This is a genomic window from Psychrobacter sp. Pi2-1 (assembly GCF_904846645.1).
Lineage (GTDB): Bacteria > Pseudomonadota > Gammaproteobacteria > Pseudomonadales > Moraxellaceae > Psychrobacter.
The window spans coordinates 1-230,686 of record NZ_CAJHBO010000001.1; the positions used below are offsets into that span (position 1 = coordinate 1).

The 230,686-nt window shown below is 43.8% G+C and carries 166 protein-coding genes, 1 tRNA gene and 5 pseudogenes (1 of these 172 cut by a window edge); 92 read left to right on the forward strand and 80 right to left on the reverse strand.

All coding sequences use genetic code 11. The features are described 5' to 3' along the window. The first annotated feature begins 375 nt into the window (after positions 1–375). The 4 genes from JMX91_RS00005 (at position 376) to uvrA (ending at position 8,250) form a co-directional block, all read left to right on the forward strand. The gene (locus JMX91_RS00005; protein ID WP_227679159.1) at positions 376–1,668 is read left to right on the forward strand and encodes a DUF1176 domain-containing protein; all 1,293 of its coding nucleotides are present in this window, start codon (positions 376–378) and stop codon (positions 1,666–1,668) included. A 604-nt stretch (positions 1,669–2,272) separates the two neighbouring features. Next, a complete protein-coding gene (locus JMX91_RS00010) occupies positions 2,273–3,943 on the forward strand; it encodes a DEAD/DEAH box helicase (protein WP_201547036.1) in 1,671 nt (556 codons plus the stop codon). Between the two features lie 277 nt (positions 3,944–4,220). Then, the gene (locus JMX91_RS00015; protein ID WP_160021724.1) at positions 4,221–5,465 is read left to right on the forward strand and encodes a DUF819 domain-containing protein; all 1,245 of its coding nucleotides are present in this window, start codon (positions 4,221–4,223) and stop codon (positions 5,463–5,465) included. Positions 5,466–5,682: 217 nt separating this feature from the next. Further along, positions 5,683–8,250 carry an excinuclease ABC subunit UvrA gene (gene uvrA / locus JMX91_RS00020; protein ID WP_201547038.1) on the forward strand — a complete coding sequence of 856 codons (2,568 nt, stop codon included), beginning with the start codon at positions 5,683–5,685 and terminating at the stop codon, positions 8,248–8,250. 94 nt (positions 8,251–8,344) lie between these two features. Here the strand turns inward: uvrA and JMX91_RS00025 are convergent, their stop codons facing one another. The 7 genes and pseudogenes from JMX91_RS00025 to JMX91_RS13355 all read right to left on the reverse strand — a co-directional run. Then, positions 8,345–9,784: a reverse transcriptase family protein gene (locus tag JMX91_RS00025; RefSeq protein WP_160021726.1), complete on the reverse strand. Its 1,440-nt coding sequence runs from the start codon at positions 9,782–9,784 to the stop codon at positions 8,345–8,347. Between the two features lie 3 nt (positions 9,785–9,787). Further along, on the reverse strand, positions 9,788–12,040 hold the full coding sequence (locus tag JMX91_RS00030; protein ID WP_201547040.1) for a hypothetical protein: 2,253 nt from the start codon (positions 12,038–12,040) through the stop codon (positions 9,788–9,790). Beyond that, positions 12,037–19,761 (reverse strand): HEAT repeat domain-containing protein, encoded by a 7,725-nt coding sequence (locus tag JMX91_RS00035; RefSeq protein WP_201547042.1) that lies wholly within the window; start codon positions 19,759–19,761, stop codon positions 12,037–12,039. The genes JMX91_RS00030 and JMX91_RS00035 overlap by 4 nt, the downstream gene beginning before the upstream one ends. Positions 19,762–19,863: 102 nt before the next feature. Next, positions 19,864–23,256, reverse strand: coding sequence for a BRCT domain-containing protein (locus JMX91_RS00040; protein ID WP_201547044.1), 3,393 nt, complete (start codon positions 23,254–23,256; stop codon positions 19,864–19,866). Between the two features lie 608 nt (positions 23,257–23,864). Further along, positions 23,865–24,605, reverse strand: a complete 741-nt coding sequence (locus JMX91_RS00045) for a peptidase (RefSeq protein ID WP_160021730.1) — start codon at positions 24,603–24,605, stop codon at positions 23,865–23,867. Positions 24,606–24,647: 42 nt separating this feature from the next. Next, positions 24,648–25,433: a transglutaminase family protein gene (locus JMX91_RS00050; RefSeq protein ID WP_101205892.1), complete on the reverse strand. Its 786-nt coding sequence runs from the start codon at positions 25,431–25,433 to the stop codon at positions 24,648–24,650. Positions 25,434–26,299: 866 nt separating this feature from the next. Continuing rightward, positions 26,300–27,883, reverse strand: a pseudogene (locus JMX91_RS13355) (circularly permuted type 2 ATP-grasp protein); the annotation flags it as partial. Between the two features lie 221 nt (positions 27,884–28,104). On the opposite strand from JMX91_RS13355, the gene JMX91_RS00060 reads away from it, so the two are divergent. Then, positions 28,105–28,743 (forward strand): GDSL-type esterase/lipase family protein, encoded by a 639-nt coding sequence (locus tag JMX91_RS00060; protein WP_227679163.1) that lies wholly within the window; start codon positions 28,105–28,107, stop codon positions 28,741–28,743. A gap of 209 nt (positions 28,744–28,952) precedes the next feature. Here the strand turns inward: JMX91_RS00060 and JMX91_RS00065 are convergent, their stop codons facing one another. Together JMX91_RS00065 and JMX91_RS00070 are read right to left on the reverse strand one after the other, a co-directional pair. Then, positions 28,953–30,047, reverse strand: a complete 1,095-nt coding sequence (locus JMX91_RS00065) for a DUF2855 family protein (protein WP_201547048.1) — start codon at positions 30,045–30,047, stop codon at positions 28,953–28,955. Positions 30,048–30,080: 33 nt separating this feature from the next. Then, positions 30,081–31,520 (reverse strand): NAD(P)-binding protein, encoded by a 1,440-nt coding sequence (locus tag JMX91_RS00070; protein WP_201547050.1) that lies wholly within the window; start codon positions 31,518–31,520, stop codon positions 30,081–30,083. Between the two features lie 118 nt (positions 31,521–31,638). On the opposite strand from JMX91_RS00070, the gene JMX91_RS00075 reads away from it, so the two are divergent. The 4 genes from JMX91_RS00075 (at position 31,639) to JMX91_RS00090 (ending at position 35,803) form a co-directional block, all read left to right on the forward strand. Further along, positions 31,639–32,226 carry a TetR/AcrR family transcriptional regulator gene (locus JMX91_RS00075; protein WP_201547052.1) on the forward strand — a complete coding sequence of 196 codons (588 nt, stop codon included), beginning with the start codon at positions 31,639–31,641 and terminating at the stop codon, positions 32,224–32,226. A gap of 236 nt (positions 32,227–32,462) precedes the next feature. Continuing rightward, positions 32,463–34,517, forward strand: a complete 2,055-nt coding sequence (locus tag JMX91_RS00080) for an autotransporter domain-containing protein (RefSeq protein ID WP_160021737.1) — start codon at positions 32,463–32,465, stop codon at positions 34,515–34,517. Between the two features lie 174 nt (positions 34,518–34,691). Then, a complete protein-coding gene (locus JMX91_RS00085) occupies positions 34,692–35,435 on the forward strand; it encodes a zinc-dependent peptidase (RefSeq protein ID WP_201547054.1) in 744 nt (247 codons plus the stop codon). A 74-nt stretch (positions 35,436–35,509) separates the two neighbouring features. Continuing rightward, positions 35,510–35,803 carry a hypothetical protein gene (locus JMX91_RS00090; protein ID WP_265089139.1) on the forward strand — a complete coding sequence of 98 codons (294 nt, stop codon included), beginning with the start codon at positions 35,510–35,512 and terminating at the stop codon, positions 35,801–35,803. On the opposite strand, the gene JMX91_RS00095 is transcribed toward JMX91_RS00090, so the two are convergent. Further along, entirely contained in the window at positions 35,768–36,436 is a 669-nt protein-coding gene (locus tag JMX91_RS00095) for a hypothetical protein (protein WP_201547056.1), read from the reverse strand. The genes JMX91_RS00090 and JMX91_RS00095 overlap by 36 nt on opposite strands. A gap of 201 nt (positions 36,437–36,637) precedes the next feature. Here JMX91_RS00095 and JMX91_RS00100 point away from each other — a divergent pair, with 201 nt between their 5' ends. The 4 genes from JMX91_RS00100 (at position 36,638) to JMX91_RS00115 (ending at position 44,122) form a co-directional block, all read left to right on the forward strand. Beyond that, positions 36,638–37,129: a hypothetical protein gene (locus JMX91_RS00100; protein WP_227679167.1), complete on the forward strand. Its 492-nt coding sequence runs from the start codon at positions 36,638–36,640 to the stop codon at positions 37,127–37,129. A gap of 1,310 nt (positions 37,130–38,439) precedes the next feature. Then, positions 38,440–39,705 (forward strand): tyrosine-type recombinase/integrase, encoded by a 1,266-nt coding sequence (locus tag JMX91_RS00105; RefSeq protein WP_201547058.1) that lies wholly within the window; start codon positions 38,440–38,442, stop codon positions 39,703–39,705. Between the two features lie 212 nt (positions 39,706–39,917). Then, positions 39,918–42,698 (forward strand): phosphoenolpyruvate carboxylase, encoded by a 2,781-nt coding sequence (gene ppc / locus JMX91_RS00110; RefSeq protein ID WP_201547060.1) that lies wholly within the window; start codon positions 39,918–39,920, stop codon positions 42,696–42,698. A gap of 257 nt (positions 42,699–42,955) precedes the next feature. Then, positions 42,956–44,122 (forward strand): TauD/TfdA family dioxygenase, encoded by a 1,167-nt coding sequence (locus JMX91_RS00115; protein WP_201547069.1) that lies wholly within the window; start codon positions 42,956–42,958, stop codon positions 44,120–44,122. A 293-nt stretch (positions 44,123–44,415) separates the two neighbouring features. Here JMX91_RS00115 and JMX91_RS00120 read toward each other — a convergent pair whose 3' ends face one another. Both JMX91_RS00120 and JMX91_RS00125 read right to left on the reverse strand, forming a co-directional pair. Beyond that, a complete protein-coding gene (locus JMX91_RS00120; RefSeq protein WP_201547071.1) occupies positions 44,416–44,865 on the reverse strand; it encodes a hypothetical protein in 450 nt (149 codons plus the stop codon). Between the two features lie 162 nt (positions 44,866–45,027). Then, positions 45,028–46,026, reverse strand: a complete 999-nt coding sequence (locus JMX91_RS00125; RefSeq protein ID WP_201547073.1) for a hypothetical protein — start codon at positions 46,024–46,026, stop codon at positions 45,028–45,030. Between the two features lie 233 nt (positions 46,027–46,259). Between JMX91_RS00125 and JMX91_RS00130 the strand changes: the two genes are divergently transcribed. The 11 genes from JMX91_RS00130 (at position 46,260) to JMX91_RS00180 (ending at position 61,028) form a co-directional block, all read left to right on the forward strand. Further along, positions 46,260–47,276 (forward strand): LysR family transcriptional regulator, encoded by a 1,017-nt coding sequence (locus JMX91_RS00130; RefSeq protein ID WP_201547075.1) that lies wholly within the window; start codon positions 46,260–46,262, stop codon positions 47,274–47,276. A 284-nt stretch (positions 47,277–47,560) separates the two neighbouring features. Next, positions 47,561–48,847, forward strand: a complete 1,287-nt coding sequence (locus JMX91_RS00135) for an NRAMP family divalent metal transporter (protein ID WP_413786756.1) — start codon at positions 47,561–47,563, stop codon at positions 48,845–48,847. A 373-nt stretch (positions 48,848–49,220) separates the two neighbouring features. After that, positions 49,221–50,114, forward strand: coding sequence for a methylisocitrate lyase (prpB, locus tag JMX91_RS00140; RefSeq protein ID WP_201547077.1), 894 nt, complete (start codon positions 49,221–49,223; stop codon positions 50,112–50,114). A gap of 93 nt (positions 50,115–50,207) precedes the next feature. After that, positions 50,208–50,867, forward strand: a complete 660-nt coding sequence (locus tag JMX91_RS00145; protein WP_201547079.1) for a DUF2059 domain-containing protein — start codon at positions 50,208–50,210, stop codon at positions 50,865–50,867. Between the two features lie 108 nt (positions 50,868–50,975). Beyond that, the gene (gene prpC, locus JMX91_RS00150) at positions 50,976–52,103 is read left to right on the forward strand and encodes a 2-methylcitrate synthase (RefSeq protein ID WP_201547081.1); all 1,128 of its coding nucleotides are present in this window, start codon (positions 50,976–50,978) and stop codon (positions 52,101–52,103) included. Positions 52,104–52,200: 97 nt separating this feature from the next. Continuing rightward, positions 52,201–52,560, forward strand: coding sequence for a hypothetical protein (locus tag JMX91_RS00155; RefSeq protein ID WP_201547084.1), 360 nt, complete (start codon positions 52,201–52,203; stop codon positions 52,558–52,560). Between the two features lie 96 nt (positions 52,561–52,656). Beyond that, on the forward strand, positions 52,657–55,290 hold the full coding sequence (gene acnD / locus JMX91_RS00160; RefSeq protein ID WP_201547447.1) for a Fe/S-dependent 2-methylisocitrate dehydratase AcnD: 2,634 nt from the start codon (positions 52,657–52,659) through the stop codon (positions 55,288–55,290). Positions 55,291–55,503: 213 nt separating this feature from the next. Continuing rightward, positions 55,504–56,757, forward strand: a complete 1,254-nt coding sequence (prpF, locus tag JMX91_RS00165; RefSeq protein WP_201547085.1) for a 2-methylaconitate cis-trans isomerase PrpF — start codon at positions 55,504–55,506, stop codon at positions 56,755–56,757. Between the two features lie 38 nt (positions 56,758–56,795). Beyond that, on the forward strand, positions 56,796–58,649 hold the full coding sequence (locus tag JMX91_RS00170) for an ABC transporter ATP-binding protein (protein ID WP_227679172.1): 1,854 nt from the start codon (positions 56,796–56,798) through the stop codon (positions 58,647–58,649). Between the two features lie 71 nt (positions 58,650–58,720). Further along, positions 58,721–59,347, forward strand: a complete 627-nt coding sequence (locus JMX91_RS00175; RefSeq protein WP_057760177.1) for a GNAT family N-acetyltransferase — start codon at positions 58,721–58,723, stop codon at positions 59,345–59,347. Between the two features lie 154 nt (positions 59,348–59,501). Then, positions 59,502–61,028 (forward strand): bifunctional 2-methylcitrate dehydratase/aconitate hydratase, encoded by a 1,527-nt coding sequence (locus JMX91_RS00180; RefSeq protein ID WP_201547086.1) that lies wholly within the window; start codon positions 59,502–59,504, stop codon positions 61,026–61,028. Between the two features lie 38 nt (positions 61,029–61,066). Here JMX91_RS00180 and JMX91_RS00185 read toward each other — a convergent pair whose 3' ends face one another. Continuing rightward, positions 61,067–61,858, reverse strand: coding sequence for an SDR family oxidoreductase (locus JMX91_RS00185; RefSeq protein ID WP_265089140.1), 792 nt, complete (start codon positions 61,856–61,858; stop codon positions 61,067–61,069). Between the two features lie 219 nt (positions 61,859–62,077). On the opposite strand from JMX91_RS00185, the gene JMX91_RS00190 reads away from it, so the two are divergent. From JMX91_RS00190 to JMX91_RS00200, 3 genes are all read left to right on the forward strand, one after another. Next, positions 62,078–63,472, forward strand: a complete 1,395-nt coding sequence (locus JMX91_RS00190) for a DUF2868 domain-containing protein (RefSeq protein WP_201547087.1) — start codon at positions 62,078–62,080, stop codon at positions 63,470–63,472. A gap of 121 nt (positions 63,473–63,593) precedes the next feature. Next, positions 63,594–64,568, forward strand: coding sequence for a sterol desaturase family protein (locus JMX91_RS00195; RefSeq protein ID WP_201547088.1), 975 nt, complete (start codon positions 63,594–63,596; stop codon positions 64,566–64,568). A gap of 125 nt (positions 64,569–64,693) precedes the next feature. Further along, the gene (locus tag JMX91_RS00200) at positions 64,694–66,379 is read left to right on the forward strand and encodes a DUF3482 domain-containing protein (RefSeq protein ID WP_201547089.1); all 1,686 of its coding nucleotides are present in this window, start codon (positions 64,694–64,696) and stop codon (positions 66,377–66,379) included. A 15-nt stretch (positions 66,380–66,394) separates the two neighbouring features. On the opposite strand, the gene JMX91_RS00205 is transcribed toward JMX91_RS00200, so the two are convergent. The 3 genes from JMX91_RS00205 to JMX91_RS00215 all read right to left on the reverse strand — a co-directional run bounded on the left by JMX91_RS00205 (position 66,395) and on the right by JMX91_RS00215 (position 69,582). After that, positions 66,395–67,420: an ArsA family ATPase gene (locus JMX91_RS00205; RefSeq protein ID WP_201547090.1), complete on the reverse strand. Its 1,026-nt coding sequence runs from the start codon at positions 67,418–67,420 to the stop codon at positions 66,395–66,397. A 52-nt stretch (positions 67,421–67,472) separates the two neighbouring features. Then, a complete protein-coding gene (locus tag JMX91_RS00210) occupies positions 67,473–67,784 on the reverse strand; it encodes a cory-CC-star protein (RefSeq protein ID WP_201547091.1) in 312 nt (103 codons plus the stop codon). 115 nt (positions 67,785–67,899) lie between these two features. Next, positions 67,900–69,582, reverse strand: a complete 1,683-nt coding sequence (locus JMX91_RS00215; protein WP_201547092.1) for a carbon starvation protein A — start codon at positions 69,580–69,582, stop codon at positions 67,900–67,902. Between the two features lie 307 nt (positions 69,583–69,889). Between JMX91_RS00215 and JMX91_RS00220 the strand changes: the two genes are divergently transcribed. Both JMX91_RS00220 and JMX91_RS00225 read left to right on the forward strand, forming a co-directional pair. Further along, the gene (locus JMX91_RS00220) at positions 69,890–70,558 is read left to right on the forward strand and encodes a hypothetical protein (RefSeq protein WP_201547094.1); all 669 of its coding nucleotides are present in this window, start codon (positions 69,890–69,892) and stop codon (positions 70,556–70,558) included. 102 nt (positions 70,559–70,660) lie between these two features. Then, entirely contained in the window at positions 70,661–71,224 is a 564-nt protein-coding gene (locus JMX91_RS00225; RefSeq protein ID WP_057760160.1) for a hypoxanthine-guanine phosphoribosyltransferase, read from the forward strand. 105 nt (positions 71,225–71,329) lie between these two features. Here the strand turns inward: JMX91_RS00225 and recD are convergent, their stop codons facing one another. The 3 genes from recD to JMX91_RS00240 all read right to left on the reverse strand — a co-directional run bounded on the left by recD (position 71,330) and on the right by JMX91_RS00240 (position 82,726). After that, positions 71,330–73,528, reverse strand: coding sequence for an exodeoxyribonuclease V subunit alpha (recD, locus tag JMX91_RS00230; RefSeq protein WP_201547095.1), 2,199 nt, complete (start codon positions 73,526–73,528; stop codon positions 71,330–71,332). 74 nt (positions 73,529–73,602) lie between these two features. Then, a complete protein-coding gene (locus tag JMX91_RS00235; protein WP_201547096.1) occupies positions 73,603–78,126 on the reverse strand; it encodes a UvrD-helicase domain-containing protein in 4,524 nt (1,507 codons plus the stop codon). Positions 78,127–78,202: 76 nt separating this feature from the next. After that, positions 78,203–82,726 carry an exodeoxyribonuclease V subunit gamma gene (locus tag JMX91_RS00240; protein ID WP_201547097.1) on the reverse strand — a complete coding sequence of 1,508 codons (4,524 nt, stop codon included), beginning with the start codon at positions 82,724–82,726 and terminating at the stop codon, positions 78,203–78,205. 440 nt (positions 82,727–83,166) lie between these two features. Between JMX91_RS00240 and JMX91_RS00245 the strand changes: the two genes are divergently transcribed. The 3 genes from JMX91_RS00245 (at position 83,167) to JMX91_RS00255 (ending at position 84,713) form a co-directional block, all read left to right on the forward strand. After that, positions 83,167–83,691 carry a hypothetical protein gene (locus JMX91_RS00245; protein WP_201547098.1) on the forward strand — a complete coding sequence of 175 codons (525 nt, stop codon included), beginning with the start codon at positions 83,167–83,169 and terminating at the stop codon, positions 83,689–83,691. A 66-nt stretch (positions 83,692–83,757) separates the two neighbouring features. Beyond that, positions 83,758–84,564 carry a hypothetical protein gene (locus JMX91_RS00250; RefSeq protein ID WP_201547099.1) on the forward strand — a complete coding sequence of 269 codons (807 nt, stop codon included), beginning with the start codon at positions 83,758–83,760 and terminating at the stop codon, positions 84,562–84,564. A gap of 73 nt (positions 84,565–84,637) precedes the next feature. Then, positions 84,638–84,713: transfer RNA gene (locus JMX91_RS00255), tRNA-Arg, on the forward strand. 309 nt (positions 84,714–85,022) lie between these two features. On the opposite strand, the gene JMX91_RS00260 is transcribed toward JMX91_RS00255, so the two are convergent. Both JMX91_RS00260 and dld read right to left on the reverse strand, forming a co-directional pair. Beyond that, positions 85,023–86,705 (reverse strand): NAD-dependent malic enzyme, encoded by a 1,683-nt coding sequence (locus JMX91_RS00260; RefSeq protein WP_201547100.1) that lies wholly within the window; start codon positions 86,703–86,705, stop codon positions 85,023–85,025. A 310-nt stretch (positions 86,706–87,015) separates the two neighbouring features. Beyond that, positions 87,016–88,767, reverse strand: coding sequence for a D-lactate dehydrogenase (dld, locus tag JMX91_RS00265; RefSeq protein WP_265089141.1), 1,752 nt, complete (start codon positions 88,765–88,767; stop codon positions 87,016–87,018). A 308-nt stretch (positions 88,768–89,075) separates the two neighbouring features. Between dld and JMX91_RS00270 the strand changes: the two genes are divergently transcribed. Then, positions 89,076–89,981 carry a LysR family transcriptional regulator gene (locus JMX91_RS00270; protein ID WP_201547101.1) on the forward strand — a complete coding sequence of 302 codons (906 nt, stop codon included), beginning with the start codon at positions 89,076–89,078 and terminating at the stop codon, positions 89,979–89,981. 536 nt (positions 89,982–90,517) lie between these two features. Beyond that, the gene (locus tag JMX91_RS00275; protein WP_201547102.1) at positions 90,518–91,414 is read left to right on the forward strand and encodes a 3-hydroxyacyl-CoA dehydrogenase; all 897 of its coding nucleotides are present in this window, start codon (positions 90,518–90,520) and stop codon (positions 91,412–91,414) included. A gap of 165 nt (positions 91,415–91,579) precedes the next feature. On the opposite strand, the gene JMX91_RS00280 is transcribed toward JMX91_RS00275, so the two are convergent. Together JMX91_RS00280 and JMX91_RS00285 are read right to left on the reverse strand one after the other, a co-directional pair. Continuing rightward, positions 91,580–91,816 (reverse strand): hypothetical protein, encoded by a 237-nt coding sequence (locus JMX91_RS00280; protein ID WP_201547104.1) that lies wholly within the window; start codon positions 91,814–91,816, stop codon positions 91,580–91,582. Positions 91,817–92,071: 255 nt separating this feature from the next. Then, on the reverse strand, positions 92,072–92,323 hold the full coding sequence (locus JMX91_RS00285; RefSeq protein ID WP_201547106.1) for a hypothetical protein: 252 nt from the start codon (positions 92,321–92,323) through the stop codon (positions 92,072–92,074). Between the two features lie 364 nt (positions 92,324–92,687). On the opposite strand from JMX91_RS00285, the gene pqqA reads away from it, so the two are divergent. The 6 genes from pqqA to JMX91_RS00315 all read left to right on the forward strand — a co-directional run bounded on the left by pqqA (position 92,688) and on the right by JMX91_RS00315 (position 97,044). Continuing rightward, positions 92,688–92,762 carry a pyrroloquinoline quinone precursor peptide PqqA gene (gene pqqA / locus JMX91_RS00290; RefSeq protein ID WP_082894360.1) on the forward strand — a complete coding sequence of 25 codons (75 nt, stop codon included), beginning with the start codon at positions 92,688–92,690 and terminating at the stop codon, positions 92,760–92,762. Positions 92,763–92,833: 71 nt separating this feature from the next. Then, complete coding sequence (pqqB, locus tag JMX91_RS00295) at positions 92,834–93,745, forward strand: pyrroloquinoline quinone biosynthesis protein PqqB (protein WP_201547108.1); 912 nt, start codon at positions 92,834–92,836, stop codon at positions 93,743–93,745. A gap of 41 nt (positions 93,746–93,786) precedes the next feature. Further along, positions 93,787–94,545 (forward strand): pyrroloquinoline-quinone synthase PqqC, encoded by a 759-nt coding sequence (pqqC, locus tag JMX91_RS00300; protein ID WP_201547110.1) that lies wholly within the window; start codon positions 93,787–93,789, stop codon positions 94,543–94,545. After that, a complete protein-coding gene (pqqD, locus tag JMX91_RS00305; protein WP_201547112.1) occupies positions 94,542–94,838 on the forward strand; it encodes a pyrroloquinoline quinone biosynthesis peptide chaperone PqqD in 297 nt (98 codons plus the stop codon). Before pqqC ends, pqqD begins: the two co-directional genes overlap by 4 nt. Then, complete coding sequence (pqqE, locus tag JMX91_RS00310) at positions 94,835–95,992, forward strand: pyrroloquinoline quinone biosynthesis protein PqqE (RefSeq protein WP_201547114.1); 1,158 nt, start codon at positions 94,835–94,837, stop codon at positions 95,990–95,992. Before pqqD ends, pqqE begins: the two co-directional genes overlap by 4 nt. 2 nt (positions 95,993–95,994) lie before the next feature. Further along, a complete protein-coding gene (locus tag JMX91_RS00315) occupies positions 95,995–97,044 on the forward strand; it encodes a dipeptidase (protein ID WP_201547116.1) in 1,050 nt (349 codons plus the stop codon). An 82-nt stretch (positions 97,045–97,126) separates the two neighbouring features. Here the strand turns inward: JMX91_RS00315 and JMX91_RS00320 are convergent, their stop codons facing one another. Further along, positions 97,127–98,041 (reverse strand): LysR family transcriptional regulator, encoded by a 915-nt coding sequence (locus tag JMX91_RS00320; protein ID WP_201547118.1) that lies wholly within the window; start codon positions 98,039–98,041, stop codon positions 97,127–97,129. 162 nt (positions 98,042–98,203) lie between these two features. On the opposite strand from JMX91_RS00320, the gene JMX91_RS00325 reads away from it, so the two are divergent. Then, complete coding sequence (locus JMX91_RS00325; RefSeq protein ID WP_201547120.1) at positions 98,204–98,461, forward strand: hypothetical protein; 258 nt, start codon at positions 98,204–98,206, stop codon at positions 98,459–98,461. Between the two features lie 188 nt (positions 98,462–98,649). Beyond that, positions 98,650–99,798 carry a DUF1624 domain-containing protein gene (locus tag JMX91_RS00330; RefSeq protein ID WP_201547122.1) on the forward strand — a complete coding sequence of 383 codons (1,149 nt, stop codon included), beginning with the start codon at positions 98,650–98,652 and terminating at the stop codon, positions 99,796–99,798. A gap of 240 nt (positions 99,799–100,038) precedes the next feature. Here the strand turns inward: JMX91_RS00330 and JMX91_RS00335 are convergent, their stop codons facing one another. Further along, positions 100,039–100,932 carry a LysR family transcriptional regulator gene (locus JMX91_RS00335; RefSeq protein WP_201547124.1) on the reverse strand — a complete coding sequence of 298 codons (894 nt, stop codon included), beginning with the start codon at positions 100,930–100,932 and terminating at the stop codon, positions 100,039–100,041. A gap of 147 nt (positions 100,933–101,079) precedes the next feature. Between JMX91_RS00335 and JMX91_RS00340 the strand changes: the two genes are divergently transcribed. After that, the gene (locus JMX91_RS00340; protein ID WP_201547126.1) at positions 101,080–101,955 is read left to right on the forward strand and encodes an MBL fold metallo-hydrolase; all 876 of its coding nucleotides are present in this window, start codon (positions 101,080–101,082) and stop codon (positions 101,953–101,955) included. A 118-nt stretch (positions 101,956–102,073) separates the two neighbouring features. Here JMX91_RS00340 and JMX91_RS00345 read toward each other — a convergent pair whose 3' ends face one another. Beyond that, positions 102,074–102,661 carry a 2-hydroxychromene-2-carboxylate isomerase gene (locus JMX91_RS00345; RefSeq protein WP_201547128.1) on the reverse strand — a complete coding sequence of 196 codons (588 nt, stop codon included), beginning with the start codon at positions 102,659–102,661 and terminating at the stop codon, positions 102,074–102,076. A 64-nt stretch (positions 102,662–102,725) separates the two neighbouring features. Then, entirely contained in the window at positions 102,726–103,454 is a 729-nt protein-coding gene (locus tag JMX91_RS00350; protein ID WP_201547130.1) for an SDR family oxidoreductase, read from the reverse strand. A 102-nt stretch (positions 103,455–103,556) separates the two neighbouring features. Here JMX91_RS00350 and JMX91_RS00355 point away from each other — a divergent pair, with 102 nt between their 5' ends. Continuing rightward, positions 103,557–104,030: a winged helix-turn-helix transcriptional regulator gene (locus JMX91_RS00355; protein WP_201547132.1), complete on the forward strand. Its 474-nt coding sequence runs from the start codon at positions 103,557–103,559 to the stop codon at positions 104,028–104,030. A 132-nt stretch (positions 104,031–104,162) separates the two neighbouring features. On the opposite strand, the gene JMX91_RS00360 is transcribed toward JMX91_RS00355, so the two are convergent. Both JMX91_RS00360 and JMX91_RS00365 read right to left on the reverse strand, forming a co-directional pair. Further along, entirely contained in the window at positions 104,163–105,212 is a 1,050-nt protein-coding gene (locus tag JMX91_RS00360) for a zinc-binding alcohol dehydrogenase family protein (protein ID WP_201547451.1), read from the reverse strand. A 126-nt stretch (positions 105,213–105,338) separates the two neighbouring features. Continuing rightward, positions 105,339–106,202 carry an SDR family NAD(P)-dependent oxidoreductase gene (locus tag JMX91_RS00365; RefSeq protein WP_201547133.1) on the reverse strand — a complete coding sequence of 288 codons (864 nt, stop codon included), beginning with the start codon at positions 106,200–106,202 and terminating at the stop codon, positions 105,339–105,341. Positions 106,203–106,429: 227 nt separating this feature from the next. Here JMX91_RS00365 and JMX91_RS00370 point away from each other — a divergent pair, with 227 nt between their 5' ends. Further along, positions 106,430–106,702 (forward strand): type II toxin-antitoxin system HicB family antitoxin, encoded by a 273-nt coding sequence (locus JMX91_RS00370; RefSeq protein WP_201547134.1) that lies wholly within the window; start codon positions 106,430–106,432, stop codon positions 106,700–106,702. 133 nt (positions 106,703–106,835) lie between these two features. Here JMX91_RS00370 and JMX91_RS00375 read toward each other — a convergent pair whose 3' ends face one another. Further along, on the reverse strand, positions 106,836–108,017 hold the full coding sequence (locus JMX91_RS00375) for an MFS transporter (protein WP_201547135.1): 1,182 nt from the start codon (positions 108,015–108,017) through the stop codon (positions 106,836–106,838). 267 nt (positions 108,018–108,284) lie between these two features. Between JMX91_RS00375 and JMX91_RS00380 the strand changes: the two genes are divergently transcribed. Next, positions 108,285–109,664, forward strand: a complete 1,380-nt coding sequence (locus JMX91_RS00380) for a PLP-dependent aminotransferase family protein (protein WP_201547136.1) — start codon at positions 108,285–108,287, stop codon at positions 109,662–109,664. Between the two features lie 255 nt (positions 109,665–109,919). Next, on the forward strand, positions 109,920–110,903 hold the full coding sequence (locus JMX91_RS00385) for an EamA family transporter (protein WP_201547137.1): 984 nt from the start codon (positions 109,920–109,922) through the stop codon (positions 110,901–110,903). A gap of 66 nt (positions 110,904–110,969) precedes the next feature. On the opposite strand, the gene JMX91_RS00390 is transcribed toward JMX91_RS00385, so the two are convergent. The 3 genes from JMX91_RS00390 to JMX91_RS00400 all read right to left on the reverse strand — a co-directional run bounded on the left by JMX91_RS00390 (position 110,970) and on the right by JMX91_RS00400 (position 114,604). After that, on the reverse strand, positions 110,970–112,097 hold the full coding sequence (locus tag JMX91_RS00390) for a M14-type cytosolic carboxypeptidase (protein ID WP_201547138.1): 1,128 nt from the start codon (positions 112,095–112,097) through the stop codon (positions 110,970–110,972). Between the two features lie 235 nt (positions 112,098–112,332). Further along, positions 112,333–113,880, reverse strand: a complete 1,548-nt coding sequence (locus tag JMX91_RS00395) for an ATP-binding protein (RefSeq protein ID WP_201547139.1) — start codon at positions 113,878–113,880, stop codon at positions 112,333–112,335. 1 nt (position 113,881) lies between these two features. Beyond that, entirely contained in the window at positions 113,882–114,604 is a 723-nt protein-coding gene (locus JMX91_RS00400; RefSeq protein WP_201547140.1) for a heavy metal response regulator transcription factor, read from the reverse strand. Between the two features lie 219 nt (positions 114,605–114,823). Between JMX91_RS00400 and JMX91_RS00405 the strand changes: the two genes are divergently transcribed. The 7 genes from JMX91_RS00405 to JMX91_RS00435 all read left to right on the forward strand — a co-directional run bounded on the left by JMX91_RS00405 (position 114,824) and on the right by JMX91_RS00435 (position 120,664). Continuing rightward, positions 114,824–115,108, forward strand: coding sequence for a hypothetical protein (locus JMX91_RS00405; protein WP_201547142.1), 285 nt, complete (start codon positions 114,824–114,826; stop codon positions 115,106–115,108). Between the two features lie 177 nt (positions 115,109–115,285). After that, positions 115,286–115,564, forward strand: a complete 279-nt coding sequence (locus JMX91_RS00410) for a hypothetical protein (protein ID WP_201547144.1) — start codon at positions 115,286–115,288, stop codon at positions 115,562–115,564. A gap of 89 nt (positions 115,565–115,653) precedes the next feature. Further along, positions 115,654–116,247, forward strand: coding sequence for a c-type cytochrome (locus JMX91_RS00415; RefSeq protein ID WP_201547146.1), 594 nt, complete (start codon positions 115,654–115,656; stop codon positions 116,245–116,247). 140 nt (positions 116,248–116,387) lie between these two features. Next, complete coding sequence (locus JMX91_RS00420; protein ID WP_201547148.1) at positions 116,388–117,041, forward strand: DUF411 domain-containing protein; 654 nt, start codon at positions 116,388–116,390, stop codon at positions 117,039–117,041. A gap of 120 nt (positions 117,042–117,161) precedes the next feature. Further along, positions 117,162–118,862 carry a copper resistance system multicopper oxidase gene (locus JMX91_RS00425; RefSeq protein ID WP_320157573.1) on the forward strand — a complete coding sequence of 567 codons (1,701 nt, stop codon included), beginning with the start codon at positions 117,162–117,164 and terminating at the stop codon, positions 118,860–118,862. A gap of 25 nt (positions 118,863–118,887) precedes the next feature. Further along, a complete protein-coding gene (locus tag JMX91_RS00430; protein WP_201547150.1) occupies positions 118,888–120,153 on the forward strand; it encodes a copper resistance protein B in 1,266 nt (421 codons plus the stop codon). 43 nt (positions 120,154–120,196) lie between these two features. After that, positions 120,197–120,664, forward strand: coding sequence for a DUF305 domain-containing protein (locus tag JMX91_RS00435; protein WP_227679181.1), 468 nt, complete (start codon positions 120,197–120,199; stop codon positions 120,662–120,664). Between the two features lie 35 nt (positions 120,665–120,699). Here JMX91_RS00435 and JMX91_RS00440 read toward each other — a convergent pair whose 3' ends face one another. Continuing rightward, the gene (locus JMX91_RS00440) at positions 120,700–120,912 is read right to left on the reverse strand and encodes a hypothetical protein (RefSeq protein ID WP_201547152.1); all 213 of its coding nucleotides are present in this window, start codon (positions 120,910–120,912) and stop codon (positions 120,700–120,702) included. 159 nt (positions 120,913–121,071) lie between these two features. Here JMX91_RS00440 and JMX91_RS13360 point away from each other — a divergent pair, with 159 nt between their 5' ends. Beyond that, positions 121,072–121,206, forward strand: coding sequence for a hypothetical protein (locus JMX91_RS13360; protein ID WP_265089142.1), 135 nt, complete (start codon positions 121,072–121,074; stop codon positions 121,204–121,206). A 243-nt stretch (positions 121,207–121,449) separates the two neighbouring features. Here the strand turns inward: JMX91_RS13360 and cobA are convergent, their stop codons facing one another. The 5 genes from cobA to JMX91_RS00470 form a co-directional block, all read right to left on the reverse strand. Next, positions 121,450–122,325 carry a uroporphyrinogen-III C-methyltransferase gene (cobA, locus tag JMX91_RS00450; protein WP_227679211.1) on the reverse strand — a complete coding sequence of 292 codons (876 nt, stop codon included), beginning with the start codon at positions 122,323–122,325 and terminating at the stop codon, positions 121,450–121,452. Between the two features lie 205 nt (positions 122,326–122,530). Then, positions 122,531–126,049 carry a nitrate reductase gene (locus JMX91_RS00455; RefSeq protein WP_201547156.1) on the reverse strand — a complete coding sequence of 1,173 codons (3,519 nt, stop codon included), beginning with the start codon at positions 126,047–126,049 and terminating at the stop codon, positions 122,531–122,533. After that, entirely contained in the window at positions 126,046–127,524 is a 1,479-nt protein-coding gene (locus tag JMX91_RS00460; RefSeq protein ID WP_227679187.1) for an NAD(P)/FAD-dependent oxidoreductase, read from the reverse strand. Before JMX91_RS00460 ends, JMX91_RS00455 begins: the two co-directional genes overlap by 4 nt. Before the next feature lie 52 nt (positions 127,525–127,576). Then, positions 127,577–129,754: a protein kinase domain-containing protein gene (locus JMX91_RS00465; protein WP_320157574.1), complete on the reverse strand. Its 2,178-nt coding sequence runs from the start codon at positions 129,752–129,754 to the stop codon at positions 127,577–127,579. A gap of 16 nt (positions 129,755–129,770) precedes the next feature. Continuing rightward, positions 129,771–131,393, reverse strand: coding sequence for a NarK family nitrate/nitrite MFS transporter (locus JMX91_RS00470; RefSeq protein ID WP_356638904.1), 1,623 nt, complete (start codon positions 131,391–131,393; stop codon positions 129,771–129,773). A 526-nt stretch (positions 131,394–131,919) separates the two neighbouring features. Between JMX91_RS00470 and nirB the strand changes: the two genes are divergently transcribed. Together nirB and nirD are read left to right on the forward strand one after the other, a co-directional pair. Further along, the gene (gene nirB, locus JMX91_RS00475) at positions 131,920–134,520 is read left to right on the forward strand and encodes a nitrite reductase large subunit NirB (protein WP_201547160.1); all 2,601 of its coding nucleotides are present in this window, start codon (positions 131,920–131,922) and stop codon (positions 134,518–134,520) included. Between the two features lie 164 nt (positions 134,521–134,684). After that, positions 134,685–135,035, forward strand: a complete 351-nt coding sequence (gene nirD, locus JMX91_RS00480) for a nitrite reductase small subunit NirD (protein ID WP_201547162.1) — start codon at positions 134,685–134,687, stop codon at positions 135,033–135,035. Positions 135,036–135,163: 128 nt separating this feature from the next. Here the strand turns inward: nirD and JMX91_RS00485 are convergent. The 3 genes and pseudogenes from JMX91_RS00485 to JMX91_RS00500 form a co-directional block, all read right to left on the reverse strand. Then, positions 135,164–136,738 (reverse strand): annotated as a pseudogene (locus tag JMX91_RS00485) (carboxylesterase/lipase family protein). A 206-nt stretch (positions 136,739–136,944) separates the two neighbouring features. Then, positions 136,945–137,772 carry a DODA-type extradiol aromatic ring-opening family dioxygenase gene (locus JMX91_RS00495; protein ID WP_201547168.1) on the reverse strand — a complete coding sequence of 276 codons (828 nt, stop codon included), beginning with the start codon at positions 137,770–137,772 and terminating at the stop codon, positions 136,945–136,947. An 88-nt stretch (positions 137,773–137,860) separates the two neighbouring features. Next, positions 137,861–138,307: a DoxX family protein gene (locus JMX91_RS00500; protein ID WP_201547170.1), complete on the reverse strand. Its 447-nt coding sequence runs from the start codon at positions 138,305–138,307 to the stop codon at positions 137,861–137,863. 161 nt (positions 138,308–138,468) lie between these two features. On the opposite strand from JMX91_RS00500, the gene JMX91_RS00505 reads away from it, so the two are divergent. Next, positions 138,469–139,395, forward strand: a complete 927-nt coding sequence (locus tag JMX91_RS00505) for a LysR family transcriptional regulator (protein WP_201547172.1) — start codon at positions 138,469–138,471, stop codon at positions 139,393–139,395. A gap of 68 nt (positions 139,396–139,463) precedes the next feature. Here the strand turns inward: JMX91_RS00505 and JMX91_RS00510 are convergent, their stop codons facing one another. Then, complete coding sequence (locus tag JMX91_RS00510) at positions 139,464–140,177, reverse strand: DUF6977 family protein (protein WP_201547174.1); 714 nt, start codon at positions 140,175–140,177, stop codon at positions 139,464–139,466. Positions 140,178–140,644: 467 nt separating this feature from the next. Between JMX91_RS00510 and JMX91_RS00515 the strand changes: the two are divergent. Both JMX91_RS00515 and cueR read left to right on the forward strand, forming a co-directional pair. Further along, positions 140,645–142,876: pseudogene (locus JMX91_RS00515) on the forward strand (heavy metal translocating P-type ATPase); the annotation flags it as partial. Positions 142,877–142,973: 97 nt separating this feature from the next. Further along, entirely contained in the window at positions 142,974–143,366 is a 393-nt protein-coding gene (gene cueR, locus JMX91_RS00520) for a Cu(I)-responsive transcriptional regulator (protein WP_201547178.1), read from the forward strand. Between the two features lie 14 nt (positions 143,367–143,380). Here the strand turns inward: cueR and JMX91_RS00525 are convergent, their stop codons facing one another. Together JMX91_RS00525 and JMX91_RS00530 are read right to left on the reverse strand one after the other, a co-directional pair. Then, the gene (locus JMX91_RS00525) at positions 143,381–143,884 is read right to left on the reverse strand and encodes a hypothetical protein (protein ID WP_201547180.1); all 504 of its coding nucleotides are present in this window, start codon (positions 143,882–143,884) and stop codon (positions 143,381–143,383) included. Positions 143,885–144,033: 149 nt separating this feature from the next. Beyond that, entirely contained in the window at positions 144,034–144,945 is a 912-nt protein-coding gene (locus tag JMX91_RS00530; RefSeq protein ID WP_201547182.1) for a LysR family transcriptional regulator, read from the reverse strand. 464 nt (positions 144,946–145,409) lie between these two features. Between JMX91_RS00530 and JMX91_RS00535 the strand changes: the two genes are divergently transcribed. Both JMX91_RS00535 and JMX91_RS00540 read left to right on the forward strand, forming a co-directional pair. Then, positions 145,410–146,087 carry a glutathione S-transferase family protein gene (locus JMX91_RS00535; RefSeq protein WP_201547184.1) on the forward strand — a complete coding sequence of 226 codons (678 nt, stop codon included), beginning with the start codon at positions 145,410–145,412 and terminating at the stop codon, positions 146,085–146,087. A gap of 127 nt (positions 146,088–146,214) precedes the next feature. Further along, positions 146,215–147,342, forward strand: coding sequence for a zinc-binding dehydrogenase (locus JMX91_RS00540; RefSeq protein ID WP_201547187.1), 1,128 nt, complete (start codon positions 146,215–146,217; stop codon positions 147,340–147,342). Positions 147,343–147,596: 254 nt separating this feature from the next. Here JMX91_RS00540 and JMX91_RS00545 read toward each other — a convergent pair whose 3' ends face one another. Continuing rightward, positions 147,597–148,553: a hypothetical protein gene (locus JMX91_RS00545; RefSeq protein ID WP_201547189.1), complete on the reverse strand. Its 957-nt coding sequence runs from the start codon at positions 148,551–148,553 to the stop codon at positions 147,597–147,599. Positions 148,554–148,972: 419 nt separating this feature from the next. Here JMX91_RS00545 and JMX91_RS00550 point away from each other — a divergent pair, with 419 nt between their 5' ends. Next, positions 148,973–149,893 carry a homocysteine S-methyltransferase family protein gene (locus JMX91_RS00550; protein ID WP_201547191.1) on the forward strand — a complete coding sequence of 307 codons (921 nt, stop codon included), beginning with the start codon at positions 148,973–148,975 and terminating at the stop codon, positions 149,891–149,893. 225 nt (positions 149,894–150,118) lie between these two features. On the opposite strand, the gene JMX91_RS00555 is transcribed toward JMX91_RS00550, so the two are convergent. After that, on the reverse strand, positions 150,119–150,997 hold the full coding sequence (locus JMX91_RS00555) for a DMT family transporter (protein WP_201547193.1): 879 nt from the start codon (positions 150,995–150,997) through the stop codon (positions 150,119–150,121). 150 nt (positions 150,998–151,147) lie between these two features. After that, positions 151,148–151,864: an SDR family oxidoreductase gene (locus JMX91_RS00560; protein ID WP_265089143.1), complete on the reverse strand. Its 717-nt coding sequence runs from the start codon at positions 151,862–151,864 to the stop codon at positions 151,148–151,150. Between the two features lie 112 nt (positions 151,865–151,976). Here JMX91_RS00560 and JMX91_RS00565 point away from each other — a divergent pair, with 112 nt between their 5' ends. The 5 genes from JMX91_RS00565 to JMX91_RS00585 all read left to right on the forward strand — a co-directional run bounded on the left by JMX91_RS00565 (position 151,977) and on the right by JMX91_RS00585 (position 158,663). After that, the gene (locus tag JMX91_RS00565; RefSeq protein WP_201547194.1) at positions 151,977–152,852 is read left to right on the forward strand and encodes a LysR substrate-binding domain-containing protein; all 876 of its coding nucleotides are present in this window, start codon (positions 151,977–151,979) and stop codon (positions 152,850–152,852) included. 460 nt (positions 152,853–153,312) lie between these two features. Then, a complete protein-coding gene (locus JMX91_RS00570; RefSeq protein WP_201547195.1) occupies positions 153,313–154,836 on the forward strand; it encodes a glycosyltransferase family 2 protein in 1,524 nt (507 codons plus the stop codon). A gap of 179 nt (positions 154,837–155,015) precedes the next feature. Further along, on the forward strand, positions 155,016–156,320 hold the full coding sequence (locus JMX91_RS00575) for a glycosyltransferase (RefSeq protein WP_201547196.1): 1,305 nt from the start codon (positions 155,016–155,018) through the stop codon (positions 156,318–156,320). Continuing rightward, entirely contained in the window at positions 156,320–157,621 is a 1,302-nt protein-coding gene (locus tag JMX91_RS00580) for a hypothetical protein (protein ID WP_201547197.1), read from the forward strand. Before JMX91_RS00575 ends, JMX91_RS00580 begins: the two co-directional genes overlap by 1 nt. Before the next feature lie 46 nt (positions 157,622–157,667). Beyond that, positions 157,668–158,663 carry a glycosyltransferase family 2 protein gene (locus JMX91_RS00585; RefSeq protein ID WP_201547198.1) on the forward strand — a complete coding sequence of 332 codons (996 nt, stop codon included), beginning with the start codon at positions 157,668–157,670 and terminating at the stop codon, positions 158,661–158,663. Between the two features lie 37 nt (positions 158,664–158,700). Here JMX91_RS00585 and JMX91_RS00590 read toward each other — a convergent pair whose 3' ends face one another. The 7 genes from JMX91_RS00590 to JMX91_RS00620 form a co-directional block, all read right to left on the reverse strand. Next, positions 158,701–159,528 (reverse strand): hypothetical protein, encoded by an 828-nt coding sequence (locus JMX91_RS00590; RefSeq protein ID WP_201547199.1) that lies wholly within the window; start codon positions 159,526–159,528, stop codon positions 158,701–158,703. Between the two features lie 142 nt (positions 159,529–159,670). Further along, positions 159,671–160,705 carry a hypothetical protein gene (locus tag JMX91_RS00595; RefSeq protein ID WP_227679189.1) on the reverse strand — a complete coding sequence of 345 codons (1,035 nt, stop codon included), beginning with the start codon at positions 160,703–160,705 and terminating at the stop codon, positions 159,671–159,673. A 164-nt stretch (positions 160,706–160,869) separates the two neighbouring features. Then, complete coding sequence (locus JMX91_RS00600; protein ID WP_201547201.1) at positions 160,870–161,349, reverse strand: acyl-CoA thioesterase; 480 nt, start codon at positions 161,347–161,349, stop codon at positions 160,870–160,872. Between the two features lie 167 nt (positions 161,350–161,516). After that, the gene (locus JMX91_RS00605) at positions 161,517–163,205 is read right to left on the reverse strand and encodes a fatty acid--CoA ligase (protein WP_201547203.1); all 1,689 of its coding nucleotides are present in this window, start codon (positions 163,203–163,205) and stop codon (positions 161,517–161,519) included. A gap of 169 nt (positions 163,206–163,374) precedes the next feature. Beyond that, positions 163,375–164,577, reverse strand: coding sequence for a 3-oxoadipyl-CoA thiolase (locus tag JMX91_RS00610; protein WP_201547205.1), 1,203 nt, complete (start codon positions 164,575–164,577; stop codon positions 163,375–163,377). 72 nt (positions 164,578–164,649) lie between these two features. Continuing rightward, the gene (locus tag JMX91_RS00615) at positions 164,650–166,215 is read right to left on the reverse strand and encodes a 3-hydroxyacyl-CoA dehydrogenase (RefSeq protein ID WP_201547208.1); all 1,566 of its coding nucleotides are present in this window, start codon (positions 166,213–166,215) and stop codon (positions 164,650–164,652) included. Positions 166,216–166,346: 131 nt separating this feature from the next. Next, positions 166,347–167,123, reverse strand: a complete 777-nt coding sequence (locus JMX91_RS00620; protein ID WP_201547210.1) for an enoyl-CoA hydratase — start codon at positions 167,121–167,123, stop codon at positions 166,347–166,349. 329 nt (positions 167,124–167,452) lie between these two features. Between JMX91_RS00620 and JMX91_RS00625 the strand changes: the two genes are divergently transcribed. From JMX91_RS00625 to JMX91_RS00640, 4 genes are all read left to right on the forward strand, one after another. Next, complete coding sequence (locus JMX91_RS00625; protein WP_101204502.1) at positions 167,453–168,607, forward strand: acyl-CoA dehydrogenase family protein; 1,155 nt, start codon at positions 167,453–167,455, stop codon at positions 168,605–168,607. Positions 168,608–168,735: 128 nt separating this feature from the next. Then, complete coding sequence (locus JMX91_RS00630) at positions 168,736–170,001, forward strand: MFS transporter (protein ID WP_201547212.1); 1,266 nt, start codon at positions 168,736–168,738, stop codon at positions 169,999–170,001. 220 nt (positions 170,002–170,221) lie between these two features. After that, positions 170,222–171,067 carry an IclR family transcriptional regulator gene (locus tag JMX91_RS00635; RefSeq protein ID WP_101204500.1) on the forward strand — a complete coding sequence of 282 codons (846 nt, stop codon included), beginning with the start codon at positions 170,222–170,224 and terminating at the stop codon, positions 171,065–171,067. 627 nt (positions 171,068–171,694) lie between these two features. After that, complete coding sequence (locus tag JMX91_RS00640) at positions 171,695–171,994, forward strand: hypothetical protein (RefSeq protein WP_201547213.1); 300 nt, start codon at positions 171,695–171,697, stop codon at positions 171,992–171,994. A 47-nt stretch (positions 171,995–172,041) separates the two neighbouring features. Here the strand turns inward: JMX91_RS00640 and JMX91_RS00645 are convergent, their stop codons facing one another. Next, positions 172,042–172,689, reverse strand: coding sequence for a glutathione S-transferase (locus JMX91_RS00645; RefSeq protein ID WP_201547215.1), 648 nt, complete (start codon positions 172,687–172,689; stop codon positions 172,042–172,044). A gap of 104 nt (positions 172,690–172,793) precedes the next feature. After that, positions 172,794–174,359 carry a phosphatase PAP2 family protein gene (locus JMX91_RS00650; protein ID WP_201547217.1) on the reverse strand — a complete coding sequence of 522 codons (1,566 nt, stop codon included), beginning with the start codon at positions 174,357–174,359 and terminating at the stop codon, positions 172,794–172,796. A gap of 175 nt (positions 174,360–174,534) precedes the next feature. Here JMX91_RS00650 and JMX91_RS00655 point away from each other — a divergent pair, with 175 nt between their 5' ends. The 5 genes from JMX91_RS00655 to JMX91_RS00675 all read left to right on the forward strand — a co-directional run bounded on the left by JMX91_RS00655 (position 174,535) and on the right by JMX91_RS00675 (position 180,571). Continuing rightward, positions 174,535–175,551 (forward strand): bile acid:sodium symporter family protein, encoded by a 1,017-nt coding sequence (locus JMX91_RS00655; RefSeq protein WP_201547218.1) that lies wholly within the window; start codon positions 174,535–174,537, stop codon positions 175,549–175,551. Positions 175,552–175,987: 436 nt separating this feature from the next. After that, positions 175,988–176,839, forward strand: coding sequence for a thermostable hemolysin (locus tag JMX91_RS00660; protein WP_201547219.1), 852 nt, complete (start codon positions 175,988–175,990; stop codon positions 176,837–176,839). Positions 176,840–176,895: 56 nt separating this feature from the next. Further along, a complete protein-coding gene (locus JMX91_RS00665; RefSeq protein WP_201547220.1) occupies positions 176,896–178,509 on the forward strand; it encodes an AMP-binding protein in 1,614 nt (537 codons plus the stop codon). A gap of 136 nt (positions 178,510–178,645) precedes the next feature. After that, positions 178,646–179,644 carry a TauD/TfdA family dioxygenase gene (locus JMX91_RS00670; protein WP_227679191.1) on the forward strand — a complete coding sequence of 333 codons (999 nt, stop codon included), beginning with the start codon at positions 178,646–178,648 and terminating at the stop codon, positions 179,642–179,644. 75 nt (positions 179,645–179,719) lie between these two features. Further along, a complete protein-coding gene (locus tag JMX91_RS00675; protein WP_227679192.1) occupies positions 179,720–180,571 on the forward strand; it encodes an SDR family oxidoreductase in 852 nt (283 codons plus the stop codon). Positions 180,572–180,605: 34 nt separating this feature from the next. On the opposite strand, the gene JMX91_RS00680 is transcribed toward JMX91_RS00675, so the two are convergent. The 4 genes from JMX91_RS00680 to JMX91_RS00695 all read right to left on the reverse strand — a co-directional run bounded on the left by JMX91_RS00680 (position 180,606) and on the right by JMX91_RS00695 (position 184,243). Next, positions 180,606–181,304, reverse strand: coding sequence for a VIT family protein (locus tag JMX91_RS00680; RefSeq protein ID WP_201547221.1), 699 nt, complete (start codon positions 181,302–181,304; stop codon positions 180,606–180,608). Positions 181,305–181,382: 78 nt separating this feature from the next. After that, positions 181,383–182,867, reverse strand: coding sequence for an ATP-binding protein (locus JMX91_RS00685; RefSeq protein WP_201547222.1), 1,485 nt, complete (start codon positions 182,865–182,867; stop codon positions 181,383–181,385). 60 nt (positions 182,868–182,927) lie between these two features. Continuing rightward, the gene (locus JMX91_RS00690) at positions 182,928–183,599 is read right to left on the reverse strand and encodes a response regulator (protein ID WP_201547223.1); all 672 of its coding nucleotides are present in this window, start codon (positions 183,597–183,599) and stop codon (positions 182,928–182,930) included. Between the two features lie 41 nt (positions 183,600–183,640). Continuing rightward, positions 183,641–184,243 (reverse strand): cytochrome b/b6 domain-containing protein, encoded by a 603-nt coding sequence (locus JMX91_RS00695; RefSeq protein WP_201547224.1) that lies wholly within the window; start codon positions 184,241–184,243, stop codon positions 183,641–183,643. A gap of 374 nt (positions 184,244–184,617) precedes the next feature. Between JMX91_RS00695 and JMX91_RS00700 the strand changes: the two genes are divergently transcribed. Together JMX91_RS00700 and JMX91_RS00705 are read left to right on the forward strand one after the other, a co-directional pair. Continuing rightward, complete coding sequence (locus JMX91_RS00700) at positions 184,618–186,927, forward strand: TonB-dependent receptor (protein WP_201547225.1); 2,310 nt, start codon at positions 184,618–184,620, stop codon at positions 186,925–186,927. 95 nt (positions 186,928–187,022) lie between these two features. After that, positions 187,023–188,870, forward strand: coding sequence for an ATP-binding cassette domain-containing protein (locus JMX91_RS00705; RefSeq protein ID WP_201547227.1), 1,848 nt, complete (start codon positions 187,023–187,025; stop codon positions 188,868–188,870). 201 nt (positions 188,871–189,071) lie between these two features. Here the strand turns inward: JMX91_RS00705 and JMX91_RS00710 are convergent, their stop codons facing one another. Further along, a complete protein-coding gene (locus JMX91_RS00710; protein WP_201547229.1) occupies positions 189,072–190,577 on the reverse strand; it encodes a PepSY-associated TM helix domain-containing protein in 1,506 nt (501 codons plus the stop codon). A gap of 433 nt (positions 190,578–191,010) precedes the next feature. On the opposite strand from JMX91_RS00710, the gene JMX91_RS00715 reads away from it, so the two are divergent. Then, positions 191,011–193,194: a TonB-dependent siderophore receptor gene (locus tag JMX91_RS00715; RefSeq protein ID WP_201547231.1), complete on the forward strand. Its 2,184-nt coding sequence runs from the start codon at positions 191,011–191,013 to the stop codon at positions 193,192–193,194. 66 nt (positions 193,195–193,260) lie between these two features. Beyond that, positions 193,261–194,007, forward strand: a complete 747-nt coding sequence (locus JMX91_RS00720; protein WP_201547233.1) for a siderophore-interacting protein — start codon at positions 193,261–193,263, stop codon at positions 194,005–194,007. Between the two features lie 68 nt (positions 194,008–194,075). Here JMX91_RS00720 and JMX91_RS00725 read toward each other — a convergent pair whose 3' ends face one another. The 4 genes from JMX91_RS00725 to hppD all read right to left on the reverse strand — a co-directional run bounded on the left by JMX91_RS00725 (position 194,076) and on the right by hppD (position 198,254). Next, positions 194,076–195,479 (reverse strand): Na+/H+ antiporter NhaC family protein, encoded by a 1,404-nt coding sequence (locus JMX91_RS00725; protein WP_201547235.1) that lies wholly within the window; start codon positions 195,477–195,479, stop codon positions 194,076–194,078. 103 nt (positions 195,480–195,582) lie between these two features. Next, positions 195,583–195,924: a 4a-hydroxytetrahydrobiopterin dehydratase gene (locus JMX91_RS00730; protein ID WP_201547237.1), complete on the reverse strand. Its 342-nt coding sequence runs from the start codon at positions 195,922–195,924 to the stop codon at positions 195,583–195,585. 162 nt (positions 195,925–196,086) lie between these two features. After that, positions 196,087–197,022 carry a phenylalanine 4-monooxygenase gene (gene phhA / locus JMX91_RS00735; RefSeq protein ID WP_201547239.1) on the reverse strand — a complete coding sequence of 312 codons (936 nt, stop codon included), beginning with the start codon at positions 197,020–197,022 and terminating at the stop codon, positions 196,087–196,089. A gap of 131 nt (positions 197,023–197,153) precedes the next feature. Further along, positions 197,154–198,254 carry a 4-hydroxyphenylpyruvate dioxygenase gene (gene hppD, locus JMX91_RS00740; RefSeq protein WP_101204482.1) on the reverse strand — a complete coding sequence of 367 codons (1,101 nt, stop codon included), beginning with the start codon at positions 198,252–198,254 and terminating at the stop codon, positions 197,154–197,156. Between the two features lie 178 nt (positions 198,255–198,432). Between hppD and JMX91_RS00745 the strand changes: the two genes are divergently transcribed. Then, positions 198,433–199,380 (forward strand): LysR family transcriptional regulator, encoded by a 948-nt coding sequence (locus JMX91_RS00745; RefSeq protein ID WP_201547240.1) that lies wholly within the window; start codon positions 198,433–198,435, stop codon positions 199,378–199,380. 217 nt (positions 199,381–199,597) lie between these two features. On the opposite strand, the gene JMX91_RS13445 is transcribed toward JMX91_RS00745, so the two are convergent. The 5 genes and pseudogenes from JMX91_RS13445 to JMX91_RS00760 form a co-directional block, all read right to left on the reverse strand. After that, positions 199,598–200,566 carry a hypothetical protein gene (locus tag JMX91_RS13445; RefSeq protein ID WP_413786760.1) on the reverse strand — a complete coding sequence of 323 codons (969 nt, stop codon included), beginning with the start codon at positions 200,564–200,566 and terminating at the stop codon, positions 199,598–199,600. 32 nt (positions 200,567–200,598) lie between these two features. Then, a pseudogene (locus JMX91_RS13450) lies at positions 200,599–200,809 on the reverse strand (hypothetical protein); the annotation flags it as partial. Between the two features lie 6 nt (positions 200,810–200,815). Then, positions 200,816–203,296 (reverse strand): annotated as a pseudogene (locus tag JMX91_RS00750) (ESPR-type extended signal peptide-containing protein); the annotation flags it as partial. Positions 203,297–203,725: 429 nt separating this feature from the next. Next, positions 203,726–205,363, reverse strand: coding sequence for a sensor histidine kinase (locus JMX91_RS00755; RefSeq protein ID WP_201547242.1), 1,638 nt, complete (start codon positions 205,361–205,363; stop codon positions 203,726–203,728). A 14-nt stretch (positions 205,364–205,377) separates the two neighbouring features. Further along, positions 205,378–206,064: a response regulator transcription factor gene (locus tag JMX91_RS00760; RefSeq protein ID WP_057759848.1), complete on the reverse strand. Its 687-nt coding sequence runs from the start codon at positions 206,062–206,064 to the stop codon at positions 205,378–205,380. Positions 206,065–206,434: 370 nt separating this feature from the next. On the opposite strand from JMX91_RS00760, the gene JMX91_RS00765 reads away from it, so the two are divergent. Then, the gene (locus JMX91_RS00765; RefSeq protein WP_227679193.1) at positions 206,435–206,971 is read left to right on the forward strand and encodes a Spy/CpxP family protein refolding chaperone; all 537 of its coding nucleotides are present in this window, start codon (positions 206,435–206,437) and stop codon (positions 206,969–206,971) included. A gap of 149 nt (positions 206,972–207,120) precedes the next feature. On the opposite strand, the gene JMX91_RS00770 is transcribed toward JMX91_RS00765, so the two are convergent. Next, positions 207,121–208,713, reverse strand: coding sequence for a hypothetical protein (locus tag JMX91_RS00770; protein WP_201547243.1), 1,593 nt, complete (start codon positions 208,711–208,713; stop codon positions 207,121–207,123). 55 nt (positions 208,714–208,768) lie between these two features. Then, on the reverse strand, positions 208,769–210,919 hold the full coding sequence (locus JMX91_RS00775; protein WP_201547244.1) for a hypothetical protein: 2,151 nt from the start codon (positions 210,917–210,919) through the stop codon (positions 208,769–208,771). Between the two features lie 339 nt (positions 210,920–211,258). Here JMX91_RS00775 and ggt point away from each other — a divergent pair, with 339 nt between their 5' ends. From ggt to cysE, 5 genes are all read left to right on the forward strand, one after another. Continuing rightward, on the forward strand, positions 211,259–213,217 hold the full coding sequence (gene ggt, locus JMX91_RS00780) for a gamma-glutamyltransferase (RefSeq protein WP_101204468.1): 1,959 nt from the start codon (positions 211,259–211,261) through the stop codon (positions 213,215–213,217). Between the two features lie 294 nt (positions 213,218–213,511). After that, positions 213,512–217,231 (forward strand): DNA polymerase III subunit alpha, encoded by a 3,720-nt coding sequence (gene dnaE / locus JMX91_RS00785; protein WP_201547245.1) that lies wholly within the window; start codon positions 213,512–213,514, stop codon positions 217,229–217,231. Between the two features lie 71 nt (positions 217,232–217,302). After that, positions 217,303–217,683, forward strand: coding sequence for an Hpt domain-containing protein (locus JMX91_RS00790; protein WP_201547246.1), 381 nt, complete (start codon positions 217,303–217,305; stop codon positions 217,681–217,683). Beyond that, the gene (locus tag JMX91_RS00795) at positions 217,683–218,567 is read left to right on the forward strand and encodes an RNA methyltransferase (RefSeq protein WP_201547248.1); all 885 of its coding nucleotides are present in this window, start codon (positions 217,683–217,685) and stop codon (positions 218,565–218,567) included. The genes JMX91_RS00790 and JMX91_RS00795 overlap by 1 nt, the downstream gene beginning before the upstream one ends. Before the next feature lie 189 nt (positions 218,568–218,756). After that, positions 218,757–219,668 carry a serine O-acetyltransferase gene (gene cysE, locus JMX91_RS00800; RefSeq protein ID WP_201547250.1) on the forward strand — a complete coding sequence of 304 codons (912 nt, stop codon included), beginning with the start codon at positions 218,757–218,759 and terminating at the stop codon, positions 219,666–219,668. Between the two features lie 176 nt (positions 219,669–219,844). Here cysE and JMX91_RS00805 read toward each other — a convergent pair whose 3' ends face one another. The 6 genes from JMX91_RS00805 to pheA all read right to left on the reverse strand — a co-directional run bounded on the left by JMX91_RS00805 (position 219,845) and on the right by pheA (position 226,883). Continuing rightward, complete coding sequence (locus JMX91_RS00805) at positions 219,845–220,348, reverse strand: 2-amino-4-hydroxy-6-hydroxymethyldihydropteridine diphosphokinase (protein WP_227679194.1); 504 nt, start codon at positions 220,346–220,348, stop codon at positions 219,845–219,847. Between the two features lie 19 nt (positions 220,349–220,367). Further along, on the reverse strand, positions 220,368–220,805 hold the full coding sequence (gene folB / locus JMX91_RS00810) for a dihydroneopterin aldolase (RefSeq protein ID WP_201547251.1): 438 nt from the start codon (positions 220,803–220,805) through the stop codon (positions 220,368–220,370). Between the two features lie 42 nt (positions 220,806–220,847). Beyond that, positions 220,848–221,810 (reverse strand): EamA family transporter RarD, encoded by a 963-nt coding sequence (gene rarD / locus JMX91_RS00815; protein ID WP_201547253.1) that lies wholly within the window; start codon positions 221,808–221,810, stop codon positions 220,848–220,850. Positions 221,811–222,005: 195 nt separating this feature from the next. Beyond that, positions 222,006–224,339, reverse strand: coding sequence for a bifunctional prephenate dehydrogenase/3-phosphoshikimate 1-carboxyvinyltransferase (locus JMX91_RS00820; protein ID WP_201547255.1), 2,334 nt, complete (start codon positions 224,337–224,339; stop codon positions 222,006–222,008). Between the two features lie 110 nt (positions 224,340–224,449). Then, complete coding sequence (gene hisC, locus JMX91_RS00825; RefSeq protein WP_201547257.1) at positions 224,450–225,592, reverse strand: histidinol-phosphate transaminase; 1,143 nt, start codon at positions 225,590–225,592, stop codon at positions 224,450–224,452. 118 nt (positions 225,593–225,710) lie between these two features. Continuing rightward, positions 225,711–226,883: a prephenate dehydratase gene (pheA, locus tag JMX91_RS00830; protein ID WP_102092477.1), complete on the reverse strand. Its 1,173-nt coding sequence runs from the start codon at positions 226,881–226,883 to the stop codon at positions 225,711–225,713. A gap of 742 nt (positions 226,884–227,625) precedes the next feature. Here pheA and JMX91_RS00835 point away from each other — a divergent pair. Further along, positions 227,626–228,570 carry a transaldolase gene (locus JMX91_RS00835; protein WP_201547259.1) on the forward strand — a complete coding sequence of 315 codons (945 nt, stop codon included), beginning with the start codon at positions 227,626–227,628 and terminating at the stop codon, positions 228,568–228,570. A 110-nt stretch (positions 228,571–228,680) separates the two neighbouring features. Continuing rightward, the gene (locus JMX91_RS00840) at positions 228,681–229,148 is read left to right on the forward strand and encodes a hypothetical protein (protein ID WP_201547261.1); all 468 of its coding nucleotides are present in this window, start codon (positions 228,681–228,683) and stop codon (positions 229,146–229,148) included. A gap of 151 nt (positions 229,149–229,299) precedes the next feature. Here JMX91_RS00840 and JMX91_RS00845 read toward each other — a convergent pair whose 3' ends face one another. Next, a complete protein-coding gene (locus tag JMX91_RS00845; RefSeq protein WP_201547264.1) occupies positions 229,300–229,866 on the reverse strand; it encodes an adenine phosphoribosyltransferase in 567 nt (188 codons plus the stop codon). Between the two features lie 365 nt (positions 229,867–230,231). Here JMX91_RS00845 and JMX91_RS00850 point away from each other — a divergent pair, with 365 nt between their 5' ends. Then, entirely contained in the window at positions 230,232–230,396 is a 165-nt protein-coding gene (locus JMX91_RS00850) for a rubredoxin (RefSeq protein WP_057759803.1), read from the forward strand. Between the two features lie 27 nt (positions 230,397–230,423). Beyond that, on the forward strand, positions 230,424–230,686 hold the beginning of the coding sequence (locus JMX91_RS00855; RefSeq protein WP_102092481.1) for an alpha/beta fold hydrolase. The gene runs 787 nt beyond the window's last position; the window shows 263 of its 1,050 coding nt (coding positions 1–263); the start codon lies at positions 230,424–230,426; its stop codon lies off the right edge, out of view.

Sequence of the window (230,686 nt, forward strand, 5' to 3'; positions counted from 1 at the left end):
GGCAGAATGTCTTTAATTCTCGCCCATTGGTCATCTCGTAGGGCATGGCGTCTTGTCATGAGGGTTTTACTCAGATTGCTAAATATAGAGTTACTATAGCTTATTCTAAAATAACTGTGCTAATTGATGACACGCCCTAGTAGTACAGGCTAAACATAAATAAATCTTAAACACAACAGCAAGGCTGATAAGCAAATAACTTATCAGCCTTTTTATTTGTATTTATAAAAATGAATACAACCCATGTTAGGTCTTCCTTTTGTCTTTACACAATGATACATTAGTACAACAGATAGAAACACTAGTGCGTTAAGATAGCCGAGCACCATTACAATAGATAGGTGTTTATACTTCTTCTACTGAAAGGTGATGATTATGAAAGACAATAACTATATAAACAATATGTCGCTATCAAGAGACGCTGATTTAACTGGTGTTAGTAGGTCAGACATTACCTATGACGATAATAATTATGATAAAAATAGCTATAAAGATAGTGCCCAGTCTAATAAAAATCCTAAAAACATCACTGTAGAGCATTATTCAGAAAACATACCTAAAAAAATAAAAGAACAACCCACCTTTATGATAAAAAATAAAATATTACTGCCTGTATTTGCAGCGCTTAGCACAGCTTTATTCAGTACCACTAGTATGGCCAGTACATCGACTGAGTTTACCAGTCAAGACTGGCAAGTCGTTTGTGATAATACGCGTACGTGCCGGCTGGCAGGCTATCAAGCAGAGAATAACAGTGAGTTCCCGGTTTCTGTATTGCTCGTACGCCGCGCAGGTGCGAATGCTGGCGTGGATGGTAAAGTAAAGCTTGGCGGGGCAAAGGACAGTTCGTCTAAAGCCCTAATGCAGCTCGGTAACCGTCATCGCATCTCGTTGTTTATTAATGACAAAGACTATGGTGAGACGAAACCATATTCAGCCGCTGCAGGTAACGCTGAGCTTACTCAAACGCAGGTAATTGCATTGTTAGAGGCGTTGACCAAATCTAGCAAGATTACGTTGGCCTTGCGCAATTCACGTTGGCAGCTCTCTGACAAAGGTGCCAGTGCTGCTATGCTAAAAGCCGATGAGTTCCAAGGTCGCGTTGGTACATCCAGTGCTTTTGTCAAAAATGAAGATGCTGTTAAATCTAGTGGCGGTATATTACCTCCTAAAGCCGCGCCAGTACTGCGGTTTGTCGTGCCAAGTGCCAAAGCGGACGATGGTAATGACAAAAAATTTGTGATGAGGTCCTCTCAGTTGGCATCGTTGGTAAAAGGCACAATGAAAGATGCAGACAGCGTTTGTCCCAATCTTTCAGACAAATCACCTTGGCGTATCAGTCGTCTAAATGGCTCGCAGCTGTTGGCACAGCATGAGTGCTGGACAGGCGCTTATAACGCTGGAGCAGGGGTTTGGGTGATCAATGACAGTAAACCTTATAAGCCAACGTTGGTAACGACCAATGCTACTGGCTACGATAAAGGCAAGCTTACCTCTGTACAAAAAGGACGCGGCATCGGTGATTGCATGAGCAAAACCGATTGGTTATGGACAGGCCGTGCCTTTGAAAAAAGCCATGAAAGCACCACAGGACTGTGCCGTTTAATCGAGGCGGGCGGGGCATGGCAGCTACCTACCTATGTCACAGAAGTTAAAGTAGTACGATAGATAAATCGCTAATAGTTCATTTACTTTGGTTATTAAATTTTGCTGTAGTCATTAAATAAAACACCTAAACTTGTTTATTATCAACACTGTTAGTGCTTATTTACTCAGTAATTGAAGAAATAGGTACATATAATTTTTTATTGTGCTATACTGCGTCGCCACGTTAGCTTAGGCTTTCGTGAATTATGAGATTGATAACATCGCCTGCGATTTTGGGTCTAGGATGACCATAAGTAATTGTTGCCGATGATTTTGTGTACTTAAATAACCTTTAAAAATATCCGTTATTTTTGACTCATATCTTATCTACTGGCCTACAACTAGGGTCTAGATTGGTTGCTGTTTGCCTTTATCTGCTTTGGACAAAGCATTGATAATGAGCGTATATCAAGCAAGGATAAGACACTCGGCACTACCACCAAAATACGTCAGACAGCACGAACGCATTTATTATAAAGACGCTAAGCTCTATTGGCTTGGTTTCTAATTATCGACAATTTTATGTTGCTCGGTAATGCTAATAAGAGCAGCGTGGTGAACGGTTATCAGTGGTATGCATCAAGTTTGCTGAATTTACAGCAACTTATACTTACCAAGGATTCTTATGACTGACATCTTATCTGCAATCGCCGCTGAAAACGGCATCATCGAAAGCACTGACACTCCAAATACTGATAACAATACTCAAGCGGCTACTACTGACGCCACTGAAGAAAACAAAATCACCTTTACTGATCTTGGCATTGCTAAGCCAATTCTTACTGCGCTTGATCGCAGTGGCTATACCAATCCAACACCTATTCAAGAACAAGCCATTCCTTTTGCTCTAGCCGGTCGTGACCTTTTATTGTCAGCGCAAACGGGTAGTGGTAAAACAGCGGCTTTCGTTATCCCTGTACTTGACCGTTTAAGCCGTGCTACTAGCTTTGACAAACTAACCAAAGCACTTATCCTAACGCCAACGCGTGAACTTGCTCAGCAAGTACATGACAGCGTTCGCACTTATTCTAAAGACATGCGCGGTCTATTTTGTGTACCACTAGTTGGCGGCGCACCATACAACGGTCAGATCACTGCTTTGAAAAAGGGCGTTCAAGTAATCGTTGCAACTCCTGGTCGTCTACTTGACCATATCAATGCAGGTCGCGTTGATTTGTCAAACCTAGAAGTATTGGTACTTGACGAAGCTGACCGTATGCTAGACATGGGTTTTGCTGATGATATCAGTGACATCCTTCGTGCAGCGCCAATCGATCGTCAAACGATCATGTGTTCAGCAACTTGGGATGGCCCAGTAGGTAAAATCGCTGCCAGTTTCACTAAGAACCCTGAGCGCGTATCAATCAAAGTAGAATCTGCACACATCGAAGAAAAAGTGTACTACTGTGATGATTTTGATCACAAAAACCGTTTACTTGACAAAATCGTTTGTCAGCAAGATATGGAACAAATCATTATCTTTGCTGCTACCAAACGTAGCACTGAGAAATTGGCTAAGCAGCTACAAGAAGCGGGCCATAAAGCAAGCTTCCTACATGGTGACTTGCCACAGAGCAAGCGTAACCGTATCGTTCAAGACTTGCGTAATGGTAAAGTAAAAATCCTAGTAGCGACTGACGTTGCTGCTCGTGGTCTAGATATCCCAGCTATCTCGCACGTTATCAACTATGACTTGCCGCGTCAGACTGAAGATTACGTCCATCGTATTGGTCGTTGTGGTCGTGCTGGTCGTACTGGTGTTGCTATTAGCCTATGTAGCATGGATGATCGTCCACAGCTTAACGCTATCAACCGTTATTTAGATCGCAAAATGGAAGTATGTATCATCGAAGGTATGGAGCCTAAGAAAACTTACGTACCTAGCGAAAACAAAGGTAATGGTCGTGGCCGTGGTCGTGGTCGTTCTAACGGCGGTGGCGGTCAAGGCCGTGGTCGTTCAGGTGGTGGCTATGCTGGTAAATCTAGCGGTGGTGGTCAAGGTCGTGGTCGTTCAAGCGACAGTGCTCCAACTGGTCAACGTGCTAGCAACGACAGCGGTTATCAAGGTAAGCCACGTGACACGTCAGGCAAACCAAATGAGCGTTCAGGTGGCAAGCCGTATCAAGGCAAGCGCACTGGTGGCCCAAGCCGCGGTGATAGCAATGGCGTTCCACGCGGTGAGCGTGCTGCAACTGGTCGCGGTCGTCCAAGCGGCAGCCAAGGCCGTCCAGCTGGTCGTTCTGACAGCCGTGGCCAAGGTCGTCCAAACGGCGGCAACCGTGGTAACAACTCGTAATACAGCTATATTTGACGATTAAAATCATTGATTCATTAATCGTCTAAAGATAGCACTAAAAAAGCCAGATACTTGTTATCTGGCTTTTTTGCGTTTACCTGTTTTGTATTGCTCAATAATGGGCGTATGACGTTACGTGTCTAGCCATTACCTTGCTGCTCATCCTGTCAAATACTACTCAGCAAATCCTAGCTAATAGTTGATGGCTGCTTGCAGGAGTTTTTTGCCTTGTCTATACTGATTTACTTTTGCCCGTTGTAACTCTTGGAGCGCCTTGATGCCAGCCACCTCAAATTTAGCAATTGATAATTTGCCATTAGCCTTTGGCATCATCATGGCCATTATTGGTCTGGTTTTTTATACCCAAGGCTTGCCGGGTAAGTTTTGGCGTCGGTTTTATGCTGTACTGCCTGGTATTGTACTTTGCTGCTTTATACCAGCCACTTTAAATAGCTTAGGCGTTTTTGCCGATGGCGTTGGTTCGCAGATTTATGGCTTTACTGCGACTTATTTGCTGCCAGCAAGTTTGTTGTTGATGACCCTATCTATGGATGTGCCCAAAATATTGGGCTTAGGCTGGAAAGCGATCGCGATGTTTTTTGCTGCAAGTATTGCCATTGTCATCAGTGGTCCAATCAGTTTGGGAGTCGCCAAGTGGATATCGCCTGCGATGTTTACCGATGATACGTTATGGCGTGGGTTCTCGGCAGTAGCGGGCAGCTGGATAGGCGGCGCGGCCAACCAAGCAGCGATGAAAGAGCTGTTTGGGGTCAGTGATGATTTGTTTGGTATGATGATTTTAGTCGATACGACCAATGCCTCACTGTGGCTGCTAGCTATCTTAGTAATGGCAAAACATAGCGACAAGATAGACCGTTTTTTGCGCGCTGATACCAGTAGTATTGATAAAGTGGTCAAAGCAGTCGAGAGCTATGAGCGTGATCATGCCCGCCCAGCAACTATTAACGATCTAATGGTGATGTTTGGCTTATGCTTTGCCATGGTCGGGGTCGCACACTTTGCCGGTGGCCAGATTGCAGAGTTCTTTGCGCCTTATAGTTGGGCCGTTCAATATAGCTTTGCCAGCTCGTTCTTTTGGATGGTAGTGATTATTACGGTAATAGGCGTTATATTTTCGTTTACTAAGATACGTAGGTTAGATCATGTTGGCGCGTCAAAAATCGGCACGGTATTTATCTTTGTATTAATCGCCGCGATCGGTATGCAAATCAATCTGGCAGGTATCGTCTCACAGTGGCGACTATTACTAATCGGTCTGTTATGGATGAGTATTCACGTCGTGATTATCTTTGCTGTCGCTCGACTCATTCGAGCACCGTTTTTCTTTTTGGCGGTTGGTTCTAATGCCAATACTGGCGGTGCATCGTCAGCACCGATTGTCGCTACGGCATTTCATCCATCGCTAGCACCAGTAGGAGTGTTTTTGGGTATTTTAGGTTACGCAGTAGGGACATTTGGTGGTTATATCAGCACGCAGTTGATGCGCTTGGTTGTATCTTAATACCTAAATTGCCAGCCTCTTAGCAACTTAATAGCATTTCTTGCTAAACAAAACCCGCCTTGATGCGGGTTTTTTATTATTAATGATTGGATGACTTGAGTTATCGTTTTGTCTATCTATGCTATTGATACGTAAGCCTAGCCACAGCCTTGCATAAGTACGTGTTAACCTTTCTGCTAATTAGGAATAAACAACAATTCATAGGAACAATAACGCTATGGCGAACTCAAAAAAACTAGAAGAAAAAACAAGTAAAACAAACACAGTAAAAAATGCCCTTTATAACCTTGATCAAGACAATATTCAGGTCAGAGGCTCGCGCGTACATAACTTAAAGAACGTCAATGTTGATTTGCCTCGCAATGCACTAGTGGTCTTTACCGGCATCTCAGGCTCAGGAAAGTCGTCATTAGCATTTGGTACGTTGTTTGCCGAGTCACAACGCCGTTATCTTGATTCTGTATCGCCTTACGCAAGACGACTCATTGATCAGGTCGATGAGCCAGATGTCGATACCATAGAAGGGTTGCCACCAGCAGTCGCTTTGCAGCAGAAGCGGGGTACGCCATCAGTGCGCTCGTCCGTGGGTAGCGTAACGACGATATCCAATGGCCTGCGTATGCTCTACTCACGCGCAGGAGAGTATCCAGCAGATCAAGGAATACTATATGCCGATGCATTTTCCCCCAACACCCCAGATGGCGCTTGTCCGACTTGCTCAGGTATTGGCCGCGTATTTGAAGTCACTGAAGAGCTGTTGGTGCCAGATAACACTAAGAGTATACGCGAGCGGGCAATTGCGGCATGGCCACCAGCGTGGCAAGGTCAAAACCTCAGTCGTATATTGACCACATTAGGCTATGATATCGATAAACCATGGCACACACTGCCGAAAAAAACACGTGATTGGATTTTGTTTACAGATGATACACCGACGGTACCTGTCTATCCTGAATACAACATCGAACAAACACGCGATGCGATTGAGAAGGGCGAAAAGCCAAACTATATGGGTACTTTTACCAGTGCCAAAAACTTCATTTTGCACTCTTTTGCTACCACTCAGAGCCCGCGTACCAAAAAACGCGTCTCGCAGTTTATGCAGATATCTGAGTGCCCTGAATGTCATGGCAAGAAACTAAAGAAAGAATCGCTATCGGTTAAGTTTGCAGGACTCGATATCGGTGAGCTATCACAGTTAACATTGACTGAAATGGCGGAAAAATTAGAAGCAACCGCTCGTACTAAGGTAGGCGATAACACACCAAACCGCGAAAAAGCCATCGTCGCCCAGCGTATCGCCAGTGATATTCTCTCTCGTGTTGAAGCGCTGACAAGGTTAGGGTTAGGCTATCTCTCGCTTGAGCGTACCACACCGACTCTCTCTCCTGGTGAGCTACAGCGACTACGGCTGGCAACCCAGATTCGCTCGCAGTTGTTTGGCGTGGTATATGTCCTTGATGAGCCATCGGCAGGTCTGCATCCTGCTGATACTCAAGCATTGCTAGGTGCGTTGGATGAGCTGATTGCCACTGGTAATTCGGTGTTTGTCGTTGAGCATGATGTGAGTGTCATCAGACATGCCGACTGGGTAGTCGATGTCGGGCCAAAGGCAGGCACGCATGGTGGCGAGATTGTCTATAGTGGCCCTGTAGATGGACTTCGTAAAGTTACGCAGTCGCATACTGGTCAATATCTATTTGCCAATGCTACGTCTAACGCACAGTCAAAATCTAACACAAGGCAGCCGGCAGCCTGGCTCAAACTTGCCAACATTGAGCGAAATAACATAACAGGATTAGATGTTGAGTTTCCGCTTGGGGTGATGGCCAGCGTCACAGGGGTCTCAGGCTCAGGCAAATCAAGTCTCGTCAGCCAAGCATTGGTAGAGCTTGTCAGTGAAGCGTTGGGGCAGAAGACAGTTACAGAAGCGCCTGTTGGTGAAGCAGATTTACTTGAGCAGGAGCTTGAGTCAGTAACTGGCGGTGAGATCGTCGCTGGCATGGAGCACGTCCGTCGGCTTATTAATATCAATCAAAAAGCAATTGGTCGTACACCGCGATCTAACTTGGCAACCTATACGGGCTTGTTTGACGATGTACGCAAGCTGTTTGCAGCGACCAAGCAAGCAAAAGCGCAAGGCTATGATGCTGGCAGGTTCTCATTTAATACGACTAAAGGCCGCTGCCCAAATTGCGAAGGTTTAGGGTTTGTCAGTGTTGAATTATTATTCTTACCAAGCGTCTATGCACCTTGTCAGGTTTGTCATGGTCAACGTTATGATGAGGAAACACTAGCAATCACTTATCGAGACAAAAAAATCTCTGAAGTATTGAACTTAACGGTTGAAGCGGCTCATGAGTTTTTTGTTGATGAAGCACCTATTTTGCGTGCGTTAGAGGCATTACTACAGGTTGGACTTGGTTACTTACGTCTGGGTCAGCCTGCCACCGAATTATCAGGCGGCGAAGCACAGCGTATTAAACTTGCTACCGAGCTGCAACGCACGCAGCGAGGCGACACGCTATACATCTTAGATGAACCAACCACAGGTCTACACCCTGCTGATGTGTCCATGCTAATGACACAGTTAAATGGTCTTGTCGATGCGGGCAATACTGTCATCATGGTTGAACATGATATGCAGGTGGCAAGCAATAGCGACTGGATCATTGATATTGGGCCAGGGGCAGGGGATGCGGGCGGAATGATTGTCGCTCAAGGTACGCCATACGACGTTGCCCAATCAAAAGACAGTCGCACCGCACCATTCTTATCAGTCTAATGAAAATATAATTCTGCGCTAATATGCTTCACTTGAATGAGTATTAGAAATAGAATTTTTCTAATAATCATTTTTTATAAGGATAAATAAATATCTATGCAGGTGTCTCTTGCTGCACTTGCAAACGCTCAATCCTATCTAGATAACTATGTCCCAATTCTGGCTCTGCCGAGGCTATCCAAGCGGCATATCCTGCCAGCGTATTTAAAGTCTCATCCGCGCGTAATTTGCCACCTGACTCTAGTTTATGAACGGCTGCACGCAACATTTTTTTGATTTGACGAGATACCCTGGGTACGCCTTGTCCATTGACCACCATGCCTGTCACTTGTTGCTGATTGCCTTTACGAATCACGCGCGTTTTATCATTATTCAACGCAAAACCTTCTTCGCGTAATATCTTATGGACTGAGCCGAGCAGTTGCCCGATTAGCTTATTGTGCTGCGTATCGGCTTGTTTCTTTGCGATGCTGGTCGTGGCTTTAATCGTTGTTTTAGCCTTCGATTTGGGTTTGGTGTCTTCAATAGCGGGAACACTAAAGGTCAAGTCATCGGCGTAACGGCTATAACGTAGCCCCAACTTTTCTGCCAACCCTGTCAAGCGGCGATCAAGATTTAGGCAAACGATGTTTGTTAATGCAGGACTGGTAGGCGCGCCTTGTGGCAAGGCTCTATCACCTAATGCCACATAGTAGGTAACGCCATCTTGCTGCACCACTTGTCTGGGCGACTCCGTACAGAGTAATGCCAGTAATGTCGAAATTTGCTCTGGGTAGCCAGCATGACGAAAGACCCCTTTGACACGGCGCCAGCTCACGCTAGGAAAGAAATCTTTGACATCCAACTTAATAAGGAGCTCGCTGTTGCTATGTACTGCTGCGTTAGTCACGATGGATTTGCCACGTACAAAGCCATGGGCGGCACCATGTGTCGTTAAGTTATTCAAAATATTGTGCAAAATCCAGCGTTGCACAAACTTCAAACGTGGTATCGGCGACCATATTTGACGCGCTGTGCCATTGCGTTTGGCAATAGTAAAATGCGAATAAGACAGATTGGTGGCAACCTCTCTTTGATAGCACAATCCTTTTAACTGCGGGATGGTAAGGTTAACTGCTTCTGCTAACTCATTATGTTTACGCAGCAGTGGCAGTTTGTTTTCAATCAGCCGATTGGCCGCGTCTTTGATATCCCATTTATCGGTACTGGTATCGTCCGTCCAATATACTTTCCGGCCAAGATAAACCATGTGATGCGCTTTGTATGCTTGCCAAGCAGCCTTTTTGAGACTTTTTTCTTCAGCTGCTTCCTTTTTTAAGGCTTTTTTATAGCGATCCCGTTCTTTTGGGCTCATATTGTCGACAGGTTGACGCTCGACCATAAAGCCTTGACTGACTAGCTGCTGCTGAACATATTGGTAACGTCCGCCTGCCAGCTCAATATCTTGCCATAGTTGCTGCCACTGACGCTCAAAGGGCGTGGCATTAGGCACAGGGGTTATATAATCATTCTGCTGCTCTGTCTGCGTCGTCATACCTTACACCCCTTGGTTTTCGATAAAGCCTTTGGCTTCAAATCTGGCAATATGTTGTAAAAATGCGGCTTTGGCTTGAGCAGGCTGATTGAACACCAGCTGCTGGCGCGTATCCTTGTCACCTATTGTTTGTTCAATGGTAATCTTCTTATGGGCAATGGTGATGTAAACATAAGCAATAGCGGTCTCTTGTGTGGTTAACGCTTGTGTCTTATCGCTTGCAGTTGCATGTGACTGGGCGGTTGGTTGTGCTAAGGCCGTCAAATCAAGTGTCGTTGCAACAGGTAATGTCATTAACGAGCTATGGGTTGCTTTTACTTGTACGCTTTCTTGTTTGTTCTTAGGCTGATGTAAGCGCTTACTCGGTACACGTTTACTCAAGACACGAGTGTCATGCCAGCTATCATTGCCGGTGTTATTTGGGTCGTATTGGTTATATCGAAGTCGTAGCGCGATAAGATGCGCGCACACACCATGAGTGAGACGATGCTGCAAGTACTGCGGACAGCTGCATTCCGCCTTGGTAACTAGCCCTTCATCGCCTAATTGCAGCTGGCTGTGATAAGTACGTCTGTCTTCTTCGACATGAATATCTGCACGAATGGTAATACCTTTGACGGCAACAGTCTGAACAGAGAACTTCTGCACGGCATCCGTACGGCTAATCAAATCAAAAGCCTGCTTTTCTGCCTCATTGTGGTAAGCAAACTGCGCCATATCAAGCGGCACTTGGGTCAAAGGTCTGTAGTGATACAGCTGCGTCGCCATCTCATAGCGAATTGAGCCTTGCTGAGTACCTGACAGTAACCATTGCTGCACTTGTGAGTGAGAAACAGTCACAGATTTTAATGAAGCATCTGCTGATAGCGACTTTACCAAATCTTCTATCGTACTAGGAGTATTTGCCAGGGTTTTAATCAATACGGACAAGCCATTATGCTCATCGTTACTATAGTTATTGCTGTCATCTAAGGTTGCTTTACTACTGTCTGACAAGCTTTCATTGGTAGCCAATGTATTATGCAGTGGGCGCTTGGGTAGTAACAAGTCAAAGTTCAATGACTGTGACCAGTTGGCTTGGCTGAAGCCTGTCATGGCAAAGGTGAAATGAAAGCCTTTACCTTTTAGTGTCCAATAGCTTGGCATGCCTTGACCCAGTAGCGACACCGAAACGCTGTCAGTATGTGGCAACAGACGTTTTAATAGGCTGAGACGACGGCGACCCCATAAGCGAATCAGCTTTGCTTGTTGACCTTGATAGGGCTTTTGCTGTTGGCTGACTTGGCTAGTAACAGTGATGTTAAAAGGCTCTAATATAATCACCGGCAGCTGCTGAGGTCTAAGCTCAATTAATAATCCACGGCGTTTGCCTTTGATATCAGCATGCATACGCAGCTCAAATAGCACGTTATACAATGCGATTGGATCGAGATGGATGGTGTCTTGTGGTAATTGACCTGCAGACTGTACTTGTAGCAGCGCTCTGATCCAGCTTTTGGGCACGTTGATGCGCTTTTCTATGATCTGTTTTTTTACGGTGGGCGTGCTTACTGTACTATCAGTATCTGCTTCAGCTGTCTCTGGTTTGGCTTCGAGTAACTGTAAGCCGACCGCTTCATGACCGATATCTAATATCGTTTGTTGATGATCGCGTATTTTCTCAATACCATTAAACAACGCCGCACTGTAATCAATGCTTGTTGTGCCAAGGGTAGGTTTAGCACTTTGCTCAAAAATCTCATTGGTCAAGGTCAATTGAGCATAGCAGCCTTCATCACGGCTAAATACCTCAAAGCTAACACCTTGCTCATGCACCTGAATAATCGGGTCCAAAATACAAAAAGCCAGTGGGTCATTATCGAATAGCCACGTGAAATAATCACGCTGCGCAGTAAATAGGTTTTTGTTGCTGCTGGCACGGCGCATCTGCATAAATACCGTATACGCTGAGCGGTCTTTTGGCACATAGCGATAATCACTACTGACCACATCAAATAAGGCTAGCAAACTGTCACGAAAAACCAGGGGAGACTTGACCTTACCGTGGAAGTTAACCTCCGATCGATTCAGCTGAGCAAATAGAGCCACATGCTGAGTATGTTCGGTCGTTTGCGCCTCCGACAGTGAATCTGACGATTCGTTAACTTGACTGATTTGGCTAGGTGCGGCGTAGTCCAACTGCATCATCAGACCATCAGTGTTTGCTACTTCTGACTCTGTTTCTGATGCTTGGTCTAATTGATTGTCTATAGTCATTGACTGTCTCCTTCACCCTGATTGCTTTTTTGACTGCTGTCCTGACTACTTTGTGCTGCGATAGATGACGACGGACGCTTTTGCTGTGCTCGTATCATGGCACGTTGCCAGCGGCGTAGTACTTTATAAGCAAGTCTCTGAATGTCTGAGTTTTCATGTGCCATAAGCGTCGTCAGCCATTGTTCAATATTTGGATCATGTAGCTGCCCAAGCGCTTCGATAGCACGGATGCGAACCGTCATCTCCATGTTGTCATTACTTGCACAATGATAAAGTGCGTCAGCGTCTTTTGCTCTGATCCACTGTAGTAGCTGTTGGTTGATTGGTATCTCGGTAGACGAGCCCTTATGTTTCAGCGCATTCTTTACTACAGTTATTATGGATTTTTGGGTAGATGTACCGCTTTGTTCAATACGAGCAATCACAGTTCCTAGCAAGGATTGGTTGTCGTAAGTGAGCTGCGATTGAGTTGCTGTCGAGACAACGCTCAACGTTGGCACGATGCTTGATAGCATCTTATCTTCAGCGACAGGTCTAGCCAGCAATGCTAACAGCGCTTGCTGCCACCAACCGCTAATAGTCGTAGAGAGCAGTGGAATAGAGGTGATGATCAATGGTTGACGAGCATCATTGAGCCACTCAAGCATTGCCGCGATCTGCTTGGCTGCTACTTTATCGACAGCACCTTTAGCAGTTGTGATAGAAACATGACGCATGATTAACCACACCAGTTGCGAGATGGTGGTGCGTACTTGCTCAACCATGCTAATCCACTGACTATTATTGATGGTCGTCGGACTGCGGTTGATGGTATCGATAAGCGTGTGCCATTGCTCGCTTGCAGTGTCAAAACGCTGCTGCAACATCGCAACCATCTCTTTATCAAGATAGCTGGTCGGATATTGGGTCAGATAGCACAGTCCAATATGCTGTGTCAGTATGTTACTACTGCTAATCAACGCGGTAAGCTGCGATGTTGGCATATCTTGCTTAGCCATAATGGCATTTTGCAGTGCCATCAAAGTATCGGCTGGCAAGTGCGCACCATGCTGCGTGATAAATGTTGCCAGCTCATCGATGCTGCTATTATCAATAATACGCTTTAGGCTCAAACGCTCCGTCTCTTCTACAAAATCATCATTATGGCTTTGAATGGCTGCCCAATCATAAGGATAAATCTGCGACGCCAGACTGCCCCAAGTTTTTTGTGCCGCAGTATAAGCCACCATAAGCACTGCACGGTCTAGGTTTCTCATCTTTAAGATATCTAAAATTAATGCTTTATTGGCATCGTTATCATTCATCTGCAGTAGCCATACCGCATGCCTTTGCGGACGGGAAAATATGGCTTTATCAAGATGAGTGCGTATATAGCTGCGTATTTGTTCCCAAGCAGGCGTTGTGTTGAGCCAGCGCAGTCCATTTAACCAATGGACAATGGCGGGATTGGTGAAATGGACGGCGGGGTCTGACAAGTGCGATTTTAATAGCTCAAAAATATGCGAACTATGCTCAAAGTCACCACCTTGTGCAAGGCGACCTAAGGCTTCGCTAGCCACGTCTTGCAGGTAATGCTCGTCGTCCTCGGCCAGTTTGATTAACTTATCATAGGCTTTGTATAAGGTATGAACCTGTAAGTTTTTATCGGCATTGTCCGCAGGCGAGCTAGCATTAGGCGAGTTATCACTTTGATTTTGGTTTTGATGGTCACTGCTGCCTAGTAGCTCGCCAATGGCTAACACACTGCAGCTGCGGAACTCAGCATCAGGGTTATAATCGATCGTGGCCATCAAGATATTGACTCCATCAGCATGACCACACTTAGCCAGTCCTTCAGCCGCCGCAAATTGCACATCGGCGTCTTTATTACGCAGGGCGTTTTGTAATGAGGCAATGCTGCTATGTCGTCTTTTGGCACGATATGCCAGTGCCTCGACCAATTTAAAGGTATGATTAGCTGGCATCTGCTCGTAGGCTAACGCCAAAGCACTATCAATGCGCGAGGATAAATCACTGTCGTCCGATTGTACCCATGCAAGTGACGGCAATAGCAGCGCGGCAAGTGCATAATCACTATGACTCATAAGGGTCGTAAACAGTGACAGCAAGACTTTCGAGTCTCTAGGATGCTGACGTTGTAACCAACGCGTGTCTTCACGCTCATCTAGGTAGTCATCGATGTTTTGATCGTAACCGCTGATTTTCACCAAAGTGTCAAATAAGTATTTACGCTCTTCTTTATGCTTTTCTGGCGTGTACTCAAACAGATTCTCTAAACGCTGTAGTAATGGTGCGACCAGATGCGTATTACGCAGGTCAGCGATATCACCATAAATAAACTGCTTAGGTTTTTTGATATGGGGATCGTCAAGTAAGGCTAATAATCGTAAGTGCGCTTCATTAGCAACTTGTTCAGCAGTCGCAATATCAAAGCTGCTCTCCAAACCATTCTTTAAATGACCCTCTAAAGTGTTCTTATTGATGAATTGGTACGAGGTGAGTGCATCGACAAGCAAATTCCAGCTACGGTATTTCTCATTACTCGCTTGAGCATCTTCAGCAAAATCAAATAAGCTATCAAATAGCGTGCTGTCTGCAAACAGTACGTCATGAAACTCGACCAGTTGACTCAGTGCTTGATATTTTGCATTCCAATCATCACTCTTCACAGCGTGCAGCAAAAATGTCAGTTTGTCTTGACGCTGCCCTGACGGCGATTGACTGTCTGCAAAGGGCGTGACGATGACTTGTTTCCATTCAGCAACGATCTGAGGCAGTAGCGACTGACAATATGTCTGTAGCCCAAGCAAGCTGGCTGGCAGATGGCCTAGTCGGCCTTTTAGCAGCTGATAGGTCTCTTCTGCTAAGGTGTGATTATTGGTTTTTAACAAATCAATGAGTTGTTGATCAGCGCTACTACTGACAGTCGCTGTATCCGATGGTTTGCTTTGCTGCTGTATGGCATCGTTCTTTGCGGTATCTAACAATAAATCCAAGCCGCGTTTGACCATATCTCGATAGGGCGTGCTCATGGCATAGTCAGCCAGCTTTTTGGTAGGCATGTTTAGCTTGTACAAGCATTCCCATGCCAGCTCACGAGTGTCAAAACTACGGTGGTTAAGTAGTGGTAATAGCACGCGACTGGTACTGTCCCGCCAGTCCTCATCGTTATTAGTGTTAAGCTGCGATGATTGAGTAGCAAGCCACATTAGCCCTCGAATGGCTTGGTCTGTAGTGCTGCTATTAGCATAATAATCATCGCCTGCGCGTATGACGCCAATCCAAGCGCCAAAAGCAAGAGATTGGTATGGATAATGCAACTCGGAACTGTCTTGCTTATCAGTAGAAGAGCTACCTACTGTTTGCGCATCGTCGTTTGAAACATCCTGAATAGAGGCTGATACAGGGTGAACACTTAACAATGCCTGCAAACTGCGTTGCCATTTTTGTAATGTCTCAAACACATCGTCCTCATCGTCATAGTAGTCATGGGCGAGTAATTCAGATAAGTTGCAGATAACATCGATAGTTTGGGCGCGTACCAATGGCTGCTGATGGCGACTGAGGTTGGCGAGCTGTTGTAAGTTTTCGGTACTGACGGTTGTCAGGATACTTGCTCGGATAGAGGCCGTATTATGCGATTGTCCTTTAACACCACCTTTATCTGCCGTGTTTGGCATGGCATCTATCGTCATCGTAATGACTTCAGAGTGAGAAGATAAAATACTGCCTAATTGACGTGACAAGTAATCACTCAAATACTGCCATGCTGACGATAGTGCTGACTGGTTATTAGGGTGTTGTACGTCATTTGGGTAACGAGCGAGTATGTTGGCGTAGACTACTGCCGTGTCATTATCGGCAAAGCTTAGGGCTTCTATCAGTCGGTTGGGTCGACCAGTGCTAGTAGCGGTCTTTTCAGGAGTTGGCCTGTTATCGTGCCAGCCATTCTGTAAGTCATTAAATATCAATAACAGTCTGGCTGATACTGCATAGGACTCTGACTCAAACAAAGGCTGTAATTGCCGTGCATGTGTAATACCTAAACCGTGCTGCGCTTGTAGCCAATGCGTAGGCGTCATCGGTGCAACAAGCGTACTAAGATTGTCTGTTTCGTCTCTTATGTTATGAGTAAGGAAGTACTGCCCGCGAGCATCACCCAAAATAGCCAAACACAAACTGGCTGATTGATTGATAATGTCGCGCTCATCTTTTTGCCATTTCACCAGTAGATCAATGTCCTCGAAAGAAACTATCTGCGTAATCTTTGGTGCAAGAGGTTTAAAATCAGCATCAGAGTGGTGTAGATATTTAGCATACCAACCTAACGCATCATGCTTTGATGGGTATGCCAGTTTAGACAAACCAAACAGTGCTTGGCTTACATGATTGTGCCACTGGGTATAGCTATCACTTTTCTTGCCTTGAGAGGGCATAGGCAGTTCTAGATAGTGTTTAAAGACTTGATACGCTTGTTCATCACTCCGCTGTGCCTGTTCTTCGTCAGCATATAGGCGTGATTGACTGGCCAGTAGTTGCGCGACTGTTAGCTGAATATCAGGATAAGGGCTGTTGAGGGCTGCGGTAATCAATGCTTCGTGATGATTCGGTTGATCATCGGCGCTACTATCATCTAGGCTACTGTGATCCGCTAAAATAGTAGACTGTAAGTCTGTCAGCGCCAAAGCGACCGTCAAAGCTTGTTTACGTAGCTCAATACTGTCATCAGCGAACATGGCCACTAGAGCTGGCATCAGTTGTGTCAGCTGAGTCGTATTCGCTCTGGCTTGCACTGTCGTAAGGGCCAGTTGCTTAGTGTCCGCATAAGGGCTGGCAAGTGCATTTAACATGACGTCAGCAAACCCTAAGTGTTTGCTCTGTTTCAATGCGATGTCAAAGGCTTGCTTACGGATGGCGGCAAACGTATCCGCAAAGAACAGGGTCAGGACAGCTTGATTGGTCTTTTGGTGATTCGTTTCTTCAGTGTTATTGGCTTTATTTGTTTTATGCTTCGAGTTCATCGCTAGCAACAGTCGTTGCCATTCCTCTATAGCCACTTGGTGCACATCTTCAAAGAGGCTTTTCTGCAATAACTCAATGATGTCAACGATAGCCTTGTCAGGTGACTGCTTAAATTGGCGGTTTAATAGAACTTTAACCACTTCTAACCGAATACTGGTAAAAGGGTTGTTCAATGCCTGTAGCAGTATGTCTATCATCTCTGACGACATCTGAACGCTTTTATCACTGCTATCACCACTATTTGAGCTATCTGCTGCAACATGCTTTAAAAACAGCGCTAAAGACTGCTCGTGAATGTCTTGATGCTTAGAAGCAAAACCCGTCGCAGCCCAAGACAATGCATTGTCTGCCAATTTGCCATAGGCTTGCATAGCCACTTGGCGCACGCCAGCGTCCTTATCATCTAGTAATGTCGGTAGGACTGCTTTGGCATCTTCTATATTTAAATGACCAAGCGCGGTAGCGACACCAGCACGGATGATGGCACTGTCATCATGGCTCATTAGGCTAATCAGGGTGCCAAACGCTCGTTTGTCTTGTAGGCAAGCCAGCGCATAAGCTGCTCGGAAACTGATATCTTCGTGACTATTGCTTAAGCTTTGTAATAAGGGCTCTAACGTATCATTGCCTAGATTTATAGATTCATCAGTAGGCTTCTTGGATTTGGCCGTTTTAGCCTTACTTTTAGACTTAGATGCTTGGGTACTATCTGCTTGCGAGATAAAATCTTGCGTAGATAAGGTTAAACGGATCGCCTCATCGGATTCTGATGGTTTAACACTCTTATCATTCGCCGCTGTACTACTAGCGTTATCTAGTAGCGTACCGCGCAGTAAGCGAAAGTCATCAAAATCAGACAGGGTACGCAATGTTTGCGTGTCACCTTGCTGTTTCAACGCCTCTATCAACTCAGGCTGAGACAGTAATGAGACGTAAAACGCCGTTTGCCTAATCTCTGTATTACGATGATTCTGTAGCAGCATCAATTGACGTGAGACTTCAAGATGGTTTAGCATGCCGCGCTGATACAGACGAATCAGTCCTGACTGGACAATGTCTGACTGATTGCAGTCTAATGCCATCAAATCTGCTTGCGGACTATTCTCTGGCAACAGTGTCTCAAGTGAGGCCAATGCTTGCTTGCGAATATTCGCAAAACTGTGTGACAACGCGTCTCTTAAAATAGGTAAGATGCGGCGCTGGCTGGTGGCATCCTTCATCGCGACCTTTAGGTAACCTTGTAACGCAGAAGCCACCACTTCTTCGTAATAACGGTTTTTAAAAGCTTCTTCTAAATAATGCAACGGGCGCTTCGCCGTACTTGCGCGATCGGCCAAGGCATGAAAAGCAGCAAGACGTACTTTTGCACTGTGCTCCGAGCTTAGTTGCTGCTCTAAAACCTGTGCAGTTTTATCAAGATTAGTAGTAGCAACCCACTGTACCAATTGCAATGCTTGGTTGGCCGTGAGCGTATCGCTGTCTGCAAGTAATTTTTTAACCAGCTCTAATGTTTGGTTATCTGCTTGCGCCTGTAGCAGCGCCAAGCCTTCTTTAAACGACACATCGTTATTGTTTGAGGCATCTGTCAGTAATTGGCCGATTCTCTGATAGCCATCTTTGATAATATAAGTGACTGGTAATAGCTTGCTATTTTTTGCCGTACTATTTTGTGAGGTGCTATTCTGTGACGTACTTTGAGTATGGTCAATAGGTATGAAACGTAAGCTCTGATCAGCACTGACGACGATGAGCGCTGGTTGTTCAGCATAAGAAGATAAGACGATCTGTCGAGCCTTGGTTAGATCCTCTTTACAGCTGTTTGGTTGACCTTTATCAAATGCCCACGATTTAACACTCTTGTCATCTGCTGCGGTAAATAACCGTGTGTCTGAGACACAAAGCGCCGTGATCATTTCACTGTGTTGGCTAGACTTGGCTCTATCAACAGGGTGCAGGTCGCCTTGGACATGAGTACGGTACAAGCACTTATCTGCACCTGCTGAGAAGAAGTATTGACCGACCGGCTCAAAACAAAGCGCGTTCACTTTACCTTGATGGAGCTGTTTGCGGCTACTTAGATTAAGCTGAGCACCATCTGATGCCCATTGATAGCTACTAACATCTCCCGCTTTATCTGCCACCACGAGCCACGAGCCATCACTTGACGTTGTTAGCGCGGTTAATGCAGGCTCCTTACTTGATACTGCTATAGAAGACGAATAAGGTTCAATGATGACAGTACTGCTGGCTTGGCTGTCCTGATAAGGCCATACTACGATATGTTTTGGGTATAGAATAGCCAACGCATCTTGTAGTGGTGCCATTGCTACGGCACGGCCTATAGCATTGTTATTATTTTTAGGTGCATCGAACAAGGATGTAGCACTGGTCTTCTTAACTTTCTTTGCTTGCCAATCCGTTTGGTAAAGATGACCATCGTCACCAATCATCACAATAGTGCTGTCATCTATTTTGGTGATGGCTTGCATCGCACAAGGCAGCGCTGTTGTCGATAAGCTAAATTGCTCACCTTGTTGATCAAGGATGTATAAGACCGTAGTAGATGCTTGCTGCTGGCGAGTAATAAAAAGACTGCGCCCATCTTGTTTGGTTGTCTTTTGAGTTGCCGCTTGGGTACTGTTGGCCTTACTGACTAAGCCCATAATTTGACCCCAATAGGGGAGTGTTATTGTTTTCATGGTGTTATCTCAGTTGAGGTGACGTCATATTTTTTTGAGTATCTTTTTTTGAATATAAAAGCTTGCTAGTAGCTATTTATCTATATCTGTTTGCCAAAGCCGTTAAGCCGATGCCACTGGCTGCAGATTTTTAGATAGCTCAGGATAGCGATGCAATAGCCGCGTGACGGCAACCAAACACGCATGACGCTCCATCTTGCCTGCCGAGTGCGTAAAGGTGAATAGTGTTGGCATAATGAGCGCTGCAAAGGTGCTGTCAGCCAATGCCACATCACGAAAGGTCTCAATCAAAGCCAATTTGGCACGACTCGCAGATATGGGTTTTAGCGTGATATTGCTATCTGACTCAGTTGCCTCATATGACTGTGATGATGCTGATCTTTTATCTGAGTAGCGTTGTTGTTTATGCTTACTGCTGTCACTAGCAGCCGGCTCTTGCGAACCGCCTAGACGGCCAGGTGGTAGCTCAAAAAGACCACGGCGTAGCAGCATTAGTAGCTGATCGATTTCTGCAGGCAAGCTTGCCAAACGTCTATCTGACTGCTCTGTTATGACTGGTTGATTACTGCTGTCTGTATTTTTGACAACATCTTTATCGGTGCTGGTTGGTTGCCAGTTTGGGGATACGTGACGCGCCTTATAGTGTTTCCATAGCATGGTCACGGCGGCATAACGTACTTCTCGGTCTGTGCTTTGGGTTAATCGATATAAAGACTGCACATCTTGGAAATTGGCATGACGCTGCAGTAAGGTGATACCGATTTGGCGAGCGACTCGCGCTTTGCTTTCAATCAACGCATTCAACATGCCAGCATTCAATTGTGCTGACTGAACGTGATAATGTCGATTGGCAACGGATGGCTTATCCAATAGCGCACGCTTTAGCAGTTGCGTGACCTCAGTATAGGGAGATTCTGCCATCATCAGCCATAGGGCTGGCGTCGGTTGCCATGTCGCCATCTCATACTCACTCAGTAATAAGCCAAATGCTCGCAGCTGGCTGTTACGGTGTTGCAACAAAGGAATGACACGCTCCGCATCAAAAAACGAAGAAGGAACAATCGCATCAGGATCGACAGGTCTGTCTGTCAGTGCCATACAGATCTGTTCATGATGATGACTAAGGTAGCTGATCGCAAGCTCACTGATGGGTGCAGTGGCGTCATCTGTTGCCATATGCCACAGTGCATTGGCACCTGCAAAAGTATCGTCTTCAGACACCTCTCTCGATTGACCACTCAGCATCTGTAAAAATGCAGTTTCGGAAATAATCTTTAGCGGCGCACCATCGGCGATTAAGCTTTCGGCTTTAACTTGCTTGCTACCTTTACGGCCATTGCCATATAACGGTGAACCATCATCACCGATGACTAGATAATCCAACTTGCCATTAACAGCACCACTGATGGCACCATTAGCTGCTTTCACAACTTTTTCGGCCTCGCCACGAGTCATGCTTTGCATCTTGCCCGTGAATAAATAGCGTTGGCCGGTTAAATCTACTTCAGTAGCAGCGTCGCTACTCGAGTCTTGATTGTCAGTGCTATTACTGGAAGCATTGTCAGTAGAGTCGCCTTCATTGCTGTCGAGATATGCGATAAAGTCGGCAGGCAAGAACCCTTTGTTAATGCGTTCAATCGCAAATTCACGATAGAGGGCTTGTTCGCTATGCGCAAGATTCATAAGCCAGTCGAAACCTAAATCTATCGGCGCAAACCGACGCACATCAGACAGCCAATCTCGCACGTTTTCTGCTAAGTACTCATCAAAGGCCAAGTGCTTTTGCCAGTTTTTAATAGGAGTGTCAGCAGATTTTAACTGTTCAATATATTCACTCACTTGCCAATCAGGCTCATAGGCAAGTGCATGCCAATAGCTCATATCAAGCGTTGCTGCTGACAGTACATCTTCATCAAACCAATCGGTAATAGTCGATTGTGATAGTGGATGTAATAGCAGTGTTTGCCACACGGCAGCGTTTACTTGGCTCAAATCCAAACGCTTGAGCTGATCCAACGCAAAGTCCATACAGGAGCTGTCGTTATTAGCAGCGAAGTCCTGTTGCTCTGGTATGTCAAGCTGCTGGGCAATGCGAATAAAGTATTCAGTCCCTAGCTCTTTTGCGCTATAAAGCTCAGGCAGCTTTTTTATCGCAAACTTTACGCTGTGTGTTCTGCCGCTGGTCAATCGTTCAAAAAACCACTCAGGGGTCAAATCGCGCCTTGTAAAGTGTTTGCTAAGTTGTTTGCTCGCGGTTTGATAGTGATGCTCTGTGTCTAATAGCTGACCCCAACCGTTGACACCAATATCAGCAACAGGATTACGACTTAAGATATTGTTGATAGCAAATGCTCTAACAGGCTCATAATCTGACATGGCCAATAACATCAGCTCAGTGAGCGATAAGTCTTGAGCATAGCTTTTGGCATAGCCAATCGCATATTGGTAGGCGGCAGGATAGTGTGAATGGAGTAGTTGCAGTACGACTTGATGCAAGCCCAATACTTGAAATTTAGACTTTTCAAAATGTGGCGAATTTTCTAATAACCAAACAATCATCTCATCACGTGCTTTGCTATGTGCTTGCCCGGCAGATAGATACTGTAGCGTTTCACCACTCACATCACGTAATTGGGTCTTAAAGTCGTGTTTTAGGCTATCGGTTGCGAATTGTCTGATAGCCTCATTTTTGGCGATAGCCAATAGCTGGATAAGTGGTTCAGAGTCTCGTTGCCATACCTCAGAGAACGCGCGACCTTTTGCATCAAAAAGCTTGCGAGGTGAGCGACTGCTGAATCGATTGACGCCATAATCAAGGCTGTTATGGAAGCAGATATGATTGAGTACCCAGCTATTCGTTTGTTCAGGGCTGCCTGCCGTCATGGTTTCGTCATAGCTGGCGAGTACAGAGACGGCGGCATCAATGTAGCCAATTGGCATTTGCTGTCCTAGCTGGCGCAAATAACGCCATGCTCTAAGGCTCATATAGGTTTTTGTAGCTAGGCTGACCGCAGAGTTGGCGGTTTGATTAAAACGCTGCAAATCAATCTTGGCAGCTATTTGTCCAAAAACCTCATAATCTTGAGAAAATTCAGCTTGCTTATAAATACGCTTTAAACCCTTCCACACACCATAGCTGATTGGCAAGGCCGTAATGGCTTGTTTTAAAATAGTTCTAGAATACGCGCTGCCATCTTCCCACAGTGCGGTCAGTATTATGTGGATTTTGTAGCGATCTGGGAGAGGGTAAACGCCTTCGTCTGCTTCCAATTTGGCAATCATTGCCACGCGCTCTGCAAACTGTACTTCGGGATGTTGCTCCCGAAATTGATGACTAAATATCTTATCTAAAAACCGATCAAAAGTAAGCTCATGCTCAGGGATGGGCGACTCAGGAATATCATTAACTTGTGTTGCTAATAAACATAACTTATCAACCAAGCTAGGATCTTGGGCTTGCCAAGCTTGCTGAATTTGTGCGAAGGACAGACTCATAGAAATTTGCCTTAATTTTTATTTTGTCGGTGCGCGTAATTTTGTAGCATTATAAAAGCGCGTTTCACAGAAAATATCAAGGACTTTTGTAAGGAAATATATGGACTGCGACATATAGCGTCGCGCATGATTTTATTTGCAATTATATATTGACAATAATAACTGTGATGAGGCAAACTTAACGAGTTGTGAGATTTAGCGTTTCACCGTTTACGGTGAGGGGCGACGTTGCGTCGTCCACGAGTCAAGCCATTACATTTTACCCAAGGAAGACTGTTTCAGTCCTGCTAATACCTAGATAAAGGCCCTAGTGTCATTAGCTCGCTGGCGCAATCACGCAATCGTGATTGAGCTAATGCACTAGGGCCTTTATCTAGGTGCAGTCCAGTGAGTCTTCCATGTACCAGGTCATGAGGTAGATTACACAACAATTGAGTGCTACATCATTATGATGGTATTCAAGGCCTTTAAAGCAAAACCGGAGTAGCGCTGTTTATTCAGCGCTACTCCGGTTTTTTATTGCCTGATTATTAGTTGATAATAAAAAAGCCCTTTGTGATAGACAAAGGGCTTTTTAGTGCAGAAAATATGATTTTATACGGAACTATTTATCCCCAATAACCATCAGGACATTTAGGCAATTCAACCAAAGTCCGACGTAACGCATCTGACCACTGATGACGAATCGTATTAAAGTACTCATCACGCTCATCAATACGTCGGCCGTTTGGCAGAGCTAGGCTGTCATTGTCATAAAGTACAAAATCTATCGGCATACCGACTGATAGATTTGAGTGAATCGTGGAATCAAATGACAGCATCAGCGCACGTGCCGCGTGTCTTACATCCGTGTTATAGCTGACAGAACGATCCAAAATAGGCTTGCCATATTTGCTTTCACCTAACTGAAAGAAGGGCGTATCTTCAGTGGCTTTGATGCAATTGCCTTCAGGATAAATCAGGTATAGCTCAGGAGGCTGTCCTTTGATTTGACCACCAAGCATAAATGAGCTGGTAAATGCACCATCGCGAGTAGAGTTAGCGACTGCTTTTGCATGGTTCATAACATCACGCATACATTCACCAACCATTTGCGCGGCATCAAACAACGTCGCTACCGTATTGAGGTTGCTCTCAGCACGCTGGTCAATGTCGCTTTGTAGTTTATTGAACACTGCCTGCGATGTCGCTAAGCTGCCAGCTGTCTGTAATACCATAAAGCGCTCGCCCTCAACGCCGTATTGATATAACTTTCTGAATGTCGATATGTGATCAACACCGGCATTCGTGCGCGTGTCACTGGCAAAGACCATACCGTCTTTTAGACGAATGGCAGCACAATAAGTCATAAAATACCCTTGATGAATAAACGTAATAAAAAATAGCAAACGCTATGATAGCTTTTTGACTAATACCAAACTGTAAAGATTTTCGTAACCGCCGCCCATACGCACGCCGCGAACAGGCGCGGTATCTAGATAATCTCGCCCAATAGCCACATACACATGTGAGTTTGGGGTAAATGCCTGATTTGAGATATCAAAAGTATACCAGTAACCATCCAGCCAAACCTCAGCCCATGCGTGACTGGCCATGTGATTTTCGGTATCGTCATACAGATAACCGGACACATAACGCGCTGGAATCTGTTGATCGCGCAAGATACCTAAAAATACATGCGTATGGTCTTGGCACACACCGGCACTTGTCGCAAACGCCTCAGCAGCGGTCGTGCCCACATGCGTGACGTCTTTAACAAAAGGCATCTTCATAATAAGGGCATTCGCCATCGCCTTTAAGCTGTCATGAGTAGGGGTTTTCAGGTATGGCGCTGCAAACTCTCGCATCTCTTGTGAGCATTTGGTCAACGGGGTTTGTACGGTAAATAGCAGGTAGGGGACATGATCCATATCCTCTAGTCGTTCGGTTTCGGTGTTGATCTCAACAATACCCGACGCCTGCATTTGTAAGTTGTTATGTGCCTCGTTACGACTGAGTGTAAGCCATGCATTACCAAAGCCGTCCTTTTGATTGGTCGCCACTTTAGGCAGCATGACATCCCATTTATGAATGGTCTGATGCGGCATTTGCATGGGGGTCATGCGTATATACTGTACACTGCGCTGCGCCAGCTCATCGTAATAATAGTTGGTTTGGTGACTGATTTGAAGTTTCATGGCATTTTCCTTATAGCATCTTTCTATTTTCTGTTTATTCCATATGTCTCATGAGCCGTTGTTATTGGTTTTTGGCTAGACACCTTCTATACACCTTGACGCAATATGAGATTGAACTCTTTGCTAATCAGCGCAAAATCACTAAATTTCTTTGACCTGATCATCTGGTTGGTCAAGCGGATAAGCTCACGCCAGCGCGTATTCTCCGGCAATTCATTAATCCAATGTCTGAATTCAAAACTGATCTCTGTTGAATCTTCTCCCAACAAGACGGCACGCTCAAGCTGCTCAAAGTGACGCCCTAATTGCCAGAAGCAAGTCACTGTCGGATTTTCTTGTTTCATCGCAGCGTTACACGCGTGTAGCTGCAAGGTGGCCGCTCGATACGTGCCAGCACTTGATAAACGCTTAATCAAGTTATATAACTCAGCAGTATCTTTACCAATGACACCTTTGGCCTCTTGGACATTATCCTCAATCGATTGCACGATATTGGGTATGATGTTTTGTTCCAAGTCAGACATCATTTGTGCTTTCATGGTGGTAAGTGACGCTTCACCATCAACGGCAAACCCTAAATGACTGATTAAATGCTTGATCTGTGATTTTTTGAGATCGCCTTTGATGAGCTGTTTCATGACATCGTCATAGTAATACAAGCGCTCACTATATCGGCCTAGCCATATTAAGTGACTGGCGGTAGAGAGTAGCAGTATCATGGGCGCATCATCTAAACTCTCGTAACCGGTTTCTAAGGGCTGGACGCGATTATAGTAGTTCGCATGCCCTAAAGCGTTGCCTGTAGAATTGACACTTACTGAGGATAAAGGCGCGCACTTGTCGGCTTGCTGGCTGTCTAAATCACTGTCATCAATAACCCATGTGTCTTTGATACCGCCGCCTTGCGATGAATTGACGACCAACGAGCCTTCAACCATGGCCACTCGTGTCAGACCACCAGGTACGATATCTACCGTGCCATCACCATGACTGAGAATAAAGGGACGCAAATCAATATGACGCGGTGCGATACCATCGCTCACGGCAGTGGGGTTGGTAGATAGTGAGATGGTTGGCTGAGCAATAAAGCCGGCTGGATTTTCAAGCAGACGCAGGCGATATTCTTCGATTTCTTCTTTGGTTGATGTCGGACCAATAAGCATCCCATAGCCGCCTGAGCCTTGCGTTTCTTTTACCACCAGCTTGTCTAGATTGTCGAGTACATATTTGAGATCGTCGGGTTTACGGCACTGGTAGGTCTCAATATTAGGTAGGATAGGCTCTTCATTTAAGTAGAACTTAATCATATCTGGTACAAAAGGATATAAACTCTTATCATCGGCCACGCCCGTACCTGGTGCGTTTACGATAACGACGTTGCCAGCGCGATACGCACTCATGAGCCCCGACACACCCAAGATAGAATCTGAGCGGAATGCTAAAGGATCAATATAAGGATCATCAATGCGGCGGTAGATGACATCGACTTGTACTTTACCGCGAATACCTTGCATGTAGACTTTGCTGTCCTCAACGACCAAATCATAACCATGAACGAGTGGTACATTCATCTCATGCGCTAAAAAAGCATGCTCATAATAGGCACTGTTAAAGCGACCTGGCGTTAGAATGACGACCTGTGGATCATATTTGGATGTTGAGCTGGCAAGACAGGCTTTGAGACGGTTGGGATAATCACTGATGCCCATGATAGGCGTTTCAGTAAATATATCAGCTAAGAGCGTCTCTGATATATTGCGGCTCTCAAGCATATATGAGACGCCTGACGGGGTACGCAAGTTATCCTCTAACACACAAAATTTACCTGTCTCGTCTCGAATTAAATCGATACCGCTGATATGAGAATAAATAGGTTTGTCGAGCTCAATGCCCATCATCCATGGCTCATAGCAGCCACTGGCATAGACGTAGCTGGCAGGGACAATATCTGCCTTCATGATGGCTTGGTCATGGTAGATATCATGTAAGAATGCATTGAGAGCGGTGATCCGCTGTTTACAGCCTGCTTCTATTTGTTTCCATTCGCTCGCGGCAATAATGCGTGGAATGATATCAAACGGAATCATACGCTCGATGTTTTTGGCATCGCTATAGACGGTAAAGGTGACGCCTTTACGGTAAAAGATATTTTCTGCTTGTTCGTTTAGATAATTGAGGGCATCCATGTTGATGTTATCAAGCCAATGGCCAACAGCTTGTGCCACTGGGCGATACTTACCCTTACTTATCTGCAATTCATCGAAACTTTGTGGTTTTTGCTCAGGTTTTTCTGAAGTGTCTTTTGTTAAGGTATCTTCGGTCGGTGTTGACGCGGGACTTTTAGTATTGTCATTGGGCACTTTGATGGATTGACTCTGACTTTGATTTGCAGATTTTTCTTTATCTGGGTTTCCATCCTTAGACTGACTTTGAGATGCTATTTTATTCATAAATACCTCACGTATCCTTGGTAAAGTTATACTTTATGATGAATACACTGTCTATGCTAAGTAGAGTAGCACTTGTACTGCGCCCAACAGGTAGTCTATCTCCTGTATGGACTATACAACGGTTAATGAGCAATATACAACAAGAGTTAAATAATAGATTTTTAAAAACCTGAACCTAATTCTAATAAGTTTAACTCAATAGAAACAGGAGGAGAGAAGACGTGAAGCTACGTGGAAGGTTCTTAATGCTGGCAGGTATGGGGTTGTCAGCGACTATCAGTGTGGCTGGCTGTGGTAGCGAACCACAACAAGATATCTTGCCCGCTGGTAGCACAGTGGTCGCACTTGGCGACTCATTAACCTATGGTTACGGCGCAAATCCTAAAACAGCGTATCCTACGGTGCTAGCAGAGCTAAGCAAATGGAACGTCGTTAATGCAGGCGTCAATGGTGACACTTCTGCAGATGTACTGACTCGAGTGAATGAGATCACTGAGCAAAACCCTGATTTGGTCTTACTGGGTGTGGGAGGTAATGATGTATTGCAGCGCATCGCACCTGATACCACTCGTGCCAATATCATCGCGACTATAGATACCTTACAATCCAATAATATTGATGTTGTCCTAATCGCTGAGCCGTATTTCAGTACTAGTGCTTTGTTTGGAAAGGTAAGTGATAATCCACTGTATAAAGATATTGCGGAAGCTGAAGGCATACCTCTGTATTCTGATGGCTGGTCAACTGTACTGTCAAATGAGGCTCTAAAGTCTGATAAAATTCATGCCAATGCGGCAGGCTATAGACAGTTCGCTGAAGGGCTGCATGAGTATCTAAAAGATGAAGGGTGGGTACGCTAAACCGAAATTTAAACCAAGGTTTTTAAGTTTAAAAGTTTTTAAGTTTAAAAGTTTTTCAGTTTAAAAATTATGAGTAGGGCGTATGTCTGTAGTCAGTATATAACGCACAAAAAAAGCAGAGAGCTTATTGACTAGGCTCTCTGCTTTTTTATTTTATTAATGGCTAATAAGTAATGATTTCATGGGAAGATATTTATAATGCAGTACTCTTATTCATCGTCACCCATGACTACTACCAAACCTTCATCAGCAGCTATTTTACCTTCGCAGATATCTTTATAAACCTCCAGTAAACCCTTAACTCCATCAAGCTCCTGAATCTTTAACCACGCACTAGTTTTTGCGGTGCTATTCATGATGTAACGCATAGAGCGTTTATTGAACTCTTCAGGGCCCCATTCTTTCATACGTTGCTGTACATGACTGGGCGCAAAAAACTGTTGGCTACGTTCTTGAATGATACCTTCGGTATGACGTGGCTCGTCCCAGTGCGTAAGACCGACATTGCTGGTGTAGCGCATGTTATCGCCTAATTGTCTATGTAGACGACTCAGAACATCAGTGTTGGCCGACATATCGACAATAACCGTCGGCTTAGTTGCATCAATCTGCTCTAGTGTGTCATAGCTAAGCACACTGTCATAAGCGTCAATTGACTGAACAAAATCTATATGACGGTTTGAGGTGAGACCGATAACGTGAGGCGCATCTTTATCATTTACTAAGCCATATGCCAAACCTGTACTGGTCTTACTAGAGGCACTGATAATCACTACTTGCTCTGCACCAAACCAGTCATTACTCTTCAATAGATCATGTAAGCAGAATGAGGTAAGGTGCAAGACAAACAACAGCATGCGCTGATCGTCATGGGCGCGGTCATAGCCTCGTTCATGATTGACGCGCTGATACATATTGTAGCCAGGCGGCAGCTCGGCACGATGGGCACTACCATCCAGCAGGCTGCTCTGCGTGACTCGCTTGGGTGTTACGATTAATTCATTGGCGGGCGGGAAGTAACCGAATAAGCGCTCACCGACAGGTAGTGCATCACTATTGGACTCTACAACATCGCCAAATCCCCAGACTGGAATAATACCCCATTTCTCAGGCTCGTCACCATTTGGCGGAAAAAACTGCCAATAGCGTAATTGGTCACCCATGACTGCATAAGTAATGTTGTTGGCGGTAAAGGCAAAGCGGTCGACTTTGACACGTACTTCGCCATTGCCTAGGGTATGTGCAGGCGTCTCTTGCAGGCGAGCTTGGGTTAAGTTTGCTTTATTGGTCTGAAATTCTTGCATGGTTATTTCCTTTTTTATTTTATAGTTATCAGATTAAGCATTAGCAGTTTTGGCTTGACGCGCTGCCGTAATTTGCATGATTTCACTCATGAGTTTTGGCATGTTGGCGGCAGCTTTTGGTCCTGCTTCTTTTAAACGCTTAAGAATAGCAAGCTCTTCAGGGGGCGTGTCTTCGCTGGCTCGTACCAATTTGGTGAAGCCATCTAAGCGATTGTTGATCATCCACTCACGTAGCGCAGGCTCTTTTGACCAACGCATTTGATTCTGCATTTGTTTAACAAGCCCAACTAAAAAGTCCGTATCATGATTTGGGATTGGCACTACTTGGCATAACTCATTTTTGATGGTTTCATCATCATAATTGGCCTCGATGTGGGCGATAAATGCGGCACTAAATACAGGCTGATAGGTACGTACGGTTTGTACCACTACAGTATCACCTTTGAAAACATCGTACGTCTCTGTCACTGGTACTGCCCGTGCAGAGCAGTCGATATGCATGGTATTGGGAGTGGTAGAAATGCTGTCCTCACCAAAATAAATTTTGTCAGTATCTAAGCGAGTCACGCGCCCTTTACGTACAATGTTTTTAACACGGCGTAACTGCTTAAGCTCGTCGCTACTAATGGTAGCGCCATGGAACATTTGCGGGCGTACATTTGGATCAATACGCATTAATACGCCGCCTTTTTCTAATCGATTAAACAGGTCTTCGATGTTTTCAGCTTCAGCAATCGCTTCTGCTTGAGTAGCCTGTGCTCCAATAGTATGGGTGAAAAAATCACGAGAGGGTTGGGTGTTTTTACGATCGATCAGCCAAGCATCTCTTGGCATAATCCACGTGATATTGTCTGGGTCAATTTGATTCTCTAGTAGCCATAAAACCGCATCTATACCCGTTTTTCCGCCACCGATAATCACGTAACCATCACGGGGTTTGGTTAAACTCGGCAAATCATTTAATGGGCCAAACTTAACACCTTCAGCAATCTGAAAGTTTGGGGTATGGGTTGCTGGTACTGAAGTTTTAAAATAAGTACCATCAATGATTTTCTTATTAACCTTAACCTCATAGCTGGTATCAGACAGTAATGATGAAAACTTGCCGTCGCCTATGTACTCACACATCGGGAAATACTTCACGCGGCCACTTGGTAAAAACGTGTGCTTCATGACTTTATCAAAGTACGCCATAACTTCTGCGCCTGACGCCAGCTCAGACAAGCCTTTATTTAAACCAATTTTATCAATCATACCGCCGCAAAGCTCACGTGAGCTAACGCCATAAAAAGATGAAGGCTGATGCAGTGTGACAAACGAATAGGCATCGTTCCAATGACCGCCTGGCTTATGATGTTTATCGACGATAATAATATTAGCATCTGTTTCTGTGAGCAGCACATCGGCAAAAGCCATGCCTACCGCGCCACTACCAATGATCAGATAATCCGTTTCTAGCTGTTGAATACTCATAGCGTCCTTACTCTAAGTTGAGTTTCTATCAACACAATCAATTCATAATTGTTTGTGCATAACAGTGTTATATACTAGAATAACACTGTTATAATTGTCAAGACATAGTGAGAGCTAAATGGACGCTAGAACCAAAATACTAAATGCTGCATCTGAGCTTTTCTTAGAAGGGGGCGGTGCGGCCTTGAGCGTGCGTGCCATATCCAAGCGAGCAGGGCTATCGACGATTGGTATATACAGTCACTTTCAAGGCAAGCAAGGTATACTAGACGCGCTATACATCGAAGGGTTCAATCTGGTGCGTGAGGCCATGGACGTGATTCCTGATGAGGGCAGGGCCAGTAAAGAGCAAGTGCTAGAGGCCTGTACTGGCTACCTCAATGTCGGCGAGCAGCATGAGGCGCATTACCGCCTGATCTTTGGAGAGTCCGATGCAGGGTACCAGCCTTCAGAGGAAGCGACGGCTGCTAGAGACAGCGCTTTTGCAAAATTGGTACGGGTGGCAGGCTCTTATCTGACAGATAGCTCGAGCATGACAGAGCGCCGCCAAATTGCTTTGGATATATGGGCGATCGTTCATGGGTATGTGAGTATTAGTCACCATGTGGTGTTCGCCGATGAACCGGAGCTAGACTGGAAGACGATGGCACTTCGTGTGGTTGGAGTACAGTTGGATGCCATTGACCTAACCAAAGCTAAGCCTTAACAAAGCCTTCCCGAACAACCCAGTAAATCAGCAGTATGAAGGTGGCAATGAATATTAAACAGCGATTCGTAAGTATTGCTCATGGATAGGTAACTACATAGGTACATAGTGTTTAAATAATCCATCGCTTTACTTAAAAATCAAATAAGCAAACATATGTCTTTTATCTTGTAAACTGCATTATTTTAGGTTATTTTTCACTGTTGATTACCGTTCTTTAACCAAGGAGAAGCAGTTTGGATACTAACTTATCACCGCTTAAGATTTCAGTGGTTGCGGCGCTGACACTGCTTACAGGCTCGCAAGTATTTGCAGAGGCCAAGTATGGTGATTATGGGACAGAAACCGCGCTGACGCTTGCCCGTGACTATGCTGGTCGTTATACAGGTTCAGATAAAGAAGTCCAAGCTGCTGATTATATGCAGCAGCGTATGACCATCGATGGCAGTAACAACCAAGTCAATCGTCAAACTTTTGATTTCGTAGCGCCTCGTGGTTTATTCAGAGGTCAAACGTTAACGAGTAATAACGTTGTCGTGACCCAAAAAGGCAGTGCTGATACTAACAGGACGTTGTTTGTTGGCGCACATTATGATTCTGCCGTCGCCTATCCAAACTACGAAAATCTAGAAGCATTGGATGACAACGCTTCTGGGTCTGGCGTCTTAACTGAGTTAACAAAAAACCTGACTGGCATTGAGACAGAGCACGATATTCAGTTTGTGGCATTTGGTGCAGAGGAGGGCGGTCTCAATGGCTCAAAGGCGTTTGTTGATCAGCTCACGGACGCAGAAAAATCAACAGCGTTGGGTATGATTAACCTAGATAGTCTGATTACAGGCGACAAAATGTATGCCAATGCAGGGCGAAATGCTTACGACAATGATGGCGACGAAGTGGCTGCCAATGTAAGTTTGCGTGAAAATGCACTGCGCATCGCTAAAGAGCTTGGTATTACACTGGAAGTCAATCCAGCCATTATTGCACCAGGTGAGACCGAACCCTACGAGCCTTATGGCGTTGGCTGCTGTAGCGATCAGGAATCTTTTGATAGTGTCATGCAGGTCGTCGGATTTGAGGCAACCAACTGGGGCCTTGGGCCTGATTATGATGGTTACACGCAAACTGAAAACCCGGATATTCCAGGTGGCTATACGTGGCATAACCCTGCATTAGATAACGAAGAAGTGCTTACTGCGGCCTTTGGTGAAGAGCGCATAGCACAAAGAATGCGTGACTACTCTCGTATCATCAGCAGATTGATTGTGGAGCAAACCAATGCTGATATCATTGCATCAACCAAAAGTGCGCTCAATCTTCAAAATACAATGGGCACTGCGTTAAAAAATAATGCTACCGACTCGCACTCAGCGGTGCTTGAGCGCGCCAATGCTTTAGCATTACATACTCTCGATGATGCGCAGCTTTTTGATACCGAGTCGCGTACTCAGGTTTGGGTAGATGGCTCCCAAAGCTACGTGGATGCTGATGAGGTGCAAGAGGGCATTCGCGCCAATATTGGTCTATATGGCGAATATATGGTACAGCCGAGCTGGCGTGTTGGTGCAGGTGTGCAAGCGGCCAATCAAAACAATAACACCGTAGAAAACGGTATTAAAAAAGATACGAGCTATGGCATTCAAGCCTATTCGTTACTGGGCGGAAAAGACACGGCTTGGTGGAACACCACGTCTCTAAGTCTGTCTAAGCACGATTTAGATGTCAATAGAACGGTAAAACTAGATGGTAATGACGGCATAAACATTATCAACAATAGCGAACGCGGTGATGCGGATGCCGATGTGTTTAGCGCATACAATGAGCTTGGCTATAATTTCCTTATCAAGAAAAACGTCGCGCATGGTGCATTTTTGGGTCTGAATTACAGTGATACAGATATAGATGGTTATACCAGTGGTAATGCAAACTCTCGCACTGCGTTAAAGGTTGATAGCACCTCTAGCGAGGCATGGGATTCAGAGCTTGGTTACCAGTTACAATATGGCTTTGATTTGATGGGCACGCCTGCCAAACTTCAAAGCAAAATCGCTTACGTGCATGTTATCGACGATGGTTTAACCGATAGTTTATCGACAACGTCTTTAGCTGACGGTCAAACAAGAGAGGTTAGTATCACTCAAGTAGATAAAGATGACGACTATGGACGTTTTGAGCTGAGTGTGAGTAACAAGGTTCATAAAAACGTTTATGCGTATCTGAATGGCGATACAACCTTTGCGCGTGACGATAAAGACAGCTCAGTGCAACTAGGCTTGCAATATCAATTTTAAATCTTGATGTGTGAATGTCAGACTGCGCTGCTCAATAATTCATTTATGAGCAGCGTTTTTTGCTTATGCATGTCAATATATTACTTATAAGGGCGTATTACTGATTGCCGCTACAGTAACCAGATTCAGTAATACCAATATGTGCAAAATACTAAAAGAATAGGGGTAGCGTATATGTTTGGCATCATAAAAGACTGGCGTGAACAGCGCATACTAGATAATAGCGAGTTTACCCATGCCGATTGGATGCATGCGGCTGAGCGTATCGTGATACTCGATAGATTAAGTGTTGACGAGATGACACATTTATTTGAGCTAGCAACGTTATTTTTGGCTGATAAATCTATCACTGGTGCACAAGGTTTTGAGATTACCCATGCTGTCAGACAATCTATTGCACTACAAGCCTGTTTGCCGATCTTGAACTTAGGTCTTGACTGGTATGCTGGTTGGTCATCCATCATCATTTATCCTGGCTCGTACAAAAGCAACAGTACCACGGTAGATGAGTTTGGTATCGTCCACGAAGGCACTCAGCACCGTAGCGGAGAAGCATGGCTGCGAGGGCCTATTATTCTTTCATGGAAAGATGCCAAGCACTCAGGCGAACGTGACGGACACAACGTTGTCATTCATGAGTTCGTACATAAACTCGATATGATGAATGGCCGTGCCAATGGCTTTCCGCCACTGCAACCTGATATGGATCCTGCAAACTGGACACAAGTTATGAGCCGCGATTTTGAAGATTTTCAAATACATCGCAAGTCAGGGCTTGATCGTTATGGCGCAACCAATCCTGCAGAATTTTTTGCCGTCCTCAGTGAAGTGTTTTTTGAAACGCCACAAAAGCTGGTTGATGCTTATCCGGATATTTATCAGATTATGGTGAAATTCTTTCGTCAGACGCCGCTATAAATGATATTTATAGAGATGGTGATAGTAAGCTGTATTCAAGACAGCATAAGCATATTGGAATTGGGGAAGCTGAGGTGACTAACACTATAAGTGATAATGTGGCAAAAGTAGAGATCTATGAAAGTGCTGATGGAGAGGCGCAAGTAGATGTACGTTTTGAGCAAGAGACGGTCTGGTTGTCACAAGCACAAATGACCGAGTTATTTGGTCGTGATCAATCAGTAATTTCTCGTCATATCGCCAATGCCATAAAAGATGAAGAAATCGCTGAAAAAAGCAATATACAAAAAATGCATATTGCAAATTCAAACCGTCAATCGTTTCTCTACGCCTTAAACCGTCCATTGGTCATTAATGATAGCCACTAGATATCGCTTGCCTTGATACTCATCAAATACCAAGCGTAGTACCCGCCAGTCCATGCCATCATACTCATCTGTGCCTTCATAATAAAACTCTACAACATCTGACGCTTGGTATATTTCTTTTAAGTTATTGATAGAATTGCCATTATTTTTGAATTCATTGACATTGATACTAGCGTTATTAAACTTTTTGCCATCCACCCAAGTATCCAGATAAGCAGGCAACGGTGTTACCAATAGGTCGCCAGTACCGTCTTTTTCGCCCCAAATAAATTGGATGTTAGACTGCTGTAAATACTGTGCAAATTGCCCGCGGCTAAAGACTTTATCTGACTCAGGCCGTACATAAGCGTACATCGAAAAACGAACGCCACGTGTTGGATGGATGTCATTAGTGATTCTAGAAAAGTCCTTATTGGCCAGTGCGCGCTGTATACGTAACGCTTGCTGTCTAAGGGTTTGCTGACTGATATCAGTATTAATAGGTGTTGATGAACTACTGGTTGGCTGAGATACAATGGCTTCACTGGACTCAGAAGCAGACTGACAACCCGTCGCAGCTAGCGTAAATAACAGAAGGCTGCTAGAGGCTAATGTCGCAGATTTTTCCTTAAAAAAAGCAGGTAATGTCATCATAAAATCATCCTTAGCACAGTTATTAGCGAAAGAAACATCACTATAAATTGTCATGGGAACCAGTAAAAAATACCACAAAAGCGCTATGTAATAGATATTTTGGTAAGTAAACCTGAATGATACGATAATACAGCAGAGTCCGAATATAGGTATGATGTAATAGTCGTAACACTTATAGGACAGAAGCTCGCTGAGAATAAGATGCCAACATATAAATCGCTGACATTACTATTGACCATAGGACTGATGACTGTCGGTAACGCCATAGCCGATGTATCAAAAGTAGATCAGAAGCAAAATGCCATGGCTGATATAAAGATTGCGACTATCACGAAAATGTACCAACAAGATATTGATGACCAAGGTATGAGTAATCCTACGGTGCTGCAGCAATACGCCGATGCTGATTTGCAAGCAGCCATGCAACTTGAGCAAGAATATTTTGATAAAACTCAGACGTCCTGCAATATAGATTACGATGTACTTTGGAACTCGCAAGATCCTGACTATACGCAAGACAAAAAGTTTTCAATAACTGATCAAGGATTGGTTCAGGTTAGCTTGGCGCAAGGTAGCGATATTTATTATGAGTTGTCATGTGATGACAAAGATAAAACTTGCCAAGTCGCAGACGTGGTTTTAGATCAGGATGGCAAAACGTTGCGGAATCATTTATTTGAAACTTGTCGTTAGTAAAAGTCTATAACTAATATTAAATCCGATCTAAGGCACAAGAATGACATGGTATAAATAGTTTTTCGCCTAACTGCTAAAACCATTGGTTTGTTTTCGCATAATGTATATTATGTTAAATAAGGTCTGTTAGGTCGTAGGCTCAGGTCTTACTAACTATAGAATCAGGATTATCAGATACTTCTAATGTTACTGGATATAAACATCCTACCAAAATGTTTAGCTCTTACCGACTAACTCTGTCCTGTTAATTCAACCGAATCTTTTGCATGATAGTTCACGCTTGATCAGTTTTACTTCTAATAAGCATCTCTGACAGGTATATTATTACATCGGTCACCTAACGATTTATTAGGCATTGAGATTTGAATGCTCTATATGATTGGCCATTAATATTCTATGCTTCGCTAAAATACTAATGGCTACGTCCAAATATGTTCTTATCTTTTTATTCGAGATGATCACAGCTGCTCGTCTACGATAGTTTATTTATTATCTGTGTCCGCCGGCTAAGTCTTTAATATAGATATGCTAATAGCCTATTTTTGATAACCATCATTTGTGTGGCTAGACATCTACTAAGATTACCAACCTATATCTAATTGCAAAAACTCAGCCAGACGTTATAACTCCTTCGAATATTTCTAATCTTATCTAGCCTTCAACACTATGCCTAAGTCATCACATATAATCTTTCAAATTTAAATAGCAGACAAATTGTTAAATCATTAGAACTGACTCTATTTTCTTTTGCGTAGCGATAAATCTTATCTACCCCCAAACAGCAGTCCTCTATTTATTGTTACCAAGCCATTTTTAAGATGAATAAGCTGTCTATTGACATTTTTTAAAATATTTGGCCTTTCGTTATATATTTTCTATATACCCCTCAAAATTGATGCATTCTAAATTTGCACAGAACAGTACTATGACCCTGATTTTTATATTCTGTGCGAGTACAGGAGCACGTGTTTTGTAGAAAATATGCTCAACTCCTTGCCGAATCACTCATGGATATTATAATCGCATTTAACTATGTATCGAAATAACTGGTAGAAATGCTGTGTAACCCTCTCAGCGTATAGCCTACTCAATATTTGGTCACTATGCTATAATTATCCCCAAGTGAACCTTGGGGATAATTAAGTGTTAAAACTATTACTCTATAAGGTTTTACTAAAAACACTAATGAATACCAGTGTCCATGACAGTGTCCAATACTTCTATGTTTTTCTACAGAATAGACTTTTTATAAGTCATCAATCATAAACCTATCATTAACCTTAATTATCATATTACGGATATACCTTATGGCTGTCGATCACATAAACGATATCAATAAGCTTGAATACCGAGACAATGACTATTCAGTTAGTGTCTCAGGTGTGGCAGGCTTGAGCATTCGTGTCTATCCAAACGGCAAAAAAGAATACTACCTGCGTTACTCTCATCCGCATATCGAGGGCAAGCGCCCCAGAATGATGCTCGGTAAGGTCGAAGATATTGATTTATATGAGGTGAAGTATAAAGCCGAGACTATCCTCAACATGGTCGCCAAAGGCTCTGACCCTAAAGCTATTCAGCAAAAAGAACAGGTCAACAGATACACACACCTCAAAAATGCAACGTTTTCTGAGATTGCACAAGCATGGCGCGACCACAAGACAGCAGGTCGCCATCAAAATAAGTCTAAAAAATCCGCATTTAGTGACTCTACCCTTAAATTTTGGGACTTATGTTTGGGGTATATGTGTAGCGAGATTGGTGATTTGAGAATGAACGATATCACCAGCGAGATGATACTGAGTGTGTGTGAGTCAATTCAAAATAATGACAATCAAGCGACTTTTGTTGGTGCGAGCACTCGTTTGTATACTGAAAAAGTGTTCTCGTTTGCAGTGGCTCGAGGATTGTGCGATAAAAATGTGGCGATTGATACCCGTGGTGAGCTTGCACCTGCCAATTCAGGCAATCACTTGCCTGCCATCACTAAGCCAGATCAATTTGCGACACTTCTAAAAGATATGACTGAATTCAAAGGTGCAAGTAAAATCACATTAGAGGCCATGAACCTACTGCCTTATGTGTTTGTACGTAGTATCGATCTACGCTCGATGCGCTGGGATGATATCGATTGGGATACTAATACATGGGCGTTCTCTCCGACCAAAGGCGAAGGTCGTGAGGATATGGTCTCGCACTTAGTTGTTCCCTTAGCCACGCAAGTGATTACGCGATTACGAAACATTCAGTCAATTACTGGGCATAAAGAGTACGTGTTTGCCTCGATGCGCGGCTCAGACAATGCCTATATCAGTAAAGCCACGTTGGTACAGATATTCCATCGGCTTGGATACAAAGATGTGCAGTGTGCGCATGGATTTCGAGCATCCGCTAAAACTTTGCTCATGGAACAGCCTGAGCTACGCTATTCAGATATCGTCACAGAATTACAGCTGGGTCACAGAATAAAAGACACACATGGCGGGGCTTACAACAGACTCGATGAAATCGATACTAGGGTACAGATGATGCAAGATTGGGCAGATTATATAGATAAGCTTCGGAGTCGTTAGAGAAATAAACTAAATAAGTTTTGTCTAATAACTCCCGAAAAATAAACTAAGCAGACATGAGCAATAGCATAATAAAAGTCAGTAAACCAAACAATTGACCATTAACATTAAGCAGGTCTCACCTATTTATGTTAAATTGCAAAAAACTATAAGGATATTACGTATAAGATAACCATAGTATTGTATCCACTCATTTGATAGGAAGGTTGAAGATGACACTAGATAACAACGTACTACGTAAACGCACCAGCTTGTTGGGTTCATTATTAGGTGATGCTATTTCTCGCCAATCTGGTGAGCAGACGCTAGATACAATTGAGACGCTGCGCAAAGGCTTTATTCAACAGCGTCGTGAGCCGAATGAGGCACATAAACAGCAGCTTATCGATTTTATTGCTTCTTTGGATAACCAAACCTTAAAAAACGTCATACGCGGCTTTTCTATCTATTTTTTCCTAGCCAATCTAAGCGAAGAGAATTACTTGCGTGAGCAACGTCATGAGCTGCGTATGCAATCGGAACAAAGCTGGGAAGGATCATTTCGTCGTACCTTACTTGAGTGTCGTGAGCGCAATATCGAGCCCGCTCAAATGCAAGAGCTGATTGATCAGCTGAAGTTTACACCTGTATTTACGGCGCATCCTACCGAAGCGCGTCGCCGTACAACGATGAATATCTTACAAAGTCTATTCACGCATAGCGACGCTTTAAACAACGTGTCTGAAAACAGCTTCGCCTACGAGCAAGCTAAAGAGCAAACGGCGCAAACGATTGATCTATTATGGTCGTCTGATGAAGTGCGCACGCGCAAGCCGTTGGTATATGATGAGATTAACAATGGCTTGCATTACTTTAATGCCAGTTTGTTCAATGCCATTCCTAAAGTATATCGTAATATCAAAAAAGCCATTGTCGATATCTATCCGGAGCTTACAGACTATCCACTGCCTGCATTTATGAGCTTTGGTTCATGGATTGGTGGCGATAGAGATGGCAATCCTTTTGTGACTTTTGAGACCACAGAACTTGCCGTATTGATGCATGCTGATACCGTGCTGCGTCACTATCAGGTGCTACTCAAAAAGCTGCGCCGACAGCTGATTCATAGTGACACCATTGTTACCGTTTCACCTGACGTCTATGCCAAGATCAAAAGTTACGATGAGCTTGATCAGCGTGTGTTTGACTATAATCTCGATGACTATAGCAATGAGCCATATCGTCGCCTGCTCTCTATCATCCTGACTAAAGTCAAAGCCACCAATCGCCGTATTCAAAGCAAAGGCACGGATATCGAGGCTGAAAAAGACGCCTATGCCAATCCAGAAGAATTACTAGAAGACCTGCGCATTATCCGTCAAAGTGTCAATACACACGATACGGCACACGCAGAAGGATTACTGCTAGATGTCATTCGTTTGGTCAAAACTTGCGGCTTTCATTTGGCTGCGCTCGATATCCGTCAAGAGTCGTCATACCATGGTGAAGTGATCGCAGATATCTTTGCTAGTGCCTCCAACCTGCCTGATTATCAGACGTTAAGCGAAACCGAACGTCAAGAGTGGTTGACGCGCTTGCTAGAAAAACCGGGCACACCACTCATCTATGCTGACAACCTAGCAGACAAAACACGCGAGCAGTTGGCACTGATGAATTCAGTTGCCACCCTACGCAAACTGGTTGGCCAAGACACCTTTGGCAGTTACGTCATTTCAATGACTAATAATGCCAGTCAGCTACTAGAAGTATTGCTGCTCATGCGGTTTGCAGGCTTATGCAGAATTGATGACGAAGGTCAGTTGTCTGCTGACCTACCTGTCGCACCGTTGTTTGAGACCATCGAAGATCTCAAAAATATCGATAAAATCTTGCCTGCCGTGCTAGACAATCCACTGTATCGTGGACTGCTACAGAACACGGACAACACGCAAGAGATTATGCTAGGTTATTCAGACTCATCAAAAGACGGCGGCATTATCACCTCTGCTTGGCAGCTTTATAGTGCACAGCAAACCATTAATAACATTGCTGAGCAATATGGCATAAAAACACGCTTGTTCCATGGTCGTGGCGGCTCTGTAAGCCGTGGTGGTGGATCAACGCACAAAGCCATTACAGCACAGCCAGCAGGCACGTTGCATGGGCAGATTAAGGTAACTGAGCAAGGCGAAGTGCTCTATGCCAAGTATGCCAATACTGACACCGCTGTGTTTGAGCTGACCATGGCTATTACAGGTACACTCAAAGCCTGCTCTACAAGGTTTGTGGTACAACCGTCTGAGTTGCCAGAGTATGAAGCGCTGTTTGCACGCTTAGCAGACGCAGGTGAACAACGCTATCGCGAGCTGACCGATCATACCGAAGGGTTTTATAAATTCTACTCCGAGGTCACCCCAGTACAAGAAATATCTCTGTTAAACATTGGCTCACGTCCTGCTCATCGCAAAAAAGGCCTACCAAGTAAAACCACCTTGCGAGCGATTCCTTGGGTATTTGGTTGGTCATTAGCACGCTTTACCCTACCTGCTTGGTATGGCGTTGGTAGTGCGCTAGATAGCGTCAAAAAAGACGAAGCATTGATGAAAGAGATGAATAAGCACTGGCCTTTTTTTAGCGTATTTATCAGTAATATCGAAATGGCTTTTACCAAAGCCAATATGAATATCGCCGAGGCCTATAGTCAACTGTGTGATGATGAGCCGTTACGCGAAAAAATTATGACAGCGGTCACCGATGAACACACGCTGACCAATTCGGGTCTCAACTCTCTGCTTGAGCAAGACTCTTTATTGTCCAATCAGCAAAACCTTGCCTCATCTCTGCAGTGGCGAGACGCTTATCTAGATCCTATTAATTATATCCAGATTGAGCTTTTAAAGCGTGCTAGACAGCAAGATACTGTGAGCAGTGCCAATGCTGGCGACATTAACGTAGAAGACCCATTAATCCGTAGTATCAATGCGCTGGCTGCAGGGTTACGAAATACTGGTTAGGGTAGCTTTTCGATAAGTAGCTTTCGGATAAATAAAAAGCTTATACCAATTATCGCAAATATTAGGGCTTCGTTCGCGAAGCCTTAATATTATTCAAAACCCTTCAAAAAATATCTCGCCAGATATCAATCGCAGTTTAGTACTGCGTTGATTGATATTGCCTATTAGGTGATTCGTAATTCATTGTTTGAATAACCGATCCGAACAAGATACCGTAAAATATATTTTTACTTCATGTATATGTAGGGTCTGCTCCAATGGAAACGCCTCAATCAACACCATCTCTAGACATCGCCGTAGCAACTGACTACCAAATAGAATCCATTGCGCTCATTGACCGCGCTATTCAAATACGCTGGAATGATGGTATCGACAGCACCTACCACTATATCTGGCTGCGTGATAACTGCCCATCGGCTTTTCATCCGCACACTGGCGAGCGTAGCTTTGATTTGCTGAGTATCTCAAAAGATATCCATCCACTATCCGTCTCTTTTGATGAGACAACGCTGACGATTGAATGGTCAGAACAAGCGCATATCAGCCACTTTGAACAAAGCTGGTTACGTGAGTTTGGGTATTCTAGTGCATTGGCCAAGGACCATAGCAGTCCTTATGAAAGCTGGAATGGCACGTTTATTGACCACATTCCGATGTATGACCAACACAGCATCATGACCAGTGACAGCGCTTTATATGAGTGGATGAGTGCGCTGGATAAATATGGGCTTACCATTATTGATAATATGCCAGATGACTCTAATGCTGGCGTACAGACCGCCATGCGAGTCGATTATCTGCGGCAAACTAATTTTGGCATGACCTTTGATGTCATATCAGAGAAGTCGCCGATTAATTTAGCTTATACCTCGCTATCATTACCGTTGCATACCGACTTGCCAAATCAGGAGTTACCTCCGGGCTATCAATTTTTGCATTTTTTGAGTAATGAAAGCATAGGTGGCGAATCTACTTTCGTAGACGGATTAAAGGTGTTAGAAGGGTTACGAGAAGAGCAGCCGGAGTATTTTCGCTTGCTGGCCGAATATGCGATCCCCTTTCGTTTTCATGACACTGCCCATGATATCCGTGAGCACCATCCCGTCATTAATTTAGACAACTTTGGCAATATCGTCGAAATCAAATACAACGCGCATCTTGCAGATGTTTTTGATTTGCCAAGCGATGTTATGTACGACTACTATCTCGCTTATCGAGAGCTGATGGCTCGATTAAAAGACAGTCGCTATAAGATTGAGTTGAAATTAGCAGCGGGTCAAATGGTGGTCTTTGATAACCGCCGAGTCCTGCATGGGCGTAACGCATTTGATGAAAACGTCGGTGAGCGTCGTCTCAAAGGCTGTTATGTTGACCGCTCAGAATTTAAAAGCCGTTTACGAACGCTTAAAAAGCAGCTGGCTTAAAACGACCCACAAGCTAGCTGATGCTGTGATTGTAATATAAAGAGCAAGAGCAACAGTACTTGACTCAGTGTCTATTGATGACTCTAAGCTGCTTCCCTTATGAAAAATACAAGCGCTCTATCAAGCAGATTTACGACCTTTCACAAATAAAACCATGTTAAAGCATGGAGCACTGAGCCCACAAAAAAGCCCCATTCCTCTTCTCTTATGTTTAGAGATGAGAAATGAGGCTTAATATTATTCACTTACTAATTTATAGTTATCAATATAATACGATAACGCTAATAGCAGCCCTAATAACTGGATTCACGATATAAGGTTTTATGTGCTTCTACTCTAAAGTCTGCAGCGCTGACAGCAGGCGCTATACCATGTGCACTGTACTTAGCTTGTATGATCTTTTCTTCCTCATGGAATAGCACATTTTGCGCTTCTTGCTTGAAGTCATGATAGCTAATGGCGGTGTCATTTTCATGACCGTCAATAACTATAGGTTTGCTAGGTTGGTTTTGGCTATTCAAATGCTGTTGTACAGTCTGATTAGCATTAGCCTCTTTAGTAATGTTACTGACTGCTAAACCGTTATTAGTCGATGCTTGAGATAGCGTGGAAGAAATACGGCTAGACATATAGAAGGCGGATATTAGAACAATACAGATGACACTGATAATAGCAAAAACAAGACTACGTGGTCTGATGCTTTTTGGCTCGATATCATTATTCACGTTTTCTGAGTCGTTCATAGTTACGTACCATATAATTCATATCATCAATGGCACAGAACCATGCCTTTTACATAATGATACGAATTTTATATTGTGTTGCAACAGTTTCTGGTACGAGCGTCTCGAATAAATTGATAGACGGTTATCTAACCGTCTGAAATGGTATAAAACGTAGACACTTTAATCATTGGTTTCGCGGTACAAGGTAGTCTGCGACTCTTGTCTAAAGTCCTCATAAGTTATAGCAGCTTCCTCAGTAACTATAACAGTGGCATCATTTTCTGGTGTAGGATCTTTAGAAGTTGACTCTCGCTCATTAGCAGCTGGCAGGTCCTGTCTATTGTTGTCCAAAGCATCTTGCTGAGTAGTGGCTGGTTGCGTACTTACAGGGTCAACGCCATCCGTAGTTGTTTGACTATCAGTAGACAGTACTGGATCAGCACTAACAGCTGGTGTACTGTCTGTCTCTACATTACCATCAGTGCTGTTGTCTATACTATCAACCGTAGAAGTAGATAAGACTCCTGAAAATACAAGCACTAATATAATAGCAATCAATACTACTGAACCAATTACCATAGCCATCATGATTGGTTTTTTGCTTTTGATCACTTTATTGTTTATGACTGGCTCTTCGATAGCTGATTCAGACACATTCTCGATGTTTAAAGAATCATCATCCGATACCTCATTTATGGTAGATTCACTATGGGCAATCGTAGAGGCTGACTCTGCTTGATTGCTACTATCTATATTGTTGCGATCTATATATTCTGAGGCTTCTGTATCTGAACTGACATCAATACTAATACTGTCGCTATCGTTAGCGATATTCAGCACATTATTTTCAGATATATTTTCAAATACTACATTTGTATCTGAAGCTTCAGAGGTAGTATTTGCTGCTGTAGCATTTTCTGTTCCTAGCAATAATTCTTGTTCACTGCTTTGATCTTCAAACAGTTGCAACTCTTCTGTGCTCAAGGGTTCGAAAGCGGCAAGGTTCTTTGCACTTTCTAGTGTTTCAAACTCAGCCTGATCGTTCTCTTCAGAACCATGGACTCGATTAATAAAGCGTTCGTAGATGTCATTGTTATTACGCTTACGCGATTTTTGGTCAATAATTCTAGCCAATTTTTCATCAAAATCGGTGCCAGCGTCTTTTTTTTCGTCGCTCATAGAATAATACCAAACCAGTTTTTCTACTGGTGTTAAATGATTGCTAGAATGAATTTTCTTACTATAGTGTAACAGTGTTATTAGCCAACAATATAGTTGCTCGACCTATTATCTTCAAGCACAATTTATGGAATAGCGCTAATATTGATAAGAACTATTCTAAATAATATGATAAATCAACCTTAAGAACTAATCTATGTAGAGATAGCATAGACTATGACAGGCTCAATAGTATGGATTTAAAACAGCTTAATGCGTTTATCGCGGTTGCAGATTTGCGCAGCTTTAGCGCTGCCGCCACCAAGACAGGATTGTCACAGCCGAGCCTGAGTCGATTGCTAAAACAGTTAGAGACTGATATGGGCGTGGTGCTTATTGATCGCTACCACAGGCCCCTACATCTGACTGAAGCGGGCAGTTTTTTCTACGATAAAATAAGCACTATCCTGACCGAGATTGATACTGTAACCAGTATGACTCAGCGTCTATCAGCACCTAGCAGCGTTTTAAATATAGGTTTTGTGCCCTCAGTGCTATATGGCCTGTTGCCTGAAATCATTGCCACGCTTAAACAGTTCAGCCCTGATATCGACGTTAATTTAAAAGACATCAGCTCATATCAACAAATGGATGCCCTCAAGTCTGGTGAGATTGATATAGGCTTTGGCCGATTTGCGCATCAAGATCCATGGATTCAGCAGATTCTGCTACGTCATGAACGCTATGTGGTAGCATTACCAAAGTCACATCCGCTTGCCAATGTACGTAAGCAGCGCTTGATAGACCTAGCGAATAATCGCTTAATTTTATACCATCAAACACATTTGCCAGTCTCGTCCACGGTGACGACAGAAACAGCGACCCACAAGCTGTCTACAAGTAGAGTCAACCGTGCTGCTAAGCATGACGCATCATCTAGCGAGCCTATTACTGAGCCTTTACTACATCTTTTTGCCCAGTATGGCATCTCACCTTTTATGACCACGACAGTCAGCGATTTGCAGGTCGCATTGGGGCTGGTCGCGGCAGGAGAAGGCATTACATTGGTGCCTGCCAGCTTGCAAACCGTACGTACGGAACAGATCAGCTACCAACGTTTGGTTCATGAAAATGTCACCTCCCCTATTTATTTACACACCCTCAAAGACTTCGTACATCCAAAAATACCTGACTTGCTTACGGCCATTTATCACGTCTACGAACAGCGCGGCATTACTTATCGGCAGCAAAATTTTGTGTCACAGGCCTAAATGGGCAGATATCCGATGAATATTGTGTTATAAAGAACCGCCAAAAATAATTCATTTTAAATATTGATATTATTTTATAACTATGCTAACTAACAAGAATAGCAATGCAAACAAATAGTAATAATAACTAGAATAATCATTCTCCTAGACAGTGTTGGTGTGATAAAGTCGATACGATCTAAATCGTTTTATATTTAGACGGTTTATAGGACGTTCTTTTCTGATCATTGGCAAGCTGACACAGGTAAGTGATAATTTGCTGTTTTAACCATTTCGAGGTATTCATGTCCACACAACAACTCAACAACCCAAGTGCCCCTGACGATAGCGTTGCCTCGCAACAAGAGGACTTTAGCTGGCGCATCTTTGGCCCAGGCATTTTGATGGCAACTGCTGCCATTGGTGGTTCGCATTTGATTTCATCAACACAGGCGGGTGCTATCTATGGCTGGCAATTGGCCATTATGATTGTATTGGCCAACGTGTTTAAGTATCCGTTTTTTCGCTTTGCAACTGACTACGTCTACGATACTGGCGAGAGTTTGATTGCAGGCTATGCCAAACGCTCAAAGGTATATCTTTGGGTATATTTTATTCTTTCTATCTTGTCAGCGGTTATTAGTACGGGTGCGGTCTCACTTATTGCTGCCGTAATTTTGGGCTTTATGTTGCCAGCCTCACTTGGTCTGTCGACAATGGCGTTATCTCTCATTATCGTCGCGGTCTCTTGGTTCTTTTTGATTGCAGGGCATTATAAGTTGCTCGATGGTGTGACTAAGTGGATTATGATTGCGCTTACCACGGCTACTGTTGCTGCAGTTATCATTGCTGCTGGCAAGCCAACCGTTATGGCAGTAGATTTTGTGGCGGTCTCTCCTTGGAACCTGGCCACGTTGGGCTTCATCGTAGCACTCATGGGCTGGATGCCAGCACCGCTAGAGTTTGCAGCGATTACCTCTATGTGGACCTCTGCCAAAGTCAAAGCAGATCACACCACGCATAGCCAAGGCTTGTTAGATTTTAACGTTGGCTATGCAGTCTCAGCGATATTGGCATTGCTCTTCTTATCGTTAGGTGTGTTTGTCCAGTACGGATCAGGACAAGAGATTGAGTTGGTCGGCGGTGCTTATATCAACCAGTTGATCAATATGTATACCGCAACCATTGGTGAGTGGTCGAGACTGCTGGTCGCTTTCGTCGCCTTTATGTGTATGTTTGGCACGACCATCACCTGTGCTGATGGCTATGGACGCGCTAATGCTGAATGTTGGCGCCTACTAAAAGGTGAAAGTGAAATCAACAAAAAGCAAGTCGCTTTTTGGACCACCTATGCTATCGGTGGCGGGCTAGTGATTATCACGTTCTTTACCGGACAGCTAGGCTCAATGCTTAAGTTTGCCATGATATCAGCGTTCGTCTCTGCGCCTATTTTTGGTTGGTTAAACTACTCATTGGTTAAAAAGCATAAGAAACTGTCAGCAGGTATGAATGCTCTATCTATCGCAGGCTTGATATTCTTAGCAGGTTTCGCGTTATTGTTCTTGGCCAATATGGCAGGTTTATTTGCTTAAGCTTTTTGCTTAATTTAAAACTCAGCACTTAACAATCTTATTTAAGCGGAACATAAGCCCTAATAGCCTAGCTGTTGGGGCTTTTTGATGAGTGTAATTATATCAATAAGGCAAGGCAGCCTTAGTAATTGTAACTAAATGTAAAAAATGGGAGATTCTAAAAGCTGTGATTTTAAGCAATATGAATACTTATTGTGAGAAATTACCAATAAATGCATAATGCTATTTATATTATGAATAATATTAAAAAATTTAATATATATCTTTATTTATTATAATCAATAATTCCGTTAGCGAGCTTTTTAGAGTTTAATAATTGGGTATAATCAGTCACAACAACGATAATACTTCCTCTATCTGCAAGGATACTAGCATGACCACTTCTTCAGCAGGCGCACGCTTTCGCAGTGTACTCACTCAAAAAAATGATAACAATCAACCATTACAAATTGCAGGCGCTATCAACGCTTATACAGCGATGATGGCCACCCAAGTCGGTCATCAAGCGTTATATCTCTCTGGTGCTGGCGTGGCCAATGCCTCATTTGGTTTACCTGATCTTGGTATGACCAGCCTTGATAACGTATTAGAAGATGCTCGCCGTATCACTGACGCAGTCGATACGCCACTACTAGTCGATATTGATACGGGTTTTGGCGGCGCATTCAATATTGCCCAAACCATCAGAAAGATGGAAAAAGCAGGCGTCGCGGCAGTACATATCGAAGACCAAGTGGCACAAAAACGTTGTGGTCATCGCCCAAATAAAGAAATCGTCAGCATCTCAGAAATGGTAGATCGTCTAAAGGCGGCATTAGACGCAAAAACGGATCCTGACTTTGTAGTGATGGCTCGTACAGATGCCCTATCAGTAGAAGGGCTGGACGCTGCTGTGGAGCGTGCCGTCGCATTCCAAGAAGCTGGCGCAGACATGATCTTTGCAGAAGCGCTAACTGATATCGAGATGTATCGTAAGTTCACTGATGTATTGGACATTCCTGTACTGGCAAACATGACAGAGTTTGGTCAGACCGATCTATATACCACCGATCAGCTCTATAGTGTGGGTGTCGAGATGGTGCTATATCCGCTATCAGCCTTCCGCGCTATGAACAAAGCGGCACTGAACGTTTATCAGCATCTACTCAATGACGGCACGCAAGAAAAAGTCGTCGATACCATGCAGACTCGTATGGAGCTCTATGATTTCTTAAACTATCATGAGTTTGAGCAGACACTAGACAAGCTATTTGCTGGTAACAAGTAACCAATGATTGGTTGTTAGCAACGCTGAGAAGATAAATTACCTCTGGGTGTTTTATCTTCTTAAAATTCGTATTCATTTGCCTTTAGGTTATTTATGTCATTGTTCACTTCCCATACAGCGCTTAAAGCGACACTACTCAGTAGTACACTTGCGGGGCTACTACTCATCACTGGCTGTGATAAAACGCCAGAAACTGTCGATAACGTTGACACGACTACCAGTGAAACAAACGATACTGCTGTGACTCAAGCTGCGCCATCAAATGCTGTCTCTCAAGACGACTTGGTTATGACGACCATTACGTTAGATACCGTTAATAGCTTACTGCTTGCACCAATTATCAATAGTGGTGCACTCAGCGAAGAGCAGGTCAGCTGCCTTGAGTCGCGCGATAAAGATTTGGGCAAAGCCGAAGTTGATAGCTTTTATAAGTCTCAATTCACCGACGCAGAGCTAAAAGAGCTAGATAGCTTTTATACGTCAGACGTTGGCAAAAAGCTGCTTGCTTTTGGCAATGAGCAATTGCGTGTCATGAATGGCGAAGAAGTCGCAACCCCGATGGCTGACCCTACCCCAGAAGAAATGACTGAAATCCAGACATTTATGGAGTCGCCACTGGGTGTCAAGTATATGGAAATCAATAATGCAGAAGGCGAAGGTAGCGCGATGGAGGTCTTGAACGGCCCTATTGAAGCTGAGTTTAAGCGTTGTAATGTCGACTTAGACGGTCCACAGCCTGAACAGCCTGCATAACGCTCAACTGGCGCTATAGTCAGTCATTAACCAATAAATTTCTCATCAGAAACATCGTTAGATATACTGTTTTCACCCAAAAAAGCTACCCACAAAAGGAATGTAAACATGGCAGCACAAAAAGAACTTTCAGGTGCAGGTCTACGCGGACAAGTCGCTGGTAAAACCGCTCTATCTACCGTCGGCAAATCAGGCTCTGGTCTGACCTATCGCGGCTATGACGTATCAGAACTAGCCGACAAGTGTATTTTTGAAGAAGTGGCGTACCTGCTGCTATATGGTAACTTGCCTACGCAAAGCGAGCTTGATGCCTATCAAGCCAAGCTAAAAAAACTACGCGGCCTACCACAAGCATTAAAAGATGTGCTTGAGCGCATTCCAAGCGACGCGCATCCAATGGATGTGCTACGTACTGGCTGCTCTATGCTTGGCAACCTTGAGACCGAAACTGATTTTGCCCAGCAAAACGATCAAACTGACCGTATGCTAGCGGCCTTCCCATCGATTATCAACTATTGGTATCGTTTTACCCACGACAATGTACGTATCGAGACCGATACAAATGATGCCACTATTGGTGGTCATTTCTTACATTTGCTCAAAGGCGAAAAACCAAACGAGCTGCACGAAAAAGTAATGAACGTCTCGCTTATTCTTTATGCAGAGCATGAGTTTAACGCGTCGACCTTTACCGCTCGTGTGTGTGCATCTACCTTGTCTGATATCCATTCTTGTATCACTGGTGCAATCGGTTCACTACGCGGTCCATTGCATGGCGGCGCGAATGAAGCGGCGATGGATATGATTGAAGGCTTTAGCTCACCTGATGACGCTGAAGAAGAGATGATGGGCATGCTGGCTCGTAAAGACAAAATTATGGGCTTTGGTCACGCAATCTATAGCGAATCAGATCCGCGTAACGTGGTGATTAAAGGCTGGGCTGAGAAGCTGGCTGCTGATGTTGGTGATGAAGTGTTATACCCCGTCTCGGTACGCTGTGAAGAAGTGATGTGGCGTGAGAAGAAACTGTTTTGTAATGCTGACTTTTTCCATGCATCTGCCTATCACTTCATGGGTATCCCGACCAAGCTATTCACACCAATCTTTGTCTGCTCACGTTTGACTGGTTGGGCTGCTCACGTGTTTGAGCAACGTGCTAATAACCGTATCATTCGCCCAAGCGCAGAATACACTGGTGAAGATCTGCGTCCAGTACCAGATATGAGCGCGCGTTAATTTTTTAAATCTTAACCTTGCAGGGTTTGCTTAATAAGCAAGCCCTATCACCTGAAAATTAAAAAAATTTATTTCCTTTATAAAAGAAAAAATAATTATGAGTGAAAATATCTTGTATATCGTTCCAATTGATAGAGACTATCAAGCAACAGCAGAGCACGTAGAAAATGCTTTTTCTTATTTTGAAGAAATGATTATTGAAGCTGAGCATGAACCTTGCGTTTGGGAAAATGCCTCTTTTTCTAACGATGATAATCAGGTCATAGTAGCAAACACTGCTCTAACCGCAGGTTGGATATCTGGTAGTGAGGAGCATTGGAAATTAGATGATGAAGAATATGAAGAAGGCGAAGAATATTATGAAATTATGTACGGTACTCAACTGAATGACAAAGCACAGCAAAAGCTTGAGCAACTGTTTGGAACAGAACTTGAATTAATTTGGGTACGTAATTGAGTATATGGACGAGTAGAGATACAAGCTAAAACTATCATTATATACATTCCAGCCAACAGCCAAAGGTGACTTATGGACAACGCCCTAGTACAACCAATGAACGAACAATTCAAAAAGCCACTTCCCGGTACTGACCTTTATTACTTTGATACTCGAGAAGCCGTCGAGAGTATCGAAGCAGGCGCTTATGATAAGCTACCATTCTGCTCAAAAGTATTGTGCGAAAACCTAGTACGCCGTTGCCCACCAGAAGAGTTAACCGATGCGCTAAAGCAGCATATCGAAGGCAAGCAAGACCTCGACTTTCCTTGGTACCCTGCCCGCGTCGTTTGTCATGATATCTTGGGTCAGACGGCCTTTGTTGATTTGGCGGGTCTACGTGATGCTATCGCTGAGCAAGGCGGTGATCCGTCCAAGGTAAACCCTATCGTGCCAACCCAGCTTATTGTTGACCATTCATTGGCCGTTGAGCATGCAGGCTTCGAAGATGACGCGTTTGAGAAAAACCGCGCGATTGAAGAGCGCCGCAACGATGATCGTTTTCACTTTATCAACTGGTGTCAGTATGCCTTTGACAATGTGAATGTCGTACCGCCTGGTAACGGCATCATGCATCAGATCAACCTAGAAAAAATGTCACCTGTCGTACAGGTCGTGCACAATAAAGCGGGTGAAGAAATCGCATTTGCCGACACCTTAGTTGGTACTGATAGCCACACACCGATGGTTGATGCACTAGGTGTGATCTCAATCGGGGTTGGCGGTCTAGAAGCTGAAAGCGTCATGCTAGGTAACCCATCATATATGCGCCTGCCTGATTACGTTGGCGTCAAGCTCACTGGCAAATTGCAAAAAGGCATCACTGGTACGGATCTCGTACTGGCGATGACTGAGTTCTTACGCGACGCAGGTGTGGTCTCTACCTATATCGAATTCTTTGGTGACGGTGCACGCCAGCTAAGTGTCGGTGACCGCGCTTCTATCTCCAACATGACGCCTGAGTATGGTGCCACTGCTGCGATGTTCTATATCGATGAGCAAACCACTGACTATCTGCGTTTGACTGGTCGTAGTGAAGAACAGATTAAGTTGGTTGAGCAGTATGCCAAGCAAACGGGCCTATGGGCTGACGGCATGGAAAAAGCCGAATACGCACGCGTCCTTGAGTTTGATTTGTCATCAGTTGGTCGTAATATGGCAGGTCCTTCGCGTCCACATGCCCGTGTATCGACCACTGACTTGGTTGCCAAAGGTATCGCTCATGGCGCTGACGAAAAACTGCCTGAACCGAAAGATGGCCTGATGCCAGATGGCGCGGTTATTATCGCTGCTATTACTAGCTGTACCAATACTTCAAACCCACGCAACATGGTGGCCGCAGGCCTTGTCGCTCGTAACGCCAATGCCAAAGGCCTATTACGTAAACCTTGGGTGAAGTCATCCTTAGCACCTGGTTCAAAAACGGTCAAAATGTACTTAGAAGAAGCAGGGCTGATGCCAGAATTGCAAGAAATTGGCTTTGATGTAGTCGGCTTCGCTTGTACGACGTGTAACGGTATGAGCGGTGCGCTAGACCCTGATATCGAAAAAGAAATCATCGACAATGATTTATTTACCACAGCAGTGCTCTCTGGTAACCGTAACTTTGATGGTCGTATTCACCCATACGCCAAGCAAGCATTTTTGGCATCGCCACCACTGGTTATTGCTTATGCCATCGCTGGTAACATCCGCTTTGATATCGAAAAAGACTCATTGGGCAAAGACCAAGATGGCAATGACGTCTATCTAAAAGACATCTGGTTTGATGATGAAGAGGTGGATGCCATTGTCGCTGCTGCCGTTAAGCCTGAGCAGTTCAATGCGGTATATATTCCAATGTTTGATGAAGCCAAAAAAGACACAGGTAAGGCATTAAGCCCATTGTATGACTGGCGTGAAATGACCACTTATATCCGCCGTCCGCCGTACTGGGAAGGCAAAATGGCTAAGAAAAATAAACTGACAGGCCTACGTCCGCTTGCAGTCCTTGGTGACAACATCACAACCGACCATATGTCACCATCAAACGCTATCCTTGGCTCATCGGCAGCTGGCGAGTATCTCGATACTATGGGCTTGCCTGCCGAGGACTATAACTCATACGCAACCCATCGCGGCGACCATTTAACCGCGCAACGTGCCACCTTTGCCAACCCTAAGCTATTGAACGAAATGGTACGCGATGAAGATGGCGAAGTTGTCCAAGGCTCACTGGCGCGCGTCGAACCAGAAGGTCAAGTCATGCGCATGTGGGAAGCGATTGAAACCTACATGAACCGTGAGCAGCCGCTTATCATCATCGCAGGTGATGGCTATGGTCAAGGCTCAAGCCGAGATTGGGCTGCCAAAGGTGTCCGTCTCGCTGGCGTAGAAGCCGTCGTCGCTGAGGACTTTGAGCGTATTCATCGTCAAAATTTAGTGGGCATGGGTGCGCTGCCTTTACAGTTTGAGGAAGGAGTGACTCGTCATACGCTAAATATCGATGGTACGGAAACCTTTGATGTCACAGGTGAAGTCTCGGCTGGCGGGTTGATGACTCTAGTGATTCATCGTGCCGATGGTAGCAACACTGAGACACCTATTATCTGCCGATTAGATACGGCTGATGAGGTTAAAATGTACAATGCTGGTGGTATGCTACAACGCTTTGCTAAAGAGTTTATCGAAGGTACGCTTGATATCGTTTAAGATTATCCTGTAGGTTTTAGCATGATAAATAGAAAAGTATAGAAGTCGCCGATGTTGTATAACCTTATATGACATCGGCTTTTATTTGCTTTTGCGTTCTATACACTGAGTTTTGTCACTTACTCCTAAGTACTAGATAATAGCTAAATATTGAGTTTACTTGCTGATGGCACCATACCTATTCTTATAACAATATAAAAAGGACTTAATACAGTGGCTCAAACCAACTCTCAATCAAAACCCTATTTCGCCCCGCAAATATCCGTTCCTGCTACCTATATGCGCGGCGGCACTTCAAAAGGCACATTCTTTAAATTGTCTGATTTACCTGAACGTTGCCAAGTTGCAGGCGCGGCACGTGATAACTTCTTATTGCGCGTCATTGGTAGTCCAGATCCTTACGGTAAGCAAATCGATGGCTTAGGTAACGGTAGCTCTAGTACGTCAAAAACGGTAATTTTATCGGCCTCTGACAGACCAGACCACGATGTGAATTATCTGTTCGGACAAGTTAATATCGCCAAGCCTATGATTGATTGGGCGGGTAACTGTGGCAACTTAACCGCGGCCGTCGGTGCCTGTGCCATTAATATGGGTTTGGTGGACGCTGGCAAGATTGCTGACAGCATCGATGACAATGCAGATAGCGGTATTTGTGAAGTGCGTATCTGGCAAGAAAATATTGGTAAAACCATTATTGCTCATGTGCCAGTCTATAAAGACGCAAATGAAAAAGTACAGGTTCAAGAGACGGGCGATTTTGAATTAGACGGTGTCACCTTCCCAGCGGCTGAAGTCAAAATTGAGTTTATCGATCCTGTAGATGCCACCAGCGACATGTTCCCTACTGGTAACTTGGTCGATGACTTCGATGTAACTGGCTGCGGTCTACATTCTGACAGCGTCAAAGCCACCTTTATTAGCGCAGGTATCCCAACCATCTTTATGAAAGCAGAAGATTTAGGTTTTACCGGTACTGAATTACAAGGCGATATCAATAGCGATGGTGAGCTACTTACCAAGCTTGAGAAAATCCGTGCCACAGGCGGCGTGGCGATGGGATTATTTAAAGATGTGAGCGAGGCACAGACCAGCCAACACATTCCTAAAGTCGCTTGGGTAGGTGCAGCGCAGAGCTATACGGCCTCTAGTGGTAAGTCGGTCAATGCAGAAGAGATTGATTTAGTAGTGCGTGCCATGAGTATGGGTCAATTGCATCACGCCATGATGGGCACAGCAGCAGTCGCTATTGCCGCTGCGGCAACTACACAAGGTACACTCGTCAATCAAGCAGCAGTCGCTGGCGAGCTGACAGAGGTACGTTTTGGCCATCCATCAGGGACATTACTGGTCGGCGGAAAAACCGAACTGGTAGATGGACGCTGGCAAGCCAAAAAAGTGTCGATGAGTCGCTCAGCAAGGCGTATCATGGTTGGCGAAGTTTTTGTGCCAGCGGATGCGTTTTAAGCGTAGACACGGCTTATTTTAATTTGCGATAGAGTTTTATGCCAACATCTCCCCAGCCACGCCGTGTGCAATTAGACAAGAAGCCTCCAGTCGAAAAGAAAGAACGGCGGGCACTGCTGTGGGATATTCTAAAAAAACTGGCGGTATTTGCTAAACCTTATCGCTTGCTTATTATCGCTACCTTGGCGCTGACGGCCTTAGGCTCCTTTACCGCACAGGTTAATGCATTTGTACTACGTTATACCGTCGATACCTTGACCGAAATTGCTACGCTTGCCGAGCCATGGCAGGCAGGTCTACGTATGCTAGGCATTATTAGTGCGGTATTGCTGACCAAAGAGATACTGTCGATATTCATCTCTTTTGGACAGCGTTTTTTTGGTGAAAAGATTCGTATCAACTTATCTCGCGATTTATCGCAGCGCATCATTGAGCGCATCCTTACCTACCGGATGGCGTTTTATACCAGTAGTGAAAATGACAGTGGTAAATTGCAAACCCGTATCGATTACGGGGTTAGCAGTTTAACCAGTCTCGTGCAAAACTTCTTTATCGACATGCTACCGCTATTTGCCAATGCAATTGTGGCACTTATCATCATGTTTTCGACCAATTTTTGGGTTGGTATGGTCGGTCTTATTATCATACCCATTTACTTCTTTATCAGTCAAAAGCAAGCACGGCGTCTGCAAGGGTTTCGTCGGCAGATGCGTGGGTTTCGAGAAGCAAAAAGCGGTTTGGTGATCTCTTTGATTAATTCGATCAGCGTGGTGAAATCCTTTGTCCGTGAGTCCATCGAGGCTGAGAAGCACTTAGCCATTCAAAAGGAAATGACGGACAATCAACTGCGCATTCGTAGTATTGGCTTTATTTATGATGCCATCAAAACCTTTATCGAACAGATTGGTGTGGTGGTTATCATCCTTCTCACCGCTTATTTTGTGCTAAAAGGTGAGATGACCATTGGCATGATTCTATTTCATGTCATGCTGTTTCAGAACGTCGCCGCCCCTATCCGTCAATTACACCGCATCTACGACCAGATAAATAATGCATTGACCTATGCCGAAGGGTTTTTTGATATTTTAGAAGATGATAAACAAGTCGAAAACATCGACGGTATCAGTAGCGAAAACCTAAAGGGTCATATCGAGCTTAAAAATGTCGATTTTACCTATCCTAACGGTACGCAAGCGCTAAAAAACGTCAGCTTCACTATCAAGCCCAATCGTATCACCGCGTTGGTTGGCCTTTCTGGCGCTGGCAAGAGCACGATTATCAATCTATTAGTCAAGTTTTACGCGCCAGACGCTGGCACGATTTGCCTAGATGGGCATAATTTGGCTGACTGTGACACCCACGAGTTGCGTCAGCGCATCGGCCTAGTACTACAGAGCAATCATATTTTTTCGGGTACGATCAGTGAAAACATCCGTTATGGCGATATGAATGCTAGCGAAGATGACATCATCGTGGCTGCAAAAAAAGCCTCTATCCACGAGCAGATTATAGGGTTAGCTGATGGCTATGAGAGCACTGCTAAGTCCTTATCAGGCGGTCAACAGCAGCGTATTGCGCTGGCAAGGATGTTTTTAAAAGACCCACCTATTGTATTTTTGGACGAGCCGACCGCCAGTCTTGACGCTATCGCCAGTCAACAGGTCAAAAAAAGCCTAGATCTGATCAAAAAAGACCGTACCGTGATTATGGTCTCACACAATATCGCGCAAATCATCGATGCCGATGATCTAGTGGTCATAGAAAATGGCGAAGTGGTTGAGACAGGTACACATGAGGTACTTTATGCCCAACGCGGCAAATATTTTGAGATCTTTAGCGCCATGTCTGATAGCCTAAACTTAGACAAAATCAGCCAGACCCTAAACGGTTAGGAATGGTTAATGCCTGCCTAAATCGTTATAATGCCAATCTTTTACTGCCTATTGCCAGAAGCTAGCCCACTATGACTTGTGAATTTTCTTTAAAAACCTTTGACGAGCTGACCTCAGTTGATCTTTATCATATTTTAAAGGCGCGCTCGCAAGTGTTTGTCGTCGAACAAAACTGTGCTTATCAAGATATGGATGAGGTCGATTTTGATTGCTTACACTTGATTGCTCATCAAAACGCTGCATTGGTCGGATATTGTCGTATCATTCCACCTGAGTTTAATAAGCTAAAATCCAACTTATCAGTAGCTGATCCTGCGATTAAGACCAACCACACTGCAATGCCTGCCATCGGTAGAGTGCTTGTGCTATCGGAGCATAGAGGTGATGGCCTAGCACGGCAAATGATGAATCAGGCTATTGCACAGTGCCGCAAAAAGTATGGTAAAAAGCGTCCGATTATCATCTCGGCACAGGTTTACTTACTGAGTTTTTATGAGTCGTTGGGTTTTGTACCTGAAGGCGAGCACTACCTCGAGGACAATATCGAGCATGTGAAAATGGTGCTATACGTTGCTAAGAAAAACAAAATCAAAAAAGAGAGTACGGATACTGCGTCAACCACGACTAAAGTGTTAAGTTTCCTGCTGTTTATCATGGCCGCTTTGTTTGTTTTAGGTCTGTTGTACTTAATGATTTAGACCGCTTGTAAGGTCTTAATTCTTAACATAATTCAAATTGGTTGTTCCATATTGAGTATGCTACTTTTAAATGATGATTCCTTTAAAAGGATGGCTGAGCCAATCAGCTCAGTCTCAGTCAAGGAAGTAGTACACTCAGGATGAGGAACCAACCATGTCAAATACCAATTCAAATAAAAATGATGCAACGGTAGAGAGCAACATCCGTCCAGAATATGACGATGAAATTCAAAAAATCGCCGATTACGTTCTCAACTATTCAATAGACAGGCAATCCCCAAACCCTACTGATGCGTGGAATACCGCGCGCCACTGTCTGATGGACACGCTTGGCTGCGGTCTATTGGCGCTGCGCTTCCCTGAGTGCACCAAGCACTTGGGGCCTGATTGCCCCGATCAAATAACGCCGCATGGCGCTCGCGTCCCTGGCACCTCCTATAGACTAGACCCCATCAAGGCAGCTTTTGATATTGGCTGTATGGTGCGCTGGCTTGACTATAACGATACGTGGCTTGCCGCCGAATGGGGCCATCCTTCTGATAATCTGGGTGGTATCTTGGCGGTCGCCGACTATATTAGTCAAAAAAATATCAGCCAAGGACAAGCACCACTGACCATGAGAGCAGTGCTTGAAGCCATGATCATGGCGCATGAAATTCAAGGTGTACTGGCACTAGAAAACTCATTCAACCGTGTGGGGCTCGATCATGTGTTCTTGGTCAAGTTAGCATCAACAGCCGTCGTTGCAAAACTTTATCAGCTACCCCGTGAGCGCATGATGGCAGCGATTTCACAAGCCATCGTCGATGGTCAGGCACTGCGCACCTATCGGCATGCATCCAATGCTGGCAGCCGAAAATCATGGGCAGCAGGTGATGCAACCAGTCGTGCGGTACGTCTGGTAGATATAACGGCGCGCGGCGAAATGGGTATCCCTGGCGCATTAACTGCACCGCAGTGGGGATTCTATGATGTGCTATTTAGCCATACCAACAAGGATCTAGCGACAAAGCCTGAAGGCGATCGTCGCTTTAAATTCCAGCGAGATTTTGGTAGCTATGTGATGGAAAATATCTTATTTAAAATAAGCTTTCCTGCTGAGTTTCATGCGCAAACTGCTTGTGAAGCTGCGGTAATTTTGCACCCACATGTGAAAGGTCGAATTGATGATATTGAAAAAATTGTCCTAACCACCCATGATTCAGCGATTCGCATCATCTCAAAAGAAGGCGCGCTTGCCAATCCGGCCGATCGTGACCACTGCTTGCAGTATATGGTGGCTGTGCCGTTGTTGACAGGCGATCTGATGGCAGAGAACTACGAGGATGACTATCACGAACAGCACTTGTCAATCGATGAGCTACGTAGCAAGATGGTTGTAGAAGAAAACGCGCAGTATTCAAAAGACTATCATGACCCAAGTAAGCGCTCTATTGCTAATGCCATTCAAGTATTTTTTACAGATGGCAGCAGTACAGAAAAAGTGGCTGTAGAGTATCCTATTGGCCATAATCGTCGCCGCGCTGAGGGCATCCCTGTACTGGAAGCCAAGTTCCGCGCCAGTCTGGCCACTCGTTTTATCGAAAGTCGCTGTCAGCAGATCATCAAGTTATGCGACGATCAACAAAAACTGGAACAAACACCCGTTAATGAGTTTATGGCGCTGTTTGAAGCGTATTAAATTGATGGCTTACTAGGACGCTAGCGTCAGTCTAACGACTACCAAGGTATTGACTCTCCAGCCCAATCGACAAAACTGCCTGATTGAGCTGCAGTCATCTCTGAGAGCACTTCCAATAAGCATTCCGCGCTATACGCTGGCGAGAACAGATGTCCTTCAGCGACATTGCCTTGAAATGGTGCAGACAACTGAGTATTCACGGTGCCTGGTTGCATAACGACCACACACACATCTTTAAGTGATCTGCTCCATTCGATACTCAGGTTTTTCATCCCCATATTGAGCGCCGCCTTGCTCATTCTATAGCTATACCAGCCGCCTAGCTGATTGTCAGTGATACTACCGACGCGGGCTGATACGGTCGCAAAAACAGCAGGATGGTTGGCGCTGCGATTAGCCTTGGCGAGCAACGGTTTGATGTGTTTGGCTATCAGCAAACTGGCTAGGGCATTGATTTGCATGTTTTGCAAAAAGAACTCCGTCTCCATCTGTCGCAAGGCCTTTTCCGGCTGCGCTGTCTCCGTATGTAGTAATCCCACGCAGTTGATTACCCAATCCATATGACCGACCATCTGTTTGATCGTATCGGCAGCTTTTTTAATACTATCCTCATCACTGACATTCATTGGCAGCCAGTGCAGGTTTTCTGCTTCAATGTTTGGCTCATTTCGATGATAAGTAGCAAATACTTGTGTGCGATGGCTTTGATTAGATTGACTATCCGTTTGATTAGCAGTCGTTTTTTGTATTAGCTGCTGTACCATGGCTTGACCAATGCCGCCTGTTCCACCGATGATAAGATAGGTTTTATTATTCATTTCGTTATTCATATGGCACCTTCCTTTTTTTGATAGGTCTCTTAGATACGCTTTTTGGCACGATTGGGTTTCATTTATTCATTTTGGCTGACTTTATAAGCGTTTACTATGATAAAAATAATACAAGTCATCCTCATTCTATATACGCTACAATAATCTATAACGATTAGAACGCCTGTTTTCGGATTGCTATTTATTATATTGACGCCTTCATACGGATATTATCGCATTATGCTATCACCCCAAGATCAATTGACCGAGCTGGTACGTGCCTTAGAGACCGATCAGCACGTCTTTGCCACTGACCCGTTATTAATCACGGAAAAGCTACAGGGCGAGGACGGTACGCCTATCCAAAAGCTGCATCGACGGGCATCACGTATAGACAGTAACGGGGCGCTTGCGCGTGTACTGGGTAAGATTGACGGCCGTATAAAAGGCATCATGATCGTTATGAGTGTGGTGTGGTGTATCTCGGGATTTTTGGGGTTATTTACGTTATTGCAGTCTAATGTTGTGAACTTCTTTTATGTGTTGGTCTGTCTGCTTGGTTTTCATACCATTATGCTTGGTGGCTGGCTTGTCATGACCCTTATCAATCGAGATCAGCAAGCGCCCAGTTGGTTTGCGAGCTTTGTCAGTCCAAGTTATCTCATACGCGGTAAGGATGATGTGACCAAGGCGGCGGTCGATCTGTATGAACGCCAATTACAGCATAGCGGTATGCGCTGGTATTTGGGGCGGTTTAGTCATCAGTTGTGGCTTGCGACATTGACCGGTATGTTGCTTGCGATTATATTTTTATTAATTGTGCGTCAGTATAGCTTTAGCTGGGAGTCAACCTTACTCTCTGATCAGGCGCTTGTGAGCCTGACTCAGATATTAGGTTGGCTACCTAGTATGGTGGGATTTGGTGTGCCAGACAGTACAGCGATCGCACAGAGCAGGCTTGTCACCGAAGCCATGCCGCTGTCTGTTGCACGGCAATGGGCAGGGTTACTAGTTGGTAGCTTGCTGATGTACGGCATTGTACCGCGAGCGATAGCATGGGCATTTTGTGCATTGATATTCCGCCGCAAAAAAATGCGTTTGGATATCAAACAATCCTATTATCAAAAAATCCTAAATTTTTGGCAGCGGCATGTGGTTGATGCTGATGACTTTACTGAGGCGCCAGCCCCTATCGCACCAAAAGCGACAGTCAGTGCGGGCAAGAAGTTAGTTGTGCTGCTTGAATACCCTGCAGATCAGGATAAATGGTGGCAGTCAGGTCTTAAAAAATCAGCAGGCTTTACATCAGAAAATATTGAGAATTTCGGTATCGTCGATGACCGTGAGGACATGGCACGGCTCAAAAACTATCTAGACGAGCACCCTGTACAAGTCATATTAGGTATCCATAGCAAAGCGCTGCCTGACCGTGGTACGCTACGCAAACTCGATCAAATCGCCGCTCATGCAAAAGATGGTCTTATTGTGCAGCTGCTCAGTGATACCACCCCTTCTGCTGGCTTGACTGACGCTCGTACGGATAATGAACCAGTAGATAAACAAGCAGTACGCTATCAGCAGTGGCAGACAGCGCTCTCTGCGCGAAAAATTGGCTTGGTGGATATCGATTCTTAAATTTTTTGAATATGCTATTTAATAAAAATTATTTTTATAAAAAGGACAAAATAAACCAGTAATATAGAAGATGATTATCTCTTGGATAACAAGGATGTTTTATAGTGGCTAGGAGCCAAATATGTCAACAGACAACACCCTCTTAACATCAGGTGAGTGTGGTCCGATATTGGATGGTTACAAAGAGGCGTTAAACCAAAGTATCTTAACGGCTGCGCCAGAGTCGTGGCAGCCAACGATGGCAAGTATCTTACCTGCTCACTGGCAAGAATGGCTGTTGCCGTTAGCTGGTGGCCCATTTTTCTTATTGTTTTTGGCAGAGTGGTTCTATCAGTCTAAGCGTGGGAAAAATGAAAGCTTTAGCTGGCGCCGTACGATGACCAATTTTAGCTTGGGAGGCTCTTATCTCGGGTTTGAATTGATTGTCCAAGCACTTATTGTGCTGCCTATTTGCTTATGGCTATATCAATACCGACTATTCACTATTGAGGTGACATGGCTGACGGCCATACCCATATTTGTCGCCGTTGAGTTCAGCTATTACTGGTTCCATCGCGCGTCACACCGCATGAATTGGTTTTGGTCAGCGCATGTCGTGCACCATTCAGATGATAAGATGAATCTATCCACCGCGATGCGTCAAAGCCTGCTGTACTCGGTGACAGGTTGGTGGTTGTTCTTTGTTCCATTAATGCTGCTGGGTGTGCATCCTGTCTGGGTATTTTTCTTTTATGCTTTAGATTTAATTTATCAGTTCTTTATCCATACCGAAACCTTTGGGAAATTTCCAAAATGGGTTGAGTATGTCTTTGATACCCCATCCAATCACCGTGCCCATCATGGCACCAATAGTGAATATATTGACCAAAATTATGGCGGTGTCCTCATTGTTTTTGATCGCTGGTTTGGCACTTATGTTGAAGAAGACACTATCAATAATCCAGTCAAATATGGGGCTGTTGGTGAGACCAGTCACGATAATATTATTGGTCTGATATTTGGGGTGTTTTACCGAATGTGGCAGCGATTTTTTCGTGCCAAGGGTATTAAGAAAAAAATTAAGGTACTGCTGCGCCCACCTACGGCAATCTCATAGCGTATCATGAATACATAAAATACAGTTTACGATATGGACACTACGCATCCATAACCAACATGCCACCAGATTTGTTTTACAATAAATGGCTAAAGTTTGATCATCAATAACAATAAGACGCGACTATGAATAATGACAATAAAAAAGAAAATTACGAGCATCACAAGCCTGCAGGTCTTTTTGCAGATAAAGCGTTGCCTAGTGACTCAAATAATAACGCCAATACCTCGCAATCACCAGCCGCTCAGTCGGAAAAGACTCATGATAATCAATCTATATCAACTGAATCAGTACCACCAGCTGCAACCACAAAGGTGACAAAAAAAACCATTGCCAGTGGTGAAGCGCTCAAATTGGCAGTGGTAGGTCACACCAATACTGGTAAGACCTCCATATTGCGCACATTATTGCGTGATGTCTATTTTGGTGAGGTCAAAAACGAAGCGGCGACCACACGTCACGTCGAGCAAGCACAGCTGACAGACAGTCAAACAGGTGAAGTGTTGGTCGCATTATACGACACACCAGGCTTAGAGGACGCATCAGGACTCATGGATTGGCTTGAGGACAATACTGCCAGTCGCCGGGATGGTATTGAACGCTTGCAGCAATTTTTGGCGGCTGATGTCGCTCAAGGTGCAGATAGCGGTGTTCTAGACAGCTATGATTATAGCCAAGAAGCAAAAGTCATTCGTCAGCTACTGGCAAGCGACATGGCCATCTATGTGGTAGACGCTCGTGAGCCAGTATTGGGAAAATATAAAGATGAGCTAGCGATTTTATCTTGGGCTGCGATTCCTGTGATGCCTGTTTTTAATTTTACAGACAGCCAGAATGCCAATATCGACGACTGGCAAACGATGCTGGCAAGACGCAATCTGCATATTTCAACGCGTTTCGATTCGGTCGCGTTTGAGTTTGAAGATGAGATGCGCCTATGGAAAAACCTAGCCACTATGCTCACCCACTCTGAGATGCTTGAGCAGTTGATGCAGCGCCGGACTGAAGATTGGGCGCAGTTGTATGACGAGGCCAATATCATTATTGCTGACTTTTTATTAAATGTCGCTTCTTTTGTACGCGAGATCAATGAAGATGACGACCCGATGCCCGTATTAGAACAAATGCAAGAAGCGGTTAGACAAAGTGAGCGTGCGATGCAGCACAATTTACTTAACCTTTATAAGTTTTATGATAACGCCGTCGCGGCAACCCCGCTTGAGTTACAAGCGTATCAGCAAGATCCATTCGATCCTGAGCTACTCAAGAGCTATGGTATCCGTACCACTTCTGGCGCAGCAGCGGGTGCGCTGTTAGGGTTGGGTATTGATGCAGCAGCCTTAGGTACGACATTGGGTTTGGGTGCAGCGATAGGTGGTATCGCGGGCGGGTTACTATCTAATACCAGTAGTATTGCAGATAGGATCACTGGGGTAAAACGCTTGTATATCGATCCTGCGACGTTGACATTGTTAGCAACGCGAGCGATCGACTTACTCACTGCCCTACGCCATCGCGGCCATGCTGCTACTGATGCCACTCAACTATTATATAAAGGCGAGAAAAGCAGCCTTGAGACATCGTCAAATGATGGCAGTTACCATAATAATAGCAATGACAATACCGATGAAGAGAACCATCCAATTACCGTATGGCCTGCGCATAAATTACCCAACGAGCTAAAAAAAGCTCGCGGCAAACCGCAGTGGTCATCGCTTAGCAGTGGTAAGTCAGAACAGGCGCAGCTGCTGCGTGCAGATATGGCATGGTCGCTGTCGGGCAAATTACAGTCCTACAAGCGTGAGTCTTAATTATTTACTATACATTTATTCTAGCAGCGCGCTTAATGCCTCCGTGCCACGCACGTCTGTTTGCTGCAGATAAATTGGATACAGCGGATATTTGAAAAAGTTCTCTTCAATATCTTGCATCAACTGCTGCTGGCGCTCAGCACGACGCTGCCAAAACTCATCCGACTGAGTCGGTGTTATCAGCTGATTTATGATAATCGCTGCCGGCGTGAGCTTGCTGTCTTCTAGCTGCTCGATAGCTCGTGTAGTCTCAGCCAGCGGCAACACGTCAGCCGTCATGACTAGCACAATCGCTGTTTGTGTACGATCATGCAACAATAGTCCTGCTTGACGAAACAGCTCTTTACGCTTTTCTAGTACGGATACTGCTTGCTCCCAGCGATCAGACTTTTTTGAGGCAAACGGATTGGCGACATCGTTCTTTTGAGCGCCATCCGTTTGACTGCTTTTTTGATTGTGACTGTCCAAATGCGTCGCTACTGAGCGCAGCTTTGCCTGCCGTCGCTGCTGAGCAAGTAATCCATCTGTCCATGCCCCCATCATTTCCGGTAATACCAATAATCGCAAAGTATGACCTGTCGGTGCGGTATCAAAGATGATGTGTTCATACCCAGCATCTGCCGCTTCGACCAAATGCTGACACATGGATTCGAGCATCGCCGCTTCTTGGGCGCCGGGTGCTGATTTTGATAGCCTCAGATGCTCACGAATTTTGGGCATCATGTCTGGATTGGCATAGGATTTAATCGTACGCTCAACTTGAGCAAAATGCTTGTCAACGATCACATCAGGATTTAGCTCAATGGCATCTAGATAAGGTGATATTGCTGTTTTTGCGTTATTAAGCTGTGTATTTAGTACATCGCCCAAGCTGTGTGCTGGATCGGTTGAGACAATCAGCGTCTTTTGCTGCTGGCTTGCGTAATAGCTGGCAAGTGCAGCAGCAGTGGTGGTTTTCCCCACACCGCCCTTACCACCGATAAATATAATCGGTTGTGCTTTTAGCTGTTCTACGAGTACATGCAAAGGATGTAATGCCATATATTTATCTCATTTCTTATATTATTCTTATTTTTTAATCATAAACAGACAATCAGCAGCAGCCAACATGATCAAATGGACATCTATCCATACCCATGCGCGTGTGCCATTCGTGGAAGTTTTCTAAAAACAGCGGCTGTAACTCTAAGGTATAAAAGCTGGCGGGATTATCAATACCCAAGCTCTCAGCAAACATGAGCAACATAAAAAAATCTTCTTCATCACGTGCCGCGCGTGCCATCGTCTGACGATAAGGCGCATGATAAAATTCATTTAATCCATTCTTAAACCGTTGCCACCATGGTTGAGTGTCCTCTAATGGTTGAACGTTTACTATATTATTTGATGTGTTTTCATTTTCCATAATGTGCTCGTATTTTACTTAATTCTTATGATCTATCATGCCTATATGATACAAAAAACGCCAGCAATTGCTGCCAGCGTTTTTGAGTTGATAAATATTTAGTATGGTTTAGCGTCTAAATGTTATCGCTTTTGCCTTTGTGTATCGACCACTCTTTACGCAATACAGACAGACTCTCAAACGTTACTAAGATGGTTGCTATCAAGATAATGATATCCATAATGATAAGCAGCCAATTGCCATCAGTGAAGAAGGTTTTTAGCTGAATGAGTAGTGCGAAAACGGTCATGACCAGCAAGAACGACAATGGTGCTAAAGTGTACCAAACTGGTTTGCCTTTACGTAACAAGATAACCGTTACGATCATTAGTGTTAATGCCGCCATTAACTGGTTAGTCGTACCAAATAGTGGCCAGATAATCATACCACCAGCACCATCAATACCACCGGCACCGAATGCTAATAGCAAGCAGCTGCCGACAGCAAGTAATGTTGCGACCACACTCTTATTGAGGACTGGCAGGTTATAAAACTCACCGAACTCTTGGAAAATATAGCGTTGCAGGCGTACACCAGTATCCATGGTCGTACCTGCAAATAATGCCGCCATGACCGTAAGCATCGTCTGTGATAGTACCATATCGATGCCAACACCTGCGTTTAATATGGTCGCACCACCATCAATAAAGGCACCGATAGAACCGTCGCCAAATTTTTGATAGACCGCTTGCCAATCACCAAGGGTAGCAAAACCTGCGGTTGCCGCTAGAATTGCGCCGAGTGCCAGCATACCTTCGCCTAGCGCACCAAAATAACCAACGAAACGCGCGTCTTCTTCTTTATCAATCTGCTTAGACGTCGTCCCTGTCGCGACCAATCCGTGGAATCCTGATATCGCCCCACAAGCAATCGTCACAAACAACAGCGGCATCAGTGATGGCGTGCCAACTGGCAGTGCTGTGTTTATTGCTGGTGCGACAATATTTGGCGTGCCGATAAAGATGGCTGCGTATAGTAAAATCAAACCAACGAATAGCTGCAAACCATTAATATAATCGCGAGGTTGAAGCAGCATCCATACGGGCAACAACGACGCAATCGCCGCATAGGCGAATAAAATAAGAATCCATACAGCGTTATCAGGTAAGCCCATTACGGTCTCAGGTAACACAATCGGGAACATAGGGCCAAGATAGATCAGCCCATATAAAGCGCTTACCCCGATAATAGATACCCAAACCAAATTCATCTTGTAGCGATAAATACACTGACCGATGATAAAGGCAACCACCAAGGCGCCCCAAACAGGCAGTACAGCGGATGGCGTTTTGATCATCATATTAGCAATAGCAACACCAAACACCGCGTTGACCATCAATAGTAATAAAAAAATCACAACCATCATCAAACTGCGGACACGTGTGCCCATGACCGTACCCGCAATAGAGCCAATCGATTGACCTCTATTGCGCATACTTGCCCAAATGGCCGACATATCATGTACACCAGCCATAAAAATCGTACCGACCACCACCCAAATGATGGCAGGTACCCAGCCCCAAATAACCGCAATTGCGGGACCAATAATCGGTGCAGCGCCTGCCACCGAGGTAAAATGGTGCCCCCATAGTACATATTTATTGGTAGGAACGTAATCGACCCCATCTTTCATCGTATGCGCTGGCGTGGGACGACTGTTATCCAATGCTAAAATTTTGGTAGCAATGAATTTTGAGTAAAACACGTAGCCACAAAGCATAGCAGCAACGCCGAATATCAGTACAATAGCACTATTCATCTTATCTCTCCCTAGACAAGTAGTAGGTAGTCTTATAAGTTCAAGCTTTTTAAATCAAAATATAAAAAATATGCTAAATTAGTGTGCAGCGAGTCATTCATATAACCCGACCCGTCACCGAATAAATTGTAAAAATCATATGTGATGAATATTAGCCAACAAATTTTCATATTGTATAATTATGATGCGTCACTAAATAGCATATGGCGTGGTGAATCTTTGTTTAAAATACTGGTTGAATGGTAACCGATTTCACGACAAATGTAACGCAAGTAAGACATGAAAAACAACAAATAAAGGAAGCATAATGGCACATTATTTTGGATTCGTACCTTCAGATAAATTAAAAGTATTAATCAGCGAGGCCGAACAAGTCGTTGCTTCAAATGAGAATGTAGAGTACTACCCTTATCGCGATGCTCTTACGCATCAGACAGCGCGTGATCTTACTGATAATTTATTGGTTGGTTTGGTAGACATTATTCCGAACCCTGAGCGTCAAGCCTCTATGCGCAAAATTGTTGGAACGATTGAACGCGCGACAGATACTCTGCTCAATATCTTACTGGGTAAAGAAAACAACAAAGACGTGTTACCAAGTTTTCATTTTCTAAGAGATCATGCAACCTTTATTGATAATGAAGGTGTTAAACGTATCGGCTTTAAACTGTCAGAAAAAGATGCCAATACCATCACTGAAGGTTTTGCTGCTATCACGCCTGAACATGTGGATAGAGCCAAATTTAAAACAGCACTCGAAACCATGAACGAAGAAACATTGACCCACTTCATCAGTCGTTATGCTGAGACATTAAAGCTAGGCATGATCAAACGTAAGTCAGTTCCAGTTGCCAAATCGGCAATTGATAAAGGCATGAGTATGGCACTTAATAAGCTATTACCTGACCTACCAAATGACTCATTGAATAGATTGGCCAATTATTACCGTCCATTTATTATAGAAAAGCCAGAATAACCCCAAAAGTTGGATTAATTTTGTCCCAAAAGTCATATGACGTTGGGCAAATTCACTAAAATTTGCTAAAATAAGCGGCACTTTTTACCAAAGGCGCACCCGATGACCCAAATCAGTAACCAAGAAATTGAAAAAACCTTACGCAACTCAGAGTGCCTTATCAGCAGTATCGAAGTAGCTGCTGCTTATGAGCGTTTGGCCGCTCAGCTCAATCTACATTATGCTGGTCTAAACCCAATTGTTATGGTCGTGATGAACGGCGGCTTGATCCCAGCTGGTCAACTACTGACACATCTTACGTTCTACCATCGCATGCACTATATCCATGCGACTCGTTATCGTGATAACGAAGGTACTAACGAGCTTGATTGGAAATTCAAGCCTGATGTTAGTATCGAAGGTGAGCACGTATTGTTGATTGACGACATCTTTGACGAAGGTATTACCCTAAAAGCAGTTGTTGAAGAATTAAGCAAAGAAAAGCCTCTATCACTTGAGTCTTGTGTCTTGCTTAACAAGCAACATGATCGCAAAGTTGCAGATTTTGACGTAGATTTTGTGGGTATTGATGTTGCAGATCGCTATGTTTACGGTTGTGGTATGGATTTCCATGGTTACTTGCGTCACCTGCCAGGTATCTATGCAATCAAAGAAGACAAAGTTTAATTCTAGACTTAATTGATTAAAATAGTTAAGTCCTAAAAAAGCATCCAATTTGGATGCTTTTTTATTGCGCTGACTTATTGCGTCGACAACAACTTGAATGAATCGTTAAAACTGTAATGCCAAACCAGTATGGCGCTCAGTCGGTGTTTGAACCGCTTTTTCTAAAGCGTGTTTGGTACTATATATCGTTACCTGCTTCTTAGCACGAGTCACTGCCGTATAGATAAGCTCTTTGCTCAGCAATCTTGCATGGCTGTTATCGAAAGTAATAGCAACATGATCAAATTCGGATCCTTGTGACTTATGAATAGTCATTGCATATGCCGTGGCTATCACCTCTTCATTTAGCAAATTAACAGCTATCCCTTGTGTCTTATTTTCAAAGAATACCTCTAATTGGCTTCTTTCATCTGATGTTTGTAAGCAGAAACCAATATCCCCATTAAATAGCCCAAGCTCGTAGTTATTTTGTAGCACCATAACAGGACGTCCATGGAACCATGTGTTTTGACCCAATGGTAACTTTAGCTCAGCGAGATGCCATTGAGTAAGATAGTTATTGATATAGTGGTCGCCCCACTCACCATTATGGCCAGCAGTGAGGATTCTAAATTGATTAAATACCTCCATTAACGAAGAGGTAGTATTTTTAACTGATTCTGGCACGGATTTTTCTATTGGATTTTTTAGTAAATTTTTAACTTTATTTACGTATGATTGGTAATTACTGGAGATTCTTAAAATAGTTTTATTTTTGCTTAGGCTATTTTCTATCTTGTTATTTGATACGGACTCTGCTTGTAACGTATTAACATATTGAAAACTCAAAGCAGCGTCTTGCCTTAATAATTGCCAAATAGCTTGAAGATTTGTCTCTGCTTTATTGATTTGCGTGGCCAGTTTACCGATACCTGACTCGGCGCTAAATCGGCGGCTCTCTGTTAGCTCTGCATGTATGGGTTGCAGTAGCGGAATGCGACAGAGATCAGCCAATACTGCTCCTGCATCAACGGCTGCTAACTGATTAGCATCGCCTAATAGTATCAGCCTAGCACCTGGCTTTACCGCGCTCACAAGATAATTGGCCAACTCAACTCCGAGCATAGATGCTTCATCAACGATGATAATATCCTCACCCAGTGGGTTGTTGGCATCGTAGCGCGGTCTACCCGTTCGACCTATGCCTAGTAGACGATGGATGGTTTTTGCCTCTTGCAACTGCAGCTCTACATTTGCGTCGTCTAAAGCCGCCTGCAGAGACTCTTGCATACGTTGGGCCGCCTTACCCGTTGGCGCTGCTAATGCTAGACTAGCACTGTCTGTGCTAAACCTAATATATTCAGACTCATCTCCCCTACTCTCTGTCGCCTGTTGTAACGCAATAACCAATTGAGCCACAGTGTAGGTTTTCCCTGTCCCTGGGCCACCAGTAATGATACTAAATGCATTATTGTTCGCCACATTGATAGCAGCTATCTGTTGGTCATTTAAGTTCTCAGGCATGGTAATGTCTAAAGGCACTATCTGCTGATTCAAAATATGATTGATATGCTGTGCTAAGTTAAATTCTGCTTGCCATGTGCGGTGTAGCCAAAATGTGATTTTCGAACTTTGGGTCTTTTTATTCTTAGCGATGTTATAAATAATTGGTTGATTATCTCTGCTTAGGCTATTTTGATAGTTATTACAATCAGTGTTCGCATTAACATTAGCAAATAAAGCATGCTCATGGATTGAATAAACGAAAGTATTTAAGTCGCTATTTTTCAAGCGATGATATAACGTAGTTATCGCATCAAAACGTTTGATCAACGTCTCTTTTTCATGATTACTCAGTGCTAGCTGCGCCCACAAGTAATCTCGCTGACCAAACAAAGTATCTAGTAATACAAATAGCGATGTCTCCGTTGTAGTGTCATCGTCTAGTTGCGTTTTTATCTGAGTATCAATCAGCGCAAAAATTGGTGTTGCCAGTATCTCTAGTAAGTTCTGCTGCCATGCATATAATGTGACTATTTCCCCATTAATCTGACCTTGCATGGGAGCTTCATGATCGGCTGCATTAATGGTTAATACAGTATGCCCTTCTTCCAAATGAGCCGCTAAAATAACGAATAGAGCCGTAAATAAATCGCTATCTTTTGACTTATCGATTCTTCTATTTTCATCGTTTGTCTTTGCATCTGCCGCGTCATATGCTACATGTGTTTGCTGACGGCGCAGCAAAATATAATCACTGAGATTACTTGCCCAGCTCTCTTGTAAACTAATGGCTGATTTGCTCTTATTGTTATTATTACTCATCGTATATTTATCTCTTATCAATCTGATTAACTGCTATAACAATTTTTATCTACCTAGTTGCTATATAAGGTTTATTAATCCGGCAGGCCAAACAATGCATCTAGACCTTTAATAAAGGCAATGGGAATATCCCAAGTAACCAATCCATAGCAACTATTACTACTCAAGCTATCGTGGTTAGACTGAGCCCTATTTTGCGATGTAGGCATAGTAGCTGTCTGAGCATTCGGGTCATACACACCGCGTAAAAACACATACTCTACAGCGCCTAAGTACTTATCTTCGTTACCCGTATAATCACTGATTCTCATAGCAAGGAACCGATGCAATGCTACCTGATAGATTGCTGCTTGTAGCCAGTACCCCGCTTTAGACATTGCTTTTTTGAGGGTATCTTCATCGTAATCGCTTAGGCTATTTCCTAGAAAGTTACTCTTATAATCGACCACATAATACTTGCCAGCATGCTCGTACACCAAGTCAATCTCACCACGCAAATAACGATACAGATGTGCTTTGTTTTGTGGGACTAGAGTGACGTGTTTATCTGTTTCATCAGGTAAACACTGTTGGAAAAGCTTACTAATATCCTGTGCTTTAAAATTCTCTGACAATCCCATGTTGAACTCTAACTCGGCAAATCGCTTACCTTTATCAAGAGCAATCAAAGGTTGATTAGAAGCTAACAGTGGCGCATGCAGCACCTCTTCAATCCAATTAACTAATGCCTCATGCTTGGTTGTATCTATTGACTCAAGATCAAACCCATCACTATCTCTTTGTTTCTTACCTTGTGATCTGCGGCTCTGCTGCTCAGCACTGCTATATATCAGCGGCAACTGATAGCTATTAATCGCTCTATCAATAACCTGATGCCACTGGGCTTTATTGGTGAAATCGATTTGTTCAAATATCTCATGCAAAAACGTACCGGCATTAGCACCTTTTACAAAGGTAAAGCGGATATCATCTTCTGACTTGAGGCTTATTTCACTGTCTTGTTCGAGAGACTCTTTACTATTCAGTGAAGAAAGGTCTGAAGCTGAAGACTCCGTCATATCAATATCTATCGCATCATCAATACGCTCATCCACTATCGCCATTGCTTGTGTAGATTCATCTAGCTGACGCGCTAAGGCGGTAAAACTGGTCTTGGCCCAGCCATAAAAATAATTGGTTTTCATAACCTCGGCAAAGGGCGCGTACTCAATAGCTTCTGTCGTAGGCTTATGAGCATTTGACTTGGTAGCAGCCATATGAACTTTGTCATTTATACCTGCTGAGCTAGCACCATTGCTTGCGTAATTATTGTCATAGAACTCATTAACCTTATGCCCTCTGAGCATGCCTACAATGCCTTTGAGCCTATCAGGTAGCTCGAACTTTGCTTCTGACGATTCAAACCAATAAAACACTGGCTTTAGCTCAAACCCTGTCTTGTTACTCGGATCTCGCAGCACCACATAAAGCTGCTCACTGGCCCGAGTAAATGCCACATAACCAAGCCGCCTTATCTCATCAAAACCTTCTTGTGTTTCGATATCAGTATAGTAATCCTCAACCGTGGCAGAGCCTTGCAGTGGTGAGAAGCGGCGCTGATTTCCCGTCGATTGACTGTCTATCGGCTGCCGCACTAGCGCTGAGGGCGCTTGTTGCGCGTTGTATAAATACAGCCCATAGTCTTCTTTATTACCAGACTTCCTACTGGCATCACCCATTCCCAATACATAGACAATAGGGAATTCAAGCCCTTTTGACTTATGAATGGTCATCAGTTGCACGCCAGACTCTGTCGGTAGCGGATATTGCTTAGCCCAATCACTATTAGGCGCTTTATCTATCTGCTGCCTGAACCACGCCAGCAACTCATACTCACCCATACCTAGACCATACTGCGCCAAGATGTCCATCACATGACGCAAGTCCATGATATGACGGTCACCTTCTGGATGAGCAGCTAGGGCCTGCCAAACGCCTTGCGGCTGCACGGGACTTTTATCTAATAAATAATGTAGCGCCGATAATATGCCAAAGTGCTGCCAACGCTGGGCACCTTCTTTTAGATAGGTAATAAAGTCTTGATAGCTTTTTTTAGTATCAGTAGCTTCATTAGTTGAGAGATTTTTCGAACTAGAATGGTTTGCATGGGCGCTTGGCTTACTACTACCCTCGGTAATTCCTGACTCATGATCCGTCATCATGGCTTTAATGTTTTTGATACTTAGTCCATATAGATGGCTGGTCAATACCCGATTAATCATGTCATGACGATACGGATATAGCATAGCACTCAGTAGCGCCGCTACATCTTCTGCCATGATAGTCTCAAATATGCTGACATCACTGGTGGTCAAGGTCGGCACATTGAGTTTTACTAGCTCGTCTTCGACTCTTTTCAGATCTTTTTTGGCACGTGCTAGCACCCCAATATCACTCGGCTGAATCGGCTTACCTTTAAGTGTCTGACCACTATTAAGCAAAGTGGCTATATGGCGAGCTGTTATTTCATACTCATCATAATCAAACTCTTTGTCCTTATCATAAGGCAGGTGCAATAAGCTCACTGGCTGAGCAGAAAGCACCTCTGTCACCAGCACATCATCCAGACTATTTGACTCATTAAACCAAGACAGCTCATATTCTGGTTTTGCCGCTTTGATATGTTGGTAATGAATACCGGTTCCTAGTTGCGACAGCTTATTCTCAGCAGTTGTGGCATCAGCCATACCAAACCAGCAGTTCAATGCGTTAATCACACCCGCATTAGAACGGCGATTGATATCAAGCGTCCAAAGGGCGCTTTTATCAAACTGGGCTTTCATGTAGTTGTAGTTGGCTACATCGCCACCACGAAACCCATAAATAGCCTGTTTGGGATCACCAACCAATAGCAGAAACTCATGATTGGTTTTGTCAGTGGTTGATTGCTTGTCACTGTCCGACTGTTTACGCTTATTCTTTGGCAAATAAATGCTTTCAATCATAATGGCTTGCTCGCCATTGATATCTTGCGACTCGTCAATCAATGCCACAGGATAGTGATGACGAATATAACGCGCCAGCTTATCTCCTTGGCGACCAGTTAATGCTTGGTTTAAGCGTACCATCTGCAAACTAAAGGTCGTCTCGCCACGCTCTTCCAAAATAACTGGCAGTCTATTACGCACAGCCAGCACAATATGACGGTTAAGATTGGCCAATACCAACAAAATATGCTGATTTAAACTATCAAGCATGTCTAAGATAGCCATTAACTTACTAATAGTCTCTAACTCAAAAAGTGTCTGATGCTCTTTTTCTTTATTCTTATTAAAGTTCTTAATTTTACCATCTTCATCGGGATATCTAGAATCCTGCAATGATGTCAGAATCTTATTCTCGCTTTCATTTAAATAGCTATTAAATGTCAGCTGATACTGCGATATCTTTTGATGCACCTCGATAATGGCATCAAACTGTTTGGTTAAATTAGAACCTCCACGGAATCCTTGAGACTTTCTATAATCAGGATTTAAATAAGGCTGGATATCTACTAAATCTAACTGAGAAAACTCATTAATTAGTTTTTCGTATGCATCAAAGTCAAAGCCTTTCTCAATTCTTATCTCATCAATCGGCGCAGAGATAAAATTAAGCGAGCGAGTCACATACTTTTTATGATCGCCTACTGCAGACAGCTTACCTTGCTGATCCATTAGCGCGTAAAGTTTAGGCTGCTTATAGTATAAGCGGCTCTGAAACTGACGCAGCTCATCATGGATAATACTATCAGTCACCTGCTCAATACTGTTGTCTTCAATAATGCCCATGCCCTGCTGGTGACCAGTTTCGCTACTGTACTCAGTCAACCATTTTTGCGCCAAGCTATCGAGCGTACCTACAAATAGCTTATCCAAGGTGGTTAGTACCAATGCAGTGCGCCTGATAGCTTCCGCCATGGGGTAACTGTACACGTGATCTAGCAAATAGCCGACGAGATGCAAGTTAATAGGATCTTGCATAATGCCATCTAAGCGCACATATTTGGCCTGATTAACCAACCAATCTTCGCGGTCTTTTTTTGCTTGTTTACGTTGCTCAGCCGCCGCTTGCTTATCAGCAGCAAGGTCTTGATTTAAATCGTCAATGCCTGTCTCAACGTTTGCGTCTACGTCTGAATTACTGCCTGCTTGTGCGTCTTTATTACCCTCAGGCATAACTTGCAGTATGTTGGGATAGAGACTCTCTTTATTGCCAGTATCAGCACTTAGGCTATTGACCCACTGTAATAGCTGATAAAAATCTACCAAACGATCATGGATACGCTGACGCATTTCGGCAGCGGCAGCTCGAGTAAAGGTCGTGGCAATGATCTGCTCTGGCGCACGTCGCGCTTCGATCAGTAGGCGTAGTACAATACCGGTCAACGTCCAAGTTTTGCCCGTGCCCGCTGAGGCTTCGATTAGGTGCTTGCCCGTTAGATCAACATCAACTGCCGGTATGACATCATTTTTACGTTCAGGCACAGCAGATAAAGTCAGTTCATCTGAATATTCATCAAATAAATTCGGCTGTGTAGACGAGTCAATGGTATTGGTTGGATCGGTAAAGTCTGTCATATAGGCGCATACTTTTAATTATTATTTATTAGAACAAAATAGCAAAAACTAATTAGAGGCTGCTATAGATAATGGGCTAACTATCTAAGTTAGTTAACGCGTTAAACATCGGCTCATACAGTGGCTGGGCTAATGTAGTCAACGCTGATGATAACGCCTTAAACGCATCTTGGTCACGTAGCACGTACTGCCAAATAGCATGCTGCGAGCAAGTATCGTATACCGTGTCTGAGTTATAGTTAGGTCTTAACCAGTCGGAGAAGTCGGCCCGTTTTGGCCAGTAGCTACTACCGTCACTTTCTTCAGGCTTTAGATACTTATCAAGGTAGTTAAGTGCATATTCTGGTAATAAAGTAATGGGTACTTGACCCGTTAACTTGCCAAAAACTGCCCATTTTATCAGCTCAATGACTGCATCTTCATATACAATCGGGCTTAGTTTAAAGGCGATGACTTTGTCATACTTTTTGACTTGTGAGCTAGGCTTATTAAAACGCCAAATACTTACGCCATCATTTGAGGCTACTTGCTCGGTAGTGGTACGTCTAGCCACTTGCCAATATAAATGTGACAACCAAAACTTGAGTAAATGCCTAGGACTGGCAGAATTGGGCAGTATATTTAACCACTGCTTGGGTGATTGCTGAGCATAAGGCACGCTCGCCTGAGTAACTGATATGGGTGCCAATATTGGTACTGAGCCTTTGATCTTAATGATTTTTGGCAACAGCTTAAGCAGTGTTTTCATACCGTCTATATTCGTCTGGTGCTTTGACTCGTTGTCAGTGCTACTAAGTATATTTTTTAGCTCTATTTGAACGGGATGCTCGGCAGTTGGCGTCAGTAGCTGTAATACACTGCTACTATCTGCCTTACTCTCGTTGATAATACTGCTTTCATCAAAGCCATTAGCCGTTAACTGCTCTTTGAACTCTAGACATTGCTGTTGCAGTTTCTTCTGTTGATTGGGTAGCGTGGTTTGGCGAGCAACACCAGCGGGCATAATTTTTTGATACATCAGAATTGGAGTGGTAGTTTTATCCGCTGCATCACTATCATTCTTCTTATTCTCATCAGTAACCAATTGTTTAATCAAATGATCTTTGATTTGATAGGTAGTTAAACTGTCTAAGAATAGCGGCTCTTGCTGCGACAATGCTTCTTCACCTTGTACCACATGCACCTTTTGAGACCGTAAGAATGCTTTGGCAGGATGGCGCACTTGGTAAGCCAATGCCCCTTCAATATCTATCTCTCCTATGTTAAATATGCTATCGGACAACACTTGGATGAGCACCTCTGTCATGCCACTGACATCGCTAGGAGCATCAACAACTGTGTCGAACCCCAACAATTCAGCCAATGCAGACAAGGTTTGATTGTCTACTTGACCTAGCTGACCCAAGCCTTGACCCAACACCTGAGCGATTGACTCATACTGCGCCTTCGTGGGTAAGCCTACCAACTCTTTATGCTCACTAGATATTCGGCCTTTTAATGTGTCAAACACCGCTTGCCAAAGCGGTGCAGGCGGAAACTGCTTTTTCTGAGCCAGTTTGGTTTTGCGCATGGCTGTATTTAATAAAGTATCCAGCTCATCAATCATATCGACAGGCCTGGTATCCTGAGCATTGATATTAATATTGGCATTAACGTTGGCATTAGCATTGTCACCAATATCAGGAGATGCTTGCTCGGAAACATCAGTGCCTTCAATTTCTGTCTCAAACAGACTCTCATGGAAAGGAAGTGCAGGATGCTCAGTCACTAGCCACTGCTTAATCAACTTAGGCAAATAGCGCTTGAGGCTTTCGGTGGTGGGATCAATATTCTCAGGTAATGTTTCAAGCGAGTTCACCTGCCATTGCACCTCGCCTTGTAGGAATTGCAATAGCTCGCTCACTGGATTGGCAGGCAGATGCTCATGAGTGTCCGTCAAGCTTTGACCATTGTAGAACATCCAGCAAGCACTGCGCGCGCACAGTAGCGCATCTAAAAATGCGCCGTTGTCATCATCTTCACTGACTCTGTCACCACGGCGTGCATTGGTCGCTTTCATCAAATCATAGCGATTATCACGATCACGCCCAGGAAACTCAGAGAGATCCATATTGAGCATCACCACCAACTCAAACGGCACGTTTCTTAATGCACCGAATCGACCAAAGGTAATCACACCTGTCGGCTCGGCACTGACCTGCTGACTTTCAAGCTCTGCTTCAATACTGTCTAGCATAAAGCTCAGCTTAAGCGGCAACTGCTCCACACCTGCCAGCCTCTGCTCTACTTCTCTGTTGTCGACATCACCACTAGCGTACTGCCTATAGTGACGATTGGCTCGCAGACTTGATTTAAAGCCATTCATCGCGTTGTAGATGGCGCGCATGGTACGCGTTTGATCCACATCGCCAAAGTAGCGATGGATAACTTGTGTCTCAATCTGATCGAGCCAATCTTCCGCTTTCATTTTTTGTGTATGATCATCACGTCGTGCAACCAAACCAGTATAAATACGGCAAAGCGCTTCAACAATCAACGCATCATTTAGGCTCACTTGTGGTAACGGCAAGGTCATTTCTGGTAAAGCTGTACTTGGCCATTCATCGTCATTTAGATCATATAAGCAGTCGCTCAACTCAGCCTCTGGCATGACCAGACCTAAAGTTAATCTGTCTAATGCCTGTGCAAAGCTGAAGCGATAGTCGTAGTCATTACTGTCTAAAGTTTGCTTAAGATGCAGCTCGTCAAAACCGCGAATAAAGCCCGCCTCTACCAACAAATCACAGCCACGGCTCATCTGCTCATGAGTCAGTCCAAAGCTTTCAAACAAGGGCGGTAACATCAACCAGTCTAAGACTTCAGCTGCTTCAAAACGGGCACTATGGCTACCCAATAGTTTGTAAAAACCGATAATCGCTTCCCATAACTGGCGAATATCGGCGTCAACAACACCAGTCACTTTAGCAGGCAAAGTCAAGCCGTCTTGACCCTTACCATTGACGAAGATAGACCCAATCAATGCATGATGACGTTCAACATCAGGTAGCAGCACAACGATGTCGGAGATATGGCGTTTCTTTTCACCTAGTTTGATAGGTTCATTTAGCCAACGACCAATCATAATACGTAATACTTCAAGCTGACGCTGCAAACTATGACACGAATGAATGTTTAGGCTATTATCTTGGGAAGAGATTGCCCAAAAACGGTCTTTCTCAAAACGCTTATTCTCTAACGCTTCATCTTCATACCAAGCCGTTGCTGGCTTAGCTTCATCAAAGCTTGACTCTATCTGCTTACTTACTGCTTGTGAGACTGTAGCAGCCGTTGCTTGCTGAGTAGATTGCTCATCAAGCATCAACACATCATTTTGCAAACGTTTTAATAAGCTCAGGTTACCTTGCGTATCTTGAGTACTGACAGCGTCTTCAGCAGGAACGACACTTTCATACATGCCTTGAACGAGCGCATCATCTACACCATTATCAAAGTTATCTTGCCATTCGACTAGCGCATCGTCGTATTGCTCATTACCTGATAAATTGGCAAGCATGGCAAACGCATCGCGCGACTGCTTGCCCAAACGCGATAGCAAACTGTGACCGTAATCACGCAAAAACACACTCTCAGGGTTGATAATCTGCTGGCGTTGTAACCATGATTTATCAACGATATCTGCCCAAAACAGCTTTGATGGATTGTAATGTAATAGCGTGATATTCATGTATTGTGACAAGCGCTGTAGAAAATCAAGCTCGGTCTGTGGCAGTTGCTGGATGGTAAAAATACGCAGTATGGTTGGCAACTGAGCACGTTCGTTCGCCTTATTACCTTTTAAAGCTGACCAAAACGCACGCTCTAGTGCCACACGGTGTAGATGAACATCAGCAAACAAATGCGACCACAAGAATCGTTGGGCGATTTCTAACTCAACATAATGCTCAACCAACCACTCAGGCGTGCCGCGCGCATACTTATCAAAACGCAGGGATAAGGCGTCTTTATCTGCTATCAACTCACGTACGCTCAACGGCTTATTTTGCGACCATAATGCCAACCAATCCTCACGGTGAGTCAAATAGCGGTTAAACACCCTAGCCAAATCGCTTGCCAGCTGCCAAATACGAGCATCTTGTTGCGCCTTATCCTGTTGTAAGCTGTCTTGTTGAGCATTGGCCTGTGGGTCATCAATCAAAGATGCTAGCAACGGATGAACTGGATGCTTTTCATCTGCAACGATTGTCTCTTGATAATAAGTCAAATAACCAAACAATCGCCACTGCATTACTGTCGGTGATAACACTGCCACTTCGGGTACATTTAGAGTTGTCGCTTCAGGGTTTCGCGACAGTAAGTACGTATTATGGCGGGTCAATACATCTTGCATCAGTGTCCATTGATACTGACCCCAAAATTTAGTACGTACCAAGGTACTAATACCAGCACGGCTAGCAATAGTTTTATCCAACCAATCGCCCAATACCATTGACGGTACAATGACGATGAAGGGTTCAAAAACCGGCTGATCCTTGGACTGGTATTGTACAAGCAATTGATCAACGAGGTTTTCGGTACGGTGCGACTGAATAATAGTGAACATAGACAATAATCTGATTGCAATAAAGGTGAGATATTAGGATTAATAAAAAAGGCTTCACTTGTAGATGAGATGTCTGTATTCAATGTCAAAAACACCATAAAACATCTAGACAAAACAAAAATCGATACTCATCAATCCATGCTTGATGGTCGTTACTATGATGCATTTCTGCTAGCATGAGTGCCATAAACAAAAACAATCATAGTAGCAAATTCTACATATCCATTGATAACGTTGACTTGCCAAATTTGCTATCAGTGTGCCATTGATGGTTATCGTTTACTAGTGTAGATGCCGATATTATAATAATCTTGCGACATTTAGTGTCGTTTTATACTATCATTCATATTTACTATGAAATAATCTCATTGTGGTTTTTAAATTGCCCTTTACAACCTGTATCTAAATAATACTTTCTATTGACGGGATTACTTAATATTATGCCATTGCGTCCCATTGATGCCATTTTTGTCCATCCAAAACAACGCTTATACGTCGTGTATTATCGCGGTGAGTTGTGGCAACTGCCACGTATGAAAATCGATGACAGATCATGGCAAAACAGACGACCCTATACGGATGATAGTAGCTCACTTTATTTGAGCATTCATCAAGCTATCAGCGACCCTGTACTTGCGCAGAAATTGAGAACGCTAGATCTCCCTGTAGCGGTACGTGGTAGCACGTTGCCACGTTTCGAAGCATGGTGGGAGGCACATGGGTTTAGATGGTTAAAAGACAGATTGTTAACCGGTGAATCGCCGTTAGCAGCGCATCAAACTACTACGCCTGCCAAAGTATTAAATGACCGATCTGATTCTCTAATAAATCGCCAAACCAATGACCATACTGATGAAAATAGTGAAGTTAATGAAGAACAAGTATCCACCCCTTCTGCGGACACGGATATCTTTGCAGACATGTTGGCTGAATTGACCGATGAAGTACTAGAACAAAAGCTTTAAAAACTAGATACCACCCTGTATATAAAATTTGCTATGAATCAACTAATAATAAAAGAGCAGTAATATATGAAAGACTACAAACTACTGCTGGCTGGGCTAATCTTGCTGCTGCTCACAATCTTTATCGCGGTCTTTATTTGGTTGTGGACCAGTAATCGAAAAAACACAGACCCATTGCCAATCATGGCAAGTGAAAGTGAAGCAGACCCTAGTACGAAAGGTGATGATTCAAGAGAGATTGCTGACAGTGTTTTATATATTCGAGCAGAGGAGAAGTTACAGGTACCTTTGGACGATATCATTGTGAGCTTTGAATCTCGTTATCCGCACGTGCAAGTGCTAGCGAGCTATGTCTCCTCTAACGACCTTCTCACAGTACCAAGTAGTGGTTCGACCAAAGACAAACTCTCTGACTTTGTGTTTGATACAGATATGATTATTACCAATGACGATAGCCTATCTACAGAACGGGTATCACTCCTACAGTCAGAATTGCAACAGGCACAAGATAGAAATGGTCAAAGTCAAAAAAGCATTGAGGGTGTTGGTACAAATGATGCTTTTGACAAGAATAATGATACCCGTATGCATAATAAAGATAAAAAGATACACACTCTAAATCCCTTTAACTATGCGCTAAAAGATGAACAAGCGCTTGAAGGTGTCATCCTGACAGACGATACAACTGCTATTAGCTTCCGTAATTTTTTACTATCGAGCACAGGTCAAGATATACTAAAAAAATATGATTATGAGAATATAAGTGGTTATAAGAACAGTGTAAATGACTTATTTAAACCAACCTCACAGGCAAAAAGTGCATCAGGTGATCACGCTGTAGATGTCACTGACGCGCTTAGCAATGGTGAGTAAGGATAAATTTTCTTTATTTATCTTTTGTTGATTGCTTTTATGACTGCTTTTTTCTACAATGTCACTCCATAATGCGCCTATAGCTCAACAGGATAGAGCAGTTGCCTCCTAAGCGATCGATCCGAGTTCGAGTCTTGGTGGGCGCACCAATTAAGATATGATTAGTACCGATTAAACCCTTGTAAGCCTTATGCTACAAGGGTTTTTTATTGCGTGTCGATAATACACCCTGACCTTCCATACCTTAACGATAGAGGTATCGACTAACACCTCTTAGAATACCTTTAAAATATCTGAAATTATCAAGGCGTTGACTAACTCACCACCAAAATAAGCGACCATACAGACCTTATAGTTTTATATTAATGCATAGAAAAAAATCACCCTAACTGTTCAAGTTAAGGTGATTTTTTATGGTGTTTGCAATATTGATAATAGCTAACTATCTAATCTCTAACTTAGAAAGAAGTACGGCGATAGTTACGATATTCAGGTAACCAAAAGTTCGCTTTTAATCGGCGTTGTAAATTTTCCGATGTGATAGGTAGTGCTAGTTTATCTTGAGCCGCTTGCAGTGCCACTGCATACGCTATTTTTTCACTGATCTCTCTGATAACTTTGATCGGCGGTAAGATGGCACCAGGTGCTTTTTCGTATTCCATTGATATATCTGCAAGGGCTTGGCTTGCTGCCGTTAGCATATTATCACTGATACCTGTCGCACGTGCTGCTAAAACACCTAGACCAATACCAGGGAAAATATAGCTGTTATTACACTGAGACACCTCAAAAGACTGACCTTTATAAGTGGTATGAGGAAACGGACTACCCGTTGCAACAATTGCCTTACCTTTACTCCAATTCATGACTTCTTGCGGCGTTGCTTCCACACGAGACGTTGGATTTGAAAGTGGTAGTACAATTGGGTGCTCAGTATTAGCACATAGCGATTCGATCACTTCTTGGGTGAACAGACCTTTTTGTCCGCTAACACCAAATAATACGGTGATTTTTGCTTGTTTAACCACTTGCGCTAAGCCGAGTTTCTTACTTTTGTCCCAGCTTGCAATAGCTGATTCTTTTTGTACTAATGGTTCTTGGAATTTTTGCAGCTCTGTCATGCCATCTGTCAATAAGCCATAGCGATCAACCATGAATACTTGACTACGAGCTTGCTCTTCAGTCAAACCTTCACGCTGCATTTGGCGAATAATATGCTCAGCAATACCGCAACCCGCAGATCCTGCGCCTAAAAATGCGATATTCTGTTGGCTAAGTTTTTGACCTTTATTTAGACACGCTGCAATTAGAGTACCAACCGATACCGCAGCAGTCCCTTGAATATCATCATTAAAGCAGCATAGCTGATCACGATATTTATTCAATAACGGGGTCGCGTTTTCCTGAGCAAAATCTTCAAATTGCAATAACACTTCTGGCCAACGGCGCTTAACGGCTTGAATAAACAATTCTACAAATTCATTATATTCATCGCCAGAGATGCGCGGATTTCTCCAGCCCATATACATAGGATCGTCAAGTAGCTGTTGGTTATTGGTGCCGACATCCAGCAAAATAGGTAGACAATAAGCTGGGCTAATACCACCACAAGCCGTGTATAAAGACAACTTACCGATTGGAATGCCCATACCGCCAATACCTTGATCCCCCAGACCCAATATACGTTCACCGTCAGTAACAACGATCACTTTGACGTTTTGTTTGGTGGCATTTTGTAGCATATCGTCGATTTTGTGACGCTCAGGATATGAGATAAACAAACCACGTTTACGACGATAAATTTGCGAGAATTTTTCACACGCCTGACCAACGGTTGGGGTATAAATGAGCGGCATGACTTCCTCGATATGCTGCTCAATCAGATGATAAAATAAGGTTTCATTGGTATCCTGGATGTTACGCAAGTAAATATGCTTATCCATCGCGTCAGTGAATGAGCTCAGCTGATGATAAGCACGTAATGATTGCTCCTCAATCGTTTCAATATTATGAGGTAATAGCCCCGTTAAATTAAAGCTACTACGTTCTTCTGATGAAAAAGCACTACCTTTATTCAATAAAGGTGTCTCTAAAAGAGCGGGTCCAGCAACAGGAATATATAAAGGACGCTTGTTTGACATAATGTAATCTTCTTATTAAAGGCATATGAGTGAAAGCCATACTGAGTGAAAGCTATGCTAGTGCTGCATTATACATAGCATCGACTGGTATTTAACAATAGATAACAAAATCATTTTGAATAAATATGCTTCTGAACTCGAGGCCACTGATACATTTACCGAGAAATAATAAAAAAGCACTACCAATCGGCAGTGCTTCTGAGGGTGTATTGAACAATTTATAATGGACAAACACTGAACTATTCAGCAACTTAGCTACTGATAAATAATCAGCCTAATACCAATTTTATAGTTCAGTTTTAAGGTTCAGTTATAAACAACACGAGCAATTGCGTTTGGTTTTCGAAATTTTACCAATACCCGGATTAAAGGTATTGGTTGGGTCCAAGCTTTTATAAAAGTTCTGCAAATCAGGTTCTGCTTCGTATAGGTGTCCGACATTATGCTCAGCAGGGTATTTGGCTCCGCGTGCGCTCAGTAGCTCTAACATCATTTTTTTAACAAGGTGTGCATCACTACCCTTCTTCAGAATATAGTCTTGATGGAATACATAACAAAAGAAGTGTCCGTAATACAGCTTCTTTTCTAAGTGTTGTTCAATGTCTTCAGGTAGGGTTTCAAGCCATTCTAATTCGTTACGTGGTATAGCAATATCCAATGCCAATATATCGCCGATGTCTTTTTCATGTATGACTTCATAACGTAATGCAGCACCTGCAGCGGCAAAGCGATGTAAAAAGGCACTTTCTGACTCTTGCTGACTACATTCAAAATAGCTACCCGTATTTGAAGCGTCGAAAAATACCTTCAGAAAATCCTGTGCTTCTGCTATGCCAGCATCACTCATTTTTAAGATAAGATGATGCTCATATTGGTCGCGATACTCTAGCATTCGCTTCGGTAAATGCTTTGGAAATATATTGGCGATGAACTGCATGACTTTGTCAGTGAAATGCTTTGGCATCCATGACCATTTATGGAATTTTGCATCCATAGCGCCTTTGATAGAAAACAGTCGAGGTAAGGCATTGGTACCAAGATGCTTAATACTTAAGAACGTGTCTTTACCGTATTTAGCGGATACATCGAATATATCACGATGCATGTACTCACCCACTTCAGGGATATTATCGAAGCTCGATAGTATCTGTCTTCTGAGCTGTGCAAGCTCACTCACACTGTTGGTGCCTATATAAAAGGTTTTCTCTTTTACAGCCGTTGGATAGGTATCAAGACGCACTGCAAATACCGCTAGCTTGCCAGCGCAGCCGCTTGCTTCATACAGTCTTCGCTTGTCAGCATTGAAACGACTTGGCGTACTTGCATTAACGTCTTTGACTCTGGCGATATATTCTTTGTCAGATGCCATCTTACCAGTGTCAGGTAATGCTCTTTTGTCAAAACTACCTGTTTGTAGGTTAGTAAGTATTTCTTCTGGAGTATCTCCTAACTCGACGTCTAGGTGATTAACCAGCACTAGCTGACCGTGCTTGTCTATTTGGGCAAACAAAGCAAGCTCGGTATAAGCAGGACCTCTTTTAACCAGTGCCCCACCAGAATTATTAGAGACACCGCCAATAATAGACGCACCTAATGTCGAGGAACCAATAACGGAGTGAGGCGCTCTATTTACGGCTTCAAGCTGACTTTGCAACTGATGCAACGTGGCGCCAGGTAAGCTAATCACTTGCTCGTTATCATTCACCAAATACAACTGGTTCATTGCAAGGGTGTTAATCACCACCACTGGCCTATCGTAGTCATTACCGCTCGGGGTTGAGCCTTCAGTCAGCCCTGTTTTTGCTGCTTGCATGATAATAATGCAGTCGCCTTCCACACATATTTCTAGACTACGCCAAATCTCCAGCAGCTTTTGTGGAAACAAAACGGCCAATGCAGCTCCGCCGCCAGAACGCCACCCCATTCTATAGTGCTCGTTTTTCTCTGGATCTGCTTGTACATTGCTAGCACCTAATACGTTCGTCAGCTTGTCTAACACTTGATCAGGGCTAATGATGTCTTGAGAAGGCATATTTGATGAGAAAAGGTTTGATGAATGCATATCAATCTCTTTATCTTGGAGGTTACATGTGCTTTATGGTGCTAAAGGACCTTGAAAACCGAAAATGTAAATGGTAGCCATAACGATTATTCCGCAGAACAATACATAATAGATGGTAGGTAAAATAGTGATTAGAACCTTTTAAACCGTCATATACAGTAATTGCTCATCAGTGTATCGATTAAATATTCAAAATTCCCTAAAATATTCTACGCCTTGTCAATACATTGATATATTGCATCAAAGGACAATGTTATTTTCTTTTTTTGCTATAATCTAAAACGTATTACACCAATTGGGGAACAAGTATGGGCAAAGCTGACGATATGGTTTTATTCGTCCAAGTGGTTGATGAAGGGTCATTTTCTCGGGTCGCTGAAAAGCTGTCATTAACGAATTCAGTGGTAAGCAAACGCATTGCAAGATTAGAAGAGAGCTTAAATGCTCAGCTACTTTATAGAACAACCAGAAAGTTAAGCTTAACCGATGCAGGAAGGACGCTTTATGACAAAGCTAAAATCGCTAAATTTGCCTTTCAGGAAGCTGAAAATGCTGTGACAGGCTACGGTGAGGACATGAAAGGTAACATACGTATAACCATGCCAGCAGTCTCTGCAAATCTAATATTGAGTGAATCCATTGCCGAATTCTGTAAACAACACTCAGAAATATCAGTAGATTTACAGATTACCAATCGATTGGTTGATTTGATAGAAGAAGGATTTGATCTGGCGATAAGGACAGCAGAGCTTGAAGACTCATCACTCATTGCAAGACGTCTTATAGATAGCCAGTGGGTCATATGTGCAACACCAGACTATTTAGAGCGACACGGTACACCTCAAACCCCTGAACAATTACGGAGTCATGAGTGTTTGGTCTATAAGTTTGATCATACGGCGAATGGTATATGGCCGCTATATATAGATGGCACGGAGCAACTGCTTCCTGTACAGGGTCGGTTTCATAGCAATCATCTTAATGCGATTAAACAAGCCACGCTCAGCGACCTAGGTATTGCCTTTTTACCACAAGCGCTTGTTTATGAAGAGATGCAGCAAAACACGCTCACTCAGATTTTGCAACGCTTTACACGAAAGAAAATGGGCATGTATGCGGTTTACCCCAAGGCACGGCAACCGGACCAAAAATTGAAACTGCTTGTAGCGCATCTGCGAGAATCATTACATCAAAAACAGGCTTACTACTGCTAATAACCTTTAGACAGATCAATAGGCTTGTCCACTCTAGCTGCTTCTCCGCTAATGCAATCCTTACGCGCATGGCATAGTTGAAAAATGGCGCATGATACAGGTGTAAACCTTCGAATGTGTCAACGGGTTCATACGTAAGAATAATGATAGGGATAATAGCCTGCCTTGCATGTTTAATACGTTAAATGCGATTTTCTTCCTACATCACTGCTTATGTCATTCTTCACGTAGATAGGATTTTGACATCAACAGTCATTAAAAATGTCGTTCTGATATGAAACTAGCCTTCAATTATCATAAAATACTCAGGTGTAAAGTTAGTAATATTATTATTAAACTGTTGAATTGTTTAATAAAATAATAAGTCAAGTGATGTGAAATTATCTGATACCTGCATAGCGATATTTTTGGGTTTTCTTTAATGTTTTTATAAAAATGAAGGTTGAATAATTAAGAAAAACCATCTAATAATAGATCTATAAGTTCTAGACATTTATCTAGCAACTTATGTCCACTACTATTAGGAAATAAATACAATGACGTATAAAAATGTAACTGTCGCGGGAAGCGGCATCCTAGGCTATCAAATTGCTTTTCAGGCCGCATTTCATGGTTTTAATGTCAGTGTCTATGACATCAATGATGAGGTTTTAGAAAAAGCAAAGTCAAAATTTCAATTGATGTGCAAGGCTTTTAGAAAGGATCTGAGGGCAACTCAAGAGCAGTTGGATAAGGCTTTTGATAATCTAAGCTATACCTCAGATTTAGCAGAAGCGGTCAAAGATGCTGACCTAATGATTGAAGCCATACCCGAAATTCCTGAAATTAAAATCGAATTTTATGAAAAACTTGCCAAACTAGCGCCAGAGAAAACCATCTTTGCGACCAATACCTCAACCTTACTTCCTAGTCAGTTTGCAGAATCAACGGGACGACCTGCTCAGTTTTTAGCGCTACACTTTGCCAATAAAATTTGGATGCATAATGTCGCCGAAATCATGGGGCATCCTGGCACAGATCCTAAAGTATTTGATGAGGTTGTTGCTTTTGCTACTGCCATCGGTATGGTGGCAATGCCGCTGGATAAGGAGCAACCCGGCTATATCATGAACAGTTTGTTGGCGCCTTTTATAGATGCAGCTTTGCAGTTGGTTGCAAAAGAAGTTGCCGATCCACATACGATAGATAAAACGTGGATGATAGTAACTGGCGCGCCGTCAGGCCCCTTTGCCATATTGGACACTATCGGTATCAACACTGCCTACAACATCACAAAACTATCTGCTGAAAAAACTCAAAATCCTGTGAGGTTCAAGGCTGCTCAATATTTAAAAAAGCAATTAATCGATCAAAACAAATTAGGATTCGCGACTGGTGAAGGATTTTATACGTATCCAAACCCAGCCTTTATGCGCCCTGAATTTTTGAAATAATAGATAGCTTTCAAACTGGATCTAAAACACAAAAGGCCATTCAAGCTTTATATTGCATCGCTTGAATGGCCTTGTCAGTTGCGCATTTTATCTAACTAAATATCTTGATATTAGGGTTTGCTTTCAGCGATAACTATCCAAACCTATCTAAGTTATGTTTGTTCACTAAAAAGAAAAGTCATATCGCGTCAATGCAATTATTTCAATTGGCACTGCATACTTCCAAGGCATACCGCCCGTACAGTAGAACTGGCCGTCTTCAAAAGCCACAATGCGAGATGTGAAGTCATTACCTACCTGATCTTTTAGAGCGTTCTCATCACTCTCGTCACACCATATACTTTGATGACCATCCTCAAGCATTGAACGAGTCAATTCGCTTCCAACAATTACTGTATCCATGTTGTTACTCCTATTCAATGACAATGATTAGTAAGCTAAACAAGTGGCTTAATAACAGCAATTACTTGAGCATCTTCGAACCTGTTTTATCTATCGTTAAAAAATATTGGTGGTTAGACAGATGAGCTTATAAATAGATAGTACAGATGTATTGTCAGCTAGAACAAGAAGTTGTAGACAGATGGTAGATTTTCATGCATAGGCTGTAAAACTAATCTGTATGTAGAACGTAACAGTCATTATATTGATAATGAGTTATAGCCCTACATCATCATGAGTAAGTGCCACTCTCTTTACTGAGACAGCGTACTCCCATAGATCACCTTTATCACAAACGAACTGGTCGTTATTGAAAGCTACAATAGGAACCAGTAATTCGTAGTAACCATTATCTATGGTTGCTATAGCATAATCATCGCTGACGTTGCTGACAGCACACCATACACAGTTGCTGACATTTTCCAAGATGGCTTTGGTTAACTCACTGCCCTGTAATTCAGCAATCATCTTAAGCCTCCAATATCTATCAAGTTAAACTATTACTTTATAGATAAATTCGTTTTTTGCAATATACGTGTATAACTCATAAGTTCTCGAAATACGCCTGACTCACTTCAAGCAGATTTTTTATAGTTAGAATTTATACTCAATCTATTCAAAGATATTTTTAATCTTATGCTCGATATACTGTCTTTTTAGCACGAAAAAACAGCTTTCATTTATGCTATAAAAGACTGCTTAATCGATGCTCGTTAACGCTTTACTAACATCTAAGAAATTGACAGCGGGGGGCAGCTTATACTACCCTTTATCACTCATTCACTTTATTAATCTTACTTCTTAAATAGTAAGATCGTTCCGGAGTAATCCCATGCAGTGGACCAAACCAGCTTTTCAAGACATTCGTATCGGTTTCGAAGTTACTATGTATTTCGAAGCACGCTAAAACTCATTAGCACTCAATCCATTAAAAGCCCTAGATGATTAGGGCTTTTATTTTTTTGGAAATATTGATTTATGTATATTCACGTTTTAGGCTCAGCTGCTGGTGGCGGTTTCCCGCAGTGGAACTGTAACTGCGATAATTGCCACGGTGTCCGTCAAGGCACGATTCAGGCAAAAACCCGTACCCAATCTTCGATAGCCATATCAGAAAATGGTGTGGATTGGATCTTATTCAACGCGTCACCTGATATCCGCCAACAATTATTTGAGTTCAAGGCAGCACAGCCAGCACGTCAATTGAGAGATACAGGCATCACCAATGTGGTCTTGATGGACAGTCAACTTGACCATACGACGGGGCTATTGACCCTGCGTGAAGGTTGTCCAATGCCTGTTTGGTGTACTGACATGGTCTATCAAGATCTAACGACAGGATTTCCTCTCTTTAACATGTTGAAGCACTGGAATGGCGGCTTGCAATATAATCAAATTGATCCAGAAAAGACGTTTAAGATTGAAGGATTTGACAATTTAGAATTGACGCCTTTGGTGATTAGAAGCTCTGCACCGCCCTACTCTCCGCACCGCAATGACCCGCATGATGGTGACAATATTGCGCTAATTGTGAAAGATGTAAAAACACAAAAACAACTCTTTTATGCGCCAGGTTTGGGCAAAATTGATGATGACGTTATGCAGATCATGCGCGCCTCTGATTGCGTGATGATTGACGGTACGCTATGGACAGACAATGAAATGCAAGAGTGCGGCGTCGGTACAAAGACCGGCCAAGACATGGGGCATTTACATATTAGTGGTGAAGACGGCTCGCTACATTATTTAGATCAGTTGGATAACGCTCGTAAGGTGCTGATCCATATTAATAATACCAACCCGATATTGAATGAACAGTCTGAACAAGCCGCGACATTAAAACAACATGGTGTTGAAGTAGCATTTGATGGTATGCAGATTGAGCTTTAATACAAACGGTAAGGCAAAACAGCAATCGTAAGGTGAGAACAATGCAAGAAGAAAACACAGCGCTAAGCCCAGAAGCGTTTGAACAAGCGATTATGGCTAAGGGTCAGTATTATCATATTTACCATCCTTTTCATATTATGATGCACGAAGGCAAAGCGACCCAGCAGCAGATCCAAGCGTGGGTCGCCAACCGTTTTTATTATCAGATCAATATCCCATTGAAAGATGCGGCCATTATGGCAAACTGTCCTGATCAGCGCGTGCGTCAAGAATGGATTCAGCGCATGATTGATCAAGATGGCGTCTATCCTGACGGCGGCGGCCGTGAAGCGTGGTTGGGTCTGGCAGAAGCAGTTGGTTTGACTCGTGAGCAAGTGATTTCTGAAGAGCTAGTGCTACCGGGTGTGCGTTTTGCCGTCGATGCTTATGTGAACTTTGCGCGGCGGACGTCATGGCGAGAAGCGGCGAGTAGCTCACTTACAGAGTTGTTTGCCCCGCAGATTCATCAGTCACGTTTAGAGTCTTGGCCCAAGCATTACCCTTGGATAAAGGAGCAAGGCTATACCTATTTCCGCTCACGCTTGAGTCAAGCGCGCCGCGATGTTGAGCATGGTCTGACCATCACACTCGACTCGTTTAAAACAGCCGGGCAACAAGAGCGTATGCTTGAGATCCTACAGTTTAAGCTCGATATCTTATGGACGATCTTGGATGCCTTGAGCCTAGCCTATGTGCATAACCAAGCTCCTTATCAAAGCGTTACCACTGACAATGTTTGGCATAAAGGATTGTTTAAATGAGTATACCTGCTAGTTTACCTAAGCTGGATCAATCCATCGTACCGGTATGGCGTCACGGTTATCGTTTTCAGTTTGAGCCTGCGCAAAACGCGTATGTCTTGCTCTACCCTGAGGGTATGATTAAGCTCAATGACAGTGCCAGCATCATTGGGCAACATATTGATGGTCAAGCGTCCATTGCTGATATTATCCAAAAGGTGCAAGCTATGTTTGGCGATATTCCCGAAATCGAGCAAGACATCATCGAATATATGCTGGTCGCCCAGCGTGAACATTGGATTGATTTAGTATGAATACGCCAGTCGGCCTACCGCTATGGCTGCTTGCTGAGCTGACCTATCGCTGCCCCTTACAATGCCCTTATTGCTCAAACCCTATTGATTATGCTCAGTATAAAGATGAGCTAACGACGCAAGAGTGGTTTGATGTGTTTGATCAGGCGCGTAAAATGGGCGCGGTGCAGCTTGGTTTTTCTGGCGGTGAACCACTGGTTCGCCAAGACCTAGAAGAGCTGGTCGCTTATGCGCACAATCAAGGCTTTTATACTAACTTGATAACATCAGGTATGGGATTGACCGAAGCTCGGATTGCGCGTTTAAAAGAAGCAGGTCTTCAGCATATCCAGATCAGCTTCCAAGCCAGCGATCCAACGGTGAACAATGCCTTGGCAGGTTCAAAACATGCCTTTGAGCAAAAGTATGAGATGTCACGTCTGGTCAAACAGTACGATTACCCGATGGTACTTAACTTTGTCATTCATCGGCAAAACATCGATCAGATTGACCAGATTATTGATCTCTGCTTAGAGCTAGAAGCCGACACGGTCGAGCTGGCTATTTGTCAGTTTTATGGTTGGGCGTTTGAAAACATAGAAGGTCTATTGCCAACCAAAGCGCAAGTGGTCCGAGCTGAACGCATTACCAATGAATACCGCAAGCAGATTGAAGAACGTGGTATTAAGTGCAAACTTATTTTCGTGGTGCCTGACTATTACGAAGAACGTCCGAAACCTTGTATGGATGGCTGGGGCAAGATTTTCTTAACAGTCGCACCAGACGGTACAGCCCTACCTTGTCATGCTGCCAGACAAATGCCAATACAGTTTCCTAATGTACGACATACTCCACTGTCAGATATTTGGTATGAATCTGCAAGCTTCAATCAGTTTCGCGGTGACGACTGGATGCCCGACATCTGCCAAAGCTGCCCAGATAAAGAGCGCGATTATGGTGGCTGCCGTTGCCAAGCCTTTATGCTAACTGGGGACGCCAAAAATGCCGATCCTGTCTGTGGCAAGTCGCCTTATCACTACCTGATTGAGGAGGCGCGTATCAACAGCGAGACGCCTGTACCTTTTGAAGAACTGCGCTTTCGCAATCCTAAAAACTCTAAACGATTAAGTATGAGTCAAGAGCAACTGATTCCCACGCGTACGGTTACGGATTAATGATGAATAACCAGCCCATAATTTTTGACGGTCATAATGATCTATTAACTCGTCTATGGCTAAGTTCAGCTGCCGATCCAGTGCATGATTTCATTTATGGTACGTTACCGGGGCATTTGGATTTACAACGTTGCAAAGAAGCGAATTGGATGGGCGGATTATTTTCTATCTTCTTGCCGCCCTATGCTTATGTGAAAAACAACCATCCTGAAAAACTATTTACTCCTACAAACTCAGACTTTACTCCGCAAGAAATCGTCGATATTTGCTGCGCTCAGTTGGCGTTTGCACAGCAATTACAGGCAAGATCTGATGGTCAAATCCAAATTTGCACCTCGCTAGAACAAATCAAAGCCTGTCAGCAGAATCAACAATTAGCTATCGTTTTGCATTTGGAAGGTGCTGAGTTTTTAGCCATACAGCCTGACCTGCTGGATGTGTTTTATGAGGCGGGGCTTAGAAGCATTGGCCCACTATGGAATAGAAAGAGCCTCTTTGGTGATGGCTTGAATGCATCCTTTCCACACTCTCCAGATACTGGATCTGGTCTGACTGCTCAGGGCAAAGCGCTTGTTTTGGCCTGTCATGACAAGCATATGCTGATCGACGTGTCGCATATGAATGAGCGTGCTTTTTGGGATACGCTAGAGATTGCCTGCCAGCCTATTGTGGCGACACACTCCAATGCACATGCTCTATGTCAGCAAGCACGGAACTTGACCGATCAACAGCTGGCTGCTATTAAACAAAGCGATGGTTTGGTTGGGGTGAATTTCGATGTGGCGTTTCTTCGTGCAGATGGGCAACGTAATACGCAAACATCACTCGATGTGATTGTCGACCATCTCGATTATCTGATCGACCATCTAGGCGAAGATCATGTTGGGTTTGGCTCTGATTTCGATGGTTGCTTACTACCTGATGAGTTATCTGATATCAGTCAAATCTCTATGCTGATTGAGCGAATGCAACAACGTCACTTCTCAAACCAACTTATTGAAAAGGTAACGTCAAAAAACTGGTTTACGGTGCTTGATAAGGTATGGCAATAATTATAATACCCATCAAGTAATTACTGTCTAGGAATTGCTGTTTTGCTCGTCTGTTCAAACAGGGTAATAATTAGTTTTCGTTTTACCTTAATACCTGCTCTACCCGTTCAATCAAGTATTCTTTGACCGCATTAAATAATGGATCGATTAAGCGCCGCTCTGGACAAATCAAATATAGTGGATAGTTGGCCACTTGCCAGCCGTCCAACTCCACCTCGACCAGTCTCCCTGCCTTTAAATCGCCGGCGATATCTAACTGAGACTTTAATGCGATGCCTTTACCCGCCACTGCCCAGCGGCGTACAACGTCACCGTCTTTACTTCTGCGATTGCCATCCACTGCCACACGTTTAGTCTTGCCCGCTTTCTCAAAAGTCCACTCGCTCAAATATTTTTCATCATGCCCCAAACGTAAGCAATTATGCTGCGACAAATCTTCCGGCATTTTTGGGATACCAATATCCTTATCAACTTTGCTCAAATACTCCTTTGACGCACACAGTATAGGGCGATTATTCAACACTATGGGTAATGCGACCAGTGATGAATCTTTGGGTGCGCCGTAACGTAGTGCCAAATCAATCTGCTGACCGTACAAGTCCACATAGCTGTCTGACATATGTAGCTGCACCGTCACTTTTGGGTGAATGTCTATAAAATCGTCCAACCACGGCAAAATTAAGTTTCGTCCCAAATCTGATGATGCCGACAGTCGAATGGTACCCGTCAGTTCAGCATCATTGTCATGTAGTCCTGCATAAGCGTTGTCTAAAATAGCCACCGCATCTCGGCAATGCTTTAAATATTGCTCCCCCTTGCTAGTTAGACGCAGCCTACGAGTAGAGCGAACAAATAATACCGTCTCAATTTCCGCTTCTAATCGCTTGACCGCTGCACTCACAACTGCAGGCGACAGATCTAAGTGCCGAGCACAGGCAGATAGGCTACCTAAGCGAGCGGTCTCAATAAAAATACGTAAATCCTGCAAATTTTTCATCGTCATGCCTTCGCTCAATTAACGTCTAACTTAGCAACCACCATCGCTTGCTGCTGCTAGCCTCATCATTATATAAAAATTATTGAAACTGTTTCTCTAAACCTGCTGATTATCAAAATCATTAATTATAGTAGCATGCACCTATAAGGTTTACTCACACATTTGGAGATACACGATGGATACTATAATACGGCCTACGAGCACACAGGATACTTAGGGCAAACCAAACGCGCCATATTTAAACCTGGCATGGCGATTATTCATAGAGGCTCGGTGCCACACGCCGCACATCCAATCACTAGTGGCAAACGTACCAATATGGTGCTTTGGCTGTATGGCGATAATATGCAAGTACCACGAGGAGTTGGGCTTAATAGTCGTATTGATGCCACTCAACGTTGGACTGACTGCTACGCATAGTCAGCCTGATAATTTCGCACCGTTTTAACAGCGGTACGCTATTGTTAGGTCAGACACAGCATAAAAGGTTAAGACAAGCATAAACATCCAAATGAGTGAGCACCTCTGCGAAAATACGTACTTAAATCAGTAGTAGCTAATAATTGATATGTTATAATGTTTCATTTTAACTATACAAAGGCTATTGTATGGCGACACCTTTTCAACGGTTACAAGCGATTGACGCACTTCGAGGGCTTGTGATGCTCATCATGATGGTGGATCATGTTCGAGAGACCTTTTACTTACACCATCAAGTTCCTGATCCAATGGTAATACCAGGAACGGATGAACCCCTGTTTTTCAGCCGAATGATTGCCCATTTATGTGCACCTGTTTTTGTGTTACTGACGGGACTGTCTGCTTATTTGTACCAACACAAACACAATAGTATTCAAATGACCCGCGAATTTTTAATCAAACGCGGGCTTTTTTTGGTGTTTTTGGAGCTGATTGTAATTAATTTTGCTTGGACAGCACAATTTCCACCTGACGTGGTGTATCTCCAAGTGATATGGGCGATTGGCTTCAGTATGATTGCGCTCTCGGCAGTTATTGGTCTGCCTAAAAAATGGCTGTGGCTACTCAGCTTGGTGATTATATTTGGTCATAACTTACTAGATACCGTCTCCTTTGCCGACATTCCTATCGTCCATCAACTGTGGCTGATACTTCATGAACGCGGCTGGATTGAGTTTGGTGAGGTGATTCGTTTTAGAACCTCTTATCCTGTACTACCTTGGATTGGCGTTATCATACTGGGCTACTGTATCGGTACATCTGTGTTCGGTGACTCTACGTCTGTGCAAAAGAGAAATCGTACGTTACTTACATTTGGCATGGTGAGTATCGCGTTATTTGTGGTACTGCGACTGGCCAATGTATACGGCGATCAAGCATGGCTGATGATGCCCACTCTGAGTGGAACCTTCATGAGCTTTATGAATCTCACCAAATATCCACCGTCGTTACTCTTTATATTGTGGAATGTGGGCATAGGACTGGTTTTATTAGTGATGCTCCAAAAAATTGAAACCAAATTATGGATAAAACCACTGGTAGTCATCGGTTCTGTGCCAATGTTTTTTTATATCGTACATCTCTATGTATTGAAACTGCTGTATGTATTTGCCGTTCAACAGTTCGGTATGACGCATGGAGAATATTTTGGTGTAAATAACGTCAGTACACTTTGGTTCATTGCGATTGCACTGAGCATTTTACTGTATCCTTTAATGCGTGCTTTTGCCAAATTCAAACATAGTAATAAGCACATTACTATCCTCAAGTATTTATAGCGATAGCTCCCAACGATATAAGAACTATATAAGAAATCAAAAATCCTTTTAGCAGGCTTGGCCGTCCTATATGGGATATAGCAAAGTCTAAACCTTATCGAATGGTCAATAAGCATTATTTTAGCGTTGCTATTGACCGTTTGAGTTTCTGACGTTTTTTAATAAAATTTCTTATTAATCTACTATGTTGTTTTCAAAATAAATATAAATAAACATTCCGATCGATCCATCCATTACTTGCTACCAATAAGGCGAACACTTTATTTCTTCAGCGAGAAAGTCAATAAATTTTCTTTGTAGTGGTGTCACCTGCTTTCGATTGGCATAAACCACATAAACACCCAAGGTTTTGGGTTTCCATTCAGGCAATAACTCAATAAGTTGTCCAGATGCAATCAAAGACTTGACTGCGCCAGATGGTTGTAAACTAATCCCATGTCCACGCAACGTGGCAGAGAGCAAGACTTCAGAGATATTGGCGCTGATATTGCCAGAGATAGGAACAGATTCTAAACCATTTGGCCCGTCAAACACCCATGCAGACCGTCCAAAATACGCAAACGATAGACAGTTGTGATGTACAAGCGACTGTACATCTGTAGGTCTGCCACGCCGTTGTAAATACTCAGGTGCAGCGCATACGATAGAGTGGCACTCACCGATACGTCTGGCAACGACATTTGGCTCCAAGTCATTGGTGATACGAATCGCCAAGTCAATACGGGCATCAACTAAATTGACCGAATCATCAGTGGTAAGAATATCAATTGCTGTTCGGGGCCAGTGAGAAACAAAGCGACCAACCACATCCATCAAAAGGCTATCAATCAGCGAAAAGCTGGCAGTGATTCGCAGCTGACCTTTTAGCTCCAAAGTATTTTGATTGCGTATCTGATCCAACGAGTCAGTCAATTCAAGCAACTGGTACGCCACCTCAAGAGTCTGCTCACCAGGTGCAGTGAGGCTCAGACTTCGAGTAGTGCGATGTAATAAGCGCATATCCATCCAGCTCTCAAGCTCTGTCAGATAGCGCGTTACCTTAGCTCTAGACATGTCTAAATTGTCCGCGGCACGGCTCAAGCTACCTTGCTCGACGATCGTAATAAACACCTGCAACGCGGTCAGCCTATCCATCTCTACATCCTTATTTGCGCGAAAACTGAAACAGTAAATGCCGAATTATAGCGTATTTAAACGAAATACAATCGAATAGAATAGCCACTAACAACGAATACCGCTATTAACGCGGTCTATTTACTCAAACGAAAATATAGGTGAACTATGAAAAAATTAATGACAGCTTCTATGGCGGCCAGTGTGCTACTGCTCGCAACCCAAGTAAACGCAGCCGATCTACAACTGCAAGCATATAAACCTGATCAAAATGCTATTTTCCCAGTGACCTCTGTGCTGGCAAGTGGCGAGAAAGATGCTATTTTGTTCGATGCACAGTTTAGTGTTAAAGATGGTGAAGCATTGGTTGATATGATCAAAAAAAGTAATAAAGACCTAAAAATGATTTATATCACGGCAGGCGATCCAGATTATTATTTCGGTCTTCAGCCTTTAGTCAAAGCCTTCCCTAATGTGAAGGTTATGTCTAGCCCTTCGATTATTGAACACATTGAGACGACTAAAGATGCAAAATTAAAGCATTGGGGTCCAATCCTTGGCAAGCATGCGCCTACCAAGATCACAGTACCGCAAACCCTTGATCAGTCTACACTGACCCTAGAAGGTCACAAAATTGAAATCAAAGAGATGGGAACCCATCAAGCATACATGTGGGTACCAGAGTCAAAAACTGTGTTCGGCGGTGTGTCGGTAACATCAGGTATGCATGTGTGGACTGCTGATACCCAAACTAAAGAAGCTCGTAGCGAGTGGATGCAATCGTTAGAACAAATGAAGCAATTAGAGCCAAACCTTGTGATACCAGGTCACTATTCGGGCAACCTACTCAAAAAAGACTATGCTGTTGATTTCACTCTCAGTTATCTAAAAACCTTTGAGCAAGCACTGGATGAGGCAAAAAAGCAAGACTCTAAACAGTCAGAAAAAGTGATTTCTACTATGGAAGCAGCTTATCCCGCGTTATCTGGGGATACTAATTTACAAATAGGCAGTAAAGTAAATACAGGTGAAATGAAGTGGTAAATACGGACTATTAGATAAAAATATCATTATTTGATAAGTCTGTTAGCAAAATACGAGTGTCAAAGTGCTGGCGTATGAATGATTGGTCAATCAGCATACGCCAGTACTTTTGATGATCTCAGTCTCTCAAAGCATCTTCAATAAAGCTCAAACGGTCTTGACCAAAAAACATCTCACCTTTTACAAAGAAGCTTGGTGCCCCAAATACGCCTCGTGCTACTGCTTCTTCGGTACTAGATTTTAAACGCGTCTTAACCTCAGGCTCACTAATACGCGCCATAAAATCAGTCACATCAATGCCTACTTTCGACAAAACCTCAGCCACGACTTCTGGTGATTCCATATTTAACTTTTCAGCCCATAGCCCATTAAAGACAGCGGATAAATAACTCTCAAATTTGGGTGTCCCCAAATAAGCGGTAACACCGCGCATAAGCTGCATCGTATTGACTGGGAAAAATGGATTGAAGCGAAAAGGTACGTCATAGATGGCTGAAAAACGCTTAAGGTCTTTGAGCATATAAGCGCCTTTAGCAGGTACGGCAGCTGGTGAGGTATTACCAACGGCTTGAAACACTGCGCCAAGTAACATAGGTCGCCAAACGACCTCGGCATTGTGGCGCTGCGCGATACTCGCTAATTGAGTCCATGCCAAGTAACTGGCTGGGCTACCCACATCAAAGAAAAACTCTACTTGTTTACTCATCTTGGCATTCCTTGCAATAGATTAAAAGTCCATTAAAATTTTGATGGTTATTAACCAGATAGGATTAAAAAGTTTCCATCCATGGGCGTAAATCCAGCTCATGTGTCCAGCTATCTCTTGGCTGACAATGCAACTGCCAATACTGCTCAGCGATATGTTCTGGATTTAAAATACCGTCTTGGTCTTTCAGCTCATAGCGCTCAGGAAAGTTGTCACGAATAAAGTCAGTATCAATAGCACCGTCAATGATAGGGTGTGCGACATGGATGCCTTTAGGTCCCAACTCGCGCGCCATGCTTTGTGCCAGAGCCCGTAGAGCAAACTTAGCACTAGCAAAAGCTGAAAAACCCTTACTACCGCGTAAAGACGCTGTTGCACCCGTAAAAATAATTGTGCCTTTCTCACGTGGAATCATGACTTTTGCTGCTTCTCTACCTGTCAAAAATCCAGCCAAGGCACCCATCTCCCACACTTTTCGATAGACCCTCTCTGTCGTATCTAAGATAGAGAAATGAACGTTTGCCCCGATGTTAAACACTACTACTTCAATCGGCCCAATGTCTTTTTCAATATGAGCAAACAGCTCAACCATCTCTTGCTCGATACGCGCATCACAACCAAATGGCTTGACTACTCCTCCAGCCGCTTCGATATCACTGACTAATGCCTCTAGCTTCTCAACAGTCCTTCTGGTCACGCACAAAGTAAAACCTTCGCGCGCGAAACGTTTGGCAACAGCACTGCCAGTGGCATCGCCTGCGCCGATTACAACTGCTACGGGTGCTTTGTTCATGTCTATTTCCTTACAGGTTCCTTTTTAGAACTAACAAAAACATAGCTTTATTTTTGGACCCTGTCAAGCTAACCTATAGCTTAAAGATAAAGGAGATAACCTATGCGCTGGGATGAACTGGACAAACAGTCTTGCTCAGTGGCTCGCACTTTAGCAGTCATTGGTGATCGTTGGACGCTCATGATTTTACGTGATTGTTTTTTGGGAGTCAGACGATTCGACGTATTTGAGCAACGCTTAGGCATTACACGTCATGTCCTATCTAACCGTCTTCGTAAATTGGTTGAATACGATATTTTAAAAAGAGTCGCCTATCAGCAGCGGCCGCTACGTGAGGAATATAGACTGACCGAGTGTGGATTAGATTTGCACTCTGTCGTACTGGCATTGGTCAGTTGGGGTGATAAACACATGGCTGATGAACGCGGGGCACCGCTGTTGCATAGACACAAGGCATGCGGTCACATTATGCATCCTGTGACAGTGTGCTCCGAGTGCGCCGAAGCCGTTACCGCACGTGATATTAAGGTTGAGATAGGACCCAAATGGATCGGTAATGATGAAGTGAGTATTTAATATAGTAGCGGTTTATGAATCACTGGAGCTAGATATCAGAACACTTTATCTAAAAAAATTAACCTTTTACGGTTGTACTGTGCTTCAGCCTAAAGTGTTCCGAAACCTTGTTAACTTTTAATCTAAATGGCGTTATGCAGACCAGCCTTCTAATACAATCTTGCCATGCGCTTGCTGTTTTTCTAGCATTTGGTGCGCACTGCGTAGATGTTCAGCGGTGATAGTCCCAAAATTGTGAGCAACCGTGGTTTTGATCTCGCCTGCATCAATCAATTTTGCCACTGCATTTAATAAATGATGTTGTTCAATCATGTCTGGCGTATTGAACATTGAGCGTGCAAACATAAATTCCCAATGCAGGCTTAAGCTTTTGGTTTTAAGAGGGTTGGCATCTAGTGATTTTGGATCATCAATCAGTCCAAGCTTACCCTGCGGCTTTAAGCATTTAATGATTTCTTCATAATGATCTTCAGTATTATTGAGACTCACCACGTAGTCTACTTCAGCAATACCTGTTTTTTGCAGTTCATCAGACAATGGGTTGCGGTGATTGATGACATAATCAGCACCCAAATCTTTGAGCCACTGCACGCTCTCATCTCTCGAAGCCGTACCAATAATCGTGGCCGACGTTCTTGTTTTTAATAACTGAGTTAAGATAGATCCAACACCGCCCGCTGCGCCAATGACCAATACTGAGACGTTATTAGCATTCTCGCTACTACCGCTGACATTCGCTTTGCTATCAGAGACAGGCACTTGTAAACGGTCAAATAACATCTCCCAAGCTGTAATCGTCGTGAGTGGTAATGCCGCTGCCTCAGCGAAAGACAAAGAGGCTGGCATGTGTCCAACGATACGCTCATCGACCAACTGATATTCAGCATTGCTGCCTGAACGGGTCAAATCTCCAGCATAATAGACGTTGTCGCCTACTGAGAATAAGCTGACGTCTTCACCGACAGCCGTCACAGTACCAGCAGCATCCCAACCAATAACAGCATACTCACCCTCTGCGGCAGGTCGCCCTTCACGGATTTTATAATCTACTGGATTGACTGATATGGCTTTCACTTCCACGAGAATATCGCGGCCTGAAGCAATTGGCTTATCAAGGGTGATGTCTTGTAGCGATTGTTCATTATCGATAGGTAGATTGTTTTGATAACCAATGGCTTTGATAGTTTGCATAATACTGTGTCCTGTTTTTAATGAAAAAGTTTTTAATAATGAAATTTGAAAATGTAGTTAGTAATGGTTTAATTGTTCGAAATTCATTAATACTGCTAAATGTAAGTTTTAGGCATCTTATGCAAAAATTGACTGCAATACTGTCTGAGTCTGCTGCTCAAGCTCTGCAATGGCTGCTTGGTTTAGAGCATCAGCATGTGGTCGACCAAACGCCCCTCTTGCATCGCCATGTGCGCCATCTGTTATATCGTTATCAAAGTATTTACCAGTATCGTTAGCGAACTCATCTGAGATGGCCAATGCAGCTAGGATATTTGCGCCCTTGTCTGCTGATGACCAATATTGACCATACGCCTCATCGACCATTTTTGTGTTCAGTAGCGAGCCTGGATTGACGGCGATGACATTGATATCGTTGCTAGCGACGGTGTCAGCTAATGCCATACTCCACATCGTGAGTGCCAGCTTACTTTGGGCATAAGCATTCTTATCATCGAGGCGGGTCTGGCCTGCAAGTGCTTGATAAGATATTGACGCTTGCGCAGCTGAGCTTAAGTTCACGATACGCGCTTTATCAGACTGCTTGAGCAAAGGTAATAAAGCATTGGTCAGCTCATAAGGCGCTAGGTAATTGACTACGAAACGTACATCCAAACCGTCTTTAGTCAATGCTGATGCCGTGGTATAAACCCCTGCGTTATTTATGAGCACATCAAGCTTTGGCAGTTTTTCATTGACGTCTGCTGCCATCTTTAGCACATCCGTTAGATCAGAAAAATCAGCCACAAACCCATCAATATTATCTACTGCTGCGCCTGTCGCGACTGCTTGAACTTCTGCAATGACGCTAGCAAGTTTGTCAGCATCGCGGCCATGCAAGTACACTTGGTGCCCAGCTTCTGCCAGTTTTAGCGCTGCCAATTTGCCAATGCCATCTGTGCTGCCAGTAATTAAAATTGTTTTAGTGGTATTCAGAGTCATAAACCGCCCTTATTGTTTGAATTATTGTTTCAGTTTTGGATACCTGTTCTATTTTATCCGTCGTGATAGCGCTCATTGTAATGAAAGTGTTGTGGGTTAAACAGTAGCCATCACCTAAAACACTTTCAATATAATTTTGAAAGCGAGTTATATTTAAGGGGTTATGTAGAGCATTATCTAAACAATTTCAAGTTATACTTAAGTTCAAACTTCATGAGGAATGTTCAATGCAGTATCCCATAGCAATTACACCAAGTAATGAAACAACAGCTTATGGCATATTTATCCCAGACATAATGGGTTGCTATTCAGCCAGCGATGAACGTGCAGATATCTTTAATAATGCTAAAGAAGCGATTATGCTCCATCTAAAAGGATTAATAGAAGATGGCGAAGCCATTCCTCTACCTACCGATAATACTAGACATAAAGATAATTTAGATTTTGAAGGAATGGATTGGGCAATAGTAGATATTCAGATACATGAGCTATATGAATGACATCAAAGAATCGCTCATGCCTGTCAGATATAATAAATGAACTAAAAAAATTCATATAACAAAACGGACAAGTAATATAATCATGAAAAAAATGAAAAGATAATGAATAGAAAACTGCATTATCAATCTTATTTTAAGTCACGCTATGCAAGTTGGTGTTCGAATGACGTCCAATTCTCAATATAGGTTGACTGGCAAATAAGACAATCACACCAACTAATGAAAACATACCAAAGGCGTAGAATGCAGTAGCAGCACCATACCGATCCACAATCAAACCAGTAAAGATGACGGGTACACTAAGCCCTATATATGCCATCATAAAATAGCCTGCACTTGCACGTGCCTGCTCATTTCCAGCAGATTTTGCGACTCCTAGCATACCTCCTAAATAGACAAAGCCATAGCAACTAGTACTGGCCAAAAATGCCGCCAAAAGAATGACTGGTAGATTGGCGTTCAATGTCCCCCAAGCCAATAAAGCATATGCTGGTAGTAAGATTAAAAGACCTAGCTTACTTGAAACTTGAGGGTCAAGTTTTCGGGCGATTGGCTGAACGATCAATCCACAACTGATGGCTAACATAGAGGATATCCCTGCATATTTAGCGAGTCCATGCGTGGCCAGCACTGAGGGAATAACTGACAACACCAATCCGGTCGTTGCCCAACAAATCAAAATACCGCTGCCATACCAGATGACTTCACGATTAAAATAAGGTAGCCGTAGCATAGATGTGGGCAACTTAGTGCGTTTAGGTGCTGTCTCTGGTAATTGATATAACAAAAACATAGCGAATATCCCGCTCGCTATCAGTAAGAAAAAACTGGCTGGCTGATCGGTTTCATAAAACATCAAAGAAACTGTCGTCAATACAGGACCAAGACCAAAACCTATCGTCGTACTGGCCGTCACCCACGCTGTCGCACGCATTGTATCTGATGAGCCAAGCAGCTCAATCATATAGGCGGTCGCAGTCGCTGCCATCAGCGCGGTTCCCACGCCAAGTATAAATCGCGCTACTGCTAATGCTCGCGTGTACGGATAAAACAACATGAGAGCCGTCGCTGTTATTGATAACGCTAAAGCTATTAAAATTGTCTTGCGCCGTCCGATGCGATCAGACAATCCGCCAAAAGCCAACAATACAGGTATGACACCCAATACATAAAAGGAAAACGCTATCGTGGTTGCTAGTACACCATAGCCATCATTGTGTGCATAAACGGCATAAAGCGGCCCTTGGATATTGACGCTTGTCGTTATTACGCATAAGGCAAAGGCCAGATATTTATTATATTTTTTAGTGGTCATATATTGCTACTTTTTGAAGAATTACCATTGAATTGACTGAGGTTGGTGTGATGCATGTAAGAGTCTTACATTCACCTCTACATCGTTTACGTTTAATAATTAAAACAAAAGTACAGTAGGTTATCTATATACACTACAGTACAATTAGACAGAACTGTTTGGTCTATAAAACCCATACAGTTGGGATATCCTACCCATATATCGTCATAGCTGTAACCTTGAGATAAGACCTTTATAAAAGCCGCCTTACCAAAAATTGTAAAAAATATGAATAAGAAGCTAACACGCATCGAAGTTGTCATGGCTGACGTAAAAGAAAAAATAGCGACTGTTATCTACATGCCAGAGTCGCGACTACCCTCCGTCCGTGCCGCTGCCAAAGATTATGGGTTCTCACCTTCTACGGTGGTTGAAGCCTATGAACGCCTGCAAACTGAGGGGGTTATCTACGCTCGTCCTGGTGCAGGGTTTTATGTGGCAGAGACGACAGCGCCGCTATCATTGACAGATATAGCACCAAAAATTGATCGAGTGGTAGATCCATTGTGGGTATCGCGGCAATCGCTGGAGCCGCCCGATGGTGCATTAAAGCCAGGCTGTGGGTGGTTGCCAGCGGACTGGCTGTTTGAAGCAGGTATGCGCCGTGGTCTGCGAAATGTGGCCAAGGCTGATGCGTCTATTATCAGTGAGTATGCAACGCCGCTAGGACTGTTAGCATTGCGTCAACTACTCACGCGGCGTATGGCAGGATTGAGTATCAATGCAGAACCGTCACAGGTCATATTGACGGATTCAGGCACTCAGGCGATAGATTTGATTTTTCGATTTTTACTGACACCAGGTGATACAGTTGTCGTCGATGATCCTTGTTATTTTAACTTTCGAGCACAGCTGCTTGCCCATCGAGTCAAAGTGGTTGGTGTCCCTTATACGCCCAATGGTCCAGATGTAGAGGCCTTTGCAGCGATTTTAGATGAGCATAAGCCGCGCCTGTACATCACCAATGCTGCCATTCATAATCCTACGGGCGCAACGTTATCACCTGCTACGGCATACCGTGTATTACAATTGGCTCAGACTACTGGCTTGTACATCATCGAAGACGATATTTTTGCGGACTTTGAAGTCAAGCCTGCGGCGAGATTGGCGGCTTTGGATGGGTTATCACGCGTATTCTATATCGGCAGTTTTTCTAAAACGTTATCCGCATCCCTACGCTGTGGTTATATTGCAGCGCCTATAGAATGGGTTGAGAGTTTAGTAGATTTAAAGATAGCGACTGGCTTTGGTGGCAGTCAATTAGCAGCGGCGGTTGTGTTCTCAGCGTTGACTGATAGCGGCTACCGTAAGCATATGAATGATATCCATACTCGGCTGGCAAGCGCGCGTACTCATACACTACCACGATTGGCTAAATTAGGCATCGTACCGTGGCTGCTCCCACAAGCAGGTATGTTCCTATGGTGTCGATTACCTGAAAATAATAATGCGACCGAATTGGCCAATCGCTGTTTATCCAAAGGTGTGGTATTGGCGCCGGGCAACGTTTTTAGCCAATCGGACAATGCTGAGAACTTTATGCGGTTCAATGTGGCACAGATGAGTCATTCAAAAGTTTTCGAGGTATTGGCTCAATCGTTAGACTGACCAATCAGAGATTTATATAGTCATTCCACTATAAAAGTATTACAGCGTTAACCTCGCTTGAAGTATCACATGTACATCTATACTCGGTTGCCTTGTACTACTTTTAAGTTGAATCGACTATAGTGCTAGCAACTTCTTATTATATAGTGACCTTTCGACTATAATTCTAAGCCTAAATATCAGCCAAACATAAGCTGAACACAATTAAATCTAACCATTCCCCAAAACGGATAACAACTCTCTAGGATAGCTCATATGTCCCCTATATATACTGCATTGGCTGTACTGGTTACCTTTATCTGGGGCGTGAATTTTACTTTTATTGCGTGGGGTCTTGAGAGCTTTCCACCATTGATGCTTACCGCCCTGCGTTTTTTCTTTACTGCTGTGCCTCTGGTTTTATTTCTAAAGCCGCCTAAATTCAACCGTACCTTGTTTATTTATGCCATCGGTACATTTGTCATGCAGTACGCCTTTGTCTTTACAGCGATGCATCTGGGTTCATCCCCGGGGCTGACGGCACTACTGCTACAAATTCAGATTTTTATCACGGTATTGCTAGCATACTTTATATTGGGTGAAGCCGTCAGCCGTATGCAAATCGTCGGTATGTTGGTCGGTATATTGGGTCTGATCGTCATTGCGCTAAACCTTGGTGGTGATATGCCTTTGGCTGGGTTTGTCTGTATTTTGATTGCAGCCATCGGTTGGAGCTTTGGTAATATTGCATCCAAGCAAGCCTCAAAGCAGGCCTCACAACAGTCTTCAAAGCAAACAACAGCGCAAGCGGCCTTAGCATTAGCACCTAAGAAAACAGACTTATCTGCCGTTTCGCCTAATGCTCGTACAAACAAAGCATCTGCTTTGTCTGCGCTAGCACTAGTCGTCTGGGGTGGCTTGATTGCTTGCGTAATTTTAATGATATCTTCTCTTATCTTTGAGACTGAGGCATGGCAGCTGGCAACGTTTACTCATGCCTCGCTAAAATCTTGGCTGTCACTTGGGTTTATCGTCTATATCTCAACTCTGATTGGCTTTGGCCTTTGGGCACACTTACTCAGTCAAAACACCGCCTCTAAAGTCATGCCATTTGCGCTATTGGTGCCCGTATTTGGCATGGCAACCTCAGTACTGTTTACAGGAGAAATAGTGACTTGGTGGAAAATGCTGGCCATGATGTTGATTTTGTCAGGACTGTTATTGGCGAATGTGAAAATTAAAATGCAAAAAAGCTGCTAACGATGACCACTAAAACACTCGGCCATCATTAGCAGCTTTTTATTTTCTGCAGCTTTCTTTCTATAGTTATCGTAAATCATCCACGACAGCTAGCATGGCTATCAGTGATGCCTCTCCTAATTTGATAGAACGCTCTGGTGACCAGCCCATCTCCGCATCAGGCAGATTATCATTGTCTTTAAATGGCATCTCTAACGTATTGGCGAGGCAATCAAAACGCTCTGCTACCCAATTGGTGGCAACGGTCATATTGGCGGTACTTGGGGCATCAATCTCATAGCCAACTTCAGACTGAAAATCAGCACTGGCTAACTTTAATACCTCTGAAAATCGATCGCGTAGACCAGCGAGACGGTCACTATAGCTTGGCGTCCCTTGAGAGCCAGCAAGGAATACATACGGCAATGCTTCATCGCCATGTACATCATAAAACAGGTCTACGCCTGTCGCCTCCATCTTATTAATCACATGGAACACTTCAGGACTTTTATCTAAACTTGGACTTTGCCATTCACGGTTTAGGTTGGTCCCAACAGCGTTAGTACGCAAGTGTCCACGTACACTACCATCAGGGTTCATGTTAGGAACAATATGAAAGTTTGCCTTGTCTAACAACTGTTTGCCAGTCGCATTATCACTGTCTAACAAGCTATATAATAATCCCTCGATTAGCCATTCAGCCATCGTTTCACCTGGATGCTGACGGGCAGTAATCCATATGTTGCGTTTGTGGGCAGCACCATCACCGATTTTGACCAAGGTTAAGTCGCGCTTATCGAGCGTTTCCCCTAAATGCTCTAACGTCACTAATGGATGCACTTGCACAGCGGCTAGTAAATCTTGATGACGCTCATAGCTATAAGGGGCAAAATAAGCAATTTGGATGGTGTCACATTCTAACTCTGCCTCGATGGTCAATTTGCCATCTGTATAAGACGTTGGCAAACGGAACCAATGCTGACGATCGTAAGAAGCAATCGCTTGGTAGTCCTCCCACCCTTCTAAATAAGACGCTTCGCCTGCATTCATAATGTTGAGAACATACTGCTCCCCTACCTGTCCTGATAGGCGAAAGTTAAACCACTGAAAAAACTCGCCGCCAACATCGGGACGAATCGCCAGTTGAATATTCTTTTTATCTTCTATGTTAAGTACTTCAATATTACCTGCGTCAAAATTGGCCGTGATATGCATAGTCGCTTCCTAATTGTCTTTTATGGTTGATTAATTTTTATGATTGATTGTTATGATACTGTTTTAAACGCTATGTTCGTTATAGACTTACCCTTTTCTATCGATTGCTCTTTGATAATATCTACTTCTATTTAGCACGCTAGACATACATTTACTTGGTCGTCACAAGCTCGTTTTCAAGGCAATCATCTACCAAATTTATTTAGATTGAATATCTATCATTGACGACTAAAGATTAAACTTCCGCCAATAACTCGACAGCCACTTGAAAGTGATAATCGTCTTTTATAGTAATACTGACATGTCCGTTATGTGCCCCAACGATAGCCTGAACAATGGATAACCCCAACCCTGTACCTGAGTGCTTACTACTGGTCTTATCATGTCGATAAAAACGCTCAAACAGTTTATCCGCCTCACTTTGTGCCAATGGCTCTTCTAATTGGTTAGTGATGGTCATTCGTAGAATGGCTTGTTTTGATTGTTGAAGACTGGTTATCGTTGTGTCCACTATCTCATCTGAGTTTATTCTATCTGCAGTAATGGTTATAACGCTACCTTTAGCAGCATAATAAATCGCATTCGATATCAAGTTAGCAAAGAGCCTTTGTAATAAACTTTTGTCTCCTAAGACAGCGCTAAACTCACCTTTGGTTTCAATAGCGATACCTCGGTCTTCTGCAATCATTTCGTAGTAATCAACGAGCTTGGTGATTAAATTGTCCGTATCCACGTGACTGATTTGCGAGTCACTCAATCCTTTTTGGGTTTTTGCCAGCAGCAGCATATTATTTATCATGGCCGACAGCTGCTCTAACGTGTCATGCTGATGATGTAGCTGCTCAATGTATTCATCGCCCGCTCTTGGTTTGTTTAACATGACTTGCGTTTGCGTGCTGAGTGTCGCTATTGGAGTGCGCAGCTCATGGGCGATATTGTCTGAAAACCGTGACAATGATTCAAAATTACTTTCAAGCTTGGCCATCATTGAGTTGTAAGATTCTGCTAATGGTCGCAGCTCTAACGGCATATCACTGACTGTGACTCTATCATCCAATCTGTCAGGATTCATTCTTTTCATTTTTTGAACGATGGTCGCCAAAGGTGCAAAACCCCAGTACACACCCAACGCCGCTACTGAGACGAGCAACAAGGTAATCGCGAACAAAATCATACTAAGCTGACGATTGAACTGTAATAAATACTGATGATGCACATCTATAGGCAATGCGATAAGCGCGAGTATTTTGTCGTCTTCAATGACCATTGCTCGATAGTATCGGCTGTTGATATTCATCACAAACTGTTGCTTATCATTATCTTGTTTCAATGATGACAGATTAAACCCCTCCCCTAGCTCTTGAGCAAAGTTATTGGGTGTACTAGACAGTATCCGCCCTTCTTTATTAGCGATAATGGTTTTTAGATCGTAATCTAGCCAAGAAGAATGCTGATGATCAGCTTCATCTGATATCGCTGCGGTAGAAGTATTTCCATCAAGCTTTATGTCAGGTCCCGCTCTTAGCGGCTGTTGACTATTCAATGGATTTTGAGAGCTAGGTAGGGTTTGAGAAGTTATAGGGCTACTAGGTTCTATCACTCGCTTACGTAGGTTAAAAGCCGCATGGGTCATAATCTCAGCGTCCATTTGCTCGAAATGGCCTTTAACAGAACGTTGTATCCATATATAAATAATAACCTGCGATATAACAACAAATATCGTGAGCAGCAACACAGTACGCCATAAGAGTGGCAAGCGCCGATTATCAACCCTATATTTCATATTAGACATTGCCAGCTTCGTGAGATGGTTTGCTATCAAGCGCTGTATCGACAGCTTCTAACCGATAGCCCATCCCGCGCACTGTATGAATCAGCTTTTCTTCATGATCATCGTCTATTTTTATACGAAGACGCCTTATCGCCACATCAATCACATTGGTATCATTTTCAAAGTTCATGTCCCATACTTGAGAGGCGATGATTGAGCGTGGAAGCACTTCACCGCGGCGCTCTAATAAAAACTGTAGTAAGGAAAACTCTTTTGCCGTGAGCTTAATAGGCTTATCTCCTCTATGCACCGTACGCTTGGCAATGTCCATCTTGAGATCCGCTATTTGCATAATCGTACTTTGATAGTCGGCTTGATTGGCACGTCGTAATAAGCTTTTCATCCTGACGATCAATTCTGCAAAGGCGAAAGGTTTGGTCAAATAATCATCACCACCAATCTCAATCCCCTTTATCTTGTCACTCAAATCATCTTTTGCGGTTAGAAATAACACGGGCGTATGTTTGCCAGCCGCTCGGTAATTACGCACTAGCTCAAAACCACTAACATCAGGTAGCATCACATCCATCAATATCACGCTAAATTCTTCCGTCATCAATGCATGGTAGCCATCTAATCCTGTTAACTGATGATCCACGATAAACCCAGCCTCGGTTAAGCCCTTTTTTATATACTCGCCAAGCTTCAATTCATCTTCTACCAGCAGTACTTTCATTGTAATTCCTCAATACGGTCATGATTGTTTAACGTTCTAACCAGCACAGGTGACAACATTGACTGGTAGCTGACAAAGATGTCATGTGCTCGTAATCAGACTGTCAGTTTTATTTTGCTAATCTATATAAACGGTACATAGGTGCTCGTTTCAATACTTAGCTACGATGAATTATTTTTATCGGTAATCAATGTAAACAACTTACAAAAGAGGTTTTATATGAAAATTCATGGTTCATTTAAAAAAGTATTACTGCTATCAGTCTCGGTACTTATCGGTACTACCACTGCCAATGCGCATACGACGGATCTAAGCACTTCAATCATCAACAACTGCGACGCTGTGACTGAGTTTGCAAAAAACTTGGATCATAACGATGCTCAGCTCTCAAATTCACAAATGAAAAGCTATATCGATGCGAGAGTGGCTTGTGAGATTGAACACAAAGATCAACATCTACAGTCTGAAAAATACTTTATCAATAAATATGGTAGCGATAAGTAACATCAGCTCTGATGTCATACTAAAGGATTACTGACAACATTAAAAACCATAAATAGTAAGATGACAGAATTGTAATCTTACCGTCATCTCTCTGTCAGAATCACTAAAGTATGCTTTAAAGTAACTTAATATCTTAAAGTCTTTTCGAATACATACCAAATCAAATAAGGATTTACTATGTCACTATTCAAACCAATGCCACTGTCTAAATCAATCGTAGCAGCTGCTATAGCCTTAGTCATTTCAACGTCAGCCTTGGCACACGACCCAAAAATGCATGCTGAAAAAGACCAAATGAACTGTGAGAAAATGCAAAAGCATATGCAGATGATGCAAAAAATGGATCATAGCAAAATGGATATGAATGATCCTGCTATGAAAGCCATGATGGCTAACATGAGCAAAATGAAAGCGATGTACCAAAAGCACTGTGTAAGCAGCGATAGCGATTCGTAAGTATCAATTCATAAGTTCAATACTATTGTCAGAGAAGCTGATCAAGCAGTAATGGGATATTAAAGAAAATGGATTTTTAGGACAAACCTATGAAGTTTTTGTTAGGAATACTTTTTACTGTCTTTGTCGCTATTGTGGGTATTTTTATTACGGTGACTAGTGGCATGATAAATATCGGTGCTGATCGAGCTCATAGTCCGCTGGTTTACGATTTTTTAGAAACTGCCCGCACACGCTCAATTGAGCATGCCAGCAAGAATATTTTGGTTCCTAATTTAAAAAAGGCAGAGATGATTAGCTCAGGCGGTGCAGACTACAAAGATATGTGCGCAGGCTGCCATTTGTCTCCTGGTGTCACAAGTACCGATCTGAGCAGTGGTCTTTATCCAAAGCCTCCGAATTTCACTAACCCAAATATTGTTAAACGTTATCAGAGCGAGGCTGGTGCAAGACAAAGCTTTTGGGCCATCAAACACGGTATTATGGCTTCTGGCATGCCTACTTGGGGCGCTACTCACGATGATGACAGAATATGGGCGATGGTTGCTTTTATTAGATCGCTACCTAACTTAAATGAAAACCAGTACACCATGCTAACGACTCGGTTAGACGATAGTATGTTAGATATTTCATTTGATGGTGAGATGGATATGTCAGGTGATGAATCCGGAATGCAACATTAATGTTTCGTCAAAAATGCAGTGCTCAATAGTGCTGCTTTTTGCGATTTAAGTTTTAAGCTTTGCTAGCACTATTTTGTCCAATGATGTGGCTCTAATTTTTATAATATTTAATCGTCAGACAGACGCTCGGGAGTGGTTTTATGAGACGCTATACTAATAGATTTATTAATGAACATCATCTAATATCTGGCCGTGTGCTCTCGGCGATCGTGGTATTGCCATTATCGTTAACGATTGCCGCTTGTAGTCAACCTAATTCCGCTGCTGCTGACTCAACACTAGCGACTGAGCCAACTATTGCTACGCAAAACGTGCAAACTACGCACACGGAGCAACCAACAGCTGAAATAATGCCAGTCAGCGCTCCTTCAGATACCCAATCAACTATTTTGCAAAACGTCTCAGCCACCGTCTATAAAGATGCCAATTGTGGCTGCTGCAAAGAATGGGTCGGTTATGCCGAAGGCCATGGTCTAAACGCAACCGCACAGAATGTCGAAGACGTGTCCTTGTTTAAAGAGCGTTACAGCGTACCGCAGCAGATGCGCTCTTGCCATACCACTGTCACTACTGATGGCTACGTATTTGAAGGTCATGTCCCTGCTAAGTATATGGCGCAGTTTCTAAAAAGTCCGCCAAGTGATGCGATCGGTCTTGCTGTCCCAAGTATGCCAGTCGGTAGCCCAGGTATGGAATACCAAGATACATTCATGCCGTATAAAGTGATGCAGATTAATAAAGATGGCTCAATAGCTATTTATGCAACTATTGACTCACCACAGCAGCAGATATAGTTTGATTGACGTCTAAAATAGCCCACTCTATTTTGCAAATGAGCTGCCAAAGACATAGGCTTAGCTGATAAACATATAGACTCAACTCTCACTTTATGGATATAAATCAGGTGAATAATTATGAACAAAACTATGCTTAATCGCAGGCGTTTTTTGACAGGATCTTCTACCTTGTTAGGGGCATCCATGCTGTCCACCCTACCGTCTATTGCCAATAGTGCGCTCGGTAAAGGCCAGCAGAATGTAGCCGTCAACAGTGATAAAGCCGACCATATCGTACCTATCCTAACCGGTAATGAGTTTGACCTGTATGTCAGCAAGAAGCCTGTCACTGTCAATGGCAAGTCGAGTATGGCAACACTGATTAATGACTCGCTACCAGCACCAACGCTAAAGATGCAAGAAGGCGATACAGTAACCATTCGTGTTCATAATCAGATGGATGAGTCGACCTCTATTCATTGGCATGGTCTGCTCGTCCCATTTGAGATGGATGGGGTGCCAGGTATCAGTTTCGATGGTATTCCTGCAAATAGTACCTTTACCTATAAATTCAAACTTAAACAATCAGGCACCTATTGGTATCACTCACACAGTGGCTTTCAAGAGCAAACAGGAATGCTGGGTGCTATTGTCATTGAACCAAAAGGCCGTGAGCGTCATCCAGTCGCAGAAGACCATGTGATCGTGCTGAGTGATTGGACGCATCGCGATCCGCACAATCTCTTGAAGCTGCTCAAACAGCGCGCTGATTTTGATAATTATCATCTGCCAGACTTCAAAAAACTATTGTCTGATATTGCCGCAACAGATTTAGAAGCCGTTTACGACAAGCGCAAAATGTGGAATCAGATGCGCATGATGCCGACGGATTTTACTGATTTATCTGGCGAAAAGACCTTTACCTATCTAATGAATGGTAAAACCACAGCGGCTAATTGGACACAACTAGTAAAAGCAGGACAGCCCGTTAAATTACGCTTTATCAACGCTTCAGCGCAAACCATTTTTGATGTGCGTATACCGGGTCTCAAGATGACTGTGGTAGCAACAGATGGTATTGATGTCGCACCCGTTGCGATTGATGATTTCCGCATTGGGGTGGCTGAGACCTATGATGTCATCGTCACGCCTACTCAAGACGCACATACGATATTTGCCCAAAACATCGATCGTTCAGGCTATGTCGCGACCACGCTTGCGACCAAAAAAGGTGCGCGAGCTGCCATACCTGCTATGGACAAGATCGAATGGTTGACCATGGCCGATATGATGGGTGCGATGGGTGATAAAGGCTACAAAGCAAAACACGCCAAGACCGAGTATGACTTCAAATCTGATATGCGTGTCGACAGTCCACGTATGAACCTAGATGATCCCGGTATCAACCTGCGTAATATCAATCGTGACGTGCTGAATTATAGTCAGCTGCGCTCTGTCGATGAGGCCATATTTGCAGAGCAGCGCAAGCCTACCCGAGAGATCGAGCTACATTTAACGGGTAACATGGAGCGCTATATTTGGGCGTTGGATGGTGTCATGTTTAAGGATGCAACCCCTGTCAATATTAAGCCAAACGAGCGCGTGCGTATCACCTTAGTCAATGACACGATGATGAACCATCCGATGCATCTGCATGGTATGTGGAGTGACTTGCGCACGCCATCTGGAGACTTTCAAGTACGTAAACATACGATTGTGGTGCAGCCAGCGCAAAAGATTAGCTTCGATGTGACGGGAGAAGTTGGACGATGGGCATGGCACTGTCATCTGCTGTATCACATGGAAGCCGGTATGTTCAGAGAAGTTGCCGTCGTTTAACAAACCTTCGAATATGAGGCTTATTATGAAAATATCTAAGAAAAATCTGCCATTCATTGGTTTGTCATCGCTAGTCTTGCTCACATCACCTTTTGCAACAGCTGCTGAGATGTCGAGTATGGATCATAGTGGCATGGATATGTCTGGTATGGATCATAGCGGTATGGATATGTCAGGCGATATGTCTGGTATGGATCACAGCGGCATGGATATGTCAGGCGATATGTCTGGTATGGATCACAGCGGCATGGACATGTCAGGCGATATGTCTGATATGGATCATAGTGGTATGGATATGTCGGGCGATATATCTGATATGGATCACAGTGGCATGGATATGTCAGGCGATATGTCTGGTATGGATCACAGTGGCATGGATATGTCAGGTGATATGTCTGGTATGGATCACAGTGGCATGGATATGTCAGGCGACATGTCTGATATGGATCACAGTGGCATGGATATGTCAGGTGATATGTCTGGTATGGATCACAGTGGCATGGATATGTCAGGCGACATGTCTGATATGGATCACAGTGGCATGGATATGTCTGTTATGGATATGTCAGGGATGCAAGGTGGGCAGCCACCAGCTGATGCTCGCAATCCAGACTATTCAAATGGGGTTCCTTACGGGCAGTATGGTAAGCCAATGATGATGGGCAGCATGCCGTTATGGGGAGTCTCAGTAGACGACTTGGGCTATCAGTTTGATGAGGACCAAATCAACTTTGAGGCGACGGGTTGGTACGGTACTGACAGTAACCGTATAAGACTACGCACTGAAGGTAGTGCTCAGACTAAAGATGATAAAGAAATCGATAGCTTGAGCTCGCTTGCTTATTGGAAACCACTGAGTATTTTTTGGAATGGTGAAGCTGGTGTCGCTTATGATACTGAAAATGACAACGCTGCCCTTATGGCAGGCATTGTAGGCACCGCGCCGTATTTCATCGAAACAGATGCGAGAGCCTACTTATATACCGATGGTCAACTTCGTCTTGATTTGGGCGCAGAGTACGAATGGCGTTTGGATCAGCATTGGGTTGTCATACCGGAGGTTGGATTGACTGCCTTTAGTAAAGATGACCATGATAATGGTATTACCAAAGGCTTTAATGAGATGGAAGCTGAGGTTAGGCTGACTTACGAGACGTTCAGTCGCCAGCTAGCACCTTATGTGGGTGTTAGTTATGAGACAGCGCTTGGCAAAGCTCGTGGTCAACGACGTCAAGAAGATGAATCGGTTGATAGCAGTAGTTTGACTGCGGGAGTTAAATTCTGGTTTTAACTGTCTACCCATTTTAATTCAACAAAACAATGGAGGTCATATCATGGAAGCTGCTAAGCAAAAAAATATGAACCCTTATGTAAAATTTACCTTAATGATTCTGACATCGACTGTCATCATGTATATCATGATGTACTTCAATACCTACCAGTGGGATCACATTTACTTTAGTGAAACCCGAGCTTATATGGCACTCTACATGGGTGCCGGTATGGCAGTCGTCATGTTGGCATTTATGACCAATATGTATAAAAAGACCAAGGTCAATTTGATGATCTATGGTCTAAGTGTATTGATGTTTGCAGTTGGTATCTGGGGCGTTAGATCTCAAGCGACTGTCGATCAAGTCGATTGGATGCAGGCGATGATACCGCATCACTCGATTGCCATTCTCACCAGTAGCCGCGCTGATATTGAAGATCCGCGTGTGCAACAGCTTGCTGATGATATTATAAAAGCACAAAAGCGTGAAATCGCTGAGATGAAGCAGTTGATTGATGAGCTTGAATAAAAGAAAGCGGTGCCAGTGAACGCTGCGAAAAGCGATTACTTTTTTCTGCTCAGACGCTCAATGACCCAGCTTGCTAGTGGGAAAGACACTAGCTGTGTCAGTGGAACCAGTATGATCGTTTCAATTAATACCACCACTGGCAGGCTTAATCCTTGGGTCGCAGGCTGCAATAACGTTAATACAATTAGAAGTGTTGGATAAAGTCCGACGTATCCTACTAATATGAGTATAAGTTTGAAGAGCAACATTTATGCGTGACGGGTTGTGAAAATACCTTTGCAACAGAGCCATTGACACTGGTGCAAGTGGCTGCACACGCGCAGCTAGTCGTGTCACCCTCGCGTGCTAATTTACGTGGCTCTCATGATCAATGATTTGCAGAAAAAGGTCTAAAACGAAATATTGTGATGTCAGTTCCTAGCTTTTCGGCTGTACCAGATATTTTGCACACGACTGACATGATTGTGTTTTATCCTTCGCGATTATTGCCGAGCAGTAAGGTCAAAGAGCTTAAGGTTGAAGCATTGCCGCCTACTTTTTAAGGTCATCGCAGCATGGCACCCACGTGCTACTGACAGCGGCATACATCGTTGGTTGATTGAGCAATGACGAAATCTATAATAAGTAACTTAGCTATAGCCAACTTTAAAACGACATCGAACATTCTTAAACTTGATGTAAGTATTATCTAGACTAAAAACGGTCCTACACAAAATTCTGGACGGGTTCACATAATCACGTTGATAACAGTTTCTTAAAATAACCGTCTCTTAAACATAGTTATCCTACGCAATACGCTCCAAATTGGGCATTAAATCATTGCTGCTTATCACTTTATCAACATCAACATCAACATCAACAAACTCACCTTTACCCATGGCGCTAAGATTGTAGCCTGCAAACTCATGATATAAAGCGACCACATCACCCATGATTAAAAGTGCAGGTGTTGGCAGTTTTGCTTCAGCTTGCTGATCAGCGATATCACTTAATGTACCGATAAGTACTTGCTGCGTTGGCATACTAGCATGACTGATGATAGCAAAAGGCGTTTCGCTGTCGCGCCCGCCTGCTATCAACCCTTGTGTCATCTCATGCAAACGGTGCAAACCCATATAAAACACAACTGTCTGGCTGCTGTCCATTAGCTCACTATAATCGTTATTAGGCGCGCCATTTTTTTTGCAAGCAGTGACAAACTTAACCGACTGAGCATGGTCACGGTGCGTTAGTGGAATTCCTGCACGGCTAGCAGCGGCACTTGCGGCAGTGATACCTGGAATAGACTCAAAATGAATGCCATGACGCACCACTTCCTGTAGCTCTTCGCCGCCGCGCCCAAAAATAAAAGGATCGCCACCTTTTAGACGAACCACCATTTTACCTGCCAACGCGTGTTTGACCAGTAGCTCATTAATGCTCTCTTGTGGCAATGCATGGTTGGCGCGGCGCTTACCAACGAATATTTTTTCAGCCGTGCTCGCGCACATATCCAAAACATCCTCAGACACCAGGCTGTCATACAACACTACCTCTGCGCGCTGCATCACCCGCCACGCTTTTAAGGTTAATAGCTCAGGGTCACCAGATCCTGCACCAATCAGATGCACAGTGCCTCTTTTGTTGCCAGTTTGCACGTTTTCTGTGCCGTATTGACCCATTAGTGGATAGGCCTCATGCGTTGAGATAGCGGCAGATATATTGGTCATGATGGTGACTCCTAATAACAGCGTGAATACAGCAAAATGGGCAACCAAAAGCAAAGTTGTCAATAAATCCCTACTCTACAATGGCTTATTGTTCATAACACAACACTCAACCGGTAGTTGCATATAAACGGTTGCAAGCGACGTGCCATACCATCATTTAAGCTTGCGCCAATGCGGCGCATTCTGCGATTAATGCGTTGATTTGCCCCACACAAGATCCACAATTGGTACCTGCCCGGCACTGCTTGCCCACTGCCGTCGCACTAGTACAACCCTGCTGTGTGATAGCGTTGAGAATAGTGTTTTTTCCAACCGACATACATGAGCATACCAAGGGTCCTGGATCAACATACCCACTGGCAGGCCGTCCCGCGAGCAACCACTTATATCGTTGTTTGACAGGTATTTGGCTGGTATCCGTAAAGCAGCTATCGAGCCAATGTACACTCGGTAATTGCGTTTGCGTTGGAGCAACATAAACAGCCATGATCAGTTGTGTACTAGGCCTTTCATCATCTGATACTTGACTAACTATAGCAGTGTTATTTGAGTCTATCTCAGGCGCAGCATGCGTCACAATAAAACGTAATTGATTCTGTACATTATCGACCGTAAACGCCGTATGCATGACACGCTTTTGACAATTTGACTCTGATAATGATTGTATAGACGCTATAAACTGCTGCCAAAACTCGGGGCACGCTAAGGTACTGCTAGCCTCATCCATTGGGCTAGCGAGATTGATCAATATACTGTTATTCTGATGACTCAAACTCCAAGTAAGTGCAGGTAGCTCCTCTGGTAAAATATTCTTTGAACGTGCCTCGTATTTTATTTTAGACAATTCTTTCTCTGACGCTTTGGCAGAAAAATTGGCCAAAATAGTACGTAGTTGCACTATAACGGCATCTTGCCATTCAGGATGCACCAAAATCTTACCAAATGATTGCATAGGAACGGGCGTGACACTAATCGCCGTATTTTTGAGCTCTGGCTGCCCTGAATGCGGATCGACGACTGTTGGAATAAGAGGGCCTACTCGGGCGAAGCTAGCAAAAGCATTGCTCCAATGCATGGGCATAAATGCATCACCAACGCGCAACGTATCGCTAATGGCAACTTGCGCCATCACGGTACTCTCTGACTCGTTGCCATCCCTAGCCGTACTCATCACGGTATCATTGACTATGCCATTACTCGCCATGCCATTCTCATAGCTTTCATACTTTTCATACTTTTCATACTTTTCATACTTTTTGTAGTTTTCATACCTACGATGCAGTTGTACAAAGTCGTTGTCTTGAATACCCAGTTGCCGTGCATCATTAGGATGTATGGTCAGTGTCGGTATTGGCTGATGTTGATTTAACTGCGGTGCAAGGCCAGTGCGAGTCATGGTATGCCATTGATCACGCAGTCTGCCCGTAATCAGGCGTACATGAACCACCTGGCTTTCAGATTGATTATTATGCTCAAACTCACGTTTAGAGAGTGGTCGATGCTCACCAATCAGTTGGGGTTTCTGCCTTCTTTGACGTCGATGCCCATTGGCCGTACTCGCTTCATCAGAGGGCGTAATAGCGATTAACTGTGACTTGGTAACAGTAGCAGCGGAATTAATAATCTCATTTTCTAAAGGTTTTATCTTATCAATCATGGAGATACGCGTACCACCCCATTGAAACGGTAACATCTCTTCGTATGCTTGCTGACTGAGTACGATGGGCTGATATGTTTGATTGCCTTTATGATTAACATGTTGGCTAATATATTGGTGAGCAGATTTATCGGTTGGCATCTCATCTGTTATTAGAGCAGACAAGTCTTTGCTAAGATTCAGGTAGCGAGGATAGGTCTTATTGGAATGAGATACGCTTTGATTATGTGTATTACCATAAGCAGTCAATGCCACATGTTCGTTAAATATCTCGCTAGGATGTTGGTAATCAAACCCCGTTAATCCCATGCGTATGGCAACTTGAGACAGTATCCACCAATCTGGTTTGGCAAGCCCTGGTGCAGGCATTAATTTCCGCTGACGAGAGATGCGCCGTTCAGAATTGGTGACCGTTCCAGATTTTTCACCCCACCCCTGAGCAGGCAATACAATATCGGCACACTTCACCGTATCACTGTCTACCGAGCAGTCAGAAACAATCACCAAATCACATTCAGCAAGCGCTTGGCGAAAATTATCCGCATCTGGCAAGCTGACCACAGGGTTGGTGGCCATAATCCAAATGGCCTTGATACGACCATCCAATATAGCAGAGACCGCATCGCAGGCTTTGACACCCACGTTTGGCGATATAGGTTGAGGCGACTGCCAAAAGTCTGCCACGAGCTGACGATGATCGGCATTGTCTAGTTCTAAATGCGCCGCTAACAAATTGGCAAGGGCGCCGACTTCTCGTCCACCCATTGCATTAGGCTGTCCAGTAAGTGAAAACGGACTGGCCCCTACTTTGCCCACACGTCCTGTGAACAAATGGGTATTGATGATGGCATTGACCTTATCGGTTCCGCTTTGTGATTGATTGACGCCCATACTAAAGGCTGTGACTGTTTTATCAGTGGCGGCAACGCATTCATAGAACTGGCGGATACTATCAGCAGACACTTGGCAGGCGCTGGCGACTTCATCGATGCTCCATGCTTTGGCCGCATTCACCGCCTCGTCAACGCCCAAGCTTTGGCTAACATACTCATCATTTTGGCAACCCTGCTGATCTAGGTAATGCAGCAACCCATTATATAAATGTGTATCCGTGCCCGCAGCAATTGGTAAATGCAAATCGGCAAATTCACAAGAGTCCGTACGGCGCGGGTCTATCACAATCAGTTTTTTATTAGGATTGGCTTTTTTGGCTGCTAAAAATCGACCAAACAAAATAGGATGGCACCACGCCATATTGGAGCCTACCAGTACCAATAAATCACAAGCTTCCAAATCTTCGTAATTACCCGGCACAAGGTCTGCGCCAAACGCGCGTTTGTGCCCAGCTACTGCGGATGACATACACAGCCGAGAGTTGGAGTCGATGTTATTATTACCGATAAATCCTTTTATAAACTTATTGGCCACGTAATAGTCTTCAGTCAGCAATTGACCTGAGACATAAAACATAATGCTGTCTCGCCCGTGTTTGGCGATAGTGTCATTTAAACGACTGGCAACGTCCTCTAGTACGGTATCCCAGTCTGTCTGCTTTATAAATGGCTTCTCAGATAGGTCTTTAGCATTAAAATCACTACCCAATTGCATAGGCTGATGCTGTTTCATGACTGCTTGCTTGTTTTGATAATATGGCTCGGTCAAGCGGCGCGCGATGCCCAATGTTTGTGCCAGCGCACTCCCTTTTGAGCACAATTTACCAAAGTTAGCCGGATGCTCAGGATCTCCTTTGACACTCACCACCCCTGTCTCATTCACGCTCGCCAAAACACCACACCCCACTCCGCAATAAGGGCAAGTCGTGCGGATAGTAGTGTTCGAGCTATTAATCAAATCACTATCAGATGACAACGGTGCTTTTTTGATATGCTTGGCAGCACTTATATCATATATTTCAATGACTCGGCCTGTTGCTTTTTGCACGCTATTAGGCAGGCTGTTCGATTTATTAGCTGACACTACTTTACTAGCAGCAGATTGATTGGCAATAGCGTCATTCATAATGCATCCTCTAACAGTTCAGCCGCTTTATGATGATTGATGTTTTTGTCTGTATCATCAAGCTCTACATCTACTTGCGTAGTTGGCGAATTGTTAAGCGTGACTTCGTCCAAGTGACAATATGCTTCGCCAAATATGAGTGTGTCTTTGATGGACGTAATATCAACGTTATCTATAATCAACTGACTATAAAAGCTGCCATCGCTTGTGTCCCCATAAAGCACAGCGCCAATGAGTTTGTTTTCTTTGAGGTACAGACAATGATAATGGTTTAAGGCAGGCTGACGATATACGAGGGTTTCAACAGTATCAGCGGCTTCGTCATCAAAAGCGATTTGCCCTGCAGAAAATGCCGACATACCAGATACTTTCAATTTTAATGACAACGGCTTGCTGACAAAAGGAACCCAGTGATCTGGTACGGTGGATTTACCATCTATCACGTTTATATCGTTTTCTATCAAATCATCTTTTAAAACTGTGACCAGTGTATCTACCTGCTGATTGACCGGCGCCACCATTCCAAATAGCTCGCCCTCTCGCTCTATACACTCACCAATGGCATAAACATTGGGACAACTGGTGTGCATAAAATCATCGACCACAATACCGCGATTAACCTCGAGTCCGCTTTGCTTGGCAAGCGCTGTATTGGGTATCACACCCACTGCCATCACGATAAAATCAGCCGTTAGCGTGCGCCCGTCTTTTAAAGATAATCCGCATACTTCTCCTGCATCATTCATCTCAATAGCTTCAGTGTGTGCAGAAACCGCGAGACCAACCCCTCGGCGGCTGAGCTCGGCTTGCAAAAGCTCGGCGGCTGGCAGGTCTAGTTGACGATTGAGGACATAACCATCCATATGAATGACCGTCATGCTCGCGCCCTGTGCCGCTAACGCGCAGGCAGCCTCCAATCCCAGTACGCCACCGCCAATCACTAAACCCGTTTTTCCTTGACTAGCATAACCCATCAAAGCGGTCACATCAGCAAGGTCTCGAAACACATGCACGCCTTTAGCCGTGTGGTTGGGAAACGGAATGACTCGGGCAGTTGACCCTGTGGCCATTACTAACTTGGCATAGTTGAGTGTTTGCCCATTATCTAGCTCAATACACTGGTACTTGGTATCTATTGTCTCTACTGCAACCCCAGCCAACACGGTAATACCCAGCTGCTGATACTCTGAGCTATCATATAAATAAGTATCTTCAAACGCTGTGTCGCCAGCCAACACTGGTGACAACATAATTCGGTTATAACCCACGTTCGGCTCTTTACTGATTAACGTAATTGGCAAACGGGCGGTGTCATCATTCGATTGCGTGCGAGCAAGCTCAACGGCAAAACGACTGCCTGCCATGCCCGCTCCGATAATAACGATGCCAGCATTTTTTTGATGGTCTGATGCTAAGGCGTGATTGTTGGTATGAGTATCTACCCTAGTGGAGGCTTGCGACATAGATAGCGACATAAACAGAAAATTCCTTAGCCGCGCGGAGCAGCATTGAATGCAAAACAGCGTGTCATGAAAAGTACGCCAACAACAATAAAATGATGACAAACTCTATGAAGCAAATGCCATGCCATACCAGTAGAGGGTTACGCTTAATGAGGGGTTCTGGCTCGCGGCTGTGCGCCTTATTATCGGGGTTAAAGTCTTGTAAAAACTCGCCAATGGCTTGATAGCGCGCGTTAGTATTGATATGCAGCGCACGCATGAGTGCCTGTTGGCTGGCCTCAGGTACATTCTGCTGCCGTAGCGGCTGCACGGGCATCATTAGTATTTGGTTTGGCATCATTAGTATTTGGTTTGGCATCATTAGTGTCTGGGTATTAAATGGCAATTGTCCCGTCAGCAATTCATAGCCAATCACTGCAATCGAGAACAAGTCAGAATGCACACCTTTTGGTGCATCGGTGTAATATTCTGGTGCAGCATAGTGCAAATCACCATTTGGTGGTCGGGTACTGTCTTTTAAGATAGAGGAGCTGGTGGAACCAAAATCAATCAGTTTGACCGCGCCTGATTTGGTTAAAAGAATGTTTTCAGGTTTGATGTCTTGATGCAGCAGATAGTTGCGATGCATGACTCGAACCGCCATGCCAATTTTGGTGAGTAAATCAAAGGTTTGCCACACATCACAAGGCGCATGACGATCCATAAAGTCCCGTAAACTCTCACCGGCGATATATTCAGTCAGATGATATAAGTATGTGGTACTTGCTGGTACTGGATAGTAACGTAGCAGCCCGGACTCACTGAGCCCCGAACCCACACTATGACCAATATTATTGGATGTAGGATTGATAGGTAATCGATTGGGGTCAGCTTGATTGTAAGCCGACTCACCCGCGCGGCGATGTTTTGATAGGCTCAAACCAATTTTGCGTTCTTTTAAAAAATCACGCAGATAGTGGCCATCGGCAACAGAATCTAAACTGGGTGATTTTAGAACGAAGTCATGGTTGTCTTCATCTTGTACCCAGTACACGTGACTGCGAGCCGTGCGAGCAATGATACCAATCACAGTAAAGCCATCAATATGATCGCCTATCTCTAAACCAGTTGGCAGCTGGTAGCGATTCACATCATGTATGACTGTATCCAGATTATCAAAGTCAATGCCATCAAAATGACCAGCACCCTTAGCGCCATTGATAGAAGTAAAATGGGCTGAGCGTGTGTTCATACTCAGCATGACCATGCTTAGATTGTCATGACTGCCTGCAGTAAAGGCTTGCTCGCACACAGCTTGACTGGTATTCAAACCTAGCGGTAATTTGTGTGTGGTTGTCATCAACTGAAATACATCAGTCGCACTGCTGCACAGCTCAAATTGCAACTCTGTGGACTCTATATGCTCATACACCCCATCCGTCATGATGGCCAAACACTCGTTTTGATGGAGGGTAAATACCGATTGTTGTAGCTCTAACTGGCTATCTGCGCCGATAGCTGCAGCAAGCGCTCCTTTGTCTTGGCCGCGAGGCACACGATGGTCTTTGCTCAATACTGTCAGACAATCTACCCCAACGCGGTATATTCGAGAATCGCCTGTATGAAACAGGTGAATACGGTCACCGATACAGAGCAAGCCTGATAACGTAGACAACAGCGGCGGCACCCGTTGATACGCTTGAGGAAAGTATAAGATGTCGTTGGCCTTGTTGACTGCTGTTTTGATGATAGTGGCGACTTGATCATCATCAAAACTGATGGATAACGTCTCATCTTGTGAGTGTGCCAACTCGGTCAACCCCAAGGTTATTTTGTGAGCAATAGTATTCACCACCAGCCTACTTGCCTGTTTTGGAAACTGACAAGCGCTGACCCCATCTGCCATCAGCACCAGTAACGGTGCTGATGAGGGTGGGTGAGATACTGCATGAGGCATTGGGCGATTGGCACTAGATGTTTCTGCATCTGAACATTGATATGGTAGACAGGTAGTGATAAGCAAACTGTCTTGGTTTTCCGTCTTGCGACCTGCCATAGTAAAAAAATCAAGCCACCATAATGCAGTGCTAGCATCATCAACATCCTTACTTTCATTAGTCTCATCAATAGCAACAAACTGATTTGACTCTATCAAAGATGACGGATTGCCTTTATTGAAATGAACAGCCGTCTCATCAGCGTTCTGGTACATATCACCATCCGCATTTTGACTATTGTTTCTATTGGCGTGTGCTATCGTCATCTGTCTTCACCCCGTACTATCTATGACTCACTTGTATTTCGGCAAATGTACCATCTGGCATCTCTTCAATAATGATGCCTTCTGGCTCTTTTAAGAGAAACAATGCAAAGAATCCAACCACTGCTGTCGCGGCAATTACAAAGAAAAATACTTGATAAGACACCAAACTCAGCACCGTTAAATACACGACTGATCCAACATTGCCATACGCGCCTGTCATCCCTGCAAACTGTCCTGTCATACTGCGTTTGATCAAAGGAACTACCGCAAAAACAGCCCCCTCACCTGCCTGTACAAAGAATGAGCAAAACATCGTAATTAATAGCGCCAATGCAAGTGGCCACGTTGAGTCAAGGAAGCCCATCAACAGATACCCGATGGCCAAACCAGCTGTCAAAATCAACAAAGTTATTTTGCGACCAAACTTATCACTGAGCCAACCGCCGCCTGGACGTGACATGAGGTTCATAAAGGCATAGCTCGATGCCAACACCCCTGCCATCACAATCGACAAACTAAAAGTTTCTTGGTAAAACAGAGGGAGCATCGACACGACGGCAAGCTCTGAGCCGAACGTGGCAAAATACAAAATATTTAAGATACCTACTTGCTTAAAATCATAACGATGCGCCACTGGTACAGGCGTGGTGAAAACCTCTTTATTAAAACGGTAGCTACTAATGAACTCGTAAACATACAGTATCGCAAGGCCAATATAGACCATAGTGACACTAGACTGGCTCAACAAGCTCACACCATCAGGTGATAATTTCCATGCCAATAGCGCCAACGCCAAATACATAGGCAGTTTAAAAACCATCATTAACCAAAAATCACCTGATGACGTCACCATCATGGCACCTGATTTTTTGGGTTTAAAATAAGTGGCCCCTTTAGGTGTATTACGTGCCATCTTATAAAAAATGATGCTATATATCGCCATCACTACCCCTGATGTGGCTGTTGCATAGCGCCAACCTTCATCACCACCAAAAACTGCTGCGGCACCAATCGCGATAGTCGGCAATAACAGTGCCGCTGCTGCCGAGCCAAAATTACCCCACCCTCCATAAATACCCTCAGCCGTCCCCAATTCATTGGTGGGAAACCAATCACTCATCAAACGAATACCCACCACAAAACCTGCACCCACAAAACCCAGTAAAAACCGAGACAGTGCCAAGGTGTTGTAATCCTGCGCGAACGCAAAGGTAAAACAAGGAATGGCACCAATAGCCAAAATGGCGGTATAAACAATACGAGGGCCAAAACGGTCTGTCAGCATCCCGATAATCACGCGGGCAGGAATAGTTAGTGCCACGTTTAAAATGAGTAACGTTTTGACTTGGTCTTTACTCAGATTGAGTGTTTCTCCAATCGCTGATAAAAATGGTGCATGGTTAAACCATACAAAAAAGGTAAGGAAAAATGCCACCCAACCTAAATGAAGGATTTTATTTTTACCCGTAAACGACAAAACGTTGAGCTTGTCTTTACTAGATGCAACGGGGGCTGATGATGACATAGGCAACTTCCTCAAATGATTAACTTCAGGGTTCTGACAACGTACTAAAGGTACTAAGTGTTCAAAAAGTGCAGTATTCAAATATGATAAGGAGCAATGTTTCAAGCAGTGCAATGGTTATGCCAGTTATTTGTGTACGCTGCCAAATCCATATAAAGACCAATGCTTATTGAAGCTCTAAGCGCCTTTACTGGTGGGTCTATAACCATTGCCACACCTGACGCTTATGCTAATAAAGCATTAACACAGCAGACTTAAAATACTTCATCAGCCTCCCTTATAAATAGCAATAACATCCAATTTGGGGCACAGTAGTAACTATTTTGGTGCATTAACTTCTGATATCTCAGTCGATGACAACGGCGACCATCCTGTTTTTGGTAAGTCATAGCGCTGATCATGCTGACGTAGAAACCTTTGTACATAAGCGACTGGTCCTGATACCACATACCTTTATGTCTAATGGCAACACGCCAAAACCCAGCTAATAAAAGTGCTATGGCATGATTATTGAATGCTCTGTAATAGTAGGTATTAAATGCTGTTTATCAGCTGTTGTTGAGAGACGGAGCCGTTTATAGCGTGATAAAAAAATAAACGATGGCCGCGTTCAACCAGCCCCATTACTAAGGACAGACGCATGAGTAGCACTTCATTGAACACAGAAAACAAAGGCAATTTGGTGGTGATTGGCAACGGTATGGTCGGTCATCATTTTATTGAACGAGCAATTGAGCAAGGGCTACACCAGCAATTTGACATTCATGTATTTGCTGAAGAAGATCGCCCTGCTTATGACCGTGTTTATTTGTCGAGCTACTTTGAACATAAAGATGCCAGTAAGCTGAACCTAGTAGATTTAACGGCTTATGAATTATCAAAAGTTAATTTGCATTTGAATCAGTGTATTGTAGATATTGATTCGGCCAGTCAGCGTATTACTACTGAGGCAGGCGATATTATTGAATACTCTGAGTTGGTACTAGCGACGGGCTCATATCCTTTTGTACCGCCCATCCCAGGCCGCGAGCATCCGCACTGCCACGTATACCGTACCATTGCAGATTTAGATGATATTTTAGCAATTGCCGATCTGCCCACTGTTAAAAAAGGCGTGGTGGTTGGTGGTGGCTTACTGGGGCTTGAGGCCGCAAAAGCGCTCGTGACGCTAGGGCTTGATACTTATGTGGTCGAGTTCGCGCCGCAATTAATGGGCGTTCAGCTCGATGCCGCTGGCGGTGAGATCTTAAAGCGTAAAATAGAAGCACTGGGTGTCAAAGTACTGACAGGCAAAAACACCAAAGAGATTCTATCTAATACCGCATTTAACCCTGATGACTTCAGCAGTGATGATCAACATTTAACCATGGAGTTTACAGATGGCACCTCTCTAACAACCGATATGATTGTGTTTAGCGCCGGTATCAGGCCCCAAGATAGTCTCATTAAAAACAACCCCGAATGTGGTATTGAAATGGGCGGGCGTGGTGGCATCTTGATCAATGAGCAGTGCCGCACCAATGTAGACCATGTTTATGCCGTGGGCGAATGCGCAGTATGGGACAACAAAGTATTTGGTCTGGTGGCTCCCGGTTACAACATGGCCAGTATCTGTGCCGCGCAAATCGCTGGTGACAGCAAGCAGACGTTTACGGGTGCTGACATGAGCACTAAGTTAAAACTGATGGGTGTTGATGTGGGTAGTATTGGCGACGCACATGGCTCAAGCGAGGGCAGCTTAAGCTACCTGTATCAAAATCCTGCTGAGGGCATTTATAAAAAACTGGTCACCACACCGGATAACAAACGCTTGCTTGGTGCTGTATTGGTCGGCGACACCGAAGACTATAACAACCTATTGCAATTGTATTTAAATGACATTGACCTACCTGCACATCCTGAAAGCCTGATATTACCCAATGTCGAAAAACCCGTGATGGGCATCGACAATTTGCCAGATACCGCCACGATTTGCTCTTGTTATAACGTGACCAAAGGCGCTATCTGCTCGGCCGTCGAAAACGGCGCATACTCTGTCAGCGATGTAAAAACCGTAACCAGTGCTGGGAGTGGCTGTGGCGGCTGTGCACCTATGGTCAAAGATACGGTCAGCTATCAACTCACCGCCATGGGCTTTGAAGTGAATAATGACTTATGTGAGCACTTTGCGTACTCTCGTCAAGATCTATATAGTCTGATTCGCGTGCACGGTATCAAAACCTTTGATGAGTTACTAACTGAACATGGTAGCGGTCATGGCTGTGAGATATGTAAACCAACAGTCGCCTCTATTCTGGCATCGTGCTGGAACGACTACGTACTCAAAACCGAGCTAACACCACTACAGGACAGTAACGATTACTACTTAGGTAATATCCAAAAAGACGGCACTTATTCCGTCGTACCTCGTGTGCCGGGCGGTGAAATTACTGCAGACAAGCTCATCGTACTGGGTCAAGTGGCAAAACAGTTTAATTTGTACACCAAAATCACTGGTGGGATGCGGGTCGATCTGTTTGGCGCACGCATGGAGCAATTGCCTGATATTTGGACGCAACTGGTACAAGCCGGCTTTGAGACTGGCCATGCCTATGGTAAATCTTTACGTACTGTGAAATCTTGTATCGGTAATACCTGGTGTCGCTACGGCGTCGATGACAGTATTGGCCTCGCCTTGCGATTAGAGGATCGTTATAAAGGCGTGCGATCACCGCACAAAATCAAGATGGGTGTGTCAGGCTGTATGCGCGAATGTGCGGAAGCGCAAAGTAAAGACTTTGGCATGATTGCGACTGAAAATGGCTGGAATCTATTTGTCTGCGGTAATGGCGGTATTACCCCGCGTCATGGCGAGCTGTTTGCCACGGATCTAGATACCGAAACCATGGTCAAATATATCGACCGCATCATCATGTTTTATATCAAAACAGCGGATAAGCTACAGCGCACCTCAAAGTGGCGTGAAAGCTTAGATGGCGGGCTTGACTATCTAAAAGCCGTCATTATTGAAGACAGTTTAGGCATAGCAGATGAGCTCGAAGCACAAATGCAATTATTGGTCGACAATTACGTGTGTGAGTGGGCGGCGACGATTAACGACACCGAAAAACTCAAACGTTTCCGTCATTTTGTAAACAGTGAGAAAGGCGATGATAATGTCGTTTTCGTGACCGATCGTGAGCAGATTCGCCCAGCGACTGATGCGGAAAAAGCAACCATCAACCTGGTTGAATTGGCCTAGCCAATGATAAGTGCCTTGTTAGTTATCACAAAAAGCAAGGCGCTATTTTTTGACTCATGTTCCTAGACTCATTTTTCTCAAATCACGTTTTATAACTTGCAGCTTGTCACTCATGATTTACCACTCATACAGAGCAATATTATCATCATTAAGGATACCGCCTCATGAACCAACAGACCATTTGCACACTTGACGATATCATCCCTGAAACCGGTGTCTGCGCCCTGATAGATGGCAAACAAATTGCTATTTTTCGTACCAAACAGAACGATTTATTTGCTCTTGATAACTACGACCCATTTAGTCAGGCCAATGTATTGTCTCGGGGGTTGATTGGTGGCACCACGATTACAGATGATGCAGGAATAGCAAAAGAAGTGCTTTATGTGGCCTCACCTATCTATAAGCAGCGCTTTAATCTTGCTACTGGTCAGTGTCTAGATGATGAAAGTATCGTGCTTAACACCTATAAGTTCGAACTTGACGGAAATAATGTGGTGGCAACATATGAATAATAAGAGACGTTATCTCTAATTTGATAGGTCGTTAATAATTGCTCTACTAACCTAAAACATCCTTTGAACCTCGGATTCAAAGGATGTTTTATTTTTGACAACTACGCTGAAACACCATGATCGATGCTTTAGAACGAATAATCTTTCCACAACACTCTAACGTCTCGCTCAGGGTCTTTAACAACTTCAGAATCAGTATCAAATACCATTGTTGCTCGATCTGCTAGTCGATAGTTATCCCATGGTGCTTGTCCAGAACGAGCAAACTCGATCCAGTTTTGATGCATGGTATCGGCAAGCTTTTGCAATGGTTGATCGCCAACAAAGCTTTTGGCTTGCTCACTATCAAGAGCGTTAAAAGTAAAAGGTACATCCACAAAATGCGCGGCGCCTAACTTTCCATCAAAGGCTGGTGAAAACCACGAAAAGTTATAATGCCAGACTTTATTGCCGTTGTTAACCAAGTGCTCAGCAATATGGACTGCAGGCATCCGAAAGGTATAATCAGACTGAATGTCAGCAAAGCTATCGCCAATAGATTTTTCATTCTTAATTGGTGCGTAAACATTATGCGATGCACCATTCAAAGATAAATCACTCAACAACTGAGATCTTTGTGTTGCAGGAATTTGGTCGATAGCACCGCCTGGAACATAATACAGTCTAGCTTCTTGATCCGTACTACCCACGATAACGGAAATGGCTGGATCTGTATTGTTCGCCAAATCTCTCATAGGTGACTCTTTAATGACATCTCCGTCAGCGACAGGTAAAAATGCTGTTCCGCCCCAAGACATCATGCCCCACTGGTCTCGATTCTTTATAGTGTTACCAATATCAATAACTTCAGTGACTAACGTTTCAAGAGGAATTTGAGAGATATCGCTTATCGTTGCTGATACACCCAGCTCTTTGGCAAAAGTTTGGCTAACTCGATCTGCTTGCTCCATGGTCATGAATTGCATTGGTGGGCTCTGCATGATTGCTTGTTGAAAGAGACCTTTTGCCTTATCTGTACCCAAAAGTATGGCAACGCTTTCAGCACCTGCTGATTGACCGAACAAAGTAACGTTCTCTGGATTACCGCCAAAATTGGCAATGTTTTTCTGTACCCATTGTAGTGCCGCAATTTGATCGAGAATACCTCTATTATCTGGCGCACCATCTAAATGCATAAACCCATCCACACCAACTCGATAATTCACAGTGACGACAATCGCGTCATTTTTTGCAAAGCTAGTACCGTTGTACGTCTCTTCTCCTGCATCTGCCCGAATAAAAGCGCCACCTGGTATCCAAACCATTACAGGTAGCTGCTTATTTGATTGTAGAGCAGCTGTTGGCGCCCATATGTTTAATGTAAGGTCTCCTGCAGCACCGACAAGCTCAACCGTCTGCTCTCTGCCTGGCTGCGGAACTGGCGCTGTTTTTTTTGTGGCGTCCAAGACTCCTTCCTACTTTTCATACGCCTGAGGAGCTTTAAACCTACGCGCTTTTGTAAAAGGATCATGAGCATAAGGAATACCATAAAATGACGTAACGTCGGCATCCACTTTACCTTGAACGTCGCCTTGATGAATAGAAACCGTCATCTGTTGTCCTTCTATATCGTTATTCGCTGCAAATGAAGACGCCATATTAAAGCTTAAAATTATGACTGTCGCTTTGCAAAACCTTTTTACCATATGGTTCAAAGCCATCATTATGATTCCTTTTTTTGTTTACTTGTCTTTCTTATTAGAGTGGAAAAGTGGATACCCAACCTGAAGCTTACTGTTGCTTAGAATAATACCGTGCTCTGACCAAAGTTTTTATAAGATAAACGTAAGGGTTTTATAACGTTATGGTGAGCTTATATACGACTAGAAAATTCAGACTAACGATTTGAGATGAAATTAAAAAGTAATATCTAACCAAACTGAAAAGCAGACAATTGCGTTTTTAGCACTTGCTGGGAGTAAATCTTGTGCCCTTTGTCACATCCTGCTGCACCCACCGCTATCATAAGCGGTAACAAATGCTCCTCTGCCCCTAATGGATGTGAGTCAAGCGCGTGAGGAGCATTTTTCCAATTGGTCAATGCCGCAAGTCGCTTATTCGAGTCTACTGATTCTAAAGTATTCGTTAGCCATTCATCAAAACGCTCTGACGGTTCAGTAAAACTGGTATCGCCATAACCGCGCATATTATGAAAGCTCATGCCGCTACCGACGATTAGCACACCCTCTGTACGCAGTGACGCCAATGCCTGACCAGCATCTAAATGCGCTTGTGGGTCTAAATCATGACGCAAGGATAGTTGGACCACTGGAATATCCGCCTCAGGGAACATTAGCTTAAGCGGTATAAATACCCCATGATCAAAACCGCGCTCCGCATCTTGTTGATTACCTACCTCTGCCTCTGTCAGTAGCCGGCTGACTTGCTCTGCCAATGCTGGCGCGCCTAAGGCTGGATAAGTCAAACTATAAGTATGCTCAGGAAAGCCATAATAATCATAAATGAGATCAGGTTGCTTGCCAGCGGTAATACTAAATTCAGCCGTCTGCCAATGCGCACTAATGATTAAGATAGCCTTTGGCCGCTCAGGCAAACGAGCAGAAATACTTTTTAAAAACATTGCCATCTCATACCACATATCCGCTGGTTGCCAATCCATAAAAAAACAAGGCCCTGCGCCATGCGGTATAAAAAGTACAGGCTGACTGACTGGCTCATTAGATAAAAGTGTTGTCATAACTTTCCCCTTGTTGCTTGTCTTAAATGGCTATTTTCAAATGGCTCTATTCAGTAAAATTGAATGACCCCATTTACAACTATAAAACCTAGTCTAATTTTTCTGATAATACCTTATCCATACTGAGGGAGCCGCCACCTTGAATAGCTAGGGCAAGCGCAGCTACCATCAATGTTAGCGCGTATTCATAACCACCATTATCAGCAAATAGCCCATTGCTAATATGGACAGAAAAAATAGCCACTAACATGGTAAAGGCTGCGGCTAAAGCGGCTGGTCTGGTTAGCAGGCCTAACACCAGAGCCAGACCACCGAAGAACTCAGCACCACCTGCTAGTATCGCCATTAAATAGCCAGGCTCCATACCCATACTGCTTAACCATTGAGCCGTACCTGCTAGCCCATTACCACCAAACCAGCCAAATAGCTTCTGGGCGCCATGGGCTGCTAAAATCAGGCCAACGGGTACACGAAGCACTAAGGCCGCTGCTCCAGCTTTTGATGACAAGATAGTATCTAATAGTGATGATTTCATTGATGCTTACTCCATAAGGTATGATTAGAATAAATAGTGTCGAAAATGATATAAGCACACTTTACTATCAACGCTATAAAAGAGTAAGCTCATTTATATTGAATAATTATCAACATAATGTTTATAATGAATTTGATATCGAGAGAATGATAGGGACAGATATGGATAGAATCGATGCCATGCGCGCTTTTGTCGCAGTAGTGACAGAAGGCAGCTTTAGTAAAGCGGCTATTACGATGCAGCTCTCGCCGCAGCTAGTAAGCAAGTATGTAGCAAAGCTAGAGGAGGAACTACATACTCGCCTGCTCAACCGTACTACACGCAAAGTCAGCCTGACAGAAGCTGGCAGTCAATATTTTACGCATGCGCAGCAGATTTTATTGAGTATTGATGAGATGGCATCGCAGTTAGGCGGCTTACAGCAGCATCCCAAAGGCGTCTTGCGAATCAGTGCGCCCGTCTCCTTTGCCTTAAAGCATATGGCAAAACTCATCACTGATTTTCAGGCGCGCTACCCCTCAGTTACCGTTGATCTGCAGTTGAGTGATCGAAAAGTAGATATCGTTGAAGAAGGGTTTGATATTGCCCTGCGTATCGGACAGCTCCAAAGCTCATCGCTTATCGCCAAGCAGATTGCTCCGATTCGCGTGGTATTATGCGCCTCGCCCGAGTACCTCAAAGCTCATGGCACACCTAAGCAGCTTGAGGATTTAGAGTCGCATCGCTATTTGCATTATAGCTATATGAATGTAGAAACTAAGGGTCAAATCTACAAATACCTAAAGACCAAACAATTCAAAGAACATAGCGTTTTTCATAGTAATAATGGCGACGTACTCGTTGAAGCAGCTATTGCAGGCGGAGGATTGATATTACAGCCGACTTTTATTGCTAGTGAAGCGTTGAGCTCTGGCAAGTTGGTCGTAGTGTTGCCAGAATATGAACCTAGCCCTTTAGGCTTGTATGCTGTCTACGCCCATAGAAAACTACTACCTCACAAAGTCAGATGCTTTATCGACTTTATGACCAACTACTATGGCACGCCGCCGTACTGGGATGAGAATATAGCTTTAAATATAGAAACATAAAAAAAGCTACGATACATTATGTCTCGTAACTTTCGGTTTAAGCAAACTTAAGCGAGCTGATTTGATAATCAGATCCAACCTTCTTCCAATAGATGCTCAGTATTGCTGATTTTAAAATCATTGCATAAGTCATAGAATGCCATTGGGTCTTCAACATTATCGAGTAATTCTCGTTTATGCAGTGCCACAAACAGCGCCAACGCATATGCTGCACTATGGATAGATTTTTTAGGATTAAAGGTAATATCAGTAAATCCCTGATATTGAATCACTTCTTCATGTAGCTGAGGGTTTTGCTTGAGCGCATTCACGTACAGCCAATCATAAAATGTCGTTAACGGCTCTACGCCCCATTCCATACCAAAATAGTTGTAACCAATGAGTTCGCCCGAGGTCATCAATCGCTCATCTTTTCGGGCTTGTCTTGGCGCTACTGTTAGCAAATCTGTATAAGGACCACCATCTTCAAAGACCATACTGGCTTGAAAAGCATTTTCGACACTATATGGATTTCCATCATGCTCATCGGTAATTTTTAAGCTAAACGGGCTTAGCGGAAAACTCAGCTTATTACCAGATTTGCTAGACAGCTCTAATACATGCTTAAATCCATACTTTTTGCGAATGACTTGTTGTAAGTCATTGATGGACTTTTTCTTTTGTCTGGTCGCAAATCCCACATGCCGCTCAAACATAACCATATCCGTTTTTACCAAATTGTCACTGTTGACTTTTGGCATGAATACGGGTCTTTGTTCTATCGTATTTGGTACTTCTTCCATAGTGATGTGCCTTAATATCAATGGTCTTGTATAAATGTTTTGTGTTAACGGTGCTGATATCACCTGCTATTGACGGCGCACTCTGTCATTGATAGCCGCGTTTCTTATTATTATTGTTTTATTCGCTAGCAGCCAAATACAGTGAATTGATCGAGAGTTATCAAACCCTATCAGCGCTCGCTGGGCAGTTTATCTTATTATCAGCCATTTATCCTGCCCTATTTTAGAATTAATGCCGCCATACCTTCAACAATAAACCATAATCGAGCTATTTTGAACTTAACGATAAGTATAAGACGCTACTATAAACAGGTTTAAAAGTATTATAGAAATACGCTTGACCTTACCATGATGTCAACCTATATGCTGTCGCTATAGATTTGAAAATAAGATTAAAAATATAGTTAAAAACGACAGAGGTTGTTATGAAAACAAAAAATACTAAAGCCCCTACTTATCAAGAAGTGCTGAGCATTGAAGGCATGAGTTGTGCCTCGTGTGTCGGGCGGGTAGAAAAATCTTTGGCCAAAGTCGCTGGCGTGCAACAAGCCACAGTAAACCTTGCGACTGAACGCGCTTGGATTAAAGGCGATGCGCAAATACAAACGAGTGAATTGATTGAGGCCGTTAAAAAAGCGGGCTACGAGGCCAAACTGGTAGAACAAGACCAAAGTGATCGACAAGATAAGAAAGCAGCAGAGCAAAATCAGCTAAAACGAGATTTAGGACTTTCTGCGCTGTTGTCACTGCCCGTATTCATTCTAGCAATGGGCTCGCATATGATTCCCGCCTTTCATATGTGGGTAGTGAATAACCTCGGCACTCAGCAAAGTTGGCTGATACAGTTTGTTTTGACCACATTGGTACTACTTTTTCCAGGACGACGCTTTTATCAAAAAGGCGTGCCAGCCTTATTGCGTTTTGCGCCAGATATGAATTCGCTAGTGGCGATTGGTACTATCGCAGCGTATGGCTTTTCCCTCATAGCGACCTTTATCCCGCAAGCGCTACCTGAAGGCACGGTGCACGTCTATTACGAAGCTGCTGCCATGATTGTGAGCTTGATATTATTAGGACGTTATTTTGAAGCAAAGGCTAAAGGTCGTACTTCTGGGGCCATTCAGCATTTAGTGGGCATGCAGGCAAAAACGGCCCGTGTACATCAAGATGGCAAAGTCATTGAGGTCCCTGTAGAAGATGTCACCGCACAAATGATCGTTGAGATTCGCCCAGGAGAGCGTGTGCCTATCGATGGCGAGGTGGTTGACGGTCACAGTTATATTGATGAATCTATGATTACTGGTGAACCTGTTCCTGTGAAAAAACAAGCAGGCGATCAAGTGGTCGGCGGTACTATCAATCAAAACGGTACCGTGAATATTCGAGCAACGGCCATTGGTGAAGATTCGGTATTGGCGCAAATCATTCGTATGGTAGAACAAGCCCAAGGCTCTAAATTACCGATTCAAGCATTGGTGGATAAAGTCACCATGTGGTTTGTACCAGCGGTGATGTTTTTATCAGCATTAACCTTCATAGTTTGGTTGATTTTTGGCCCTGACCCTGCCTTAACCTTCGGCTTAATCAATGCGGTTGCCGTGCTTATTGTGGCCTGCCCTTGTGCAATGGGATTGGCTACCCCGACTTCTATTATGGTCGGCACGGGACGTGGTGCAGAATTGGGCGTGCTATTTCGTAAAGGTGAAGCGCTACAAATGCTTCAGGATGTAAGCGTGGTTGCCGTTGATAAAACTGGCACATTGACCGAAGGCAAACCTACGTTAACGGATTTTCAAGTCCAACAAGGATTTGAGAAAGAACAAGTCCTACGTGTGGTGGCATCGGTTGAAGCAAAGTCTGAGCATCCCATTGCCTTAGCCATTGTTCAAGCCGCAGAACAACAGAATATTCAACTGCTACCTATTACTGACTTTGAGGCGATGACAGGTTTGGGTATTCAAGCAAACGTGGCAGGCCAAGTGATTCACATTGGGGCGGATCGTTATATGCAACAATTGGGGCTTGATGTTGCGCCTTTTGCACAAGATGCGCTACGTTTGGGGCAAGAAGGTAAAACCCCGCTCTATGTATCGATTGATCAGCAATTGGCCGCTATCATCGCCGTTGCAGATCCTATTAAAGAGACGACTCATGCCGCCATCGCCGCACTACATCAGTTGGGCTTAAAAGTGGCTATGATTACAGGTGATAATCGCCATACCGCCCAAGCGATTGCCGCAAAATTAAATATTGATCAGGTAGTGGCAGAAGTATTGCCCGAAGGCAAAGTGGATGCAATACGCCAGTTGCAAGAGCAATATGGCCGAGTGGCATTTGTTGGTGATGGTATCAATGATGCCCCTGCATTGGCTCAATCCGATGTTGGTTTGGCCATTGGTACAGGCACAGACGTTGCGATTGAGGCGGCTGAAGTGGTGCTAATGTCAGGTAGTCTGCAAGGCGTGCCTACCGCGATTGCCTTGAGTAAAGCCACCATCAGTAATATAAGACAAAATCTGGCTTGGGCGTTTATTTATAATGTTGCTTTGATTCCGATTGCCGCAGGTGTCTTGTATCCCGCATTTGGTATTCTGCTCTCACCCATTTTTGCGGCAGCCGCCATGGCGCTCTCTTCTGTTTTCGTGTTGGGTAATGCGTTACGTCTCAAGTACTTTAAAGCACCTGTCATTACAGAGTGAATATAGAATCGTAAAGGATATCCATATAGGGTTTAAATACATAGATTATTTAAACCCTTTTGTTGTTTAAGTCCCTTTTTAGGTTAGGAGGAGAAATATGAATATTGGTCAAGCATCAAAGCAATCAGGTATCTCTACCAAAATGATTCGCTACTATGAGCAGATTGGCTTGCTAGAAACAGTCAATCGTTCGAACTCAGGTTATCGCTTGTATTCTAAAGACGATATCGACGACTTATGCTTTTTGAGACACTCTCGTGACTTGGGGTTTTCATCCAAGCAAATGAAAGAGTTACTGTATCTGCGTAAAAATACCAATCGTCAGAGCGCGGATGTTAAGCAACTGACACAAGAGCATATCGAAACGTTAAACCAAAAAATCGCTCAATTGCAAGAGATGGTCGACTCGCTACAGAACTCTTTTGATCATTGCGCAGGCGATGATAATGCAGAGTGCGCTATTTTAGAGGATCTAGGACAGGGTCAATAAAGTAAATGAGTTAGTTATACATTTTTTGCTAACCATACCTTGTGGGTTTTATTTTTAGGAATTAGCCCTTTGCTTACAAGTCCTTTTAAACATCCAAATCTGGAGTGACCTTCGACCAAATGTAATCCATAATCTAACTCAAGAAAAAGTGGTGCTCTTTTCCACGTGCGATTATGCTCCCAGTACATTACAGTCTGCTTTGTATGCCCAATTAGTTTCCAGTCTGAATCTATAGAAACGCCACAAGACTTTATATAGCAGGTATTTACCCACTCTTGAAAACTAGGAAAAACTGTAGCACATGATATTTCGTCAAAGGTAACACTAATAAGCTCCCAACTTAAATTATAAATGTCTAATTCAGAGTATTGTTCTTGAAACTGATCTTTACGTCCATGATCTCGATAGAACTGTTCTAACACATCTCTTGGTGTATTAGGCAGTTTCAAGATCAGCTCATCAATATCTATATTCCCTGCTTGATCCGAATGAAGACCCATCAAATCTTTAAATTTCAAAATTACCTCACAATGCAGATTTCGGAACGTGTATGTAGGCGTGATGATTCTCATACTATAAAGGTCACTTAATGTACTCATAAAAGGAGTTAATTTGCATTAAGCACACTCCATACCTCAAATAAGCTGACTAGCACACTTCCCTTACATCAACGCTCACTTCCTACTTTTATTTTCTCAACCAAGAAATCGACGGCGGCTTTTACTTTTGGTACTAGATAGCGCTGCTTTTGATACAGCAGATACACGGCCATATCAGCATGCTGCGTGATTGCTAATGGATGCTCAAATTTAATCTCTTGCAATTCGCCTGACTCAAGATATGAGGATAGTGCCCAGCGAGTGGACATCAAAATTCCTTCGCCATCACAAGCCTTTTCTGCTAGCCATGGTCCATTGTTTGAAATTGCCACTGCAGGTCCTGAGACATCATGCCACTGATCGTCCACATAGCAGAGCCAAGGCGTTGGCCCGTTTGGGGCTTTGAAATACAGACCTTTATGTTCTTTCAACTCCATCACATGACTAGGTGCGCCATGCATCTCTAAATAACTGGGCGACGCAACCGGTATAAATCCATTGTCCATGAGCCTAATGGCAAGCACTCGCTCATTTGGTGCATAACCCCCGCGAATCGCAATATCGACATCGTCACGTCCTAATGCGGATAATTCATCACTGAGACTAACATCTAGCACAATCTCTGGATACAACTCACCAAACTCATCTAGCAGTGGTAGCAGTATCTTTTCACCAAAACCCACCATAGAGCTGATACGTAACCGTCCCATTGGCGTCGTTTGATAACTGCGTACTGTTTCTTTGCTTTGCTCGAGCTGATCCAATACTTGCTGCATATCGTCATAATAAACCTGCCCTACTTCGGTCAATTTAACGATTCGAGTCGAGCGCTTTAACAGTGTCGCGCCCAAGCTCTTTTCTAAATCAGATACTCGTCTCGATAGTGAGGATGGCGGCACTTTGAATGCATTTGCCGCCTTAGTAAAACTGCCCGTTTCTACGACTTTGCTGAAATACTTGATGGCACGTAATTGATCCAACTGACCTCTCCATTTAGATGAATATGTGAGCATTTTCGCTTTATTATTGTCTTAAAAGCAATAGTGATTCACGTTATTCCTTATATATAACCACATTAAAACCAGTAATAATGTGTTTAACTTAGGGCGTGCTTGATATTCGACCATGGCACTGACAGAGACTATTTTTTAGACAGTTCGACGTTAAAAATAGTAAGTTTAGTCATTCTAAGCGTCTATGTTTTAACAATGAAGTGGCAAAAAATAGTCCTGTCTCCTTCTGTTTATATTGGAGCTGATGCTAAAACTGCCCCATACTGTGTTGTAAATCTAGTTAAGGCACGAGCATTACCGTCGTTTTACGCCTTGTCTAGAACCGTTTTAGCAATCAGCAGTGCCTATTTGTGAATATCAAACACGCCCTAAACGTTGCAATGAAAACACGATTAAAAATAACTTTTACGTCAACAATGGAAGAATGACTTATGATTACTTTGCACGGCTTTGCTGCAAGCAACTATTACAACATAGTAAAACACGCTCTTTTATATAAGGGCATTCCGTTCCAAGAGGACCTTTTGTACGCTGGTAGTGATGATCTACTGACCGTCAGTCCAGTGGGTAAAGTACCTGCAATCACCATGCCTGACGGTTTTAATCTGTCGGAATCCAATGTGATTTGTGATTTTTTGGAAGAAACATATCCTGAAAAGCCACTATATCCTGCCGATGCAGCAGAACGCGCGACTGTACGTCAGATTATGAAAATAGCAGAGCTTTACTTTGAACTACCAAGCCGTCGACTGATTCCGTATGTATTTTCTGGTACTCAAGCACCTAACGCAATCAAAGAGGAAGTTCGTCAAGTATTGGGCCGCGGTATTATTGCTATGAATCGCTTATGTAAATTTTCGCCTTGGATTGCAGGCGAGCAATTCACCATGGCTGACATCTATGTGCATCACGTCAACACTATTGTCAACGCTTTTGGCGCGACTCAGCTTGAGTGGGATGTACTGGCAGAAGTGGACGGTATGAAAGAATGGAACAAAGCCATGAGTGAAACCGACATTGCAAAAAGTGTTCAGGCAGACAGTCAAGCAAACATGCCTGAGTTTATGCAACACGTTAAAGCTCTAATCCAAGCCGCAAACACTAAATAACCTGTGGCAATGTGGCTACTAAAAATGAGCCACATTAAGAAAATTACTAAAGCTAAATAACCTAAAGAACGACCAATGCCGTAAAGGGATTGGTCTAAAAATCCAACTATTCGCAGGAGCAAATCTTATGACCGATAAAAACAAACAACTGGTTTCAACCATCAGTGATGACAACAAATTAACCCTGTCTTTAAAAGACATCGAGATGCCCCAACCCGGTGCTGACGAAGTTGTCGTTCGCATGGAAGCCATGCCATTGAACCCCTCTGACTTTGGTGTGATGTTCAGCGCCGCTGATATGTCAACCGCTGTACAATCAGGCACTGATGACAGCCCGATCATTACCGCTGATGTGCCTGCGAAATTCATGCCATCACTCAAAACGCGGGTAAATAAAGACACCCCTGTCGGCAATGAAGGCGCTGGTACCGTCATCGCCGCAGGCTCATCAGAAGCCGCACAAGCACTCATGGGCAAAATGGTTGCGGTGATTGGTGGCGGTACATATCGTCAATACCACTGTGTCAATGTAAGAAGCTGCATAGAAATGCAAGACGGCACGACAGCTACCGAGGCCGCATCGTCTTTTGTAAACCCGCTCACCTCACTGGCAATGGTCGAAACCATGCGCGCTGAAGGCCACAAAGCCATCGTACATGCAGCAGCCGCTTCTAGCCTTGGTCAAATGCTAAACCGTATCTGTATGGCAGACGGTGTTGATTTGGTGAATATCGTCCGTAAAGACTCGCAAGAAGAGCTATTGCGCGATATGGGCGCAAAATATGTGGTGAACTCAAGCAGCGAGACGTTCCTTGCTGATTTGACCGCCGCGATTACTGAAACAGGCGCTACGATTTCTTTTGACCCTATCGGTGGCGGTAAGCTCACCAGCGATATTCTAAACTGTATGGAAGCAGCTATCACTCGTGACGTAGAAGAATACAGCGTCTATGGCTCAAATACCTTTAAACAAGCTTATATTTATGGCGCCTTAGACCGTGGTCCGATCACCTTAAACCGTAACTTTGGTTTTGCGTGGGGTGTGAATGGATTCTTATTGTTCAATGCACTTGGCAAACTTGGTAGTGAAACGGTTCAGTCCATGCGCAAACGCGTGGCAGAAGAAATCACCACCACCTTTGCGAGCAGCTATACGCATGAAGTGACCCTAGAAGAAGCGCTACAGTTAAAATCAATCGCCGCTTATGGCAAACAGGCGACTGGTGAGAAGTACTTGATCAAGCCTCAAGCTTAATAATTGTTTGAAGCATAATATAGAAATAAAAAAAGCAGATATTCTAGGATGTCTGCTTTTTTCTATCCTTAGAATACATACTGATTATAGAGAAAGGTTCCACGAATTCTTAAGTTACTCCACTAAGAAATACATTTAAGAGCATGTCATTTCTCTGTATGGTTTAATATTTATTAAGAGGCAGTGAATTTGTCGGCTATAACTTGCAAGGAGTAATTAACGGCCAACTGATTCTTATGTTTTGTAATAGATTTTTATTCATTTTTACCTGCTTTTACCGCTTCAATGATTTTGATTAAATAATCAGGAGATACGGGCATATTTTGAATATCAGCAGTTTCTTGAATAATCTCTCGAGTAGTTTGATCCCTACTTATAACAGGGTTTCTTTCTACTTCTAGGAATGTGTAGATACATTTTTCAAGCAATGTTTTATCGTCAATTGAAATTGCTACTTCCAAAGCTACAAAGTTATGTTCGATATTTGTGGCTTCATTTTGGAAATATTTTATCTCAGCTAGACTCGATTTATACAGTCTTAAGAAGAAATATGAAAAAACTTCAATAATTAAGACAATTGATAAACGTGGTAAAAACTCCATTACAAAATCCCCCAAAGAATTATGCGTTCCTTCTTTCGCTAATACGAAAAAGGATAGAGCTATGACTCCCGATAAAGCTGTAATAACTCCTAACACTAAGTTAATAGTACCGCGGCGTCCTAACGCATCAATTTCTTTATAAATACGATCTAAAGTAGACTGCCCGCGTTTAAATATATCAAACCTATACTCTGAGTCTTTTATCTCGCTTTTTAGCTTTTCCAAATAAGCGTTATTTGCTTCAGAGTTTATACGACTAAGTATTTTATCAGTTAACTTCTTTTCATCTTCCTCTGTTACGGGGGAAGCTTGCTTTTGCCGCTTCAACCTTAATACATCCTGTAAATGCTCAATTTCATATTTATATATTATGTCTTTACTAGAAGATAAACTTGAACCACTCAAGAACTTAACCATGGCAAGGGCCATAACAGTTACCATTGCAATTATAGCAAGTAAGATACTCTCCTTATTGCTTACAAAGTCAGATGACTCTCCTTTCAATCCTGGAATTAGTAAAGGCACAAAAGACATGGTCATTATTAAAACCATAAAAGATAATAATAATGTACCTTTATCTTTAAGAAGTATGCGGATTATTCTATCCATGCGTTATTCCCAAATTAATATTTAAATTTTTATTCTTTGTTATTGCTATGATTTACAGCAACTTAAAATGCCTTGCATGAAACTGTACAATAGTTCCACTAAACCACTCGATTGTAAACAATTGATTGTAAATTACTAGAGATTTAGTACTAGCCTCGTATAGATTTACACTATATAAAAATATAGCTACCTGCCTTTTAGTGTTTACCAGAAATTTGTATATACGTTATTAAGTATTCCTGAAATATTTACACTCAAATAATGGAATCAAATACCAAGAGCTATAAATTAATGTTACTAACAAACCTGTGGTTGCATCTGACGCTTATTACGCCTAGTATTTCGCTCCTTTAAATAACTCTATTTTTAACAATAACACCTCTACAGGTTTGTTTACTCACAATAAAGAAGGATTCGTTATGCCAATAAACACAACCACAATTATTGATGGTGGCATGGGACGAGAATTGGCGAAACGCGGTGCACCGTTTCGTCAACCTGAATGGTCAGCACTGGCAATGATAGAAGCGCCAGAGATCGTTCGTGATGTACACCGTGCTTATATTAAGAGCGGCGCGGCAGTCATTACGACCAACAGTTACGCCCTAGTACCTTTTCATATCGGCGAGGAACGTTTTGCGGCGCAAGCACAAGATTTGGCAGCAGCGTCAGGTGAAATGGCACGTGCAGCAGTGACGCTAGAGGGCGCAGCAACCAAAGTAGCAGGCTCTATCCCGCCACTGTTTGGTTCCTACCGTGCAGACTTGTTTGATGCTGACCACGTAGAAGATATCGCCACCCCACTGATCAAAGGTTTAAACCCGTATGTCGATTTTTGGCTCGCTGAGACTCAGAGTCTAATCGCCGAGTCTATCGCTGTTCGTGAGCTACTTAATACGCTAGATACAGACAATAAACCGCTATGGGTAGCTTTTACTTTAGAAGACAGTATGGATATCGATGTACCACGTCTGCGTTCAGGAGAAACCGTCGAGGAAGCTGTGGCAACGATGGCTGCTCTCGATGTCGAGGCGATACTCTTTAACTGCTGCCAACCTGATGTCATCGAGCAAGCATTAGATGTCGCACAAACTATCCTACAAGCAAAACAAGCGCAGCATATCAAACTTGGCGCTTATGCCAATGCCTTCCCGCCACAACCAAAAAATGCCGCCGCAAATGATACGCTTAATGAAGTGCGTGATGATTTGACCCCGCCTGCCTATTTGCTCTGGGCACAAAAGTGGCAAGCACAAGGCGCTTCACTAATCGGCGGCTGCTGCGGTATTGGTCCTGAGCATATTCAGGAATTAAGCCAACATTTCACTGCTACTGCTTAGACATAGGCTGATCTGAATATAGAAAAATGTAAGATAATTAGATCGTTAAGTTCATCATGCTGATGACCATCGAATGTTATTTGATGGTCGGCATGTTTCTGGTCATGGTGCTAGTGCTGTAAGCGTATCGAAAATTCTAGTAGCAGCTACAGGCCTGAATGAAATTATCGACTAGCTTGTCATAAGTATGCGCATTGTATTCTTAACAGCCTACCCTTTCTCCCGCTAACTTGAAGTCTGTCTACCCGTTTGTATCAGTAGGACACCACTTAAAATCAGTACCAACGCTATAATTTCTAAGCTGGTGATGTCCTCTCCAATTACAGCGCCAATGATGACAGCAACGACTGGGGCAATATAAGTAGCACCAGCAGCCCGCACTGACCCTAACGTCTCAATAATAAAATAATAAATCAAAAAAGCAGCGCCAGTACCCAAAGCACCCAGACCAAGTATCGTTCCCCACATTGCCCTAGTATCTGTCGACAGCTGGGTTATACCATCGAAATCGATGAGTATCGAAAGCGTTATGACAGCCAATCCCACTTGCCAAGTGGCTAACGCCAGTGGTGGCAATCTCAGAGGAGACAGATAACGCCGCGCATATACAAAAGATGCACCCACACTCAAAGACCCTGCCAACATCCACAAAACGCCAACGAGAGAGACACCAGTGGCACCTTGCCATGGTCGCGCACTTAATGCGATACCAGCAAATCCTAGCGCAAGTCCAATCGCCATTTGCTTGGTCGGACGCTCCTCAGGTAAGAACAGCGCCGCCCCCAAAAAGGTAAATATAGGGATTGAACCACTTAATAGACCTGCGATGCTACTGGGCAATAGCGCCGTACCTGCGACAAATCCATAATAGTAAAAAGACGTGGCGAGTACTGACATCACTATAAAGTGTGGCAAATGCTGTAACTGCGCCCGAGTAATTACTTTGCTGTGCCAAGCAACGGCAACCAATGGCAAGAACCCAAATAACAAGCGTAAAAATACGGTTTGTGAGGGACTGATTAGAGCCGTCGCCCATTTCATAAAAATAAAATTCGACCCCCAGATGATACCAAGTAGTACCAGTGCAGCATATGCTCGAAACATAACATTGGCCTTAATAAACAGATGAACAGATGAACAGATGAACAGATGAGCTGCTTTTTTCAAACAGTTAGCGTCGATAGTGTTTTATTGCTTGTATTAACAGTCTGGTATTAACTATCTTGTATCAATAGGCTTGTATTGACTGACTCGTTAAACAGAGCGAATGACGCCACCATCAACCCGTATGCTTTGACCAGTGATGTATCCAGCAGCTTCAGATAATAAAAAAGCAATCGTTGAGGCGACTTCTTCAGAGGTACCATAACGTCCCATCGGCACGCTCTCACGGCGTTCATCAACTTCAGGCAAGCTATCAATCCAGCCAGGCAAGACATTATTAATACGCACACCTTTTGCTGCATAATCATCTGAAAAAATCTTGGTGAAAGCGCCAAGGCTGGCACGAAAAGCCGTTGACGTAAGAAAAAGCGCAGTCGGCTGCGTTACCCAAGAGGTAGATATATTGACGATAGCCCCGCTACCCTGTGCCACCATGATTGGCGCGACCAAACGAATTGCACGTACCGCACTAAGAAAGTAAACCTCTAGCCATTTATGCCAATCCTCATCAGTGATGTCTAAAATAGGTGCGCGCGGGCCATGACCAGCAGAGTTTACAAGCGCATCAATACGTCCCCACTGTTGCATCGCCGAATCAACCAAGCGCTGCACATCTTCATTAACAAGGTTGGAGCCAGTAACACCAATGCCGCCCAACTCTTTTGCTAAAGCCTCACCTTTCCCGGAGGAAGATAAAATAGCGACATGATAATCATCTGCTGCAAGTTTACGAGCAGCGGCAGCACCCATGCCTGACCCGCCTGCGGTGATAAGCGCCACTTTTTTTGTCGTTATAATATTATTCATCTGTTTTTCTCCATTAGTTATCGTTTCACTTATCATAACCAATAAAATCAGATTCCTAACATCATAATAAAAGATGCTAGACTGTAGAAAATCTATCGTCTAGGAAAATAAAGTGTCAGATAACCATCGTACGTTGCCACCGCTCAATGCTTTACGCGCATTTGAAGCTGCAGGGCGTCATCTTAACTTTCGGGTGGCGGCGGATGAGCTGTTTGTGACCCAAGGTGCCGTGGCTCAGCAAGTGAGAATGCTAGAGGAGCATATCGGCTTTCCTTTGTTTCAACGACTACCAAGAGGTGTGGCACTCACTAGCCAAGGCTCTATTTACTTTGCAGACGTCACTCGCGCTTTTAAGATTTTGGATAAAGCAACAGCTCAGCTACTAAAAGAGCCTAAGACGGTTACGATTAGCGTCACGCCAACTTTTGCCACTAAGCTATTACTGCCTCGCCTGCCCGCGTTGACCGCCGCGATTCCTGATGTCGAACTGCGTACTGTGGCGACCGAATCCATTGCAGACTTTGACCGTGATCAGGTAGATATCGCGGTACGCCTAACGCGTCCACCATTCCCTTCGGCATTTGATACTCAGCTGCTGTTCAAACAAACGCTCGTAGCCGTGGCTAGCCCTCACTTAATGGCCAATAGAGAACTACCTATATCACTCGAAGCGCTACAAGAGATGCCATTGCTCCATGACTCACATCATCATTGGCCACGATTTTTTGGTACTACAGGTAAGCTAGCCGGTGCTGTATTTAACCAGACCGCATTGGCTTTAGATGCAGCGCTAGCGGGTCAGGGCGTTGCGATTGCTTGTCAGGCGTTTGTACAAGCGGATTTGAATGCAGGGAGACTAGTGCAGGTAAGCGAGTCAACGCTAACAGTCGATCCAGATTATTATCTTGTTCGCAAAAAGAGTTCGTCATCATCACCAACTGTCGACGCTGTCTGGAACTGGTGTGTCACTCATTTAGCACTGGCTTGATTTAGTCAGGGCTAGCTAAGCATTAAGTTAAACGTCAATATAAATAATCTAATCTCAAACTTATTAACGTTTTTAGCTTCTGAAACTAACTACGATTTCAGTCGTGTTTTTCTATCCTACTACAGTCGTGCTTCAGCATAATGATGCAGACCTTCTTTCTTTTTTATCCTCGTTTTATCTTTTCACTAATTGCCCTAACTCAAAAATAAAAAACAGTTACCTACCCCCTTCTCAATCAAAAAACGCCCTATTTTTACGCGATTAAAATACTAAGTTTTTATGTCACATTACGTACAACTTACACAGTTAATTTATCACAAACAATTATCGACTAAATTATTACTCAATTTTGTATTAGTATTCATTGGTATCAACCAGCTGATTAAGAGAGCCGTCTTTTCTTACAAGCACGCCAGCCCCTTACACGATTTTACTTGTTGTACCTGCATAAGGACCAGACATGACTGCTAACACACAAGAAGCTCTAACTAGCGCAGCACTCAGTTTTCAATTGATGACGCGAGCTGAGCCTCCAGAGTTAGTTATTGCCACAATAAAGTCGTTATTAGCAGTAAAAAAAGCGTGTGACGAGATATTAATTATCGATAATAATAATAAAGAGACGTCGTTATATGAGCCGTTAGCAGCATTTTGCCAAAGTTTAGACGCTGAGTTGAATGTTCATTTTTATCACATTGATCGTGTCGAAGGATTTAAAGCGGGTGCTTTGAACTTGGCACTTGGGTTAATGAGTCCAGACTGTAGTCACATTGTAGTGGTCGATAGTGATTACCAAGCGTTACCACATGCTAGAGCCTCTATTATGCAGGCTATCGCCCAATATCCTGAGCATACCCTACTTCAGTTTCCGCAGTTTTATCGTAATGAAGGACAGAATGAAGGACAGCCGGATGCTCATAGCGAGTTGAATCACTATTTCAATCATCATCTGTATCGTCCTTTTAATCGCAATCGCGCCTTATCAACGGGTACTTACGCAGTCATTCGACGCTCAGACCTTTTGAGCATAGGAGGCTGGTCAGGTGCTTCTATCACTGAAGATGCTCAGATGGGCGTGCTTATGCATCGACAAGGTTTTCGTAGTCAGTTTGTGCCAGAAGTCATTGCCACAGGCTTATTACCTAACACACTAGATGACCTAATATGTCAACGCCGACGCTGGATCTACGGCAATATGCAAGTGCTCACGGATTACTTGTCAGTCCCCTACAACGCTCCAAGTCAATATGTTTCACAGTCCAAAAGTATGAGAGAACGTCTAGCCTATATACGCGCTCATCTGTCTCAGCTGAGTGCTTGGGTAAACTTTACAGGGTTCTTTATCTTTTTGCATATCTGCGCATTACTGGTGATGGTTGATATGCTTTTAATAAATAACGCTAACGTGTCGATGCTTATCCCTCTATATGTGGTTTATGCAGGTTATGCCTTTTTCATCCTTAGACGGTTGTGGGCATATTTCCGTGATCAATCGCCTCTTAACAAACAAATAGATGACAGCCATCAGTCACATTTTGGCAGAAAAATACGTGCATGGTTGATGCACTTGAATTTTTGGGAGATTGGCGCACTGTCATGGCTTCCGGTGCTATGGGGACGAGAGAAACCTTTTGTCTGTACGCCAAAACAAAATTATATCCAAAGTCGTCAGTCATTATTCCTTAAGAATATAGCAGCGTTACCAAAACTGCTGTTGGTGCTAAATATCATTACAGCCCTAGTCGTAGCGCCATTTTCACCGCTCTATTCTCCAGTACTATTTATATGTGCAGCGGCAGTTTGTATTCTTAAACTAAGCGCAGCCAAGGTAGCAATAGATAATTTCTCTGATGCTCGAGCAGATATACCAAGTATGAGTAAGGTTCTGAGACAGACTTTAAAAGTAGCCCATGAAAAGAAGACGACTATCACGACATCTTATGCGACGTCTTTATTTAAAGATAAAAAAACCATCGATTCATAAAAATCAGTACTTATAAAACTAGTACTTATAAAGATAAAGATAGCGGTTTATATAAGCCAATTTTGAACCAAGGTCATTCTATTGTCTTTTATCGTTTCTATACTAAGTTCCCTATACGCCACTCTACTAACCAAAACGCTTATAGCCATGATGCTTATAACTATAAAGGTCTTAAAAACATGATTAGGTCTTCGAATTCACCACTACGTATTGCCATTATTGCGCATTCACTGTACCCCATTGCCCAGCCTTACGCGGGTGCTCTAGAAATGATTACCCAATTGATTTGTGATGAATTGGTGGCACAAGGTCATGAGGTATTGCTTTACGCTCATAAAGATAGCGAGACGAAAGCAACGTTGGTGCCGTTATTAACTCGTCATGAGTTTAACAAGATGGTCTATGATAATGAGCATGAAACGGTCGCCATGGGCCGTGAAGAGATGTACCAATATCTCACTTATCAGATAGCCTTACGAGATATTATCGAACGTGATGAGCGCGGTGAAATTGATATCGTACATAACCACAGTCTGCATCATATTCCGATGATGACAGGCCAAGCGTTTGGCGAAAGGTTTTTTACCACTTTTCATACGCCTATTTTTCCGCAGTTACGTTTGGCACTTTTGACGCTACGCTCTGGTACAACCACTCAGTTTACAGCGATCAGTAAGCATCAACAGCAGTTGTTTGCTGAATTTGTCCCCTCACAAGTGGTATACAACGGTATCGACGTCGAATCCTTTATTGCCAATACGGAATCCCTTGGCAATACTAATGGTAGCGATGACGAGGTATATTTTTGGTATGGGCGTATCTGCCCTGAGAAAGGCACTCATTTAGCCATGCGGTACTGTATGGAAGCTGGGAAGAAACTTATCATTGCAGGACCTAAAAGCAACGAAGACTACTTTAATCAAAAAGTAGCCCCTTTATTATTTAAAGACAGTAAGAGTGGCGATGACAAACTATTCAGTTACGTAGGTCATGTCACCAAGGACGAGATTAACAATTACTTGTGCCAAGCAACTGCCATGCTATTTACTAGCACTTGGGATGAGCCATATGGATTGACCTTGGCTGAGAGTTTGGCATGTGGCACACCAGTCATTGGTTTTGATGCTGGAGCCAGTGCCGAAATTATTACCCCAGAGACAGGAGTCATCGTACCTAAAAAAGACAAAGCCGCCTTTATCAATGGCTTTGCTACGATTAAAAACATATCACGCCAAGCCTGCCGTGACCGTGCCTTAGAGTTTTGTTCAGTGTCAGCCATGGTAGACGGCTATCTGGAACTTTACCGAGCAGCGTTAAAAAATAGAACTGCGTTAATAGAAGACAATTCAGTAAGTTATATCAACAATATCAACAGCTATGAGCTCTCTGATTTAACAAAAGACTCCCTGCAGTTTTTCAATCAGGCCATTCAAGCACCAATTGAAACTGATAATGATCTTGTTAGCTTTTCTGAGGGATCGTAATGATGCGTATTGGATATTATGCTCATCATCACGGCTCAGGACATTGCCGACAGGCAGACAAACTGGCTGCATTGCTACCTAATGACGCAAGAGCGCAATTAACGGTATTTACGAGCTTAGATATAGATAGCTATCGTTTTACCGCTATTGATGAACAACAAATCGTACGTTTAAATGCAGAAGATGAACGCCCAGATGACATACTAGCAGGTCGTGCAGGAGAATATTGGCAACCAGCCAGCCTACATTACTCGCCCGTAGGCAATGGCGACATTCAAAAACGCAGTCACCAAATATTAGACACTATCTTTCAATGTAAGATTGATCTGATGATTATCGATGTCAGCGTCGAGGTGGCAATGCTCTGCCGTGCGGCAAGTATTCCTTACCTTTACGTTAGGCTTCCTGGTATTCGCGATGATGCGCCACATTTGGGTGCATTTGCTGGTGCGCTTGCCTTACTAGCACCTTATCCTAAAGCATTAGAGTCTACCCAGACATCTGAGTGGGTCTGTGATAAAACGCTCTATCTTGACTTTATCTACTCTCAAAAAGCTGAGCCATATACTTATGAGAGCTTTATAGATATTTTGGCAAAATTAAGCGTGAACAATGAAACTTCTGATCTTAAATCTACAAACCTACCATCTATCGAAGCTCAATTAGCATACAAGTCCGAAACTACAACACCTATTATCACCGTTATTAAAGGCTATGGTGGACATAAAGCGATTGACGAAAAACTACCGGAGTTGCGCTCACTGCTACCCAATGCATTAATTGTCTCTCTCGGGCCTATAGACGATGACAAACGATGTTATGTCGATATCTCAGCTGAGGTAGATGACGTCACACCATTTATTTGCCATAGCGATTATCTAATGATGGCCTGTGGCCTAAATGCTGTCGCGCAAGCGTATCATTACGATACGCCGCTCATAGTAGTGCCTGATGACAGACCTCATAATGAACAAGCGGTCATGGCTGAAGCGTTAGTCGCTCAAAATAAAGCGCTAAATTGGCAGCAGTTTAAAACCTTAATGAGCGTCAATGATGGTCAATCTGAATCTATTGCCCAAACAATTCATTACCGAAGCAAACAACACCCCACTACCTCGGTTGATAGCATTGAAAAAAATAACAGTGAGGAAGATAGCATTGAGGAAACCAACGCAGTTACGCCAATAGCTGCTCAAGCGTTTATGCATAGCACCACTGATTATCCTACTACTAATCTTTGGTTTGAAAACTGGTTGCTTCCTCGACTCAACTTAATGCCCGAATCAACAATTAAATACTGACTTATTAAAAATAACAGGCAACCTGATAGCGAGGTAAAGACAAGCGATGACCATTCAGCCAACGAATAACGCTAGCACAACTTCTGATACTGTATCGATGACCGTCATTACGACTTGCTATGGTCGTAATCGTCATCTCTACAACCTACTCAGCAGTCTAGAAAATAGTAGTGTAAAGCCAGCCGAAGTCATTATCGTCAATGACGATGCCGATCCCAATCGGTTAGCTGAATTCTCATTAAATATCGTGAAGTTGCCGACTACGGTTAAATCAGCTGTGAATGACGGTGACGATACTACAACTACAGAGTTTGATATCGGACATAATCGCAATCTTGGAGCGTTGCAGGCAACTCACGATATGCTGATTTTTTTGGACGTTGATTGTATCGTAGCGCCTACGTTTATTGAGCAAATGTATAAGAAGCTTCTGCAATATCCTAATGCGCTTTTGATGGGTCAACCGCGCTATCTAACGCGACCATTATCAGTAGAAGAAAATGCACTATTAAAAACCAATCATTTGCCTTTTTCTCTTTTAGACGAGCTGTCTGTCTATAACCCTTATCGTTATAATTTTGATGAAGCTGATTCAAACCAAGCAGGAACGAAGCAAACAGCTATCAAACAGACTGATGACTATGGTGCATTTTGGAGCCTATGCTTCGCTATCAAGCGGCAGACTTTTGATAAAATTGGCGGTTTCGACACCCAATATACAGGTTATGGTGCAGAGGATACCGATTTTTCCTTTACAGCACGTCGATTAGGTATCGATTTTCACCTTACTGCTGATATCGCTTATCATCAGCAGCATAGTGTCTACCGGCCACCACTCAACCATTTAGACAGTATCATTGTCAATGCCAATCGCTTCTATCAAAAATGGCACTGTTGGCCCATGGCAGGATGGTTGTCACAGTTTTCCGATATGGATCTGATTGATTGGACCGAAGAACAGTCATCACTGATAGCCGTACGACGAGAGCCTAGCGATAACGAGATAGAGCGTGCTCATTGTCCAGACGCTCCCTATGTTTAACTACTTCTAGCTAAACATAGTTTAGTTAATCAATATTTTAGTACCAATGAATAGTCACTCCTGTAGGTGGTCGACTCATTTCCTGACGTTCAAAATCCCAGTTATGCCCATGCCAAAAATGAGCAGTTTTATCATTGTCATTGAAACCGATCATTACTATCTCTAACGGTAGTTTCGTGTTTTGAATATGGTGTAAGTATGCTCGAGCTTCAAGCATCAGCCGATATAATAGAAAACCTGACGAGGGCGCTGACGAATGAATATCGGTAAAGTATGGGTAGTCAGCAACAACTTTATGATGCTCTGATAGCACACTGTGGTAGGTAGGGCTTGATAATAGTTTTTTCATGCTCGAAGGAATATCTAAGATGCGATGAGTAGTGACAGGATCGTCATTAGGACTTGGGTCATCCGCTAATGTTGGAAACTGATAAGGCTGGTTGCTCGTCAATATCCCTAATGGCGCGGTCTCTGCCATTTGCTCCACCACTGATATATGATTGCTTCTAGGCGGTAGGCCAAAATGCAGTTTACTGTCACCAATCTGACGAAAAAACAACAGCTTAGGCAGTAAACTAGCTAGCTGATGGCTAGCAAAAAAATCAGCGTGAATAAAGTGATTAAATAACACTAAGACATCATCGGGCTGTAACAACATCTCAAGCTGCGTCGTGGTTACAGCAGGATTATTTGCAATTAGAACAACTCGTTTAGCTTGCTCTAGTGCAGTCTGTATAACGACTGGTAGTGTTAAGAAAGCAGATTGCGCTGTATTTATGTCATTAGATATATATTCGCTATTCTTTGACAGCGCGATACTCTGTTTGAATATTGGTTTTTCTGTATTGGACTCTATATTAGACATAGCAACCTTAGTTAATGTGAACTTTTTATTGCTACTTTAGCATTATTAGCGATTTTTATAGACAAAGCTTTACCCCTATTATGCAAGGATAAAGCCTTATCTTAATAAAAGTCTGCGACCTCCGACCTCTTACTTATTCAACTCAAAAATCATATTTTGCCATTATTTCAATTTGCTGACCTGCTGGCATCCATGGGAATGTCGTTACGTCCTGATTTCTCCACTCAATACCCAAATCTAGATCTGGTAGATACTCATAGATAAGGTTTGCGCTTTTTACATTAGCAGAAGTGTCTGCCGCATCGTTTACATTTACTTCACCATAACGCAAGTTGCCACGCAGCTTTTGGGTAAATTGATGCTTATATCCTACGCTATAGCCAGTTTGCGAGATAAGTTTCCCATCCTCGGCATCACAGTCTACGCCGCCATTCATAATTAGTGGCCCGCCAACACAGATGGCAGAATAGGCACCCATGCCTTTACCATTGTATATACTCGCATGGAGTGAATCTTTACCCAATGTCAGCTTGCCAGCTAAAGAAACACCGATACCCACATCTGAACCATCTCCGTTCTCAGCATCACGAGCCGTGACAGCCACGTTATAGTCAAAGTTAGATATCTTATCTTTGTAGCTTACTACCATATCAGGTAAGCTCGCATTATCATAAACAGGGTCTTGCGCCGTAAAACGCAGCCCTTTATAAGTATAGTGCAACGTCAAATCTGGACGAATATAAGAACCACCACCAGAGGCCGTGCCCAAACCAGTACCCCAGAAGTCAAGCTGCTCCGTAGACAGAGGCGCCACTGCCAAAAACTGACCATTCCAAGTCTTACCCACTGTCAAATCATCAACCTGAACATACGCATGACGCAAGCGCAGATTTGAGCCGCCCTTGGCGTAATCGCCATAAAAATCACCTTCAATAAAACCCGTGAGTTTTTTATCATCTACCGATTTGGTCGTTTTAACATTGATACGAGACTGGCGTAAATTACTCTTAAATTCCGACTCGCCTTCATCAGGAGAGTTAAAAGCACCTTCTGCTTTGATGTAACCACCGATACTCAAAGTCGTGTCACCTGTTGTCACAAGATCGATTGCTTGTGCAGATACGCATGTTACAACCGTAGCAAAACCTACAGATAACCTTTTTATATAAAGCATCATTCATTTCTTCCTTGTTTTATGTTGATATCCTTATCAATCCAATTGCTATTACATTTTCTTTAATCCATAAAAATAAATAATCCTTTTACATGAAAATTAACTTCTACTTAATAAGTACTTTCTAATTAAAAACCCCAATCAGAATTTGACCGATATATTGGGTGTTACGCTTCTTGATTAATATTCTCTAATGCCGCAATGGCTTCTTTTTGCGACTCATCGATCGGTTTTTTTTGTCCACTCAACTTATCGAGATAGACCAATATAGACTCACCTATCGCAACGACTGTTTTCTGCACTGTACTGTAATAGGTATATTCATGAATCAGACTTGAATTACCGATTTTTTTGACCTTGACGCCAATCCATAACTCATCGGGATAGGCAACCGATTTGAGGTAACGACATGATGAGGCTGCCATCACCGAAGACGTTTGTTCGTTAAATAAACCAAGTCGCCTGTTGTAGTAGATACGAGCGTTTTGAGCATATTCGTAATAAACCACATTATTGACATGACCAAAGGAGTCCATATCACCCCATTCCACTTGCTGAGGATAGATAACGGTAAAGTCATGCAATGGGTGATTGTCGTCGCTTGCGACAATCTCTTGTATTTCTGGGAACATAGGCGCAGCTTCCATAGTTTCTCTCTTTTTATTAGATAGGCTCTGTTATATAGACGATAAATATGACTCAGGGTGTTCGTGACTCACACACCTCTCCCATCCCTAGCATTCAGTCAAACACTAGGGTTTATGCAAGTTTTCACTTTTGTCAAAGTCGATTTGATGGTGACCGGATTGTTTGATTAGATGAGATTTTCTGAGTACATCGAACGCATGCGTTTTTTATCGAGTTTGCCAACGCTGGTCTTTGGCATATCTGACAAAAACCTAATCTCACTTGGTACGCCATACTTTGGCAGATGGCCTCTCTCTACTGCTTGATGACCCAACGCCAAAATATCTTCCATTTTTGTGTCGATATGGTCTGGTTTTAGCACGATCAATGCCAAGGGACGCTCGCCCCAACGCTCATCTGGTACACCAATCACCGCAATATCAGCGACGCTAGGATGAAAGGACAAAATGGTTTCGACTTCAAGTGAGGATACCCATTCGCCGCCAGATTTAATGACATCTTTGAGCCTGTCTGTGATGCTTAGCGTACCATCAGCGGTCATGCAGGCGATATCTTGAGTATGCATCCAGCCACCTTTCCATAACTCATTACCTGCGTCAGGATTTTTAAAATAACTTTGTGTTAGCCAAGGCGCGCGTATCACAAGCTCGCCTGTCGATTTGCCATCCATGGGTTGTGGTTTACCATTTTCATCCCAAATTTCCATCGAAACTAGCATAATGGGTGAACCTGACAGACAACGATAGTTAAGGTTATCCTCTAGCGTCATTGACTCTGTTTTGTCATCGAATACTGCTCGAGACAGTACAGGGCACGACTCTGACATACCAAACCCTGACATAAATTCGATACCGCACTCGATAGCTGCCTTTGCCAAGCCTTCGTTAAGCTTTGAGCCACCTAGTAACAGTTTGAGATTCTCAAATTTGCGACCGCGTTCTGCCATTTCTTTGAGAAGCATCTGTAGTATTGCTGGGACACCATGTGACAGCGTGACCTTGTGCTGCTCAATCAAATCGACCAATTTTGGTGCCAGATACCGTCCTGGGTATACTTGTTTTAGCCCGATCATGGTAGCGCCATACGGCCAGCACCATGCATGGACATGGAATAAAGGCGTCATCGGCATATAGACATCGTTATAGCGAGCGCCTTGACCTTCGGCGTTGAGGGCTGACGCTAAGGTACTTGCCATCGTCTGTAGTACAATCTGGCGATGAGTAAAGAAAACCCCTTTTGGATCGCCTGTCGTACCACTGGTATAGAATGTCGTAGCAATAGTGTTTTCATCAAAATCTGGGAAGTCAAACTCATCACTAGCGGCGGCTAATAGCGCCTCATATTCGCCATCGACATAGTCAGGCAGCTCAGCTTTCTCACCACCTACTTTGTCACCCTCTGCATCATCAGCCCACATCACATGCTCAATAGAAGGCGCATCGTCACGATAGTCTTTAATCATTGGCGCAAATTCAGCATTCAACAGTAAGGCTTTTGGCGCAGCATGATTGACGGTATACAGTACTTTTTCTTCAGACAGACGGACATTAACGGTTTGCAAAATCATGCCCGACATTGGTACTGCAAAGTATGCCTCAAGGTAACGATGACTATCCCAGTCCATGACCGCGACCACATCACCTGCCTGCAAGCCCATATTTTTTAATACATTGGCCAAGCGATTAATACGTTTAAAAAACTCAGCATAGGTATAAGTGACTTTGTCGGCATAGCTAATGGTTTGGTTGGTGGAAGCAATCTTGGCACGGTTTAGTAGCTGTTTGATAATTAACGGGAACCCATACGCTTCTTCGGCTTGATGGTAGTTATCGTGTTCGTTGAGTATGGTTGTCATGGTATCTTCCTTGATAATAAATTGTCCTTAATATAGTCAACCCTCTATAAAAGAGTGACAGCGTTACCCTCACTTGAAGTATCACAGTTACATCTGCGCTCGGTTGCCTTGTCTCTCTTCTAAACTGAATCAACTATAATCAGTAATGGGGCGAGCTTGCTTTTGAGTCTTAGACGCGTTCTATCACCATGGCAAGCCCTTGCCCAATACCAATACACAAGCTGACCACGGCATATTTGCCACCTGTGCGCTGTAGCTCTCGGGCGGTACTCAAGGCAATTCTTGCACCTGATGCGCCAAGCGGATGTCCGACAGCGATAGCGCCGCCATTGGGATTGACACGCTTATCATCAAAATCAATATCTAACCCTTTCAGGCAACCAAGCACTTGAGAAGCAAATGCTTCATTAATCTCAATAACAGACATATCATCAAGGGTCAGATCCGCACGCTTTAGTGCCAGCTTAATCGCTTCAACAGGACCTACGCCCATAATATTGGGTTCAACACCCATTGCACCTGATGATAGGATCTTGGCAATCGGTTTAAAGCCGAGCTTTTCCTCTGCTTGCTTTGAGCCGATGATGAGCGCAGCTGCACCATCATTGATGCCAGAAGCATTACCTGCGGTGACGATTCCATCTTTGTTTAACGGTTTGAGCTTTTGTAGTGCTTCAATATTAGAGCTGGCACGCGGATGCTCATCATCTATGACTACTTTTGCAGGCAATTTCTTACCTTGGGATACAGTGATAGGTGTTATCTCATCGTCAAAAAACCCTGCTTGCTTGGCAGCTTGGTACTTGGCCTGTGATGCGGCTGCAAACTTGTCGGCTTCCTCGCGCGTAATACCATACTTCTGCGCGACATTATCGCCCGTCTGCGGCATGGTATCACTGCCGAACTGCTCAATAATCTTCGGGTTGGGGAAACGGCTACCGATAGTCGTATCAAATACTTTGAAGTCACGGCTAAAAGGCTGTTCTGTCTTGGCAAATACAAACGGTGCACGCGTCATCGACTCCACACCACCTGCTAAAATAATATCCCCTTCGTTGCACGTAATACTGCGAGCAGCATCGACAACAGTAGACAGACCTGATGCACATAGACGGTTGACTGTCTGACCTGGGGTAGTTACATCCAACCCTGCTAACAGAGCCGCGTTACGCGCGATATTGCGAGAGTCCTCGCCTGCTTGGTTGGCACTGCCTAGCAACACTTCATCAAAGATATCAGCAGATAGCTGGTGCTTTTCGACCAACGCTTTCATCACGGTAGCAACCAAATCATCAGCACGTACGGTTGCTAATGCGCCAACATATCGACCAAAAGGACTTCTTAATCCATCATAAATATAGGCATCTAACATAACGTTTCCTTGTCGTATTTTTAACTCTGAATAATGGTTTTATGGTTTGACAACCATATTTTGTCGTTCAAATTAGTAAGTGATTTGCTGAGTAAACAATGAGATGTCAAGCTTTGCACGGCGCTGCAGCCAAGGGCTTGGACGGTAACGTGGGTCACCTGTCAGCCCGTAGATACGCTCTAAAATAAGCAATACACGCGAGGCTCCAAGATGATCGCCCCAAGAGATAGGACCATATGGATAACCTAGCCCAAGCTTGACAGCATTATCGATGTCCTCAGGTGAAGCAATCCCTTGCATAGCAATGTCACAACCAAGATTGATCACCATAGCGATCACACGCTGTGCCACAAAGCCAATGCTTTCGGCAATCAGCGTGGCACCGACTATAGGCTGTGTGGTTGCTTCCCTGTCATCCAAGCCTTTACCAAATAACGTATAAGCTTGTGCGATAAATGTTTCCTGCGTGACGAGACTTGGCATTAAAGTACGATACTTTGCTAGTCCAGTGAGCATATCAATGGCAACGGCTTGCTTGGGATCGACCTGATAACGAATCGCAGCATTAGTCGTATCTTCGCCATAGGGTGCGAGCAGCACCAAACTATCAGGGTTTGGCTTGTCGTTGTCGTCGATAGTGATACCCTGAGACTTTAGGTAATCGACCAGCTGATTTTTGTCTTCTGCCAGATCAGCGCCAACCCAAACTGAGGTAATAACGGCATCAGATATGAGTGCTTCGAACGACTGATCTTGAGCAGTAGCTGCTGACAACTTCTGACCGTTTTCATAGTGATAAAACCCTGCACCAACCTTACGACCAAGCTTTTTACCTACTAGCATTTGACGGGTCAATGGATGCGGACGATAGCGCGCTTCGTGATAGAACTGATTGTAAATCGACTCCATCACGGGGTGCGACACATCGATACCAGTGAGATCTAACAGCTCAAACGGCCCCATGCGAAATCCTGCGCCTTCACGCAAAATTCGGTCAATATTCTCAAACGTTGTTACCCCTTCACCCAATATTTTTAACGCTTCTGTGCCGTATGCTCTACCGCCATGATTGACGATAAACCCCGGTGTGTCTTTTGCTACCACACCTAGATGACCCATACGTTTGGCCAAATCGGAGAGAACGTCAACCACTGATTGCTGAGTAGACAGACCTGGAATGACCTCTACAATTTTCATCAAAGGGACTGGATTGAAGAAGTGAAATCCTGCCACACGCTCCGGATAATCACAGTCAGCAGCAATTGCGGTCACTGATAAGGAGGAGGTATTGGTTGCCAAAATAGTATCGGCGGTGACCACACCTTCTAACTGGGCAAAAAGCTGTTTTTTGATGTCTAGATTTTCGATAATGGCTTCAACTACTATCTCAGCAGTCGCAATTTGGCTAAGCTCTTGTAGCACCGTCAAATTACTTAAAATATCCTGTAGCTGCTCATCGGTAAACTTGCCTTTAGCAGTAAGTTTTTCGAGGGTACTTTGCAAGGATTGTCGTCCTTGTTCAGCAGCGCCTAATTTGGCGTCATATAACAGTACTTGGATACCAGCTTGAGCAGCAATTTGAGCAATACCCATGCCCATAATACCAGTGCCTATAATGGCAATTGTGTTCACAGTCATAATAACTCTCTACATAGTTTGCTATGAAATTTTGGTTCAAAGGTGATAACTTGCTTCAAAAGCGATCACAATGTGGCTTTGAATTAACGTGCTTATGAATTCACGTGCTTAGGAATTAACGCGGCTAGGGATTAATGCCCTTTATATTCTGCAGGACGCTTTTCTAGGAAGGCTTTAGCACCTTCTTTTTGGTCGTGAGTATTGAACAAAATCTGGAAAGCCTTGCGCTCTAGAGCCAATGCACCTTCTAAAGGCATATCAACACCTAGATTTGCCACTTCTTTGATTTGCGCTAAGGCGATGGGAGAGTAATGTGATAGCTGCTCAGCAATCTCAATGGCGCGTGTAATAGTAGCCTCATCTTCAACGACTTCAGATACTAGCCCCATTGTGTCCGCCTCATCAGCGCTGATCATATCGCCCGTTAGTACCATTTTCATGGCCTTATGTTTGCCAATCGCGCGAAACAAACGCTGCGTTCCGCCAGCACCTGGCATGAGTCCTATCTTGATTTCGGGTTGACCAAATTTGGCAGACTTGCCTGCGATGATGATGTCAGCATGCATCGCTAGCTCACAGCCACCGCCCAAAGCGTAACCATTGACGGCAGCAATAATAGGTTTTTGGCAGTTAGTAATGGCAGCCCAATAGCGCTCACTATGACGCAGGTACATATCCACTGTACTTGTAGTCAAGAAATCATTGATATCCGCACCAGCGGCAAACACCTTGTCACCACCAGTAAGGACGATCGCTTTGGTTTGTGGGTCATCATTTAATTGAATGAACAGATCTGCCATTTGTTGACGTAGCTCGCTGTTTAGTGCATTGCGCACTTTGGGGCGATTAAGTCTAATGACACTCACGCCTTCTCCTTTTTTCTCACAAATAATGAGTGGCTCTTCCATGATCGACTCCTTAAACATCATTCTTGCATAAAGTATAAATACCCTAACAAAGCATTTATTTTGAATATTAAATATCGCTATGCGGTATTTAATATCAATATATACTGTTTATTTTGGTTTGTGAAGCATAAAAATTTGATAAATTAGAATAAATGTAAATTAAAAAGCTATATTCAATTATATAAATACCGCAATGCGGTTTTTTAAACCAAAACTATTGTAATTTAATAATTCATCGATTATGCTGTTTATCCAAGGAAGTCACATTATTTAATACAGTCACAGAGCCGATACTGATATCAGGCATCAATCAAACAAGGAAGATTCATATGATTAGAGATAAAGAGACCCTCGACCACATCACCCAAACCATTCGTAACTTCGTTAACGATCAACTTATCCCTATGGAACATTGGGTTGCAGAAAATGACCGCCTTCCAGAAGAGATCATTGAGCAAATGCGAGAATTAGGGCTTTTTGGACTGACCATACCCGAAGAGTACGGCGGACTTGGTGTCACTATGGAAGAAGAAGTCACGCTGGCATTTGAGTTAGGACGTACCTCCCCTGCGTTTCGCTCATTAATAGGGACAAATAATGGTATTGGCTCATCTGGCCTAGTGATTGATGGCACTGAAGCACAAAAACAGAAGTATCTACCTCGGTTGGCCAGTGGGGAAATCATCGGTTCATTCTGTTTGACCGAACCGGAGTCAGGATCAGATGCCGCCTCATTGAAAACGACCGCTATTAAGGATGGTGATACTTATATCATTAATGGCACCAAACGTTATATCACCAATGCCCCGCAGGCTGGTGTATTCACTGTCATGGCACGTACTGATCCACAAAACAAACGCTCTGGCGGTATTTCAGCATTTATTGTGGAGAGTGACACGCCTGGTATTACTTTGGGCAAAATTGACAAAAAAATGGGTCAAAAAGGCGCGCATACCTGTGATGTGATCTTTGATAATTGCGTCGTACCGGCGGATGCGCTCATCGGCGGTGTTGAAGGTGTTGGCTTTAAAACGGCCATGAAAGTGCTTGATAAAGGGCGCTTGCATATTGCAGCAGCCAGTACTGGAGCCGCCACTCGCATGCTGAATGATGCACTCAACTATGCTGTCGAGCGTAAGCAATTTGGTCAACCGATTGCCAGTTTTCAGCTTATCCAAGGTATGCTCGCTGACTCAAAAGCAGAAATCTATGCCGCCAAATCCATGGTATTAGACGCTGCACGTCTGCGTGACGAAGGCAAAGACGTCGTTACCGAATCCTCATGCGCCAAAATGTTTGCCACTGAGATGTGTGGCCGTGTTGCTGATAGAGCGGTACAAATCCATGGCGGTGCCGGTTATATCGCAGACTATGGTATTGAACGTTTTTATCGTGATGTACGTCTATATCGTTTGTATGAAGGTACCACACAAATTCAGCAAGTCATCATTGCCCGCAATATGATTAAAGAGGCCAGCGAGTAATCCCTACCACTTTTTCATCCACCAAAATGCACGGCGGTATTTGCTAGGATGCTGATACCGTTCTCCTCTATTTTTAACATTACGCATCAAATTAGTTTTTCATTCTCACAACGTTAAGGATATAAATTGTGAAAAGTGTCGCTATAACTGCAGATCCAAGTATAAGCTCCACCCAAAAACAACCTTGGAAACTGGCCTTTGTTTTTTGTTTCTTAGTTTTATTATGTGATGGGGCTGATATCGGTATTCTTGCCTTTACCTTATCCAGCCTAAAACTAGAGTTTGCACTGACCAATGTACAAGCTGGCGCTCTAGGCAGTTGGTCCTTATTTGGAATGGCAATCGGTGGGTTCTTTGGTGGTTGGGCTTGCGACCGCTTTGGCCGAGTACGTGTCATCGTCCTGGCTACTGGCATGTTCTCTATATTGTCTGGTTTTAGTGGATTGGTGCAGAGCTATGAGCAGTTTGTCACGCTACGGGTTATTGCCTGCTTGGGGCTTGGTAGTCTTTATATCGCTACCAATACGCTTATGTCAGAGATGGTACCTACCAAACATCGAACCACCGTCCTTGCTGCATTAATGACTGGATTTACTTTAGGCTCATTGGTTATCACCAGTGTATCCGCTTGGATTATCCCTAGCTATGGTTGGCGCACACTATATCTACTGACGTTTTTGCCGATACTTTTGGCAGTATCAATGTACTTTTTAGTCCCTGAACCCCAGTCTTGGAAAGACGCTCGAGCATTAAAACTGAGCGGCGCACTAGACACACTCAAAAAAGCAGAGAACCCATACAAAGCGATAATGGAAAATCCGAAACACCGTATCATGTTTATCCTATGGTCAATGAGTTCAGGACTTTTGTTATTTGGCTATTTTGGTGTCAGTAACTGGCTACCTTCTTATCTAGAAACTGAATTGGGTATCAAGTTCAAAGAAATGGCACTGTATATGGCGGGAACGTACCTGACTATGATGTTTGCCAAAGTCGTGGCTGGATTCATGGCTGATAAAATCGGACGTAAGATAGTATTTGCCTTTGGTACGATGGGCACCGCATTATTTATCCCCATTCTAGTGTATATGCATACTCCAGAAAATATCGGTTGGTTAATGATCACCTTTGGTTTCTTATATGGTATCCCCTATGCCATTAATGCCACATATCTAACCGAAAGTTTCCCTACTGCTATCCGAGGTACTGCTATCGGTGGTGCATTTAATATTGGACGGCTTGGCTCTGTGATTGCTCCTGTTGCCATTGGTTATATGGCCATGCATAACTCTATCGGCGCAGGTTTATTACTTATGGCAGGTGCATACTTCTTATGTGGTCTTATCCCTACTTTGTTCATTAAAGAAAAGCAGTACGATCCACAACAAGCCTAACCATACCTCTTATAACGTATAACGCTACCGTTCATACCGCATAGCGAAACAATAGTTTCTCGTTATGCTATGCTGAGAATATGAAAGTAAATTGATATAATACAATTAAAGAGACAGTGGGTAACTGTGAGCTGATATTAGCTCACAGAATGCTATGAATAATAAAGTTTTGTGATTTTATAACGCTTGTATGAATTTGATTGGGGATAATAGACGACATATGACTAATGATACCCTTACCGATGAAGACGCTAACAATGAGATGCATATTGAACTGTTAGAACCCATTGCAGAGATGAGAGATAAAAACGACAGACAGTTTGTCACCGCGTTGGCTCGAGGGTTAGAGTTGCTGCGTTGTTTTACCCCGCAGCGGCCTTATCTAGGCAACCAAGATCTAAGTCAGCTGACAGGACTTCCTAAAGGCACCATTACTCGCCTGACCTATACTTTGGTCAAATTGGGATATTTAAAACAATCGACCAATAGTAGTAAGTACCAGCTTTCGACAGGGGTACTAAGCTTTGGTTATACGATGATGACTAATATCTCTATCAATAACCTTGCGACTCCTTATATGGAAGAGCTAGCAGACTATGCCAATAGTGCCGTTGCCATGGCTACTCGTGATCGACTAATGATGGTGTATCTAAACGTTGTGCAAGGCCAAGGGACGACGACTATGCAGCGCAATGTCGGCTCTTATCTACCTATTCATTTAAGTTCGATGGGGAGAGCTTGCTTGGCAAGTATGCCACCTGCTGAGCAAGAGTTTATCCTTAATGCAATTCGTAGTAAGTATAAAGATGATTGGTTAAAGATCAGACGAGGGCTAGACAAAGCCTTTCAAGACTATGAAGACTATGGTTATTGTTTTTCAATTAGTGAATGGCAAAAAGATGTCAATGCGGTAGCCATTGCGCTGATGCACCCGACGGAAGGTCTGCTTACGTTTAACTGCGGCGCACCAAGTTTTATCCTTAGTCGTACCAAACTAGAAGAAGATATTGCCCCTCGTCTACTACATATGAAAAATATGATCGAGAGTAATTTGTATATTAGCTAGTTTTTTTGAACGACTAAAAAGGTAGAGTTAAAGTTGCATTAAATCTTTCGATAATGCTCAGTAAATTTAATGCTACATTATCAGAGCCTCCGAACTAAACCAGTCAAATGCATATTGCAGCACAAATCTTGTTTGATAAGGAGTAAGCATTAAGATGCTCACTCCTTATTTATTACAGGAGATCATCTTCGTAAGATGCATACCACTGCTGAGAGCACACTTATACAAACTGCTTTAAAAAGGTTGCTTATACGCTGATTGTCAGCTATTCAAAATAAGTCGCCCCTTTTTATGTCTCATCACTCCTAGTCGCTTAAACCCTTTCAAGTCCACGCAAAAACTACCATACCTCTCATTTTATAGCTACATAACTACGACTTCAGATGAAGTTGAGTAAGTATCGTCTCTAGAGTGTTGCTAGTCTTCCGACCCTTAGCAAAAAGCTCTTAAGATTGTATTAATGGTTCAGTATCTGCTAGAAAAAGTCACCTTTCTTTAACTTTCATAAAAGTACGTAACGCTATAACTCGCTATTATCTACTTATTCAATAAAGCGACGTTCAATTCAGATACCTTTACCCATTAAATAAACACGCTTACTTATAATCAGCCTAAAAGGACCTTACTATGAAAAACTTCCACATGAAAAAAATCGCTATTAGCTCACTATTGGCCGTATCTACTTGCTTTGCTATGATCGGTCCAGCAAATGCTGCCCAACAAGTTGTCGTGGTCAAAGACAAACATCAGACAAAACAAGCTGTCGTCGTTAAAGCAAAGCCCAAAGCGAAACAAGTAGTCGTGGTTAAAGCTAAACCTAAGGCCAAGCAAGTTGTCGTAGCGAAAGCAAAACCTAAAGCCAAAAAAGTAATCGTTGTTAAAGACAAACATCCAGCACAAAAAGTGGTCGTTGTTAAATCAAAATAGATCAAGCAAGACTTATACCGTATACAGCTGATATAGAACCCGCTATATTAAACAGGGAACACCACTACCTCATCGTCTTCCTGCCATGGCTGAAACTTAGTCATGGCTTGTACAAATAACGGGTTTTCCAACCAATGTTGTAGCCACAGCTGTAGCTTAGGATAAGGCAATTCATAAAAGACATCACGATCTACATGGGCAAACTGGCGAACAAACGGCATGATACCGATATCAGCAGCCGTCACGCTATTGCCTAGTAGATACGTATTCTTAGTCAATAACGCTTCTAAATCCTGCAGAAAAACCTCACCTTTTTGTCGATATTCTATTTGAGTCATCTCAGGGTGACGATCGGCATATTTGTAGCGATCGAGCCACTGCTTAAACTCATTGTCGTTTTGTGCAATCAGTGCATTAGCCTCAGATGAAACCTTTTTATCCAGTAGTCTCTGAGGATCGTTTTGCTCAAGCGCCCACATCATGATCTCTGCACTCTCTTCAATGACGGTCCCATCCGCTAACTGTAAAACAGGCACCGTGCCTTTCGGACTAATCGCTAGCATCTGATCTGGCTTATTCTTTAACGTAATTTCTCGTAGCTCTACTGGTAACTCGGCGAATATTAGACCGAGACGAGCGCGCATAGCATAAGGACAGCGACGAAAAGAGTACAAGCGAGGCAACGAGGTATTCATAGATTCCTCCATAGTTGAATAGGAATTAAGCAATAGGTAAAAAGCAAACAAAGAAGAATTAGCAGACGCAAACCTACTGACATCGATAGTTATTAAGGCGCTGTTTAATAGGTGCCAGACTTATAGTTGGCCATAGTTTCTACCAATGACTGTGGCAAATAAGCATCTTTAATATGCGCGTGCGGATAGTGCTGCTCAATCCACGACTGATAGTTATAGACAGTTAGCGTACCACAATATAATAAATATAAAACCTGAACGCCGATGCTACGTGATAACCCCATCACGCAATGGAAATTGATAAGCGTGATGAGGCTATCCTTTACCTGACTACCCTCTACCCAGCTCTCATTATTAGCGGTTATCGCTTGTGTCTCTGCCGATTGTATCAACGCTTCAATTTGTTGAAATAGATCAATGTAGTCTTGGAGCAATACGTCACTTAATGGCTGCAAATCCAACAAAGGTAAATACAAATAATGAACTGCCGTATTCATAATGCCGTTAGCAGCTATTTCAAGATTATGGGTATGGCTAGATATCTCAGCAGCCAAATCAACAACGATTATCTGATAATGAACTAAAGGCTTATTTTTTTCTGGCGAGCATACCCAATTCTTTAAATGGGTATTGGTACCTGTTTGTGTCAATCGAGGTGAAGCAACAACTTTGACCTTGTCATTAATAGCATATGGCGTGAGTGAATACTTTTGACTTTTGGAGAAAACTTTAAAATACCAATGCCCTAAAAGTGACATGCCATTGTAAATAATAATGATTGGCGCAAACTTAATCCAAGTATGTAAGGTCAGTCGTCCGTTACTGGATTTTTGAAACCAGCATGTATCTCGCATAGGTCTAGCTTGCTGATAAGCACAAGCCAACATCGTAAAGCTGATTAACCAATATGAAGCAATAATAATGGCTAAGTTTTCTACAACTTCAGACGCTATCATACTCATATTAGCAAGGTAAAATCCTGCTATCGCTATCAACAAAAACCCTATCACCCCCAGTGTCAGATGCTTAATCACCAGTGCATTGCGGATTCGATTTGAGAGTATGAGCACCAATGCCGCCAACACTACCCCGCCGAACATATCTAACAAATGATGTTGATACGTCAACACCGTTGAAAAAGCAATCGATGTACATATGCTCACCAGTAATAATCTATAAAGCATTAAAATCCATCGTTTTTTGGACTCTACAACATCCCACAACGACACGCCAAGCAAGATGGCATAACTGACATGCAACGATGGTAGCTGATTAAATGGCTTGTCCACCAACTGCAAAAACTGGTAACCAAACTGCATCCAATCGTCAGGAATCGAACGACTGAATGAGAAACGAGCGGGATAAAAATAGAAAATCAAACAGGCAAAAATGGTCGCCAAAATTAGGCGATAGGTCAACAAAGATAACTGTATAGACGTACGTACTAAAAAAAAGCTCACTACAAATAAAACCAACGACCAGCTATAAGGAACAATCATAGCTGGAATGAAAGGAATAACGCTATCAAACGGCGTGGTTAGATTATGAACTTTCGATGGATAAAGTTTATACAGGGAGACACTATAAACAGTCGTCAAGTTGTAGAGTAGATAAAATATCGCTAACGCAAGACCTAGGTGTCTAAAACGTGTTGATAGATTTAGTAGCACCTAGTACCTCGTTTAACTATTGAATAAACATCTAGAAAAAACTTCAAAAATATAAATACATCTAAAGTTATTATAATAGCAACTTATTGTTGGCTAAAAACCATTAATACCTATTGGAAACACAGTGATTTTAAATTTATACTTGACTATTTTCCGGACTTAGAAGGGTTGAAACATGCAGTTCTTAGGGATGATAAGTCAGCAGTTAAGTCGTTTTACAGCATTGGTTATTATTTTAGCGGCCGCAGTGACATTTATAGAGCCTGCGACTTTTTCTTGGGTGACAGGTGATGCCCAAGTCATCGTTCTGGGTGTCATTATGCTCGCAATGGGTATGACACTAGGTAAAGAAGACTATAAGGTGTTGGCCCAGCGCCCGCTTGATATTTTTATCGGTTCAATTATCCAATATACTATTATGCCGATTTTAGCGATTAGCGTGGCCAGATTGTTTGATTTATCGCCTGGGTTAACACTGGGTCTAGTATTGGTTGGTACTTGTCCTGGTGGTGTGTCTTCAAATATTATGAGCTACCTTGCAAAAGGTGATGTGGCATTTTCGGTAGGTATGACCACCGTATCGACCATCATTGCACCGTTAGTGACGCCGCTTTGGCTCAATTATTTGGTTGGTCAATCTGTAGAGATGGATGGCTGGGGTATGTTCCGCTTTATGCTATTAGTGACATTGTTGCCAGTCGCTATCGGCTCTATGTTAAACATACTATTTCAAAACAAGCACTGGTTTAATGATGTACGTGCGGTGATGCCAGGCGTAGCTGTATTAGCCTTTGCCGCTATCGTCGGTGGTGTTGCCGCTGTATTTGGCGATCAGTTCTTGCAGTCAGGGCTAGTTGTTATTTTAGCCATTGCGGTACACAATATCGTCGGCTATATATTGGGTTACTACTCAGGTGCCTTATTTGGTATGAGCAAACCCAAAAAGCGCACCATATCTATCGAGGTTGGCGTACAAAATGCAGGGTTGGCCACGGGCTTAAGCACTAAGTTTTTCCCTGGCAATGCAGAGTCCGCCATCGCTGCCGCCGTTGCTTGCATTTGGCACTCTGTTTCTGGCTCTATATTAGCAAACGTATTTGCTTGGTGGGATAAACGTAAAGAGGCAAAATCTCCTACTCTTAGTGATACTAATGAGATCGTAGAGTTTGGCAAACCAGTCAAGAATAGTTGATTTTGACATAAGATAATAAACTTAAGCCGCTATGTTAGATAATTTGTCTAGCATAGGTCTATATATAAAGACCGTTCCAATCATGGGTGGCCTTATCAGAGCATTGGCCTAAGATAAAAATTCTCATCAAGCAATTACTGCCAACCTACCATCTCAATAACTACTACGTCTCAACGCTCTCAAACCACTGACCCATCTTATACCCCAACTTAATAAAGGCGATTGGCTTTAGGGCTAATCATGTCCGTGATTACTGCATATTAATGTTAGAGGTTAAATACTGGGCTAGCTGCCCATTTCTAACTATATCGACTGCTAACTAACTATATCGCCTGTTAAAGACGATACTATCTTAAGGTTCAGTTAAGGTTACTCCTTTATGATGCTTTCATGATGTTAATCGTGCTAAAAGCTTTTAACCATTTGGAGACAGCTGATGTCATTATCTATTGATAGCACTCATACCTTACAGAATGTTCTAAGTACGACCTTTTATATTGAAGCGGTTAAGCCAATGTCCATATTGGCGGCGCAAGGAATACCCTCATCCCTTTACATTCGTGCCAGCACGCAAACGCCAGTAGCAACATCGCCTACTTCATACGCTCAAAATCAAGATGCCCAAGCGTTCATCAAACGTATCTATGAGTATATCCATCACGCCCGATTAAGCTATTTTATGCCCATTTTGTTTTCAGGTTTTGCCGATATGCCATCCTATGGCGATTGGTTATCTACTGATGACAATGCGTTGCCTACATTTAAAGGCACGAGCGTTGCTATCGGTATAAAGCCTATCTGTGAAGACAAGATATTTTTAGAGCAGTATCTGAACACGCCAATACAAAACGAAATCAGCAGAGTGGCAGGCTCGCCAGTCAGTCGTCAGCGCATTTTTGAGATTGGCAATTTGGCATCAGGCTGTGCTGGTAGCGCGCGGCTTATGATAGCATTTTTGGTGTTTTATTTATCTACCCCTACCCTGAATCCTACGACTCATGAATACCAAACCAAAGCAGACTGGGTTGTGTGTACTGGCACCGATGCGGTAAGGCATATATTGGCACATATGGGTATTCGCAGTCATGTCATTGCCAAGGCCACTGCAGAAGCGCTAGAAGACCCTGAGCAAGTATCCTCATGGGGTCATTACTATCAGCACAATCCTTTAGTAGTTGCTATCAATGTGGCCGATGCTAAGCGGGTATGCGCCCCGCACTATCGCTATACCGAAACGTTAGAGATGAATGCTACCACGCGTTTGACGCTAAATAAGATAGCCGTTTAGTACGCATTCATTAGCCTACCAATAACACTGCACCACCACAAGACAGTGAGAATAATATGACACCCATTTATACCGCGATATGTCAGCATGCCCGCCAGTCATCAATGAAGGTGGCAATACAGACAATAGACAATGACAAAACGATCAGTCTGACTTATGGCCAGCTGCAACACACGTTGTCAGCGCTCCATGAAACATTAGAAACATGGCAAGGCAAGCGTGTCGCCTTATATGCGCATAATGATATAGATTGGGTCATACTCGATTTGGCATTGAGCACCGTCGGCGCGGTCGTTGTGCCAATCCCTTTATTCTTTAGTGCCACGCAAATTGCGCACTTACTACAAGATGCGCAGATAGAAACAGTATATATTGGGTCGGGTTTGACACTGCCAATCATAGATAATATGGATAACTGGGTGGCCACTGATACACCAGAGACAAACGTCATCAAGCCTGAGCAAGCGACTCACATCACAGGCAGTTTTTATCAACTTACTGACACTATTATTGACCATACCCTCTCCTCTACTGCCAGTGACTTTTGTAAAGTGACTTATACCTCAGGCAGTACGGGTATGCCAAAAGGCGTGTGTTTGGGTCAAGATACCTTGATGCGTATTGTCGAGTCGTTATCGGGTGCACTTGCTGACACCTTGACAGATGATGCTACTAACGCGCCAGAAGCCAGTGATAGTACAAGCAATTTTAGTCATTTGAGCGTGTTGCCTTTTGCCACTTTATTAGAAAACGTGGCAGGCGTCTACGTGAGCCTATATATGGGGCGCACCTTAATGACAGGGCATATTGATCAATTTGGTTTGTTATCCAATCAAGTATTTAATACCAAACGCCTGATCACAACCGTACAAGCACACGCTATCGCCAGCGTTATTTTATTACCGCAAATGCTAAAAGCCATTTGCGAGCACATGGCAGCCAATGGAACAATTAAATCCAGCGCCAATGCTGCTTTGCCATCATTAAAGTTTATGGCAGTCGGCGGCGGCAAAGTCTCTCCTCAATTATTACAAGAGGCCAGCGCCCTAAGCTTGCCTGTCTATGAAGGCTATGGTTTGTCTGAATGCGGCTCGGTGGTCAGTCTCAATACGCCAAAAGCCAATCGCACAGGCAGTGTCGGCAAACCAATGCCTCATGCATCAGTCAGCATCGCAGACAGTGGCGAAGTGATGGTTAAAGGCAATGCGATGCAAGGCTACCTAAACCATGACGATAGTAAGGATGATAATGGCATCATTGCCACAGGGGATATCGGTCATTTAGATGACGATGGCTATTTATACATCACGGGTCGACGCAAAAACGTGCTCATCAGTAGTTTTGGCCGCAATATCTCGCCTGAATGGGTAGAAGCGCAGCTTTCAACGCAGCCCATTATTTATCAGGTGGCGGTACTCGGAGATGGTGAGCCTCATTTGTCTGCGGTGATAGTCGCCAACCCCAACATGATCGCAACGAGCATTGACCCACAATCTGCGATTGCCCAAGCGGTATATGTCGTCAACCAAACCTTGCCTGACTATGCGCGTATCAAACAGTGGCATCTCGCCGAGCACCCTTTTAGCACTGACAATGAATTATTAACCGATAACGGTAAGCTGCGACGAGCACACATTTTTACCGCTTATCAATCGGTACTCGGCTTATAGCGGACACTTTCACTATTACCACAACGGACTCTGTTATTAAGTTATTAATAATATCTAGATAGAGCAAAGCCAAATAGACCAAAGGTAGCCGTTAGCCCGCATAAATTTTTACCACTTATCATTATAGGACAATATTATGCAAACCACTCTGATGACAAATGATTTGATAGCAAGCGACTTGATACAAAGCAACTTGATACAAAGCAACTTGATAAAAAGTGACATTCGCGAACTTGACACTTTTGAGGCACCAACCTCCCACGCGTCTGCCAGCGTATCTCTGCCTAAAACCGCTGATATTTTAACGGACTTAAAAACCCATGGTTGGACGTTACTTCGGGGTTATCACTACGATATCGAGACGTTTAGCCAGTTGATGAGCCGGCTCTGTCAAACCTTGACATACGACCCTGCCCGCCAAAACGTCACTTCTGAGGCGCAAAAAGTGGATGCAGGCACGCATGCTATTGGTCTGCATATCGAAAATGGCAATACGCCGATGCCGCCTGACGTTATTGCTTTTTTTAGTGAATTGAGCGCCAAAAAAGGCTCACAGACAACGATATGTGATGGACATGCGGTGTATCAAGCGCTATCACCTGAGCTAAAGGCTACCTTTAGTCAGCCGATGCGTATCAGTCGCTATTTGCCTCAAGCCATTTGGCAAAATTACGTGGCTACTGCGACCGGCAGAGCAGACGCCGATCAAATAAGCTTGGATGATTTAGAGAAATTTATCACTGCGACGACGAGCGATACATTAACGCATCACGTAGAGCCTCAGATAGATGGCGGCGTTCGGTATGTATTACAGATACCTGCCATTCGAGAGGATAACTTAAGCGGGCAATTGGCCTTTGCCAATACCTTACTTGGGCCATCATTTAATTATGAAAAACCTGAGTTCATCCTAGCCAATGGTCAACACGTTGATGATGCGCTCATAGATGAGCTGACACAGATTTGTGAGAAATACACTCAAGACATTGCTTGGCAAAATGGCGATGTGGTGATACTCGACAACAAACGCATCATGCATGGTCGTCGACAAATTGACGTACCTTTAACAGAGCGTAAATTGTATATTGCCATGGGTCTTGGCATTAGACACGGCATGAATCACTCAAACGATTAAACAGCGCCTATCGCAATAATTCGTGCTTTAGTAATCCATGCTTTAATAATAACTGTCTGACAAGGATGCAATATCATGACACCACCTAATGGTCAATCAGACCTAACACAGGCTACCCTCAATTACACCATGCTCATCGGCGCCACGGGTGGTATCGGGCAAGAGGTCGCACGGCAATTATGCGCCAATAATCGACCTGTTATTTTGGTCGGGCGTAACAACCAGACCTTGACGCAGTTGGTAGACGAGTTGACCAAAGACTATCCTAATGTCCCGCTTCTGTCTCATACTTGTGACTTAAGCTCGCAGACATCGCAGTCGCTACTGGTAGAGGGGCTGAGTGAGATGACACAAGCTCATGGCAACGTCATTGATACGGTCATACTCAACGCCGGTATCAATGACTTTGCATTACTCACGGATCAAAGTGATGACACGATCGAACAGATGATGCTCGTCAATGTGGCATATCCACTACAGCTCATAAAAAGACTGCTACCTATCTTGATAGCGCAGCATAGCCCAAGCCAAATCATCAGCGTTGGCTCAACCTTTGGCAGTATTGGCTATCCAGGTTTTAGTGCATATAGTGCGAGCAAGTTTGCCTTACGCGGCGCAAGTGAAGCGTTGGGCCGCGAGTATGCCGACACCTCAGTGAGGTTTCGCTATTTTGCACCTAGAGCCACCAAAACCACCATGAATAACGATGCCGTCGTCGCTATGAATGAGGCATTGAAAGTAAAAATGGACTCACCTGAGACAGTCGCAAAAGCATTGATTCACTTTATATCAACCAATCAAGCGCAGCAGCATTTGGGGTTTCCCGAGCGTTTTTTTGCATGGCTCAATCGATTGTTTCCCAACATCGTTGGCAACGCCATTGTCAAAGACCTACCTACCATCAAACAGTATGCTAGAAAATCATGATAATTAGTTAGGCAATTGTGGAGTGAGTTTACCTTTAAATTGCCACACCAAATAAGCGACCAATTAACGAGGTTGCCACCATGGCAAGCACGCCCCAAACCATGACTCTGGTAGTCGCAGGGATCACAGGTGCACCGCCTAGACGAGCAGAGATGATCCCTAGTAGCATCAAGCCCACTATCGTCAAAGATGACAATGACCAAACCAGTGTTTCCGCTGGTAATAGCAATATCCCAATAATGGGTAGTATCGCCCCCGCCACAAAGGATAGTCCCGAAGCCACTGAGGCATGGATGGGCTTTGCTTCACTAAGATCTGTGAGGCCAATCTCATCACGAGCATGCGCCTCCAGAGCATTGTGCTCGGTCAAGCTCACGGCGACTTGATGCGCCAAATCATGCTCAAGTCCCCGCGCCTCATAAATTTTGGTGAGCTCTAGCAGCTCACGATCAGCATTGTGTGTCAGCTCATGTCGCTCTTTATCGAGATCTGCTTTTTCGGTATCCGCTTGTGATGAGACCGAGATATACTCGCCAGCCGCCATTGACAATGCACCTGCGGTCAGCGCCGCCATACCTGTCAGCAGCAATGTCTGACTACTTGTACTAGCAGCCGCTACCCCAACCAATAGACTGGCGGTCGAAATCAACCCATCGTTCGCCCCCAGCACTGCTGCCCTCAACCAATGATTGCGATTGCTCAAATGTGCTTCGTCATGAATAGAATGATGCATAAAATCCTCAAAAAGTAGAGATGCGACTGGGTATGCCCTAGTGTAGCTGATACAGCTTAAGACAGTATGCTTTATGTCTTATAACGGTTTTGAGAGTGCGTTTTTACTGCTTGCCGTGACCACAAAGCCTGTTTCGGGTTGAAGGCGGTTGGCAAATGCTAAGGTAAGATTGTGCAGATCGGCAATTCGATTGGCAATTGACAGCCCTAACCCACTACCTATCTGTGTTTGACCGGCTGGACGATAAAAGCGTTCGCTTAGCCGCGCTAGCTGCTCTGGGTCTGCGCCCAAGCCATTATCCACCACTTTGATACTATCAATATCTAACTGCAGTTCGATCTGGCAGCCCTCTGGGCAATAGCGGATGGCATTGTCTAATAGATTGCGGATTAATAGCTTAAACAACACTGGATTGATAAGAATCGGCAAAATATCGGCAGGATTATCGCAGTGTACGGTACGTTTTAATTGAATGTGTTTTTCACGCGCTAAGCGGTTGACGTCGCTCAGCACAGTATCGGTGAGCATCAGCCAGTCTGGACGTTCTAATTGCTCAGGAGGCAACTGCTGTTGCGGTTCTATTTTGGCTAAAACCAATAACTGATCGACCAAATGGGTGGCGCGCTCTATACCATCGCTGATTTTTTGCGTGTGATAAAACAGTTGACTGTCGTTTTCTATACCAGACAGCTGTAATAGCTGCTGCTGCAAAAGATCAGCTTGTAGTTTTAAGGCAGCCAGTGGGCTACGCAGCTCATGAGAGGCGTCAGCGGTAAAGCGTTGTTCACGTGCTAAGGTATCTGCCACTTTGACAAACAATACGTTTAACGCGGTCACCAAAGGCTGAACCTCTTGTGGGACGTCTGCTGTGATCGGACGATCGTCTTGCGGCTTGCGCTGTTCTACCTCAGAGCTAATCTGACTTAATGGCATCAGTCCGTGTCGTATCAATCCGATAGTCAAGATCATTAAGGAAAGCAGCCCAATTAACATCGGCAGTACTTGTACAGACATCGCTTCAACAATCATTTCTCTACGAGAGGCAAGGCTTTGACCAATGGCAATCACACGCTCCTCACTCATATCATCGCTACGATAGTCCTCATGCGCATAAAACAACCGCCAGCGTTTGCTAAACGGGTTTAGACGCTGATAAGTAGCGTTGTCCTCTTCTACAAAACCGCGCTGATCTGGCAAAAAAGAAAACGACTGTCCGTTTTCATCAGCCGCCAAGAGATGTCCCTCTTTATCCCAAATGGCAAAGCCCATGTAATCATCTTCCGCATCACCCAGATCCCCTGACAGCGCTTTACTGTTTAAATTATATATTTTGGCGACAGGTTTCCTATTGTGATCTGTCTCATTATTATGGTTGCGGTCACTTTGCTCATCGTTATCAGCAGAGATGCCCATCAAGTAACGAACCACTTGGGTGATTTGTGTGTCATTCATCTCATTGATCTCGTGCCACAACCGCCAAGCAATAAAACTCGACGTGATAAGCCATAGCAAAGGCAGACCCATGAGTAAGGAGATGAACAGTCGCTGCTGGATACTTTTCATAAGCTCACATGTTGCTCATATATGGTTTGTATATTGAAAGCCAAAGTTAATATAAATATATTAATGGTTATGTGCTGGATTGAGATAGTAGCCGATGCCGCGTTTGGTTAAAATAAAGTCATTGCCCAGCTTTTTGCGTAAATGATGGATATGCACTTCTATGGCATTACTCTCAATATCCTGCTGCCAGCCATAAAGCTTGTCCTCTAAGCTTGCGCGGCTGTGAATCTGTTTGGGATGGGTCAGCATTTGCTCGAGTATGGCCACTTCTTTGATGGTCAGCTCTACGACTTGCCCTTGATAAGAAACCTGATGATTGTGAGGCCAATACGCGACGTAGCCATAACGAATCTCAGGCTGGCTACGTCCTTGACTGCGCCGTATCAATGCTTGCAGACGTGCAACCACTTCGTCTAGTGCAAATGGCTTGACCAGATAATCATCGGCGCCCGCATTGAGTCCAGCCACACGGTTGGCAATCGCGTCGCGAGCGGTAATGATCAATACGGGTGTGTCTAACTGTTTGTAGCGCCAATTTTGTAGCACCGTCATGCCATCACCTCTTGGCAAGGTCAAATCAAGTAGCACCGCATCAAACATATCCTCTTGCAGTGCCATCTCACCTTGCTTAGCATCACTGAACCAATCGACCATCATGCCATGGCTTTTTAGTCCAACAACCAGACCTTCAGCAATATTGCTATCGTCTTCTATTAATAGTATGCGTGCCATGACTGTCCTATTACGTTATGTATCCTGCTATCTTTTTTGTTTTATTGTGGGCGACGCGTCGTCACCGTTTTATCACCCGTTATCATCGATTTAATCAGGTTTTGCCGCTCCCAGTAGCTCATGGCAATCGCAGAGATAATATGCAACGGCACCAGCAAGTATAAACTATTGGCCAGTATTCCATGGATTTCTTCAAGGATATCTTTACTGCCGAAAATTTTTGCTTCCATCAGATAGCCACTGATACCCAAGCCAATGATCACCGCCCATAACGCAAACATCATAATAGCAGCCAGTGGATTATGACCCAGATGCTGCTCATCTGTACGGCGAATACTTAAATCAGATAAGTGATGTTTAATACGAGACGGCGTAGGGAAAAAGTCACTAAAACGTGCATAACGTGTGCCCACAAATCCCCAAAGTAGACGGATAACCACTAACCCTACCACGGTATAACCGACATATTGATGCAGTTCACTGCCGTCCTCGGTAAAAAACAAATTGGCTGTGATACCCGCCGCCACTGTCCAGTGAGTCACTCTGACCAAAATATCCCAAACTCGTACTTGTCGAGTTTTAGGAGTATTTGATAATGATATATCAGGCTCGTGCATCGGATTGATTGTGCTGTGTTGGGTCATGGCCGTCACTCCTTTAGTGGTTCGTTTGTTTTTGGCTATATGATTATTAAATATCGAATCTAGGCGAGATAGCGCTAGTAGACTGAACATCACATCGTCTGCTCTACCGCTATTACAACAAACAAACCTTAAGAGGAGCTTAGGAAACTAAGAAATCGAACTTTGAGATAATAAATAATCTATCTGACATTCATAGATGATTAAAAGTACATTTAAAAATAAGAAATTGAGTAGGCAAAAATACTATCGGCAATATAAACAACACTTTTATAACCTTAACCTAGAAATATATTTAGCATTAATTCCGTAATAATATTGATAATGAAAATGATTATCAATACAATAGACATTCAATCCGCACGCTGGAAATATTCATGCAACTGTCTCGCTTATCTGCTGCTTTGTTTCGTCTTAACTCTCTGAATGTGTCTGGCTCTTCTCTACGATTAGCGTCCATACCCTCACGCCTAGTATCGACGAAATCGCTACCTCTAAAATCACTATGTTCAGTCATCATACTAACCACAAGTCACTCGGCATGGGCGCTAGTAGATGATGCAGATACTCAAACCACCCCTAATGTGGTACTGGACACTATCGTCGTGACCAGTAGTGCTGATGCGTCAGCAGATGGGCTACCTAGCGCCTATGAAGGTGGACAGGTGGCGACAGGCAGCCGCGTCGGACTTTTGGGCAATCAAGACATCATGGACACGCCGTTCTCTACCACCTCATATACCAATGAATATATCACCAATCAACAAGCACATAGTGTGGGCGATCTACTCAAAAAAGATCCTACTGTTCGTGTGGCAAGAGGTTTCGGTAACTTTCAAGAAGCCTATTTTATGCGTGGGTTTGTGACCACCTCAGATGACACGATGTTCAATGGTCTATACGGCATCTTACCAAGACAGTATATTGCAACTGAATTGTTCGAGCGCGTCGAAGTACAGCGCGGTGCCTCAGCGATGCTAAATGGCGCGGCACCGAGTGGTGGTAACGCAGGCGGTACTATCAACCTGTTACCCAAACGAGCGGATAATGAGCCACTACGTCAGCTAACGCTTGGTTATGGTCAAGGCGACCAAGGTAAGGTCGCAGTAGATGTCAGTGATCGCTTTGGTAACGATGATGCTATTGGTGTTCGTTTTAATGCTGCTTATCAAGATGGTGACAGCGCTATCGACGATGAGTCGTCGACCTTGGGTTTGGCTGCCCTTGGTTTAGACTATAGAGGAGATCAATATCGTCTATCAGCCGATTTGGGCTGGCAAGACAATAAACTATCAGAGACTCGTCCTAGTGTGACGCTTGCTGGCGTCTCTGATGTACCAAAAGCACCAGACGGCTCAAAAAACTGGGCGCAACCTTGGAGTTATTCAAACGAAGAAGATGTCTTTGGTACGATTCGCGGAGAATATGATTTTAATGACAACATCACTGGTTATAGTGCCTACGGTATCAGACATGGTGATGAGGACAACTCGTTAGCCAACCTTACAGTATCTGACGCAGATGGCACTGGCTCAACCTACCGCTTTGACAATGTTCGAGAAGATAAAGTACAAAGTGCTGAGCTTGGTCTGCGTGGTCAATGGCAAACAGGTAAGATTGATCACAACTGGGTATTAGCCGCCGATCTTTATGATCAAGAAGAAAAAGGCGCTTACGCTTTTGACTTTGGTAACCAACTCGCGACCAATTTGTACCGCCCGACAGATTATGACAATGCTTGGTCAGATACCGCTTTCTTTGGCGGACGTTTTGATGATCCTAAGCGAACGAGTGAAACTCAACTACAGAGTTTTGCGCTCGCAGACACGTTCTCACTGTTTGATGACAAGCTAAAAACTACAGTAGGCGTACGTCATCAAAATATCAAAACAACCAGCTATGACTACAATACCCAAGCCAAAACAGCTAGCTATGATGAAAGCGCATGGACACCAAGCGTCGGTGTCGTTTACCAGCCAACGATGGACTGGTCTGTATATGGCAACTATATTGAAAGTCTTGCCAAAGGTGCCGCTGCTCCATTGGTTGATAATTCTGGCAATGCCATAACCAATGCAGGACAAAACCTAGACCCCTATGTAAGCAAACAAACTGAGCTGGGTGTGAAATACGACAATGGCGCAATCGGTAGTAGTTTTGCCATATTCCATACTGATGAACCGCGTGCTTATATCAACAACTCAAATACGTTTACTGCTGCTGGAGAAAATCGCCATCAAGGTGCTGAGCTAACTGTCTTTGGTAGTCCAAGCGAAAACATGCGCCTCAATGCTGGTGTTACCTATTTAAGTGCTAAGCAAAAAGATACTGGTGATAGTGCATTAGATGGCAATCGAGTGATTGGTGTGCCTACCTTACAGAGCAATGTCAACCTAGAGTATGATTTGGCCGCCGTTGAAGGATTAACTTTAACGGGCGATATTATCCATACAGGTGCGCGTTATGCTGATGCCGCCAATACCTTAAAAGTTGATGGCTATACTACCCTAGATTTGGGTGCTCGCTATCGCACTATGCTGGCAGGACAAGACGTTACTCTAAAAGGTATGGTGACCAATGTCACAGGTGAAGACTACTGGCAATCTGTAGGTGGATTACCAGGCTATGGCTATCTAAATGCGGGTGAGCCAACGGCCTTAAAAGTATCGGCAACGTTCGATTTTTAAGCTTTATTAGTAGGCTTTATTAGCTTCCATAAAAGGGGTTAGGCGCGACCTAATCCCTTTCTGCTATCAAAAATTTATTTTATTACTGAGTTACTATGTCTTCTCGTACCACAGCGTCTTCTCATACCACAGCGTCCTCTCGTACGACCGCTTCTTTATATCATATGATTTGGGCGAATTATCGTCTGCCTTTTCTCAAAGTCATTCTGCTAAATTTGGTCAATGCCGCTGTCAGCGTCGGTATTATTGCCTATATCAATCATACCTTTATTAGTCAGCCAGTATTTGACACTTTATCTTGGCTCAGCTTGGGGCAGTTCTCCCTGCTGGTACTGTTACTGCTGATGACGACGTTTTTGTCGCAATATGCTTTGACTCGATTGGGACATCGATTTGTCTATGAGCTTAGAACCAAATTGGTCAAACAAATCATCGATACTACCGTTCCTCAGATAGACCATTTGGGTAGCGCACGCTTACTTGCCAGCTTATCCTCAGACATTCAATCGATTACCGTTGCTTTTGTCCGTATGCCAGAGCTGGTACAAGGTATTATTTTATCTGTTGGCGTTGGGCTATATTTGGGCTGGCTGTCGTTGCCATTATTGTTCATTGTGATGTTTTGGATTGTGATGACGATTTGGATAAGTACTATATTGGTCAAGCATGTCTATACGCATTTGACCGAATTGAGAGAGATCAATGACGCGTTATATCAGGACTATCAGTCGATAATAGAAGGTCGTAAAGAGCTGGCTCTTAACCAGCACCGAGCAGAAAAACTGTATACAGATGATTTCTTGGCTCATGCTAAATCGTATGAGAAGACCGTGACCAAGTCTGATACTTTTCATTTATCAGCGGTGAACTGGTCCAATATCATGATGTTCGCATCGATTGGTATCGTGTTTGCAGTGGCCAATTATCTTGATATACCGATGGGAGTTGCCACTACTTTTTCTTTGACGATTTTGTTTATGCAGTCGCCGCTTCTACATGCGGTTGGTGCTTACCCAACATTGCAGACCGCTCAAGTTGCACTAGAAAAGATACAGTCTTTAGAATTGGCCGAGCATCAGCCAAGCTTTGCGACAGACACGGTTGCACAGGACTGGCAGTCCATAACTCTGAATAATATCAATTATCGCTATGTAGGCAGTAGTCATAGTAGTCATGCACCAGACACAGCAGTTAATGATAATGATAATGGTCAAAATAGCGATAACAGTGATAACAGTGATAACAGTGATAACAGTGATAACAGTGATAACAGTGATAACAGTGATAACAATCAGAACCCTTCCAATAATATCTTAAAGTTCGTCAATTTAACCTTGCAACGAGGTGACGTGGTTTTCTTAATCGGTGCGAATGGTAGCGGTAAATCCACCCTTGCCAAAATCATTACTGGTATCTTTACTCCTACTACAGGAACGGTACAAGTCGATGGACAAAGCGTTAATTCAGAGAACAATGCCGATTTTAGACAGCTGTTTTCTGCGATTTTTAGCGACCAGCATTTATTTAAGCAACTGATTGGAATTCAAGGCAATGAGCCTGATGCGGCTCTAGTGTCTGACTGGCTGCATAAGCTCAATCTACAAGAAAAAGTAAGTGTGTCTGACCATAAACTCTCTACAGATAAGTTGTCGCAAGGTCAGAGAAAACGCTTGGCCATGCTAATCGCTGTCGCTGAACAAAAGGACATATTACTGCTCGATGAGTGGGCAGCCGACCAAGACCCTGCTTTTCGTCGCGTATTTTATCAGACGCTCATCCCTGAGCTAAAAGCCATGGGTAAGACATTGTTCATTATTAGTCATGATGACGGTTATTTTGAGCATGCTGATCGATTATTACTGATGAAAGAAGGCCGTCTCATTGAGCTAAATGCCGAAGAGCGACAGCGTGCCAGCAAAGATGCCATTGCTATGCTTAAGTAAGCAATGCTTTAACTACTAGCATGGACCGAGCTATTTCAAGCCCATAAAACGTTTGATCAACTTTAAGCTAAGTAGCAGTTAATCTGAGCAGTTTTCGAAATAATCCGTTCTTAAAATCAGCAATTTTTAAGCAAAAAATGGAGCGCCTTACTATAAGACGCTCCTTTACTATGTTGAGAACAACGATATCTTACCGTTCGCTTATTTTAACAACTTCTGCAAAAACCCAACTCGAGAAATCACCAAGAAGTCTAATAGCGCGATAGCTATAATCGCGATAATAGCAGTCGGGAATATGATAGCCACCACTAACAAGGGAATAGCAAGTGGCCACCAGACGGAAACATCTGAGCCGCGAGCTGGTGGGTTTAATCCCACGCTATCGTTTGCATGACGAGGGCGACGCTGCCACCACATGATATAGCCACTGACACAAATAGCGATTACTGCTAGGCAAAATAGTACATTAGCCAGTACGCTCCACCATCCGAGCGTGCCCATATGCAGCGCGATACCAGCCGCCATAAACTTACCAAACGCATTATAGTCGTCAAAATGAATATCAGCCAACACATTACCCGAATAGCGGTCGATATGTACCGTACGATCTGCTGTCGGACTTTTCATATCATAGCTCATTGAATCTTGGCTAATGGTCCAGACGCCTGTACTACCTTGTGGTAGGTTCAATTGATAACGCCCTTCAAAGCCGATTTCACGAGCGTAGCGATCCACTGTATCAATCATGATAGGTATATTGGCGGCGATACCATCTTTACCCATGGTCGTGCCTGACACAGGCATTGGCGTCAGCTCAAGTACCCAAGGAACTTCTTTGGTGTCGCTTGAGTTTAGGGCACTGCCATGTGTGGGTTCTTCAGTATGTGATTCAGACGCTGCCGCACCATGTACATGCGGCGCTGGTGTAGACTCTTGCATAGCAGCGTGTTGACTGTGATCAATCGATACAGGAACAGGTGCAACGCCCCACTTACCCGCAGGAAACTGGCTCCATGCTTGCACCACTCTTTCGCCCCATACACCTGCCCATGCCATACCTGATATACAGAAAAACAGTAGCAGCACAGATATCCAACTACCCAATGTCGCATGAATCGTACGGATAAAAGAGCGCTTTTTCTTATTGGTTACCCTTTCACTAGGTATCAACATCGCTTTGACTGATTTACGTTTTTGCCACCACAGATACCAACCAGACAAAATCATTAAAATGGTTAATGATGCCGCCGTTTCTAACAAATAATCACCGACTTTGCCAATCAGCAAATCACTGTGAATATCATTGAACGTACTATAAAGACCACTACTGGTAGGCACACTTTGGACGATATCGGCTGTATAGGGGTTGACTGCCACCATATTGTTTTGGTCGTCTGATTTTATCTGAAATAAAGCCACCGTATCGGTATCACGAGGGGCGATATATTTAACCAGTGTGCTATCAGACAAGGTGCTCAGCGCGTTCTTTGCTTGAGTAGAGACAGGTGCTTGAACCGTAGACTCTGGCACGATAACCGTTAAGCGGTCGTTATCACGTCCTACTGTGTTGGACATAAACAGCATACCGAGCGCCGTTATCGCTAAGACAATTAAAAAGGGAGCAACAAAAATGCCTGCATAAAAATGCCAACGCCACACTGTGAAATAGCGTTGGTTATTGGTGGATTGGTTGGAGGGTGTGTCCATAAATGTGACCTTAAACAATCTTTGGTTGCTCAATAAACAACGTAAATCTATCGATAATAGTGATGTATCTGCTTGCAAGGCCAATCTTAAAAAGTCTCGCAAAGAACTAGGATGACGCCGTATGATGACTGCAATACAGCGATGTAAAAATCCTACTGTAAATAATTGTATTCAGAATGCTGCTGCATAATACGAGAAAAATCTGACAAAAACCATCGTTTAAAATACATCGCTCCAAATAGTAAATCTGCATGGCTCTATTCGCAATACTCTGTCTTTAGCCCCTTATTAACAGTGCAAATACTTCTCAAAACTGTCTCGTTGTAATTTTTTAATGATAATAATTATCATTAGTGTTATTATTAGCATCCTTATAAATTTGCTTTAACTGTTACAAATAATATTTAATCATTTTAGTCCAAGAGGAAATCTGATGCGGTCTCATCTAACCACTAACGTCATTCGCAAAAAATATCTCACCACAGCAGTACAAATTGGCCTGATCATGGGTATGAGTCACGCCGCTTACGCTGTAGAGACGACAAACAACACTGAAAACGATGAGGCTGCTACACCATCAGCTACCTTAGATGCTATTACCGTCTACTCAGATGGCTATCGTAGTACTGGCACCAAAACTGCATTGGACCCAAACGACGCACCAATGAGTTATACCAGAATCGATCAAGACCTGTTGCAAAAGCGTCAGGCAGATAGTGTCAATGCTGCATTACGTTATGAACCAGGTGTAAGCGCTGAGAGCCGCGGTACAGTCTCTATCTTTGACGAATACAACATTCGCGGATTTAAGACCTATTCAAACTTTTATGACGGTCTAAGACTGCCTTATGATGGTGCGTGGAACCTGATGCCTCAAGTAGATATCTATGCGACTGAAGCAGTAGAAGTGGTGAAAGGCTCAGCATCTTCACTGTATGGCTATGCTGCCCCAGGTGGCATGGTGAACCAAATAGCAAAAGCGCCTAAGAGCACTCAAGAAAACGAAGTACAGCTACGTCTCGGTAATCAAAACCTAAAAGAAGTGGCCGTCGATAGCACGGGGCCTATCACAGACACTTTGGATTATCGATTTGTTGCGCTAAAACGTCAAAAAGATGGCCAGATGGAAACCACGGAAGAAGAGCGTTTATTGGTAAACCCATCGCTTAAGTGGCAAGCAACTGATGATGTGTCTGTACTTGCTAATCTGTTTTATCAAGACGATCCAGAGATGGTACCATCTACCCCATTACCTGCTGTCGGTACTGTCTATAATGCAAGCTATGGCAAACTCGATAGTGACGCTTATGCAGGCGATGAATGGAATAAGTTTAGTAAAGAAGTATTTATGCCAAGCGTCACCGTAAACTGGGATATCAATGATAAGTTGACTTTTAAACATATCACGCGCTATACCGACGCCGAAGCAGAGCAGCGTAATACGTATCACTCTTTAGAAGGATTTGTGCCGGGTAGTGACACGACTCTAGATCGTATAGCTTACACAACCGATGAAAGCATGAACAACTGGACCACGGACAACCAACTGGCTTATCAATTTGATATCGTCGACACTTCACATAATTTGCTGTTCGGTATTGAGTATCAAGAGACGGATAGCGACGCCACTTACTACAATGCTGGGGCGGCTGGTACGCCAAACATAGATCTGTCTAATCCAGACTTTTCGCAGATCGATACCACCACGTTACCATTAGACGCTTATCGCCAGACACAAGATATTGAGCAAAGTCAGCTTGGTTTTTATGTGCAAGACGAAATGAAGTGGAAAGACTTAACAGTCGTAGCAGGTCTACGTCATGATGATTTTGAGAGCACTACTGAAAAAACCGAAGCATCTCAAGGTATTGTTTATAGTACCGAAACATTTGGTAACGATGCATCAGAAACCAGCGGACGTCTTGCTGCTATCTATGATTTTGATAATGGCTTATCGCCGTTTGCTAGCTACTCGCAGTCATTCCAGCCAGTAGTCGGTAGTAACTTTATTACTGATGAGCCGTTTGAGCCAACCACTGCCGATCAGCTAGAGGCCGGGGTGAAGTACTTGTCAAAAGATCGTGCCACTCAAGGAACACTTGCTGTATTTGACATCACACAAAAAAATGTCGTGGTGTCAGATTACGTTAACTATAGAAATCAAACCCAAACTGGTGAAATTGCATCTAAAGGCTTTGAGATATCAGGCAGTCATATGTTAAATGACTGGGTAGACGTGGCCGCAAGCTATAGCTACACCGATGCTGAAATTACAAAAGAAGAGATTAACCCTGATGTAGTCGGTAACACCCCTGCCCAAACTGCCAAACACAAAGCCACGCTATGGGCAGACTACTATGCCACAGACAAACTCACTCTAAATGCTGGCATTCGCTACGAAGACGGTATGCAGATTGACAAGCAAAACTCTGATGACTTACCCAGTGTGACGCTGGTAGATGTCGGCGGCAGCTATCAGATCAACCCTATGCTGGCTGTGGGTGCTAGTATCAACAATCTGTTCGATAAGACCTATGTTGGTGCTTGTTACGACATCAATAACTGCTGGATGGGCCCTGAACGTCAAATGACAGTCAGTCTAAAAGCCAACTTTTAATCAAATTTATCCGCAGCGGGTTGGTTCTATTAGCAAGCCAACTCGTTGTTAGAAGGAAAGCACAATATGGCAAAACCTACTCCAAGAGTACTAGAAGTTATTGGCACTAGATACATTACGCCAAATATGTGCCGCATCACGCTTGGCGGTACTGGCATGGTTGATTTTCCTATCGATCAAGAAAGTGCTTATATCAAACTGATATTCCCTCAAGATGCAGGTAGCCGCCCACTGATGCGCACTTATACGGTAAGCGTGCAACGTGATGACGCAATAGATGTTGATTTTGCTTTACATGAGACGGAAGGACCTGCATCGGCATGGGCACGAAATGCGCAAGTCGGCGATCAAATTCTGATAGGTGGTCCAGGGCCAAAGAAGCTCATCAACAATGAAGCAGATTGGTTTTTATTAGTCGGTGATATGACCGCTCTACCAGCGATTACGGTTAACTTAGCCCAGTTACCTACTGAGGCTCGTGGTTACGCAGTACTTGAAGTGACGACTGAAGCAGATCGTCAGACGCTCAAAAAACCAGAGAATGTCGAGATACATTGGGTGATTAATGCGCATTCAAATGCAGACGATAGCCCTTTACTGGACTGTGTTAAATCTTTGAACTGGCTTGATGGTCAACCTGCTGTTTGGACAGCGTGTGAATTTCATAGTATGCGTGCACTGCGTCAGTACTTCAAAGTTGAGTGCGCGATACCAAAGACGCATTTATATATTTCTAGCTACTGGAAAGTGGATAGCACAGAGGATCAGCATAAAATCGTCAAAAGTCAGGATGCGCAAACGGAAGATCAGTAGTTACGTATTTCGAAACAAAAAAGGTGGGGCTAATATTAGCCCCACCTTTTTTTATCAATCATTATCTATCACGCTTCGACCACCTTTTCTTCTTTTACTCTACTAATCGTCAGCCCCGTGAACCCGAATAGCAGCGTCAATAGCAGTGACAAATAACAGAAGAATGCATAAGGCAAGTAATCTAATACTGGCACCCCTAACGCCTGACTGATAAACACCCCGCACACACTCCAAGGCACTAATGGATTAATCACCGTTCCCGCATCCTCAATCGTCCGCGACAAATTCTTTGGATGTAGGTGTAAACGCTCAAACGTCGACCGGAATGCCGTACCTGATAATAGAATACTCAAATACTGCTCACCAATCAGCACGTTAATGCTTAGTGCCGACATCGCTGCCGCAAATATCGCTCGTCCTGATGTCGTCAATGTGTCTTTAATACCAGATAACAGTGCTGGTAGAATCCCTAATGCCGTTAATAGACCACCTAAGCTTAATGCCAGTATCACAATCGCCTGAGTAAAGAACATACTCTGTACACCGCCACGCGACAGCATACCACCTACTTCCCCTAACTCTAATGACTCAGCAGGGGCATACCCTCCAAACAGATAGCCGCCTAACTGACCAAAGCTTGGTGAGCTATGTACATAAGTAATGATCAGTGCCGCAGCAATCGTACAGATAATCGTATAAATCGCATTAACCCGAAACAGTGCTAGTCCGACTAATACGACAAAGGGTAATACCGAATATCCATGTACCAAACCACTGTCTATGAGCTGACCTTGCAATATGGTCACTTGACTCAGATCAGCACTGGTCGTCTGTCCTGAGAACATCCAAAACAAGATCACCGTCAATATCCATGCAGGTACTGTCGTATACATCATATTACGAATGTGCTCAAACAGATCAATACCAACGACAGAGGACGCAATCGTACAAGTATCAGACAAGGGCGACATCTTATCACCGAAGAACGCCCCTGATACCACTGCCCCTGCTGCTATCGCCACATTGGCATCAAAGGCATTGCTCATACCAATAAAGGCTACGCCAAGCGTTGCTGCAGTCGTCAAACTACTACCCAAAGCAATACCGATAATAGAGGTTAAGATAAAGGCGGAGATATAGTAATACTCAGGTGAGATCAGCTGAAAGCCTACATACATAAGCGTAGGAATCGCTCCTGACATCATCAGAGCCGCAACCATCAGTCCAATAAAGAAGAACAAATAGATGGCACCAATACCGCGCATGACACCTGAGGCCATTTGCGCTTGCATGTCATCAAAGCTGAGTCCTTTGTACATACCGATCGCCAGTAGCACACAGATAGCCAAGATAAGAGACAGGTGCGGCACCCAGCCAAAGCCGATCATGGTGATGCCCATGATACCGATGACGATGGCGGATATGATAAAGGCGAGCTTGGCACTGATTAATGTAAGCGGTTTTGGTGGCATGACACATCCTTAAAATGCCAGTAAATACTGGCACTAAATTGGGTTTGATTTTAATTTTAATGGTAGAAGTATGGTTAAAGTGATTTGCTAGTGAAGCAACTTATTACTTACCGATTAAGTCATCGGTTTTAGCTGCCATGACAAAATCATTGCGATGCAAACCCTTGATACTATGCGACCACCAAGTGACCGTAGCCTTACCCCACTCTACCAATATCCCCGGATGATGCCCATCTGCTTCAGCGATGTCTGCCAGTTGATTGGCAAATGCCATTGCTGAGACGAAGTTTTTAAATTTATACTGACGCTGCAACTGCTGAATACCATCCACCTCAATTAATGACCAATCAGGAATTTGCGGTAATAGTTCTTGTGCTTCGGCTTCATCAACTTTCGGTGCGCCAATGTGGCAAGCTTCGCAGCTGTTTTGTGATAGTGCTGTCATAATAAAATCCTTTTATAGTGGCTGTTTTCGATGTCAGTTTTTAATGGTTGTTTTGATAGCTAGTTTCTAATACTCGTACGTTCATGTTGATATAGCTTTGCTGCTACCTCAATATTCCGCACTGAAGTGTTTGTTTTCAGGTTTAATTTTGAATTGACGTTTTTAACGAGTTTTTTCTGGATAGGTCGGCTCAAATAGTCCAAGCGACATAGCTTTTTTGACCGCACCCATAATGTCACTATTGACGATATCAAATAGCGTATCTAATTCATCAATGACATAGTAGATCGGCTGTATCTGATCAATACGATAAGGCGTACGCAACACATCAAGCAAATCAAACGCTCGATGTTCTGGTTGAGACTGCGGCTTATTTTGAGCGACTGAAAGCTCTTGCGGCATCCGATCAAGTGCGTAGACTGTTTCAGAAGGTGAGCTTAATATACCGCCGCCATAGATTCTACGATTTTCTATGCGATTGCCAACCAAGCCAAACTCAATGGTAAACCAATACAATCGTGCTAAAAACCAGCGCTCCTCTTTCGTTGCACTCAAACCAAGCTTACCATACGTTTCATTGAAGGCTGCAAACGCAGGATGGGTCAATAGCGGACAATGCCCAACGATTTCATGGAAAATATCAGGCTCTTCAATATAGTCCATGTCCTCAAATCGCCGAATAAAAGTCGCCACAGGAAAGGACTTATTGGCCAGCAATTTAAAGAATTTACCAAAGCTGATTAATGCAGGGACAGCCGCGGTTTGCCAACCTGTCGTCGCTTGCAATACCTCATCGATATCATGCAACTGCGGTATATGCGCCGTCGGTAAATTTAACTTAGTCAAACCCCCTAGATATGCAGTACATGCACGATTGGGCGTTTGTTCCGCTTGACGTGCCAGCAGCGCTTGCCACATCGCATGCTCATCATCACTATAGTGAATATGACCATTGCTATCTGGCTGGTGTGAGATATACGGCTGTTTTTTATTTGTCGCGTTAGAATGACTGGACGCATCGTCGCTTTGCTTATTAGTCGCAACGCTATTAGTACCGATGGCAGTATTAAGAGAATCTATCTGTGATAGGCGTTCCATGCCTGTATTCCTTTTATCGCAATGAGAGCATTACCTTTGCAATATGCTTTTAGGTAATGCACTTATTAAGGACAACACAAACTCCCTTTGTCTTGTCCATTGATTAAATGTGGTCTAAGCGTTAGGTAGCTTTATAGCGTTTCAGTCTCTGGCTGACCGACTGTGCCGCGACGTACTTGGTCGCGCTCTATCGACTCAAACAACGCTTTAAAGTTACCTTCACCAAAGCCGTCTGCATAATCGCCTTTACGCTGAATAAACTCAAAGAATACTGGGCTACCCAAAATAGTTTCAGAGAAAATTTGTAGCAGCAGACGCGGTGCACCGCCTTCTGTCGTGCCGTCTAATAAGATGCCGCGCGTTTGTAAGTCAGCAACATTTTCACCATGGTTCGGTAAGCGCTCGCTCAGCATTTCATAGTACGCAGCATTTGGTGCGGTCATGAGTGGAATACCAGCCGCTTTTAGCTTATCAATACTGGCAAACAAGTCATCACTGGCTAGCGCAATATGCTGAATACCTTCGCCATTGAAGTGCATTAGGTACTCTTCGATTTGACCACCGCCCTGCTTGGCTTCTTCATTCAATGGAATACGGATTTTGCCATCAGGTGCAGTCATGGCTTTACTGGTTAGTCCCGTGTACTCACCTTTGATATCAAAGTAACGAATCTCGCGGAAATTAAAGATACGCTCATAGAATTTTGCCCAGTACGCCATGCGTCCACGATAGACATTGTGCGTTAGATGGTCGATAACTTTGAAGCCATAGCCGACAGGGTTTCTGTCGATATCTGCAAAGAACTCAAAGTCGACATCATAGATAGATTCGCCGTCTTTATAGCGGTCAATCAAATAGATTAGTGAGCCGCCAATGCCTTTGATAGCAGGCAATCTAAGCTCCATCACCCCAGTTGGCACATCTACTGGCTGCGCACCCATTTCAACCGCAAGCTCATATGCTTTTTTGGCATCTTTTACCCGAAAGCCCATGCTACAAGCACCAGCACCATGCTCTTCAACGAAGTAACTGGATTGGCTTTTTGGCTCACGGTTTAAGATAAGGTTGATATCACCTTGGCGATATAGCGCAACGTCTTTTGAACGGTGATTGGCGACATGGGCAAAACCAAGCTGCTTAAACAATGCGTCGACTGCATCAGGCTGCGGAGAAGCAAACTCGACAAAATCAAATCCATTTAGTCCCATTGGGTTGTCAAATAAATCTGCCATTGTAATTATCCTTAATTTCAATTGGTAATAGAAAATCGATGAGTGGTAAAAGTCGATTATTAGTAAAAGTCTATAAAACGATTAATAATCAATCTTTATTGTTGACGTTGTATTTATATTAGATTAGCTTTATTTATAAGACTAATTGTTTTTTATGATTTATTTATCAGGTTTACTTATGAATATCAGCATTCGCCAATTGACCGCATTTATCAAAGTCGCTGACAACGGCAGTTTCACTCGTGCCAGCGAACAGATGTATTTGACTCAATCTGCTGTTAGTGGATTGATTAAGGAATTAGAGACTGGCCTAGGTATCGTGTTGTTTGATCGCACCACTCGCCAGTTGTCTCTGTCAGCAGTAGGACGGCATCTACTACCGCAAGCACGGCGTATCTTGAATGAGATGCAGCTGTTTGAAAATGAAGCGAGTAGCTTGACCAGCTTGGCACAAGGTCAGGTGCGCTTGGCGGTATCACAGTTTGCAGCATCTTCCCTACCTGCCGTCATCGCTCAATTTGCCAAAGAATATCCAAATATTGGCGTCTCACTATTGGACTGTTCAGCCGAAAATTTACTTAAGCATATTCAAGATATCGAAGTCGATTTAGGCGTTGGCACCGAGCTTGGTTTTATAGAAACTGAAGATGACATCGGGGCTGACTTGTTATATCAGCTACCATTTTGCGTGGTTATGCCAGACAATCATGCACTGGCACAAAGAGACGAAATCACTTGGCAAGATTTATTAGAAACGCCGCTGATTACCTTGCAAGGTCCGTTCCTTGAGCAAGTAACCGCAGAGCTCGACGACTCTATCTCCGCTCATGTTCAACAAGCCCGCTACAAGGTAAACTTTATGTCCACCGCGCTTGAGATGACGCGGCAAGGTTTCGGCATTACCTTATGCCTACCCTACATGCCTGAAGTTATTGATTGGGTCAGTGCCAATGGACTGCTGATGCGACCACTCACTCAACCAGTCAAAATGCGGCAATTTTTTATCTATCAGCGTGCTTCACGGGCGCTCTCTCCGGCGACGATTGCTTTTAAGCAGTTTTTGCAAACGTATTTTGCGACCCATTACAACGACCTACATCACTCTGACTCATCATCTAGCGAATGACGTATAGCATGTCAAATGCGCTTGATAAGCATAGAAACAAGCTATTTGGCTATTTATTTTATTAATTGTCTTATATAACCCACTCTCGTGTTGAGTTCAGCCGCGATTTGCTCTATGATTTTCGGCTGCTCGATTTATATTTTTATAAGGAAATGGCATGTTTGAACGTATCGATTATTACGCTGGTGATCCAATCTTAGGTCTTATGGAAAAATACTCAGCAGATAGCAATGACAGCTGCAGATCCTGCTGAAGCAGTCACACCATCCGCATTAATAGTATAGACATCTTGTCCTGTGTCACTGTCGATTGAGAAATCAACACTAGAAACATTGGTTCCCTTTAAGACTTTGGTTCTGGCAGCGGCAGACGAGCTACTTAGTTGACTGACATTGACAGCATCATTTGGGTCTTCACCGTTATCAACATTGATAATCTTTTTGTTACCAGCATCGATACCACCAGACCTTGTTACGCTTGGACCACCAATAATTGTTAAACCATCCATGGTTAGAACAGTACTAGGAATACCTAGTGGACCATTCACCAATACTCCTAAGCCATTAACTGATGTACTAGCCAGTGCATTACCGGTTCTAACACCTAAACCATCTACAGTTGTACTAAAGTATGAGTTACCTGTTGTTAGACCAGAGCGATCAAGTGTCGTGGTATCACCAAAACCGAACGGAGAGCTTGAACCCATTTCTACACTACCGTTATTACCTAGGTCTAAGTTATTGTTGAGTTCGAACGAGACATCATTACTAGTAGTGTCTTTAGAAACAGTGATATTGCTGTTTTTACTGTTGAAGTCAACTGAATCTCCAGGTCCTACCGTACTTGCGGTAGCACTATCACCTTGTGCGCTGATATCCCAGCCTCTATTGGCTGTTTCTGTCACGACGTTTAGCTGCCTGACGTTGACAGCATCCATAGGTGCATCACCATCATCTACATTGACGATTCTGTTGCCGCCATTATCCAGACCTTCACTATTCACACGAACTGTACTATCAGCAAAGCTAGCACTAGTAAAAGTGACATCTTCTGCTGTAGCAACTTTAATGCCACCATCCTCGGCACTAAGAACAATGTTATCTCCCGTTAGGAAATTAGCCGTATTATCCGTTTTATTGAGCGTTTTAACATCAACACCGTCTATTTGAGCAATAATGGTCTGCATGGCACTGTCTGCTTTAACTAGACTGGCTTTGCTATCAGCACTTAAATCAACAGCGTAATCAGTGGTGTTAGTTGTATCATCTTTTTCACCTGCGGTAACTGTAACAGCGGCAGATCCTGCTGAAGCAGTAACGCCATCAGCATTAACAGTATAGACATCTTGACCGTTACCACCTGTAGACTTCACAACACCCGCAATATTAGTACCTGCGGCGACCTCTGTTTTAGCGGCAGCGGAGGCACTATTGAGCTGACTGACATTGACAGCATCATTTGGGTCTTCACCGTTATCAACATTGACAACCTTTCTATTACCAGCGTTGATACCACCAGACCTTGTTACGCTTGGACCATTCAGAATGGTTAGACCATCACTGGTCAACGTGGCATTAGATGGGTTAAAAGGGTTTATACCTGTTACGGTCACACCAGCGCCACTAACTGTAGTTACACCGCCCATCGCTAGACCACCTGTGATCATGCCCAAGCGATTAACTTGAGTGCCACCGAAGATATTACCTGTACTGACACTGCCGTTATTACCTAGGTCTAAGTTATTATTGAGTTCAAATGAGACATCATTACTGGTTGCTTCTTTAGAAACAGTGATATTGCTATTTTTACTGTTGAAGTCAACTGAGTCACCAGGTCCTACAGTGCTTGCAGTGGTAGCATCACCTTGTGCACTAATATCCCAGCCTCTATTAGCAATGTCTGTAACAGCTTTTAGCTGAGATACGTTCACTGCATCAGTGTCTGCTGAACCACCTGCAACGTTAACGATACGACGTTCGCTTGCAACAGCGCCTACTGAGACTGTGCCATTATTTACATCAGCAGCGACGTTGGTTAAGAAAGATGCGCCACTTTGTACCGCCCCAATAGAGTTTTGACCTAAAGCCACGCTGTTTAGAGCATTTGCACTAGCACCTTTACCGAGTGCCACACCGCCTTGCGCTTTAGCTTGTGCATCAAGACCAATTGCAATGGTGTCTTGAGCCATGGCTTTTGCTTGATAGCCTATCGCAACCGCACGACTTGCGTTTCCGTTTGTGGCTCTTTGACCTATCGCCACTGAATTAACACCCGCTTTGGCCTCCTGACCACCAGCAAAGCCGTTGAACGAAGATCGCGCACCTTCACCGATAACGGTTGCATTTGCGTTTGCAAATGCGCTCTCTCCAACAGCGGTTGCATTATTACCTTTTGCATTGGCATTCGAGCCAACGGCAAGAGCGTCAGTACCTGTTACTGACGTGGTGTATGGCTGTGCACTGCTAGAACGAATAGGAAAATCAATGCCAGCAACGATAGTATCTAACGCTTTTAATTGAGATACGTTTACTGCGTCACTGTCTTGAGTACCTGCTGCGACATTTACAATTTGGCGAGTACCATTAGTAGAGCTACCAACAGAAACTGCACCAAGGCCTGTACTATTAGTTGCTGTAATAGCTGTTTTGTCTATGACACTAGCACTTGATGGAGCAAAGCCAACCGCACCACCTGCAACGTTAGCTACAGATTGTGATCCTAGCGCCACGCCATCTTGAGCATTAGACTGAGCGCCAGCACCCAGTGCCAAGGCCCCTTTTTCAGTAGCAGAGGCAGCCACACCGAACGCTGATGACGCGGTTGCAGCAGCATTCGCATGCGTACCTATTGCAGTTGCAAGATGACCCGCCGTACGAGCTTTGACACCAATTGCTATGGAAGCTGCCCCGCCCGATTCAGTATTTCCTGTATATGGGTCGCTTGCATCCAGTAGATCTCGACCCGCATATTCATTAAAAACCGTATTGACTGTGCCACTGTTTAGATCAGTGCTAGTGATACTACCGTCGATATTGTATATCGATGCTAAGTTTAGGTCATCGCCACCGATGGCAATAGAAGAGCCGCCTCTTGAAACGACATTGGCACCAATAGCAATAGATTGTTCACCACTTGCCAGCGTCTGTTGTCCAAATTCAGAGCTACCAATAGCGATGGTTTGGCTGCCAGTCGCCTTTGCGTTGCCACCCATGGCCATAGCATTATAACCTGTTGCACCATCGTTATTGGCATTGCCAATAGCTTCAGAGTCAACACTATAATATTTAGTCTTATTATCCTTGACTATATTAACCAGCCTATATAGCTGCGAGCCATTAACTGCATCTTTACTCCCTGCCATCACAGCACCATTGGATACATTGGTGATTTTGTTATTGCCATTATTTAGGCCACTATTGCTCAAAATGACACTATTAGCTGGATTTATGGCTGTAATCTTAATGCCAGAGTTATCGACTAAGGTATCACCCGTTTTAAGACTACCATCAGTCCCTAAATCGACATTTTCATCGAGCTTTATCGTTAGCGACTTATCATGTCTATTGGCAGTCACGCTAATATTTTTGGTATTGGGATCGCCAGTGACCGTTTCTCCACCCTGCACCGTTAGTGTTTGGTGAAGGAATGAATTGGTATGTATTTTAGGCGTTGGGTCGTCACCAACAAAGTAGGTACCCAATGCATTCACCTGCATGCCAAAGCCAGCAGCTAGTAGCCCAAGCGCTATAGTGCTCAGACGTAACGTATGGATAACGGACAGGTTAGACGTTGTATTTATGGTAGCGTTAGAGCTAACGCTAGATTTGGAAGATTTGCCACGTCCCTTCGCGTATTCACCAACGGCGGTAAAACAACTTAAGGCTTCATTCCAGATGACTTTATAGATGCGGTTCATGATGCGTACTCCCTTACAGACTTGTCAGATTTAAAAAATCAGAGATAAGATCTATGTCAGAGAGACGATGTGACAAAATAAAACGGGTTATAAGCTTAGAATAACGAGACCTTGTCCAAATAATAGTTGTAGTAGTCTTTAAGGAATAAGACGTTTCGTTTTGTATAATCTTTATCACTCTCTGTATATATTAGTATTACCGAATATATACAGAGAGACAATACCGTTCATCCGTGTTTTGGTACCGTTCGTCGTTTATATTCATATAAACGAATATAATTACTTTTAATTTTTGTCTATTTATAATAAATTACGTTGGTTTTAAAAAGAGTCAGCTTTTATCTACTACTAAATATGCGCTTATACACATTACAAATACATGATAAGCGCATATTGGTTACATAATTTGTTTCTACATTACTTATCTTTTTATCTGCTAGGTAGCACTATTTGAACCACCAACCCTTGGATACCATCTTGGCGGTTATGAGCATCGATATATCCTTTATGCGCCATGACCACAGCATGAACAATAGCCAATCCAAGACCATAGCCGCCAGTATCACGATGCCGAGCAGTATCGAGCCGCACAAAGGGATGGAAAATACGCTCTAAGTCTTTGTCTGCGACACCGCCACCTTCGTCTGTTATATTAATTTGAACAGCTGATGCCTTATTGTTCATTTGTATTGCTTTGATTTCCGCAATCACTGTCGAACCCGCTGCCGTGTGCATAAAAGCATTGCGAATGACGTTTTCAAGTGCGCTATACAACTGCTCTGCATTACCTTGGACGGTCCAAAAACCTTCCAAATCATCCAACGCTGAGGCTACAGGCGGTTGCCATTGCCAATGTACGTCTTTATGTTGAAACTCAAAGCAGACATCCTCTCCGATATTGCTAATGATGTCGGATATATCGACTGCCTCACTCTCCAAATTATCGACGGTATATTGCTGCATTTGCAGAGATTGAATATGAATGATTTGCTCAATCAGCTCATTCATTCGTGTAGATTCTTTATCGATACGGTCCAGATAACGATTGGCATTGGGCGCAAAGTCTCGAGTCAGCTCAGTCGCGACATCCAGACGAGCAAGCGGCGAACGCAGCTCATGTGAGATATCACTAAGCATTTGCTTACGTGCCAACTCACTGTCTACAAGCCTTGTCGATAGATGGGCGACGTCTTTGGCAAGTAACCCCAACTCATCATCGCCCATCTTGGACAGTTCTGGGTTGGCTTGATAATTACCATCAATCATACGGTGTACGGTATTTTGTACACGGCCAATTCGCTGGGTCAGCGTACGACTGAGCCATATGCAGACCAATACACTAAAGATAACGATCAATAGCAAACGTATTGGAAAATTACCGTGCTGTAGCTCAACTACGTCCGAAAAACGTAGGTGCGGACGCAACTGTATGATAATTGACTGACCATCAGGTAATTCAACAGACATATCAGCCAGTTCAGGACGAGTATCGATATCAGCTACTGCTGCACTACTTGCTGTTCTTGGCTTTAGGAATTTTTGCCAAAAAGACGGCTCAATTTTCGGTATTTCATTGTCGTGTTCACGAAGTCTATTGTCAGCATTGCGACCTTCTAGACCATAAACGCTATTCTCTACTCTAGGTGGCCTAGGTGGTATTTGCTGCAACGGTTGTATCGCACGATCCATTAGCCGCCGACCACTTTGCAACTGTCCTTGCGCACGATCGTCTTGGTCACGGTAACGCGGGAATACAATAGCGCCCTGCTCATCATAGACTCTGATTTGATTCATCAGCTGTCGGTCTTGACGATACATCTGCCTGACAGAGTCTACATCACCAGCCCGTAGCGCCGCGACCATCTCTTCACGCTTTATCAATAGACTATCGATTTGTACGTCCATACGAGAGGTCAGCTCTTTTTCAGCCAGCCAGCGCTCTACCACGATGGACAGTACAGAGGTGATTAAAATCGTCAGTAATAGGCTCAGAAACAGACGCCAGAACAGAGTAATACGCACCTTAAACTTAGGTGCTTTTTTGAGGGTCTGCTCAGCAGCTTTCATCGATATGTCCGTCATTACAGCACCAGTTGATAACCTTTTCCACGCACCGCTTTTATTGGCTCATCGTGGAAAGGCTGAAGTTTTTTACGTAAGCGAGATACGTGTACATCGAGGCTACGGTCAAATGGCTGTAACTCACGCTGCAAGACATTTTCTGACAACCATGCTTTACTTACCACCTCCCCTTTTTGTTTGAGCAGAGCCACGAGCAGATCAAACTCTGTACCAGTGACTTGCAGCGTTACCCCATCTATCTGGCAGGCACGTTGATTTTGATCGAGATGCAAACGACTTTCTGGCAACGGAGTATGCTCTGATGCGGTTGTATTGGTACGTTTAATCACTGCATTGATACGCGCTAGCAGCTCTCGAGGGTTACAAGGTTTAGTGATATAATCATCAGCACCAAGCTCTAGACCAATAATACGGTCAATCTCTTCCCCTTTTGCTGTCAGCATAATGACTGGAATATCGATGATATTTGGTAATTGGCGCAGCACACTTAACCCATCCAGTTTTGGCATCATAATATCGAGTACGAGTAAATCATAAACCGTATCTTCGTGTGCCACTGCCTTGAGTCGTTGTATGACTGCTGCACCATCATGCACGCAGTCACAGCGAATGCCATGATTGTCCAAGTACTCTTGCAATAACTGAGTCAACTCTTCGTCGTCATCGCCTATCAAGATGTTTGGCATGCTTCTCTCCTTTAATTTTTATTTATCTCTATTCAATCCAATCACTCTATAGTAATCATGACGCAATAAGTCCACGTACAAGTGTCATTGTGATATGGTTAGCAAAATTGCCGCCGTGGCATTTTTATTGTCGGTAGACTGTAGTTAACCATATTATCAGGCAAGCACTTGCCAATTCACCAGAAACGTTACCTTTCTTAATACTTCATAAATGTTCGTAACCTTTAACTGTCATAATATACTCCTATCAACAGCAAGTATTGCATTTCTAAGATGGCTGACCATAACGAGCGATAACGTTCAACAAATGCTACTTGCGAGATAAAAATTTAGTGTTTATTAAACCAAACTCAATGTAATCAAGGATATTATGATGAAAAAATTACTATTAGGCTCAGTATTAGCAGCGTCTAGCATATTTACCGTGACCGCTTGCACCAGCGTTAACGCAACCACTGATACAACGCCAACTGCGCAAATGCAAAAGAACCACAAAGATGGCATGAAAAAAGGTGAGATGAGAGGCCCAATGTCAAAATTGGATCTAACAGCGACACAGCAAGCGCAAATCAAAGCCATCATGCAAAACAAACGTGGCGATCGCACTGTTGACCGTGCAGAACATCAAGCAGAACGCGCGCAAATGGATCAGCAAATACAAGCGCTGACCAATGCCAGCACTTTGAATACTGCTGCTTTGAACCGTCTGGCTGATCAACGTGCGGCAAAAGAAAAGCAACGCTTTATCGAACGTGTACAAACACAACACGCCATCGCTCAAGTGTTGACTGCTGAGCAACGTGCAAAACTTGCACAAATGAAAGAAGATAGAAAAGGTGACGACGAAGGCCGTCGTGGTCCAGACCATCGTGAGCAACGTGGTGATCGTGCACAGCAAGGTATGTAATAAACCACTCCGGAAAAGTGTTATTTTACCCAGCTGTATACGTATAAACTAAAAAAGCGCGCCGTTAATAGGTGCGCTTTTTTTAGTGCAAAATTATCCTGTTCAAAAACTAATAATGCTTTCTATTTACTCATTAATACTCTAATAAGTTACTCAACCGAACCAATACGCTCTCTGACCATCGGCAACATGTTAAAGACCATCTTACCTACTGCCGTGCCATTACCATCTTGGTAGTATTGCAGCAGCTCTGGAGCATACTTTCGTAAATCAATGCTATTGCTAGCGTTCGGCATCTGCACATTACTTGGTAAGTTAGGAAACGCCAAGTCCTTAGTGCTGATAGCAGAATACTGCTGCAACACATCTATCCTCATGCCCTTATTACTATTCGCTTCGCTAGTATTGTCCAACTGACGACGTAAGTGCTCCCATTTGAGTTGACCACTTTTATCAAACCCGTACAGTTCCTGTACTTCTGTATTGGCAACGGCCTCACCTGTCGTGGCTTCCTCATTCATTTGATCTTCTATCATAGCCAGTATTTTTTGTACAATAGACTTACTGGTAAATGCCTTTGGATTTTGAATCGACTCAAACGCTGTCATCGGTTCGGGTTCTTGTACCAACTCTGGGTATTTTTCACTGATCCGATCGTAGAAAATCTGCATATATTTCTGTTGCGACGCTTGATAATCCCCAAAGCTTTGTACTCGGCGAATGATTTGATCGCTTGGTAGCATAGCCGATAACTGGTGCGCAGGCAGTTTTGGCGATATTGAAGCAAGTGAGTTAGGGGCAACATAATTAAACTGGCTGACAGGAGCCGCATCATAAGTCGCATCTAACGCTGCAAAGTGGCTTTTGATGACTTCACCACCAAATCCTTTAGGCAATGTACCATCATCAATAGCTATTTTTAACCACTTGTTTTGCCATTTTGTACCGAGTTTATCGTCCAACAATTCTGAGTTTAGAATCGCAAAATTATCTGCCCATAGGTAAATATCACCGTTTTTAAAATCCATATAAATAGGCTGGTTGATACTGCTGTGATGATTGCGTGCTTGATATTGCGCGCTGGCGAGCATCGTAGCCTTGCCTGCCATCGGTTGGTATATCCCTTGAGAGTCGATAGAAAGCGGCTTTAGCAAATACTCATCTAATAACTGTGCTTTCTTCCTATCTAACGGTTTTTGTTTATCCTCATAATTATCAAATAGCGCTTGATAATCTGGTGCTACTTTTACATCGCTATCGTATTGATGGTTATCCCATGCATGATAGGCATCTACACACTCAAAATACGACTGCCTTATGCTGTCACGCTTAGTATCGTAATCCACCGCTAAGATATCTTTGTTTTGCTGTTCGGCTTGCAGGATTAGAGTGGCGTACGCTTGGTCATGTGCCTCTTCGCAGTGTTCATCTACATAGTCTGATACCGCCATTTTCTCCGTACCAGTACCAGTATCGGCATCTGTAAATTGTTGGTTATTGCCAATCTCAAGATTACTATGATAGCTAAAGGACTGACGACGCTGTTTTTGTAGTGCTGTTTCTAGTGTTTTTTTGGCAACGCTAGGTGCTTGTTTTACAGCCGCTGTGTTGGACTGGCCCAAACTGGTAGACTGGCAACCTGTTAACAACAGCGCCCCTGTCAAAAATGCGCTGGTTATTAGCAGATTGTTTTTAGTCTTACATGGCAGACGTTGTGCAATGGTGTGATGTACTGTTTTCATTTTTTATCCTTAATAGATATGAGCGTAAATGCAATAAGATGATGTCATTTGACTTCTATTTTTCATTCATATCATCTTGAGCATCGTCAACTCGGCTCTCATCGACAGCGTCTGCGCCATTGTCTTTATCGTTACCATACTCATCAGTGCTATATTCATTACTGCTATATTCATTACTGCTATATTCATTACTGCTATATTCATCGCTGTTATAAGCACCTTCGATACCACTATCTTGATAGTCATAGCGTGCATAGCGGGCCGTTTGTAATCTGTCTTTTTTCTCGCGCTGCGTAGCTATCCATGCATTGCCATCGATAGGAGGCATCGCGTCTGGACCAAAAGACTCAGTAAGCAGTGGTGTCAAGGCATGACGGTTAAAGCTGGCTTTATCGTAACGCACTTGATTTAGCATGGTTGTGGTCGACCCCATCAAATCACCACCGATATTGACACGTTGCTGCTTGGCCAGCAGTCGATCTGAGCTGTCTAAGTAATAGTAGTTGATTTGATTAAAAGAGATAGGACCGATAGCTTCGATCAGCTGCAATAGCGAACCGACATCCGCGCTTTGATAGCCTTTATTGTATAATTGCGCTTTAGCAAGTGCTGTCTTTAGTGCGGCACCATCAGGATATTTATCTGGATTGGCATCTACATATTCTTGCAGTGATTTCGTCACATATTTGAGCATCTTGCCAATTATTTCACCGCTTTGCTGGCTACCAAAATAGACTTTTACTGCGCGAGTCGCACCAACTTCTTTGGCAAACGTGTCACCACTGATATCGACTGCGCTAAAATGCTCAGGCGCCAGCTCAGCCATGCTGTTCCGTATCGCATTGAGCACCGCATCGTAGAGCACCGCTGGTGGCAACTGTGCCGTGATGCTTTCAGGCAAACCAAAGCTCACCGTGTGCGAGGTCATCTGTGCTGGTAATGGCGTATTCTCAGGGTTAACAAGTGCAACGATCGGCATAATGGCCGATGGATCTACTACGACACTGCTATTATTAAAATCAAATGCTAACGGTATCTGTATCGATGAGCTAATCGTTGGTGTGGCGTAGTCGTAACTATAGACACTTTGTAGTTGGCGCTGCTTGGGACGATATTGACTGACACTATTGAATGTTAAATGCTCATACTGATAGGCATTGGATGCAGCTATTTGCTCAGGAGTGCGGTGGAACATATCAAGTATATTGCCAATCATGCCTGTAGATGACATTGGTAGGCTGCCACGATTTACCGTCTCTGTCTTAGCTTGCTGTTTTGCCATTTGCATGGCTTCATACTTTGCAGCCATTGACTTGGGACTTAAACCCGACATCCCTGAGAGCATACCTTCAGCACTGCTGCTGTATTCAGCATAACTATCATAGTCGTCACTACTGTAATCATCGCTGCTATAGTCATTACTATCATAATCTGCTGTATCGTAAGCATACTCGTTATCGCTGCTAGTATCATTGCTCGTCGGCTCATTCTCCCCCGCTTCAGCCAATATAGCAGCAATGGCTCTTCTCTCTGCTTCAGCTTCTGCTCTAGACTTATCATAGTCACTAGGATAGTCGGACTCTATCGAACCTTTCGCATCATCATAATCATTATAGTCATCATTGTATGGCTCATCATCACTTTCGCTATATGCACCTTCAGGCTGATACGCATAGGTTTCTATAATCGTTCTGAGCAAGCTACTAGATCCTGCGTCGATACTATCTGGGTCAATGAATGGTGCTGATCGATAATTGGCTGTGGCGACTGCGACATGCTCGGTCGCCAAGTGCTGACGAATGGCTGCTAGCAAGTGTGATTTGGCTTGGTTTTCGGTATTTGGATACTTCTCTTGATTAAACAGCTGCTCATAACGCGCGGCCTGAGCATTTTGACTGGCAGTAAAGGCTTGACCCTGACTTTGGCTCTGCGCGGTATCTGCAACACTAAAGTCCATCATGGTACTAGAAGCGCTGCTATTCGACGACAGATTGGAAGATGAGCTGGCTGCAGTTGATTGGCAACCTGCGAGTACAAGTGAAGCACTACCAACTATCAAGGCGATAGAAGTCAATTTACTGGTTGGATATAGATGACTGTTATTGTTTTTGCCATTATAGTTTTTATGATCAGTGGTAGATAAATAAGCAGGCGCAGTCTCAGAGTAGCGCTGTCGATTGCGGTTATTAATATGGTGTGATGACATAGTAATCTCTTTGTATGAATAGACAGTCGATAATGAGTGTACATTGGTACCGTTATTTATATCACAAGACGTTACAGTTTAGTAATATTAGCGAATATTTTTAAAGAATTTCTTCATTCATAAATAATTTTCTCTGTATAACAGCTGTTTTATCATTAGCTCCATTTATTTGAAAATTAGCCCCGTTTATTTGAAATAGAGCTGATATAGCTAAACGCTACAAAAGCGTACGCCACAAAAGATAATAAACAACTTTCTACTATTTCATATTTTCGTTACTATTTAGGCTTATCTATTTCCTAACTCTATTCTCTCCACTCGCGTAAAAAGGACTTTGCGATGTCACAGTTATTATCTCGCCACCATCGAACCGCTCAGCAACGTAAACCAAAAATTAATACCTTACTCAAATCTAGCGTCGTGCTCATTACAAGTACGCTACTGCTATCTATATCCACACAGGCTGTAGAGCCAACGAACTCAACAAGTAACGCCACGGTCAACAATACATCAATCAATACCAGTGCTATAAACTTGGCCATCATGGCTGATAGTCCAACGGTACTCTCTGAAACCAAGCGCATCACGCGAGCAAAGACCAATACACTTAGCACCGAATCGAACAATGCTAACAATGCTAATAGTGACCAAGCCATCTATTCTGAAGACGCCATTCATCATCCAGTTTGGGCAAAGAACGGCATGGTCGCTACCCAAGAAGCGCTTGCCTCTGACATTGGTTTACAGATTCTAAAGGACGGCGGTAATGCGGTAGATGCTGGCGTTGCAGTGGGTTTTGCCCTAGCAGTAACCTTGCCGCGCGCAGGTAATATCGGTGGTGGTGGTTTTATGATGATTTATGATGCCAAACAAGGCAAAACGGTGGCGCTTGATTACCGTGAAAAAGCACCAAGTAGCGCCTCACGCGATATGTACCTTGATAAAGAAGGCAATGCTGTCAGCGACTTATCTCGCTATCATGGCTTGGCCGTTGGCGTGCCAGGGACAGTAGCAGGACTACTAAAAGCGCTAGAAGAGCATGGTACGATGAGCCGCGAGCAAGTTATGGCACCAGCGATAGCACTGGCTGAAAACGGTATAGAAGTCACCGCTGGCTTGTCCGAGTCACTCACGGCGTTGAGTGATCGCTTACAGAAATGGCCAAGTACTAAAAAAGTGTTTTTTAAGCCTGATGGCAGCGCTTATCAGCCAGGTGAACGTTTAAAGCAGCCTGAGCTTGCGCGTTCGTTAAAGCGGATTGCGGTACAGGGTACCGATGGGTTTTATAAGGGTGAGACCGCTCAAAAACTGGTCAAAGCAGTCAACGAAGCAGGCGGTAGCATGAGCCTGCAAGATTTGGCCAATTATCAAGCCATTGCTCGCGAACCTGTCAAAGGCGACTACCGTGGCTATGAGATTGTTTCTATGCCGCCGCCCTCCTCTGGTGGTATTCACATCGTGCAGATTTTGAATATATTAGAAGGCTATCCGCTCAAAGACTACGGACAAAACAGCGCACAGACTATTCACTTAATGGCAGAAGCAATGCAGTTAGCGTATGCAGATCGAGCTGAGTATCTGGGAGATGCCGACTTTATCGATGTACCTGCCAGCGGCTTAACCTCACAAGCCTATGCAGACAAACTGCGTACGTTGATTGATCCCAATAAAGCCACGCCAGCAGCGACTATCAAAGCGAACAATCCTCTGCCCTATGAGAGTGATCAGACCACACACTTCTCTATCGTTGATAAAGACGGTAATGCGATAGCCAATACTTATACGTTGAATTTCTCTTATGGTACTGGTCTCGTTGCGGACGGTACAGGCATTTTGCTCAATAATGAAATGGATGATTTTTCTGCCAAACCTGGCGTACCAAATGGCTACGGTTTACTTGGTGGCGACGCTAATGCTGTGGAAGCCAATAAGCGTCCACTGTCTTCTATGAGTCCGACACTCGTATTCAAAGACAGCAAACCTTACATCGTTACTGGTAGCCCAGGTGGTAGCCGTATCATCACGACTGTCACTCAGATTATATCCAACGTCATCGACCATGATATGAATATCGCTGAAGCAACGCATGCGCCGCGTATCCACGATCAATGGTTACCTGATGAGATTCGAGTGGAAAAAGCACTGAATATTGATACCGTGAAAAAGCTCGAATCAATGGGTCATACCGTCAGTCCAAAATCCGCGATGGGATCTACGCAATCGATCATGCTCACACCAAACGGTGTTTATGGATCTTCAGACCCACGTATTGTCGATGCGGCAGTGGTTGGCTACTAAAAAACTGTCTTTAATTATCAGTCACATAGCCCTCTATACCTTGTTGTATTGAGGGCTTTTTGATGTTGCCTATAACCGAGTTTTTATGACGTAATGACTTAACTTACGCAGATTAAACCCTTTGAACCTGTGGCTGTCTGCGGCAAATAATGCTATTATTGACGACCCCATTTAAAACGTATCAATATGGCTATCGAGGTCTTGTCGGCCTCTAGATATCAGCGTAATTGATTGATAGTAATCAATTATTTTATCGCTAGCTTATTTCTTTGATCGTACCAGTAAGAGTCTTCTATGGCATTTGTACACCTTGGCATTCACAGCGAATATTCCATCACCGATTCTATCGTGCGTATTAAACCGCTGGTAAAAGCTGCTGCGGCTGACAATCAGCGAGCGTTGGCATTGACCGATTTGTCCAATTTATATGCCACGGTGAAATTTTATCGTGCCTGCTTAGGTGCGGGTATCAAGCCTATTATTGGCAGTGAAGTCATCATGGATAATGAAGACACACGCCTTACCTTACTTGCGATGAATAACGAAGGGTATCAAAACATTACCCGTATCGTATCGCTCGGGTTTACCGAAGGTCGCGCTGATCCTATCAATCATGGTACCCCGGTTATTAAGCGCAGTCATATCTTAGAGCATGCAGCAGGTGTGATTGTACTGCTCACAGAAAAGTCAGACGTGGGTCAAGCATTGGTCGGCTCGATGCCAGAAAAGGCCGATGAACTACTTACTGAGTGGCAGGCACAGTTTGACGATCGTTTATACTTTGCGATCAAGCGTACCAATCGCTCAGGCGAAGATGCTTTTATTAGAGCAGCCATCCATTCAGGTGCCAAACACAACATTCCTATCATTGCGCATAATGACGTGCGTTTCTTAGAGCAAGATGATTTTGATGCTCATGAAGCCCGCGTGTGTATTGCAGGCTCTTATGTCCTTGCTGATCCAAATCGCCCACAGACTTACTCAGATGAGCAGTATCTAAAAACACAAGCTCAGATGGAGCAATTATTTGCTGATATTCCGCAGGTCATTGACAATACCTTGCGCCTCGCTACACGCTGCAATGTCACCCTAACGCTTGGTATTAACGTCCTACCTGATTTTCCTGTGCCTGCAGGCGAAACGATTGAGTCGTTTTTCCGTGCCGAGTCACAACGCGGTCTTGAGCAGCGCTTAGACAAGCTGTTTCCTATCGAATCACGTACGGATAATTGGAGCGATTTCCGTCAGAGATACGATGAACGCCTTGCATATGAGTTGGATATTATTCTATCCATGGGCTTCCCGGGTTATTTCCTAATCGTCATGGACTTTATCCGCTGGGCAAAAGCCAATGGTGTGCCAGTAGGCCCTGGACGTGGTTCTGGTGCAGGTTCGTTGGTTGCCTATGCACTAAACATTACCGACCTTGACCCGATTCATTACGATCTACTATTCGAGCGCTTCTTGAACCCTGAGCGGGTATCGATGCCCGATTTCGATATCGACTTTTGTATCGAAGGTCGTGACCGCGTTATTGATTATGTCGCGCAAACCTATGGTCGTGATGCCGTCTCACAGATTATTACCTTTGGTACTATGGCCGCAAAAGCGGTTGTGCGTGATGTGGCACGCGTACAAAGCAAATCGTATTTTTTGGCCAATAAAATATCCAAGCTGATTCCAAAAACGCCTGGCATCACACTGAGCCAAGCGCTTGAGCAAGAACCACAACTCAAAGACTTGATCTCTAATCCTGATAATATGGATTATGAAGATGCCATTGAGATTTGGGAGATGGCGATTAAGCTGGAAGGCGTCTGCCGAAATGTCGGTAAACATGCTGGTGGTGTATTGATTGCTCCGCACAAGATCACTGACTTTAGCGCCATTTACTGTGATGATGAAGGTCACCGTGTCAGCCAGTTTGATAAAGACGATGTAGAAGCTGTCGGTTTGGTGAAGTTTGACTTTTTGGGTCTACGCAACTTAACCGTTATCAACGCAGCGGTTGAAAATATCAATTTACGCCGTGCAAAAGAAAACGTACCTGCCTTAGTTTTGGAAGATTTGCCGTTAGATGACAGCAAAGCCTATAAGCTGCTGCAAGATGCCAAAACCACGGCGGTCTTTCAGCTAGAAAGTATGGGTATGAAAAAGTATCTGGCTAAACTACAACCGACCAATATCGAGGATGTCATCGCCATGTGTGCGCTGTATCGTCCCGGCCCACTTGATGCAGGCATGGTAGAGATGTATATCGACCGTAAGCATGGTCGCGAAGAAGTCATTTATGACCATCCCAATCTTGAGCCGATTTTAGAAAACACCAATGGCGTTATTGTCTATCAAGAACAGGTGATGCAAATTTCACAGGTGATGGCAGGCTATAGTCTGGGCGGTGCTGACATGCTACGCCGTGCGATGGGTAAAAAGAAACCTGAAGAGATGGCAAAGCAGCGCGATATTTTTGTCACGGGTGCCACCTCACAAGGCATTGATGAAGTCACGTCAGGTGGCGTATTTGACTTGATGGAAAAGTTCGCAGGTTACGGTTTTAACCGCTCGCATTCTGCGGCTTACGGGGTATTGGCTTATCAAACGGCTTATCTAAAACAATACTACCCTGCCGAATTTATGGCAGCGGTCTTAACTTCAGATATGAACAACACCGACAACGTCGTGTTCTTTATCAATGACTGCCGTGAAAACTTTGGGTTGACCGTAGTCAATCCTTCGGTCAATCGTAGTGAGTGGCATTTCGTTGCCGATACTCCGACCAATATCATCTATGGTCTTGGCGCAATTAAAGGCGTGGGTGAAGGCGCGGTAGAGTCTATCGTAGATGCACGTCGCACGGATGGTCCTTTTAAAGACTTATATGACTTCTGCCGCCGTGTCGACATCAAAAAAGTCAATAAGCGCACCCTTGAAGCGTTGGTCAGCGCTGGCTGTTTTGATGACTTTGCCGCCACGCTACGACCTGACTTGCCAGCCGATGAAGCTTACGAGATTCGCGGCGCCTTGATGAGTCAATTGCCAAGCGCGGTACAAGCCGCTGAGCAAGACCGTCAAAACCGCGAAATCGGTATGATGGATTTGTTTGGTGAGATGGACGGTGTGGTCGCAGCGCCGCCGTTAGTCATGACGCCAGAGCTCATCTGGGGTGACAAACACCGTCTAAAAGCGGAAAAGAACACCTTGGGACTGTACTTAACGGGACATCCAATCAATGAGTATTTGGATGAGTTGAAACGCTACACCTCTGGTGCACGTCTCGATAAGTTAACAGATACTGGCTATAACGGCAGCTGCTATTTCTCGGGGCTTATTATAGATATTGCCAACTTTGGTAATCGCAATGTGATTACTTTAGATGATGGCACGTCGAGATTGGAAGTCAGCTGCTATGCTGAGCGTTTCAACCGCGTCAAAGAGCAATTGAAAATCGATGAAGTTGTCATTATCAAAGGCAGTATTCGTGAGCGTGATGGACGCTTGTTTGCGCGTCTTGATAGTGCCATGAGTATGGTCGATGCGCGCCTGCGTTGGCTCAAAAAAATCAGTATCAAAGTCCACGGTAGTGATATTAATTTGCTCACACGCTTGCAACCATTACTCAAATCAGCTCAAGCTGATATCATTCCTGAGCCGCGTCTGGCTTATAACCAAGAGCAAGATGAGCAAGGCAATAATGGTAGTAACACTTACGACCCTGCCATGGGCGGCAGTTTATATGATGAAAATGGTAACGATTTATTGGCGCTAGAGAACGATATGAACCATGACGCATTTAATCAAAATAGCATGCCCCAAAGTTATGCAAACAATGCGCTCAGTAATACAGATACTTCTATCAATGATAACTGCTTGCCACTTGGTTTGAGCGTGTATGACGTTTATGGTATCGCAAATGTGGGACTATCCGAACATTGGCGGGTTTACCCGAACGATGATAATTTGCAACAACTGAAAACTTTAGTTAGTGAAGATAACTTACACTTTCATTACAGCTAAAATGCACAATCCCATCAAAAATCTACTATAGTAACTTGACTGCTTTAACTTTTAACAATTGGATAAAAGCCATGACTGACATGACGAATAATAATATGACTGGTCAGACTGATGAAGAGATTATCAATCACGAACAGTTCGAAGACATGCATGACTTGCTAGAAGAAGACTTTGTCGAGCTGATACAAGTGTACCTCAATGACAGTCAAAAACGCGTTGCAACACTGCGAATCGCTCAGCAAGAAGATGATAACGCCAATGGCTTTGAAACCGCTCATGCCCTAAAAGGCGCAAGTGCCAATTTGGGTACGACTCAGCTGGTTCGTCTTAGCAGCCAGCTACAAGAATGCTGCCGTGAGCGCCGCATTAGTGAACAAGCTGATCTTATTGAAGAGATTGCCGCCGCATTACAACGCGCCGAACAAGAAATCAATCAAAGATTGGGGCAATAATGAGTAACGACGCTTTATCATCTACTGAGCAAGCCCGTACAGTGAATGAATACCTCGACTGCTTACAAGTCATCATGGTCAATACGACTTTGCCTGCCAATATCGGCTCAGCCGCACGCGCCATGCATACTATGGGCTTGTCCCGTTTGACCGTTGTCGACCCCAAATTGCCAATTGACGAGACCAGTGTCTCTCATGCGGCAGGCGGTAGTGAACTGCTGTCATCTGCTGTGATCGCACCAACTCTAGAGTCTGCCATTTCCGGTTGCCAGCTGGTATTTGCAGCCAGCAGTCGCAGTCGTCATCTGCCGCGCCCTGTTGTGACACCCACGCAAGCCGCTAAGATTATGTTTGATTTTATCGATACACAGTCGGCTTTAAGTGCAAATGATAATAACGTTGACACCTCATCAGACGCTGTTTCTAACAAACCAAATATCGCTATATTATTTGGACGTGAAGATCGTGGGTTGACCAATGAAGAGTTGGCTTATGCTGATTATCATATTCAAATTGACGCCAACCCTGCTTACCCTGTACTAAATGTCGCCTCAGCAGTGCAGGTCATTGCAAGCTTTATCTTTGCTTATGCTCAAACGCATGCTCAGACAGCTGATAATTTAGATTCGGATACAAGCGCAGAAGCCCAATCGACGATTAATGTGAATTTGCGTCAACAGTGGGATGAGCCTGCTATCAATCAGCAGCAGTTGCAACAGCTTACTCAGCGCACTACTGACCTTATGGTACAGCGCGGTCTGGCAAATAGCGAACATCTAAAGTCATTACCGTCACGCCTCTCCAGACTGGGATCACGCCTACAGCTTGATCAAAAAGAGTATCAGCTATTAAGCGCTTTGATTGCAAAATTATCCAAAGACTAAAACAAGTCATAGTTTATCAGCTTGCCTTTGTTTGACAGCTTTTTACTATATTTTGCGGTACAAAGCTGTTATAACTTAGAAAAAATGAGCAAACATATACTCTCATTATTATTTAACCATCATGACCATAAAATAAAGACATTGCTACTTTAGCAACGCTACTTTACCGACGAATAGATAGGACGCTTTATGTCATTGCCATCCAAATTGTTCAGATCGCTTGTCAGCATCAAAAAAGATCTAAAAGAAGATATCGATGCGGTATTTAACCGCGATCCTGCAGCGCGCAATAGTCTGGAAGTCATCCTAACCTACCCAGGTATCCATGCGCTCATTCTACATCGAGGTGCGCACTGTCTGTGGAATCATGAACAGAAATTGGCGGCTCGCGTCATCTCATACGGCTCGCGTATTATTACAGGTATTGAGATTCACCCTGCTGCCAAGATTGGTAAGCGTTTCTTCATCGATCATGGTGTTGGGGTCGTCATCGGTGAGACTGCTGAGATTGGCAACGACGTGACGTTGTATCACGGTGTTACTCTAGGCGGTGTGTCTTGGAATAATGGCAAACGCCACCCAACGCTAGAAGATGGTGTAACCGTTGGTGCTGGTGCAAAAGTCTTGGGGCCATTTACAGTCGGCAAAAATGCTAAAATCGGCTCGAATGCAGTGGTAGTCAAACCAGTACCAGCAGGCGCTACGATGGTCGGTAGTGCCGCTCGTATGATCTCAGATCATCACGATGAAAAAGGCAATCCCATCGCGACAAAAGTACAAGATGCCAAGCAACAAGAAAAAGTTGCGCAAGCTGGCGAGAGCATCAAGGATCAAACAACTGACACCACTTCTACTGCGAAACGCACCAATACCTTTCGTGCCTATGGTATCGATCCCTATTCGCAAGACCCTGTCGCAGAAGCGTTTGCTAAAATGCTCGAACATATCCAACAGTCAGAGAATCGCCTAGATCAGTTGCAGTCAGCGATGTGTGATATCGATCCCAATTTTTGCAAAAAAGAATACGATAAGTTGTGCCTAGAAGATTTAGATGTGATTGGTCGTGCTGATATCGATGACGTAGATAACGAGCAGAAATAACTACTAGAACTTTCAGTAAAAGAAATAAAACTAAGGGGCGTACACTATACTGTACGCCCCTTAGTTTTATGTACTGCAAAAATATTAGATGTAGTCAGTGTCAATGTCAGTTAAAATAAATTAATTTACCATCTATCTACTTATTATCAATTTTTCTCAAAACGCTATTCAAATATCTAATCAGTAGATACGGTCAACTCCCTGACTCCCGCTTCCTCGTGCTCTTTAAATGGATAACGATCGGCCATTACAATCCAATTAGACATTGATTTAGATTTCGATTCTTTGCTTAGGCTATTTTCTATATTAGCCAATTTAACCATCAAAATATCAATATCCATCGTCACTCGCCGTACTTGATTCGGCTTAGTCTGTCGACATCTATTACAATCACCTTCAAGCGTTCTAAAGATTTGCTGTAGTTGTTGTAGGCTCACAGGTGTGGTCAGTGCTAGATGGACACATTGATTGGTATAGTCAGGCTTTGGCTGTTCCAAGGTTGTAGTAAAATCAGGATTTTGAAAAGCCGTAGACAATCGCACCTCACCTAGCGCTGCTAATCGCTGCCTAGCAAGCGGGAGATACTTGTCGGCTTGATAGTTACTACCTAGCGCTAACACTAGCTCTACCACGGGCTGCGCTTGCACAGTCTCAGGTGCGCATTGTGTGAACGTTGTCAAATTCAAATCCACGGGCTTTTTATGCATCATCGACTTGGCTGTCATTAACTTCTTTGGCAGCTTTTCTAGTAGCTGGCTCGTTGGTTGATGCTGGCGCATAGCGCGTTATTTGCACCCCTACCGCATCAGCTTTAGCAATAGCAGTAGGCTTAGCAATGCTCAACGTTATTTTTTGACAGTCATATTTTGCAAATATCTTATCAGAGATCTGACCAGCCAAATGCTCAAGCAGCTTTGCTTGAATCTCTTTGCACCACTCACTCACATCATCGCAGACTTCTTTATAACTCAGGGCATCGCTGATATCATCTGACACAGCAGCATGGCTAATGTCAGTCTCAAGCGCGATATCAATAAGTAATGGCTGAGTAATGGCTCGCTCCCAATCAAACACACCGATTACTGCATCGACTTTTAGACCTTTTATAAATACCACGTCAGACTGAGTATGAAACATGCTTTCATCCTTGTTTGCTAATTTTTTTCGTGTTTTTAATGTTTACTTAACCGATTGTAGCGCTTCTTCACGTAGGCGCGCCGCTTTTAACACTTTACTTGGACGATGGCGCCACAGGTCAATGCTGAATAATAGCAGACCTAACCAAATCAAACCAAATACTGCCAAACGTTGTAAATCGAACGGTTCTTTATAATAGAGCACCGCCAAAAAGAAAATAAAGGTCGGCGTCAGATAGTTCATAAAGCTCAGAATACTGTATGCCACGAGCTTGGTAGATTTATTGAATAATAAAAGCGGTATTAGCGTAATCGGACCTGCGATCATAAGCAGCCAAATATTTGAGCTAAACCAAAAGCTCAGTTGATGACTTGCCACATCAGATTGCCAAAACCACCACAGACATAACGGTACTAGCATTGCAGTCTCGACAAACATGGCATCGACAGCAGTCAATGGCGTTTGTCGTTGAATCGTCCCGTAAGTACTAAAACTGAACGCCAAAATCAACGATATCCACGGCAGACTGCCAAGCATCACCACTTGAATGACGACAGACAACAGTGCAAATCCAATAGCGACCCACTGTAAAGGACGCAAACGCTCTTTGAACAAGATCATGGATAGTGCAACGCCGACCAATGGCCCGATAAAGTAACCCAGACTGGCCTCAAGGATACGGTCGTGATTGACCGCCCATACATAGGTCAGCCAGTTGGTTGCGATAATTAACCCAGAGACGAGTGATAGCGCAATCCATCTTGGGTTTTGCTTGAGTGTTTCTATCCACCCCCAACGTTTGGTAGCCACCAACACAATCAGTAGGCAACAAAACGTCCAAACGATACGGTGACCAATGATCTCTGTCGCATCATAATCAGATAGCTGTTTGAAGTATAGCGGAAATCCACCCCAGATAAAAAACGCGATAAGCGCAGTAATAATGCCGCGTCTGGTTGTGGTTATCGGGGCAACGGGTTTTTTGATGACATTTTGGGTAGTCATAATATAGGACAACTTTTTAGAGCAAAGCGCGCTCCCACCTAATTCTAATTATTATTGTCAATCGAATCGTGAAAGCGCAGGGTTACTACAGTGAGATTATAAGGTAAAAAGCAATGTACTCATACCATTAGTGACATGAGTACATTGCTAACGATGTTAGATTAAATCTTTAAGAGTTAATGGTAGCTTAGCGACTTATTCAGCACCAGTATCCACTTGGATAGACATACCGATTTGGTTGGCAAGTTCAGCAAATCCTGGGAAACTGGTATTAACCGTTTCAACCCCTTCAATGGTAATTTGCTGGGATGCACGCAGACTGGCTACAGAGAAGCTCATCGCAATACGGTGATCATGATGCGAGACAATATGACCACCACCAAAGACAGGCTGGCTATTGTTGACTTCACCGCTTTCAGTAGCGGCGCCTTTGCCTTCGATAATGAGACCATCATCAGTTACAGTACAATCAATACCAAGTGTATGTAGCCCTTCTGCCATCACAGCAATACGGTCTGATTCTTTGACACGCAGCTCTTTAGCACCAGTCAATACCGTCCGACCTTGGGCACAGCTAGCCGCGATAAATAATACAGGGAATTCATCAATGGCCAGTGGTACAAGATGCTCTGGTATCTCAATACCGACCAAATTTGAGCTGCGAATCGTAATATCAGCAACTGGCTCGCCGCCCACATGTGTCTCATTGCTTAGGCTAATATCTGCATTCATTAATTTTAGAATATCAATGACGCCAGTACGCGTAGGGTTGATACCTACTTGGGTCAAGGTCAGCTCACTGTTTTGACTGATGGCGGCTGCTACCATAAAAAACGCTGCAGATGAAATATCGGCAGGAACCGCGATATCGCCGCCTGTTAGTGTGCCGCCGCCAGTGACACTGATACGATTGCCTTCTACGGTTACCGGATAACCAAAGGCTGATAGCATACGCTCAGTATGGTCACGGCTGATCTCAGGCTGTGTGACCGTTGTCGTACCCTCGGCCCATAGACCTGCTAGTAGCAAGCAAGATTTTACCTGAGCTGAAGCAACCGGCATATCATATTCAGTGCCCTGTAGTGGCTTACCAGCTGTATCACGACCAGTGATACTAAGCGGCGCAGTACCACTATGACCAGTGCTCTGAATCACAGCTCCCATCGTGCGTAGCGGTGCCGCCACGCGCTCCATTGGGCGTTTATTCAAGCTAGTATCACCTGTCAGCACGCTATCAAATGATTGCGCTGCCAAGATACCTGACAGCAGACGCATACTGGTGCCAGAGTTACCCATGTACAGTGGAGTTTTGCTAGGTTTTAAACCATTCATACCGACGCCATGAATGGTCAAGTTGCCATTGTCAGGGCCTTCGATAGTCACACCCATATCACGGAATGCTTGTAGCGTTGCTAGCGCATCTTCCCCTTCCAAAAACCCAGTCACATTTGTCACGCCTGTGGCAAGACTGCCGAGCATAATGCTGCGATGCGAGATAGATTTGTCACCAGGAATCGCGATGGTGCCAGAAACAGTATTGCTAGGGGTAATATTATAAGAAGCTGACATAGCAGAAGTATCCGTATAAGGGGTGCTGGCTAACATATGGCCGAAATGTCGCCGTGCGGCTTGCGCGCGGCCCAAAAGTCCCATCAGGGCAGTTGAATCTTTATCAATGATAAGCTGGCGCATGGTCTGTAAATAGACACCATACTCATCAAGAGCGCTGACAATCGCGCTTTGGTTGGCAAAAAATATATCATGCCACATTTTAGGGTCACTGGCAGCGATACGCGTAAAATCGCGGAACCCACCAGCGGCATAACGAAACATATCTAAATTATCATCATGGCTTGCCAGTTGCTCAACCAAATTAAAGGCAAGCAAATGTGGCAAATGGCTGGTGTGCGCTAATATGCGGTCATGATGCTCAGCATCCATTGACATGACATTTGCGCCTACTGATTCCCATAATAGTCGCAACTTTACAATAGCAGTTGCACTGGTTGTCGGTAGCTCGCAAATAATGACGCTATGATTGACAAATAAACTGGCGCGGCGCGCATGATACCCTGAATTTTCAGCCCCAGCAATTGGATGCGCTGGCACTAATCCTATCGGCAGCGAACCAAACACTACTTTAGCGGCATCAATGATATTGACCTTAGTACTACAGACATCCGTCATGATGCAGTCACTGGCAAGCTGTCCGTTATCCATCGCTTGTTTGATATCAACGAACACTGCTTGAACTGCCTGTACTGGCACTGCAATAATAATTAAATCACTGCCAGCGATGACGTCCTGTAAGTTTGCACTACCTGCATCTAGCAGACCATGCTCGATGGCTTCTGAGATACTTGGCGCATGTCTATCGACTGCTACCATACGCGCGCTTAAGCCATTGTCTTTGATGGCTTGCGCAAAACTGGCACCAATCAGCCCAAGTCCAATCACACAAACTTGTTTAAATATAGGTAGCGTAGTATTTAGAGACGATTGAAGTTTATTATTTTTCTGACTACTCACGGCTTTTCTCGTTGGACACACTAAGACATAGATAGAGCCAGTCTTAGTGTTATAAATTTCAATGGCTAATTAAGAACAATTTTTAAGTTAAAAAATATTAATAGATGCGTTTAGTCTTCAGTCAAAATAGAACGCAAGGTATCAATCAAACGCAGATTATCTTCAGCCAAACCTACTGTGATACGCAGCCAGTTAGGTAATCCATAAGCATCCAACGGACGGACGATAACGCCTTGTTCAAGTAACGCCTGATGGATAGAAGCAGCAGTTATATCTTCCATCTCAACCTGCACTTCGACCATAATAAAATTGGCATGCGACTTCACAAAACCCAATCCTAGCGCGTCAAACTGCTTTTCTAACCAACGCATTTGCTCATCGTTTATCAGACGAGTTTTTTCGATAAAGTCTTGATCGGCAAGTGCAGCAGCAGCAGCAGCTAAACCGACACGGCTGACATTAAATGGCTGACGAATTCGGTTTAGTAAATCCGCCACTGCCACCGAACTTAGAGCATAACCGACGCGCAAACCTGCCAGCCCATAAGCTTTAGAAAAAGTACGCACGATAATGACATTATCGAACTCATCCAATAGTGCGCGGTTGTTACTCTCAGGACTATACTCGATATAAGCTTCATCTAGTACCACCAAGACGGAGCTTGGTACACCAGCAACAAATTGGCGCAGCTCTTTTTTCTCTAGCTGCGTACCCGTTGGATTATTCGGATTGGCAATAAAGACGATTTTGGTATTCGGATTGTCTTGAACCGCTTGGCTCATGGCTTTTAGATTATGGCCGAAGCGCTGAGCAGGCACTTCAATGCCCGTGGCACCTTGCATCTTCGCTAGCATAGGATATACCACAAAAGCATACTGGCTATAGACGATGGCATCATCAGCACCCACAAAGCTGCGTGCTAAAATATCGAGCAAATCATCAGAGCCATTACCTAAGGTAATTTGATTGGCATTGACATCGTTAAAATCAGCCAGCGCTTGCTTTAGATAATAGCCATTGCCATCAGGATAGCGCGACAACTGCCCTAGCTGCTCAGTCACTGCTAGCGTCACTCGTGGGGAGCATCCCATTGGATTCTCATTGCTAGCCAGCTTGACCACATCTGAGACACCATACTCACGTGTCAGCTCCTCAATTGGCTTACCGGTTTGATAAGGTGCCAATGCCAAAATACTGTCGTAAGCTGGCGTTAACGGCGATAGATCTGACGCGGTCAATTGAGTAGTCTGCATGATTTATCCTTAGATGGTGTCTGTAAATGCTTTTTTTAATGCTATCTGCAAAAGCTAAGACCCATCTATTATGTATGAATACCAGTGAGTAAGCCTGTAATTGTCTATAGGTAGTCGTCTATAGGACAGCTTTTGGATATGAGCCCAATATGCGCAAATCTTTGACTAATGGACGAATATCATTGATGGCAGCGCTAACGTTTGGATCATTAACATGACCATTCATATCGATAAAGAATACGTATGCCCACTTGTTAGGACGCTCAGGACGCGTCTCAATACTGGTCATCGATACGCCATGATATGACAAAGGTTTCAAGATTTCGATCAATGCGCCGGCTTTATCATGAGCTGAGACGACGATAGAAGTTTTGTCTTGACCAGATGGCGCAATCGCCTCATGACCGATAATAAGGAAGCGTGTGGTGTTGCTTGGATTGTCTTCGATATTTGAGTAAAGCTTATGCAAGCCGTACTCCGCAACAGCAACATCACCTGCAATCGCAGCTGAATGCCATTCGTTTTTGAGGCGGCGAGCGGCTTCACCGTTGCTTGATACTGCAACGCGTTCAACATTAGGGAAGTTTACATCTAGCCAATGACGGCACTGAGCAAGCGACTGCTGATGCGAATAAATACGGCTCAAGCCATCAATCTTAGTATGTTCAGCAACCAAGAAGTTTTGATGAATTGGCAATTCAACTTCGCCTATGATTTTCAAAGTAGAAGATAAGAAGCCATCTAGAGTATGGTTGACGACGCCTTCTGAAGAGTTCTCGACAGGAACCACGCCATACATCGCTGTCCCCGCTTCGACTTCGCGGAACACATCAGTAATGGTTGTCATCGGCACGGTATCCGCGGCTTTACCAAAGTGCTTGAGCGCAGCGGCATGCGTAAAGGTACCGACAGGGCCCAAGAAGGCAATACGCTGCGGCGCTTCTAAATCTAAGCATACTGACATGATTTCACGGAATAAGCGCGCCATTTTCTCATCAGCGATTGGACCTGCATTACGCTCCATGACAGCTTTTAGTACCTGTGCTTCACGCTCAGGACGGTAAAAGATAGGATTGCTATTGTCATCAGCAGCGGTATGATTTTTCTTTACCATGGCTACTTGCTGAGCCAACTTTGCACGGTTGTTGATTAACGTTTGGATCTCACAGTCTACTGCGTCAATATTTTGACGAATATTGTCTAAAAACTCTTTTTCAGTTGCGGTATCGCTAGCGCCTGTAGTGGTTTGATTTAGATTATCCATTGTTTGCTCTGGTGACTGCTCGCTCATTACCGCCCATCCTTTTTAGATTTTATCGCTGTTAGATATTACTATTATTTAAATATCGCTATTACATTGCTATTACTTAGGTAGCTCTATTGCCAAATCTGACTGTTTTCTGTTTTTAGTTAAAGGCTAAGCCTGATGATAGAAACTATCTTCAAAATCAACCTCAAAACAGTCTATCAAAAACACCTTATATTGCTAGTACCATTTGGCGTTAATGCTATATTAGGGCGTGTTGAACATTCAAATGTGGTGCTGGCAGTGACTATTTTTTAGACAATATGCAGTGAAATTTTTGACGCCTAGTCATTCTAGGTTAAACAATTTCGCCATATATTGGCAGAAAATAGTACTGCCCTGAAAGGCTGATGCTAAAATCACCCCAAACGTCGTTGCAATCCTAGCTAAGGTCTCGACATTATCGTCGGCTTGCGCCTAGTTTGGTGCAATTTTAGCGATCAGCAGCCCTAATATTTGAATGTTCAACACGCCCTTACTGCCAAATACAGCAGCTTGATACATAGCCGGCTCTACTATAGCAAAAACTAAGGTCAGTGCCCATGCGTAAATGCGTATAAATATACCAACTGTTATTAATATTAGCACAGCTGAGCCAGATAACAGCGACGCATAGCATAACTATGAGGCAACACCTGCCCAAAACTGTGTTACAGTTCCAGTTCAGCTCCCTACTCTGTTATATATAAGAGGAGCATCATGTGATTAATAAGAAAAAGGATACCTGATGAGCGCATTACAACAGCTACGCACTATGACCACGATTGTTGCTGATACTGGTGACCTTGCCGCTATTGCCCGTTTAAAACCTATCGATGCAACCACCAACCCAAGCCTTATTACCAAGGCTCTGATTCATCCTGATAATCAAGGCATGCTGTCAGAGACCATGAGTCGTCATAATGGTGACGTGGATGCCGTGATCGATGCGCTGACCATTCAGGTTGGCTGCGATATTTTAGAGCTGATCGAAGGCCGAGTCTCTACTGAAGTGGACGCTCGCTTATCTTATGATACTCAAGCGACGATAGATAAGGCTCTGGCCTTTATGGATGCTTACCAAAAAGCGGGCGTCGATTCAGAGCGAGTATTGATCAAAATGGCGGCAACTTGGCAAGGTATCGAGGCGGCGCGCTATCTTGAGACTCAAAATATCCACTGCAACCTGACCCTACTGTTTGGACAACACCAAGCGATTGCCTGTGCAGATGCTGGTGTGACCCTGATATCACCTTTCGTTGGCCGTATTCTAGATTGGCAAAAACGCCAACAAAGCCGTCAAAACGTACCGTCTTCTGATGACATGGGCGTACAGTCAGTCAAGCTCATTTATCAGTATTACAAACAGCACGGTTACGAGACGCAAGTAATGGGCGCCAGTTTCCGCTCTACCGAGCAAATTTTGGCATTGGCAGGTTGTGACTTGTTGACGATAGCTCCCAACCTCATTGATGAGTTGGCAGCCATGGATACTGAGGTAACTCGCCAACTGTCTCCAAGTATGTCGATGGATATGAAGGCGATGACTCAAGTAAGCTTAACGCATGAAGAGTTTAGTGCTGCGTATCAGCAAGACAAGGTTACACAGGACTTGTTACCTAAGGGTATTGACGGTTTTATCGGGGCGCGTGACGAGCTGGCTAAGACATTAGCAGCCATTCGCGGACAATAATAGCCACACGACAGAGCACGACGGATACTGGGCTGGCACAAAAGATATTTGCCTACTAATAGTAAGTTGGCTATCATTACCTACTTCAAATGACAAGAAGCAAGGCTTATATGAAACGGCTATCAATATTATTGGCAGGCAGTGCTTTAGCGATCAGCGCCCAGGCAGTTAACTGGGTAGAGGTGTCCGAGAGCAGCTCTGGATCAATTTTTAGTATAGATTTGGATTCTATTGAAAGCTCTGACATCAGTATCATAGATGAAAAAGACGTCGAAAATATCACAGTATCTATCCTTAGAACCTATCCTAAAGACAAAGATACCGATAAAGATGACTCGAAGGAAGAAAAAAACAGTATTGACCATAGTGAGCAACAACTACTCATTTCATGTAAAGATGCCAGCTACTATAGACGAGCCTTTGTTAACTACGATGCTGAAGGCAAAGTAACCAAATCATGGCAGTCAGAAAAACCAATATTGACTACAAAAGACTTTAAAGTCACCACCCCAAAGACAGTCGGTCGTACGGTTATAGAGCAGTCTTGTAAGGACTACGAACAAGACGAAGAGCAATAAACACAGCCTACTTAACACAATACTAAAAAATATCAATACAGTATTAAAAAAAGCGTCCTGACATAGTATCAGGGCGCTTTTTTATTTGGAGAATCGTTTAATTATATCGACAATACGACGTGTCTAGTAGTCAAAAACATAGCAATCCATTTTAAGCTTTTAGTACCGTATAAACAGGTACTGGGAACTCGCCATGCAAGTCGACCAAGTCCAGTAACACTAACGCACCGACTACAGTATGGTCAGCCGATTGACACAGCTCGTAAGCAGTAGTCAACGTACCACCAGTCGCCAAGATGTCATCGACCAATAGTACGCGCTCAGGCGGCAGGTTATTTTGCATCTCAAGCGTGTCTTTACCATACTCCAGTGCATAGGCTTTGTTGGCAACAGGTGGCGGCAGCTTACCTGGTTTACGTAGCAAGATCATGCCTTTGCCCAAGCGGCCTGCTAGCATACTGGCAAAGACAAAGCCGCGCGCTTCTACCGCACCCAGACAATCTACCTCTTCCATAAGCCCTTCTGGCAATGCGGCAAGTAGCGCGTCAATGACAGCGTCAATATGACTGCGCAGTAACGGGGTAATGTCATAAAAATCAATGCCAGCTTTTGGAAAGTCTGGTACTGTGCGAATAATCTGCCAAAACGGATGGTCAGTATTGAGCACATGAGACGTCTCATTGTTGGTGGCGGATGTGGCGGCGGCATTGGTACTCATGATGACCCTTAGCTTATGTATTTAGATGGTTTAGTAAGTTTAGATAAGACAACAACTGGATGATATATCAGCGATAAATGCTAAGTATTACTGTGAATTTAGCGGCGATTATTATAGCATAATTGGTTTTCGTATGGCTGGCTGGCGTCCAGTCTTGTTATTAAGCGCTAATAAGGTAACGTATGTGATTGACTTGATAAAAGAAAAGTCATCTCAATATACAAGTGTAAACTTAACTATGAAAATTGCGGTTATATGCTAAACTACGTGCGTTTTTGCAGTCTAATATAATAGCTGTAATATTAAAAATGAGCGTTTATAGCACGCTGTAACTGTAATACTGGTAATGATCGATAGGACTATTTATGAAACGTTATGAATGTATTGTCTGCGGCTGGATATATGATGAGGCGCTTGGCTGCCCAGAAGAAGGTATCGCACCTGGTACTAAGTGGGAAGACATCCCTGATGACTGGACTTGCCCTGAGTGCGGTGTCGGTAAGCTTGATTTTGAGATGCTTGAGCTGTAGTAGATGACCCTCTAATTAGGACACTTCATGACAAAATCAAATGACATCAATAGTGCCAAATTGCCTGAAACGCTAGATAACAATCTAGAAGATCATCTGAATAACTACCCTACTCCTGAGTGGCGCAAGTTTGGGGAGCATCAATGGCGCGACTCTGACTTGAGTAAGCACCTTCGTCAAGCAATGATTGACATCGGTGATGGTATTGAGTTGTGTGTCGAAGCTGGCGGTAATCCCAATAATCCGCCGCTGCTTATGATCATGGGGCTAGGCTCACAAATGATATTTTG

Excerpts from the sequence above, each read along its gene's own strand:
- JMX91_RS00155 (WP_201547084.1), top strand. The coding sequence starts at position 52,201 with ATGAGTGAAAATATCTTGTATATCGTTCCAATTGATAGAGACTATCAA.
- ggt (WP_101204468.1), top strand. The coding sequence starts at position 211,259 with ATGTCACAGTTATTATCTCGCCACCATCGAACCGCTCAGCAACGTAAA.
- phhA (WP_201547239.1), bottom strand. The coding sequence starts at position 197,022 with ATGGAACGCCTATCACAGATAGATTCTCTTAATACTGCCATCGGTACT.
- JMX91_RS00040 (WP_201547044.1), bottom strand. The coding sequence starts at position 23,256 with ATGAGTCTGTCCTTCGCACAAATTCAGCAAGCTTGGCAAGCCCAAGAT.
- JMX91_RS00210 (WP_201547091.1), bottom strand. The coding sequence starts at position 67,784 with ATGGAAAATGAAAACACATCAAATAATATAGTAAACGTTCAACCATTA.
- JMX91_RS00845 (WP_201547264.1), bottom strand. The coding sequence starts at position 229,866 with ATGAGTACCAATGCCGCCGCCACATCCGCCACCAACAATGAGACGTCT.
- JMX91_RS00535 (WP_201547184.1), top strand. The coding sequence starts at position 145,410 with ATGATTACTTTGCACGGCTTTGCTGCAAGCAACTATTACAACATAGTA.
- JMX91_RS00725 (WP_201547235.1), bottom strand. The coding sequence starts at position 195,479 with ATGCCACCAAAACCGCTTACATTAATCAGTGCCAAGCTCGCCTTTATC.
- JMX91_RS00610 (WP_201547205.1), bottom strand. The coding sequence starts at position 164,577 with ATGTTAGATGCCTATATTTATGATGGATTAAGAAGTCCTTTTGGTCGA.
- JMX91_RS00375 (WP_201547135.1), bottom strand. The coding sequence starts at position 108,017 with ATGACCACTAAAAAATATAATAAATATCTGGCCTTTGCCTTATGCGTA.
- JMX91_RS00585 (WP_201547198.1), top strand. The coding sequence starts at position 157,668 with ATGACCATTCAGCCAACGAATAACGCTAGCACAACTTCTGATACTGTA.
- cysE (WP_201547250.1), top strand. The coding sequence starts at position 218,757 with ATGTCATTGCCATCCAAATTGTTCAGATCGCTTGTCAGCATCAAAAAA.
- JMX91_RS00240 (WP_201547097.1), bottom strand. The coding sequence starts at position 82,726 with ATGTTCACTATTATTCAGTCGCACCGTACCGAAAACCTCGTTGATCAA.
- JMX91_RS00400 (WP_201547140.1), bottom strand. The coding sequence starts at position 114,604 with ATGAAAGTACTGCTGGTAGAAGATGAATTGAAGCTTGGCGAGTATATA.
- JMX91_RS00130 (WP_201547075.1), top strand. The coding sequence starts at position 46,260 with ATGGATTTAAAACAGCTTAATGCGTTTATCGCGGTTGCAGATTTGCGC.
- prpB (WP_201547077.1), top strand. The coding sequence starts at position 49,221 with ATGACCACTTCTTCAGCAGGCGCACGCTTTCGCAGTGTACTCACTCAA.
- JMX91_RS00095 (WP_201547056.1), bottom strand. The coding sequence starts at position 36,436 with ATGATGACATTACCTGCTTTTTTTAAGGAAAAATCTGCGACATTAGCC.
- JMX91_RS00395 (WP_201547139.1), bottom strand. The coding sequence starts at position 113,880 with ATGAAATATAGGGTTGATAATCGGCGCTTGCCACTCTTATGGCGTACT.
- JMX91_RS00405 (WP_201547142.1), top strand. The coding sequence starts at position 114,824 with ATGAAAATTCATGGTTCATTTAAAAAAGTATTACTGCTATCAGTCTCG.
- JMX91_RS00025 (WP_160021726.1), bottom strand. The coding sequence starts at position 9,784 with ATGACGACGCAGACAGAGCAGCAGAATGATTATATAACCCCTGTGCCT.
- JMX91_RS00670 (WP_227679191.1), top strand. The coding sequence starts at position 178,646 with ATGCAAACCACTCTGATGACAAATGATTTGATAGCAAGCGACTTGATA.
- JMX91_RS00250 (WP_201547099.1), top strand. The coding sequence starts at position 83,758 with ATGAAAGACTACAAACTACTGCTGGCTGGGCTAATCTTGCTGCTGCTC.
- JMX91_RS00705 (WP_201547227.1), top strand. The coding sequence starts at position 187,023 with ATGTCTTCTCGTACCACAGCGTCTTCTCATACCACAGCGTCCTCTCGT.
- JMX91_RS00085 (WP_201547054.1), top strand. The coding sequence starts at position 34,692 with ATGTTTGGCATCATAAAAGACTGGCGTGAACAGCGCATACTAGATAAT.
- pqqB (WP_201547108.1), top strand. The coding sequence starts at position 92,834 with ATGTATATTCACGTTTTAGGCTCAGCTGCTGGTGGCGGTTTCCCGCAG.
- pqqC (WP_201547110.1), top strand. The coding sequence starts at position 93,787 with ATGCAAGAAGAAAACACAGCGCTAAGCCCAGAAGCGTTTGAACAAGCG.
- JMX91_RS00570 (WP_201547195.1), top strand. The coding sequence starts at position 153,313 with ATGACTGCTAACACACAAGAAGCTCTAACTAGCGCAGCACTCAGTTTT.
- JMX91_RS00185 (WP_265089140.1), bottom strand. The coding sequence starts at position 61,858 with ATGAATAACGAAATGAATAATAAAACCTATCTTATCATCGGTGGAACA.
- dnaE (WP_201547245.1), top strand. The coding sequence starts at position 213,512 with ATGGCATTTGTACACCTTGGCATTCACAGCGAATATTCCATCACCGAT.
- JMX91_RS00105 (WP_201547058.1), top strand. The coding sequence starts at position 38,440 with ATGGCTGTCGATCACATAAACGATATCAATAAGCTTGAATACCGAGAC.
- JMX91_RS00015 (WP_160021724.1), top strand. The coding sequence starts at position 4,221 with ATGCCAGCCACCTCAAATTTAGCAATTGATAATTTGCCATTAGCCTTT.
- JMX91_RS00200 (WP_201547089.1), top strand. The coding sequence starts at position 64,694 with ATGAATAATGACAATAAAAAAGAAAATTACGAGCATCACAAGCCTGCA.
- recD (WP_201547095.1), bottom strand. The coding sequence starts at position 73,528 with ATGAGTAATAATAACAATAAGAGCAAATCAGCCATTAGTTTACAAGAG.
- JMX91_RS00690 (WP_201547223.1), bottom strand. The coding sequence starts at position 183,599 with ATGGCACGCATACTATTAATAGAAGACGATAGCAATATTGCTGAAGGT.
- nirB (WP_201547160.1), top strand. The coding sequence starts at position 131,920 with ATGAGTAGCACTTCATTGAACACAGAAAACAAAGGCAATTTGGTGGTG.
- nirD (WP_201547162.1), top strand. The coding sequence starts at position 134,685 with ATGAACCAACAGACCATTTGCACACTTGACGATATCATCCCTGAAACC.
- JMX91_RS00065 (WP_201547048.1), bottom strand. The coding sequence starts at position 30,047 with ATGCAAGAATTTCAGACCAATAAAGCAAACTTAACCCAAGCTCGCCTG.
- ppc (WP_201547060.1), top strand. The coding sequence starts at position 39,918 with ATGACACTAGATAACAACGTACTACGTAAACGCACCAGCTTGTTGGGT.
- JMX91_RS00695 (WP_201547224.1), bottom strand. The coding sequence starts at position 184,243 with ATGACCCAACACAGCACAATCAATCCGATGCACGAGCCTGATATATCA.
- cueR (WP_201547178.1), top strand. The coding sequence starts at position 142,974 with ATGAATATTGGTCAAGCATCAAAGCAATCAGGTATCTCTACCAAAATG.
- JMX91_RS00600 (WP_201547201.1), bottom strand. The coding sequence starts at position 161,349 with ATGGAAGCTGCGCCTATGTTCCCAGAAATACAAGAGATTGTCGCAAGC.
- folB (WP_201547251.1), bottom strand. The coding sequence starts at position 220,805 with ATGTTTCATACTCAGTCTGACGTGGTATTTATAAAAGGTCTAAAAGTC.
- JMX91_RS00540 (WP_201547187.1), top strand. The coding sequence starts at position 146,215 with ATGACCGATAAAAACAAACAACTGGTTTCAACCATCAGTGATGACAAC.
- JMX91_RS00505 (WP_201547172.1), top strand. The coding sequence starts at position 138,469 with ATGGATAGAATCGATGCCATGCGCGCTTTTGTCGCAGTAGTGACAGAA.
- JMX91_RS00180 (WP_201547086.1), top strand. The coding sequence starts at position 59,502 with ATGTCAAATACCAATTCAAATAAAAATGATGCAACGGTAGAGAGCAAC.
- JMX91_RS00620 (WP_201547210.1), bottom strand. The coding sequence starts at position 167,123 with ATGGAAGAGCCACTCATTATTTGTGAGAAAAAAGGAGAAGGCGTGAGT.
- JMX91_RS00410 (WP_201547144.1), top strand. The coding sequence starts at position 115,286 with ATGTCACTATTCAAACCAATGCCACTGTCTAAATCAATCGTAGCAGCT.
- JMX91_RS00045 (WP_160021730.1), bottom strand. The coding sequence starts at position 24,605 with ATGACTTATTGTGCTGCCATTCGTCTAAAAGACGGTATGGTCTTTGCC.
- pqqE (WP_201547114.1), top strand. The coding sequence starts at position 94,835 with ATGAATACGCCAGTCGGCCTACCGCTATGGCTGCTTGCTGAGCTGACC.
- JMX91_RS00175 (WP_057760177.1), top strand. The coding sequence starts at position 58,721 with ATGACTTGTGAATTTTCTTTAAAAACCTTTGACGAGCTGACCTCAGTT.
- JMX91_RS00440 (WP_201547152.1), bottom strand. The coding sequence starts at position 120,912 with ATGTTGCTCTTCAAACTTATACTCATATTAGTAGGATACGTCGGACTT.
- JMX91_RS00330 (WP_201547122.1), top strand. The coding sequence starts at position 98,650 with ATGGCGACACCTTTTCAACGGTTACAAGCGATTGACGCACTTCGAGGG.
- JMX91_RS00215 (WP_201547092.1), bottom strand. The coding sequence starts at position 69,582 with ATGAATAGTGCTATTGTACTGATATTCGGCGTTGCTGCTATGCTTTGT.
- JMX91_RS00550 (WP_201547191.1), top strand. The coding sequence starts at position 148,973 with ATGCCAATAAACACAACCACAATTATTGATGGTGGCATGGGACGAGAA.
- hppD (WP_101204482.1), bottom strand. The coding sequence starts at position 198,254 with ATGGCAGATTTATTTGACAACCCAATGGGACTAAATGGATTTGATTTT.
- JMX91_RS00430 (WP_201547150.1), top strand. The coding sequence starts at position 118,888 with ATGAAAATATCTAAGAAAAATCTGCCATTCATTGGTTTGTCATCGCTA.
- JMX91_RS00190 (WP_201547087.1), top strand. The coding sequence starts at position 62,078 with ATGCTATCACCCCAAGATCAATTGACCGAGCTGGTACGTGCCTTAGAG.
- JMX91_RS00425 (WP_320157573.1), top strand. The coding sequence starts at position 117,162 with ATGAACAAAACTATGCTTAATCGCAGGCGTTTTTTGACAGGATCTTCT.
- JMX91_RS00460 (WP_227679187.1), bottom strand. The coding sequence starts at position 127,524 with ATGTCGCTATCTATGTCGCAAGCCTCCACTAGGGTAGATACTCATACC.
- JMX91_RS00335 (WP_201547124.1), bottom strand. The coding sequence starts at position 100,932 with ATGGATAGGCTGACCGCGTTGCAGGTGTTTATTACGATCGTCGAGCAA.
- JMX91_RS00135 (WP_413786756.1), top strand. The coding sequence starts at position 47,561 with ATGTCCACACAACAACTCAACAACCCAAGTGCCCCTGACGATAGCGTT.
- JMX91_RS00385 (WP_201547137.1), top strand. The coding sequence starts at position 109,920 with ATGTCCCCTATATATACTGCATTGGCTGTACTGGTTACCTTTATCTGG.
- JMX91_RS00685 (WP_201547222.1), bottom strand. The coding sequence starts at position 182,867 with ATGAAAAGTATCCAGCAGCGACTGTTCATCTCCTTACTCATGGGTCTG.
- JMX91_RS00260 (WP_201547100.1), bottom strand. The coding sequence starts at position 86,705 with ATGTCAAACAAGCGTCCTTTATATATTCCTGTTGCTGGACCCGCTCTT.
- JMX91_RS00145 (WP_201547079.1), top strand. The coding sequence starts at position 50,208 with ATGTCATTGTTCACTTCCCATACAGCGCTTAAAGCGACACTACTCAGT.
- JMX91_RS00770 (WP_201547243.1), bottom strand. The coding sequence starts at position 208,713 with ATGAAAACAGTACATCACACCATTGCACAACGTCTGCCATGTAAGACT.
- JMX91_RS00365 (WP_201547133.1), bottom strand. The coding sequence starts at position 106,202 with ATGACTCTGAATACCACTAAAACAATTTTAATTACTGGCAGCACAGAT.
- JMX91_RS00710 (WP_201547229.1), bottom strand. The coding sequence starts at position 190,577 with ATGGACACACCCTCCAACCAATCCACCAATAACCAACGCTATTTCACA.
- JMX91_RS00270 (WP_201547101.1), top strand. The coding sequence starts at position 89,076 with ATGGGCAAAGCTGACGATATGGTTTTATTCGTCCAAGTGGTTGATGAA.
- JMX91_RS00005 (WP_227679159.1), top strand. The coding sequence starts at position 376 with ATGAAAGACAATAACTATATAAACAATATGTCGCTATCAAGAGACGCT.
- JMX91_RS13360 (WP_265089142.1), top strand. The coding sequence starts at position 121,072 with ATGTCAGTTCCTAGCTTTTCGGCTGTACCAGATATTTTGCACACGACT.
- pqqD (WP_201547112.1), top strand. The coding sequence starts at position 94,542 with ATGAGTATACCTGCTAGTTTACCTAAGCTGGATCAATCCATCGTACCG.
- JMX91_RS00345 (WP_201547128.1), bottom strand. The coding sequence starts at position 102,661 with ATGAGTAAACAAGTAGAGTTTTTCTTTGATGTGGGTAGCCCAGCCAGT.
- JMX91_RS00580 (WP_201547197.1), top strand. The coding sequence starts at position 156,320 with ATGATGCGTATTGGATATTATGCTCATCATCACGGCTCAGGACATTGC.
- JMX91_RS00285 (WP_201547106.1), bottom strand. The coding sequence starts at position 92,323 with ATGATTGCTGAATTACAGGGCAGTGAGTTAACCAAAGCCATCTTGGAA.
- hisC (WP_201547257.1), bottom strand. The coding sequence starts at position 225,592 with ATGCAGACTACTCAATTGACCGCGTCAGATCTATCGCCGTTAACGCCA.
- JMX91_RS00380 (WP_201547136.1), top strand. The coding sequence starts at position 108,285 with ATGAATAAGAAGCTAACACGCATCGAAGTTGTCATGGCTGACGTAAAA.
- uvrA (WP_201547038.1), top strand. The coding sequence starts at position 5,683 with ATGGCGAACTCAAAAAAACTAGAAGAAAAAACAAGTAAAACAAACACA.
- JMX91_RS00220 (WP_201547094.1), top strand. The coding sequence starts at position 69,890 with ATGGCACATTATTTTGGATTCGTACCTTCAGATAAATTAAAAGTATTA.
- JMX91_RS00465 (WP_320157574.1), bottom strand. The coding sequence starts at position 129,754 with ATGACGATAGCACACGCCAATAGAAACAATAGTCAAAATGCGGATGGT.
- JMX91_RS00720 (WP_201547233.1), top strand. The coding sequence starts at position 193,261 with ATGGCAAAACCTACTCCAAGAGTACTAGAAGTTATTGGCACTAGATAC.
- JMX91_RS00350 (WP_201547130.1), bottom strand. The coding sequence starts at position 103,454 with ATGAACAAAGCACCCGTAGCAGTTGTAATCGGCGCAGGCGATGCCACT.
- JMX91_RS00560 (WP_265089143.1), bottom strand. The coding sequence starts at position 151,864 with ATGAATAATATTATAACGACAAAAAAAGTGGCGCTTATCACCGCAGGC.
- pheA (WP_102092477.1), bottom strand. The coding sequence starts at position 226,883 with ATGAGCGAGCAGTCACCAGAGCAAACAATGGATAATCTAAATCAAACC.
- JMX91_RS00795 (WP_201547248.1), top strand. The coding sequence starts at position 217,683 with ATGAGTAACGACGCTTTATCATCTACTGAGCAAGCCCGTACAGTGAAT.
- JMX91_RS00390 (WP_201547138.1), bottom strand. The coding sequence starts at position 112,097 with ATGCATATCACGGCCAATTTTGACGCAGGTAATATTGAAGTACTTAAC.
- JMX91_RS00340 (WP_201547126.1), top strand. The coding sequence starts at position 101,080 with ATGAAAAAATTAATGACAGCTTCTATGGCGGCCAGTGTGCTACTGCTC.
- JMX91_RS00355 (WP_201547132.1), top strand. The coding sequence starts at position 103,557 with ATGCGCTGGGATGAACTGGACAAACAGTCTTGCTCAGTGGCTCGCACT.
- JMX91_RS00315 (WP_201547116.1), top strand. The coding sequence starts at position 95,995 with ATGAATAACCAGCCCATAATTTTTGACGGTCATAATGATCTATTAACT.
- JMX91_RS00640 (WP_201547213.1), top strand. The coding sequence starts at position 171,695 with ATGAAAAACTTCCACATGAAAAAAATCGCTATTAGCTCACTATTGGCC.
- JMX91_RS00495 (WP_201547168.1), bottom strand. The coding sequence starts at position 137,772 with ATGACAACACTTTTATCTAATGAGCCAGTCAGTCAGCCTGTACTTTTT.
- JMX91_RS00115 (WP_201547069.1), top strand. The coding sequence starts at position 42,956 with ATGGAAACGCCTCAATCAACACCATCTCTAGACATCGCCGTAGCAACT.
- JMX91_RS00605 (WP_201547203.1), bottom strand. The coding sequence starts at position 163,205 with ATGACAACCATACTCAACGAACACGATAACTACCATCAAGCCGAAGAA.
- JMX91_RS00030 (WP_201547040.1), bottom strand. The coding sequence starts at position 12,040 with ATGACTATAGACAATCAATTAGACCAAGCATCAGAAACAGAGTCAGAA.
- rarD (WP_201547253.1), bottom strand. The coding sequence starts at position 221,810 with ATGACTACCCAAAATGTCATCAAAAAACCCGTTGCCCCGATAACCACA.
- JMX91_RS00635 (WP_101204500.1), top strand. The coding sequence starts at position 170,222 with ATGACTAATGATACCCTTACCGATGAAGACGCTAACAATGAGATGCAT.
- JMX91_RS00615 (WP_201547208.1), bottom strand. The coding sequence starts at position 166,215 with ATGACTGTGAACACAATTGCCATTATAGGCACTGGTATTATGGGCATG.
- dld (WP_265089141.1), bottom strand. The coding sequence starts at position 88,767 with ATGCATTCATCAAACCTTTTCTCATCAAATATGCCTTCTCAAGACATC.
- JMX91_RS00420 (WP_201547148.1), top strand. The coding sequence starts at position 116,388 with ATGAGACGCTATACTAATAGATTTATTAATGAACATCATCTAATATCT.
- JMX91_RS00575 (WP_201547196.1), top strand. The coding sequence starts at position 155,016 with ATGATTAGGTCTTCGAATTCACCACTACGTATTGCCATTATTGCGCAT.
- JMX91_RS00235 (WP_201547096.1), bottom strand. The coding sequence starts at position 78,126 with ATGACAGACTTTACCGATCCAACCAATACCATTGACTCGTCTACACAG.
- JMX91_RS00765 (WP_227679193.1), top strand. The coding sequence starts at position 206,435 with ATGATGAAAAAATTACTATTAGGCTCAGTATTAGCAGCGTCTAGCATA.
- JMX91_RS00645 (WP_201547215.1), bottom strand. The coding sequence starts at position 172,689 with ATGAATACCTCGTTGCCTCGCTTGTACTCTTTTCGTCGCTGTCCTTAT.
- JMX91_RS00225 (WP_057760160.1), top strand. The coding sequence starts at position 70,661 with ATGACCCAAATCAGTAACCAAGAAATTGAAAAAACCTTACGCAACTCA.
- JMX91_RS00595 (WP_227679189.1), bottom strand. The coding sequence starts at position 160,705 with ATGATGCTTTATATAAAAAGGTTATCTGTAGGTTTTGCTACGGTTGTA.
- JMX91_RS00280 (WP_201547104.1), bottom strand. The coding sequence starts at position 91,816 with ATGGATACAGTAATTGTTGGAAGCGAATTGACTCGTTCAATGCTTGAG.
- JMX91_RS00010 (WP_201547036.1), top strand. The coding sequence starts at position 2,273 with ATGACTGACATCTTATCTGCAATCGCCGCTGAAAACGGCATCATCGAA.
- JMX91_RS00665 (WP_201547220.1), top strand. The coding sequence starts at position 176,896 with ATGACACCCATTTATACCGCGATATGTCAGCATGCCCGCCAGTCATCA.
- JMX91_RS00070 (WP_201547050.1), bottom strand. The coding sequence starts at position 31,520 with ATGAGTATTCAACAGCTAGAAACGGATTATCTGATCATTGGTAGTGGC.
- JMX91_RS13445 (WP_413786760.1), bottom strand. The coding sequence starts at position 200,566 with ATGCAGACCATTATTGCTCAAATAGACGGTGTTGATGTTAAAACGCTC.
- JMX91_RS00195 (WP_201547088.1), top strand. The coding sequence starts at position 63,594 with ATGTCAACAGACAACACCCTCTTAACATCAGGTGAGTGTGGTCCGATA.
- JMX91_RS00775 (WP_201547244.1), bottom strand. The coding sequence starts at position 210,919 with ATGTCATCACACCATATTAATAACCGCAATCGACAGCGCTACTCTGAG.
- JMX91_RS00745 (WP_201547240.1), top strand. The coding sequence starts at position 198,433 with ATGAATATCAGCATTCGCCAATTGACCGCATTTATCAAAGTCGCTGAC.
- JMX91_RS00755 (WP_201547242.1), bottom strand. The coding sequence starts at position 205,363 with ATGAAAGCTGCTGAGCAGACCCTCAAAAAAGCACCTAAGTTTAAGGTG.
- JMX91_RS00245 (WP_201547098.1), top strand. The coding sequence starts at position 83,167 with ATGCCATTGCGTCCCATTGATGCCATTTTTGTCCATCCAAAACAACGC.
- JMX91_RS00050 (WP_101205892.1), bottom strand. The coding sequence starts at position 25,433 with ATGAAACTTCAAATCAGTCACCAAACCAACTATTATTACGATGAGCTG.
- JMX91_RS00435 (WP_227679181.1), top strand. The coding sequence starts at position 120,197 with ATGGAAGCTGCTAAGCAAAAAAATATGAACCCTTATGTAAAATTTACC.
- JMX91_RS00415 (WP_201547146.1), top strand. The coding sequence starts at position 115,654 with ATGAAGTTTTTGTTAGGAATACTTTTTACTGTCTTTGTCGCTATTGTG.
- JMX91_RS00370 (WP_201547134.1), top strand. The coding sequence starts at position 106,430 with ATGCAGTATCCCATAGCAATTACACCAAGTAATGAAACAACAGCTTAT.
- JMX91_RS00660 (WP_201547219.1), top strand. The coding sequence starts at position 175,988 with ATGTCATTATCTATTGATAGCACTCATACCTTACAGAATGTTCTAAGT.
- JMX91_RS00120 (WP_201547071.1), bottom strand. The coding sequence starts at position 44,865 with ATGAACGACTCAGAAAACGTGAATAATGATATCGAGCCAAAAAGCATC.
- JMX91_RS00850 (WP_057759803.1), top strand. The coding sequence starts at position 230,232 with ATGAAACGTTATGAATGTATTGTCTGCGGCTGGATATATGATGAGGCG.
- JMX91_RS00675 (WP_227679192.1), top strand. The coding sequence starts at position 179,720 with ATGACACCACCTAATGGTCAATCAGACCTAACACAGGCTACCCTCAAT.
- JMX91_RS00555 (WP_201547193.1), bottom strand. The coding sequence starts at position 150,997 with ATGTTTCGAGCATATGCTGCACTGGTACTACTTGGTATCATCTGGGGG.
- JMX91_RS00320 (WP_201547118.1), bottom strand. The coding sequence starts at position 98,041 with ATGAAAAATTTGCAGGATTTACGTATTTTTATTGAGACCGCTCGCTTA.
- JMX91_RS00790 (WP_201547246.1), top strand. The coding sequence starts at position 217,303 with ATGACTGACATGACGAATAATAATATGACTGGTCAGACTGATGAAGAG.
- JMX91_RS00625 (WP_101204502.1), top strand. The coding sequence starts at position 167,453 with ATGATTAGAGATAAAGAGACCCTCGACCACATCACCCAAACCATTCGT.
- JMX91_RS00840 (WP_201547261.1), top strand. The coding sequence starts at position 228,681 with ATGAAACGGCTATCAATATTATTGGCAGGCAGTGCTTTAGCGATCAGC.
- JMX91_RS00680 (WP_201547221.1), bottom strand. The coding sequence starts at position 181,304 with ATGCATCATTCTATTCATGACGAAGCACATTTGAGCAATCGCAATCAT.
- JMX91_RS00545 (WP_201547189.1), bottom strand. The coding sequence starts at position 148,553 with ATGGATAGAATAATCCGCATACTTCTTAAAGATAAAGGTACATTATTA.
- JMX91_RS00100 (WP_227679167.1), top strand. The coding sequence starts at position 36,638 with ATGCCAACATATAAATCGCTGACATTACTATTGACCATAGGACTGATG.
- prpC (WP_201547081.1), top strand. The coding sequence starts at position 50,976 with ATGGCAGCACAAAAAGAACTTTCAGGTGCAGGTCTACGCGGACAAGTC.
- JMX91_RS00510 (WP_201547174.1), bottom strand. The coding sequence starts at position 140,177 with ATGGAAGAAGTACCAAATACGATAGAACAAAGACCCGTATTCATGCCA.
- JMX91_RS00655 (WP_201547218.1), top strand. The coding sequence starts at position 174,535 with ATGCAGTTCTTAGGGATGATAAGTCAGCAGTTAAGTCGTTTTACAGCA.
- JMX91_RS00730 (WP_201547237.1), bottom strand. The coding sequence starts at position 195,924 with ATGACAGCACTATCACAAAACAGCTGCGAAGCTTGCCACATTGGCGCA.
- JMX91_RS00760 (WP_057759848.1), bottom strand. The coding sequence starts at position 206,064 with ATGCCAAACATCTTGATAGGCGATGACGACGAAGAGTTGACTCAGTTA.
- JMX91_RS00455 (WP_201547156.1), bottom strand. The coding sequence starts at position 126,049 with ATGAATGACGCTATTGCCAATCAATCTGCTGCTAGTAAAGTAGTGTCA.
- JMX91_RS00275 (WP_201547102.1), top strand. The coding sequence starts at position 90,518 with ATGACGTATAAAAATGTAACTGTCGCGGGAAGCGGCATCCTAGGCTAT.
- JMX91_RS00715 (WP_201547231.1), top strand. The coding sequence starts at position 191,011 with ATGCGGTCTCATCTAACCACTAACGTCATTCGCAAAAAATATCTCACC.
- JMX91_RS00125 (WP_201547073.1), bottom strand. The coding sequence starts at position 46,026 with ATGAGCGACGAAAAAAAAGACGCTGGCACCGATTTTGATGAAAAATTG.
- JMX91_RS00700 (WP_201547225.1), top strand. The coding sequence starts at position 184,618 with ATGCAACTGTCTCGCTTATCTGCTGCTTTGTTTCGTCTTAACTCTCTG.
- JMX91_RS00590 (WP_201547199.1), bottom strand. The coding sequence starts at position 159,528 with ATGTCTAATATAGAGTCCAATACAGAAAAACCAATATTCAAACAGAGT.
- JMX91_RS00075 (WP_201547052.1), top strand. The coding sequence starts at position 31,639 with ATGGACGCTAGAACCAAAATACTAAATGCTGCATCTGAGCTTTTCTTA.
- cobA (WP_227679211.1), bottom strand. The coding sequence starts at position 122,325 with ATGGGTCAATACGGCACAGAAAACGTGCAAACTGGCAACAAAAGAGGC.
- JMX91_RS00835 (WP_201547259.1), top strand. The coding sequence starts at position 227,626 with ATGAGCGCATTACAACAGCTACGCACTATGACCACGATTGTTGCTGAT.
- JMX91_RS00500 (WP_201547170.1), bottom strand. The coding sequence starts at position 138,307 with ATGAAATCATCACTATTAGATACTATCTTGTCATCAAAAGCTGGAGCA.
- JMX91_RS00205 (WP_201547090.1), bottom strand. The coding sequence starts at position 67,420 with ATGGCATTACATCCTTTGCATGTACTCGTAGAACAGCTAAAAGCACAA.
- JMX91_RS00035 (WP_201547042.1), bottom strand. The coding sequence starts at position 19,761 with ATGAAAACAATAACACTCCCCTATTGGGGTCAAATTATGGGCTTAGTC.
- acnD (WP_201547447.1), top strand. The coding sequence starts at position 52,657 with ATGAACGAACAATTCAAAAAGCCACTTCCCGGTACTGACCTTTATTAC.
- JMX91_RS00170 (WP_227679172.1), top strand. The coding sequence starts at position 56,796 with ATGCCAACATCTCCCCAGCCACGCCGTGTGCAATTAGACAAGAAGCCT.